The sequence below is a fragment of the Streptomyces sp. NBC_01433 genome, from assembly GCF_026340105.1.
Taxonomy (GTDB): Bacteria; Actinomycetota; Actinomycetes; order Streptomycetales; family Streptomycetaceae; genus Streptomyces.
This window is the reverse complement of sequence record NZ_JAPEPM010000001.1, coordinates 517,615-748,300: the sequence shown is the minus strand read 5'-3', so window position 1 is coordinate 748,300 and position 230,686 is coordinate 517,615. Positions and strand designations below refer to the sequence as shown.

Genomic DNA, 230,686 nt, shown 5'->3' with positions numbered 1-230,686 from the left:
CTCCGTCGACCGCTACCCCGGTGACCCCGAACGCTCCAACGCCCACTACCGGGCCCATCCCCTCACCTGGGAAGAACTCGCCCTGACCGCCACCTGCCGAGGCGAAGCCATGCGATGGGAGGCCAAGCACGACCGCGACGCCTTCAAGGAGATCTGGCTCGTCTTCGACAACCGTCAGGGCCGCTTCCCGCTCTACCCCGGCGAGTCCGTCTGGATCGAGTACGCCTACAGCGTCGGCGACGACAAGTGGGGCAACTGGTTCCAGCGCGCGGTCCGCCTCCCCACGGAACAGCTCGAAGTCCAGCTCGCCTTCCCCGCCGGCCTCGATCCCGTCGTCTGGGGCACCGAAACCTCCATGACCGCCGAGGCGTCACCGCTCCGCACCCCTCCGGTACGTACGGAAGGGGATGGGGTGCGCCACTTCACCTGGATCACGTCCACCCCCGCGCTGCACGCTCGGTACCGTCTGGAATGGCGGTTCCGGGCACGACCCGAACCCGAACGCGAAACAGAACACGAGGAGTTCCGGTGATGGACGTGCGGCCCAGCCAACGAATGCGTGACCTCGGCGTCGTCCAACGAGGCGCCGGAATCCTCACCTCCACCGCCCGCCCCTTCGACCTCCCCACCGAACGTGAGGAAGCCGAGCGGGTCGTCGACGAGCTCTTCGCGGCCATAGAGCGCATCGGTCAAGTCCACCCTTTCGCCAAGGGTATGGGCATCGCTGCCCCGCAGATCGGGATTGGCCGGGCTGCGGCGGTCGTCCAGCCCGCCGAGCCCGGCGCTCCCGCGCTCATCCTGCTCAACCCCCGCGTCACCGAGTGCTCGCGGGAAACGGACGAGCAGTACGAAGGCTGCCTGTCCTTCTTCGACGTACGGGGCCTGGTTCCCCGCCCGCTGCGGATCACCGTCGCCACCACCGCCCTGGACGGCAGCTCGGTGACCACCGTCTACGAGCAGGGCCTGGCCCGCCTCGTCCACCACGAGGTGGACCATCTGGAGGGGCTGCTGTACGCGGACCGGATGGAGCCGGGGGTCGAACCGATTCCGGTCGAGGAGTACCGGCAGACCGGACGATCGTGGTCTTACAACCACTCCTGATCGATCCTCACCGTCCGCGTCGGCGAGTGGGATGAGCCTTGGCGTCGGCAGAGAGCGGGGCTGTTGCAGAAGTCGCGCTCCGCCTGGCTGCCACCGTGCTGGCTGCTGTTGCTGCGGCCTTTCGGCGGTCAGGTGTGTTGCCGATCCGCCAGATCAGGACTTGGGCGGGAAGCTCGGCGGTGTCGAGTTCGCGTCCCTCGGCGGCTTCGGTCAGTAGCTCGGCCGGACGTCGACCGTCGGTCTCCGCTCGGCGCAAGACCGTGGCCAGGGCCGGCCAGGCCGGGTCGGTCAGGATGCGGTCGGCGTGGGTGGGGAGGACGGTGCGCAGGGCGGCTTCGTAGCGGGCGACCGTTTCGGTGGGTGGGGTGCGGTGGGCCAGTTCGGTCAGGATGGGGGCGGCCTGTTGCTGGTAGGCGGTGCGTAGGTGGGTGAGGGCCTGGTGGGCGGCGGCTGCCTGTTGTTGGTGGCCGCGCTGCTCGTGCCAGCGGGCGGCGGCGACGGCGAGGTGGATGGCAGCGGCCAGGACCGCGATGACGAATTCGCCCGCGCTGTGGGTGCCGTAGAGGAGTTCCTGTCCGGCCTTGCGCAGGGCGTGGCCGGCCTGGTGGTCGGCGCGGATCGCGGAGCGGTTGGCGCGGTTGAATGCGACTGCTGCGGCGCGCAGTTCGGTGCGGGTAGGGCGGGGCGCATACAGGGTTGCGGTGTGGAGGAAGTCGGCGAAGGCGGCGATCTCGCCCTGCGCTTGGTGCGGGTCGGCGTCCGGGTCGGTGAGGATGGCGTGTGCGAAGCGGAGGGTGCGTTCGGCCTGCTGCCACGGGTGGGTCGGTGGGTCCGTGAGCGGGGTGGCCGACTGGGCGTTGAAGCGTTCGCGCAGGCGGTGGATGGACAGGTCGGGGGAGAGTTTCGAGCCGCCGAACTTCACCGGCTGACCGGCTGCGGTGTCGCCGGGGGCCGAGAGGCTGTAGCCGATCACCTCGCCCGACTCGGGGCCGATGCGGGTGTGGACCGTGATGCCCAGGTCGGTCAGGATCGCGAAGTAGTCCTCCTCGTTGCGGGAGGCCGCTGCAGCGGTGTGGGCCTGTTCGCGCAGCCAGGCGCGGGCGGTCACCGCATGGCCTTGGCGTTCCGCCTTGGCGCGCTCGGCGCCGGTCGGGGTTTTGGGTGCGGTGCCGTCTCCTTGCTTGAGCTGGCGTAGGCCGAACTCCTTCTCGATCTTGCGGCATTCGGCCTGGGCGCGTTGTCCGTCGCGGTTGCTGCGGGGGCGCCGGCCGTCGGCGCGGACGCTGGTGGCGATGATGTGGATGTGGTCCTTGGCGTGCCGTACGGCGACCCACCGGCATGCCTGCTCGTCGCCCTCCGGGGCGATCCCGGCGGCGGCCACGACGCGGCGGGCGACCTCGGCCCATTCGGTGTCGCTGAGGAGGCGGTCGGTGGGTGCCGTCCGCACCGGACAGTGCCAGACGTGGTTTGGGGGCCTGGTGCCGCGCTCGCGGGTGGCCAGGGTGACGTACTGGTCGAGGCGCTTGGCGAGCTGGGTGATGGTGGCGGTCGGGTCGCGGCCGGGGTCGGGGGCACCGGCCATGTCCCAGGCCGCGACCAGGTGGGGGTCGAGGTGTTCGTCGCGGCGGCCGGGGCCGAAGGCGTAGGCGAGCAGCCCGCGGGTGTCGTTGCCGGTGGAGATGTCGGGGACCACGCGCTTCACGCGCCCAGGACGTGGTCGGCCACGCTGTAGTCGTACCGGACGGCCTGCTCGACGGTGGCCAAGACCTGTTCGGTGCGTGCTGGGATCGCGCCCCCCTTGATGGCTGCGGTGATCTGGTTGAGGTTCCGGCCGATACGGTTCAGCGCCTGGGTGTGGGCCTCGACGGCGTGCAGGAGTCCCCGGTGGGGATCGTCCTCCGGGCCCGACTGCTCGGCTGTGTGGCCGAGTGCGGCGCTCAGGGCGGCGTCTCCGACGAAACCCGCGAAGCGCTTCCCGCAGGCCGCCGCAGCCGCCGTGATCGCCTCGAAGGCTGAGGGAGTGAAACGGACCTTCTTCTCCACGGTCCGCTTCTCATTGGTGCGGCGTCGGTTCATCGCGAGTGGGAGCGGCGGAGCGTCGAGCTCACGCCAGACGGGCTGCTCGGTCGGCGACGGCTGGCCGGCGGAAGGGGCGGGCATCGGCGGAGCTTCCTCGGCGCTGCTGCCCTCGGGCGGACGCGCCTCCTCCTGCTCCGGCGCCCCCTGGCGCTGGAGTTCCCCCGCCACCCCTGGGGCGGGGGCAAGCGCGGACGAAGCCCCGGAAGGGGCTCGTTCGCTCCAGCTTGCTGCTGATCGGTGGGCCAGGGCGAAGAGTCCCCTGCGGCGACGTGAGGGGGCGTTGTCGGTGTGCTCGTCGTGCACGGTGGTGGTGCTCCTGTGGCTTGGGGGCAGGGTTTGCGGGACATCCGTCCCATCCGTCGCACGGCAGGTCAGGACAGGTACGGATGGAGGGCCAGGTACGGGGGAGTCCGTCCCGGCGAGGACATCCGTCCCCGCGCTGACCTGCGCGGGGACGGATGGGACGGTTCACCTCGATGGAGGTGTGGGAGTCAGCGAGCGCGCTTGGGGCCGGAGATTCCGCCCGGCGGACCTACGGGGAGCCTTCCCGCCGGGGCGATGGGCGCGGCTCGGACCGGATGTGCGGGTGCGGGCGGCGGCGCCTCGGAAGGCTCCGGGCAGTAGCGATCCCACGCATCCACGAACCTGTTACGGAGATAGCCCTTGGCCTGCTTGCCGTTCTCAGGGCGGAAGTTGGCCGGGGTGATGCCGAAGTCCCGCAGCAGGCCGGACAGGAGGTGGGCGTTGAGCCCGCTCTTGCCGTACTCGGGCCACGGGGATTCGGCGTCCGTGATGAGGGCCGCAAGCAGATCGTGCGTACGCAGGGCCTCGGGATCACCGTGCTCGGCGAAGATGCGTCGGATGTCGCGCAGCAGTCGCGTCTTGAGCGTGGTCTCCTCGTCCTGGCCGGCCTGGTGCTTGGTCATGGCCAGGCAGGCGGCGCGGGCCTGCGCGGGCCAGTCCCCACCGGCTAGGTCGGCGACGATGATCAGGGGTTCCCAGGTGTCTGCGGGGCGGTCCTCGACGGGCATGGGCGGTATGAGCCGTGAGGCGGCGTCGAGGAGCGGGATCAGCCAGCCGCTCAACTTGTTTCGTAGCGCGTTCAGTTCGGGTACGGAGTGACGCGAGCGGAACTGCGCTATCTTCTCGCCGTCCTTGCGCTTCTTCATGCGGACCACGATGGATCGGTCCATGATCGTGTCCGGCAGGTCGCCGATTCCCGCCAGAGCGGCCATGGCGAAGGTGGGGAACGCGGTCGGCTTGTGCTCGGGGCCTGAAACCCGCCAGGCGGGCCGGTTCCGCTGGTGTCCGGCGTTCAGCAGACCGCGCAGATCCTCCTTCTCGCCGGCCTTCGGACCGAAGATGGTGTCGGCCTCGTCCACCAGCAGGGTCGGCGGATTCTCGCCGATGATGCGGAAGATCACCGCCGGTGAGGTGTTCACCGTCATCATCGGCTGGTGCACGGTCTCGTGGAGCACGTCCAGGAGGCGGGACTTGCCGCACCCCTTGGTCGGGCCCACGACCGCCAGTCGGGGTGCGTGCTGCAGCGCGGGCTGGAGGTGGGTCGCCGCCACCCACAACGTGATTGCGGTCAGTACCTCCGGGCTCGGCAGCACTACGTACCGGCCGATCGTCGTGCGCAGTTCGGTCAGGAGGTCCGCGCCCTGGTCGTCGGTCGGGTGGTCCGCGTGGTCGGTCCGGCCTCCGTCGTTGGTCCGGTCCGCATGGTCCGTCCGGTCCGCCTGGTCCGTCGGCCTTCGTGGTTGGTCCGGCGCTCGTGGTCCGGCCCATTCCCGGCGACGGTCCGGTCCGCATGGTCCGTCCGGCCTCCACGGTCCGTACGGTCCCCGATGTCGGTCCGGCGGTCCGCGAGGTCCGTCCGGTCCCCGCGATCGGTGCGGTCCCCGTAGCCGGACGGTCCCCGTGCGGGTTGGGGACCAGTCGCACGGTCCCGTCCCGAAGGAGCGGTCCCGTCAGACGGGTCCCGCAGCACAGTGTCTGGGGGACCGACATTCGCGGTCCCCTGGGGTTCCGTGGGGACCGCATCGCGGGGACCGGTCCCTGCGCCGTTGACCTGCGTGTTTCCCGGTCCGGTGGGTGATGGGTCCGGGACTCCAGCTATCCGGGGGACAGGTTCGGGGTGGGGACGGTCCCCGGTCCCCGCTCGCGATCCCCGGTCCCCGACGGATTCGTTCAGGGGACCGGTCTCGTCCTGGGGACGGTCCCCGTGTTCGGTGTGGGTCTGATCCTTGTCCCTACTAGGGACAGCCCCTTGCCCGGGGACCGCCACGGGAGGCCAGAGGGCCTTGGGTCGGTCCCCGTCGGCCGCCGCACCAGAAGTGCGGGGAGTCGTAGAGTCGTTCATGCATGTCCTCACTGGTGGAGCAGGCTGGTTCAGAGCCTGCTCCACCGGATTGATCGTTCAGATACGGGCGATGTGTTGATGCACCTTCGGTCCTCGGCGTTGACTCGCCGGGGGCCGTCGCTGTGTTGGGGGTTGCGGCCGACGGCTCATGCGGCCATGCCCCACTCGCCCTGGCCCTGGGCGAGCGCCTGCTCGTACCGCAGCAACTCGGTCTCGCGGTAGAGCACGCGCTTGCCGACCTTGATGCCGCGCGGTCCCTTCCTGATCTGCCGCCAGTAGCGGACCGTGCTCTCGGCTGTGCGGTAGCGCTCCGCGACCTCGGCGGTGGTCAGGTAGTCGGTCACGCGTTTTCCCATTCGGCTAGGCATCTATCCAGTAAGGAAAGTTGTAGCCGATGATCGCCGGTTAACCAAATCGGGAAGCCTGTGTTTCAATTGGGATAGCAACGGTGATGATGGGAGACGTGATGGCGGACAGCAGCGTGGGTGGTGCGGAGGTGCCGCTGCTCTACAGCGAGGGGAATGTCGCCGCACGTGTGGCGCTGGAGCGCGAAGTGCGGGGATGGAGCACGACCGAGCTGGCGGAGAGAGTGACCAAGGCCGGCGTGAAGATGAACCAGACGGCGGTCTGGCGCATCGAGCACGGCGAGCCCCGCCGCCGTATCAACCTCGATGAGGCCCTCGCCTTCGCCAGGGTCTTCGAGCTCCCCCTCGAAGAGCTCATGTCCCCGCCGCTCGAAGGGATCGACATGGACGGGCGGCGTCTCGTCCAGGAGGCCGTCGAGGCGTTCTACGAGTCCCGCGACGCCCAGGACCGCCTCCACCACGCCGTCGCCGCCACGGCCGAGCACATCCGGGCCCACCCGGAGAGCTCGCGGGCCATCCACGAGCAGTGCCTCCGCCTCATGGGCGAAGAGCGCGACGCCCGCGCTCTCACCGAGTACATCAACGGCGGCGGCTACTACTTCTGAACCAACTTGAAGGAGAACCGACTTGGCCAACATCCAGAAGCGCGACAACGGCAAGTGGCGTGCCCGCTACCGCGACCTCGACGGTAAGGAGCATGCCCGCCACTTCGACCGCAAGGTCGATGCCCAGCGTTGGATCGACGAGGTCACTGCCTCGCTCGTCACCGGCCAGTACGTCGATCCTCGCGCCGGGCGGGTCTCGTTCGAGACGTACGCCAAGCGCTGGGAGGATTCACTCATCGCAGGTGAGGCCCGCGAACGCATCACCGACAACGCGCTCCGGCTCCACCTCATACCGGCCCTCGGTGCGCGGACCATGGCGGCGATACGCCGCAACGACGTACAGGTCCTGTTCAAGGCGCTGTCCGGGCAACTCTCGCCGGGCAGTGTGCGCAACGTCTACGACGTACTCGTGCGGCTGATGACGGCAGCCGTCGACGACAAGGTGATCTCCGAAACGCCCTGTCGCAAGATCACCCTTCCTCCGCTGGCGGACGAGGAGATCACTCCGCCCACCGTCGCGCAGGTGGCGGCGATGGTCGAGGCGATGCCGCCGTACATCTGCGCAGCCATCGTCGTCCTCGCCGGATCGGGCTTGCGCATAGGGGAGTTGCTGGGGCTGAAGGTCTCGGACGTGGACTTCAAGCTCGGCACGATCCGCATCGAGCGGCAGCGGCTCCAGTCCGGCCTGATCGGGCCGCCGAAGACCAGCAAGTCGCGGCGTACGGTCCCGGTCGGCGAGGTCGTCACCGACGCGCTGCTCGCGCACCTCGCCGCACGCCCCTCGAAGGAGTGGCTGTTCACGATGGAGGAGGGAGAGCCGCTCAACTACCGACGGTGGAAGACGGAGTGGAACTGCGCCCGCAGGGCACTCCAGGCGGCGGAGAAGGAGGCGGCCGAGCGCGAGGGCCGCAAGCCCGTCGAGCTGCCGCACATGGTGACCCACGACCTGCGGCACTTCTTCGCCTCCGCGCTCATCGCGGGCGGGGCGAGCGTCAAGCAGGTGCAGATCGTCCTCGGCCATGCGTCCGCCGTCATCACGCTGCGGATCTACGCACACCTCTGGCCGGGCGAAGAAGACCGCACCCGCTCCGTCATGGACGCCGTTCTCGGCGGCCTGCGGACCGGGTGCGGACAGCTAGGCGACGCGACCCACGAAAGTGCAGGTCAGGCGGCCTAGAGGGAGATCAAGCCTTCTTCGTCTCCCAGAAGATCGTGTCGATCTGGGCGATCAGGTCCAGAGCCTTCTGGCCGGTCGCCGGGTCGTTCGAGCCCTTGGCCGCGGAGAGCGCCTTCAGGGTGTCGTTGACCAGCTGGTGCAGCTCCGGGTACTTCTCGAAGTGCGGGGGCTTGAAGTAGTCGCTCCAGAGCACCGAGACGTGGTGCTTCGCGAGCTCCGCGCGCTGTTCCTTGATCAGGACGGCGCGCGTGCGGAAGTCCGCGTCCTCGTTGGCCTGGTACTTCTCCTGGACGGCCTTGACGGACTCCGCCTCGATGCGGGCCTGGGCCGGGTCGTACACACCGCAGGGCAGGTCGCAGTGAGCGCTGACCTTCACCTTGGGGGCAAACAGGCGGGAAAGCATGGAGCGGTCCTTCCTCGTGATCGTCTTCTCAGGTGGGACATTACTCCGTGAGCGACCGGATTCAGCGGCTGCCCCATGGGCTTAGGCCAAAAGTCCAGGGTGAGGATCAGACCGGTGGCCGAATGTACGGAGCGGTTCGCGGGAGGGTGTACTGAGGGATGGACCGGGGAGGTGCCGGAGATGCAGGAGCTGACGCAGGGGCCCGGGAGCGGGCGCGCGGCGCGGGTGCCGTTTCAGGTGGTGGAGGTGACGGGGCCGTCGATGGTGCCCACGCTCTACCACGGTGACCTGCTGCTGGTGCGGTACGGGGCGCAGGTGCGTCCGGGTGACGTGGTGATCCTGCGTCATCCGTTCCAGCAGGATCTGCTGGTGGTGAAGCGGGCCGTCGAGCGTCGGGCGGGCGGCTGGTGGGTGCGGGGCGACAACACGTTCGCGGGTGGGGACAGCACGGATTACGGGACCGTCCCCGAGGAACTCGTCCTGGCCAGGGTGCGGGCCCGCTACCGGCCGCTGAAGAAGGATCAGCGGTCGGTGCTGGGCGTGCTCGGCTGGGCCGTCTCCGCGGTGCGGCCGGTCTCGGCGGCCCGCTCGGTCTCCAGGCGCTTGCGGGCCCGGTAGGCGGCGACGTTCGCCCGGGTCGCGCAGCGGTCCGAGCAGTAGCGCCTGGACCGGTTGGTCGAGGTGTCGAGGTACGCGTTGCGGCACGGCGCGGCCTCGCACAGGCCGAGCCGGTCCACGCCGTGCGAGGTGAGGTGGAAGGCCAGGCCCATGGCCGCGATGGCGGCGTACCCGGCCGTCGCGTTCGACGGGTGGTCGGCCAGATGCATGTGCCAGTCCGGCTTGCCGTCGTCGTCCCTGGTGTCGTGGCCGGAGATCTGCGGGCTCACCGGGAACTCCAGCAGCAGCGAGTTGAGCAGGTCGACCGCGAGGGTCTCGTCGCCGACGTCGGCCGCCTCGAAGACCGCGCGCAGCCGCGCCCGTACGGACCGGAAGCGGGTCACGTCCGCGTCGGTCGCCCGGCGGGCCGCCTGTCCGTTGGCGCCGAACAGGTCCCGGACGGCTTCGACCCTGGTGAGGACGTCCTTGTTGCGGGCCGGCTCCTCGGTGTTGACCAGGCGCACGGCGTAGTCCGAGTAATAGGCCAGTTCCACTTGTAGTCCTTACAGTGTCGGTCTAAGGTCGGTGTGTCGACCAGTGTAATGGGCGGTATTGGGAATTGGGTATTACGTGGAGGTGGGTATGACGGAGATGGTGACGGGCACCGACTGGCAGTCCTGGCAGGAGAGCTGGGACCGGCAGCAGGAGTGGTACATGCCGGACCGCGAGGAACGGTTCCGGGTGATGCTGGACATGGTCGAGGCCGTGGTGGGGCCGGAGCCGAGGGTGCTCGACCTCGCGTGCGGTACGGGAAGTATTACGGACCGGCTCTTCCGCCGGTTCCCGAAGGCCACCAGCACCGGCGTCGACCTCGACCCCGCGCTGCTCGCCATCGCCCGCGGCACCTTCGACGGCGACGACCGGGTCACCTTCGTCACCGCCGACCTCAAGGACCCCGACTGGACCGAGCGGCTGCCCCACGACTCGTACGACGCCGTGCTCACCGCCACCGCCCTGCACTGGCTGCACAGTGAGCCGCTCGCCGCACTGTACGGGCAGATCGGTCAACTCGTGCGCAGTGGTGGGGTGTTCATGAACGCCGATCACATGATCGACGCCGACACCCCCCGTATCAACGCCGCCGAACGGGCCCACCGGCACGCCGCCATGGACCGCGCCAAGGCCGCGGGCGCCCTCGACTGGGCCGACTGGTGGGCCCTCGCCGCCCAGGACCCCGTCCTCGCCGGTCCCACCGCCGAGCGGTACAAGATCTACGGCGAGCACGCGGACGGCGACATGCCCTCCGTCCAGTGGCACGCCCGCACCCTGCGCGAGGCCGGGTTCGCGGAGGCGCGCCCCGTCTGGGCCTCGCCCTCGGACAGCCTGGTGCTCGCGGTGAAGTGACCACGACTCCGGCAGAACGCAGGGGCGGTACGGATCTGGAATCCGTACCGCCCCTCTCGTGCGGTCGTGCCGCGCAGTCAACGCACCGCCCGTTACAGCACCTTCGACAGGAACGACTTCGTCCGGTCGTGCTGGGGGTTCGTCAGCACGTCGCGCGGGTGGCCGGACTCGACCACCACACCGTCGTCCATGAAGACCAGCGCGTCGCCGACCTCACGGGCGAAGCCCATCTCGTGGGTGACGACGATCATCGTCATGCCGTCCTCGGCCAGACCGCGCATGACGTCCAGGACGTCCCCGACCAGCTCCGGGTCGAGCGCCGAGGTCGGCTCGTCGAAGAGCATCAGCTTCGGCTCCATGGCCAGCGCACGGGCGATGGCCACCCGCTGCTGCTGTCCGCCGGAGAGCTGGGACGGGTAGTTCGTCGCCTTGTCGGACAGGCCGACCCGGTCCAGCAGGCGTTCGGCACGCGCGCGGGCGACGGCCCGTGTCTCGCCCCTGACCTGCACCGGAGCCTCCATGACGTTCTCGATGGCCGTCATGTGCGGGAACAGGTTGAAGCGCTGGAAGACCATGCCGATGTCCCGGCGCTTCAGTGCGACCTCGCTGTCCTTGAGCTCGTAGAGCTTGCCGCCCTTCTGGCGGTAGCCGACGAGTTCGCCGTCGACCGAGAGCCGGCCGGCGCTGATCTTCTCCAGGTGGTTGATGCACCGCAGGAAGGTCGACTTGCCGGAACCGGACGGGCCGATCAGACAGAAGACCTCGCGCGGGGCGACCTCCAGGTCGATGCCCTTGAGGATGTGCGCGGAGCCGAAGGACTTGTGGACGCCCTCGGCCTTCACCATGGCGGTCATGCCATGCCTCCCTTCGGGCGGCCCAGGGACAGCGTGTTGGCCCGGATCCTCTGGAGCGGGGTACGGGTCTGGGTGCGGCTGGAGCCGCGGGCGTAGTAGCGCTCCAGGTAGTACTGGCCGACGCTCAGCACCGAGGTCATGATCAGGTACCAGGCCGCCGCGAGGAAGTACATCTCCACGGGAGCGCCCGAGGTCTGCCCGATGTCCTGCGCGTACCGGAACAGCTCAGTGAACTGCACGGCCGCCACCAGCGAGGTCGTCTTGAGCATGTTGATGACTTCGTTGCCCGTGGGCGGCACGATCACCCGCATCGCCTGCGGGATCACGACGCGGCGCAGCGTCTTGCCGTGGCTCATGCCCAGTGCGTGCGACGCCTCCGTCTGCCCCTCGTCGACCGAGAGCAGCCCGGCGCGGCAGATCTCCGCCATGTAGGCGGCCTCGTTGAGGCCCAGGCCGAGCAGCGCGGTCAGCAGCGGCGTCATGAAGGACGACCACTCGTCCTTGTAGATCGGCCCGAGGTTGATGTACTCGAAGACCAGGCCCAGGTTGAACCAGACGAACAGCTGGACCAGGACCGGGGTGCCGCGGAAGAACCAGATGTACGACCACGCGATGGACGCGGTCACCGGGTTCTTCGACAGCCGCATCACCGCGAGCAGGACGCCGCCGACGATGCCGATGATCATCGAGAGGACGGTCAGCAGCAGGGTCTGGCCGACACCCCGGAGGATGCGGTCGTCGAAGAAGTAGTCCGGGATGGCGTCCCAGTTGATCTTGCCCTGCGAGAAGGCGTAGACGAGGGCCGCGAGCAGTCCGATGGCCACGACCGCGGACACGTAGCGTCCGTAGTGCCGGACCGGGACGGCCACGATCGCCTTGGGCGGGGCCGCGGGAGCGGGCGGTGTGCCGACCGGTCCCGTCTTCTTGATGTCAGTCACAGGCGTTGCCTCTCAGCGTCGCTCGCCGTCACGAACCGCCGTTGACCTTGGCCTCGGTGACAGCTCCGGCCTCCACGCCCCACTTGGCGATGATCTTCTTGTACTCGCCGTTCTTGATGATCGCGTCGAGCGCTGCCTGGACGGCCTTGGTGAGCTGGTCGTTGCCCTTGGCGACGGCGATGCCGTACGGGGCGGCCTCCACCTGCTCGCCGACCAGCTGGAAGTCCTTGCCCCCGCCCGAGGTCTTCACCGCGTACGCGGCGACCGGGAAGTCGGAGGAACCGGCGTCGGCGCCACCGCCGCGCAGGCGGGTCTGGGCCTCCAGGTCGTTGTCGAACGACTCGATGGAGATCTTGCCCTTGCTGCCGCACTTGGTGCTCTCGGCCTTGGCGAGATCGTGCGAGACGGTGCCGCGCTGGACCACGATCTTCTTGCCGCAGAGGTCCGACCAGGCCGCGATGCCCCGGTCGTCGCCCTTCTTGGTGTAGATCGAGACACCCGCGGTGAAGTAGTCGACGAAGTCGACGCCCTCGCCGACCTTCTTCCCGGTCTCGGAGTCGACGCCTTCCTGACGGTCCTTGGTGTCGGTCATCGACGACATCGCCAGGTCGTAGCGCTTCGATCGCAGGCCCGTGATCAGCGTGTCGAACGTGCCGTTCTCGAAGGTGAACTTCACTCCGAGCTGCTTGCCGAGCGCGGCGGCGATATCGGGATCGATGCCGACGACCTTGCCGGACTTGTCCTTGAATTCGACCGGCGGGTACGCAATGTCCGAACCGACCTTGATTTCGCCCTTGTCCTTGATCGCCTTCGGCAGGAGGCCGGCGAGCGGGGCGTTCTCGGTGACGTTCGTGGCGCTGCTCTTCTTGGCGCTGTCGGTCTGGTCGCCGCAGGCGGTCAGCAGCATCGTGCCGGCGACCGCGATGGCGCCGACCGCTGCAATCCGGTACTTCGCGGTCGTGCGACAGGTGGTGCTTGCGGTCATGTCGGAGTCCTCCGGCGGGTGAGGGTGGGGAACTGGCAGGTGAATGCGCACGCACCTTTGGGTGTCGCCACCTTGTGTGATTACGGCATCTTGCCATTCGGACTAGCCCATTCAGGGCGATAGTCATGTCAAAATCGGGTAACGGGTGACCCCCGAGTCTCAACAACCTGGTACATCAAGGCCGGACCATCTGTGCGAATTCCGTGCTTCGACCGGAGGATCTTCGGCGCGTCTCGACCGGTGGACGACTTTTACGCCACTGAGCGGACTTGTCCAGATATTCGACTATGAGTCACGTCACCGCGTCGATACGGACTCGTCCGAGGCACTGTTCGTCAGGTAAAAAAGACGTTTACACCCCTCATCCGGGGCTCAGGGCGCGTGTGCGGCGCGCCCGCGCGTATGTACTTCCCCCTGCCGGAGCGGGCCAACCGTTCGGCGCAGGGCACGTACGCGGTGCCCGCCCACCCCTCCTCAACCAGGAGTGGCCACCCTCAAACGATGAAGACTTAAGGGGTCAACACCATGGCAGCGGAGATCGTCAATCCTCGCAGCGACAGCACTACTGACAGTGGCATCCAGCACATGGACAGTACGGCCGACGAGCCGTTCGATCCGGCGTTCGCCCTTCACCGCGGCGGGAAGATGGCCGTGCGGTCCACCGTCCCCATCCGGGACAAGGACGACCTGTCCCTCGCGTACACACCGGGCGTCGCCAAAGTGTGCAGCGCCATCGCCGAGAATCCCGAACTCGTGCATGACTACACCTGGAAGTCGCAGGTCGTGGCCGTCGTGACGGACGGGACCGCCGTCCTCGGCCTCGGTGACATCGGCCCCGAGGCGTCCCTCCCGGTGATGGAGGGCAAGGCGATCCTGTTCAAGCAGTTCGGCGGGGTCGACGCGGTGCCCATCGCGCTCGCCACCACCGACGCGGACGAGATCGTCGAAACCGTCGTCCGGCTCGCACCGTCCTTCGGCGGCGTGAACCTGGAGGACATCTCGGCGCCCAGGTGCTTCGAGATCGAGCGCAAGCTCCAGGAGCGCCTGGACATCCCCGTCTTCCACGACGACCAGCACGGCACCGCCGTCGTGACGCTCGCGGCTCTGCGCAACGCCGCGAAGCTGTCCGGGCGGACGCTGGGCGATCTGCGCGGCGTCATCTCCGGAGCGGGCGCGGCGGGCGTGGCCATCGCCAAGTTCCTGCTGGAGGCCGGGATCGGCGATGTCGCGGTGGCCGACCGCAAGGGCATCGTCAGCCGGGACCGCGACGATCTGACCGACGTCAAGCGCGAACTCGCCGAGATCACCAACCGGGCGGGCATCTCCGGGCCGCTGGAGTCGGCGCTGGCCGGTGCCGACGTGTTCATCGGTGTCTCCGGCGGTACGGTCCCGGAGCCGGCCATCGCCTCGATGGCCCCGGGCGCGTACGTCTTCGCCATGGCCAACCCGAACCCGGAGGTCCACCCCGACATCGCGCACAAGTACGCGGCGGTGGTGGCGACCGGTCGTTCGGACTTCCCGAACCAGATCAACAACGTGCTGGCCTTCCCGGGCATCTTCGCGGGCGCGCTCCAGGTCCGGGCCTCCCGGATCACCGAGGGCATGAAGATCGCGGCGGCGAACGCGCTGGCCGACGTGGTCGGCGACGAACTGGCGGCGGATTACGTGATTCCGTCGCCGTTCGACGAGCGGGTCGCCCCGGCGGTGACGGCGGCCGTGGCCGCGGCCGCCCGTGCGGAGGGTGTGGCGCGGCGCTGACGCGCCGGCGCGCGTGAGGGGTGGGGTGGGGCGGTTCCGCCGGCCGGGGCCGTTCCCGCCCCACCCCTTTTCCTCTTCCCGACCGGGGACGGGGAAGGCCGGGATGTGGCGGACCGAGAGGCTCGACCGGCCGGTTCGGGGGCTGTTGGCGTGTGTTGGCGTGTGTCACACCTCCGGCCGGTTACGCCGTCGGGCTCCCCGGCCTATCGTCGAGCCATGTTCGCCGCCTACGCAGCCCGCATCGACCCCGACCAGCCCCTCAACGGCCTTGAGCTGGGCGAGCGCCCGGCCCCCGGGGCGCGGCCCGGCTGGACCACCGTCAACGTCAGGGCCGCCTCCCTGAACCACCACGACCTCTGGTCCCTGCGCGGGGTGGGCCTCGCCGAGGACAAGCTGCCGATGATCCTCGGCTGTGACGCCGCAGGCGTCGATCAGGACGGCAACGAGGTCGTCCTGCACTCGGTGATCGGCCAGACCGGGCACGGGGTCGGCCCCGGCGAGACCCGGTCCATCCTCACCGAGCGTTACCAGGGCACGTTCGCCGAGCGGGTCACCGTACCCACGTGGAACGTGCTGCCCAAGCCGAAGGAACTGACCTTCGAACAGGCCGCCTGTCTGCCGACCGCCTGGCTCACCGCGTACCGGATGCTCTTCACCAACGCCGGGGTACGGCCCGGCGACTCCGTGCTCGTGCAGGGCGCGGGCGGCGGTGTCGCCACCGCCGCGATCGTGCTCGGCAAGGCGGCCGGGCTGCGGATGTTCGCCACCAGCCGGGACGAGGCCCGGCGCGAGCGGGCCGTCGAACTCGGTGCCGTCGATGCGTACGAGTCCGGCGCGCGGCTGCCGCACCGGGTCGACGCGGTCATCGAGACGGTCGGCGCCGCCACCTGGTCCCACTCGGTGAAGGCACTGCGCCCCGGCGGCACGCTCGTCATCTCCGGTGCGACCAGCGGCGACCGCCCCTCGCACGCCGAACTCACCCGGATCTTCTTCCTGGAACTGAAGGTCGTCGGCTCCACGATGGGGTCCAAGGACGAGCTGGAGGACCTGCTCTCGTTCTGCGCGGCGACCGGGGTGCGGCCCGTCATCGACGAGGTGCTGCCGCTGGACCGGGCCCGCGAGGGGTTCGAACGGCTGCAATCGGGCGAGCAGTTCGGGAAGATCGTCCTCGCCTCCGCCTAGACCTTCCCCGTACCTCCGGCTTCTCCCGCCGCCTTACGCGCCCTTGATGGGGCGTCAGGTCTGCTGGTGGGATCTGTGCCATGCGAATCGGCAGAGCGCTCGCGGCAGTTGTCATCTCGTCCGCGCTGGCGGCAGGGGCCCTCGCCCCTGCCGCCGGCGCGCATCCCGGGCGGGACCGGCCCGCCGGTATCCCGCCGCTGACCGATGACCGCGGCAGGGTGATCACCCTTCGCGGCTGGAACGTCGAGGACAAGGCGAACCGCGGCGACGCGGCCCTGACGGCCGTGACCGAGAAACACTTCCGCGATCTGCGGGCCAAGGGCTTCAACTTCGCCCGGCTGCTGATCTTCTGGGATGACCTGGAGCCGGTACGGGGCCGGTACAGCCAACGGTATCTGCGCCGGATCGACCGGATCCTGGACTGGGCGCGGACGTACGGCATCCAGGTCCTGCTCGACTCCCACCAGGACGTCTTCGGACCGGCCTTCGGCCACCGGGGCATCCCCGCCTGGGCCACCCGTACCGACGGTCTGCCGTTCACCCCGCACCCCGACGACTGGTTCGCCGAGTACTTCGAACCGGCCGTCCAGCGGGCCTTCACCCACCTCTACGAGGACCCGGACCTGCGCCGCGCCCAGGCCGACATGTGGCGGGTCCTCGCCGACCGCTTCGAGCACCACCCGGCGGTCATCGGCTACGACCTGATCAACGAACCGATGGGGGAGCTGCGGGCGGGCGAGGACCTGCCGACGGCCGCCCGCCGGATCGAGGCCGAACAGCTCACCCCGATGTACAACCGGCTGGCCCGCGCGGTCCGTTCCGTCGACCCCGGCACCTGGATCTTCGTCGAGCCCACCCCGATCGTGGGTGAGGGCGCCCCCACCGGGCTGGGGCGGATCAAGGACCACAAGACCGTGTACGCGCCGCACTTCTACAACACGGCGATGGAGGCGGGCGCCGACTACGATCCCGCCGCGCGCTGGATCGAGACGTACGAGGCCGCTGTCACCGCGTACCCGAAGGAGCAGCGCATCCCGGTCGTCGTCGGCGAGTGGGGTCCGCTGAACAACGGGCTGCCGCTGATGAACCGTTTCTACCGCGAGGCGGTGGCCTCCCTGAACCGCTACAGCTCCGGCTGGGCGGGCTATGTGTGGTGCTACGGAGGCGGCTACTGCGCCCTCGACGAGCGGGGAAGCTTCCGTACGAACAAGGAACTGACCGCCACCCCGTACGCCCCGGCGGTCGCGGGCGCGGTCCGCTCCGACACGTACGACGCGACCGCCCGCGTCTACCGCCTCGCCTACACGGCGGCCCGGCGCGGCACGACGGAGATCTCGCTGCCGCCGTCGGCGCGGGGCTGGCGGGTCTCGGTGGAGGGGCGCGCCGTGGTCCGGGGGAACGCGCCGCACGGGGGCGTACTGCGGGTCGACGCGAGGGGCGGGGCGCGAGTGGTGGTGACGGTGCGGGAGGGGGGCTCCCACGGCTGAACCGAGTGCACCTGAAGGGTTGTCGGCTTGGCGGGTCGCCTCCGTGAAGGCCCGTCCCGCCATCGATCCTGTCAATGGTGGTTGACATGGAGTGCATGTCAACGTAAGTTGACAGCATGACCGAAGCAACGGATCTGGCCGCACGCGCCGGTGACCGTGACCCGCGTGTCGGGCTGCGGGCCGTCGCCGCGCTGCGGCGGCTGCTGGAACAACTGGAAGCCGTACAAGTGAGAAGCGCCCGCGTCCAGGGCTGGTCGTGGCAGGAGATCGCGGCCGAACTGGGCGTCAGCCGACAGGCCGTGCACAAGAAGTACGGGAGGCATTGATGTTCGAGCGATTCGCCAAGGGTGCCCGCGCCACCGTGACCGGTGCCGTCGGCCATGCCGAGCGGGCCGGCGCCGACTCGGTCACCGAGGAGCATCTGCTGCTCTGCCTGCTGGAGCAGAAGGGCAGCAGGGCCTCCTTCGCCGTCGCGGCACTCGGCCTCACCGACCGCCGCGCCTCGGTGGCGGCTTCCCTGGCCGACGCCCGCCGACGCGGCGGACTGACCAGGGCCGATACGGACGCACTCGCCGGTATCGGGATCGACGTAGCCGAGATCGTGTCCCGGATCGAGGGCGCGCACGGCGAGGGGGCGCTCGCCGGGGATCGCGGGAGCCGCCGGTGGTGGTCCGGGCATCGCGCGTTCACGCCCGGCGCGAAGGCCGTCCTGGAGAAGTCGCTCCGGATCGCGCTCGGGCGCGGCGACCGCGTCATCGGTGAGGAGCACCTGCTGCTGGCGCTCACCGCCACGCCCGGCGTGGTCGCGGACGTCCTCGCCGAGCACGGGGCGACGTACGCGACCGTGGAGCGCGCCCTGTTCGGGGACGGGGCGCAAGGCGGGGGACGGCAGGCCAAGGCCGGCTGACCCGCCCCTCGGCGCGGAGGGGCGAGCTGACCGTCCGCGCGCCTCAGCCCTTCTCGCCGCCGCTGCCGTCGGTGCCCCCGTCGGTGTCGGTGGCGTCCTTCTTCCGCAGCAGCGACTCGACGCGCGCCGCCGCCGTTCCCAGGTGGCGGCGGGCCTCGGTCAGCTGTTCCTGGGTGACGCCGTGGTCCCTGGCCGCGTCGCGGATGTCGTCGCGGAAGCGGTCCAGGAGGCGGTCCAGGTCGCGGGCCGGGTCGCCCGTGCTCGCCGTGTCCCGGCCCCACTCGGGGTCGGTTGCGGCGGCCTCGGGCTTGGCGGACGGGGGCCAGCCGGCCGTCCTGGCGAACCCGCTGAGCTGGCCGGTGATCTCGGCCAGACCCTCCCGTACACCGGAGGGCCAGTCGCCCCGGGCGAAGTGCTCCTGGACCTGGCGTGCGGCGCTCTGCATCTGCTCGCGCGCCTTCTCGTGGGCCTCCTTGGCCTGGCGGCGGGCCTGCTGGGCGTCGTCACGCGCGCGCCTGGACTCGTCCTTCGCCCGGCGGGCCTGCTCCATCCACTCCTGCTTGGCCTTGCGCAGCTCTTCCTTGGCCGTGCGCCACGCCTCGCTGTCGCCGAGGTCGCCGAGGTCGGAGAAGTCGGAGAAGTCGCCGAAGGGGGACCGGCGGGACTCCTTGCCGCCCGGAGTGTGCCGGGACTCGGAGGCAGCCGCCCGCATCTCGTTGCGCAGCTTGCCCGCCGCGCCGCGGACGTCGTCGCGGATCTCGGCGGCCAGTTCGGAGACGGAGTCGCGGATCTCCAGCTCCAGATCGGCCAGTTCGCCGCCGCGGCCCGCCAGCTCGGCGCGTCCCGCGTCGGTGATGGAGTAGACCTTGCGGCCACCCTCGGTGGCGTGGGTGACCAGGCCCTCGGCCTCCAGCTTGGCCAGGCGGGGGTAGACGGTGCCCGCCGAGGGGGCGTACAGGCCGTGGAAGCGCTCTTCCAGGAGCCGGATCACCTCGTAGCCGTGGCGCGGGGCCTCGTCCAGCAGCTTCAGCAGGTAGAGGCGCAGACGGCCGTGGGCGAATACGGGGGGCATGTCAGAGAACCTTTCCGGTCGGCTCGGCTTCGTGGGGTTCGTCCTCGACGGGCGGGCGGCGCAGCAGGGCGATCGAGCCGGACGCGGTCATCGCCTTCAGCGTTCCCGTGCCCGCGCCGAGGGTGCCGGTGATCTTCTTCGCCCCCCACTGGCCGCTGACCCGCAGGTCCTCGAAGGCGTTGGAGAGGCTGCCGCTCGCGGTGTTCGCCTCGACCTTCGCGTCCGCCGGGTGCGGCAGCCGGATGGCGATCTCGCCGGAGATCGTGGTCAGCCGGATGTCCGTGGGTTTTCCGGACGGGTCCAGGTCCAGGATCATGCCGCCGCTGACGGATTCGGCGTGTACGGAGGTCCCGGTGCCGTCGACCACGGTCAGATCGCCGGAGACGGACTGGAAGCGCAGGTCGCCGGTGACGTCCTGGGCCTCCAGGTTGCCGGACACGGTCTCGCCCCGGACGCTGCCGGTGAGCCCGACCACGCTGGTGTCGCCGCTGACGCCGCGAATCTCGGTACGTCCCCGGATGCCGGAGACGACGGCCTCGGCACCGACCACACCGACCTCCACCGAGCAGTCGGCCGGTACGACGACGGAGACGACGGCGTTGCGGTGCCAGCCCTTGCGGTCCAGCCACTTGAGGAGGCCCTTCCAGTGCAGGTCCTCATAGGTGACGGTGAGCGTGCCGTCCTGCTGGGTCACCACCAGCGGCGGGCCCTCGACCCCGGAGATCTCCAGCCGTGCGGACTGCTCCTCGGTGCCGACCACGTTGACGGTGCCGTTGACGATACGTACCTGGAGCGCCGTCACCGGGTCGTCGAAGGTGAGCTTCTGGGACTCGGCGATGGCCCACGTCGACACAGGCATGGATATGACCTCCCGGAGAGCGTGGCATGACGCAACATATCGCGTCTCTTGTTCAACACGATATATCGCGGATGGGTGAAGTCAAGCGCGATCGGGAGCCGATCCAGCCCCTCAAATAGCGTCAGACCTGGGCAAATTGCCCTAGCGTGTGAGGCATGAACGCGACACCCGTGGGAGCGCTCCTGCTGTGCCGGGCCGCCCCCGAGACCGTAGCGCCGCCGGCCCACCTCCTGCGTGAGCCGATGCTGCTCACCCCGGCGGGCGAGGAGTGGAGCGCGCTCGTCCCGGAAGGAAAGCCCTGGCTGGGCGCGGGGGCCGAGGTTACGGGGGTGCGCACCGCGGCGGCCGAGGGCACCGAACCCGTCGACCGGGTGCTCGGCGGCTGGGCCACCGCACTGGCGGTCGGCTCCGCCTGGCCGGTGCTCGCCCTGTGGTGGGACGGGAATCGGGCCGGATACACGCTGGCGTCCGGTTTCCGCCGCCCCGTCGGCTACGTCTGGCTCGCCGATGGCACCCCGGCCGGCGAGGACGAGGCGATGCGCACGTTCGCCGCCCGGCTCGGACTCGACCCCGTCCTGGACCTCCAGGCACTGGAGAAGCTGACCCGCCCGGACCCCGACGCGGACGCCCGGGCCCGGCTGCGCGGGCTGCTCGCCGTGCTCACCCGCACCGGTCTGACCCTGCCGACCGGCCTGGGGCCCGGTGAGCCCGCCGACCGGCTGCGCTCGGTGGCCGCCGTGCTGCCCGGGACGGAACGCGTCGAGTGGGCGGGCTGGCGCGACGCCGTACGGGTGGAGCTGGACGCGGTCGAGAGCGGCAGTCTCGGCCCGTGGGTGCGCGGCCCCAGGGCCCGCGCGGTGGCCGTGGCCCAGATCGCGACCGGGCTCCCGCTCCTGCTGTGGGGCGCCCGCCGCCGCAGCGGAGGCTGGGCCACGGCCGGGGCGGTGCTGCTGGTGCAGGGCGCACTGGGGCTCGCGTACCTCCGCATCCGGGAGGCGGACGCCGAAAGCACCTGACCCGGACGGGCGGCTCCGGCGCGCCGCCGCGCCCCGATGTGAGGCCGCCCCGCCGGGACGGGCCGGGACGGACCGGCCGGCTACTCGTCCTCGTCGTCCTCGTCGTCCAGCCGGGCCAGCCAGGTCGCGAGGCGCTCGACGGGCACCTCGAAGTCGGGGTTGAGATCGACGAACGTACGCAGCTGCTCGGCCAGCCACTCGAAGGTGACCTCCTCCTCGCCGCGCCGCTTCTCCAGTTCCTCGATGCCACGGTCCGTGAAGTACAAGGCGTGCTCCTGTTGCGTACGGGTGTTCTTCCCTCAGGGTATGGCGTCGGCGCGGGCGGCCGGATCTCGACTGTGCGGGTCGGCTTCCCCTCGCCTGCCGGGGCACCGGCCAGTAATCTTGGTGACCGGATCAAGTCAGCGCCGGGGCAAGCGCCTTGACGTGCGGATCGGGGGAGCCGTGAGTGGTCGTGTCCGTCGTATCGATCTCGGCGACGGCAAGGTTGTCTACGCCCGGGTGAGTGCGGCCGAGGGGTACGGGTCGTCCGACCGGGACGTCGGCGTGGCCGAGACCGCCGCGGCCAAGCTGGAACAGCTCAACGAGCTGATCGCGCGGGTCGGCGGCACCGTCCTCGACGCCGCCGCCGCGGTGAGACCGCACGAGGCGACGGTCACCTTCGGAGTGGAGCTGAGCGCCAAGCCCGGAAAGGCGCTCGCCATCCTCGCGGACGGCGAGGCCAAGGCGTCCGTCCAGGTCTCCCTCACCTGGCGGCTGGGCGAGCAGGACCCGGAGGGGCCGGCCGGCACGGATGTCTGACGGCCTCCCCGACCTCGACGCCCTCGTCCGCGCGGCCACCGTGCGCTTCCTGCCGGAGGACCCCCGCTCGACGCAGATGTGGGGCAGCGGCTTCTTCATCGCGCCCGGCTGGATCCTGACGGCCGCGCACGTGCTGGTGCCGCATGTGCGGGAGAACCCGGACATGCGCTTCAGGGTCGCCGGTGACGAGCGGCAGCACGGCATCGCGCCGACGGCGGTCCGGCTGCGGAAATGGCTGGTCACCGACCCGTGGAGCGACCGCATTCCGGCCCAGCGCGATCTGGCCCTGGTGCGGCTGCTCGATGACACCGTCGAGCACGAGTGCGTCTGGATGGGCGACCGGGCGGTGTCCGGCGCGGGGGAGCGGCTGGCCTTCGGATTCCGGCCGACACCGGACGAGGCCGAGGAGGACAGCGGGCCGTACGGACTCTGGCGCGGCGCGGTCCGGGCGAACGTCGACGACGGCACCGTCGCCGTCCGGTTCGAGTCCCTGGCCGAATTTCCCCCGGGGGTCTCGGGCGGCCCCGTGCTCGATCCCGCCACCGGGGCCGTGCTGGAGATCGTCAAGTCCGGCCGCGCGGACCGGGACGGCGGGCGCGCCGTGTCCGCCACCGCCCTGCGCCGGTTCGACGGGCTGTACCGGGAGGTCATGGACGCCCACGACCGCTGGCACCACGGCCGACGGGGGGACACCGGCAGCTGGACCGCCCACCAGGCCCGGATCGGCGGCCGGAACTCCGGCGTCGACCCCGAACAGTGGTCCCCCGAGGACCGGGTGAACGCCCTGAACCACCTCGCGGGCCTGGCCCCCGCCCCCGAGGGCGTCGTGGCCGAACTGGCGCGCGACGTACGCGGCGAACGGCTGTCGCACACCGGCCCGGCGCCCATGACCTGGCGGGACGGCCACGGGCTGCTCTACGGCGGGGACGGCAGCCCCCTCCCGGCGTACGTGTTCATGCACTACCTGCGACTCGTCGGTGAGTTCACCCGCGACTACGGGGGCGACACCAGCGGACTCGACGCGTGGCTGGGCGACCGGCTGCGCCGCCTCCCGCCGCAGCTGCGCCGGTTGGTGGAGCAGGCCCGGCTGCCGGACAAGGAGAGCGCGGACCGCGTCGTCATCCCCTACCCGGGGCCCGCCGACCCGGCCCATGTCGTCGTGGTCGAACTCGATGAACTGCCGTACGGGACCCTGCACTGGCAGATCAGGATCGACGACGGCAGCGGCGACCACGAGATCTTCGCCTCGGAGACCGACCCCAACGGAGTGGCGCCGGGCCGCCTCCGCCTCAATTTGCGCGAACACCTCGCCGAAGCCTTCCACTTCGCCGACACGGCGGGCGGGGTCCCCGCCCCCTGCGAAGTCGTCGTGCCCGCCGGGTACTTCGACACACCGGTGCACCGGTGGCAGCTCGCCGACGAGGCACCCCTGGGCGATCCCGCCCATCTGCCGGTGGGGGTGCGACGGCGGATCGTCCTGCGCAACGTGGACCGGCGCGGGGAACCGGACCCCCGCTGGACGGACCGCTGGAGCGCGGCGGCCGGCCCCGGACCGCTCGTGGCGGTCCGGATGCCGCCCACCGGACAACTGCCCCGGAGCAGGCACTTCGCCGACATCCAGCCGTCCGGCATCCCGGTGCTGTGCCAGCCCGTGAGCCGGGGCATCGGACGCAAGGCCATCGAGTTCGCCTTCGACGCGGGCCACGGCATCGCCCTGTGGCGCATCGACGGCCATGACCGGGGCCCCTGCGGCAGCGACTGCGAGGACCTCCACAAGGGCGTGGCCGAGTTGCTCGCGCACACCGGCTCCCTCCCCGAACTCCCCGACCGGCTGCGCCGCATCAGGGAGGAGATCCACGAGACCCGGATGACGGGGCACTGGGCCGAAGCCGTCGCCGTCATGTACGACGACCCCCACCGACCGGTGCCCGAGAGGCCCGTGGGACCGGTGGACTCACCATGACGACTTGGCCGGAAATCAGCTTTGGCGGGGACTCACGGGGGTACATTCCCGTGGGCCCATCAGCGGGCGCTGCCTGCCCCGTCGGCCAGAGCGCGGGAAGCCACCGACCGCCGACGAGGAGCGAGAAATGAGCGACTGGCTGATTTACCGGGGTGAGGGAGACCCCGACCCGGACCGGATCGGCGACCTTCCGCCACCGCCGCCCTGGCGGGAGTTCACCGGTGAGCCGATCGGGCTCCCGGTCCCCGGCCCGGACTCCTCGACGAAGCGGCGCCTCGGTGGACGCCCGCTGCTCCCCGTCCAGGACGAGGACGCGATCCAGCTCATCAACGCCGCCCTGTATCTGCGGCGACCGCTCCTGGTCACGGGCGAGCCCGGATCGGGCAAGAGCACGCTCGCGCACGCCGTCGCCCAGGAACTGGGCCTGGGACGGGTCCTGCAATGGTCCGTCGTCAGCCGTACGGAACTGAAGCAGGGGCTGTACGAGTACGACGCGATCGGCCGCCTCCAGGACGCCCAGCTCTCCCGTGAGCGCGGCGCCGGTGAGGGCGACATCGGCGAGTACATCAAGCTCGGACCGCTGGGCACGGCACTCCTGCCCTCGGAACGCCCCCGGGTGCTGCTCATCGACGAGCTGGACAAGAGCGACATCGACCTGCCGAACGACCTTCTGAACGTGCTGGAGGAGGGCGAGTTCCGCATCCCCGAACTGGAGCGCACCGCCAAGCGCGAGGGACACGCACCCGTCACCGTCCTGGACGACGACGGCCGCGGCGTGCCCGTCGTCGACGGCAAGGTGCGCTGCCGGGCCTTCCCCTTCGTCGTGATGACGAGCAACGGCGAGCGCGACTTCCCCCGGCCGCTGTTGCGCCGCTGCATCCGGCTGAACCTGGAACCCCCGCGCGACGAACGGCTCGCCGCCCTGGTGCACGCCCACTTCGGGGAGGGCGCGCACGAGGCCAACCGCGACCTGCTGGAGAGCTTCAGCCGGGGCGACGACGAAGGGCTGCGGCCGACGGACGAACTGCTCAACGCGATCTTCCTCACCCAGCACACCGCCCGGGAGGCGGGCAGTCGGCGGGACGGTATCGCGCGGCTGCTCATGCGTCCCCTGGAGCAGCACCCGCAGCAGCGGTGACGTGGCGATGACCCCCGCGGCCCGCAGGGCATCCGGCGCCGAGCACGGCGTGCTCACGGCGCTGGTCGCCCGGCTCCGGGAGGCCGACTTCAGCGCCACGGCCGAAGAGGTGGCGGACGCGCTGTGGCTCGCGCGCTGGGTCGGGCCCGCGACCTGGCCCGACGGGCATCCCGCCGCCGGGGCGGTCGCCGGGCCCGCGCCCGGCGACCCGGCGGACCCGCTCACCGATGGGCCGGAGCCGGTGGCGCCGCGCGTCCCCGGCCCCGCCGCACCCGCCGAGGGACGGGCGGCCCTGCGTGCCCCGGCCGCCCAGGGCGAAGGAACCGACGGCGCGGGGCGCGGCGGCTCGCCCGTACGGGTCCCCACGGCGCCCACCCTGCCCGACCCGCTCGCCCTGCAACGCGCGCTGCGCCCCCTTCAGCGGTTCCGCGCGCCCTCCGTCCCGCCGCGCGGCCTCCTCGACGAGAAGGCCACCGCGCACCGGGCGGCCGAGACCGGGCTGACACTGCCGGTGCTGCGCCCCGCCCGCCGCCGGGAGGCGCGCGCCCAACTGCTCATGGACGTCTCCTCCTCGACCATGGTGTGGGAGCAGACGCTGGACGAGCTGCGGGAGGTCTTCGAACGCGCGGGTGCCTTCCGCGAAGTACGCGTCCACTATCTGCACGAGGACACGGACGGCACCCCGGGCGCCGCCACCACACCCACGGCGCCGGCGCCGGGCACGGGGCGGCTGCGGCCACCGGCCCAGTTCACGGACCCCACCGGACGGCAGATCACGCTGCTGCTCAGCGACTGCGCCGGACCGATGTGGCGCAACGGCACCATGCAGCGGCTGCTCCACCGCTGGGCGGCCGCCATGCCGGTCGCCGTCGTCCAGCCGCTGCCGCAGCGGATGTGGCGCAACACCCATCTGCCCGCCCGGCCCGGACTGCTGCGCAGGCCCGAAGGGCCCGCGGGGCGGCTGGAGTTCCGCTCCAGGGGCGAGGCACCCCGCCGCGCGGTGGCCGTTCCGGTGCTGGCGCCCCACCACCTGTCCATGGAGACCTGGGCGCGGCTGCTGTCGGGGACCGGCGAGCTGACGCTGCGGGCGGCGGCCGCCTGGGTCGGGGCCGACCCCCGGCCCGCCCCCGCGCCGGCACCCCGCGCCACCGACGTACCCGCCCGCGAACGGGTCCGGATCTTCCGACGCCATGCCTCGCCCGCCGCGGTCCGGCTCGCCCAGTGGCTGACCACCACCCCGCTGGAACTGCCGGTGATGCAGCACCTCCAGCGCGCGATGCTGCCGGACAGCGGCCCCGACGTGCTCGCCGAAGTGCTGCTCGGGGGCCTGCTCACCCGTCTCGACCGGGGACCCGACAGCCCGGCCTACGCGTTCCGCGACGGCGTCTGGGCCGAGCTGCACCGACGGCTGGCGCCCGGCGACCCCGATCTGGCCCTGAAACACCTGTCCCGTTACGTCGAAGGGCGCTGGGGACGCACGGCCCGTAACTTCCCCGCGATGGCGGCGGCCTACCTGGCGGGCAGCGTGGAGCCCGCGGGACCGCCGGGCGGCTCCGAGGAAGACCCGCTGCTGCGGGAGTTCGCCGTCGTCTCCACCCGGGTGCTGCGTGGCTCGCTGCCCCAGCCCGTCACCACCGGGGCGGAAGCCGCCGGCTCGCCCGGTGAACTCGCGGCCGAGGCACAGGTGCGGCTCGAACGGTTCCGCCGCCAGGGCACGGCGCGGGACCTGGACTCCGGCATCGCCCTGCTGACCTCGGCGGCCGGGGCCGAGCAGCGCCGCCCGGAGCGGGCCGGGCTGTACGCGGACCTGGCCGTGGCGCTCGTGGAGCGCTGGCAGGCGCGCCGGCTCGGTGAGGACCTGAGGGGCGCCCTGAGCGCCGCGGAATGGGCCGTGCCCGCCATCTCCCGGGCCTACCGGACCATGGGCGACGTACTGGTGAGGATGGCCGAGGAGGTGGCCGCGGCCGGGCCGGACACGGACGCGGTGCCGGACCGGTTCAGAGAGGCCGCCGCCGAGCCCGGGGAGGCCGCGGACGCGGACTCCGTACGGTTCCTGCTGCTGGACGACGCGCAGCGGGCGCTGGCGGACGCGGTCGCCGGGGGCGGAAGCATCGGCAGGACGGCCGCGGTCGTCCGCGCCCGGGTGCTCCAGGAGCTGGCCGCCGACTTCGCCGAACAGGCCCTGAGACTGCACCGGCCGCCGCCCGAGGGGCCCCAGGAGTGGTATTCGGTCACCATGCTCCAGTCGATCGACGTACTGGACACGCTGGTCGAGGCGGATCCCGTACCGCCGTCGTCGCTCTACCTCCGGGGCCGCTCCTACGCCCTGCTCGCCCGCCGGTTCGAGGGGCGGCTGGACGACGGCCCGTCCGCCGACCCGGAGCGGGTACGGGAAGCGGCCCGGCGGGCCCGCGCGGACCTGACCGAGTCGCTGGCCCGGATGACACGCCTGGTCACCGGCGACGGGGAGGACGGACCGCCGCGTGACGGGGACGACGGACCGCCGCGTACGGTGACGGCCGAGTGGAAGCCCGACCCCGCCGATCTGGTCTACGGCTGGATCGCTCTGGCAGAGGCCCATGAACTGGCCTGGACCGGACTCGACATGGAGACCGGCTGGGTGCACGCGCTGCGGGCACTGGACGAGGGCCGCGCCGCCGCCGAGGGCCTGCCACCCGGTCCCGGACGCGACCGGCTGACGCTGCGCTGTCTGGAGGCGAAGGCGTCCATCGAGAGCCGGCGCTTCCACGAAGGCGCGGAATCCCGGCGCGAGGCGCTCGACCGGGCCGTCGGCGCCTGGGCGGAGGTCTGGGCGCTGACGCCCCCCGACAGCCCGTGGCAACCCGGGAATCTCCAGATCTACGGCCTCACCCTGATGCGCCGGGGGCAGCTGAACGCGTCCGAGGAGGATCTGCGCGAGACGGTGCGTCTGCTGCGGCAGTCCGTCGCCGGAACCTCCGGGAAGAGCCCCGCGCTCGCCGCCCGCAGAATGAATCTCGGGCTGGCGCTGATGGTCCGCTTCCGGCTCGTGGGAGCCCTGGTCGACCTGTACGAGGCCGACTGGATACTGGGAGCGGCGGCCCGCGAGGCGGTGTCGGGAGACGTCGCGGCCTCCGCCCTCGCCATCCGCGGCCAGGTCACCGAGGCGCTCGGCCGGACGACCGGGGCCGAGGTGCGGTTCACCGAGGCCGCGACGTACTTCAAGCAGGCCGCGGACCGCGCGCTCGCCGCCGGATCCGCCGTGATGGCCGCCGCCTACCTGGCGGACCGGGCCAGGATGCTGCGGCGGACCGCCGGACCGGACCGCGCGCTCACCGAGTACCGGCGGGCGCTCGGCATCCTCACCGAACACGGCGAGCAGCGCGACGAGGTCGCGGACCGCATCCGGGAGAGCGTGCGGCAGCTCGAATCGGGTGACGCATGACGTCACCGTCCGACGACAGCAGCACGCCCCTGCCCGTTTTCGGGTCCCTGGCCGCCCTCGTCGACCACGGCGGCGCGACCGGGCACCCGGTGCTGGACGCCGTCCTGGCGGGCCTGCGTGACCGGTCCGCCGAGGCGGGCCCGTCCGTGGCGTACTACGAGGACGCCCCGTGACGGCGGACACCACGGCCGGTCCCGCTTCCACCGCCGATGCCGCTTCCACGGCCCGTCCCGCGCCGGAGACCGATCCGTACTGGCCGCACCGGGCGCTGGACACCGCGGCGCTGCACCCGGTACCGCTGCGGCAGTTCGTGCTCAAGGTGCACAGCCGATGCAACCTCGCCTGCGACTACTGCTACATCTACCGCAGCCCCGACACGAGCTGGCGCGAGCGCCCGGCGCGGGTCCCGGAGGGGACGATGGCCCGCACCGCGGCGCGCATCGGCGAGCACGCGGCAGCCCACGGCCTGGAGCGCATCCGGATCGAACTGCACGGTGGGGAGCCGTTGTTGGCGGGGCCCGAGCCGCTGCTCGCCTACACCCGCGCGGTACGCCGGGCGGTGCCCCGGGGCTGCGTGGTCATACCCAGCGTGCAGACCAACGGCACGCTGCTGACCGGCGGCGTCCTCGACCGGCTCGGCGCCGAGGGCATCCGGGTGGGCCTGAGCCTGGACGGCGGGAGCGCCCGCCTGAACCGGCGGCGCGTGGGTCACGACGGCCGGCCCTCCTGGCCCGCCGCGTCCCGCGCCGCCGCGCTGCTGGCCCGGCGCGGTACGCAGTACGCGGGCATCCTCAGCACGATCGATCTCGACAGCGACCCGCGCGAGGTCTACACCTCGCTGCTGGCCCTGGACCCGCCCGGCCTGGACTTCCTGCTGCCCCACGCCAACTGGGGCGCACCCCCGGCCGGGAAGGCGGCCATGCCGCCGGGACGGCACCGGCCCGGCCCGGCGCCGTACGGACAGTGGCTGACGGAGGTCTTCGACCTGTGGTGGCGGTCGGACGGGCTGCGGACGGGAATCCGGCTGTTCACGGAGGTACTGGCCCTGCTGCTGGGCAGCCGGAGCGCCGCCGAGGCGGTCGGGCTCTCCCCGATGGCGGCGATCGTGGTCGACACGGACGGTGCCATCGAGCAGGTCGACTCCCTCAAGACCGCCTACGCGGGCGCCCCGGCGACCGGCCTGGACGTCTTCGCCCACTCCTTCGACGACGCCCTGCGCCACCCCGGCGTCGCCGCGCGCCAGCTGGGGGAGCGGGGGCTCGCGCCCGAGTGCCGTACCTGCCCGGTGCTGCGGGTGTGCGGCGGCGGCAACTACGCGCACCGGTACGCCCCGCACAGCGGCTTTCTGCACCCCAGCGTCTACTGCGCCGACCTCGAACACCTCATACGCCACATCGCGCGACGGCTGCGTGACGCGGGAGACAGTGGTCACACCTCGCCAACCGGCCCTCACTGAGCGGAATCTGACGCACAATCGAATGGCTTGCGCACGAAGTCGAACAACTTGCGTCGAGGGAGTACCGGGATGACGGAGGATTCCGACCACGTCACGGTCGTTTTCGCGGGACAGAGCGAGTCCTGGGCGAAATGGGTGGAGGAGGAGTGCGAGACCGCGGGCATCCGCACGCACCTCGTCCGCTGGGACCCCCTGCGCAAACCGCCGGAGGGCCGAGCGCTCACCGACCTGCTCGCGGCGCCCGGCCGGGTCCTGCTCGTCCTGGACGACTGGTACCTGCGCTTCGACGCGGGACGCTACCGGGCCTGGGCCGATGTGCTCCGCCAGGTGCTTCCCGCCCACCGTTCGCAGATCGCGGCCATCTCCGTCACCCCGCACAGCCTGCCCGAAGCGGCCCGCGAACTGAACCCCGCCGGCCTGTACGGGGTCGGGCGGGAGGAGGCCAAGCAGCGGCTGCTGTCCGCGTGCGGGCTCGTGCTGGAGAAGCACACCGGAGTCGACCTCGACCGGGGACTGCGCTTCCCGGACGAGCCGCCGCCCGTCTCCAACGTGGAACGCCGCAACCGCCGCTTCACCGGCAGGCGGAGGGCCCTGGAGCAGGTGCACCGGCTGCTGACCGACCGCACCCCGGCATCGCCCGCCACCTCCGCGCTGGTGGCCGTGCACGGCGCGGGAGGGATGGGCAAGACCGAACTGGCGCGAGAGTACGCGCACCGCTACGCGGGCGAGTACGACGTCATCTGGTGGGTGAGGGCCCACACCCCGCTCATGGCGCGCGAGGACTTCGCCGCGCTCGCGAAGGAACTGCGCACGGGTGACGGCGACGAACTGCGCGGGCTCATCACCGCCGCCCAGGAGCGCCTCGCCTCGTCACGGAAGCGCTGGCTCCTCGTGTTCGACGGGGCGGAGAGCCCGGACGGCCTGGCCGATCTGCTGCCCCGGGGCCCCGGCCACGTACTGATCACCACCCGCGACACCTCCTGGTCGGCCCACGGGGCGGAGCTCGTCTCCCTGCCCCGCTTCGACCGGGAGGAGAGCGTCGCCTTCGCCTGCCGCCGGGCACCCCGGATCACGGAGGAGGACGCCGACCGGCTGGCCGACGTGGTCGAGGACCTGCCGATCCTCATCGACCAGATGGCCGCCTGGCTGGAGGCGTACCCGCTCACCGAGGTCGCCCGCTATGTCGAGGACATCCGCGACGGCGACCCCAACGCCCTGGACGTCATGCCGTCGGGCGGTGAGGCGCAGCGGTTCCAGGCCGTGTGGTCCACCACACTGAACGCCCTCGGCGAGGACGCGCCGCACGCCCATGAACTCCTCAAGCTGCTGGCCCACTTCTCCGCGGACACCGTGCCCGTCAGGCTGCTCCGCTCGGCCAGGGCCTCGGACCTGCCCACCCATCTGGCCCGCCTGGTCAGCGAGCCCAGCAACTGGAATTCCGCCCTCCGTACGCTCTCCGAGACCACGTCCATGCGGCTGGAGTACGAGACGGGCCCGCAGGACGACATCCTCACCGTGGGCACCCTGCGCATGCACCGGCTCTTCCACCGCTTCGTCCGCAGCACCCTCTCGGTCCACGACCGGCGCAAGGCGTCCGAGACCGCCTGCCGGGTCCTGGTCGCGGCCGACCCCAGGGACCCCACGGCCCCCCGCCACTGGCAGCGCTACGCGGACCTGATTCCCCATCTGGAACCCTCGGGAGCACTGGAGTCGGCCGACGAGGACGTACGCAGCCTCGTCCTCAACTGCGTCGAGTACCTCCGGATGCGCGGCGAGTACGCCGACGGCTGGATGATCACCAGGAAGGCGCTCGAACACTGGCGCGACGACTCAAGCCCCACCGACCGCACCATCCTGGTCGCCACCCACCAGTACGCCAACATGCTGCGCAGGCTGGGCCGTTACGCCGATGCCGAGCTGGTCGGACGGGACATCCTCGACCGGCTCTCCGCGGACCCGGAGGCGCGGGCCATCGAACTGCTGCGGGCCATGAACGGCCTCGGCGGAACGCTGGTGGCCCTCGGGAGGTACGACGAGGCGCGCACGCTCTACGAGAACGCCGCCACCGGGGCGGTGAAGGAGCTCGGCGACAGCAACGTGCCGCGCACCCTCGCCATCCGCAGCAACCTGGCCCAGGCCGTCGCCCTCCAGGGCCGGTACGCCGAGTCCCTGACCCAGCACCGCTCGATTCTGGAAGCACGCGTCGGCCTGCTCGGCCCGCGCAACGCCCTCACCCTGATGTCCGCCCTGCACACCGCCTGGACGCTGCGGCTGCTGGGCCGCTACCGGGAAGCGCTGGTGATCCAGGAACGGAACACCTGGCTGCACAGCCAGGTGCTCGACCGGGACCACTCGCAGACCCTGCAGGCGCAGCACAACCTCGCCCTGTGCAGGCGCAGGCAGGGCGACCTGGAATACGCGCACGTCATGATGCGCCGGGTCCGCGAGAAGATGACCGGCCGCCGGGGCGGCCACCACCCCGAGACGCTGCTGATCTCCACCGACTACGCCATGCTGCTGCGGGAGATGGGCCGCTACGACGAGGCGCTGGGCATCGCCGAGTCCACCGCCCGGGTGTACGCCGCCCGGCTCGGCGACGACCATCCGTACGCGATCGGCAGCCGGGCCAACTGCGGGGTCGTCCTGCGCGGCCTGGGCCACCGCGCGGACGCGCTGGCGATCGGCGAGGAGACGACGGCGGGCATGGCCCGCGCACTCGGCGACGCGCACCCCTGGAGCATCGGCTGCGCCCTGAACGCGACCGCGGCACGGGCGGCGGTGGACGACCCGCAGGGGGCGGTGGACCTCGGGCGCGCCGCCCTGGAACGGGCCCGCGCGGGCCTCGGGGACGGGCATGCCATGACGGTCGCCCTCAGGGCGGGGCTCGCCCTCGACCTGCGGGCGGCGGGCCAGGAGGACGAGGCCGGACCGCCCGAGGACGAGCACCGGCGGATGCGGTCGACGGCGGCCGGAGGACGCCCGTACTGGGACTTCGAGCCCCAGCCGATCTGATCCACGGATCTGGTCCGCCGATCTGACGGGCCCGTACATCGCCTGCGCAGTGTCCGCGCACCGCACCCACCACCTGACACGGGCCCCGGCCCCCACCGATATGCGCATCGGTGGGGGCCGGGGCCCGTGACGGGGTGGTGCCGCTGATCAGGCCTCGAAGACCTCGGCGACCAGCTGCGCCTGCTCGGCCTGGTGGCGCTTGGCCGAGCCGACCGCCGGGGACGAGCCGTGCGACCGCGAGATGCGGCGCAGGCGCTCACCGTGCGGGACGTCGGCGCCGACGGCCAGGTCCAGGTGGTCGATCAGGTTGAGCGCGATGAACGGCCAGGCACCCTGGTTCGCCGGCTCCTCCTGGGCCCAGAGGTACTTCTCGGCGTTCGGGTACTTGGCGATCTCGGCCTGCAGCTCCGCACCCGGCAGCGGGTACAGGCGCTCCAGCCGGATGATCGCCGTCTCCGTGTCGCCGCGCTTCTGCCGCTCGGCGTCCAGGTCGTAGTACAGCTTGCCCGCGCAGAAGACGACCTTGCGGACGTCCTCGGCCTTGACCGACGAGTCGCCGATCACCGGGCGGAAGCCGCCGGTGGTGAACTCCTCCGCCTTCGACGCGGCCGCCTTGAGGCGGAGCATCGACTTCGGGGTGAAGACGATCAGCGGCTTGTGGTGCGGGTTGTGCACCTGCCACCGCAGGAGGTGGAAGTAGTTCGACGGCAGGGTCGGCATCGCGACCGTCATGTTGTCCTGCGCGCACATCTGGAGGAAGCGCTCCGGGCGGGCGGACGAGTGGTCCGGGCCCTGGCCCTCGTAGCCGTGCGGCAGCAGCAGCGTGACGCCGGAGGTCTGGCCCCACTTCTGCTCGGCCGAGGAGATGAACTCGTCCACGACGGTCTGCGCGCCGTTGACGAAGTCACCGAACTGGGCCTCCCAGATGACCAGCGACTCCGGGCGGGCCAGCGAGTAGCCGTACTCGAAGCCCATCGCCGCGTACTCGCTGAGCAGCGAGTCGTAGACGTTGTACCGGGCCTGCTCGTCGGACAGGTAGAGCAGCGGGGTGTAGTCCTCGCCGGTCTCCTGGTCGACCAGGACCGCGTGCCGCTGGCCGAACGTGCCGCGGCGGGTGTCCTGGCCGGCGAGCCGGACCGGGGTGCCCTCCATCAGCAGCGAACCGATGGCCAGGGTCTCGCCCATGCCCCAGTCGATCGTGCCGTCCTCCACCGAGGCCGCGCGACGCAGCATCTGCGGCATCAGACGGGGGTGGACAGTGATGTTGTCGGGGATGTTGACCTGCGACTCGGCGATCCGCTTCACGATCTCCTGGGAGACCGCGGTGGTGACGGCCACCGGGAACTCGGCCTGGACGTCCGGGATGTGGGTCTGGGCCGGGTTCGAGGTGGCCTCGCGGACCTCGGCGAAGACCTTCTCCAGCTGTCCCTGGAAGTCCTGGAGCGCCTGCTCCGCCTCTTCCAGCGTGATGTCGCCGCGACCGATGAGGGACTCGGTGTAGAGCTTGCGCACCGAGCGCTTCTTGTCGACCAGGGCGTACATCTGCGGGTTGGTGAACTGCGGGTTGTCGGTCTCGTTGTGCCCGCGGCGGCGGTAGCAGATGAGGTCGATCACGACGTCCTTGTTGAACGCCTGGCGGTACTCGAAGGCGAGCCGCGCGACCCGGACGACGGCCTCGGGGTCGTCACCGTTGACGTGGATGATCGGCGCCTCGATCATGCGCGCCACGTCGGTGGCGTACATCGAGGAGCGCGAGGACTCCGGGGCGGCGGTGAAGCCGACCTGGTTGTTGATCACCACGTGCACGGTGCCGCCGGTGCGGTAGCCGCGCAGCTGCGACATGTTGAGCGTCTCGGCGACGACGCCCTGGCCCGCGAAGGCCGCGTCGCCGTGGAGCGCGACGGGCAGGACCGTGAAGTCCGTGCCGCCCTTGTTGATGATGTCCTGCTTGGCGCGGGCGATGCCCTCCAGGACCGGGTCGACCGCCTCCAGGTGCGAGGGGTTGGCGGCCAGCGAGACCTTGATCTGCTCGCCGTCCAGACCGGTGAAGGTGCCCTCGGCGCCCAGGTGGTACTTCACGTCGCCGGAGCCGTGCATCGACTTCGGGTCGAGGTTGCCCTCGAACTCCCGGAAGATCTGCGCGTACGACTTGCCGACGATGTTGGCCAGCACGTTCAGGCGGCCGCGGTGGGCCATCCCGATGACGACCTCGTCGAGGCGGGCCTCGGCGGCGGAGTCGATGACCGCGTCGAGCAGCGGGATGACGGACTCGCCGCCCTCCAGCGAGAACCGCTTCTGGCCGACGTACTTGGTCTGCAGGAACGTCTCGAACGCCTCGGCGGCGTTGAGGCGGCGCAGGATCCGCAGCTGCTCCTCGCGCTCGGGCTTGGGACGCGGACGCTCCACCCGGTCCTGGAGCCACTTGCGCTCCCGCGGCTCCTGGATGTGCATGAACTCGATGCCCGTGGTGCGGCAGTACGACTCACGCAGCACACCGAGGATGTCGCGGAGCTTCATCATCGTCTTGCCGGCGAATCCGCCGACCGCGAAGTCCCGCTCCAGGTCCCACAGGGTGAGGCCGTGCTCGGTGATGTCCAGGTCGGGGTGCTTGCGCTGGTGGTACTCCAGCGGGTCGGTGTCGGCCATGACATGGCCGCGGACCCGGTAGGAGTGGATCAGCTCGAAGACCCGCGCGGCCTTGGTGACGTCGTCGTCGTGCGAGGCGTCGATGTCCTTGAGCCAGCGGACCGGCTCGTAGGGGATGCGCAGCGCCTTGAAGATCTCGTCGTAGAACTCGTTCTCGCCGAGCAGGAGCTGGGCGAGGACCCGCAGGAACTCGCCGGAGGCGGCGCCCTGGATGACCCGGTGGTCGTACGTCGAGGTCAGCGTCATGACCTTCGAGATGCCCAGCTTGTTCAGGGTGTCCTGGGACGTCCCCTGGAACTCCGCCGGGTAGTCCATCGCGCCGACACCCATGATGAGGCCCTGACCGGGCATCAGGCGGGGCACCGAGTGAACGGTGCCGATGCCGCCGGGGTTCGTCAGCGAGGCGGTGACCCCGGTGAAGTCGTCCATGCCGAGCTTGCCGATACGGGCCCGGCGGACGATGTCCTCGTACGCCTGCCAGAACTCGAAGAAGTTGAGCGTCTCGGCCTTCTTGATGGCCGCGACGACGAGCTGGCGGTCACCGTTCGGCTTCACCAGGTCGATGGCCAGGCCGAGGTTGATGTGCTCCGGCTTGACCAGGGTCGGCTTGCCGTCCTTCACCGTGAAGGAGTGGTTCATCGACGGCATGGCCTTGAGGGCCTGCACCATCGCGTACCCGATGAGGTGCGTGAAGGAGATCTTCCCGCCGCGGGCGCGCTTGAGGTGGTTGTTGATGACGATGCGGTTGTCGAAGAGCAGCTTCACCGGGACGGCGCGGACGGACGTGGCCGTCGGCAGCTCCAGCGAGGCGTTCATGTTCTTCGCGACGGCGGCCGACGGGCCGCGCAGCGTCACATACTCCGGGCCCTCAGGGGCCTCGGCCGACCCGGCGGCCTTGGCGGGCGCCGGAGTGGCCTTCGCGGGCGCCGGTGCGGCCTTCGCGGGGGCCGCCTTCGCCGGAGCTGCCGGAGCAGCGGCGGCGGGAGCGGCCGTCGCGGGTGCCGGAGCGGCAGCCGCGGGCTGGGCCGGGGGCGCCGGCGCGGCGGCCGGAGCCGGTGCCGCGGGCTGCGCCGGAGGGGTGGCGACCGGGGCCGGGATCACCGCAGCCCCCGCGGCCGGGGTACCGGGAACGGGCTTGTCCGCCGTGCCGGAGGTACCCGGCTTGTAGTCGGCGAAGAAGTCCCACCAGGCACGGTCGACCGAATTGGGATCCTGGAGGTACTGCTGATAGATCTCGTCGACGAGCCACTCATTGGGTCCGAAGGCCGCGGCCGGGTTCCCACCCGGGCTGGCTTGGTCGGTCGAGATGCTTGAGTTACTGGGGGACTGAGACGACACGGCGGCAACCGCCCTCTTCCGCTTCACAAGGTGATGGACAGCGGAAATCAAGGCTACGCCTCCTTTACCGTTCCTTGCAGACCGGGCCGGTCTTCGTCGTGCAAGTCACATCGGAAGGCGGGTTTCGGCGCAGGAAATGGCGGGAAACAAGCGGGGTTCCGCTGCACTTCGGGTACGCAGGGCCGTGGGTACGGCCACCCGACCGTATCCCCTTTATGGAGGACACGGAGAACACGCCCTTCCGGTTCGAACCCTATGTCAACCGCGAGGCTGGGACATTCCCGGAAGAGTGACCTGGATGCGGCAGCCGCGTGCTGATTCGGCCACCCCGATCCGGCCCCCGTGCAGATCCACCGCCCAGCGGGCGATGGCCAGCCCGAGACCCGTACCGCCGTCGCTGCCCGGCCCGTGCGGGGACGGCGCCTGCCCCCGGTTGAACCGCTCGAACACCCGGTGCCGCTCGGCCTCCGGGATGCCAGGACCCTCGTCGATGACCTCCAGCTCCAGCGACTCGGGGTACGCCCCACGCCGCGCCAGCACCGTGACCCGGCCGTGCGGCGGGCTGTGCTTGACCGCGTTGTCGATGAGGTTGGCGACCACCTGGTGCAGCCGCTCCGCGTCCGCGTGCGCCGTCAGCTCGGGCGGTGACACATCGAGATGCAGATGGACGTCGTTGCGCGAGTGATTGCCGGAGCCCGAGGAGAGCCTGCGCTGCGAGGCGGCCAGATTGGCCTCCTTCAGCACCCCCGACAGATACGGCCACACCTCGAAGCGCCGGGCCTTGAGCGTCACCACCCCGTTGTCCAGGCGGGAGAGATCGAGCAGGGTCTCCACCAGCCTGCCGAGACGTTCCGTCTGTTTCAGAGCCGTGCGCATCGTCTCGGGGTCGGCGGGAGACACCCCGTCCACGACGTTCTCCAGCACGGCTCTCAGCGCCGCGATGGGAGTGCGCAGCTCATGCGAGACATTGGCGACCAGCTCCTTGCGGTGCCGGTACTCCGCCTCCAGATCGTCCGCCATGCGGTTGATCGTCTGCGCCAGGTCGCCCAGCTCGTCCCGCCGCCCGGCGCCGCTCACCCGGCCCGTGTAGTCGCCGTGCGAGATCGACCGGGCCACGGCTCTCATCTCGTCCAGCGGCGCGGTCAGACCGTGCGCCACGAACTGGGTGATCAGCAGCGTGGCGATCACCGAGAACACCGTGATGAACCGGAACTCGGTCCTGGTCCGCAGGGCGACGATCAGGAGCCCCGTGGTGATGAACACCGAGACGACGACGAGCGTGCCGAGCTTGGCCTTGATCGAGAAGGGCCGCAGTCCCGCCCCTGGCCGGGTCATGGTGCCGGGGTCTCCAGGGCGTAGCCGACACCGTGCACGGTACGGATCCGCTCGGCGCCGATCTTCCGGCGCAGCGCCTTGATGTGGCTGTCGACGGTACGGGTGCCCGAGGCGTCCGCCCAGTCCCAGACCTCGGCCAGCAGCTGCTCCCGGGAGAGCACCGCGCGCGGGGTGTTGGCCAGGCAGACCAGCAGATCGAACTCGGTCGGCGTGAGGTGGACGTCCTCGGTGCGTACCCGGACCCGGCGCTGGGCGTGGTCGATCTCCAGCTCGCCCAGGCGCAGGATGCCGCTGCGCGGCGTCACCGCGGCCAGGGCCGCCCGCTCCACCCGGCGCAGCAGGACGTGCACCCGGGCCGCCAGCTCACGCATGGAGAACGGCTTGGTCATGTAGTCGTCGGCGCCGACCCCGAGCCCGACCAGCATGTCGGTCTCGTCGTCGCGTGCCGTCAGCATGAGCACCGGCACGGGACGCTGGGCCTGCACGCGGCGGCAGACCTCCAGCCCGTCGAAGCCGGGAAGCATGATGTCGAGCACCATCAGATCGGGCTGCCACGCCTCGGCCGCGTCCACGGCCGCGGGCCCGTCCAGCGCGGTCTGCACCAGAAAGCCCTCCGCCCGCAGCCGGGCGGAAATGGCGTCGACGATCGTGGCATCGTCCTCGACCACCAGCACCCGGCGCTGAGCCCCTGGGGTGGCCGCGACGCCGCTGTGGGTGGTGTGTGTCTGTTCCATCGCCCCGCCCCTGCCCGTTCTCGCGGGAGCCATTCCCCCGCAAGGCACGGTCTTCGCTCGTGGATTTCGTGGGTGATCCCTTGTACCGCTCAGCAGCGTAAAGGCAGCGGACGGCTTCCGGCTACGCAGGGTGTTGTCACGTGTGGACGAGTTCGGCCCGTCGGAGAGGCGGATCGTCGGCCTTGTGCCGGTTGCCCCGCGCCATAACGGGACACGCATACCGGGCGGGGGGTTCAGACCGTCCGAAGTGCGAGATGGACCACGTCGGGCACACCTCGGGCAACGGCTACCTCTTCAGTGCTTACCCCACTGAACCCGGCATTCCGCAAAGCGTGTTCGAAGGCGGGGGACGGCTGCGCGGACCAGACGGCGAGCACTCCGCCCGGCGTCAGACGTGCCAGGCAGTCCGCCAGACCGGCGGGGGAGTAGAGGTTTCCGTTGTCGTCCGTGACGGTCCAGTCGGGTCCGTTGTCGATGTCCAGGCAGAGTGCGTCGTAACGCTCCGTGGTCGTCCGCAGGTGCGCGACGAGGTCCATGTGCAGGACCTCGGTCCGCGCGTCGGCCAGCGCCGCACCGGAGATCCGGTCCAGCGGACCCTCCCGGTGCCAGTCGACGATCGCCTGCTCCCGCTCGACGACGACGATCCGCCCCCAGCGCTCCTCGGCGGCGGCCCGCGCCAGCGAGAATCCGACCCCGAGTCCGCCGATGAGGACGCTGGGACGGGGCCGCCCGTCCGGCAGGGCCGCGAGCGCCGCGTCGATCAGCAGACGCTCGGACCGCCCGTCCGAGGTGTCCATCAGGAAACAACCGTTGGCGATGATCTCGAAATCCGGCCCGCGCTCGCGCAGGACGACCTCGCCGAACGGTCCTTCGCGTCGGTCGAGCGTGACGGGGCTGGTGCTGGCGGACATGTGGTTGCTCTCCGGTATCCGGTGGTGGCGGTCGGTGTCCGGCCATCCTGGCGCGCGGGACGCGGTGAGGGCCAACTCTTTGACGTACCGGAGCGGATGGGCGGCCGGTCCGTTACGTCAGGGCCGCTCCGGGCGCGGACCGCGCAGGGTGAAGAGGGCGACCCCGGCCACGTACGCGGACAGCGCCATCGCCCACGCGGCGGTCTGCCCTCCCGGCTGCATCGGCCAGGCCCAGAAGGCCGCGGCCCCGCCCGGGGCGCGGGGCGCCGCCAGATAGGCCGCGCTGCCGTAGAGCGTCATCGGCAGCCAGCTCGTACCGGCCCCGAACAGGGCTGCCGCTGCCACCGTCACCCCGGTCGCGCCCAGCACGTTGCGCACCGTCGCGTCGGCGCCGAACCGCTCCGGAACGGCCAGGGCGAGCGCCCCGGCGGCCGGCACGGTCAGGGCCAGCAGATGCCCGAGCCGGCGCGGCCACCACCGGCGTGCGGCCGTACGGTCCAGCTCGTCGCTGTGCGAGAACAGGCTGGTACCGATGGCGGCGGAGGCGAACAACGGGGCGAACAGCGTCACCGGGGCGCGGGCAGTGGGGTCGAAGCCGGGCCCGTGCCCCAGCCCGTGGGCGGCCCACGCCGCGAGGAGGGCGAGCCCGGCCACCGCCACGGCGGTGGCCGGGAACGCGCGGGAGCGGAGGTAGAGGGTGGGCAGGCGCGGGAGGTGCGCGGGCAGGCCGGCCGGGGCGGTCGCGGGCGGGGTGGCGCGAGGCGCGCGAGAAGGCGCCCGGCGGCGTGCGGAACGGGGCTCAGGGGCGGTCACAGCGCCGGAACCTCCTGCGGATCGCAGCTGCCGCGCGAGGCCAGGAAGCGCCCGAGCCAGACCTTGCGTTCGGCGTCGGGCATGGCGGTGAGCCGCGCCGGATGCGGGGGATCGGGGAAAGCTTCGTCCCGGTCCGCCAGGTAGCTCACCACGGCGTCATCGGTCTCCCACACCCGCCGGGCGCCCGCCGGGTCGTTCTTCTCCAGGGATGCCGGGCAGTCGCGGGCGGTCAGCTTCCACGCGGTCTGGGCGGCGTAGTCCGCGGGGTCGGGAAACTCGTCGCGTACGACGCTCCAGCCCCGGGTCAGGGACGGCAGGGCCGATTCGTCCGCGCCGGGGCGCAGGGCGGCGTCCACGTAACGCACCGGCGCTCCCGGAACGCCGTCCAGCCGGGACAGCATTCCGGACAGCGCCTCGGACGCCCGGGGCAGCAGCGGGCCGTCCAGCCCGCCCACGCAGATCTGCGGGACGGTGTCGCCGCACACCGGCCGGGCCGCCACCGGATCGTCCCGGAACAGCCCCTCGCCGGTGCCCACGATCAGCGGCGCCACCGAGGCCGCCACGGCGAGCGGCACCAGAGCGAGGTACCGGCGCCGGGCCGCGTATCCGAGCACCGGCGCGAGCGCGAGGCCGCCCACCCAGATCACCATGACGGGCGCGAACCACCAGACGGGCACGGTCCCGTGCAGCTCGAACTGCTGGGCGGGATTCAGGAACCGGGCATCGGACGACAGATACGACGGGGCGCCCAGGGCGACGTACCCGACCGCCGCGAGCACCGGCGCGGTCAGCCGCCACCGGCACACCCGCCCCACCACGAAGCCCACGAAGGTCAGGGACACCAGCGCGCAGAGGTCGGTGACGGCGACCGCGGCCGACGGGCCGCCCGCCCCGGTGTACGGCCAGGTCGCCACGAACACCCCGGCCAGCGCGACGAGATAGCCGACTGCCGCCCACAGCGCGACGGGCAGGGCCGCCATCACCAGCCGGGCCGGCCGGCCGCGGGGCACCGACAGCCACAGCCCGGCGGTCCGGCGCCGGTGCTCGCGGCCGCCCTGCCAGCAGCCCGCGGCCGCGCCGAGCGGCCCCGCGATCAGCGTGGCGGCCGAGTGCAGCAGACCCTGGGTCTCACCCCAGCTCCCCTGCCACTCGTCCGCCTTGGCCGCCATCGGGGCCAGGACGGCCAGGGCGACGGCGGGCCCCGTCCACGGGACGGAGCCGCGCCGCAGCTCGGCGCGCAGCACGGTCCGGGCGACGGGCGGATACGGCCGCGGCGAAGGGGCCGCACCGGTGGGCTCCGGCGGGCTCACGGTGTCCGTCATCGGGCCGCCACCTCCGTACGGTGTGCGCGCAGGGCAGTGGTGTAGCCACGCTCGATGGGGTTGCCGCCGAGCCCGTCCGGCTCGCCGCCCAGCTCGATGAGCTGGGCCGTCGTCCCCCGGTAGGCGATCCGGCCGGTGTCGATCAGCGTCACATCGGTGCAGGCGGCGGCGACGTCCTCGACCAGATGCGTGGACACGATCACGGTGGACGTCTCTCCCAGCTCCCGCAGAAGCGCCCGGAACTCGACCCGCTGTTCCGGGTCCAGCCCGGCGGTCGGCTCGTCGAGCAGCAGCAGCGCCGGTTCGTTGACGATGGCCTGGGCGATACCGACGCGCCGGATCATGCCGCCGGACAGCGTCTTCGCCTTCGTGTCGATCCGGTCCGCCAGACCCACGCGCTCCACGGCGCGTTCCACGGCCGACGCCACCCGCGCCCCGTCCATCTCCTTGAGCCAGGCCACGTAGGCGATGAACTCGCGGACCGTGAAGCCGGGGTAGTGGCCGAACTCCTGCGGCAGATATCCGAGCCTGCGCCGCACCGCCGACCGGCCGCGGTGGTCCGACGCGGCGCCGACCTCGTTGCCGAGCAGCTCCACCCGGCCGTCGGCGGGGGCCGCCACGGTCGCCAGGACCCGGATCAGCGAGGTCTTGCCCGCGCCGTTCGGCCCGAGCAGGCCGTGCACGCCCGGCGCGAAGTCCAGGTCGACGGCGTCCAGCACGGCCTTCCCGCGGTGCCGGACGGTCAGTCCGGTGACCCTTACGCTCACAACGTCTCCAGATGGTCGAAGGATCTACGGCGTACGGCGATCAGCGCCGCGCATACGAGGGCACCGGCCGCCCAGCAGCCCTGGATGCCCGGCCCCGCGAAGTACGGGGCGGCCCAGGCCACCAGCGCGGCGCCCCCCGGCGCCGCGCCGACGGTGGGCAGGACGACCGCGGCGGTCCAGCCCGCCGCGACGACCGAGGCGCCCGCGCGGCAGCCGATGTACGAGCCGAGGGCGAGCGCCGCGAGGGTCATCGCCAGCCCCGGCAGCAGCCACGCCGCGGCACCGGGCCCGCCCGCCGAGGCGGGCAGCAGCGCACCGGCGCAGGTCAGCGCCGGAATGCTCACCCCGAGCACGGCGGCGGACCTGGTCAGCAGCAGCCCCACCCCGCCGGACGGGGTCGAGGCGGCGATCTCGTGCAGGGGGTCGGCATGCCGTCCGTACGAGACGACGACCCCGGCGAGCGGGAGCACCGGCGCGGTCAGGAACAGCAGCGGACGCGCGGCGGCTCCGAGCCCCGCCCCGTACGCCAGGACCACCGCCCCCACGGCCACCAGCACGAGCGCCAGCAACCACGGGCCGCGCAGGGCGGGCCCCGCGGCCCAGAGGATCCGGGCGATCTTGGGGATCGGCGCGGTCGGCGCGGTCGGCGCGGTCGGAGGGACCGGGGTGGTCGGAGGGACCGGGGGGACGGCCGCACGGTCGTGCATCCGGGCGGCCCCGACCACCCCACCAGCCCCACGCGTCTCGCGGGCCCCACCAGCCTCGGCGAGTGCCGCGGTCAGCACCGCCGCCCGGACGTCGGCCAGTACCGTCGTCGCCGCTCCCCGGGCCCGGACCGCCGACGACACGCGGGCCGCGCAGGCCCCGCAGATCTCGATGTGTTTCTCCAGCGACCGGGCGGCCGTCCCGGACGCCGTGCCGTCCGCGTACCGTGCCGCCGACTCCTGCCCCACGTGCCGGCCCGTGCCCGTGGCGGCTCCGGATGTCCTGCCGTGCCTCATGCCGTGCCTCCCAGTGGGGCGTCGTTCGGCGCCGGCCGGGCCAGGGCGGCGCGCAGTTCGCGTCTGGCCCGCATCGCGCGGGTCTTCACCGTGCCCTCCGGGATGCCGAGCAGCCGCGCGGTCTCCCGGGTCGTCAGGCCGTCGACCACCGTCGCGCGCAGCACCTCCCCCAGCTCGGGCGGGATCCGGTCGAGCGCGTCGCCCACGTCCCCGTACTCCAGCCCGGCCAGCACCCGTTCCTCGGTGGAGGGCACGGTGGTGCTCCACCCCGTGTCGGCGGGCCGGTCCAGCCGGGCCGCGGCCCGCTGGGCGTCGACCAGCCGACGGGCGGCGATCACCCACAGCCAGCCGCCCGCCGGCCCGCCCCGGTGCGTCCCGGCGGACCGCCAGACGGCCACGAAGGTGTCCTGAAGCACCTCCCGTACGGTCTCGGCGTCCGGGCACCGGCGGCTCAGCCGGGCGTGGAGCCAGCCCGCGTGCCGGTCGTACAGCGTGCCCAGGGCCACCGCGTCCCCCCGCGCGACCGCCCGCAGCAGCGCCGCGTCCTCGCCCCTCCCGTCCGCACGGTCCCCGTCGTCCTCGTAGATCGCGTCGTCCCGGTGGTCCGGGACCTCCCCCGCAGGGCGCAACAGCCTCACACCCTCCCTATCGACGGCCGGACCGTATCCGGTTCATGGAAGGCGGGAGGCCCCGCAGGTGTTGCACCCGGTACGGAGGCACGGAAGGCACTGAGGCACGGGAGGCACTTGCGGCAGGGCGGCGCGGGGCAGCGGCACCGGCCGATCGCTCAGAGCGAACACGGAGCGGGGAACAATCGGCCGCTCAGGTGCATTGAGTCCACATAGCTCAACTTGCCTGCCGAAGGGGAGATCATGACTACGGAGTCCAAGGCGTTCACAACGATCGACCTGCCCGTGCTGCCGCTCGACGACGAAGTCGTACTGCCCGGAATGGTGGTGCCGCTGGATCTGTCGGACGCGGAGGTGCGGGCCGCCGTCGAGGCCGCGCAGGCCGCCGCGCGTCCGGGCGACGGCAAGCCCGAGGTGCTGCTGGTGCCAAGGATCGACGGGACGTACACGGGGACCGGTGTCCTCGGCACCGTCGAGCAGGTCGGGCGCCTGTCGGACGGTGACCCGGGTGCGCTCATCCGGGCCCGTGACCGGGTGCGGATCGGGGCCGGGACGAGTGGTCCCGGCGGAGCGCTGTGGGTGGAGGGGACCCGGATCGACGTGGTCGTTCCCGAACCCCTGCCCGGCTCCGCGGCGGAGCTCGTCAAGGAGTACAAGGCGCTCGCCACCAGCTGGCTGAAGAAGCGCGGTGCCTGGCAGGTCGTGGACCGGGTCCAGCAGATCGAGGACATCTCCGCGCTGGCGGACAATTCCGGTTACTCACCCTTCCTGACCACCGCGCAGAAGGTCCAGCTGCTGGAGACCACGGACGCGGTCGCCCGGCTGAAGCTCGCCGTCCAGTGGCTCGGTGAGCACCTCGCCGAGCAGGATGTCGCCGAGTCCATCGCCAAGGACGTCCAGGAGGGCGTCGACAAGCAGCAGCGCGAATTCCTGCTGCGGCGTCAGCTCGACGCCGTACGCAAGGAGCTCTCCGAGCTCAACGGCGACCCGGAGGACGAGTCCGACGACTACCGGACCCGCGTCGAGGCCGCCGACCTTCCCGGGCACGTCCGCGAGGCCGCGCTCAAGGAGGTCGACAAGCTGGAGCGCTCCTCCGACCAGAGCCCCGAGGGCTCCTGGATCCGGACCTGGCTGGACACCGTTCTCGAACTTCCCTGGACCGAGCGCACCGAGGACGCCTACGACATCCGCGGCGCGCGGCAGATCCTGGACGCCGAGCACGCGGGCCTGGCGGACGTGAAGGAACGGATCACCGAGTACCTCGCGGTGCGCAAGCGCCGTGCCGACCGGGGCCTCGGAGTGGTCGGCGGGCGGCGCGGCGGTGCCGTGCTCGCGCTCGTGGGCCCTCCCGGCGTCGGCAAGACCTCGCTCGGTGAGTCCGTCGCGCATGCCATGGGCCGCAAGTTCGTCCGCGTCGCGCTCGGCGGTGTCCGGGACGAGGCGGAGATCCGGGGCCACCGGCGTACGTACGTGGGCGCGCTCCCCGGACGCATCGTGCGGGCCATCAAGGAGGCCGGTTCGATGAACCCGGTCGTCCTGCTGGACGAGATCGACAAGGTCGGCTCGGACTTCCGGGGCGACCCGGCCGCCGCCCTCCTCGAAGTCCTGGACCCGGCCCAGAACCACACCTTCCGCGACCACTACCTGGAGGTCGAACTCGACCTCAGCGACGTGGTGTTCCTGGCCACGGCCAATGTCCTGGAAGCCATCCCGGAGGCGCTGCTCGACCGTATGGAGCTGGTCCGGCTGGACGGCTACACCGAGGACGAGAAGGTCGTCATCGCCCGTGACCACCTGCTCCCGCGCCAGCTGGAGCGGGCCGGTCTGGAGAAGGACGAGGTCGGCCTCGACGAGTCCGCGCTGCGCAGGCTGGCGGGCGAGTACACCCGCGAAGCCGGCGTACGGAATCTGGAACGCGCCGTCGCCCGGCTGCTCCGCAAGGTCGCGGCCCAGCACGAACTGGGCGACCGTGAGCTTCCGTTCACGGTGACCGAGACGGATCTGCGCGGTCTGATCGGGCGACCGCACCACGTTCCCGAGTCCGCCCAGGACCCGGCCGAGCGCCGTACCGCGGTGCCGGGCGTGGCCACCGGTCTCGCGGTGACCGGAGCCGGTGGTGACGTGCTGTTCGTGGAGGCGTCGCTGGCCGACCCGGAGACCGGGGCGTCCGGGCTGACCCTCACCGGCCAGCTGGGCGACGTCATGAAGGAGTCGGCGCAGATCGCGCTGAGCTTCCTGCGGTCCCACGGCGCGGAACTGGAACTGCCGGTCGCGGACCTCAAGGACCGCGGCGCGCACATCCACTTCCCGGCGGGCGCGGTCCCCAAGGACGGGCCCAGTGCCGGTATCACCATGACGACGGCGCTGGCCTCGCTGCTCTCCGGGCGGCTGGTCCGTACGGATGTGGCGATGACCGGTGAGGTATCGCTGACCGGACGGGTGCTGCCGATCGGCGGTCTGAAGCAGAAGCTCCTGGCGGCCCACCGCGCGGGCATCACCACCGTGGTGATTCCCAAGCGGAACGAGGCCGACCTGGACGACGTCCCCGCCGAGGTCCTCGACACGCTGGAGGTCCACCCGGTGACCGATGTCCGCCAGGTGCTGGAGATCGCCCTCGCCCCGGCCTCGGCCAGGGTCGAGGAGAGGATCCCGGCAGCCGCCTAGGTGCCACGGCGTGACGGGCGTGGCACCAGGCGCGCGGCCGGTACGGACGGCCCGCCCACCCGAGTCAACGGGGGGCGGGCCGTTCCGCGTGCGGTCATCGGTGCCGGGCGTCGGCGCCCGTGCCGACGCCCTCGGCGGTCAGCGGCGGTCAGGGCCCGCTAGGGGCGGTAGATGGTGCCCGGCTCCGGGGTGGCCGGGGCCATCAGCTCGGGGACCGTCACGAAGGTGTAGCCCTTCTTCTGGAGCGCGTCGATGATGCCCGGCACGGCGGGCACGGTGCCCTTGTAGATGTCGTGGAGCAGGATGATGCCGTCCTTGCCCGCCTGGTCGAGTATCCGCTTCTTGATCAGCGCGGAGTCGTTCGTCGAGTAGTCCTTGGCGGTGGCGCTCCAGAGGATCTGCGAGAGCCCCAGGTCCTTGCTGATGCCGGAGACCGTGTCGTCGGTGCGGCCCTGCGGCGGACGCATCAGCCGGGGCTTCTTCCCGGTGATCTTCGCGATGGCGTCCTGGGTCTTCTTCAGCTCGGCGCGTATCTCGTCGGGCTTCTTGTCCGTGAGGATCTCGTGCGACCAGGTGTGGTTGGCCACCTCGTGGCCCTCGTCCTCGATGCGCTGCACGGTGTCGGGGTGCTTGAGGACGTGGTCCCTGCCGAGCAGGAAGAAGGTGGCGTGCACCTTCTTCTCCTTGAGGATGTCCAGGAGGTGCGGGGTGTCCTTCGCCGGACCGGCGTCGAAGGTGAGGGCTATGCACTTGGCCTTGCGGCAGTCCACCGGCCCGAACGAGCCCTTGGCGTCGGACGCGGCGTCCTGACGTGCCGAGCCCGGAGCGGTCGTCTCCATCGAGCAGCCGCTCAGCGTGAGCGTGAGCGCAGTCACAAGGACGGCAGCCAACCCGGTACCGAACGACTTCGTCTTCCTGGGCAAGGCAGGTCACTCCTCCATGAACGTAGATCCGCACACTCGTGCGGTACGGCCAGGACTATACACAGCACGTATACATGGTGTTCATAGCGGGGTGCGCGCAGCGCGGAGCCCCGGTGACACCTGCTGGTCACCGGGGCTCGGTCGTACGGTTTCCTCGGGGTCGATCAGCCGTTGGCCAGCGCCTGTACGCGGTCGAGGGCGCCGTTGAAGCGGTTGTGGTCGCCGACCGTCGGGCCGGACGAGGTGTACTGCCACATCGTGTAGAAGCCCCAGCCGGCCGGGAGTTCACCGACGGTCGAGTTGTAGCGGGCCACCCAGAGCGGGTTGGTGGCTCCGAAGCTGGCGTTGTTGCCCGTGCACGTCTGCCACCAGCTGGTCGCGGTGTAGATCACCGGGTCCCGTCCGGTGCGTGCCTTGTAGGTGTTCACGAAGTCGCGTATCCAGGCGACCATGCCCGCCTGGGACAGCCCGTAGCACTGGGCTCCGTACGGATTCCACTCGATGTCCAGCGCGCCCGGCAGCGTCTTGCCGTCCCTGGACCAGCCACCCCCGTTGTCCACGAAGTAGTTGGCCTGGGCCGCTCCGCCGGTCGTGTTCGGGGTGGCGAAGTGGTACGAGCCCCGGATCATCCCGACGTTGTAGGAGCCGTTGTACTGCTGGGCGAAGTCCTCGTTCTTGTAGTACGTGCCTTCGGTGGCCTTCACGTAGGCCCAGCGCACGCCGCTGTTCCAGAGCGTCGCCCAGTCGACGGCGTTCTGGTGTCCGCTGACGTCCACACCTTCGGTCTGCACGGCGCGCGGGTCGCGCGGCAGTCCGCCCTGGCCGTCGTGCTCGATGACGCCCTGGCCCATCCGGGCGGTACCGCGGGCGGGGGTGTCGCCGGCCGCGGCCGTGCCGGGTATGGAGAGGAGGAGGGGAAAGGCTGCGAGCAGGGTTCCCGCGGCGGCGAAGCGCGAGCGGCGGGGCGAACCGGATCTGAGCACGGGCATGGTGCGTGCCTCCGAGGACTCGGTGGGGGGAGCGTGGGGGAGCTGCTGACCCGGGAGCGGTTGGGGGGCCGCCCCCGCGAGGGCATCATGGTGTGTTCATGCCACCCATGACACTCATGACGCTACGCACGTAGACCCGTACGGCGGAAGGGGGCCTGCGCGCCGCCGTTGGTCTACGCCTGCGAAATACTGACCGAGCTGCGGTGATGACCGGTGGCGAAAGAAACTTTCATCGGCGGGAAAGCGTATGAGGGGTGCTGACGTGCACGGGAGCCAAAGAGGGCCGGAACCCGATGCCGAAGCGGGGAGTGGTGTGGACCACGAATTCCTCGCGCTGGAGCGTGAGTTGGCGGTCTTTCTGCGCCGGGCGCGCGCCAACTCGGGCGAGATGGCCCGCGAGGTGCATCCCGACCTGGAGTCGGCCGCCTACGGCCTTTTCGTACGCCTGGAGTCGGCGGGGCGTCAGCGAGCCACCGAACTCGCGGGCTACTTCGGCGTCGGCAAGGCGACGATGAGCCGTCAACTGCGCGCCCTGGAAGACCTCGGACTGGTGGCACGCGAACCCGATCCGGCGGACGGCCGCGCCTGGCTGGTCCATCTCACCGATGAGGGTCTGGCCCGCTTCCGCAGCGTCCGCGACGCCCGTCGTAGCCGCTATGTGAGCAAGCTCGCGGACTGGGACCGGGCCGAGGTGGCGGAACTGGCCCGGCTGCTGGCCCACTTCAACGCCCGCGCGGAGGACTGACACGCACGCCGGGGCGGAGGGCCGGGCACCGGGCGGCCGTCACCCCGGCGGCCCGGACAGCCCTGGGGAGGAAACCGCGGGACGGCCCTCAGAACTCCACGAACACCGCCGTGGCGTCGTCATGCGTCTTGCCGCGGCGCAGGTACGTGCGGTCCGTGTCGGCGTTCTCCAGCTCCCGCACCCGGTCGATCAGCCCCTGGGGCCCCACCTTGCGCAGAAGCCCCAGAGCGGCCGTCCAGTCGCCCTCGCGGAACGTCTCCGTCCAGCGGCCCGCCCCGTCCGTCAGCGCGGCCAGCGACCGGACCTCCGTCAGCGGGACCTCGCCGGTTACGGAACGTGACGCCACCGAGGGGTCGGCGGCGGCCGTGAAGAAGCCGCCCTCCTTGTTGCGCGCCTGCGCGTCGGCGATCGCGTCGGAGGCCAGGGAGCCGGGCGGCAGCCGGTCGAGACGGTCGTCGAGAACCGGCCGAACCGTCCCGTCCGTCGCCTCCAGGAGGAGGGCCGAGTCGGAGAGCACCAGGTACTCGACCGTGTGTTCGTCCCAGCGCGCCAGGACGACGGTTGCCTGAGGCGTACGTACGTGAGAAAGGTCACACGTCGGGCGATGGGCGTCGGCGGTGCGCCGGATGGACTCCGAAAGGATCTCGGTAAGCGTCAGATCTCGTCGCGAACCCGACAGTTCGGCCAGTGCGCCACCCAGTCGCGAGGTGAACCAGGGAACCGGGTGCACACATCCGACGTTGCCCTGAGGTGGTGTGACGCCGTCCAGCAGGACCAGCGCTCCACCCTGCCCGGACGCGGGAAGAATGGTCGAGGTCCAGTCCTCGTTGGGGCGTTCGGGACTGCCGGGAGCGGAGGCGAGTTCGATGCGCATGCGGCCAGTCTGCACGCACTCTTCACGGAGCCTGCACGAGACGGTCGTTGGCTCGTACCGGCAGGTCAGTACGGTCCCCCCAGGCGGAAGGAATGGCTCCGCCGGGCATGCGGGCGGGCATCCTGCCAAAGCCGGGGCGGAAGTTCCACCCCGGCGGCCATGTGTGGCAGATAGGGCGCGCGGGCAGACTTGTTCGTCAACTCGGGAGTGATGTTCACTCGTTCGAGTGGCGGAGCGGTTGATGCGCGCCCCCCTCTCAAAAGCGCTGGAATGGTCGGAAGCCGTACCAGGAGCGGGGGCGCCTTTTTACGTGACCGAGCGTCACCTCCGCTTCAAGGGTGGACGAGTCAAGATTGCGAGCACCGGTGCAGAAGAAGCGGCCGCGGAGCAAGGGCAGCACGCGCGACGGTTCCGGGGCGATGCCTCCGGCGGCGGGCGCCGACAAGCGGACCGTGCGGGTACGCAGTCGGCTGGTCGCGGGCGTGGCCGTCGTCGGGATCACCGTCATCGCGGCAGGTGCGCCCGCCGCCCTTGACGCCTCCTCAGAACTGAACGAGTCCCAGAGCCTGGTCACCCTCGCCGAGCTGAACCAGCAGGCGATCACCCTCGCGCACTCCCTCGCCGACGAGCGCGACACGGTCACCGCGTACATCGCCGCCGGCCGTGACGAGGGCGAGGGCGGAAAGGGCGACGGCAAGGGCGGCAAGAACGCCGACGCCAAGAGCCGCAGCACCCGGGTCGACCAGCAGATCGACGAGATCCGAGCCGCCGCACCCGCCACGCTGCGCCGCGACCTCTCCACCGTCCCCTCCCTGCGCCGTGACGCCCTCACCGGCAAGGGATCGGCACTGGAGGCCCACCAGGCGTACTCCGAGGTCATTTCCAAGCTCCACGACCTCGCCGACGAGCTCGCCGAGAAGACCCCGCCGCGCGCCGCCGAGGCCACCCGCGCCCCGCTCGCGCTGGGCGGCGCCGTCGAGCAGGCGTCCGCCACCCGCGGGCTTCTCCTCGCCGCCCTCGCCGTCCCCGGCAAGAAGGCCGCGGAGGCGCAGACCGACCCGATCACCGGGCTGCCGCTGGAGACCCAGGACGAGGGCGGCTCCGAGGGTGACCGCGACCGGGACGAGCTGAGCGCCGCCGCCCAGCAGGCCCGGGTCCGCGAACTGGCCTCGCTCGCCGACTTCGACCAGGCGGCGAGCCCCGTCGCCCGCGACAAACTGGCCACCGTCGTCACCGGGTCCGAGGTCAACAGCGCGGAGAAGTACCTCTCCAGGCTCACCGACCGGCCCGAGCTCTCCGCGTCGGACCGCGAGGCGAACGCGAAGAAGGTCGGGACGGCGCTCTCCGCCCGGATCGACCGGATGCGCAGCGTCGAGTCCGCCCTCGGCACCGCCCAGGTCCAGCGGCTGGAGGGGCTGCGCGACGACGACGTCACCGCGCTCGAACTGAGCATCGCGCTGCTCGGCGGCTGCTTCCTGATCGCCGTCGGCGTCTCCACCGCCGTCGCCCGCACGCTGACCCAGCCGCTCGCCGTCCTCAGGATCGGCGCCGCCCGCCTCGCGAGCGAACCGGAGAGCGCCGAACCGGTCCGCTACACCGGCCGCAACGACGAGTACGCCCAGGTCGTCCGGTCGATGAACACGCTGCACGGCAAGCTGCGCGGGCTGCACCACGAGTTCACCGGCCGCTTCGAGAACCTCCAGGGCGAGCGCGCCGAACTGATCGCGGGCCGCGAGGCCCTCACCCTCCAGCGGGCCGAACTCCAGGTCCACGCGGCGGATCTCGCCGCCCAGCTGGAGCGGCTGAAGAACACGGTCCACCACACCTTCGTCAACCTCTCGCTGCGCACCCTCGGCCTGGTCGAGCGTCAGCTCGGCGTCATCGAGGGCCTGGAGGAGCGCGAGCAGGACCCGGACCGCCTGGGCACGCTCTTCAAGCTGGACCACATGGCGACCGTCATGCGCCGCCACAGCGAGAACATGCTGGTCCTCGCGGGCGCCGAGCACGGCCACAGCCACCCGAGCCCGATCCCGCTGGTCGACGTCCTGCGCGCGGCCGTCAGTGAGATCGAGCGGTACGAACGGGTCACCATCCAGTCCCTGCCGCCGCACGCCCAGATCGCGGGCTTCGCCGCGGACGACCTCAGCCACCTGGTCGCCGAACTCCTGGAGAACGCGACCGCCTTCTCGCCGCCGGATTCCCATGTCGAGCTCTCCGGCTGGCTGCTGGAGACCGGTGAGGTGATGCTCTCCGTGCAGGACGAGGGCATCGGCATGTCGTCGGTCCGGATGGGCGAACTCAATGCCAGGCTGGCCGACCCGACCTCGTTCGAGGCGGGGGAGCAGAATGCCGACGGCGCCGGGCTCGGGCTTCAGGTGACCTCGCTGCTGGCCGCGCGTCACGGCGTACGGGTCCAGCTGCGCGAGCAGAAGGGGAGTGGAGTGACGGCTGTCGTCGTCCTGCCGCAGTCCCTGCTGCCGAAGGCGCCTCCGGCCGCCTCGCCGCCGCCGGTGCCGAAGTCCGGGGACGCGCCGTCGCTGAACCTGCCGGGCTCGGTCGCCGAGGCCAACTCCAACGCACTGCCCGGCCGTTCGCTCGCGGTCCCCGCCGAGCACGCCGAGCACATCGAGCCGGCCGAGCACACCGAGCCGGCCGACCACGTCGAGCCGGCCGACCACGTCGAGCCGGCCGACCACGTCGAGCCGGCCGAACCCGCCGAACCCGCCGAACCCGCCGACCACGTCGAACCCGCCGAGTACGTCGACCCGCTGATCGCCGCCGCCGAGCAGACGATCCGGGACGCCGGGTTGCAGCCGCCCGCAGAAGCCCGGGTTCCGGCCCCCGCACCCGAGTCCGCGCCCGAGCAGGCGCCGACCGAGCCGGAGCACACGCCGAGCGAACCCGCGCACACGCCGTCCGAGTCCGAGATCACCCTCCAGGTGCGGCTCCCGGTGGTGCCGGAGGAGACCTCGGACCCGTACGCGATCGGCCCCGACCGGCACGAACGCCCCGCCGACCCCGGCCACACGCAGCCCGTCCCGGCCGCCCGGGAGCCGTACGCCGCCCCGGTGGCACCGGAGCCGCCCGCCGCGCCCGCGCCCGCCACGGCGGCGGACACCTTCCCCGGGCCCCGGCAGCCGTCGGCCGAGCGGATCACCGACAAGGGGCTGCCCAAGCGCACCCCCAAGGTCGTCCAGCCCGCCGCGGCACCCACCACCGAGCGCAAGGGCAGCCTCGACAAGGAAGCCCTGCGCCGTCGGCTCGGCGGCTTCCACCAGGGCGCGAAGGACGGCCGGCGCGATGTCGAGGTGGAGATCGCCGAGAGCACCGGCCAGGTGGCCGTCGCCGACTACGACGCTGAGCGCACCGTACAGACCGAGCGCACCGCACAGACCGCGCGCAGTTCACAGACCGAGCACACTGAGCTGGCCGGCCGCACGGATGACCGGACCGATGAGACGGGGGACACAGTCGAGGAGGCACGCAGTTGACTGCGCCCAGCACATTCGGGCTGAGTACCGAAGCCCGGAACCTTCACTGGTTGCTGAGCAATCTGGTGGAGGAGGTGCCAGGGGTCCACTCGGTCACCGTCGTCTCGTCCGACGGACTCATGCTGCTCTCCTCCGATCCCGGCCATCTGACCGCCCGCACGGAAGGCCGCCAGGACGGGCCCAGGGGATCCAGCGCCGATCTCGCCACCATCGTCTCCGGTATCGGCTCCCTCACCGTGGGAGCCGCGAAGCTGATGGACGGCGGAGGCGTCAAGCAGACGATGGTCGCCATGGACGAGGGCAGCGTCTTCGTCATGTCGATCAGCGACGGCTCCCTGCTCGGCGTGCACGCCACCCCCGACTGCGACATGAGCGTCATCGCGTACCACATGGCGCTCTTCGTCGGCCGTGCCGGACACGTCCTCACCCCCGAACTCCGCAGTGAGCTGCGCAAATCGATGGAGAGCACCCAGTGACGTCCGCTGCTGAACCCGCCCGCAGGCTCCCCGTCCGGGGGTCCGACAAGAAGCCCGCGCGGGTCCGCCCGTACTCCCTCACCGGGGGCCGCACCCGCTTCGGGCACGTCCTGCTCGTCGAGACGTTCGTCGCCGCGCTGGAGGCACCCGAGGAGCGCCGCGAGCTCACCAACGGCAACCTCGCCTCGCGCGTGATGCCGGAGCTCCAGGCGATCGTGGAACTCTGCCGCCGGATGCGTACGGTCGCGGAGATCTCGGCCCTGCTGAAGATGCCCCTCGGCGTGGTCCGGGTGCTGCTCAGCGACTTGGCCGACCAAGGAAAGATCCGCGTGTACGGAACCGGCCACGGCGCCGGACAGCCCGACCGCGCACTCCTCGAAAGGGTGCTCAATGGACTCCGTCGTCTCTGAGTCGCCGCTCTTCGCCCCGCGTCAGCCGGGGCCCAGGGACCAGGCCGACGAATCGATCCAGAGCTGGCAGCTCGACCACACCCGGGCCCCCATCGCCACCAAGATCGTGGTCGCGGGCGGATTCGGGGTGGGCAAGACGACGTTCGTCGGCTCGGTCTCCGAGATCACCCCGCTGAAGACCGAAGCGCTGATGACCCAGGCCAGCGAGGAGACCGACGATCTCTCCGCGACGCCCGAGAAGACCACCACGACCGTCGCGATGGACTTCGGCCGGCTCACGCTCGACGACGACCTCGTCCTGTACGTCTTCGGCACACCCGGCCAGCAGCGCTTCTGGTTCATGTGGGACGACCTGGTGCGCGGCGCGATCGGCGCGGTCGTGCTCGCCGACACCCGGCGGCTCGCCGACTGCTTCCCCGCCCTCGACTACTTCGAGAGCTGTGGACTGCCGTACATCGTGGCGGTCAACCACTTCGAGGGCACTCCCGGTTACGAGCCGGAGGACGTCAGGGAGGCCCTGACCGTACCCCCGCACGTGCCTGTTGTGATCATGGACGCGCGCAACAGGATCACGGTCGTCGAGTCGCTGCTGGCCCTGGTCGGCCACGCCCTCGACGCCACCCCGGCGTAGAGCCACGGCGTCAGCCGGAAACACGTAACGGAGAAACCGCGATGCGGAAGATACTCATAGTCGGAGCCGGTCAGTCCGGTCTCCAGCTCGCCCTCGGCCTTCAGTCGAGAGGGTACGAAGTCACCCTGATGTCCAACCGCACGGCCGACGAGATCCGGTCCGGCCGGGTCATGTCGACCCAGTGCATGTTCCACACCGCCCTCCAGCACGAGCGCGACTACCAGCTCAACTTCTGGGAGTCGCAGGCGCCAAAGATCGAGGGCCTGGGTGTCTCGGTCGCCGCCCCTGACTCCTCGCGGGCCGTCGACTGGGTCGGCAAGCTGGACGGGTTCGCCCAGTCCGTCGACCAGCGCGTGAAGATGGCCGGCTGGATGGAGACCTTCGCCCAGCGTGGCGGTCAGCTCGTCATCCACGGTGCGGCCGTCTCCGACCTGGACTACTTCTCCCGCACCTACGACCTGGTGATGGTCTCGGCCGGCAAGGGCGAGCTGGTCTCCATGTTCGGCCGGGACGCGTCCCGTTCGCCGTTCGACGCCCCGCAGCGCGCGCTGGCGGTCGCGTATGTGCACGGCATGGGCGTGCGCCCCGAGCACCCCGACTTCGACGCGGTCCGCTGCAACCTGGTCCCTGGCGTCGGCGAGCTGTTCGTCATGCCGACCCTGACCACCTCCGGCCGCGCGGACATCCTGTTCTGGGAGGGCGTCCCGGGCGGCCCGCTGGACGTCTTCCAGGGCATCAAGGACCCGTCCGAGCACCTCGCCACGACGCTGGAGCTCATGGAGAAGTTCACCCCGTGGGAGTACGCGCGCGCCACCAAGGTCGAGCTGACCGACGCCAACGGCACTCTGGCGGGCCGTTACGCCCCGACCGTCCGCAAGCCGATCGGCCGGCTGCCCGGCGGCGGTCTGGTCCTCGGCGTGGGCGACGTGGTCGTCGCCAACGACCCGATCACCGGGCAGGGCTCCAACTCGGCTTCCAAGTGCGCGAACGCGTATCTGGACTCGATCATCGAGCACGGCGACCGCGAGTTCGACGCGGCGTGGATGCAGTCCACGTTCGACCGTTACTGGGACACCGCGCGGCACGTCACGAAGTGGACCAACGCGATGCTCGGCGTACCGCCGGAGCACGTCCTGAACCTGATCGGCGCCGCCGGTCAGCTCCAGCCGGTCGCCGACCGCTTCGCCAACGGGTTCAACAACCCGGCGGACTTCGACAACTTCTTCTTCGAGCCCGAGAAGACGAACGCGTACCTCGCCGAGGTCTCCGGGGCCTGATCCCGGCCGTCCGGCGGCCGGGCCGGAGTCGATGTGCCGACCCGCCGGCCCGGCCGCCGCATGCGCCGGTCTACGCGTCCGGGTCCGTGTCCGAGCTGTACCCCGCGTCCGAGCCCTCCGCCGCGCCCTCGGGCAGCTCCGGTGGCGTGTACGTGCTCAGCGGCGTGCCCTGCGGATCGGGGCGCACCGCGCCCAGCAGCGGGTTCGACGCGACCGGCGACACCTTCACCGAGGCCCCGGGGCGCGGCGCCTGCACCACCATGCCGTCGCCGATGTACAGCGCCACATGGGTCGCCTTCGGGAAGTAGACCACCAGGTCACCGGGGCGCAGCGACTCCATGGGCACCTTCGGCAACTCCCGCCACTGCTCCTGCGACGTCCGCGGAATGGCGTGCCCCGCCTTCGACCAGGCTTGCGAGGTGAGCCCGGAGCAGTCGAAGGAGTCCGGGCCCTCCGCGCCCCACAGATACGGCTTGCCGATCTGCTCGACCGCGAACGCGACGGCGTCACCGCCCTGTTCGCTGGGCGGCCGGGTCGAGCTGAGCGCTCCCGAGGTGACCAGCTCGCGCTGGGCCTTCGCCGTGTTCCGCCCCTCCAGCGTCGCCAGTCCGGCGAGCTGCTCGGCGGAGAGCGTGGCCAGCAGTGCCTCGACCCTGTTCAGCTTCGACCGCACGGTGTCGCGCTGCTTCTTCTGCTTCGCCGTCAGCGCCCGCTGCTCGGCGAGCGCCTTGCGGGACGCGGTCGCCAGCGCGGCGGCGCGCTTCTCGGCACCGGTGAGCCGGTTCACCGTCGCCGCCCGTCCGGCGGCGGCCCGCTCGATGACATGGCTCTGGTCCAGGGCGTGTACGGGGTCGCGGGCCAGCAGCAGATGCAGGTACGCGGAGTACTCGGACCGCCCCTGGTACTGCTCACGGGCCAGCCGCCCCGCGTCATCCCGGCTGCCGTCGAGGGCGCGCCTGGCCTTCGCGAGATCGGACGTCAGTCTCCCGGTCGCCGCGGTGCGCTTCTTCAGCTGCTCGGCGGTGCCGTTGTAGGTCTCGGTGGCCTCTTCGGCCTGCTGATAGAGCGTCCGCAGCTCCGTCAGCAGCTCGCCGACGCTCTTGGAGGTTCCGGGGCCGGCGCCCGCCTCGGGGACGTCCGCGCCGGGGCCCGGGTCGGAGTCCGCGTCCGTGTCCAGGCCCGCGCCGGAATCCAGGTCCAGGTCCAGATCCGCGCCCGCGTCCGAGTCCGAGTCCGAGTCCGCGACCCCGGCTTCATCCCCCGACGGCGTGGATTCCCCCGAGGGGGCGGGGCTCGGGTCGACGGAGTAGGCGGGCGCGGCGGTGGCGGGGGAGGTCACGACGAGTGCGGCCAGCGCCGCCGTGCAGACCGCGCGCAGGATTCTGCCTGACATGACATCACCTCCGTGACGGGGGCGGAGCGCCGTGAAGGAGCCCCGTATAAGTAGGCGAATATGATTAATCCGCTCACTCGATGTCGGGTGAGGCAAGCACCGCGCGGCGTGGCGGCCGACGGATCCCCCGAAAGGCGGTGCCGGGGGTCCCGTCGGCGGGGCGTCACTCCACGGGGAAGGAGTGGAACGTCCGGTCCCGCTGGACCACGACGGTCTTCTTGGCGGTCAGGGTCCGGTACGGGGCCGTGACCGTGGCTCCCTTGGGGTCCTGCGCCCCGATGTCCTGGAACTTCCACAGCCGCCGCCCGTCGGCCGCCGAGAACACGGTGACCTGGGAGGCGTCGGCGGCGATCAGGGTCTTCTCGCTGGCGCTGAGGGTGATGGCGGGGGCGTTGCCACCGAGCGGGACCTCCGTCGAACGCCGCCACACGAGCCGGCCGGTCTCCCGCTGGACCGCGCCGACCTCCTGGCTGCGGTTGGTGGTGTGCAGCAGGGGTCCGGCCACCACGGGCGTGCCGTACACGGAACCCGTACCACCGTTCAGGACCCACACCGGCTTGGCGGTGTCCGCCTCGAAAGCCTGAAGGTTCGTGCCCACCGCGCCGTACAGCCGGCCGTCCTCGTCGCCCAGCACACCCGCTCCCGGGGCGACGGCGCCGTACTGCTTCGCCCACAGCAGCTTGCCGGTCTTCTGGTCGAACGAGCGGATGGTGCCCCTGCCCTTGGCGGACCTGACGTCGGCGGGCGTGAGGGTCGCCGCGTCCTGGCGTACGAGAAGGTCGGCGGAGCGCTCCGCGACCAACTGGTAGGAGGGCGTTCCCGGGGCCCGCCCGGCGGGTACGGCCGTGCGCCACAGCTCCTTGCGCCGCACGATGTCGTACGCGAAGAAGTACGCCTGGACGACCTGCTTGTCCTTGCCCGGCTTCTTGCCCTTCTTCGGCTTCGGGGCCTTCACCGTGACCGTGTTCGAGCCGGTGAACCAGATGACGGGCCCGGACTGCCCGGTGATCCGGCCCACCGTCAGATCCGGTACGCCGGTGAACTGGTCCACGTACCGCACCCGGTGCTTGACCGCGCCGTCCTCGGGCGACAGCCACAGGAACTCGGTCGGGCTCGCCACGAAGCAGAGGTCCTCGCCCGCCGCCAGGGCCGTCTGCCCCTTCGCGGCGTCGGCGCGCTGCCAGACGCGCTTCCCGGTGCGCAGGTCGACGCCGGTCGCCTGGCTCTCGCTGGTCAGCACCAGCAGCTTGTCCTGCCACAGGGCGGTGGTGAGCGGCGTCGACTCGGAGTCCGGGTGCGCGTAGGTCCACCGAGGCTCCGGGGCCTGCCCCGGAAGGGTTCGGGGGCGGTCCGGGGCGGGCTTGTCGTCGTCGGCGGACGGGCTGTCGTCCGACCCCAGTAGGGCGACGGCACCACCGCCGACGATCAGCCCGGCGGCCGCGGCGCCCGCCGTGATCAGCAGGGCCCGGCGGCTCGCGGTGGGAGCGGGGGCCGGAGCCGGGGGCGGCAGGGGGAGCGACACCATCGGGGTGGCCGCCGGTGCGGCGGCCCCCGGCAGCGCGGCGGCGGCGTACGGGGCGGGGCCGCCCCGGTGGTGCTGGTACGGCGCCGCGGGGGAGGGGGCCGGAAGGGCCGGAGGGGCCTGTGCGGCGGCCGGGGCGGCGGCGGTCAGCTCGCGGGGGACGGCGAGCTGGGTCGTCGGATGGTCGGTCCTCGGGGCGCCGGACACGGTTCCGAGGAAGCGGGTGGTTCCCCGGTCCTCCTCCCCGACTCCGACTCCGACTCCGGATCCGGAGTCGGATCCGGATCCAGCTGCGGCTGCGGCCACGGATCCGGCCGCGGCTCCGGACGGGGCCGCAGGCGCGGCCACGTCGGCACCACGTGCGACGACGACGGCGTCCTCGGGCCCGTCCGCCTCGGCCGCCGCCTCGACCGGCGCCTCCAGTCCCCGTACCCGCGCCTCCTGGTCCGCCACCGCGGCCGACAGCCGCTCGGGGAGCCAGCCGCCCCTGGCGAGGCCCGCCGCGCCCTCCAGCGCCAGTTCCGCGGCGACCGAACCGGCGCTCGGCCGCTGATCCGGGTCCTTCGCGAGGCACCCGGCGATCAGTTCCCGCAACCCTTCGGGCACGGCGCCCAGTTCGGGATCCGCGTGCGCGATCCGGTCGGCCGCCTCCTCGGGCGGGCCGTCCGCGAACGGCGCCGTACCGGTGGCCGCGTACGCCAGCAGCAGCCCGAGCACGAAGAGGTCGGAGGGCGCGCCCGCTTCCCCGCCCTCGGCCTGCTCGGGCGTCAGGTACCCCAGCCGTACCGAGAGCTGCCCGCCCCTCGCCTCGGCGGAGGCCGCCGCGCCCAGCGGGCCGAAGGCGGTGAGCCGGGGGCCGTCCTCGGCCAGCAGCACCGTCCCGGGAGCGAGCCCCTGGAGTACGGCACCGCCCGCGTGCACCCGGGAGAGGATCTCGGCGATGCCCGCGCCCAGTATCCGCACCGCGCGTTCGGGCAGCGGTCCGGCGAGGCCGATCGCCTCGGACAGGGTCAGCGCGGGGACGTAACCGGTGGCCGTCCAGAGGGCGTCGGGCTCCTCCGCCGTGCTGTCGGTGCCGTCGTCACGGGTGACCCGGATGTCGAGCGGCGGCGTCACCCAGCCACCCGCCAGGCGTTCGGCGGTGCGGGCCTCCGACCGGAAGCGGCGGCGGAAGGCCGGTACCTCGGCGAGGGCGGGCCGCGCCGCGGTGATCACGGCGCGTTCGTCCGCGCCGGTCTCCCGCGCCAGATACTGCACGGCGGCGGCGCCCTCACGGAAGCGTGCCAGCACGGTGTACCGGCCGAAATGACGTGGATCGTCCTGACGCAGCGCCTCCATGGCGCACCCCCCTCGTGACCGTCCCTCGGCACCTGACCGTCGATCTTAGGGCCTGCCCCGCGCCGGTCCGCCCCACCGGCTCAGCCGCCGCTCCCGGGCTTTGTCCAGGGCCACTTGAGGGTGCGCGGCTCGCGTCCCTCGGGGGCGTACTCGTACACCCAGCCGCGCTGGATCCCGAGCCGTTTCGAGTACCCGGCCGGAACCCGCCGGTACGCGTACACGGTGGCCGGCCCGCCGTCGGCGTCCGGCACCGGGACCTCGTACCACTTGGGCGGGTGGCCGGTCGGGCCGAGGAGGACGGGCAGCACCCTGCCGTCCAGGGGGCCGCCGGTGAAGGGGGTGTTCTCGCTTTTCACCGGGTCAGTCTGACGCAGCGGGAGCGGGCAGCAGGTGCGCCGCCTCGCCGACGACCGGGAGAACCAGCGCCGCCAGCCGTCCGGCCGGTCCTCCGGCGGTCTCCAGGGCCAGCAGGTCCGCCACCGCGGACCGGGTCTCCGGGTCCGTCGCCGCGGTCGCCGCGAGCAGCGCGATCAGATGGTCGACCAGCCAGCCGCGCAGCTCGGGCGCCGGGGGCTGCTTCTCCTCGTCGAGCCAGATCAGGGACGCCGCCTCGACGGCGGCGATCCAGGTGCGCACCATCATGTGCAGCCGCCGCCCCGCGGGACGCCGGCCGGGACCCGTGCCCCGGCCGAGGTGCAGCAGTATCTGTTCGGCCGCCGCCCGGCGTACGCCGTCGACGATCGCCGTCGTACGGGAGGTCTCGGCGACGCTGCCGCCCTGGAGCAGGGCGCTGAAACCGGCGTCGTGCTCGTCGACGAAGCCGAGGTAGCGGTCCAGGACCCGGCTCACCCGCTCGGTGGGCGGGCCCACCGCGGGCTCGGTGAAGCAGAGCTTCAGCTCGTCCGCGGCGGAGCGGAGCGCCGCCTCGTACAACTGCTGCCGCCCGCCGGGGAAGTAGCGGTAGACGAGGGGCCGGGAGACACCGGCGACCACCGCCACCTCGTCGAGCGAGACCTCGTCGGGAGCCCGGTGCGCGAAGAGGCTGAGCGCCGCGCCGAGGAGCTGGGTGCGACGCTCCTCGACGCTGAGCCTGCGGTACGCACGGGGCGGCGGCGGGGCTGCGGCGGTGGAGGTCATGGCCCGAAGCCTAACGGGCCGCCCCGCGCCGGGGAGCGGGCTCAAGCCAGCAGGCCGGAGCGCTTCCACAACCGGCGGCCGACCCCGTTCAGTACGCCGATGTCGTCGTAGAAGTCCGTCAGCCGCTTCGCGCCCGACTGCATGACCTCCTTCCGGTGGCCGCTCGCCCGCACCTGGGCGACGGCCTCACGGGGGTCCAGGCCGACGTTCCCGTACACCTGCGGATTGACGAAGCAGACGGAGAAGACGCGCGCGGCCTCCCCGCAGCTGATCCGGGTGAGCTCCCGCTCCCAGCGCGGCGCGGTCACCATCTGGCGGCGCAGCTCCTCGCGGGCGTACCGGACGTGCCGGGCCTCCTCGACGACATGGATGCGGGTCACGCCGCGCACCAGGGTCTGGACCCGCTCGTCCGGGAAGGTCAGCCGCTGCATCCAGTCGAGGATCTCCTCGCCGAGCAGGGTCGCGGCGAACGAACCGGGCGTGGTGGACACGGTCTTCAGGACCCGCGCCAGGTTGTGGTAGACCCGCGGGACCGGGTAGGTGGGGGCCCCGCCCCAGTCGATCATGCGGCCGAACATGATGGAGTGCCGGCACTCGTCGGCGATCTCGGTGAGCGCGTACCGGACGTGGTTGCTGGTCACCGGCTTGTCGTAGACGTGCCGGACCAGCAGCTGGATGAGGATGATCTCGAACCAGATCCCGAGCGAGGCGAGCGCGGCCGACTCGTGCCTGGCCAGGTCCATCCGCTGCTCCTCGGACATCCTGTCCCACAGCGGGGTGTCGTACAGGGAGACGAGCTCCGGCGGCCAGAACCACTTGCCCTCCTCGACGGCGGAGTCCCAGTCGAGTTCGGTCTCGGGGTCGAAGGAGTGCTTGGCCGAGGATTCGAGCAGACGCGCGGCCACCTGCTCGCGGTCGCGGAGCGGGCCGAGTGCGTCGCGGAGCGCCTGCACATCGCGATCGGTCACTGTCGTCATGGCTGGGGGCACCTCACACGTGGGTTACCGGCGGTCACTCCTTATGAGACTGCTTGTCAGCAAGACCGTCAATCCCTTGCGCACGACTTGTTGACCCAGCGTCTACCAGCGTGTGAACCTGCCAGGGAAGCAGTCGGTGGAAGTACTCAGAAAACGATCAATGCGCGTGGGTGCCAAGGAACTTACCGAGTCATGCGAGGCGAAGGAGCCGTCCGTGTCGACACACGACCTCTACACCACCGCCCCCGAAGAACCACTGTGGCAGGTGCCCGCCTCCGGGGCCGCCCGGTTCAGCTGGGACTACGACGACGGCCGCCAACGCCTCCTCGCCCTCTACCAGAAGGGCAAGGACAAGCAGTGGGACGGCAACAAGCGCATCGACTGGTCCATCGAGGTCGACCCCACCGACCCGCTGGGCACCCCGGACGAGGCCCTCACGCTGTACGGCACCCCGCACTGGGCGAAGATGACCGACAAGGACCGCGGCGAGCTGCGCAAGCACTACACGTCCTGGCAGTTCAGCCAGTTCCTGCACGGCGAGCAGGGCGCCATGATCTGCGCGGCACGGATCGTCGAGTCCGTCCCCGACCTGGACGCCAAGTTCTACTCGGCGACCCAGACCATGGACGAGGCGCGGCACGCGGAGATATACGGCCGCTTCCTGCACGAGAAGATCGGGATGCTCTACCCGGTCAACGACAACCTCCAGGGGCTGCTCGGCGACACGCTGCGCGACTCCCGCTGGGACATGCCCTACCTCGGCATGCAGGTCCTCATAGAGGGCCTGGCCCTCGCCGCGTTCGGGATGATCCGCGACACCACGACCAAGGCGCTGCCCAAGCAGATCCTCGCGTACGTCATGCAGGACGAGGCCCGGCACGTGGCCTTCGGGCGGATGGCGCTGCGCGACTACTACAAGCAGTTGAGCGACGCCGAACTGCGCGAGCGCGAGGAGTTCGTCATCGAGGGCTGCTACCTCATGCGCGACCGGCTCAGCGGCGTCGAGGTCCTGGAGAACTTCGGTATCGCCACGCAGGAGGCCAAGGACCTCTCCGAGCACTCGGAGTACCTCCAGCTCTTCCGCAAGCTGCTGTTCAGCCGGATAGTCCCGTGCGTCAAGGACATCGGACTGTGGGGCCCCAGGCTCCAGAAGGCGTACGTCGACATGGGCGTCCTCGAACTCGGCGACTCCAGCCTGGACCTCCTGATGGCCCAGGACGAGGAGATAGCCGAGCAGTTGGACCGGGATCGCTTCGCCGTGGAGGAGCGGGCCAGGGTCGCCGAGGTCGCGGACGCGATAGCGGAGGGCGGCGTTCTGCCGGGAGCCTCGGCAACCGTCGGAGCCTCGGCAACCACCGGAGCCTCAACAACGTCCGGAGTGTCGGCACCCTCAGGAGCCTCCGTCACCTCCGGCGACTGACGCGGCGAACTCCGGCACCGGACCGGCCACCTGCTCCGGCTGCTCCAGCAGCATCGCGTGGGTGGCCGCGACGCCCTCGGCGGTGACCTCCCGCCGCTCGGCCGTCAGCTCCACCAGATCCCGGGCCAGGCCCTGCGCGCAGGCATCCATCATCTCGTCCAGCCACTTCAGGCCGGGCGTCGGCGGCACCCGGTGCAGGGCCCGCACCAGCGGAAGCGGACAGGCGACGCGCCGGAACACGCTGAACAGGTCCAGCCCGTCCAGCGCGTCCAGCATCTCCAGAGCGCCCGCCCGCTCCGGCGGCAACTGCCACTGCCCATCCGCCTGTTGTCGCGCGCTCGCCCGGAAGGCGGCCTCGGCCCGCTCCGTACGGAATGCCGAGACCCGCGCTGTACGCCGCCTGTTGTGACACGTGCTCCGCGGGCATCAGGGCACCCGCCGACGCCCGCGACATCGTCCCCCCCAGCCCCCCAGCCCCCGAGCGGCGAGCGTCTCGTCGAGGTCGGCGAGCGGCGTGTCGAAGGACCAGACGGCGGCCGGTTCGCTGAGGCCGTGCCCGGGGAGGTCCACCGCGAGCACCCGGTGGCTGCCCGTCAGGAGCGGGGCGACCGCGTTCCAGTCGGCCAGGGAGCGCGTCGCACCGTGCAGCAGGAGAAGGAGCGGCCCGTCGCCGCCGTGGTCGTGGGCGTGGAGAACAGTCATGCGGGCAACGGGAGGGCGCGGCATCCGGCTCGGGATCGTCCGCCGGATGGATGGAATCAGGTGTCGTCGGCGGCGACAATTGAGGTACGCGCACGGCGGGGCCGACCTGGAGGAGGGTGAGGACGCCGAGCCGACGGTCCCGGTCCGTCCTCGGGATTCTCCCGCCATTCCCTCCCCATTCCCTCCCCATTCCCTCGCCATTCTCTCGACCTGATACCGATATGGCACTGGTCGAAATTCCGTTCGCAAACGTGACGTAGCTTGAACGCATGACCACGCCGCCTCCGCCGCCGCAGGGCCCGTACGGGCCGCCCCAGCCTCAGCAGAATCCGTACGGCCGGCCGGCCGCCCCGGGGCCCTACTCGCAACAGCCGCATCAGACGCAACAGCCGCAGCAACAGCCCTACGGCTACCCGCAGATGCCCCCGCCCCAGCAGGGCGGATGGGGTCAGCCGGGCATACCCGGCGGCGGGCAGCCCGGGATGCCCGGCTGGCCGCCGCAGGGACCGCAGCCGCCGCGGAAGAAGCGCACCGGGCTGATCATCGGGATCGTGGCCGGTGCGGTGGTCGTCGCCGGCGGGATCGCCTTCGGCGTCTCCAAGCTGGTCGACAAGGGCGCCGACGCGGTGTTCCCCGAGGCCGAGTACAAGCTCGTCGTGCCCAAGAAGGTGCTGGACGAGGAATTCACCCTGGCCCAGGACATGTCGGAGACCGAGGGCAAGGAGATCGAGGACACGCCCGACCCCAGCGTCCGGGACGGGAAGGCGGTCATGGCGCAGTACACCTCGGACAAGCAGGGCGCCCTCGTGCTCTCCGGGATGTACGGGCGGCTCGCCAGCCCGGACTTCATGCGCGGCAAGATCATGGAGGGGGCCGCGGAGGCCGAGGGCGCGACCCTCGTCGTACCCGCCAAGAAGTTCACCCCCGACGGGTACGACATCACGATCGAGTGCCAGATCGTGCAGTCGAAGGACAGCGGCGGCATCGCCAACATCCCGATGTGCGCCTGGGGTGACGGCAACACCGCGGCGATGGTCGCGGTCATCAGGCCCGAGAACGTGGTGAAGGACGCCAAGTCCATCGACCTGAAGCAGTCCGCGGCGGAGGCCGCCAAGGTCCGCGAGGAGACGCGCAAGCCGCTCGGCTGATCCGGTGGCGCGACTGTGGGGCGGCGCTGCGGCGCGACAGCGGGGACCGCCGCCCGCCGCCCGCCCGCCGGTCGTCGGGCCGGTCGCCTCCTGACGCGTCATGGCCGCACAGGAGGCAGGACGGTTTCCGCCGCGCGGGCCATTCCGAGCAGCGGGACATCCTTCCCGCGCCCGGCCACCAGCTGGAGCCCCACCGGGCAGCCGTCCCGGGTGAACCCGGCGGGCAGGGTGGCCGCCGGATGGCCACTCAGATTGAACGCCCAGGTCAGCGCCGTGGAATAGGTGTCGCCCGGACCCTCGTGCCCATGCGGCCGGTTCGGTGTGGTCGGGGTCAGCAGCAACGGCGTACGGGCAAAGAGGGCATCGAGCCTGCGGTCGTTCTCGCCCCGCACGGACCGGGCGCCGTCCTGGTCCGGCCCGCCGCCGCGTATCGCGATCCACGCCGCCGCCGGGTCGAGCAGGGCGCAGTCCCCGTCCAGCAGCGTGACGGCCCCGGCCGCGACCAGCCGGTCCACCGCGCCCCGCACCACAGCCTCGACCTCCGGGTCCACGTCCGCGTACCCGAGGTCCGGGCTGTACACGGCGGGCAGCGGCAGAGGCGGCGGCGCGGGGGCCGTGGGTGGCGCGCAGTCGTCGAGTACATGGCGCAGGTACCGCTCCGCTCCGGCCACCGACCGGGCGATCACCCCGGCCGCCGCGAGCCCCGAACGGTCCGGTGAGGGGAGCAGCCCGTTCGTCGTCTTCAGCCCGAACACGCCGCACCAGGCCGCCGGGATGCGTACCGACCCCGCCCCGTCGCTTCCGGTCGCCAGCTCCACCAGGTCCGCCGCGACCGCGACCGCCGAACCTGCGGAGGAGCCGCCCGGGGTGCGGTCGGCCCGCCAGGGATTGACCGTACGGCCGTGCCTGCCCTGCCCCCAGGTCTGCCAGACGGTGCCGGGGCCCGGCACGGACGTCGCGCCGACCGGGACACCGCCCGCCGCGATCAGCCGACGGGCCGCGTAGGAGCGGATACCGGCCGGCCCCTTCACCGCGAACGGCAGCCCGGCCAGGGGGAGCAGCCGCGCCTCCGGTTCATGGGCGAGCGCCGCCTCGTGCCAGACCTCGGTGAACGCGCACAGCCGCGGGTCCAGCCGGTCGATCCGCTCCAACGCCCGCGCCACCGCCGATACCCGCGTCATGACGCCAGTCTCCCGGGCCGCGCACCGAGCGGTCGAGCGGCTTTCCCGTCGGCCCACTCACTCGACCGCTCAACCGATCGCCCGTCGCCCGCTCACTGGTCGAGCGCCGCCTCCATCACGGCCCGCGCGATCGGTGCCGCGCTGCCGCCGCCGCTGATGTCCGCCCGGTCGGCGGAGGCGTCCTCGACGACCACCGCGACCGCGACGGCGGGCCGTCCGGAGTCCGGGTTCTGCGCCCAGGAGATGAACCAGGCGTACGGCGTACCGGAGTTGTCGATGCCGTGCTGGGCGGTACCGGTCTTGCCGCCGACCTTCACCCCGTCGATCGCGGCGTTCGACCCGGTGCCGTTCTCCACCACGTCGACCATCATCCGCTGCAGCCGCGTCGCCGTCGACGGGCTCATGGCCTGGTGGTAGGAGCGGGAACCCTGCTGCTGGACGGTGTCGCCGTCATGGGCGGTCGTACGGTCCACGAGGTGCGGGTATCTGAGGTCGCCGCCGTTCGCCACCGCGGCGGCCACCATCGCCATCTGGAGGGGCGTCGCGGTCGTGTCGAACTGCCCGATCGAGGACAGCGCCAGCTGGTCGTCGCTCATGTCCGTGTCGAAGTTGCTCTTCGCCACCCCGGACGGAATCCGCAGGCCGCCGTCGTTGAAGCCGAACTTGCCCACCGCGTCCACCATGCCGTCGAGCCCCACCTCGACGCCGAGGTGCGCCATGACGGTGTTGCAGGAGACCCGGATCGCCTCGGCCAGCGACGCCTTGGCGCAGCCGCTCGCCTCGTTGGGCAGCGTGGTCGTGGTGCCGGGCAGGACATAGGGCGACGGGGTGTCCGTGTCGGCGTCCGGATCGGTCACCACCCGGGCGTCCAGCGCCGCGGCGGCCGTCACGATCTTGAAGGTGGAACCCGGCGGGTAGGTCTGCCGGATGGCCCGGTTGAGCATCGGCCGGCTCTTGGCCGCGTTGAGCCGCGCCCAGGCGTCGGTGACCGAGGAACCGGTGCCGGACAGCCGCTCGGGGTCGTACGAGGGGGTCGAGACCAGTGCCAGGATCCGGCCGGTCGAGGGTTCGACGGCGGCGACCGCGCCCCGGCGTCCGCTCAGCCCCTCGTACGCGGCACGCTGCATCGAGTCCTTGACGGTGGTGACGACATCGCCGCCCGGCTGCCGGCTGCGGGTGATGTCGTTCCACAGGGGGAAGGGGGCGAGCAGCGAGTCGGTGCCGGACAGGATGCCGTCCTCGGCGTTCTCGATGAACGTCGTGCCGTACGTCTGCGAGGCGTAGCCGGTGACCGGTGCGTACAGGGGGCCGTGCAGATAGGTGCGTTCGTACGCGAGCTGTTCACCGGTGTCCTTGGAGCCGGTGACGGTCTTGCCGCCGACCAGGATGTTGCCGCGCGGCTCGTCGTAACGGTCGATGGTGTTACGGCGGTTGGCGGCGTTGTCGTCCAGCTTGTCCGCCTCGAAGAGCTGGATGCGGGCGGCGTTCAGCAGCAGCGCCACGAGCAGCAGCAGACAGAAGGCGGCGGCCCGCCGGATGTAGCGGATCACCGTTCGTCCTCCAGGACCGGGGCGATGACGCCGGTCTCCACCTGGTCGGGATGGGGTCTGCGGGCCACATCGCTGACCCGGATCAGCAGCGCGACGATGATCCAGTTGGTGACGACGGACGAACCGCCCTGCGCGAGGAACGGCATGGCCATGCCGGTCAGCGGGATCAGCCCCATCACCCCGCCCGCGATCACGAAGACCTGAAGGGCCAGGATCGAGGCGAGACCGATGGACAGCAGCCGCCCGAACGGGTCGCGCAGCGCGAGTCCGGCCCGGTATCCCCGGGCGACGAGCAGCGCGTACAGCAGGAACACCGCGGTCAGCCCGGACAGGCCCAGTTCCTCGCCCGCGGTCGCCAGGATGAAGTCGGACTTGGCGGCGAAGCCGATGAGGACGGAGTGGCCGAGGCCCAGTCCGGTACCGAGCATGCCGCCCGCCGCGAACGCGAACAGCGACTGTGCGAGCTGGCTCGGCCCCTGCCCGGCGTTGATCGAGGCGAAGGGGTCGAGCCAGTCCTGCACCCGGCTGTGCACATGCGGTTCGAACGAGCCGACGACGAAGGCGCCGACCGCGGCGAGCAGCAGTCCGACGGCGATCCAGCCGGTACGGCCGGTCGCCACGTACAGCATGATGACGAAGAGTCCGAAGAAGAGGAGCGAGGTGCCGAGGTCGCGTTCCAGGACCAGGACGCCGACGCTGAGCAGCCAGATCGCCACGATGGGGCCGAGCACCCGGCCGGTGGGCAACTGGAGTTTCCAGATCCGGCGGCCGGTGTACGCCAGCGCGTTGCGGTTCGCGGCGAGGTACGCGGCGAAGAACACCGCGAGCAGGATCTTGGCGAACTCGCCCGGCTGGAAGGAGAGTCCGCCGACCCTGATCCAGATCTTGGCCCCGTTCACGGCGGGGAAGAAGATCGGCACGATCATCAGCACCAGCGCGGTGGCGACCGAGAGATACGCGTAGCGCTGGAGCACGCGGTGGTCGCGCAGGAGGACCACGACGGCGATGAACAGCGCGACCCCGAGCGTGGACCAGATCAGCTGGGTGGGCGCGGCCTGGTCCTTCGGGGTCTCCAGGTCGAGCCGGTAGATCAGCACCAGGCCCAGGCCGTTGAGCAGGACGGCGATCGGCAGCAGCAGCGGATCGGCGTACGGGGCGCGGAGGCGGACCGCGAGATGGGCCAGGAGCGCGAGGAGGCCGAGCCCCCCGCCGTAACCGGCGACATCGGGCGGTACGGCGCCGTTCCTGGCGAGGCCGACGTTCGCGTAGCCGTAGACGGAGATGAGGACGGCCCCGATGAGGAGACAGAGCTCCACCCCGCGCCGCTTGGGCAGGCGTAGCTCGGGCGGGGGAGCGTCCGCCGTCGATGGGGTCATGCCACGCAACGTAGCAAGAGGCGTGCGGTATTTCCCTTATGTCGCAGCGCGTCCGCAGTGCGGCAGGTCGGCGGGCGTGCCGCGCCCCGGCCCGGATGTCGCCATGCGCGTCAGCGGACCGGTCGGCATCACTGATGTTCCCACGGGCGTCAGGGGGCCGGTGGGGTATCGGGGAATTCCGGGTCCGGGTCCGGCTCGTCGTCGGGCGGCACGTACTGCGGCAGCGTCAGCCGCGCCACCGCCCCGCCGTCCGCCGCGTTAGTGAAGACCAGCTCCGCCCCGATCACCCGTGCCTGGCCCACGGCGATGGTCAGGCCGAGCCCGTGGCCCTTCCCGCTGCCGTCCGTACGGAACCGCTGGGGCCCGCCCTCCAGCAGGTACGCCGGGAAGCCCGCCCCGTGATCGCGCACGGTCACCACGGGCCCTTCGACGCTCAGCACCACCGGCGGGCGGCCGTGCCGGTGGGCGTTGGTGACCAGGTTGCCGATCACCCGCTCCAGCCGCCGCCGGTCCGTCTCGACCCGGGCCGCGCCGGTGATCCGTACCTCGGTGTCCGTACCGGAGGCCCGGACCACCCGCTCGGCGACCGGCCCCAGTTCGTGCACGGCGGGATCGATCTGTTCGGTACGGGCGTCGAGGCGGGAGATCTCCAGCAGGTCCTCGGTCAGCGACCGCATCGCCCGGACCCGGTCCTGAACGAGTTCGGCGGGGCGGCCGGGCGGCAGCAGTTCGGCGGCGGCCGACAGCCCGGTCAGCGGGGTGCGCAGCTCGTGCGCCACATCGGCGGTGAACCGCTGCTCGGTCTGCAGCTTGCGCTGGAGCGTCGAGGCCATGGTGTCCAGGGCGCCCGCGACGATCGCCACCTCGTCCTGGGCCCGTGCCGGGCGTGCGGTACGGGGGTCGTGGACCCGGGCGTCGAGGTCGCCCGCGCTGATCCGGCGGGCCACCCGGGCGCTCTGGTGCAGCCGCCGGGTCACCCGGCTCACGGCGAACAGGCCGACCAGGAGCGTGGCGGCGATGGCCAGCAGTGAGGAGCCGCCGATCGCCCGGTCGAGGCCGCTGATCGTGCGGGCGCTCTGGCTGTAGTCGATCCAGGTGGCGAGCGCGCGGCCGTCGGCCGGACCCGCCGCCCACATCGCCGGGTGGCCCGCGTCGTCGGTGACCATCGTGCCCTGCTCGCCGCGCACGGCCAGGGCGCGCAGCGACGCGGGCAGGCCCGCCGGATCGACCCCGGAGCCCCGGGGGAGCGGTTCCCCGGCCTCGTACGCCCTGGTGACCTCCTCCAGCCGGTCCAGGGCCTTCTCACGGGCGTGGCCGACCGTCTGCCGGGTCACCGCGGTGTGCACGAGGACGCCGAGCAGGGCGGCGAGCGTGCAGCACATCACGGTGAGGAAGACCGCGGACTTCCAGGTGAGGGACGCGGTCCAGGAGGGCGTGCGAAGCCCGCGCCTCTTCATCGCTGCCCCGGGGAGACGGCGTCGGAGGCGGACGGTGCGGGGTCGGAGCCGGCGTCGGACGCGGGCGGGGAGACGGAGGGGGACGGTGAGGCGGACGGGGTGGCGGCCGGGTTCCGCTGCCGGGGCATGCGCAGGATCTCGTCCCGGGTGGGCAGCATCGCGTGCTGCCGGTCGTCCCAGGTCCAGGCCGTGCGGTACTCGTAGCCGGTGATCGCCGAAGGTGACCGCATGATCAGGTCGCGGCCCGCCAGCTGCACGCTGATCACCGCGTCCGCGGTGGACATGATCCGGATCAGCCCGTCCCGGTCGGCCATGTAGACCCGTACGGCGAGCTGGTGGCCGGGCAGCGTGATGCCCAGGACGAGTTCGTCCTTCCCGTCACCGGTCAGATCGCGGAAATACGGTGCGAGGACCGGGCAGGTGCCGGCTTGTCCGCCGCAGGTGTTCAGCCGCCGGACGGTCTCCTCCGGGAGCTCGTCGGTGCCGCTGTCCCGGTCGGGGTGGGCCTTCAGCCCCGCCCGCACCACGGCCACCGGGTCCAGCGCGCGCACATTGCCGTCCGGGACCCGGATGCCGGGGATGCGGGCGGTCTCGCCCTCCCCGTAGTCGTACGGGGCGGCCGAGGCGGCGGGCAGATCCGGCCAGAGCCGGGAGGGCTCGACGGCGGACGGCGTGCGCCCGGCGCTCTCCAGCCCTCCGGCGGCGCCGCAGCCGGAGAGCAGCGCCAGCGCGGCGCCGACGGCCGCGGCGGCGCGGGCCGGCGTCGGAATGTGGTGCGGACGCACGGCTCGGCCTCCTCTTCGACGACAGGGCCTACACCCTAGACGGAGAGGGACGCTGAATGCCTATTTCATAATGTTATGCGGAGATATGGCGATACCGGGGTGCGGCGGTCCGGGCGACCGCGGGCCGCGGTCCTGCGGCCCGGCAAGCCCGCCGGCCCCGTCAGCGCTGGTACGGGTTCTGTCCGGGCGGTGCGTACCCGGGCTGCTGCTGCGCCTGGCCGTACGGGGCGCCGTCCTGCCCGGCGTGGTGCTGGGCGAGCAGCGCGTCGGCCTGTTCCTTCGGGATCTGCTGCTCCCCGCCGCAGAAGGTGCACTGCGTCGCGAACTTCGTCGAGAACGGGAACAGCGGCACGAAGAACAGCGTGAACTTCGTGACCCGCTTGCGCAGCGTGTGCGCGGCCGGATTGCCGCACCAGCCGCACACCATCGTCAGGATGGCCAACTGGTACAGATAGCCCCGCGTACCAAAAATGATCATGCTCTGGTCCCTCTCCCCGTCTTCCCGTGAAGCGCCTGCCGGCACAGTGCCAGGAGCCTCTCGTCCTCGTACGTGTCGTGACTGCCGTATCCGCCGTCCATGGCGTTGTGGCGGCGTACGGAGACGAGCTCGGCGCGCAGCACGTGCGCTGCTCCCGAGCCTGCACCAGCGGGACCCATCCGCGCCAGGCATTCCGCCACCCGGACTCGGACATGCCGGTTCTTCTCCCAGGCGGCGAGGAGCACGGGAACGGTCTCCTCGGTCCGCCCCGACACCTCCCAGAGCGCGATCGCGGCGTCCACCCGCAGCCACAGCTCGTCGTGCTCCAGGAGCGCCCGCAGCCGGGGCGCGACCACCAGCGCGTGCGGCCCGAGCCTGCCCAGCGCCGCCGCCGCCGTCCGCCGGTCGTGCACATGCTCCGTCCGGAGGCCCTCGATCAGCACGGGCAGCACGGCGTCGGCGTCCCCGGCGACCGCCCACAGCGCGTCGGCCGCCTCCGTGGCCGCCACGGTCCCCGGCCGCCGGATCAGGGCCCGCAGCTCCGGCACGGCACAGTCCGCCGCGGGCCCGAACGAGCCGAGCGCCCGCAACGCCGCCGTACGCAGCCACTCGCCCCGGTACTCGGGCGCCCCGCGCAGCACCCGCAGCACCTCGGGCGCCGCCTCGCCCGCCCGCAGCCCGGTCAGCCCGGACAGCAGCGGGCTGGCCCGGTCGTACGCCCCCTCGTCGAGGCCGACCTCGCCGAGCCTGCGCCGCAGCGCCTCCGCGAGCGGCGCGGCGGCGGCACCGAGGTGGCCGATGGCGTACCCCACGTCGTGCGGCACCTCGGGCTGCTCCAGCGCCGCCGCCAGCGCGGGCACCGCACGGGCATCGCCGAGGCGGGCCAGTGCCTTCACCGTGGAGCCGAGTCCGGGAGGACCGCTGGCCCACTCCTTGACCCACGCACCGGGGTCGGCGGCCAGCCGTGCCGCCAGGGCGTCCGCGGCGGGGGCCGCCAGGCCGAAGAGCTCTTCGAGGACGTGCGAGGCGGCGTCGGACAGCCGGGGTTCGGGGTCCGCGAGCTGCTCGCCGACGAGCCGGACGAGGCCGTCGTACGAGCCGCGCCAGGCCCGGATCAGCCCGCCGCTCATCCGCACGGCGTCGATGCGCTGCCAGCGGTCGGGGCTGCGCAGCTGGTCGGTGAGCAGGGCGGTCCGGTCGTTCACCCGGTCGTCGAGCCCGACGTGCAGGGTGCGCAGCAGGTCGGCGGTCCACGGGGCGCTGCGGCCGACGTACTCCTCGGCGGACAGGGCGCGGAACTGCCCGACGAGGGTCGGCGGCGCCTGCTCCACCACGGGGGTCTTCCCGCCGGTACAGGATTCCGCGTCCGGTTCGGAGTCCGGCGTGGTCTCGGACTCCGCGTCCGGCGACGGGCCCGCGTCCGGCGAGGGACCGGCTCCCGGCGACGGGCCGGCTCCCGGTGGCGGGCCCGCTTCCACGCCCGTGACCGCGCCGGCGCCCGTATCCGTACCGGCTTCCGCTCCCGTACGCGCCTCCGCCTCCGCCCTCGCGTCCGGGGGCATGCCGGTCGTGGAGCGCAGCTCGCCCAGGAGCCCCGAGACCACCGGGACGACATCGCCGGGCAGGACGTCCGGGGCGCAGCGCGCCAGCTGGGCCAGGGCGGCCAGGCGCAGCCCCGGCGCGTACGCCTGAGCCGCCAGCAGGCTCAGCCATTCCGCCACCCGCCCGGCCAGCGGGCGGTGCCGGAGGGCGACCCGCCCGGCCGCCTCGACGAGCGCCAGCCGTACCTCCTCGTCCGCCTCCACCGGCAGCCGCTCCCGCAGCAGCGCGAGCACCCGCACCGGGTGCCGGTGCAGGGTGGCGAGGGCCAGCGGGGCCGCGAGCCGCACCCCGGGGTCCTCGTCGGCGATCAGCTCGAAGAACACCCCCGCCCCCGCGGTGACCGCAGCCGCCGCCATCGCGTAGTTCGCGGCGCCCTCGATCTCGTCCTCATCGATCTCGTCCTCGTCGTCCTCGTCCAGATCGAAGCCGCCGATGCTGGTGAGCAGCTCGACCACGCTGCCCCGGTCCTGTACGTCCGGATCCACGGCCAGTTCGAACAGGAACGGGATACACGCGAGTGTGCAGGCGTATACATCGCCCTGGTGGTGAACCGCCCCGTACATTCCGTCGAGCGCGCTCTCGCGCACCGCCGGATCCGCGGAGGCGAGCCCCCGCAGGAGACCGGGCACATCGTCGGCCGGTCCGTAGGCATGCTCCATCGAAGCCCAGTCGACCTCGTCGATCCCCGCGAACACGCCATGCCCTCCCCACGATTACGGCAGCGCCCGGAAGCGGCGCACAATCTTCCGGCACACCCTTCCGGCACGCCCCGAAGAAGCGTCTGGGCAGAGTGTGCACCACGGCCCGGACAATCCACCCACCACTTGCGGCCTTTCCTCATGCCGTGACCAGGTCATGACCACTTCATGGCCGGAACACCGGACGGTACGGGGCGGAACCGCCACCGAACAGCGTCCCGCCTGCCCGTTCCCGCCACAGCCGCCCCTGTCCGGGCCGTGTCCGCGAAGTTCCGCGCGGGCCAGGCGGAACTCCGCGGACACGGCCTACTGATCCACGGGCAGCGGACGCGCCCGGTTCGGATCGGTCAACGGGGCGAGCAGATCCCCGTACCGTTCCAGCCGCGCCGCCATGTCACCGGCCAGGAACACCAGCTCGCCGGGTGCCGAGCAGCCCTCGATCTCCTCCCAGGTGACGGGCGCGGAGACGGCGGGCTCGGTTCTGGCCCGCAGGGTGTAGGGGGTGGCGGTCGTCTTCGCGGCGGCGTTCTGGCTGAAGTCGACAAAGACCTTCCCCGGCCGCAGGGCCCGGGTCATCCGGTGCACGACCAGCTCGGGCAGGGCGTCCGCCGCCTCCACGGCCAGCCCCTTCGCGTACGCGGACACCTGGCCGGAAGGGGTGGGCTCCAGCGGCACGAGCAGATGCAGCCCCTTGGACCCGGACGTCTTCCCGTACGTGAGGAGCCCGTCGGCGGCCAGCCGCTCCCGCAGCCAGAGCGCCACCGCGCAGCACTCCACGACGCTCGCGGGAGTGCCGGGGTCCAGGTCGAACACCAGCCGGTCGGCCATCCCGGGTGCGTCCGCCCGCCACTGCGGAGTGTGGAATTCCACCACCAGGTTCGCCGCCCACACGAGTGAGGACAGATCCTGGACGAGCACCTGCCGGGCGCGCTCCCCCTCATGGCGGGGTACGGCGGCCGTACGCACCCAGCCGGGCGTACCGGGCGGCGGATTCTTGGTGAAGAAACGCTGGCCGTCGGGCCCGTCCGGATAGCGCAGGAAGGACACGGGGCGATCGTACAAATGTGCGAGCAACGCCCCCGCGACTGTGGCCGCGTAGTAGTGCAGCACCTCGCCCTTGGTGGTCCCGGTGGCCGGGTACAGCACCTTGTCGAGATTGCTGAGCACCAGGCGCCGCCCCTCCACCTCCGTGATGGGCGTCATACGATAAGAATCACACGAAAAGCGACCTAAGAGGTCACTACCGGCAAAAGGGGTGAACGGTGAGGTCCATATGGAACGGCGCGATCTCCTTCGGGCTGGTCAGTATCCCGATCAAGCTGGTGAACGCCACCGAGAACCACTCGATCTCCTTCCGGCAGATCCACCTCGCCGACGGTGGCCGGATCCGGTACCGCAAGGTGTGCGAACTGGACGAGCAGGAGGTGACCACCGCCGAGATCGGCAAGGCGTACGAGGACGCCGACGGCACGATGATCCCGATCACCGATGACGACCTCGCCTCCCTCCCGCTGCCCACGGCCAGGACGATCGAGATCGTCGCCTTCGTGCCCGCCGACGAGATCGACCCGCTCCAGATGGACGCGGCGTACTACCTCTCCGCCAACGGCGTCCCGGCCGCCAAGCCGTACACCCTGCTGCGCGAGGCGCTGAAGCGCAGTCAGAAGGTCGCCGTCGCCAAGTACGCGCTGCGCGGGCGCGAGCGGCTCGGCATGCTGCGCGTGGTCGACGACGTCATCGCGATGCACGGACTGCTGTGGCCGGACGAGATCCGCGCCCCCGAGGGCGTGGCCCCGGAGACCGACGTGACGGTCCGCGATGCCGAACTCGACCTGGCGGACGCCCTGATGGACACCCTCGGCGAGGTCGACATGGACACCCTCCACGACGACTACCGCGAGGCCGTCGAGGAGCTGATCGCCGCCAAGGCATCCGGCGAGGCGACGGAGCCGGCCGCGGCGGCGGACTCCGGCGGCGGCAAGGTCATCGACCTGATCGCGGCCCTGGAGAACAGCGTCCGCGCGGCGAAGAAGTCCCGCGGCGAGGAGGGGGACGGGGAGGAGACCGGGGGAGAGGTGGCCGAGGTCCATCCCATCCGGAAACCGGCACGGAAGACGGCGCAGAAGACGACGCACCGGACTCCGACCGGCAAGACGGTGACCCGCTCGGGCGGTGGCACGGCCTCCACCGCCAAGAAGTCCGCCCCCAAGACGACCGGCGCGAAGAAGTCCACGGCAACGGCCAAGAAGGCATCCGCGCAGTCGCCGACGAAGAAGACAGCGGCGAAGAAGACAGCGGCGAAGAGCACCGCGGCGAAGAAGACGGCGTCCAGCAGTCGAAGCACCACGAAGAAGGCGGAGGGGACCTCGTCCCGAAAGCGCGCTTCGGCCTGAACAACCCTTAGGAAGCACCTCAATCGGGGAACACCTCAATCGGGGAACACCTCAATTGGGGAACACCTCAAATGAGGACAGCGGACGTCCGGGGCAGCCGACCCGGCCCCGGACGGCCGCTGTCCTACCGCCCCCGTACGCTACGGCGCATGAGCGCAGAGGCCCCCTCGGGACGGGTGATCGACGGCCGCTTCACGCTGGTGGAGCGGCTCGGCAGCGGCGGCATGGGAATGGTCTGGCGGGCCCACGATCTGGCGCTGCACCGCGATGTCGCCCTCAAGGAGGTCCGGCCCCCGGACCCCGCCCTGGAGGAGTACGACCCGGAGGCGGCCCGCACGCTGCGCGCCCGGGTGCTGCGCGAGGCCCGCGCGCTCGCCCGCCTGGACCACCCCAACGTGGTCACCGTCCACCACATCGTCGACCCCGGCGAGGACGGCTACCCATGGATCGTCATGGAACTGGTGCCCGGAGCCTCCCTCCACGAGCGGCTGGCCCAGGGCCCCATCGAACCGGCCGAGGCCGCCGAGCTCGGCCGGGGCGTCCTCTCCGCGCTGCGCGCCGCCCACGCGGCGGGCATCCACCACCGCGACGTCAAGCCCGCCAACGTGCTGCTCCGCGCCGACGGCCGCCCGGTCCTCACCGACTTCGGCATCGCCGCGATCCGCGAGTCGACCAGCCTGACGATGACCGGCGCCCTCATCGGCTCTCCCGACTACATCGCGCCCGAACGCATCCGGGGCACCGAGGGCGACCCGTCATCGGACCTCTGGTCGCTCGGCATGATGCTGTACGTCGCCGTGGAGGGCCGTCATCCGCTGCGCAAGGCCACCACCCTCGCCACGCTGGCGGCCGTGCTGGACGAGGAGGTGCCGCCGCCGGTACGGGCCGGTGCCCTCGCCCCCGTCCTGACCGCCCTGCTGACCAGGGACATACCCGCCCGCCCCGGCGTCGAGGAACTGGACAGGATGCTGGCGGACGCGGCCGCCGGAACGTTCCGCGAACCCGCTTCCCCCACGGCCGCGCCCGCCGGCCCGCCCGTAACAGCGCGCACGCTGCCGCTGACCCCGGCGAACCGCACCCCCACGGGTCCGACCCCCGCCGATCGCGTACCGTCGGCGCCGCACGCCGAGCCCGCCGAGCCCGCCGAGCCCGCCGCGCCCGCCGCGCCGGGCAGTCCCTACGACCGGCAGACCCTGACGCCGGAGGACCAGGAGCGGCAGCGCCGCCTCCGGCGCCGCCTCCGCACGATCACCGTCACCGGCTCCCTAGTGACCACCGCGGTGTCGGCGGCCGTCCTGATCTGGGTGCTGGTCCCTCCCTCCAGGGGCACCGGTGATGACGACGACCGTCCCTCCGTCGCGGCGAGCACTCCCTCGGGCGACCGGAGCGGCAAACCGACGCCGAAGATGTCCACGGGCGAGGGGACTCCCGCCGCGGGCACGCCGGACACTCCGGGCACGCCGGACACTCCGGCCGAGCCGGCGAATCTACTGACCCCGAAAGGCGTGCTCGACGCCATCAAGGCCCTGAAGCCGCTGATGGGCGGAACGAAGGTCACCGACTTCACCGTCCACGAGGAGCACGCCTCGGCCAAGGCGCCCCTCAAGTCCAACTCCACGCTGTACGACCAGTTCACCTACCGGGACGGCGAGGCCACCAACGACGACATGGGCGGCACGCTCCCCTCGGGGGAGACCTCCGTCGACCTGCTCTCCGTGGACTGGGACGCGCTTCCCGCCCTGCTGCGCACGGCGGACAAGACCCTCAACGTCCCCGATCCGGAATACAAATACGTGATCGTGGACCCGTCGTCCCCCTTCCACGACGACCAGCCGGTCCTGCGGGTCTACGTCTCGGACAAGTACGGCGGCGCCTTCCTCACCGCGCACCTCGACGGGCGGGTCATCGAGAAGAACCCGCGCGCGAAGGGCTGATGCCCCGGTCCGTTCACTGCCGCGGAGCCGAAGCGGGAGTGAACGGGTCCGGCAGCGTGGGCAGGCCGAGGCCCAGGGGGTTCCGCTCGATGACATAGGTGCAGCTGGTGTACGTATAGCCGGGCTGGATCTTCGACCCCGATGTGTAGCTGTCCACCGCCGCGGTCGCTCCCGAACCGTGCTTGTACAGGAAGTGGTACGTGCCCGCCGGGAGCCGGAGCGTCGCCTTCGGGTAGCTTCTGCCACCGGCCTTGCACGCCCGCACCGGTCCAGTGGACGCGCTGTACCGCTCGCAGCCGCCGCAGGCCCTCAGCTTGACGGTGCCGGTGACCGGGCCGGTGTAGAGCACGTCGACGGCGTTCGGCGCGTCGTTGCTGATGACGAGCTCCATCCGGGCGCCGCCCGGCTTGCGGGTCGGTGGCAGCCGCTTGCCGGCCGAGGGCCGGTCGTCGGCGATCTCCGCGGCGATGGCGATGTTCCGCGCCCGCCGCACCCGCTTGTCGTTCTTGTACGTACGGGCGAAACCGGTCAAGGTCTCCCGCGCCTCGGTGAACTTCTTGTCCTCGAACTCGTCCACCCCGCAGGCGTACACCCCGTCCTGGACACCCTTGTCGGCGTCGGCACGCAGCGCGGGCATGTCCGTCCCGGGCAGCCCGGAGACCGTGGTGCCGAGGCCGCGCAGCACCGCGGTGGCCTCACAGGGCCCGTTCCCCTTCAGCGCCGCCACCTGCGCCCCGATCTTCCCGGATATCGCCGGTCCCACCTGCTTCGCCGACGCGGAGTCGGGGAACGTACGCAGCAGCTCGCCCAGTTCGGTCCCGCCGCCGCCCACACCGCCGAGTCGGGACACCCCGCACACGTACAGCGACTCGGCGAGCGGTGTGTCGGGCCAGCCGGCCAGATCGCCCAGCAATTCGGCGTCGACGGAGTCGGGAACCGTCCGCAGATAGGTCAACGGCTCGACGGCCGCGCAGTGCTGCTTTTCCCGGTACGGCGCGGAGACGGCCTCGTAATACGCCTTCAGCCGCGCCGGGACGAGCTTCCCCGCCCGTGAACCGGCATGCTTCTCGCCCAGCTCGCGGTAGACGGCGAGCGCGGACCGGTACTCCGCCCGTGCCGTGCCGAACGGCTGCCCCGACGCGGCCCGGACGGTCTTGTCGCCGCTCTCCAGCCGGTCCAGCAGCATCTGCTCGACGGCCTCGTCGCGCTCGGAGCCGTAGGCGGCGAACCCGCCCACCGGGACGGCCAGCAGCACCACACCCAGCGCGGCGGCCAGGACCGGTCGCCAGGACCCGGCCACGGGCGAACGCCGGGCGGTCCGGGCCCCGTCGGCGACAGCGGCGGCCAGTACGACGAGGAAGCCGACGAGCACACCGCCCGGCACGCCGTCGGGATCGGCGGGCAGCGCGGCCAACAGCAGCCCACCGGCCGCGGCCCAGCACAGCGCGGCCCGGAACCATCTGCGCATCAGGACGTAACCGAGGCCGAGCCCGGTCAGATTGAGCAGCCCGACCGCCACGGAACGCAGGGCGGAGCCGGGAGGCGGCGGCCCGATCGAGGGCGCACGAAGAGGCGGAGGCGGAACGGACGACAGCACCTCGGGCCCCTGCGCCGGCCCGCCACCGAACCCGCTTCCCGCTCCACCACCGGGCCCGCCGCCCGCGCCACTGCCGGATCCCGGGTACTGATCGCCGGACTCCATAACGGTCCCCCCACCGCCGAGCCTCACAAGGTCCCCGGGAACCTGCCCCGTTCCGTCACGATTCACGCACGCCTCGCACGCGATTCGGTACGGGTCCCGGACACGGGACAGCCTTTAGACTGCGACGTGCCGCGACTGGCGCGTGCCCCGGCAGGGGCGCTCCGTGGAAACGACCACGAGGGAGCGGCACACCCCGGGTGCGCCCGGGGCGTCATCTCCGGAGGGCCGTCCGCCTGGGCATCCGGGTCCACGCCGCACGACGCGGCCGACCCGGAAGGACCACTTCCATGACCATCCCCGCACCCGGCACCCCCACCGGCCCCACCGCACCCCGCCATCCGGCACTGACCTCGGCGGACCCGGACATCGCCGCCCTGGTGGTGGCCGAGGAGCAGCTCCAGGCGGACACCCTGCGCCTGATCCCCAGCGAGAACTACGTCTCCGCGGCGGTCCTCGAAGCGTCCGGCACGGTGCTCCAGAACAAGTACTCCGAGGGCTACCCCGGCAAGCGCTACTACGAGGGCCAGCAGATCATCGACCAGGTGGAGACCCTGGCCGCGGAGCGCGCCCGCGCGCTGTTCCGCATGGACCACGCCAACGTCCAGCCGTACTCGGGCTCCCCGGCCAACCTCGCCGTGTACATGGCCTTCCTCAAGCCCGGTGACACCGTGCTGGGCATGGCACTGCCGATGGGCGGCCACCTCACCCACGGCTGGGGCGTCTCCGCGACCGGCAGCTGGTTCCGGGGCGTGCGGTACGGGGTCCGCCGTGACACGGGCCGCGTCGACCTGGACGAGGTACGCGAACTGGCCCTCGCCGAGCGCCCGAAGCTCATCTTCTGCGGCGGTACGGCGGTTCCGCGCACTATCGACTTCGCGGGCTTCGCCGAGATCGCCCGCGAGACCGGCGCGGTCCTGGTGGCCGACGTCGCCCACATCGCCGGTCTGATCGCGGGCGGCGCCCACCCCTCACCCGCCCCGTACGCGGACGTGGTCTCCACCACCACCCACAAGACCCTGCGCGGCCCGCGCGGCGCGATGCTCCTGAGCACGGCGGAACACGCCCGTGCGATCGACCGCGCGGTCTTCCCCGGCCTCCAGGGCGGCCCGCACAACCAGACCACGGCCGCCATCGCGGTCGCCCTCAGGGAAGCCGCCACCCCCGACTTCAGCGCCTACGCCCACCAGGTGGTGACCAACGCCCGCGCCCTGGGCGACGAACTCTCCGCCCGCGGCTTCGACCTGGTCTCCGGCGGCACGGACAACCACCTCCTCCTGATCGACCTCACGGGCAAGGACGTCCCCGGCAAGATCGCGGCCAAGGCCCTGGACCGCGCCGGCCTCGTGGTCAACTACAACGCCGTCCCCTACGACCCCCGCAAGCCCTTCGACCCCTCCGGCATCCGCATCGGCACCCCGGCACTGACCTCCCGCGGCATCCCCGCCGCCGCGATGGCCGCGGTCGCGCGCTGGATCGACCAGGTGGTCGAGGCATCCCGCACGGGCGACGAATCCACCATCACCAGGATCCGGTCCGAGGTGAAGGACCTGATGGACAGCTACCCGGCCCCGGGCCTGCCGGTGGGCTGAGGCGGGGCGACGCGATCAGGAACGGTGTCCGGCGCTCTACGGACCGGCGCTCGCCGGAGGCGGAGTCACGGACGGTTCGATGGTCGACCGGACATAGATCCGCGTGGTGCCGGGCTTGAACTCATGCGCGAACAAGTCGACGCAACGCTGAAGGTACTTGCCTTCAGGGGTTTCGAGTTCATCGGGGCAAAGGCTGGTTCTCCGCAGACCTCGGACGAACGTTTCCGGCTCGGTCAGTCCGAGGTGCGCGAAGGCGGCAGCGGGCCGGTAATCCTTCTTCTCAGGAAGGGAGTTCCCCGTCATCTCGGTTCCCTCCCGCACAAGTCGGTCCGTGTACACCCCGGCTTCCTTGCTGGGCAGAACGAAAGACAGCAGGCCTGTGTCGTAGCGCTGTCCGACCTTGTAGCCCGCGCGTCGGTCCGATGCCGCCTCCGGAATGCGGATGCCCAGCTGCCCGCTCATCCAGACCGGGGTGGCTCCATCCTCCCAGCAGCAAGTCATCTCCTGCTCCGACAGGTCCGACGAGACCTTGTCGGAGACGTGGGCGACCACGCCGATCGCGGCGGCGACGCATGCGAGGACCACCAGAGCGACGACGGCTACGACTGGTACCCGACGTCGACGCGCGGGCTGCTCGCCGACTCCGTGCTTGCTGGAGTTGTTCATCGGTGGACCTCTATCGCCCTTCCTGCTGCTCACGGCCGGGGTCCGTACGGTCGCCCTCACGCCCTGGCTCATTCGGCTGAGGGAGAGGGCCGTAATTCGAGGTGGATCCGCCCAGATCGTAGTGGTTGGCGGAAATGGCGCCCGCCTTCGCTGCGTCGACCCTGTCCGAGCCGGTCACCAACACCCTGCGGGCACGCGTGCCCATCGATCGGCAGAGGCCGGCGTGCGGATCGCGTACGCGTCGGCGGACGGCGCGCTCCGCCGCTGGCGACACGTGCTGTACGTAAAGGCGCGAAGAGGTCGAGGCATCAAAAAAAGACCCTCTGCTCAGCGTTTCCGCTGGTCAGAGGGTCTGTCCGGAAGTGCCCCCGGCAGGATTCGAACCTGCGCACCCGGCTCCGGAGGCCGATGCTCTATCCCCTGAGCTACGGGGGCGTATCGCGGTGTTGCTCTGCGACGGGTGAAACACTACCAGCTCCCGCGGGGTGTCCGTGAACAGGTATTTCCGCGGCGCGGGAAACCCTTCCGGCCATGCCCGAAGGGGCGGTCGGTGCGGTTTCTCGCCACTCTTCCGGGGACGGAAGTGGGCAAAACCCGGACGCAGCCCCTCCGGCCGACCTACTCTCGAAGCGTGTCAGGGGCGTACGGCCGCGTGCTTGTTGTCGACGACAACAAGGTCATCCGGCAGTTGATCAGGGTCAACCTTGAGCTTGAGGGCTTCGAGGTCGTGACCGCGGCCGATGGTGTCGAGTGTCTGGAACTGGTGCATCAGGTCTGCCCCGATGCGATCACGCTCGATGTCGTGATGCCCCGGCTCGACGGTCTCCAGACCGCCGCACGGCTGCGCGCCGATCCGCGGACGAGTCATCTGCCCGTCGCGATCATCAGCGCCTGCACGCAGTACGAGGTGGACGCGGGGGTCTCGGCCGGGGTCGATGTCTTTCTGGAGAAGCCGTTCGAGCCGAGTGAGCTGGTGCGGATCGTCCACCGGCTGGTGCGCGGGGAGGACCCGCCGGAGCTGGACGGGCGGCACGGTGCGGGGCGGGCGGGGAGCGCGGGAAGCGCGGGCGGCTGACCGGATGGCGAAACAGGGTCGCGGAGTGCCCCCCTGTCTCCCATACGCTTGTCCCGTGACCCCCGTCGACCTCTCCCGGACCGTGCTGCACGCTGTGCGCCGCGCGGTCGACGAGGATGCCTTGCGCGCGCCCGTGCCCGCGCGCGTGCGGATCGAGAGGACACGGCCGGGCGGCAGCGGCGACTACGCCTGCGCCGTCGCGCTCCAGCTCGCCGGGCCCGCCGCGCTGCCCGCGCTGGAGGTCGCCCGGATCCTGCGGGACCGGGTCGCCGCCGAGCCCGGGATCGGGCGGGTGGACGTCACCGGGCCCGGGTTCCTGAGCTTCACCCTCGACGCCGGTGCCGATACCGCCGCCCGCCGCGCCGTGGTGCGCGAGGTGCGGGAGCGGGGGCTCCGGTACGGACACGGCGACGCGCTCCGGGCGGAGGTGCTCCAGTTCCGGCATGCGCGAGAGGTACGGGCCGCCGTCGGCGCCCACGCGGTGCGCGCGCTGGTCGTCTCGCAGGGCGCCCGGGTGCGGATCAGCTGCGACGAGGCGCCCGACCCCGACTGGGAGCGGCTCGGAGTCGGCGTCGACGCCCACGGGATTCCGCCCGCCCCGCTCACCGCGATACGGCCTGTTCCCGCAGGTGCGGAAGCCGGGGAGCTGCTGGAGCGGCTCGGGCCCGACGCCACCCGATGGGGGCTGCTGCGGCCCGCCGGGCACGACCGGGCGCCGCTCGGCGACGACCTTCTCGTCCAGGGCGAGGCCAACGCGCTCTTCCTGGTGCGGTACGCCCACTCCCGGGCCCGTTCCCTCACCCGCGGCGCGGCGCTCCTCGGCTTCGACGGCGCGTACGACACGGGCGCGGACCCGTACGACCCGTACGCGTACGGCACGGACACGGGCGCGTACGGCACGGACACGGGCGCGTACGGCACGGACACGGGCGCGTACGACGCCGACGCCCGCCATCCCGATGCCCACGCCCTGCTCGACCTCCTCGCCGACCACCCCGGCGTCCTCCTCGCCGCCGCCCGGCACCGGGCGCCGGACCGGCTCGCCCGGCACCTCGAAGCGGTGGCGCGCGCCTTCTTCGCCTTCCACGACTCCTGTCCTCCGCTCCCCATGGGCGACGAGAAACCCTCGGCCGCCCACCGTTCCCGGCTGGCCCTTGCCGAAGCCGCCGGGACGGTGCTGGCCGGCGGCCTGTCCCTGCTCGGTATCAGCGCGCCCGAACACCTCTGAGAGACCCGAGAGAGCAACACGATGAGCCGATCCGCACACCCCGCCGGGCCCCGTCACGCCGACGTCCTCCCGGAGGGGCACTACACCGCCCCGGCCACCGATCTGAACGTCCTGGACGAGAAGGTCTGGTCCCGTACCGTCACCCGCGACGCGAACGGTGCGCTCACCGTCGGCGGGATCGAAGTCGCCCGCCTCGCGGAGGAGTTCGGCACCCCGGCGTACTTCCTCGACGAGAGCGACTTCCGCGCCCGCTGCCGCGCCTGGGCCGACGCCTTCGGGCCCGGTGCCGATGTCTTCTACGCCGGGAAGGCATTCCTGTCGCGCGCCGTCGTGCGCTGGCTCCAGGAAGAAGGGCTCAACCTCGACGTCTGCTCCGGTGGTGAGCTGACCACCGCGCTGGACGCCGGGATGCCCGCCGAGCGGATCGCCTTCCACGGCAACAACAAGACCGTCGCCGAGATCGAGCGGGCCGTCGAGGCGGGCGTCGGGCGCATCGTGCTCGACTCCTTCCAGGAGATCGTCCGGGTCGCCCACATCGCGCAGAGCCGGGGCCTGCGCCAGCGGGTCCAGATCCGGGTCACCGTCGGCGTCGAGGCGCACACCCACGAGTTCATCGCCACCGCCCACGAGGACCAGAAGTTCGGTATCGCGCTGGCCGGCGGACAGGCCGCCGAAGCGGTGCGGCGGGCGCTGACCCTCGACGGGCTCGAACTGATCGGCATCCACTCGCACATCGGGTCGCAGATCTTCGACATGGCCGGGTTCGAGGTCTCCGCACGGCGTGTGGTGCAGCTGCTCGCCGAGGTGCGCGACGAGCACGGCGTCGAGCTGCCCGAGATCGACCTCGGCGGCGGGCTGGGCATCGCGTACACCTCCGAGGACGACCCGCGCGAGCCGCACGAGATCGCCAAGGCGCTCACCGACATCGTGACCCGCGAGTGCGAGTCCGCGAATCTGAGCACCCCGCGCATCTCGGTCGAGCCGGGCCGCGCCATCGTCGGACCCACCGCGTTCACGCTCTACGAGGTCGGCACCATCAAGCCGCTCGAAGGGCTGCGTACGTACGTCAGCGTCGACGGCGGCATGTCGGACAACATCCGCACCGCGCTGTACGACGCCGAATACAGCGTCGCGCTCGTCTCGCGCAGCTCGGACGCCGAACCGATGCTGGTCCGCGTGGTCGGCAAGCACTGCGAGAGCGGGGACATCGTGGTCAAGGACGCGTTCCTGCCCGCCGACCTCGCGCCCGGCGACCTGATCGCCGTGCCCGCCACCGGCGCGTACTGCCGCTCCATGGCGAGCAACTACAACCACGCCCTGCGCCCGCCGGTCGTCGCCGTGCGGGACGGAGAGGCGCGCGTGATCGTCCGACGTGAGACGGAAGAAGATCTCCTGCGCCTCGATGTCGGCTGATGAAATAGTTATCTCAGGATCCGGACGGGTGGCAGAAACGCCCGTCCGGTGAGTGAGACTGGTCCACACATGAGTATGTATGAGAAACGAGGTCGGATGATGCGTACGCGTCCGCTGAAGGTGGCGCTGCTGGGCTGTGGAGTGGTCGGCTCAGAGGTGGCGCGCATCATGACGACGCACGCCGACGACCTCGCCGCGCGCATCGGCGCGCCGGTGGAGCTCGCCGGGGTGGCCGTCCGCCGGCCCTCGAAGGTGCGGGAGGGAATCGATCCCGCACTGATCACCACCGATGCGACCGCCCTGGTCGAACGGGGCGACATCGACGTCGTCGTCGAGGTCATCGGGGGCATCGAGCCGGCCCGCACACTCATCACGACCGCCTTCGAGCACGGCGCGAGCGTCGTCTCCGCCAACAAGGCGCTGCTCGCCGAGGACGGCGCCGCACTCCACGCGGCAGCCGAGAAGCACGGCCGCGACCTCTACTACGAGGCGGCCGTGGCCGGTGCCATCCCGCTCGTACGCCCGCTGCGCGAGTCCCTCGCGGGGGACAAGGTCAACCGGGTGCTCGGCATCGTCAACGGCACCACCAACTTCATCCTCGACCGGATGGACACGAGCGGAGCCGGTTACTCCGAGGCGCTCGACGAGGCCACCGCCCTCGGGTACGCCGAGGCCGACCCGACCGCCGACGTCGAGGGCTTCGACGCCGCCGCGAAGGCCGCGATCCTCGCCGGTATCGCCTTCCACACCCGCGTACGCATCGGCGATGTGCACCGCGAGGGCATCACCGAGGTCACCGCCGCCGACATCGCGTCCGCACGCCGCATGGGCTGCACGGTCAAGCTGCTCGCCATCTGCGAGCGCGCCGCCGACGGGCAGTCGGTCACGGCCCGCGTGCACCCCGCGATGATCCCGCTCAGCCACCCGCTGGCCTCCGTCCGTGAGGCGTACAACGCGGTCTTCGTCGAGGCGGAGGCCGCCGGGCAGCTGATGTTCTACGGCCCCGGCGCCGGTGGCGCGCCCACCGCCTCCGCGGTCCTGGGCGACCTGGTCGCGGTCTGCCGCAACAAGCTCAACGAGGCCCCCGGCCCCGGTGAGTCCGCCTACACACGTCTGCCGGTCAGCCCGATGGGCGACGTCGTCACGCGGTACCACATCAGCCTCGACGTGGCCGACAAGCCGGGCGTACTCGCCCAGGTCGCGACGGTCTTCGCCGAGCAGGGCGTATCGATCGACACGGTGCGCCAGCAAGGCCGTCAGGACGGAGGCGGCGAGGCATCTCTCGTCGTCGTCACCCACCGCGCGCCCGACGCCGCCCTCTCCGGGACCGTCGAAGCGCTGCGCAAGCTCGACACCGTGCGCGGTGTCGCCAGCATCATGCGTGTTGAAGGGGAGTAAGGACCCATGACCAGCAAGGGCACCCACCAGTGGCGCGGCATCATCGAGGAGTACCGGGACCGTCTTCCGGTCACGAGCACGACGCCCGTTGTCACGCTTCGTGAGGGCGGTACGCCGCTCGTTCCGGCGCAGGTCCTCTCCGAGCGCACGGGCTGCGAGGTGCACCTCAAGGTCGAGGGCGCCAACCCCACCGGTTCGTTCAAGGACCGCGGGATGACCATGGCGATCACCCGGGCCAAGGAGGAAGGTGCGCAGGCCGTCATCTGTGCCTCGACCGGCAACACCTCCGCCTCCGCCGCCGCGTACGCGGTACGGGCCGGAATGGTCTGCGCCGTCCTCGTACCGCAGGGCAAGATCGCGCTCGGCAAGATGGGCCAGGCGCTCGTCCACGGCGCCAAGATCCTTCAGGTCGACGGCAACTTCGACGACTGTCTGACCCTGGCCCGCTCGCTCTCGGACAACTACCCGGTGGCGCTGGTCAATTCGGTCAACCCGGTCCGTATCGAGGGCCAGAAGACCGCCGCGTTCGAGATCGTCGACGCGCTCGGTGACGCCCCGGACATCCACGTCCTGCCGGTCGGCAACGCGGGCAACATCACCGCGTACTGGAAGGGCTACACGGAATACGCCGGCGACCGGGTCTCCACCCACGCGCCGCGCATGTGGGGCTTCCAGGCCTCCGGCTCCGCGCCGATCGTGCGTGGCGAGATCGTCAAGGACCCCTCCACGATCGCCACCGCGATCCGGATCGGCAACCCGGCCTCCTGGCAGTACGCCCTGGCCGCGCGGGACGAATCGGGCGGTTTCATCGATGAGGTGACGGACCGGCAGATCCTGTCCGCGTACCGGCTGTTGGCCTCCCAGGAGGGCGTCTTCGTGGAGCCGGCCTCGGCCGCCTCCGTCGCCGGTCTGCTCAAGGCAGCCGAGGAGGGCAAGGTCGACCCCGGCCAGAAGATCGTCTGCACGGTCACCGGCAACGGCCTCAAGGACCCGGACTGGGCCGTCGCGGGCGCCCCGCAGCCGGTCACGGTCCCGGTCGACGCGGCCGCCGCGGCCGAGAAGCTCGGCCTCGCGTAACTCTCGCGCCCGATCGCGGGAAACATGCTCAACCGCCCCTTTTCGGGGCGGAGAGCGCATAGGAGGCGTGCGACACGCATCGTGCGCCTCCTGTGCGCCCTATGTCGCGACAGAACCTTCCTTCGATAAGCTGTATGCAACCGCCCCGCCGCATGTGCCGCGGTGCGGTGCCGCCGTGGCCGTCGGGTCGGCGTCCGGATGTCGCACCGTCCGGCGCCCCTGCTCCGCAGCCGCGACCCCGCAGTCATCGCCCCACACCACCCCCACCGCCGCACAGCCACACCGCACCGCATCCCCGCTGTCTTACAAGGAGTCGTCCAACCGATGGCCGGTCCCGCGTTCCGAGCTGCCGCCGTCAGGGTGCGCGTCCCCGCGACCAGCGCCAATCTGGGCCCGGGTTTCGACGCCCTCGGCCTGTCGCTGGGGCTGTACGACGACGTCGTCGTCCGGGTCGCCGACTCCGGGCTGCACATCGACATCGCGGGTGAGGGTGCGCAGTCGCTGCCCCGCGACGAGAGCCACCTGCTCGTACGCTCCCTGCGCACCGCCTTCGATCTGCTCGGCGGACAGCCCCGCGGCCTCGAAATCGTCTGCGCCAACCGCATTCCGCACGGGCGGGGCCTCGGCTCCTCCTCCGCCGCCATCTGCGCCGGCATCGTCGCCGCCCGCGCCGTGACGATAGGCGGCGACGCCCGCCTCGACGACGCGGCGCTGCTGGAGCTGGCCACGGAGATCGAGGGGCACCCCGACAATGTCGCGGCCTGTCTGCTCGGCGGCTTCACGCTCGCCTGGATGGACGGCGGGGCGGCCAGGGCAATCAGGATGGATGCCTCGGATTCCGTCGTTCCGGTGGTTTTCGTGCCGGGCAGGCCAGTGCTCACCGAGACCGCCCGCGGTCTGTTGCCGCGCACCGTCCCGCACGTCGACGCCGCGGCCAACGCCGGTCGTGCGGCCCTGCTCGTAGCGGCTCTCACCGAGCGCCCCGAGCTGCTGCTGGCCGCCACCGAGGACCGGATCCACCAGGAATACCGAGGGCCCGCGATGCCGGAAAGCCTGGAGCTGGTGAACCGGCTGCGCGCCGACGGCGTCCCCGCGGTCATCTCCGGCGCGGGCCCCACGGTGCTCGCGCTGACGGAGGAGGGTTCGGCCGACAAGGTCGCTCGACTGGCGGGCGAGGGATGGGCGGCGAACAGGCTCGCTCTCGACGCCAAGGGCGCGAGTGTCCTGCCGCTCGCCCCGTAGCCGCATGTGATTGCCGGTGAGTGAGAGGGGGAATGTTTGTTGGAGCCGGTAGTGTTAACCTCAAGTCTGCAACCGACGTCTTTGTGGCGCGTTGCTTCGTGTCCCCCTCCGGGACCACCATTCTTCCGGGAGCCTCCCCAACTGCCTGAGCAGCCTGCCTGAGCAGTTTCGAGCACGCTCCGGAACCGGCACGACACCCCTCGCTCTTCCAGGAGTGGGCCGAGCAGGGGGATCTCGCGCCGGACCCCGCACATTCATCTCTCCGCCGTACCCGGCGGACCACCGCCCCGGCAAGGTCCGCGATCCAAGATCACAGACCGTAGTCGGACAGCACAACCGGTCGCCGAGCCAGAAGGCCGACGTCCGCTCCAGGGAAGGACCCTTCGTGAGCGACACCACCGATCTGATGGGCGTGACTGCCGACAAGAGCGTCGACAGCGCCGCGCCCGCCGAAGGTGCTGCCACTGGCACCACCGCACGGCGCCGCCGCTCCGGCACCGGCCTCGAGGGCATGGTCCTGGCCGAGCTGCAGCAGGTCGCGTCCGGCCTCGGCATCAGGGGAACTGCGCGTATGCGCAAGAGCCAGCTGATCGAGGTCATCAAGGAGGCACAGGCGGGCGGTTCCGCCGCGCCCAAGACCTCCTCCAAGGCCGCTGCGGCCCCCGCCGGTACGGACGCCGAGAGCAAGCCGAAGCGGCGCGCCACCTCCAAGGCGCGCACCGGGGACGAGGCCGCCGCACCGGCCGACAAGGCCGACGCCCAGCAGCAGATCGACATCCCCGGCCAGCCGGCCAGTGACGATCAGCCCGCGGGCGAGCGTCGTCGGCGCCGGGCGACCGCGCAGGCCGGCAGCCCCGACACCAAGGCCGAGGCCAAGTCGGAGCCGCAGGCCGAGCAGAAGAGCGAGGACCGCGGCGAGGCGAAGGGCGACGCCAAGGCCGAGTCCGCCGCCGACAGTGCCGAGGGCCGCCGCGGCGACCGCCGGGACCGCGGCGAGCGTGGGGAACGCGGTGAGCGCGGTGACCGTCGCGAGCGCCAGCGCGACCGCCGCGGCAAGGGCGACGACCAGGGCCAGCAGGGTGGCGGGCAGCGCCCGCAGCGCCAGGGCCAGGGACAGACCCAGAGCCAGAGCCAGGGCCAGGGGCAGACCCAGAGCCAGGGTCAGAGTCAGGGCCAGCAGAACCGGGACAACGGGCCGGACGACGGCTACGACGACGAGGCGGGCGGCCGTCGCGGTCGCCGCGGCCGCTACCGCGACCGTCGTGGCCGCCGTGGCCGTGAGGACTTCGCCAGCGACGTACAGGTCGCCGACGACGACGTCCTGATCCCCGTCGCGGGCATCCTGGACATCCTCGACAACTACGCGTTCATCCGGACCTCCGGCTACCTGCCGGGCCCGAACGACGTGTACGTCTCGCTCGCCCAGGTCCGCAAGAACGGTCTGCGCAAGGGTGACCACGTCACCGGTGCGGTGCGTCAGCCCAAGGACGGCGAGCGCCGCGAGAAGTTCAACGCGCTGGTGCGCCTCGACTCGGTCAACGGCATGGCGCCCGAGAGCGGCCGCGGCCGTCCGGAGTTCCAGAAGCTGACCCCGCTCTACCCGCAGGACCGGCTCCGCCTGGAGACCGACTCCAATGTGCTGACGACGCGGATCATCGACCTGGTCGCCCCGATCGGCAAGGGCCAGCGTGGTCTGATCGTGGCTCCGCCGAAGACCGGCAAGACGATGATCCTTCAGGCCATCGCCAACGCCATCACGGTCAACAGCCCCGAGTGCCACCTGATGGTCGTCCTGGTGGACGAGCGTCCGGAAGAGGTCACCGACATGCAGCGGTCGGTGAAGGGCGAGGTCATCTCCTCGACCTTCGACCGCCCGGCCGAGGACCACACCACGGTCGCCGAACTGGCCATCGAGCGCGCCAAGCGTCTCGTCGAGCTGGGTCACGACGTGGTCGTCCTGCTGGACTCCATCACCCGTCTGGGCCGTGCGTACAACCTCGCGGCACCCGCCTCCGGCCGCATCCTGTCCGGTGGTGTCGACTCGACCGCGCTGTACCCGCCGAAGCGCTTCTTCGGTGCGGCGCGCAACATCGAGGACGGCGGCTCGCTGACCATCCTGGCCACCGCGCTGGTCGAGACCGGCTCGCGCATGGACGAGGTGATCTTCGAGGAGTTCAAGGGCACCGGCAACATGGAGCTCAAGCTCGACCGGAAGCTCTCGGACAAGCGCATCTTCCCGGCGGTGGACGTCGACGCGTCCAGCACCCGTAAGGAAGAGATCCTGCTCGGCACCGACGAGCTGGCGGTCGTCTGGAAGCTGCGCCGGGTGCTGCACGCGCTCGACCAGCAGCAGGCGATCGAACTCCTGCTGGACCGCATGAAGAAGACGCAGTCCAACGCGGAGTTCCTGCTGCAGATCCAGAAGACGACGCCGGGCAACGGCAACGACTGACGTCGCCTCAGCAGCCGTACCCAGCCGCCCTCGTCACTCCGGTGACGAGGGCGGTTCCGCGTCGCGTCGCGGCATCGGCGGGCCGTAGGCGGGGGAACGTGGATGGGGGAACGTATTTTCGTACGTCCACCGAGTCGAGTCACCAGTGGGGCAGTTCCTCTCCCTTCACGTGCAACTGACCGGTGCTTCAACCGCGTTGCGCAGCGTCGGTCACCTCGTTCACCCGGTCCGTCCCGTGCGGCGGCGGCCGGGGCGGCGCCCGCCTGGTGCGTCAGGTCGACCGGAACCGCGACAGTGAGGGCCGCCCGTGGCTCCGTCCGGGTCCGCGGCGGCCGACCCGGACCGGGGCCCCGGGACCGCCGAACCGGGCGGTCTGAGACTTCAGCCACATCCCCGGCCGCCGGACACCCGCCCGGACAATGGCTGTACTACGAAAGAAACCCCAGGTGAGCGCCGCATCACGGGCGGTTCACCCGGCACGGCCCGTGGCCCCCGTTCCGGACGGGGGCCACAGGCCGTTGTGCAACCCTTCTTGATGCTTCGACGTCTGAGAAAGAGACGACAAACCGTGCCGAACCATCAGGGGCGGGGGAGCGGGGAGCAGCGAGGCACCAGGAACGAGGGAGACCCATGAGCGAGCAGAGCAGGGGGACGGGCCGAATACGCGGCTCCGGCAGCCGCCGCAGGAGGCCCTCGGGCCGCCGTCGCGCGAAGGTCATCGCCGCCTGGACGGTGGCCGGTGTCGTGGTCGCGGGCGGATCGGGGCTCGGATACGCGTACTTCACGCTCAACGGCAACCTCAAGGGTGTCGACATCAACGCCGCGCTCGGCGCGGACCGCCCCGACGACGTGGACAACGGCTCCCAGGACATCCTGGTGCTGGGCTCCGACTCCCGCTCCGGCGACAACTCCGAGTACGGCGTGGACGAAGGGGGCGCCCGCTCGGACACGGCGATGATCGTGCACGTCAACGAGGGCCACAAGGCGGCCAGTGTCGTCTCGATCCCGCGCGACACCCTCGTCGACCGCCCCGTCTGTACGAGCGACGCGACCGGTGACCCGGTCTCCGCCGAGACGCACGCGATGTTCAACACGGCGTACGAGGTCGGCGGACCGGCCTGCGCGGTGAAGACCGTCGAGGCGATGTCCGGGATCCGCATGGACCACTACGTCGAGGTCGACTTCACCGGCTTCAAGAAGCTCATAGACGAGCTCGGCGGTGTCGAGATCACCACCAACGAGGCGATCAACGACTCCAAGAGCCATCTGAACCTGAAGCCCGGCACCCACACCCTGAACGGGGAGCAGTCCCTCGGCCTGGTGCGCACCCGCAAGAGCGTCGGCGACGGCAGCGACCTCGGACGCATCCAGCTCCAGCAGGCGTTCATCAAGGCGCTGATGGAACAGACGAAGAGCGTCGGGGTGTTCTCCAGCCCGAAGAAGCTGTACGACCTCGCCAACACCGCCACCAAGGCCATCACCACCGACTCCGATCTGGCCTCGGTCACGGAACTCACGAGCTTCGCGAACGGGCTCAAGGGCCTGAGCGCGAAGAACGTCCACATGGTCACGCTGCCCGTGGAGTACGACCCCGCCGACCCCAACCGCGTCATACCGCTGGAGGAGTCGGCCCAGCAGGTGTGGGCGGCGCTCAAGCACGACAAGCCGATCCCCGCGTCCGCCACCGAGAAGTCGGCGGGCGACAAGGGCGAGGCCGGCCAGGTCGTCCAGTAGGGCTGTCACCTGCGAGGACGCCGTTGTGTGCGCGAACGGTCGCCGAAAGTGTGCCCGGGGTCGGGAATAGGTGCGGCCCGACCCCGGTTTTGGGAGATACGGCCGGTCCTGGCAGACTGGTACGTCGGCCCCGGTTCACGGACGCGCAATCAGCGCGGACGACCCGGCGCCCTCCCGAAACTAGGAGACACCTTGAAGCGCGACATCCACCCCGAGTACGTCGAGACGCAGGTCAGCTGCACCTGCGGTGCGTCGTTCACCACCCGGAGCACCATCGACGGCGGCGCCATCCGTGCCGACGTCTGCTCCGAGTGCCACCCGTTCTACACGGGCAAGCAGAAGATCCTCGACACCGGCGGCCGTGTGGCCCGCTTCGAGGCCCGCTTCGGCAAGGCTGCCGGCTCCGCCAGCAAGTAGCGAGCCACTGCGCCGGTTCTCGGCGCCCTCTCACCGGGGGCGTCGGAACCGGCGTTTTTTCCGGCCGGGCGTCCGGGGGTGCCCCCCGGACGCCTCACCCGGCAGTACGCCCTCCAGCAGGCCCGTAGACGTAACCAACCAGGAGCCCCCGAATGTTCGAGGCGGTCGAGGAACTGATCGGTGAACACACCGGTCTTGAGAAGAAGCTCGCCGACCCGTCGGTCCACTCCGACCAGGCCAACGCGCGCAAGCTGAACAAGCGCTACGCGGAGCTGACCCCGATCGTCTCCACGTACCGGTCCTGGAAGCGGACCGGTGAGGACATCGAGACCGCCCGCGAGTTCGCCGCGGACGACCCCGACTTCGCCGCCGAGGTCAAGGACCTGGAGAAGCAGCGCGAAGAGCTCACCGAGAAGCTCCGCCTCCTCCTCGTCCCGCGCGACCCCAGCGACGACAAGGACGTGCTCCTGGAGATCAAGGCGGGCGCGGGCGGCGACGAGTCGGCCCTGTTCGCCGGTGACCTGCTGCGCATGTACCTGCGGTACGCGGAACGCGTCGGCTGGAAGACCGAGATCATCGACTCCACCGAGTCCGAGCTCGGCGGCTACAAGGACGTCCAGGTCGCCGTGAAGACCAAGGGCGGCAACGGGGCCACCGAACCCGGCCAGGGCGTCTGGGCCCGGATGAAGTACGAGGGCGGCGTGCACCGTGTGCAGCGCGTGCCCTCCACCGAGTCCCAGGGCCGTATCCACACCTCCGCCGCCGGTGTGCTCGTCACGCCCGAGGCGGAGGAGGTCGAGGTGGAGATCCTCGCCAACGACCTCCGGATCGACGTCTACCGCTCCTCGGGCCCCGGCGGCCAGTCCGTCAACACCACCGACTCCGCGGTCCGTATCACGCACCTGCCGACCGGTGTCGTCGCCTCCTGCCAGAACGAGAAGAGCCAGCTCCAGAACAAGGAGCAGGCCATGCGCATCCTGCGTTCCCGGCTGCTGGCCGCCGCCCAGGAAGCGGCCGAGCAGGAAGCCTCCGACGTACGCCGCAGCCAGGTCCGTACCGTCGACCGGTCCGAGAAGATCCGCACGTACAACTTCCCGGAAAACCGGATCTCGGACCACCGCGTCGGCTTCAAGGCGTACAACTTGGACCAGGTGCTCGACGGAGACCTCGACGCCGTGATCCAGGCGTGTGTCGACGCCGACTCCGCCGCCAAGCTCGCCAACGCGTAAACCAAGCCCGCCCCGCCGCCCGTAACCCCGTACGGAGAACCGCGATGAACCTGCTGCTCGCCGAGGTGGCCCAGGCCACCCAGCGGCTGGCCGACGCCGGTGTCCCTTCACCGCGATTCGACGCCGAGGAACTCGCCGCGTTCGTGCACGGCGTCAAGCGGGGCGAGCTGCACCACGTGCCCGACACGGACTTCGACGCCCGCTACTGGGAGACCATCGCCCGCCGCGAGGCCCGCGAGCCCCTCCAGCACATCACCGGCCGCGCCTTCTTCCGCTACCTGGAGCTCCAGGTGGGACCCGGCGTCTTCGTGCCCCGCCCGGAGACCGAGTCGGTCGTCGGCTGGGCCATAGACGCGGTCCGCGCGATGGATGTCGTCGAGCCGCTCATCGTCGACCTCTGTACGGGATCCGGCGCCATCGCCCTCGCCATGGCGCAGGAGGTGCCGCGCTCGCGCGTACACGCCGTGGAGCTGTCCGAGGACGCCCTCAGATGGACCAGGAAGAACGCCGAGGGGTCACGGGTCACCGTCCACCGCGGAGACGCCCTGAGCGCCCTTCCCGAGCTCGACGGCCAGGTCGACCTGGTCATCTCCAACCCGCCGTACATCCCGCTCACCGAATGGGAGTACGTGGCACCCGAGGCACGTGACCACGACCCGGAGATGGCCCTCTTCTCCGGCGAGGACGGGCTCGACACCATCCGCGGCATCGAACGCACCGCCCACCGGCTGCTGCGCCCCGGCGGCCTCGTCGTCATCGAGCACGCCGACACCCAGGGCGGCCAGGTGCCGTGGATCTTCACCGAGGAACGGGGCTGGGCGGATGCCGCCGACCACCCGGACCTGAACAAGAGGCCCCGGTTCGCCACCGCCCGCAAGGCCATGCCGTGACCGGCGGCCCGCACCAGCTCCTGCCGGACCCGCAGCTGCCGGGCCCGCATCCGTCAGACCCGTACACGCCATACCCGTACATGCTTGAGGAGGCCGGCTGATGGCACGGCGATACGACTGCAACGACGCGACCGACCGTACGACCGGCCTGCGTGAAGCCGCGTCCGCCGTCCGCCGCGGCGAACTGGTCGTGCTGCCCACCGACACCGTGTACGGGATCGGTGCGGACGCCTTCAGCTCCGAGGGCGTCGCCGACCTGCTGGACGCCAAGGGGCGCGGCCGCAACATGCCGACCCCCGTCCTGATCGGCTCCCCGAACACCCTGCACGGCCTGGTCACCGACTTCTCCGAGCAGGCGTGGGAGCTCGTCGACGCCTTCTGGCCCGGCGCCCTCACGCTCGTCGCCAAGCACCAGCCCTCACTGCAGTGGGACCTCGGTGACACCCGCGGCACCGTCGCCATCCGGATGCCGCTGCACCCGGTCGCCATCGAACTGCTCACCGAGGTCGGCCCGATGGCCGTCTCCAGCGCCAACCTCACCGGACACCCCTCGCCCGAGGACTGCGACGCCGCCCAGGAAATGCTCGGCGACTCCGTCTCCGTCTACCTCGACGGCGGCCCGACGCCCGGCATCGTGCCGTCCTCGATCGTCGACGTCACCGGTAGGACGCCGGTACTCCTGCGGGCCGGTGCGCTCTCCGTCGAGGAGCTGCGCAAGGTGGTACCCGACCTTGAGGTGGCCAATTGACCACCCCGCAGGGGCGTGGCATAGCGGGGCAGACCGACACTTTCCGCATCCTCCACGTCAGCACCGGCAACGTGTGCCGCTCGCCCATCACCGAGCGGCTGACCCGCCATGCCCTGGTGGACCGCCTCGGTGACCCGCTCAGCGGCGGACTCATCGTGGAGAGCGCGGGCACCTGGGGACACGAAGGCGCCCCGATGGAGGCCAACGCGGAGGTCGTCCTCGCCGACTTCGGCGCCGACGCCACCGGCTTCGTCGGCCGTGAACTGCTCGACGAACACGTGATCCGCGCCGACCTGGTCCTCACCGCCACCCGCGACCACCGCGCCCAGGTCATCTCCATGGGCCACTCGGCCGGACTGCGGACGTTCACCCTCAAGGAGTTCACCCGGCTGGTACGGGCCATAGATCCGGCCACCCTGCCCGACGCGCGCGACGAGGGCGTCGTCGAACGCGCCCGCGCACTGGTGCGCGCCGCCGCCGCCCTGCGCGGCTGGCTGCTGGCGCCCACCGCCGAGGCGGACGAGGTCTATGACCCCTACGGCGCCCCGATCACCTTCTTCCGCTCCATCGGCGACGAGATCAACCAGGCACTCGATCCCGTCGTCACCGCACTGACGGGCGTCCGGGCCCCCCACTGACGGGTCCGTGCGCCGACCGGCGTACGAGGCGCCCCGGCAGCGGGCACAGCGCCACAGCGCGGCCTACATTGGATCTGACGCCAGCGCACCCCCCACCAGGCCCGGAGCCGTCAGATGCCGGTCACCACTCCAGCCGCACCCGCAGCCGTGTCCGCCCCGCACGCCGTCCTGCCGCAGGACTTCGACGCCCTGCGCCGCGAGGACCCGGAGATCGCCGACGTACTCCTCGGTGAGGTCCGCCGGCAGTCGAGCACCCTCCAGCTGATCGCCGCCGAGAACTTCACCTCGCCCGCGGTGCTGGCCGCCCTCGGCTCCCCGCTCGCCAACAAGTACGCCGAGGGATACCCGGGCGCCCGCCACCACGGCGGCTGCGAGCACGCCGACGCCGCCGAACGCCTCGCGATCCAGCGGGCCCGCGCCCTCTTCGGCGCCGAACACGCCAACGTCCAGCCGCACTCCGGCTCCTCCGCCGTCCTGGCCGCCTACGCGGCGCTGCTGCGCCCGGGTGACACGGTGCTCGCGATGGGACTCCCGTACGGGGGACACCTCACCCACGGGGCGCCCGGCAATTTCTCCGGCCGCTGGTTCGAGTTCGTCGGCTACGGGGTGGACCCCGACAGCGGCCTCATCGACTACGGGCGGGTCCGCTCCCTGGCCAGGGCCCGCCGCCCCAAGGCGATCGTCTGCGGCTCGATCTCGTATCCGCGCCACCCCGACTACGAGGCGTTCCGGGAGATCGCCGACGAGGTCGGCGCCTATCTGATCGCCGACGCCGCCCACCCGATGGGCCTGATCGCCGGGGGAGCGGCGCCCAGCCCGGTTCCGTACGCGGACGTGGTCTGCGCGACCACGCACAAGGTGCTGCGCGGCCCGCGCGGCGGCATGATCCTGTGCGGCGCGGAGCTGGCCGAGCGGATCGACCGGGCGGTGTTCCCCTTCACCCAGGGCGGCGCCCAGATGCACACGATCGCGGCGAAGGCGGTCGCGTTCGGGGAGGCGGCGACACCCGCGTACACGATGTACGCCCACCGGGTGGTCTCCCACGCGCGGGTGCTCGCCGCGGGTCTGGAGGCCGAGGGCTTCGAGATCACCACGGGCGGCACGGACACCCATATCGTCGTCGCGGACCCGGCCCCGCTCGGTGTCGACGGCCGCACCGCACGCGAACGTCTGGCGGCGGCGGGCATGGTGCTCGACACCTGCGCCCTGCCCTACCCGGACGCCCGGGGCATCCGGCTCGGAACCGCCGCGGTCACCACCCAGGGCATGGACGAGGCGGACATGGCGCGGCTCGCCGCACTGTTCGGGGCGGCGGTACGGGAGACGGGCGATGCCGCCCATCTGCGGTCGGAAGTGCGCGAACTGGCCGAGAGGAATCCGCCGTATCCGGGGTAGGCGATGACGAGGCGGCCCTTGAGTGCGGCATGTGGAACCATCACCCGTACCGTGGGGTCCTTGTTCATGAGGCTAGGGTGTGGGGCTGAGATGGTCGGCGAATTCTGTGGGGCAGCCCGTGCGTGATTATCTGCTGACGCTCTGTGTCACGGCCGCAGTGACTTACCTGCTGACCGGGCCGGTGCGAAAGTTCGCCATCGCGATCGGGGCCATGCCCGCGATCCGTGCGCGTGATGTACACCGAGAACCGACACCGCGGCTCGGCGGCATCGCCATGTTCGGCGGACTGTGCGCGGGACTGATCGTCGCGGACCACCTGTTCAATCTGAACGGCGTCTTCGAACTCTCCAACGAACCACGGGCGCTGCTCTCCGGCGCCGCCCTGATCTGGCTGATCGGCGTCCTGGACGACAAGTTCGAGATCGACGCCCTGATCAAGCTCGGCGGGCAGATGATCGCCGCCGCTGTCATGGTCATCCAGGGTCTGACGATCCTGTGGCTGCCGATCCCGGGTGTGGGCACGGTCGCCCTCACCCAGTGGCAGGGCACGCTGCTCACGGTCGCGCTGGTCGTCATCACGATCAACGCGGTCAACTTCGTCGACGGTCTGGACGGCCTGGCGGCCGGCATGGTGTGCATCGCCTCCGCGGCGTTCTTCCTGTACGCCTACCGGCTCTGGTACGGGTACGGAATCGAGGCGGCCGCCCCGGCGACGCTCTTCGCGGCGATCCTGATGGGCATGTGCCTCGGGTTCCTGCCGCACAACATGCATCCCGCGCGGATCTTCATGGGCGACTCCGGATCGATGCTGATCGGACTGGTCCTGGCCGCGGGCGCGATCTCCGTGACCGGACAGGTCGACCCGGACACGATGAAGCTGTTCGAGGGCAGTGAGCGGCAGGCGACCCACGCGATGCTGCCGGTCTTCATTCCGCTGATCCTGCCGCTGACGATCATCGCCATCCCGGCCGCCGACCTGGTGCTGGCGATCGTGCGGCGTACGTGGAACGGGCAGTCGCCGTTCGCGGCCGACCGCGGTCACCTGCATCACCGCCTGCTGGAGATCGGTCACTCGCACAGCCGGGCCGTGATGATCATGTACTTCTGGTCCGCGCTGATCGCCTTCGGCGCGGTCGGCTACTCGGTCCACTCGGCGTCGATGTGGATCGTGCTCGCGATCGTGGGGCTCAGCGCCGTGGGCCTGGTGCTGCTGCTGATGCCGCGCTTCACCCCGCGTGCCCCGTACTGGGCGGAACGCTTTATTCCGCCGCGCTACCGGCGCGACCGCGGACGCGACGGCGAACCCGTCCCCTCACTCGCGTACGAGGAGAAGCGGGAGCCGGGGCAGGGTCCGGGGCAACAGGCGCCCGGGGACCCGGAGATGGCGCGCGAGGGCGCGGAACGCACCCCGGTGGCCGTGGGAGTCTCCGGCGTCAACGGGGCGACCGCCGTCGGTCACCGTTCGCGCTTCTCCGATCGCCGGAAGGCAGACTCGGCGCGTTGACGTTTCGGGTGTCTCCGTGCATTACCAGACAATGCGCCGCCCTGTCCTGCACACACGCGCGGAGTAACTCTCACGTGTGACAGTTGGCACACTTTCCAGGTAAAGACCTCATCAAATAGTTTGTGATACCGTTCACGAGACCCGGTGACAGGGCCGAAGGACCCTAGTGACACGGTCCGTTGGCCCGAGGTGACCACTCTCGGACCGGGCCTACGCTCGTCCCTGACGACACCATTGCCCACCCCCTGCAAGCGGAGCTGCCGCCATGCCGTCCAACGACGCCCGGACTCTCCTTCATGCCGCCGTACCCACCGCTGCCGCCGGTGCTCTCGCCGTCGCTGTCAGCGCTGTGGTCGCGGGCGGCAAGGGAGCGATCGGGGCGGCTGTCGGGACGCTGGTCGTGATTCTCTTCATGGGTATCGGCCTCTATGTTCTGCAGCGAACCGCGAGGTCCATGCCGCACCTGTTTCAGTCCATGGGACTGATGCTCTATACGGCACAGTTGCTGCTGCTCTTCATCTTTATCGCCGTGTTCAAGAACACGACGCTGTTCAATCCGAGGGCTTTTGCCATCTCGCTGGTCGTCGCGACCGTTGTGTGGGTCGCGGCCCAGGTTCGTGTACACATGAAGACCAAGATCCTTTACGTCGAGCCGGACTCGTCCAAGGGCAAGAAGCCCGAGAACACGGGGTCATCGACGTGAGGGGTAGGGCCGGGATAAGAGCGCGTGCGGGATCCTGCTATCGTCCGGTGCCAACTGCGGCACTGCGGGCGCGGGCATCCAAGCTGACGCCTGCTTCATCGCGAGGCTCCGTGCCTGAGCCGCCCCCCCATCCGTAACACCAAGTCCAGTGCCGACCAGCGGCTTCTTGCCGCGCCGACACAACGAGGTTGCCGTACCTATGCGCCACGCTGAAGGAGCCCGCGGTGAGTGCTGACCCGACGACGGTGCTCGCCTTCGAGACCGACTGCCACATCTTCGATGGGTGTGGCTTCCCGGCTCCCGGCCTGCACTCCTTTGTATTCGAGCCGATGTTCACCGTCGGCGGCATCGACATCAGCAAGCCGATGCTGCTGGCGGTCCTGAGCACCGTTGTCGTCGTCGGCTTCTTCTGGGCGGCCTTCAACAAGCCGAAGCTCGTGCCCGGAAAGCTGCAGATGGTGGCCGAGGCGGGTTACGACTTCATCCGCACCGGTGTGGTGTACGAGACGCTCGGCAAGCGCGAGGGCGCCAAGTACGTCCCGCTCATGGTCTCGATGTTCTTCTTCATCTGGATCATGAACATCTGGGCGATCATTCCGCTCGCTCAGTTCCCGGTGCCCTCGGTCATCGGCTTCCCGGTGGCCCTGGCCGCGATCGTGTACATCCTGTGGGTCAGCCTGACCTTCAAGCGTCACGGCTTCGTCGGTGGCTGGAAGAACATCGCGGGCTACGACAAGTCGCTCGGCCCGGCGCTTCCGTTCGTCATGGCCATCGAGCTCTTCTCGAACCTGCTGATCCGGCCGTTCACGCACGCCGTGCGACTCTTCGCGAACATGTTCGCCGGTCACGTGCTGCTGCTGATCTTCACCATCGCCAGCTGGTACCTGCTGAACGGCATCGGCATCGCCTACGCCGGTGTGTCGTTCGTGATGGTCCTGCTGATGACCGTCTTCGAGCTGTTCATCCAGGCGCTGCAGGCCTACGTCTTTGTCCTCCTGGCCTGCAACTACGTTCAGGGCGCTCTCGCCGAGCACCACTGACCAGCCGGCCACACCCCGATAGTCGTCCGGTGGCCAACCCCCACCGGTCCTGAAAGAGAAGGAAGAAACGGCATGTCCGCTCTTGAGACCCTCGCCGCCGTAAACATCACGGGCAACCTCGGTTCCATCGGCTACGGCCTGGCCGCCATCGGCCCCGGCGTCGGCGTCGGCATCATCTTCGGAAACGGCACCCAGGCGCTGGCCCGCCAGCCCGAGGCCGCCGGTCTGATCCGCGCCAACCAGATTCTCGGCTTCGTGCTCTGTGAGGCGCTGGCCCTGATCGGCCTCGTCATGCCCTTCGTCTACCCGGTCAACTAATCGCGGCATTCCTTACCGCCCGATTCGACGAAAGGCATTGATGTGATCGCCCAACAGCTGGCGCAAGAGGAGATTCAGAACCCTCTGCTCCCGGCGATCCCCGAGATCGTCATTGGTCTGATCGCCTTCGCCATCGTCTTCGGCTTCCTCGCCAAGAAGCTCCTCCCGAACATCAACAAGGTTCTGGAAGAGCGTCGCGAGGCCATCGAAGGCGGCATCGAGAAGGCCGACGCGGCCCAGACCGAGGCCCAGAGCGTTCTTGAGCAGTACAAGGCTCAGCTCGCCGAGGCCCGCCACGAGGCCGCCCGCATGCGCCAGGAGGCGCAGGAGCAGGGTGCCGTCATCATCCAGGAGATGAAGGCGGAAGGTCAGCGGCAGCGCGAAGAGATCATCGCCGCCGGCCACGCCCAGATCGAGGCCGACCGCAAGGCCGCGGCGTCCGCGCTGCGCCAGGACGTGGGCAAGCTCGCCACCGACCTGGCCGGCAAGCTCGTCGGCGAGTCCCTCGAGGACCACGCCCGGCAGAGCGGCACCGTGGACCGGTTCCTCGACGAGCTCGAGGCGAAGGCCGAGGCTGTCCGATGAACGGCGCGAGCCGCGAGGCACTGGCAGCCGCACGTGAGCGTCTCGACGCACTGACCGACAGCACGTCGGTCGACGCGGCGAAGCTCGCCGAGGACCTGGCAGCCGTCACCGCGCTGCTCGACCGCGAGGTTTCCCTGCGGCGGGTCCTCACCGACCCGGCGCAGAGCGGCGAGAGCAAGGCCGAGCTGGCCGGGCGACTGCTGAACGGTCAGGTGGGCGGCGAAGCCGTGGACCTGATCTCCGGCATGGTCCGTTCCCGCTGGTCGCAGTCCCGCGAACTGGTGGACTCGGTCGAGGAGCTGGCGAACACCGCAGACCTCACCGCGGCCCAGCGCGGCGGCACACTCGACGACGTCGAGGACGAGCTGTTCCGGTTCGGCCGGATCGTCGGCTCCGACACGGACCTGCGTTCCGCCCTCACCAGCCGTACGGCCACCACCGCCGCCAAGAGCGAGCTGCTGCGCAGTCTGCTCGGCGGCAAGGCCCAGCCGGTGACCGAGCGCATCGTCACCCGCCTCGTGACCCAGCCCCGGGGACGTAGCCTGGAAGCAGGACTCGACTCCCTGTCCAGGCTCGCCGCGGAGCGACGGGACCGCATGGTCGCCGTGGTCACCTCGGCGGTACCGCTGAGCGACCGGCAGAAGCAGCGCCTCGGCGCCGCACTCGCCACGATCTACGGTCGGCAGATGCACCTGAACCTGGACGTGGACCCCGCGGTCCTCGGCGGGATCTCGGTGCGCGTCGGTGACGAGGTCATCAACGGCACCATCGCGGAGCGCCTCGACGAGGCGACCCGTCGCATGGCCGGCTGACACAGCGCAGCGCAACAGACTGTGCGTTTCAACTGAACGAGCAAGACCAGCGGCCCGGTTGGGCCGTGCAGAAATTGCAGAAGATTCCTGGGGGTCGGCCCCCAGACCCCCTTAAGAAACTTCGGGCCCAACAAGGAGAGCAGGGAACCCAGATGGCGGAGCTCACGATCCGGCCGGAGGAGATCCGGGACGCACTGGAGAACTTTGTCCAGTCGTACAAGCCGGACGCGGCCTCGCGCGAGGAGGTCGGTACGGTCAGCGTTGCCGGTGACGGCATCGCAAAGGTGGAGGGCCTGCCCTCCGCCATGGCGAACGAGCTGCTGAAGTTCGAGGACGGCACCCTCGGTCTCGCCCTCAACCTTGAGGAGCGCGAGATCGGTGCCATCGTCCTCGGCGAGTTCAGTGGCATCGAGGAGGGCCAGCCGGTGCAGCGCACCGGTGAGGTGCTCTCCGTCGGCGTCGGCGAGGGATACCTCGGCCGCGTCGTCGACCCGCTCGGCAACCCGATCGACGGTCTCGGCGAGATCGCGACCGACAGCCGCCGCGCCCTCGAGCTGCAGGCCCCTGGCGTCATGGTCCGCAAGTCGGTGCACGAGCCGATGCAGACCGGCTACAAGGCCGTCGACGCCATGGTGCCGATCGGCCGCGGCCAGCGTCAGCTGATCATTGGTGACCGTCAGACCGGCAAGACCGCTCTGGCCGTCGACACGATCATCAACCAGCGCGACAACTGGCGCTCGGGCGACGTGAACAAGCAGGTGCGCTGCATCTACGTCGCCATCGGTCAGAAGGGCTCCACCATCGCCTCCGTGCGTGGTGCGCTCGAAGAGGCCGGCGCGCTGGAGTACACGACCATCGTCGCCGCCCCGGCGTCCGACCCGGCCGGCTTCAAGTACCTGGCGCCGTACACCGGTTCGGCCATCGGCCAGCACTGGATGTACCAGGGCAAGCACGTCCTGATCATCTTCGACGACCTTTCGAAGCAGGCCGACGCCTACCGCGCCGTGTCGCTTCTGCTGCGCCGTCCGCCGGGCCGTGAGGCCTACCCGGGCGACGTCTTCTACCTGCACTCGCGTCTGCTGGAGCGCTGCGCGAAGCTCTCCGACGAGATGGGCGCCGGTTCGATGACCGGTCTGCCGATCGTCGAGACCAAGGCGAACGACGTGTCGGCGTTCATTCCGACCAACGTCATCTCCATCACCGACGGCCAGTGCTTCCTGGAGTCCGACCTGTTCAACGCGGGTCAGCGTCCGGCGCTCAACGTCGGTATCTCGGTCTCCCGAGTCGGTGGCTCCGCCCAGCACAAGGCCATGAAGCAGGTCTCCGGCCGGCTTCGCGTGGACCTCGCCCAGTACCGCGAGCTGGAGGCGTTCGCCGCCTTCGGTTCCGACCTGGACGCGGCGTCCAAGGCGTCGCTGGAGCGCGGTAAGCGCATGGTCGAGCTGCTGAAGCAGCCGCAGTACGCCCCGTTCCCGATGGAGGAGCAGGTCGTCTCGGTCTGGGCCGGCACCACGGGCAAGATGGACGACGTCCCGGTCGAGGACATCCGTCGCTTCGAGGGCGAGCTGCTGGAGTACCTGCGCCGCGAGCGCAAGGACCTCCTGACCAGCATCGCCGAGGGCGGCAAGATGTCCGACGACACGCTGCAGTCGATCGCCGACGCGATCGCCGCCTTCAAGCAGCAGTTCGAGACCTCGGACGGCAAGCTTCTGGGCGAGGGCTGATCGATGGGCGCTCAGCTTCGCGTTTACAAGCGCCGCATCCAAGCCGTCACCGCGACCAAGAAGATCACCAAGGCGATGGAGATGATCGCCGCCTCGCGCATCGTCAAGGCGCAGCGCAAGGTGGCGGCGTCGATGCCGTACGCGACCGAGCTCACCCGTGCGGTGACCGCGGTCGCGACCGGCTCCACCACCAAGCACCCGCTCACCACCGAGGCCGAGGCTCCGGCCCGGGCCGCGGTCCTGCTCATCACGAGCGACCGCGGTCTGGCCGGCGGCTACTCCTCCAACGCCATCAAGGCGGCGGAGCGGCTGCGGGAGCGGCTCGCGGCTGAGGGCAAGGAGGTCGACACCTACATCGTCGGCCGCAAGGGCGTCGCCTACTACGGCTTCCGCGAGCGCAAGGTCGAGGAGTCGTGGACCGGCTTCACCGACAGCCCGGCGTACTCGGATGCCAAGAACATCGCCGCGCCGCTGATCGAGGCCATCACGGCGCCGACGGCCGAGGGCGGCGTCGACGAACTGCACATCGTCTTCACGGAATTCGTGTCGATGATGACGCAGAACCCGGTGGACAACCGGATGCTGCCGCTGTCGCTCGACACGGTCGTGGAGGAGAGCAGCACGAAGGGCGAGATCCTTCCGCTGTTCGACTTCGAGCCGTCGGCGGAGGACGTCCTCGACGCCCTCCTGCCGCGCTACGTCGAGAGCCGCATCTACAACGCGCTGCTGCAGGCCGCCGCTTCCGAGCACGCTGCCCGTCGCCGCGCGATGAAGTCGGCCACCGACAACGCCGGGGATCTCATCAAGAGCCTCTCCCGGCTTGCCAACGCGGCCCGCCAGGCCGAAATCACCCAGGAAATCAGCGAGATCGTCGGCGGTGCCAGTGCTCTGGCCGACGCGACCGCGGGGAGTGACAAGTAATGACGACCACAGTTGAGACGGCCGCTGCCACGGGCCGCGTCGCCCGGGTCATCGGCCCGGTCGTCGACGTGGAGTTCCCCGTCGACGCGATGCCGGAGATCTACAACGCGCTGCACGTCCAGGTCGACGACCCGGCCGAGGAGGGCGCTCGCAAGACGCTGACCCTCGAAGTCGCCCAGCACCTGGGTGACGGCGTGGTCCGTGCGATCTCGATGCAGCCCACCGACGGTCTGGTCCGCCAGGCCCCGGTGACCAACACGGGCGCGGGCATCACCGTCCCGGTCGGTGACATCACCAAGGGCAAGGTGTTCAACACCCTCGGCCGGATCCTGAACGAGCCGGAGGCCGAGGCGCAGATCACCGACCGCTGGCCGATCCACCGCAAGGCCCCGGCCTTCGACCAGCTCGAGTCGAAGACCGAGATGTTCGAGACCGGCCTGAAGGTCGTCGACCTGCTGACCCCGTACGTCAAGGGTGGCAAGATCGGTCTGTTCGGTGGTGCGGGCGTCGGCAAGACGGTCCTCATCCAGGAAATGATCATGCGTGTGGCGAAGCTGCACGACGGTGTGTCGGTGTTCGCCGGTGTCGGTGAGCGCACCCGTGAGGGCAACGACCTCATCGACGAGATGACCGAGTCGGGCGTCCTGGAGAAGACCGCGCTGGTCTTCGGCCAGATGGACGAGCCGCCGGGCACCCGTCTGCGGGTCGCGCTGTCCGCCCTGACCATGGCGGAGTACTTCCGCGATGTGCAGAAGCAGGACGTGCTGCTCTTCATCGACAACATCTTCCGCTTCACGCAGGCCGGTTCCGAGGTCTCCACGCTGCTCGGCCGTATGCCGTCCGCGGTGGGTTACCAGCCGACCCTGGCCGACGAGATGGGTGTGCTCCAGGAGCGCATCACCTCGACGCGTGGTCACTCGATCACCTCGATGCAGGCGATCTACGTCCCCGCGGACGACCTGACCGACCCGGCCCCGGCCACCACGTTCGCCCACCTCGACGCGACGACGGTTCTTTCCCGTCCGATCTCCGAGAAGGGCATCTACCCGGCCGTGGACCCGCTGGACTCCACGTCCCGCATCCTGGACCCGCGTTACATCGCGCAGGACCACTACGACACGGCCAGCCGTGTCAAGGGAATCCTGCAGAAGTACAAGGACCTCCAGGACATCATCGCGATCCTCGGTATCGACGAGCTGGGCGAGGAGGACAAGCTCGTTGTCCACCGTGCCCGTCGCGTCGAGCGCTTCCTGTCGCAGAACACCCACGCCGCCAAGCAGTTCACCGGCCTGGACGGTTCGGACGTGCCGCTCGACGAGTCGATCGCCGCGTTCAACTCGATCTGCGACGGTGAGTACGACCACTTCCCGGAGCAGGCGTTCTTCATGTGCGGTGGCATTGAGGACCTCAAGGCCAACGCCAAGGAGCTCGGCGTCTCCTGAGCCTCCGGCTCACCGAGGGGGGTGGGTGTGTCCCGCCCCCCTCACCACGCCCCGTAGAATTGACCCAACACCCGGCTCGACCGCCGGGTGGTGACCCGAGGAGCCACCCTTGGCTGCTGAGCTGCATGTCGAGCTGGTCGCCGCGGACCGCAGCGTCTGGTCCGGCGAGGCCACCCTGGTCGTCGCGCGTACCACGTCCGGCGACATCGGCGTCATGCCCGGTCACCAGCCGCTTCTCGGTGTGCTGGAATCGGGCCCGGTGACGATCCGTACGAGCGCCGGCGAGACCGTCGTCGTCGCTGTCCACGGCGGGTTCATCTCGTTCGCGGACAACAAGCTGTCGCTGCTGGCGGAAATCGCCGAGCTGGCGGACGAGATCGATGTCCAGCGCGCCGAGCGTGCGCTGGAGCGCGCGAAGTCGGACACGGACGCCGCTGCCGAGCGGCGCGCCGATGTGCGACTGCGTGCGGTGGCGGTGCACTAGCGCCCCCGCAAGAAGTTTTTTCCTCAGCCGCGGCCCGAGCTGGAATTATCCAGACCGTGTCGCGGCTGAGGCGATGCAGGTGCAATTCGATTCGGTTCGGTTCGGTATCCGTTACTCGACGATGCGAGGAGGTCGGTGGAGATGGTCCTCGCTTTGTGGGTGGGCGGTCTGGTCGTCGTGCTGGTCGTGGTGGGTCTGTTCGTCTTCGGTCTGCGCCGGCGGCTGATCCAGCGTTCCGGTGGAACCTTCGACTGCAGTCTGCGCTGGAACGTGTCCGAGGAGCCGGACCCCTCCGGCAAGGGCTGGGTGTACGGCGTCGCGCGCTACAGCGGCGACCGGGTCGACTGGTTCCGGGTCTTCTCCTATGCTCCCCGCCCCCGTCGCGCCCTGGAGCGCTCGTCGATCGAGGTGGTCTCCCGTCGGCTGCCCGACGGCGAGGAGGAACTCGCGCTGCTGTCCGACTCCGTCGTGCTCGGCTGTCTCCACCGTGAGACGCGCCTGGAGCTGGCGATGAGCGAGGACGCCCTGACCGGCTTCCTCGCCTGGCTGGAGGCGGCACCGCCCGGCCAGCGGGTGAATGTGGCCTGAGGGCAACCGACGTACACGGCCCGCGGCCCCGGTGAACGGGGCTTGCGGGCCTTGACGCGTGGCCTGGGCCCTGACGTACACGGCCTGCGGGCCCCGGCGTACACGGCCTGCGGGCCCCGGCGTACACGGACTGAGGTCTGCGCGTTCCGTCGTGTGAGGCCCAAAAGGTCCTGCCCCCGTACGGGTACACGCGAAAAGACCGGGGAGACAGGGGGCGGACCTGTCTCCCCGGTGCTTTCGGGGTGGCACCGGTGGTGCGGGTGGTGCCGGTATCGCGGTTCCTACGGCGTGGGGATTACTGGAGGCCGCTGCCCATCGCGTTCACGAGCTCGCCGTTGGCGGTGTCACCGCTGAACTCCCAGAAGAACGCGCCTCCCAGGCCCTGGTTCTTCGCCCAGGTCATCTTCGCGCCGATGGTGGCCGGGGTGTCGTAGCTCCACCAGTTGCTGCCGCAGTACGCGTACGCCGTGCCCGCGACGGTCCCGTTGGCGGGGCAGGAGTTCTTCAGGACCTTGTAGTCCTCGATGCCCGTTTCGTACGTGCCGGGAGCCGGGCCGGTCGCCGTGCCGCCGGGGGCGGCCTGGGTGACGCCGGTCCAGCCGCGGCCGTAGAAGCCGATGCCGAGGAGCAGTTTCTTGGCCGGGACGCCCTTGGCCTTCAGCTTGGCGATCGCGTCGGCGGAGTTGAAGCCCGCCTGCGGGATGCCGGTGTAGGAGGTGAGCGGGGAGTGCGGGGCCGTCGGGCCCTTGGCCGCCCAGGCGCCGAAGAAGTCGTACGTCATCACGTTGTACCAGTCCATGGACTGGGCGGCGCCCGCGTAGTCGGCGGCGTCGATCTTGCCGCCGTCCGAGGCGTCGGCGGTGATCGCGGCGGTGACCAGGTTGGCCGTGCCGAACTTGGTGCGCAGCGCCGAGGAGAGGTTCTTCAGCGCGGCCGGGCCGCTGGTGTCACAGGTGAGACCGCAGGCGTTGGGGTACTCCCAGTCGATGTCGATGCCGTCGAAGACATCGGCCCACCGCGGGTCCTCGACCAGGTCGTAGCAGGACTGGGCGAACGCGGCCGGGTTCTGGGCCGCGGCACCGAAGCCGCCGGACCAGGTCCAGCCACCGAAGGACCAGAGGACCTTGATGTGCGGGTACTTGGCCTTGAGCTTGCGCAGCTGGTTGAAGTTGCCGCGCAGCGGCTGGTCCCAGGTGTCGGCGACACCGTCGACGGACTGGTCGGCGGTGTACGCCTTGTCGTAGTCGGCGTAGGCGTCACCGATGGTGCACTTGCCGCCCTGCACGTTGCCGAAGGCGTAGTTGATGTGCGTGATCTTCTGGGCGGAGCCCGAGGTCACCAGGTTCTTGACGTGGTAGTTGCGTCCGTAGACGCCCCAGTTGGTGAAGTAGCCGAGGTTGACCTTGTCACCGCCGGGGCCGGGGCCTGTGCCGCCACCGGTGGTGCGGACCTTGACGGAGCCGGAGACCGGGCCGGTCTGGTCGGCGGTGTCGCGGGCCTGCACGGTGTACGAGTAGTCGGTGCCCGCGGTGAGAACGGTGTCGGTGTACGTCGTACCGGTGACCGTGGCGACCTTGGCGCCGTCGCGCAGGACGTCGTAGTTCTTGATGCCCTTGTCGTCGGTGGCGGCACTCCAGCTGAGCTTCGCCGAGGTGTCGGTGATGGCGCTCGCGGTGGGGATGCCGGGCGCGGACGGGGCGTTGTCACCGGGCACGCCGCCGCCGTCACAGGAGGCGCCGTTCAGCTTGCAGCCGGTGGGGGAGCCGGAGCCGGTGCCGTTGAAGCCGAAGCTGAGGCTGGCGCCCGGGGCGATCGATCCGTTCCAGCTGAGGTTCTTGGCGGTCCAGTGGTTTCCGGAGCTGGTGACGGTGGCGTCCCAGGCGGAGCCGGCCGCGGTGCCCGTGGGGAAGTCCCACTCGATCGTCCAGGAGGAGAGGGCGGTGGTGCCGGTGTTCTTCACCGTCCACTGGCCCTCGAAGCCGCTGCCCCAGTCGGACTTCTTGAGGTAGGTGGCGGTGGCCGAGGTGGCTGCCGACGCCGGGGACGCGAGGCCGACCATCGCGGCGAGGGGGAGCAGTAGGGCGGTGAAGCCCGCTACCGCCTTCGCCCTGCCGTTCCGGGTGAGGCTCCATCTGAATCTGGTCCGGCGTTGGGGGGTCTCAGTGCTCAACGGTGCTCCTCGGGTGAGGTCCGACAAACGGGGGTGATCCGTGGACTGCAAACCCTGCGCCGCCCTGAGCACGCTTTGTCATGGCGTACTCACCGCAGTGTGTCCGGTGAGATTAGGAAGGTCTGGACCAATCGTCAAGAGGTCTGGACCAAAGATCAGTTATCGAGTTCCGGACGGGCCTCGGATCCCCAACTCCTGGGCGAGCACGGCCGCCTGTGCCCGGCTGCGCAGCTCCAGCTTCCCCAACAGCCTGCTGACGTGCGTCTTCACCGTCGCCTCCGCCATCGTGAGCCGCCCCGCGATCTCCGCGTTCGACATCCCTTCACCCAGGCAGCCCAGCACCTCGCGCTCCCGCCGGGTGAGCGCGTCCAGCGCCGCCGGATCGGCCGTGCGCGCGGGAGTGTTCCCGGCGAACTCGGCGATCAGCCGACGGGTCACGGCCGGGGCGATCAGGCCCTCGCCGCGCGCCACCGTGCGTACCGCTTCGAGCAGATCGCGCGCGTCGGTGGTCTTCAGCAGAAAGCCCGAAGCCCCCGCGCGCAGCGCCCCGAAGACGTACTCGTCCAGGTCGAACGTCGTCAGCACGAGCACATCGGCCAGCTGCTCGGCCACCACCTGCCTCGTCGCCGACACCCCGTCCAGGCGTGGCATCTGCACATCCATCAGGACCAGGTCGGGGCGCAGTTCCCGGGCGAGCCGCACGGCCGCCTCGCCGTCCGCCGCCTCCCCGATGACCTCGATGTCCGCCGCGCTGCCCAGGATCAGCACCAGTCCCGCGCGCACCGCGGACTGGTCCTCCGCGACCAGTACCCGGATCGTCATTCCCTCACCACTCCGTCCTCGACGGGCAGTTCGGCCCGCACCCGCCAGATCTTCGTACCGTCGGCGCCGGGCTCGGCCTCCGCCGTGATGCTCCCGCCGAGCAGTGTCACCCGCTCCCGCATGCCCACGAGACCGGCCCCCGACCCCGGCGCCCGCGGCCCCGGCCGGTCCCCGAACACACTGGTGACGTCGACGACGAGCACCCTTCCCGTCAGTTCGAGCCGCACCACGACCGGGCCCGGCGCGGCGTGCTTGAGCGCGTTGGTCAGGGACTCCTGGACGATGCGGTACGCGGCCAGCTCGACCGGCGCGGGCAGTGCGCCCGACTCCTCGCGGATGTCCTCAAGTGTGCAGGTCAGCCCGCTGGAAGCGGCGTTCGTCCGGGCCTGCTCGACGAGCGCGTCCAGCCCTTTGAGCGTCGGTGCCGCGCTCGGCTCCGCGTCCGCGCCGCCCTGGCGCAGCAGCCCGATCAGCCGGCGCATCTCGGCCAGCCCGGCGACGCTGTTCTCCCGGATCACCCCGAGCGCGCCGCGCGAGGTCTCCGGGTCGTCGATGGAGAGGGCCGCGGTGGAGTGGATGGCGATCGCGGACAGATGGTTGGCGACCATGTCGTGCAGCTCGCGCGCCATCCGGGAACGCTCGGCGACCACGGCCTGCGCACGGTCCATCTCGGCCAGCAGCGCCGTCTGATCGGCCCGCAGCCGGGCCGTCTCCGCCGCGTCGCGGTGGTTGCGCACGCTGACCCCGGTGATCGCGGGTGCGAACGAGACCAGGCCGGTGACGATGCCGATCAGCAGCGCCTCGGCATTGCGGAACCAGGCCAGGAAGCCGATGGTGACCCCGACCGTGATCAGGAACGACGTCACCGGGATGCGGCGGGCCGCGGCCGGGGTCCCGTACAGCACGGCCGCGTAGACGAGATCGGTGAACATCAGCACGCTCGCCAGGTTTCCCCGGGTGAACTGGTCCGAGACCAGCGCGAGCGTGCCGATGATCAGCGCGGTCTGCGGTGCGCTGCGCCGCAGCAGCTCCAGCCCCGCCAGCACCGAGAGCGGCACCAGCGTGACCCAGGGGGCGTCGAAGGGGCGGCCGGCCTGCGTATGCAGACCGAGCAGCCACAGGAACACACCGCCGAGGAGCCCGACGGCCGCGATGATGACGTCGTCGCGGTGCGGGCGGGTTACGGAGAACACCCCTCCATCCAACACGCAGGGTTCCCGCACGACGTCCCTACGACGGGTGAGGCGTGGCTACATCGAAGGATGCAGTCATGATTCGTCACTGCCGACGACGAATCGGCGCCCCGCGGACGGGAGTCTGGAAGCGACCGGAAGGAGAAGTGCTGTGATCGTCATGCTGATCGTGCTCTGCGAAGTCGCCTTCTGGGTGCTGCTCGCCGCGGGACTCGCGTTGCGGTACCTGGCGAAGAAGCCCAGGCTGGGCGCGGCCGTCCTGCTGTGCGAGCCGCTGCTGGAGGTGGTGCTGCTGGTGGTGACGGCGATCGACCTGAAGAACGGCGCCGCACCCGACTGGAAGCACGGACTGGCCGCCGTCTACATCGGCTTCACGGTGGGCCTAGGCCACTCCACCATCAAGTGGGTCGACGCGCGCGTGGCCCATCGGTTCGCCGGTGGTCCGCCGCCCGTGAAGCCGCCGAAGTACGGCATGGCGCGAGCCGTCCACGAATGGCGTACCGCCGCGCGCTGGACGATCGCCGCCGCGACCGCGCTGGCCCTGCTCCAGGCGGCGATCTGGTACGTGGGGGGCGCCGGCGACATCAGTACGCTGCGTGGCTGGCAGCAGACGATGCTGTGGGTGATCGGCATCAACCTGATCATCGCCGTGAGCTACACGGCGTTCCCGAAGCAGGAGCCGAAGGGCGTGGGGGACCGGGAGCGGATCGACCACTAGTGCCGCCCCGCGTTGATCCTGCGGGGGGTCGCTGGGCGGACTGCGTAAGGCGTGTATTTCAACCGCCGAGGGTCACTTGTTGTCCAGCCGCCCCAGCGCGTGGGCGTCTGCGAGGACGGACCGGGCCATCTGCCAGTCGGTGTGGTCGACGCCGGTGATGTGGCGTAGGTAGGCGAGGGTGACCTGCTGGACGAGGGCGACGCGGCTGGGGTCCTCGTCGGTGGTCTCTGCTGCCCGGTAGCCGGAGATGCCGCCGAGGAAGTGCTCGCCGCCGAAGACGGTGAGCAGGCTCTTGTCGCCGCGGCTGAGGGTGTAGGGGTCGCTTGTCCAGGCGGGTCCTCGGGTGGTGAGCGGGAGATCGTCCTTGTCGCCGGCGACCACCAGTCCGGGGGCGGTGATGTGGGAGAAATCCTGGTCGCGGAGCCAGGGAAGGTTCTCGTGAGCGAAGGGGGTCAGTTCGTCGCCGCCCTTGCCGGCCGTGGCCAGCTGGATGCCGGCCATGACCCGGGAGTCGGACAGGTCGTCGGCGGTGCCGGTCTGGGGGTCGGTGACGCGCAGACCTACCAGAATGCCCGCGGTCTGGCCTCCGAAGGAGTGGCCCGCTGCGACGATGCGGCTGTGGTCGACCCGGCCGGAGAGGCCGGGCACGGATGCCTCCAGCGGCTTGAGCTCATCCAGGATGCGCTTCATGTCCTGCACGCGGTAGCGCCACAGGTGGGGCCTGCGGGAGTCGTCCGCGGCGATGGCGACCCGCTTGGAGTCGAGATGCGTGGCTTGGATCACCACGAAGCCATGAGAGGCCCAGTGGTCGACCAGCGGGGCGTAGCCGTCCAGGTCGGAGCCGAATCCGTGTGCGAAGAGCACGATCGGCAGACGTGTGCCAGTGAGCGGTGCGGAAACGCGTACGTGCAGGTCCTGGCCGCGCTGGGGGGCGGGCAGCACGATCGGCTTGACCGTCACGGTCGGGGTGGGAGCGGGGCCGGTGAGGCCGGTCGTCCGGTGGGCGGTCATGTGCGTGCTTCTTTCCGATGTGGTGTGGGTGGCGGGTCAGGTGGTCTTGAGGTTGAGGATGCGTGCGGCGTTGATCCGTGACGTATCGAAAACCCCGGGGTCATGTCGGCTACGCTAAAACTTGACGTTGACGTCAAAGGCAAGTTGTTGTGGTGTAGATCACATGGAGCCCGGAATGCGCATTGGGGAACTCGCCCGCCGCACAGGCGTCAGCACCCGGGCCCTGCGGTACTACGAGGAGCGGAACCTGCTCACCGCCGAGCGAAGCGACACCGGCCAGCGCCACTACCCGGAAACCGCGGTCGCCCGGATCCTCCTGGTCCGGGAGCTGTTCACCGCCGGCCTGTCGAGCAAGACCATCGCCGAGCTCACCCCCTGCGTCATCGACGGCAAGGCCACACCCGAACTCCTCGGCCGCCTGGCTGTGGAGCGCGGTCACATCGACCAGCACATCGCCGATCTGACGCACACCCGGGACAGGCTCGACTCGGTCATCGCCAGCGCCTCCGCATCCATGGACACCGGTACCCCCTGCCGGCCCGGCCCGGCATCGACCGCTCCGGCGCAGGCCTAGCGACGCTCTCCTCCGTGGCGATCAAGAAGCTCGGGAAGGCGGGGGATGACGTGGTCCAGCCCGTTCGCGGTGCTCCGGAACAGTGACCAGCTCGCGTTGTCACGAGAGCTGGTGAGCTCGCGAACAGCGCCGCTGCGGCGGGTGCGGCGAGCGCATGTCGCCCTGGCCTGCGCACATGGCACCGCGAACGCCGTCATCGCCCGCACGCTCCGGCCGCACCCGGACACCGTGCGCCGCCGACGTAAGCGGTTCACCGCCGAAGGACTCGCAGCTCTGGAGGACCGTCCCCGGCCGGGGCACCCGCGCCGCTGCGGTCCCGGAGTGCATCTGGCCATTCTGGCCACGGTGACCTCGGTACGCCCCGAGGACCCCGGCTTCTACACGAAAGCCGCCGCGGTCTGCGCTCTCCACCTCCATCACCCACCGGGCTCGGTAGTCCTCAGCGTGGACGAGAGGACCGCGATGCGGGCCCGCTCACGCGGGCATCCAACCCGCCGCGCGCACCCCGGCCCGCCGACTCCTGCGCCGAGGCGAGTTCGACTCCCGCCAGCACCCCGCTCAAGGCAGCCTGACCCCCGCAGGATCAGCGCGGCGAAGCGCCGGACCGTGTCATCGAGGTCCCGGACACGGCCCGGGGCCTCCCGTTCCGGGCGCGCGGGGTGCCGGTGTGGGGTCAGCGTTCCCCGCCCGGCACCCACAGCACGTCCCCGATCTCCTTGTTCGCGGTCCTCGCGAGGATGAACAGGAGGTCGGAGAGGCGGTTGAGGTACGTCGCCGTCAGCGCGTTCATCACGTCCCCGTGCACCTCCAGCGCCGCCCAGGTGGACCGCTCGGCGCGGCGCACCACCGTGCACGCCTGGTGCAGCAGCGCCGCACCCGGCGTACCACCGGGAAGGATGAAGCTGCGCAGCTTCTCCAGCTCCTCCAGGAAGCTGTCGCAGTCCGCCTCCAGCTTGTCGATGTAGGACTGCTCGACGCGCAGCGGCGGGTACTTGGGGTCCTCGACGACCGGGGTCGAGAGGTCGGCGCCCACGTCGAAGAGGTCGTTCTGGACGCGTACGAGCACCTTCACGACATCCTCGGACAGCTGCCCGAGCGCGACGGCCGTACCGATGACGGCGTTGGCCTCGTTGGCGTCCGCGTAGGCCGAGATCCGCAGATCGGTCTTGGCGGTCCGGCTCATGTCGCCGAGGGCGGTGGTGCCCTGGTCGCCGGTACGGGTGTAGATACGCGTCAGATTGACCATGCGGCCAGCCTAAGGGCTGGTGTCACGCCCCGGTCCTGCGGAAGACACGTGTGCCCACCGTCACGGCCAGGGCGGCGAAGCCGACGGATACCAGGACCCCGTACAGCATGTGTGCCGTGGCGTACGAGCCCACATAGGCGTCCCGCACCGCGTCCACCGGATAGCGGAACGGCGTGAAGTGCGAGAGCACGTCCAGCCAGGCCGGGCCGAGCGTGATCGGGAGCATCAGCCCGGAGAGCAGCATGGCCGGCAGGGTGAGCGCGTTGATGACGGGCCCGAACTCCTGCGGGGTGCGGACCTTCAGGGCCAGTGCGTACGAGAGCGAGGCGAGCGCGACGGTCAGCAGGCCGACGAACGCGAAGCCGATCAGGATCCCCGCCGGCGGCGCCCGCAGCCCCATGACCAGGGCGGCCAGTACCAGCAGGACGGCCTGGAACATGAACAGCAGCGCGTCACGCAGGACCCGCCCGAGCAGCAGGGCGAGTCGGTTCACCGGCGTCACCCGCATCCGCTCCACCACCCCGGCCGACTTCTCGATGATCACCGAGAACCCGGCGAACGAGGCTCCGAACAGGCTGAGTTGGAGCAGCAGTCCGGGTACGAGGACCTGCCAGGAGTCCCCGGACGAGCCGAGCGGCAGGCCGCTGAGCAGGGGGCCGAAGAGGAGCAGATAGAGCAGCGGCATCAGGGTGCCGAACAGCATCTGGAACCGGGAGCGCAGGGTCTGCCGGGCGTACCGCCCGAAGATCAGCGCGGTGTCGTGTAAGAGCACGGAGAGGTCCTAAACGGTGAGGGGAGCGGCATCGGCGGGGGCGGCGGTGCGCCCGGTGATCGCGAGGAACGCCTCCTGGAGGGAGGCGGTGGCGGAGCCGGCGTGGGTGACCTTCAGCTGGTCCGGCGTGCCCTTGGCCACGACCGTCCCCCGGTCGATCACGACGAGCCGGTCCGCGAGGGCGTCGGCCTCGTCCAGGTAGTGGGTGGTCAGGACGACGGTGGTGCCGCGGTCGTCGCGCAGCCGCCGCACCAGGTCCCACAGGTCGGCGCGGCTGCCCGGGTCGAGGCCGGTGGTGGGCTCGTCGAGGAAGAGGACGGCGGGGCGGTGGGTGAGGCCCATCGCGATGTCGAGGCGCCGCCGCTGACCGCCGGAGAGGGTGACCGCCCTGCGGTCGAGCAGCTCGTCCAGGCCGAGTTCGCGGGCCAGTTCCCCGGCGCGGGCGATCGCCTCCGCCTTGCCCAGCCGGTACAGCCTTCCCTGGGTGACGAGTTCCTCCCGCACGGTCAGCTGGGGGTCGATGCCGCCGGACTGGGCGACGTATCCGCACTTCTCGCGTACGCCGCCGGGGTCGTCGAACAGGTCGTGGCCCGCGACGGTGGCGGACCCGCCGGTGGGGGTGAGCAGGGTGGTGAGCATGCGCAGGGTGGTGGTCTTGCCCGCGCCGTTGGGGCCGAGGAGGCCGACGATCTCACCCGGGAGGACGGTCAGGTCGATGGAGCGCACGGCCTCCACCGGGCCGCTCGGGGTCTGGAAGGTCTGGGCGAGTCCGGCCGTACTGATGATGGGCATGGCGACCACAAAAACAGATCCACTGAAAGATTGCAATGACTCCAAACTTTCATTGACTCCAGTTACGTGTCCGGATTCCGTGCCGTTCCCGTATCCGCCCTACGATGAGCCCATGGCTGAGGGACTCAGGGAACGCAAGAAGCGCCAGGTCAGGCAGCACATCTCGGACCTGGCGACCGGGCTGTTCCTCAAGCACGGCTTCGTCACGGTGACCGTCGCCGAGGTCGCGGAACTGGCGGATGTCTCCGTGAACACCGTCTACAACTACTTCCCGGCCAAGGAGGACCTCTTCCTCGACCGGATGAAGGGCGTCAGCCAGCGCGTCGCCCGTTTCATCCGCGCCCGCGACAAGGGGGAGTCCGCGGCCGAGGCCGTCCTGCGCGAACTGCGCGCCGCCGTCGTCGCCGTCTCCCCGGAGTACGGGCTGATGGACGGCTTCGCCGACTTCATGCGGGTCATCGAGGAGGCGCCCACCCTCAAGGCCCGCCTCTGGTACCTCCAGCAGGAGATCCTCCAGGCCGTCGTCGGCGCCCTGCGCGAGGAGACCGGCGCGGCGCCGGACGACCCGACGCCGCTGCTCGTCGGCGGCCAGATCACCTGGATCGAGGGCGCGCTCGTCGGCTACATCAGCCAGGAGATGGCGGCGGGCCGCAAGGCGGTCGAGGTCTCCCGCGACGCCCTGGCCGTCCTGGACGAGATCGAGGAGATGCTCGGCGAGAAGGTCCTCAACTACGCACGGCGTGCCACCGAATGACGTGTGCCGGTGTGATGTCCGTCATTTGAGACGTGACGCGCATCTCTTCGCCGCCCCACGGTCCCTCACGGGTACTAACCTCCGCCGAAGAGCATGTGAACAACTGCTGGGATCAGCCCATCGCGGCGAACAGAAACCAAGGGGTGCGAACGTGGCCAGGAAGCTCGCCGTCATCGGGGCCGGACTCATGGGATCCGGAATCGCGCAGGTCTCCGCCCAGGCGGGCTGGGACGTCGTGCTGCGCGATGTGACCGACGCGGCGCTGGCCCGCGGTCGCGACGGCATCACGGCCTCGTACGACAAGTTCGTCTCCAAGGGCAAGCTGGCGGCGGCCGACGCGGAAGCCGCGCTCGCCCGCATCACCACGACCACCGACCTCGACGCCGTCGCCGACGCGGATGTCGTCGTGGAGGCCGTCTTCGAGAAGCTGGAGGTCAAGCACGAGATCTTCCGGACCCTCGACAAGGTCGTCCGCGAGGACACCGTGCTGGCCTCCAACACCTCCGCCATCCCGATCACCAAGATCGCGGCCGTGACGGAGCGCCCGGAGCGCGTCGTCGGCGTGCACTTCTTCTCGCCGGTCCCGATGATGCGGCTCTGCGAACTGGTACGCGGCTACAAGACCAGCGACGAAACCCTCGCCACCGCACGGGAGTTCGCCGAGTCCGTCGGCAAGACCTGCATCGTCGTCAACCGGGACGTCGCGGGTTTCGTCACCACCCGGCTGATCTCCGCGCTGGTCGTGGAGGCCGCCAAGCTGTACGAGTCGGGCGTCGCCTCCGCCGAGGACATCGACACCGCCTGCAAGCTGGGCTTCGGGCACGCCATGGGCCCGCTCGCCACAGCCGACCTGACCGGCGTCGACATCCTGCTGCACGCCACCGGCAACATCTACACCGAGTCGCAGGACGAGAAGTTCGCCGCCCCGGAACTGATGCGCCGGATGGTCGATGCAGGTGACATCGGCCGCAAGAGCGGGCAGGGCTTCTACACGTACTGATCGTTTTCCGCCCCCGGCCGCCTGATCCGCCGTCAGCCGGGGCCGGGGGCACGGGGGGCACCCCCGGCCGCGGTCGGATCTCAGCGGACCGGTGTCACCCCAGCGGGTGAATTCGGTATCGGTTCGCTCACAGACGGCAACTTCTCTGTCGTTGCGGCAGTCAGTTGTGGCAGAGAACAGGACAGACAGACGGACCTTGCTACGGAGCAATCCCGGGGAGCGCATATGCATATCAGGGGCGACCACGCCGAGCTGGTCGTCGGGGGCCGCCTCGACGTCCGAAGCGCGGCGGACGCCCGTACGGTCCTGCATTCGGCCGTCGACGACGGAGTCGGCGATCTGGTGCTGGACCTGACCGAGCTGGATTCCTGGGACGCCACCGGACTCGGCGTCATCATGGGCGCGCACCGCCGGGCCGGCCGGGCCGGGCGACGCCTGGTGCTGCGCGGCGTACCGCCGCAGATGCAGCGGCTGTTGGTGGCCACCAGGCTGCACCGCATTCTGGCCATCGAGGGTGGAATCGCCGCAGACTCCCTGCCGCGTGTGTAGAGGTACCCCACGGCAGAAGTCGCACAATCGCCTACGGAAGGTGACGTCCTGGGCGACGCGGCACCCCGCCGGTTCGTGGATACTGTGCGAAGGTCTAGGGTTCGGCCGTCTGCCGATTGACGGAACCCATGGGCGGACACCGGACCAGCAGCGACAGCGGGGCGTGTGAGGCCGGGAGGGGCAACCGAGCGCGACGCGTCTGGGGGACTTGGCGATGGACCCGACACACCGGGGACCGGAAGAGTACGGGCATGACCGCGAGCGCTACGGGGAAGACGCCGGACAGCGACGGCAGTCACCCGAGCCGATGACCCCCGATTTTGGCCGGCACGTACCGCAGCACGCACCACAGCACACGGCGCGGACACCGCAGCAGGCCCGCATGGTCCAGCTCGTGTCGGGCGACCTGCTGCTCACGGTCAACCCGGTCGACGGCAGCGAGGTCGAACCCTGCCCGCCCGGCGAACACCCCGCCGCGCCCGTCCGGCGCACCGCCGCCCAGCGCACCGGCCGCGAGCGCGCCACCGCCCCGCCCGTCCCGCCGGGCCCGCCCGGTCCGCAGCTGCCCCTCCTGGAGCGCCAGGAGGAACGCGAGCGGCTGGTACGCCTGCTGGCCCGCGGCCGCTCCGTGCGGCTCACCGGCCCGGCCGGATCCGGCCGTACGGCCCTGCTGAGCGCCGTCGCCGCCGACTGCGCGGACCTGGCGCCCGACGGTGTCGTACGCCTCAGCGGCCACAAGCGCACCATCACGGACCTGCTGTACGGACTCTTCGACGCGGTTCACCTGGCCCCGCTGCACCGCCCGGACCGTGCGGAACTGCTCGGACTGCTCCGCGGCATCGGCGCCGTCGTCGTCGTGGACGACCTGGAATTCGGCGGTGCCGCGCTGGAGGAACTGCTCGACGCCACCCCCGAGTGCGCCTTCCTCGTCGGTACCACCCCCGATGTGACGGCGCCCACGGACGACGCGTACCTCGACGAGGTCTTCCTCGCCGGGCTCGGCCGCGGCGCCTCCCTGGAACTGCTGGAGCGGGTCGTCGAACGGCCGCTCACCGACGAGGAGGCGAACTGGGCGGGCGACCTCTGGTTCGAATCCGAGGGACTGCCGCTTCGCTTCGTCCAGGCGGGCGCCCTGCTGCGGCGGCGCGACCACGCCCGCACCGGCCCCGAGACGTACGGCTCCACCGAGCCACGACCGGGCGACGCGTCTCCGCTGCCCCTCGCGGCGGCTGCCCCCTCGCCGGATCTGCCCAGCCTCGGCGAAGGCGCGGCGCCCGCCGCCCTGCTGGCCTCCGGGCTGAGCCGGGCGGCCCGGGACACCCTGCGCATCGCCGTCGCGCTCGGCGGCGAGGTGCCGCACCAGGCGCATCTGCCGGCGCTCGTGGGGGACACCCACGCCGACGCCGCGCTCGGTGAACTCGCCGGGTGCGGTCTGCTCTCCCCGGCAGGACCCCGCTTCCGGCTGGCCGCCGGAGTCCTCGCCCAGCTGGAGGCGGGCGGCTACGGCGAGGACGCCGCCACCCACGCCCGCAGCGCCGCCCAGCACTACGCCTGGTGGGCGGGCCACCCCTCCGTCACCCCCGAGCGTGCCGTCGCCGAGGCCGACGCCGTCATAGCCGCGATGGCCCGGTTGGTACCGGGCGACGAGGCCGGACAGGCCAGCGCCGCCGTCCTGCTGGCCCGCAGCGCCGCTCCCGCCTTCGCGGCGGGGATGCACTGGGGTGCCTGGGAGAGAGTCCTCAGGATCGGCCAGGAGGCCGCCAGGATCGCCGGTGAGGTCGCCGAAGAGGCGTACTTCCACCACGAGTTGGGTGTCCTCGCGCTCTGCACCGGAAATCTGGACCGGGCCAGGGCCGAACTGGAGACGTCGATCAGCATGCGCGGTGCGCTCGCCGACAAGTCCGGTGCGGTGGCCGGACGCCGCGCGCTGGCACTGGTCGCGGACCGCTCCGGCGGCCTCGCGCCGGTGGCCAGGACCGCGGCGGGCGAGGAGAAGGCCGCCGCACGTCGGGAGGAGGCGGCCACACCGCCCGGCGGAATTCCCGTGCTGCCGCTGTTCCCGCAGCGGACCGAGGAGCCCGCGACCCTGATCTCCCGGCAGGCCGCGGTGCCCCCGCCCGGCACCGGATCCGCCCCGTCGCTGCGTCGCAGGGTCCTGGGCGGCGCACGGCGCAACCTGGTCGCGGTGGGTGCGGGGGTCCTGCTGGTAGCCGTGCTCGGCACCGTGGTGACGCTCGGCGCGACGTCCGGCGGCGATACACCGGAGGGCCAGAAGGTCACCACCGAGCAGTCGGCCGACGACGGGGGCCGCGAGGACGGGTCCCCCGCGGACGAGCCGACGGACAGCTCCGCGTCGGGCGGCGGTGCGCCCGCGGGCAGCGGCTCCATGTCCCCGGGCCCGTCGGATCAAGCCACCCCGAGCAGTAGCGGCACCCCGTCACCGGGGACCTCCGGACCGGGCGGGACCCCGTCCACCGGCGAGCCGACCAGCGGGCTGCCGACCGGCCCGTCCTCGTCCGGCCCGTCCTCGACGGGGAAGCCGACGGACCGGCCGACCAAGCCCCCGACGACGCCGCCCACGACGCCACCGACCACACCTCCCACCACACCCCCGACGACGCCTCCCACGGACGAGCCGACCGACCCGCCGACCGAACCGGACACCTCCATGTCGGCGAGCGGCCCGGCGGCCACGACCAGTGCCCCGGACTCGGTCCAGGGCACCCCGTCGTAGCCCGTACGGGTCCGGCAACGCTCCGGGAACGCCGACGCCGGACGGGCCGTGGGAACGGCCGGTCCGGCGTGGGAATGACGGTCGGGGTCAGAACAGGCGCAGCTTGTCGTCCTCGATGCCGCGCATCGCGTCGTAGTCCAGGACCACGCAGCCGATCCCGCGGTCCGTCGCCAGGACGCGGGCCTGCGGCTTGATCTCCTGGGCGGCGAAGACGCCCCGCACCGGTGCGAGATGGGGATCGCGGTTCAGCAGCTCCAGGTACCTGGTCAGCTGTTCCACGCCGTCGATGTCACCGCGGCGCTTGAGCTCCACGGCCACCGTCGCCCCGTCCGCGTCCCGGCACAGGATGTCCACGGGGCCGATGGCGGTGGGGTACTCACGGCGGATCAGGGTGTGCCCCTCGCCGAGGATCTCGATCCGGTCGGCGAGCAGTTCCTGGAGGTGTGCCTCCACGCCGTCCTTGATGAGACCCGGGTCGACGCCCAGCTCGTGGGACGAGTCATGGAGGATCTCCTCCATCGTGATGATCAGTTTCTCGCCCGCTTTGTTCACCACGGTCCAGACGCCCTCGCTGTCGTCGGCGCCCTCCTTCAGGGTGCACGGCGGGGACATCCAGTTGAGGGGTTTGTACGCCCGGTCGTCGGCGTGGATCGACACGCTGCCGTCCGCCTTCACCAGGATCAGACGAGGGGCGGAGGGGAGGTGGGCTGTGAGCCGGCCCGCATAGTCGACGGAGCAACGGGCGATGACGAGACGCATGGTCGGCACGCTACTCGACTACCGGGGCTCTACGCGATTCACCGCCTCCGCACCCGACGGCACTCTTGACAGCGGCCCGCAAACTTGCCCCTCTTTGCGCCCTTCGTCAGGTGGCCGGTTGTGTTCCCAATCTCCTGGTGCGGCCCGGACTGCGCCCTTAACGTGGAAGCAGGAGGTCGCCGTCCGTGTACGCTGCGTCGCCGTCCTCCTTCCATGCCCGTAAGGCCCCGGCCGCCCGCCGGGGTCGCGAGAGGAGAACCCATGTCGCTCGACGTCTCACCGGCGCTGTTGGAACAGGCCGAGCGAGGCGAGGTCGATGAAGCCGACTTCGTCGACTGCGTCCGGACCTCCCTGCCCTACGCATGGGAGATGATCAGCTCCCTGGTGGCCCAGCTGAAGGTCGACGGCGGACAGTTCGCCGACAACCAGACGCCGCCGCCGGACGAGCAGGCACGTGGTCAGCTGCTGCGTGCGCTCGCGAGTGATGCGATCCGCGGCGCGCTCCAGCGGCACTTCGGGGTGCGTCTGGCATTCCAGAACTGCCACCGTGTCGCGGTGTTCCCGCTGGATGCCTCGGTCGACGAGCGACTGGCCAAATTCACCTCGGTGAGGGGTCAGTTGCTCAACCAGTCGCCCGAACTACGGGACTGCTGAACGCTTCTGCTGCCGTCCCGGGCCGCGGGAGGTGCAACTGGCTCCGGGGCGGCAGCTCCCGTACCACCGGCACCAACAGCACCAGCAGGACGACAAGGCACCACCAGGACTACAGGCACCACCAGCACCGAAGGTGCCGTCGGTACCACCTGGACCACCGGCACCGTCAACACCATCGGCGCGCGCAGGTCACTTCAGGAGCGGCAGCACCTCGGTACCCAGCCGACGCACGTTCTCCTCGGTCGCCGCGAGGTCGCCCGACCCCTCCACGAGAAGCGCGAAGCGCGAGATGCCGGTCCGTTCGGCCGTCGCCGCGAGGCGGTCCGCCGCCAGCCGGGCCGGGCCCACCGGATGCAGCCCGCACAGCAGTTCCGTGTACGCGACGGGGTCCCGCATCACCCGGTGCCTGTTGTCGACCGTCACATGGGCGTCGAGCCCCTGGCGCAGCCAGCCGGGCATGGCCTTCACCAGCGTCTCCGTGGCATCGGCGGGATCGTCCGCGATCTGGGCCACCCCCGCGGACACATGTCCGGCCCCCGCCACGACCTCCGGCGGATGACCCGCCTTCCGGGCCGCCGTGCGCCACAGCGCGACCATCCCGGCCTTCTCCTCGTCGCCGCAGTGCATGCCCAGCAGCATCGGCAACGCCTTGCTCGCGGCCAGCTTCACACTGTTCGGCGAGGTGCAGGCGACGACCACCTCGGGCCCCTGCGGGCCCCCGGGGCCGTCGGTCAGCAGCTCGTCGGCGCGCGGCACCACCGCCACCTCACGGAAGTCGAACCGCTCGCCGCGCCCCGCCACCCGTGGTGCGCGCAGCCAGTCGAGAAGCAGCTCCAGCGATTCCGGGAAGCCGTTCTCGTACGCGTCGAGACCGCCCCCGAACACCTCCAGGTCCACCCACGGACCGCCCCGGCCCACCCCGAGGATGAACCGTCCACCGCTGGTCAGGTGCAGCAGCGCCGCCTGCTCGCCGAGCGCCACCGGATGGTGGTTGGGCAGCACGCTCACCGCCGTACCGACGCGGATCCTGCGGGTGCGGCCGAGCAGCAGCGCGGCCAGGGTGACGGCCGACGGGCAGACCCCGTACGGCACGAAATGGTGTTCTGCCAGCCAGACGGAATCGAGTCCGGACTCCTCCGCCACCTCGGCGGACCGGACCGCCCGGTGCAGCGCTTCCCCCTGCCCCTGCCCCGGAAACTGTGCTGCCAGTACGAACGTTCCCACGCGCATCGCCTGTTGCCTCCTTGCGGCCGACGCGGTTCTCCCCTGTCGGCAACAACGTCTGACACGTGCCAAAGGCACGGTCCACACCGAAGTTGTTGCGATTTTCCGCTAACTCACCCCGTCGCCGGACGTCGCCGCGTGCCGTACGGGACGTCTGCCCCCGCCCGATGGCTCTAGGCTGGACGGACCCTGCCCGTTCAGCCCGTGAGGTGTCACGTGTCCCCGCGCCGCAACCGCCCCCGAGGCGGCGAGAGCTCCACCGACAGTGCGAGTACGCCGGGGGAGCGGTACGGCGGGGGCGGGTCCAGCGAGAACTGGCAGGGCGAGGACTGGTCGGTGCGCCCGGTGAGCGGCGCGAGCGCGCAGGGCAAGCGCTACCGCTGCCCCGGCTGCGACCAGGAGATCCCCTCCGGCGTCCCGCACCTCGTCGCCTGGCCCGAATTCGGCGGCATCGACGACCGCCGGCACTGGCACAAGGCCTGCTGGAACGCGAGGGACCGCCGCACCACACGGGTGCAGCGGTCCAGGAACGCGCCGCGCTACTGAGCGTCAGACGTCGCGCCGGTCCAGCGAGACGAAGGCACCGGCCATGGCCACGGCCGCCATCCCGAGCATGATCCACAGCGGCTCCCAGCCGGACGGCCCGGAGTCGCTGATCGCGGCCCCGTAGAGGGCACCGAGCTGGTTGGGGATCGAGTACTCGAAGAGGGCCCGCTGGAGGTCGGCCAGGCTCTCGTAGAACATGAACATCGCCAGCACGAGCGGCAGCAGCACCACCGCGATCATGATGGTGATGGCGCCCGCGGAGTGCCGGACGATCGCGCCGAGCCCCAGCGAGAGCAGGCCGAGCAGCGCGACGTAGAGCCCCACGCCCGCGGTGGCGCGCAGCCAGTCGGTGCCCGTGGCGTCCGCACCGTCCAGGATCGCCGTCTGGAGCACCGCGACGATCGCGGCCGTCACCGTGGTGATGACGAAGGACAGCAGGAAGAAGACGACCGCCTTGGCGGTCAGCACCCGGGCCCGGCTCGGGCAGGCCGTCAGCGTCGTACGGATCATGCCGGTGCCGTACTCGGAGGAGATCGTCAGCACACCGAGGGTGATCACACAGATCGACCCGAGGAGCACCCCGAAGAAGCCGAGGCTGAGCACCGGCTCGTCGCTCAGGTTCGCGTCGGTCGCGGCGATGGCGAACGCGGACAGCAGCCCGACGGTGAACATCAGCACGACCATCACGCCGAGCGTCCACATGGTGGAGCGTACGGAGCGGATCTTCGTCCACTCGGAGGCGATGGCGTCCCCGAGCGTGGGGAGCCGGACCGGGATCGGTGAGGTGTACAGGCCGTCCGGGGCGGGCCAGGCCCCCTGGGGCTGCTGCTGCGGGGCCTGCGGGGCCTGCGGGGTGGCCGGCGTCGTCATCGGGGGTCCTCGCTGGTCGGGCGCTCGGTCGGGGCTTCGGCGGGGGCTGCGGGAGTCGCGGAGGCCGGCGGGGCCGCCGCAGGAGCCACCGGGGGAGCCGCAGGGACCGCCGGGGCGGCGGGCGGCTGGAGGGCGGCCGGGGCGGCCGCGTACGGGTTCTGTCCGGGCGGCGGCGGGGCGTACCAGCCCTGCTGCGGCGCCTCGGGGGCCTGCGGCTGCCCGTGGCCGGGCCGGTCCCCGTAACCGGGTCCCACGGGCCCGTGGACGCCCGGCGGCGGCTCCAGGAGTCCGGCCTTCGCGTCCGCCGTCGAGCGGTAGTCCACGGCGCCCTGCGTCATCCGCATGTACGCCTCCTCCAGCGAAGCCTGGTGCGGCGAGAGCTCCCACAGCCGGACGTCCGAGGCGTGCGCCAGATCACTGATCCGGGGCAGCGGGAGCCCGGTGACGCGCAGGGCGCCGTCCGGCTCCGGCATGACCCGGCCGCCCGCCTCGGTGAGCGAGGCGGTCAGCTTCTCCCGCTGCTCGGGCACGTCCTGAGGGACACGCACCCGGGCGAAGTCGGCGGAGTTCGCGGAGATGAAGTCGGTGACACCCATGTCGGCGAGCAGCTGACCCCGCCCGATCACGATCAGATGGTCGGCGGTGAGGGCCATCTCGCTCATCAGATGGCTGGAGACGAAGACGGTGCGCCCCTCGGAGGCCAGCATCTTCATCAGATTGCGGACCCAGAGGATGCCCTCGGGGTCGAGTCCGTTGACCGGCTCGTCGAAGAGCAGCACCTGCGGGTCGCCCAGGAGCGCCGCCGCGATGCCCAGCCGCTGCCCCATACCGAGTGAGAAGCCGCTGGAGCGCCGCCTGGCCACGTCCTGGAGCCCCACGACACCGAGCACCTCGTCGACCCGCGCGGAGGGGATACCGCCCAGCTGCGCCAGCGACAGCAGGTGGTTACGGGCGCTGCGGCCGCCGTGCACCGCCTTGGCGTCCAGCAGCGCGCCCACCTGGCGCGGAGCGTTCGGCAGACTGCGGAAGGCATGGCCGCCGATCGTCACGTGGCCCGACGTCGGCCGGTCGAGGCCGAGCATCATCCGCATCGTGGTGGACTTGCCCGACCCGTTGGGACCGAGGAACCCGGTGACGGCCCCCGGCCGCACCTGGAACGAAAGGTTGTACACGGCCGTCTTCGCGCCGTAGCGCTTGGTCAGGCCGACTGCCTCGATCATTCTCCAGCCCCATCGACTTATCTGTCGTCGGGGCCCGGGCTGCCTGGCCGCACGCCCCCGTAAGAGTTAGGAGGATAACCAGCGCTTGACGGTTCCGGCCAAGTTCTGGTGCCGAGCGGCAGGTGCCGGGGGTGCGATTTCCTACGCGTCCCGCTTCCTCAGGACCACATATCCGCCGATCACCGCCGCCGCCACCCAGGCGAGAAGAATCCCGAGACCGCCCCAGGGCCCGTACGGCGCCGGATCGCTGTTCATCGCGTCCGGGACCACCTGCATGATCTTGGATCCCGCCCGGTCGGGGAAGTACCGGGCCACGCTCTTGGCGCCCGGGACCGCGGACAGGATCTGCGAGACGAGGAAGAAGAACGGCATCAGGATGCCGAGCGACAGCATGGAGCTGCGCAGCATCGCCGCCACGCCCATCGAGAAGATCGCGATCAGGCCCATGTAGATGCCGCCGCCGAAGACCGCGCGCAGCACGTTGTCCGCGCCGATGTCCGTACGGTGGTCCCCCAGCAGGGCCTGGCCCAGGAAGAACGAGATGAAGCTGGTGGCGAGGCCGACGACCAGCGCCAGCACCCCGGCCACCGCGATCTTGCTGAAGAGGAACGTGGCTCGCTGCGGCACGGCGGCCAGCGAGGTGCGGATCATGCCGGAGCTGTACTCCGTACCGACCACCAGCACGCCGAAGACGACCATCGCGAGCTGGCCGAGGATCATTCCGGAGAAGCTGACGAAGGTCGGGTCGAACGTGGCGCGCTCCGCGTTGGAGAGATCGTTGAACTGGGAGTTCATCAGGGCGCAGAGCGCCGCGCCCATCGCGACGGTGACGGCGAACGCGGAGATGAGCGTCCATGTCGTCGAGGAGACCGTGCGGATCTTGGTCCATTCGGAGGTCAGGACCGCGGGTACCGATGCCATCGTCGTCACGCCTCCTTGCCGTCGCCGGAAGCGCCGCTGCCGCCCCGTTGGTTCCACTGGTCGCCCCAGCCCGCTCCCACCGGCGGTGGTGGCGCCCCGTCCCGTTCCGAGTGCGCGTGGTACTCCACGGAGCCCGCGGTCATCTGCATGAACGCTTCTTCCAGTGAGGCCCGCTGGGCGCTCAGCTCGTGCAGCACCAGCTGGTGCCGGGCGGCCAGCTCACCCAGTGCCTCGGTGGTGGCGCCGTCGATCTCCAGGGTGCCGTTCCCCGACTCGATCACCACGATGCCCTCCGCGTGCAGTACATCGCGCAGCCGTTCCTGCTGCGGGGAGCGCAGCCGTACGTAACTGCGCGAGTTCTCGTGGATGAAGTCGGCCATCGAGGTGTCGGCGAGCAGCCTGCCCTGGCCGATCACGATCAAATGGTCGGCCGTCAGTGCCATTTCGCTCATCAGATGCGAAGAGACGAAGATCGTCCGGCCCTCGTGGGCGAGCGTCTTCATCAGATTGCGGATCCAGTGAATGCCCTCGGGGTCCAGACCATTGACGGGTTCGTCGAACATCAGGATCTCGGGATCGCCGAGCAGCGCGGACGCGATTCCGAGCCGCTGGCCCATACCGAGGGAGAAACCCTTGGACTTCTTCTTCGCCACCGCGCTCAGGCCGACCGTGTCGAGAACCTCCGCGACCCGGCTCTCGGGGATGCGATTGCTCTGCGCGAGGCACAGCAGATTGTTGTACGCGCTGCGACCGCCGTGCATCGACTTGGCGTCGAGCAGCGCCCCGATGTACTTCAGCGGCTCTTCCAGCTCGTGGTAGTGCTTGCCGTCGATGCGCACGGAGCCGCTGGTGGGGTTGTCGAGATCGAGCATCATCCGCATCGTCGTGGACTTGCCCGCCCCGTTCGGGCCCAGAAAACCCGTCACCATCCCGGGCCGGATCACGCAGGACAACTGGTCGACGGCGACCTTGTCGCCGAATCGCTTGGTGAGTCCGTCAAGCTCGATCATGCGTTCACGCTAGAACGGCCGCGCGCCCGGCGCCACCACAGGGGCGGAACCGGGCGCACGAGCGGTACGGCTGAGGTACCCGAGGGTCAGCGGCCCTGCTGAGCCGGGACACCACGGGTGACCGGCTCGTCGTCCGCCGGCGAACCGGCCGCGGCCACCGCGGCACCGGTCAGCGTCGCCAGCATCTCGCGGACGTTGGTCAGCTGAGCGTTGATCGAGTCGCGGCGGTTGGTGAGCGCCGCCAGCTCGCGCTCGGACTCGCTGCGGATCCGGTCGGCCTTGGCGTTCGCGTCGGCCACGATGTCCTCGGCCTGGCGCTGCGCGGTCTCCACCGTCTGGCGGGCCCGGCGCTCGGCGTCCGTACGGAGCTTCTCGGCCTCCAGGCGGAGCTGCTCGGCGCGGTGCTCGATCTCGGCGAGACGCTTCTCGGCCTTGGCCTGACGGGACGCGAGGTCGCGCTCCGACTGCTCGCGGCGCTTGGCCAGGTTCGTCTCGAAGTCCGCGGCGGCCTGAGCGGCCTTGGCGCGGGTCTCCTCGAAGAGGGCGTCCGCCTCCTCGCGCTTGGACTGGGCGTCCTTCTGCGCCTCGGTGCGCAGCGTGGTCGCCTCGCCCTTGGCCTTCTCGACGATGCGAACGCCCTCGTCCTCGGCCTTCGACTTGCGCTCGGCGGCGAACGACTCCGCGTCGTTGCGCACCTGCTGGGCGGCCGACTCGGCCAGCTCACGGTGCTGCTCGGCGGCGCGACGGGCCTCCTCACGCAGGTCCTTGGCCTCCTCCTCGGCGAGGCGGAGAATCTTCTCGACACGGGCACCGAGACCGGCGTACGACGGCTCCGCGTCGTTGACCTGGGCCTGGGCGTTCTGCGTTTCGAGGTGGAGCTCCTCGATGCGCTTTTCCAGAGAGGTGATTCGGGCCAGAGCACTGTCACGGTCGGCGACGAGCTTGGTAATGCGGTCGTCCACCTGACCGCGGTCGTAACCACGTCGCACGAGCTCGAAGCCGAAGGGGGAGGAAGGGTCGCTCATGGGTTTCCTGTCGAATGAGACCGGTGAGGTGATAGGGGGAATCCTAGGGGCCTAAGCGGCGTGTCAGCGTGCGGATGCGGGTTTGATCTGGAGAATGACACCCCTTTTGAGTGGCTGACCCCCTGAATACTTGCTACCCGGAGGGTCGAATGTCCATGACGAGGCATGGGACATCGCGGTCCGGCCACCCCTGACGAGGCATGGGACATCGCCGGTCCGGCTACCCCTCGGATGACTTGCCACCGGACCGGGTACCCGCCGCCGCCGTGGCCTTGGCGCCCCCCGGGGAGCCGCCGTTGGCCGGCTTCCCGCCTCCGGCCGGTGCCTCGAACGACTCCAACGCCTCCAGTACGTCCTGGACACGGGAAATCTCCGTATTGATGTCCGCGCGCCTGCGCACCAGTACGTCCAGCTCCCGCCGTCCCTCCTCGACCATCTGCTTCGACTCGGTCTCGGCGTCGGCGCGCAGTTTCTCGGCCTCGCGTACCAGCTCGGCCTTCTTGGACTCGGCCTCCTTCAGGAGCGATTCGGCCCGCTTCACCGCCGCGATGCGGACCTTGCTCGCCTCCGAATTGGCGTCGGCCAGCAGCTCCTTGGCCTTCGCCGCGGCCTCGTCACGCTGCTCGGTCGCCGCCTTCATCAGATTGTCGACGCGCTCACCGGCGGTCTTCATCTGCTCGGAGGTCTCCCGGCGGGCACGCTCGTGCAGCTCCTCGATCTCGCTCTCCAGCCGGGTCCGCAGCTCCTCGGACCGCTCCCGGTTCGCGGTGGCGTCGCGCCGCGCGCCGACCAGCAGCTCGTCCGCGTCCGTACGGGCCCGCTCCACCAGGGTGTTGCCCTCGACCGTCGCCTCGGACGTGATGCGCACGGCCTCCTTGCGGGCCGCGCCGACCATCGTGTCGGCCTGCGCCTCGGCCTCGGTGGCGGAGCGAAGCGCCTCCTCCTGGGCCTTGTTGACCAACTGGTCGGCCTGCTCGGCGGCGTCGGCACGCCGCTTCGCCGCGGCCTCGCGCGCCTCGTCGAGCATCCGGTCCGCCTCCTGGCGGGCGTCGGCGCGCATCTGCTCGGCCGCCGACTCCGCCTCGGCGCGCACCCGTTCGGACTCCTCGCGGGTCCGGGCCGCGTGCTCCTGCGCCGAGCCGACGGTCTCCGCCGCCTCCGCGCGCAGCCGTTCCGCCTCGTCGGTGGCCTCGGCGACGAGCCGGTCCGCCTTCTCGGCCGCGTCCGTGCGGCGCCGTTCGGCCTCGGTGGTGGCCTCCCCGACGAGCTGGTTGGCCGCTTCGCCGGCTTCGGTGCGGATCCGCTCGCTCTCGGCCGTCGACTCACCGATGAGCAGGTCGGACTGCGCCGCCGCCTCGGAACGGATCCGGTTCGCGTCCTGACGGGCCTCCGCACGGGCGCGCGAGGCGTCCTGCTCCGCGGAGGTGAGCGCGTCGGACGCTTCGGTACGGACCCGCTGGCTGTACTCGGAGGTGTCGGCGCGCATCCGCTCCGACTCGGCGATCGCGTCGGAGACCGTACGCTCGGCCAGCGCCTTCGCGGCCTCGGACTCCTCGCCCGCCACCTGGCGGACGCGGTTGGCGTCCTCGGCGGCCCGCTCCCGCTCGGCGTAGGCATCCGCGCGGACCCGGTCCGCCTCCTCCTGCGCCTCGGTCCTGGTCCGGTCCGCGGAGTGCTCGGCGGCGGAGCGCAGCCCGGCGATCTCCTCCTCTGCCTGCTCCTGGAGACCGGCGACGGAGTCACGTACCTGCTGGGCGGTCTGCTCGGCCGCGGCGACCAGCTCGGTCGCCCGGGAGTCCGCCTCCTCGACGAGCCGCTGGGCCTCGGTCTGGGCCTCCTCGACGCGCTTGCGGGCGGAGGCCAGCAGCTCCTCGCTCTGCTCGCGGGCCCTGACCCGCTCCTGCTCCGCCTCGGTGCGCGCGGAGCCCAGGGTCTCCTCGGCCTCCCGGCGGCGCCGGTTGGCCTCCTCCTGGGCGGCGGACAGCGCCTCGGCGGCCTCGGCGGCGACCCGCTCGGCGGCGGCGGCGGCCTCGGCCCGTACCCGGTCGGCGCTGTCCTGCGCCTCGGACTTGAGCCGCTCCGCCTCGGCGGCGGCCTCGCCGCGCAGCCGTACGGCGACGTTCTCGCCCTCCGCGCGGGACTGCGAGGCATCGGCCGCGGCCTCGTCGCGCAGTCGCTCGGCCTCCGCCTCGGCCTGCTCCTGGAGCGTGCGCAGCCGCTCGGCGGCCTCCGTGCGCAGCCGCTCGGACTCCTCGTTCGTCTCGCGGCGGACGCGTTCCGCTTCGGTACGGGCCTCGCCCAGCGTCTCCTCGGCGCCCGCGAGGCGGGTCTCGGCCTCGGTGTGCAGCCGGGTCAGCTCGTCGGCGGCCTCGGCCTGCCGGGCGGCGACCGCGCGCTCGGTCTCCGCGCGGAGCTCCGCCGCCGCCTGCTCGGCCGCGGCGGTGAGGGACTCCGCCTGCTCCTCGGCCTCGGCCCGGAGCTTCTCGGCCTCGGTCCGGGAGCGCTCCAGGGTCTCCTCGGCCTGCTTGCGCAGGGTGGCGGCGCGCTCGGACGCCTCGGTGCGGACCCGCTCGCTCTCGGTGCTCGCGGAGGTCCGCAGCTCGTCGGCGTCCGACCTGGCCCTGGTCAGCAGCTCCTCGGCGGTGCGGGCACCCTCCTCCAGCTGCTGGACGGCCTCCCGGCGGGCCTCGCCGCGGATCCGCTCGCCCTCGGCGACGGCCTCGGAGCGCAGCTGCTCGGCCTCGCCGCGCAGCCTGCGGGCCTCTTCCTGGAGCTCGACCGTCTTGGCCCGGTACTCCTTGGTGTCGTCCTTGGCCGCGCCCTTGAGCTGGTCGGCCTGCTCGGCGGCCTCGCCGCGCAGCCGGTCCGCCTCGGCCTCCGCCTCGCGGCGGATCCGGTCGGCCTCCTCGCTCGCCGCGGAGGTGGTGGACCTGGCGTCCTCGGACGCCTTCGTCAGTACTTCCTCGGCGCTACGGGCCGCCTTGGCGAGCTGGGCCGCGGTGTCCTCGGCGGCCGTGGTGCGGGCCTTCTCGGACGCCTCGGCGACCAGCCGCTCGGCTTCGGCGCGGGCGTCGTCGAGGGCCTGTTCGGCCTCTTCCTTGAGCGCCTCGGTGTTCTTCGTGGCCTCGCCGACCAGCCGGGCGATCTCGGACTTGGCCGTACGGGTGCGCTGTTCGTTCTGCGACTCGGCGCCGGCCAGCCGCTTGACGGCGGTCTCCTTCGCCTCGGAGACGACCTTCTCCGCCTCCAGGCGCGCCTCGCGCAGCCGGGTCTCGGCCTCCTGGAGGCGCTGATCGGCCGACCGGTTCAGCTCGGCGGTCTGCTGCCTGGCCTGGTCGGTCTCGGCGGTCGTCGAGGTCCGCAGCTGCTCGGCGTGGCTGCTGGCCTCCTGCGCCTGAGCGGACGCCGCGTTCAGCAGGCGCTCGGCGTCCTTGCGGGCACGCAGCAGGACCGCTTCGGCTTCGGAGCGGGCCGACTCGGTCTCGGAACCGAGCCGCCGCCGGGTCTCCTCGGCGAGCCGGTTGGCCTCGTTGCGCGCGGCGGCCAGGGACTGCTCGGCCTCGGCGCGGGACTCGTCCAGGAGGCGGCGGGCCTGGGACTCGGTGCGGGCCCGCAACTGCTCGGCCCAGGCGACGTTCTCGTTGACGTGGGACTCGACGGTCTGGCGGCGTTCGGCCAGCTCCTGGTCGAGCCGCTGCCTGCGCTGGACGGCCTCGCTGTGCAACTCGGCCTGGAGCCTGGCCTGGTGCTCGGCGTGCTCCTGGAGAATCCGCTGTGTCTGCGCGCGGGCGTCGCGGAGCTCGCGCTCGGCGTCGATGCGCAGCTGGTCGGCCTGGATCTGGGCGTTACGGAGCAGCTGGTCGGCCTGGTAGCCCAGGTCCCCGCTGTCGTAGGCGGGACGGGTCGCGAGATTGCGCCGGGCCTCGTGCAGCTTGGCGCGCAAGACCTCGACCTGGTAACCGAGGTCCTCGGCGTGCTGGACGGCCTTCTCACGGTCGGTCTTCAGCCGGTCCATCTCGGCTTCGAACCGCGAGAGATGATCGTCTTCAGCTCGGTGGCTCTCCTGGCGTTCGTAGCCCCGCACTGCGCGGTCCCATCCGTCCCCTGGTCGCAACTCTCCACACGAGCACCGTTCGCCGGCGAACGGCCCCCCGGGGAATGGTGACAGACAAACGACGGGGACGCGGTGCGGCCCCGACCCGGCCCCGGCCCGGAACAGCCCACTCTACCGGCCCGGGTATGCGGAGGTCAGTGCTCCGTCCGGGACGTGACCAGTTCCGTGAGCACACCGTGGCAGTCCTTCGGGTGCAGGAACGTGATCCGCGACCCCATCGACCCGGTCCTGGGCTCGTCGTACAGCACCCTGACGCCCTTCTCCCGGATGTCCGAGGCGTCCTGGTCGACGTCGGCGGTGCCGAAGGCGATGTGGTGGACGCCCTCCCCGTTCTTCGCCAGCCACTTGCCCACGGCCGAGTCCTCACGGGTCGGCTCCAGCAGCTGGAGGTAGGAGGCCCCGCCGTCCGAGGTCTCGTTGATCTTGAGCATGGCCTCCCGGACGCCCTGCTCCTCGTTGATCTCGGAGTGGAACACCTCGAAGCCGTACGTCGCGCGGTAGAACTCCACCGTCTTGTCGAGGTCGAAACAGGCAATCCCGATGTGGTCGATTCGCGTCAGCATGGATCCAGTGCAGCGCCCCGGACATGGTTACGCAACGTGCGCGCCATCACACCCTTTGCCGGATGACGGGCGAGGTACCGCTCAGTACATTCAGGTAAACCCTCGTTCACATACAACCCCAAGGGGCCGTGCCCATGTCAGGAACGACCGGTACCACCACCTCAGTGATCGTCGCGGGCGCCCGTACGCCCATGGGCCGCCTCCTCGGCTCGCTGAAGAGCTTCTCCGGGGCCGACCTCGGCGGCATCGCCATCAAGGCCGCGCTGGACCGGGCCGGGATCGGCGGCGACCAGGTCGAGTACGTGATCATGGGCCAGGTCCTCCAGGCCGGGGCGGGGCAGATTCCGGCCCGTCAGGCCGCGGTCAAGGCCGGCATCCCGATGAACGTCCCCGCGCTCACCGTCAACAAGGTGTGTCTGTCCGGGCTCGACGCCATCGCGCTGGCCGACCAGCTCATCCGCGCCGGGGAGTTCGACGTCGTCGTCGCCGGTGGCCAGGAATCCATGACCAACGCCCCGCACCTGCTGCCGAAGTCCCGCGAGGGCTACAAGTACGGCGCGATCGAGATGCTCGACTCCATGGCGTACGACGGTCTGACCGACGCCTACGAGAACATTCCGATGGGCGAGTCCACCGAGAAGCACAACACCCGCCTCGGCCTGGACCGCGCCGCCCAGGACGAGATCGGCGCCCAGTCCCACCAGCGCGCCGCCGCCGCCCAGAAGAACGGCACCTTCGAGGCCGAGATCACCCCGGTCGAGATCCCGCAGCGCAAGGGCGACCCGGTCCTGTTCGCCAAGGACGAGGGCATCCGCGCCGAGACGACCGTCGAGTCGCTGGGCAGGCTGCGCCCCGCCTTCGCCAAGGACGGCACCATCACCGCGGGCACCTCCTCGCAGATCTCCGACGGCGCCGCCGCCGTCGTCGTCATGAGCAAGGCCAAGGCCCAGGAGCTGGGCCTGGACTGGATCGCCGAGATCGGCGCCCACGGCAATGTGGCGGGCCCGGACAACTCGCTCCAGTCACAGCCCTCCAACGCCATCAGGCACGCCCTGAAGAAGGACGGCCTCACCGTCGAGGACCTCGACCTGATCGAGATCAACGAGGCGTTCGCGGCCGTCGCCGTCCAGTCGATGAAGGACCTCGGGGTCACCTCGGACAAGGTCAACGTGAACGGCGGGGCCATCGCGCTCGGCCACCCGATCGGGATGTCCGGCGCCCGCGTGGTGCTGCACCTGGCCCTGGAGCTGAAGCGGCGCGGCGGCGGCACCGGGGCGGCGGCGCTGTGCGGCGGCGGCGGGCAGGGCGACGCGCTGATCATCCGCGTGCCCCGCTGAGGGCCGTCCGCGGCCAGACGGCCCGGCAGGTCACACTCGTAACCCGGAGAGCTGAGTGAACGGAGCGGTGATGGTGGACGTCCCCACCCTGGTCGAGCAGGCGCGGCAGGGCAGGCCGCGGGCGGTGGCCCGGCTGATCTCACTGGTGGAGGGGGCGTCACCGCAACTGCGCGAGGTGATGGCGGCGCTGGCCCCGCTGGCGGGCCACGCGTACGTCGTCGGGCTCACCGGCTCGCCCGGTGTGGGCAAGTCCACCTCGACCTCGGCGCTGGTCTCCGCCTACCGCCGGGCCGGCAAGCGGGTCGGCGTCCTCGCCGTCGACCCGTCCTCGCCGTTCTCCGGGGGCGCGCTCCTCGGCGACCGGGTGCGGATGTCGGACCACGCCTCCGACCCCGGCGTCTACATCCGCTCCATGGCCACCCGCGGACATCTGGGCGGCCTCGCCTGGTCGGCGCCGCAGGCGATCCGGGTGCTGGACGCGGCGGGCTGCGACGTGATCCTCGTCGAGACGGTCGGCGTCGGCCAGTCGGAGGTGGAGATCGCCTCCCAGGCCGACACCTCCGTCGTGCTGCTCGCCCCCGGCATGGGCGACGGCATCCAGGCGGCGAAGGCCGGAATCCTGGAGATCGGCGATGTGTACGTGGTCAACAAGGCCGACCGGGACGGCGCGGACGCCACCGCCCGCGAGCTGAACCACATGCTGGGCCTCGGGGAGTCGCGGGGCCCCGGCGACTGGCGGCCACCGATCGTCAAGACGGTCGCCGCCCGCGGCGAGGGCATCGACGAGGTCGTCGAGGCGCTGGAGAAGCACCGGGCGTGGATGGAGGAGCACGGCGTGCTGGCCGGGCGGCGCACCGCGCGGGCGGCCCACGAGGTCGAGACGATCGCCGTCACGGCCCTCCGCGAGCGGATCGCCGACCTGCACGGCGACCGCCGCCTGGACGCCCTGGCGGCCCGCATCGTGGCCGGCCGCCTCGACCCGTACGCGGCGGCCGACGAACTGGTGGCGGGACTCACGGGCGAGTCCTGACGGCTCCTACGGGCGGCGTGCGGGCCGCCTGCGGGAACCGGCGCACGGCGCACCTCGTCCCTTGTCGCTGAGAAGTCGTCAGTTACGGGACAGAGGTGCGCCGTTCGTTGTCCGGGACGGCACTGCCGGGCGCGCGTGGCACGATGCCACGGGACACGCACCGCGCCTGTCCCGTGGGTCGTGCGCACCGACCGTGCGCGCCGGCCGAGCGCACCAGGGGGGGAAGCGACGCATGCCGGGGCCGCTGCGGGAGGACTCGCCGAGACGGATCGGGCCGTACGCGATACGGGCCAGGCTCGGCGCGGGAGGCATGGGGGAGGTCTACCTCGGGGTACGGGACGGGGGGACCGGCGGGGCGGACACATCGAGCGACGCCGCCGGAGCTCCGGGCGCCGCCGGTGCTCCGGATGTCCCGGGAGCTCCGGATGTCCCCGGCGCTCCCGGCGCCTCCGGTGTCCCGGGCGCCGTCGAACCCGTCGCCGTCAAGACCGTGCGCCGTGAGGTGGCCGGTGACCCCGGCTTCCGTACCCGCTTCCGGCGCGAGATCGCCCTCGCCCGCTCCGTCACGGGCCCCTGGCTCGCCCCGCCGCTCGACGGCGACGCCGACGCGGAGGTGCCCTGGCTCGCCACCGGCTATGTGGCGGGCCCGACCCTCTCGGCCGCGGTGCGCCGTTCGGGGGCGCTCGGCGAGCCGGAGGCGCGGATGCTCGGCGCCCGGCTCGCCCGCGCGCTGGAGGCCGTCCACGCGGCGGGCGTGGTGCACCGGGACGTGAAACCGGGCAATGTGATGCTCGCGGCGGACGGCCCCCGGCTCATCGACTTCGGGATCGCCCGGAACCCGAGCGCCACCCCGCTCACCACCACCGGCCGGATGGTCGGCAGCCCCGCCTTCATGTCCCCGGAGCATGTCGCGGGCAGCGGCCGCGTCGTGTCCGCGTCGGACGTCTTCGCCCTCGCCTCCGTGCTCTGCTTCGCCGCCACCGGGCGCGACCCCTTCGGCGACGGGCCCGTCGCCGCCGTGCTCTACCGGATCAAGTACGTCGAGGCAGACCTGAGCGAGGTGCCCGCCGCCCTGCGCACGGTCCTCGCGGACTGCCTGGTCGCCGACCCGGCCGCCCGTCCCACCGCCGCCGGACTCGCCGCGCGCCTCGCCCCGGACGCGGCTGTCGGCTGGTCGGCCCCGGTGGCGGAGCACATCGCCGAGTACGAGCGGGAGTTGGCCGTCCTCCGGGCACTGGACGGGCCCCTGCTGCCGGGGTACACCCCGACGGAGGCCGCCACCGGAAGCAGGGTGCCGGCCGATCAACTGCCCACCCGTGGACCGGGCCTGCCCCCGGACCCCACGCCGTCCGCCGCCCCTTCCCCGCTGCCGTCCTGGGGCCGCTACGCGCGCGCCGCGGCCGTCGCGCTCCTCCTGGTCGGTGCCGCCACCGGCGGCCTGCTGGCCCTGCGCGACGGTGATCCGGACGGAACCGGCGGACCGGGTGGTGGTACCGGAGGACCGGGCGGCACCGATGGCAAGCCCGCCCAGGTGCTCGCCGGGATCGACGCCCGGGGCGGACCCGAGGGCTCCGGCACCGTCCCCTACGGGCGCGACATCCGCCCCACCGGCTGGAAACCGTGGCAGGGCAAGCTCTCCGCCGCGCCGCTGGGCTGCACGGCGGGCCGGTACGCCGTGGTCTGCCGCAGGACCGACGGATCGTACGAGGCGCTGTCCGCCGCCGACGGGAAGAAGCTCTGGGACTACTCGGCAGCCGAGGAGAACGGCAGTCCGGGCGCGCGGGTCAGCCCGACCGGGCAGTTCTTCATGCCCGGCGGCTCCACCCGCCCGGCGATCCACGGCGACACCGTCCTCCTGGCCACCGGCAACCGGCTGCTCGCGCTGGACTCCCGTACCGGGAAGACGCGTTGGGAGAGCCGGTCCGGCGGCGCGCACTGGCTGGAGAGCGCCCCGGTGGTGGCCGACGGGCTGGTGTTCGCCGACATCGGCGACACCCCGCACGGCGCGCGGATCGCCGCCTTCGACCTCCGTACCGGCGAGGAGAAGTGGCGCAAGCCGCTCGTCGGCGACGACATCTCCCAGGCGCAGTGGTACGACTACTGGCCGCTGGCCACCGACGACGGGGTCCTCTACATCCTCGGTCAGCACGGGGTGCGCGCGCTGCGCACGACGGACGGCGAGGAACTGGGCCGGGCCGACGACGAGACCACGGCCGACTGTCAGGACGCCCTTGTGCGCCTGCCACTCGTCTACTGCTCCGTCTACACCGACACCATGGACGAGGAGGGCATCGCCGTCCACCGGCTCCGGGCGCCTTCGCTCAAGCCGACCGGACAGGTCGCGGTCTCGCCCGAACTCACCACCGACACCACGCTGGTGGCCGTCGACGACGACGTCATGGTCCTCACGCGCGGCAGCGCGCCCTGGGTGGACGACGAGGTCGCGCCGGAGATCGTCCTGACCGCGCGGGAAGGCGGCCGGGTGCTGGGCCGCTACCCCCTGCGCAAGGACGCGGGGGGCAGCCGAAGGAATCCGGCCTCCGCGCCGGTGATCGTCGCCGACACCCTCGTATGGGCGGACACCACCACGCTCTACAGCGTCCCGCTCAACGGCGGGTCCCCGCCCGGCAAGCTCCGCGGCACCCCGCTCAAGGGTGCGCCCGGCCCCACGGTCCCGCCGTCGTACAACCAGCTCGACTGGGGCGTGCGGTTCGAACAGGAGCTGCTGCCGCCGGAGATCCTGCCGGTCGGCGGAGCCGTGTACGTCCTCTACGACCAGGGCACCGTCCTGTCCGTCCCGCTGCCGGGCCCGGCCGCCTCATGATCGAGCCGCTCGCCGCCGGCGTACGCACCCGGATCGGCCCGTACCACCTGCTCGGCCTGCTCGGCGCGGGCGGCATGGGCGAGGTCTACCTCGCCCGGCCCCGCACGGCGGCGGCCGCGTCCGGCGATCCGCTCGCCGGGCTCGTCGCGCTGAAGACGATGCACACCGGTCTCGACCTCGACGAAGGGTTCCGGATCCGCTTCCGCCGGGAGATCGCGGCGGCCGGTGCGGTACGCAGCCCGCACTCGGCCGCGCTCGTCGGCGGGGACGCCGACGGGGCGCGGCCCTGGCTCGCCACCGAGTACGTCCCCGGCCCCACGCTCGCCGAGGCCGTCTCCCGCACCGGGCCGCTGCCCGAGCCGGTGGTGCGCGCGGTGGGCTCGGGCCTCGCCCGTGCGCTGGCCGACATGCACGCGGTACGGGTGCTGCACCGCGACCTCAAGCCCGGCAACGTGCTGCTCGCCGCCGACGGGCCCAAGGTCATCGACTTCGGGATCGCCCAGGCATTCGAGGCCACCCAGCTGACCCGGACCGGAGTGGTGCTCGGCACCCCCGGCTACATCTCGCCCGAGCACGTCAACGGTTCGCGGGCGCTGGTGCCCGCCTCCGACGTGTTCTGCCTGGGCGCCGTGCTCGCGCACGCCGCGTCCGGGCGGGGCCCGTTCGACGACTCCGACATGGCCGCGGTCATCTTCCGCATCGCTCACGGGGAGCCCGAACTCGGCGGCGTACCGGCCGGATTGCGTCCGGTGATCGAGCGCTGCCTCAGTGCCCGCGCCGAGGACCGGCCGACCCCGCCGGAGCTGGCCGGGCTGCTGTGGCCGGGGGAGTTCCCGGAGCCGTTCCCGTGGCACGACGCGGTGCGCGGGGAGTTCTCCCGGTACGCGCGGGAGGCGCGGGAGTGCGCGCGCTCGGTACCTGCCGCGGGCGGGGCGCCGGGAGTGGTACCGCCCGTCGCCCCGCTGCCCGCGCCGCCGCCCGTCGCCCCGTCGCCCGTCGTGCCGGATCCGGCGCCGTCCCGGCGGCGCGGCCCGCGGATCGCGGTGGCGGCCGTCGCCGTGGCGGTGTGCGTGGCGCTCGGCGTCCTGCTGCTGCCGAGGCTGCTGGACGGGACCGGGAACGGGAACGCCGGCGGGGCGGGCGGGGGCGGCGCGAGCGGGCGGCCCGGTGTCTCCGCGTCCCCCTCGCCGTCCGTGCGGCCCACCCTCGCCACGCTCGTCCCGGGCGCGGACGCGGGGCGCACCGGTGACTTCGGGGAGCGGGGCGCCGACAGCGCGGCACGCCCCGCGGGCTGGAAGCCGTGGACCGGCGAGAAGGGCACCGGCGACCACGGCTGCGCGCTGTCCGGGGACACGCTGGTCTGTTCCGGCAGGCGCGGGGTCACCGCGCTGGACGCGGCGACCGGTGCCGAACGGTGGAACGTGCCGGAGAGGACCGGCGGCGAGACGGTGGGCACGGACGGCCGGTCGATCGCGGCGGTCGTCGACGGCACGGTGTACGCGTTCGTGCCGGAGGCCCTGCTCGGGCTGCGCCTCACCGACGGCAAGGAGGTGTGGCGCAAGCCGATGCGGAAGGGGTACCTCGGCACCGGGGCCGTGTACGCGGACGGGGTGGTCCACTACGTCTCGCGGATCCGGGGCGGCTCCACGGGCCGGCTGGTCGCCCAGCAGGTGACGGGCGCGAAGCGGCCGGAGAAGTGGAGCGCGGAGTACCACGAGTTCCAGTTCACGCTGCTGGCCGCCGACGGGCGGCTGGTGGCGGTCGGCGGCGACATCAGGATCTTCGACGCGGCCTCCGGAGACCGGCTGCCCGGAATCGTCCAGGGCGATGTCCCGTGCCGTGAACCGGTCCTGCGGAAGGCCGAGTTGCTCTGCCTGGGCGAGGAGAGCATCACCGTGATCGATGTGACCCGCACCGATCGGCGCAGGACTCTGGCCACGGCGGCGACCGCTTCGTACAGACCAGCCGTCTCCGCGGACGGCACGGTCGTCCTCTCCTCGCCCGGCGAACTGCGCGCGTTCCGCCTCTCGGACGGCGAGGAGCTGTGGAACCACGTCTCCGATCTGGCGCTCGCCGGAGGTACGTCGGTCTCGGGCGAGCTCGCCCTCGTCGCCGACGGCGAGGTGGTGGACGCCTTCGCGCTGGGCGGCCGGGGGAGCGTCGAGACGGGGGAGCGCAAGATCCTGAACGGACCGTTGGAGGACAGCTCCCGCCTGATCGCGGTCGGGGACGTGCTGTTCCTGTCCTTCGACAACGACGGATCGGTCGTGTCCGGCTTCGCGCCCTGAGCCCCCGGGCCTTGAGCCCCGGGCCCCCGGGCCGGGAAGGGCTTCGCGCCCTGAGCCCCGGTCGGGAAGGGCTCAGGGCGTGCCGGGCACCGGGTCAGCGGTCGTCGCCGTCGTCGTCACGGTCGTCCCCGCGGTCGTCGTCGTGGTCGTCGTCACGGTCCACGGTGACCTTGCCGGTCTTCGCGTCGACGCGCAGTTCGTGGTGCTTGCCGTCCTTGCCCGCGATGTCGATGTCCCAGCGCAGGACGTTGCCCCTGCGGCCGTCGTCGTCATCGTCGTCGTTGTCCAGGTCGACGGAGGTCACGCTGCCGGGCGCGGTCCGCAGCGCCGACTTGACCGCCGCGTCCAGCGAGAGCGACGCGGACTTGGGCGCGTAGCGGTCGCGGTCGTCGTTGTCGTCGTCGCGGTCGGTGAGCACCGTGCCGTTGCGGGCGTCGACGGTCACGTCGTGCCAGACCTTGTCGGAGCCGTACACATTCAGCTCCCAGACGTCGCGGTCCTCGTCGTCGTCGTCGTTGTCCAGTTCCGCCTCGGTGACCGTGCCGGGGACGCTCTTCAGCGCGGCGGCGACGGCCTCGTCGAGGGAGATCGCGCCGGTGCCCGTCACGGTCCGCGCGGTGTCGTCGTCCTTGTCGGTGGTGATGGTCATGGGGGCCGTGCCGCTGCTCGTGCTCCGGCCGGTGCGGTCGCTGTCGTCGTCCGCGAAGGCGGCGGTGGTGGCGGCTGCGCCACCGATGAGTACGGCTGCGGTGACGGCTGCGATGGCGATGTTGCGCTTCATGAGGTTCCTCCCCGAGGGATGTGCCTGTTCGACGGGTTCCACACTGCCGGGGTGATGCTGAACGCAGCCTGAAGCCACCTGAAGCCTTCTTCAGGTGGGGTTTGCGACCCTGTGCACATGCGCCTGTTGATCGTGGAGGACGAGAAGCGACTCGCGGTGTCCCTGGCCAGGGGACTCACCGCCGAGGGCTTCGCCGTGGATGTGGTGCACGACGGCCTCGAAGGGCTGCACCTGGCGAGCGGGGGGGCGTACGACCTCGTCGTCCTGGACATCATGCTGCCCGGCATGAACGGCTACCGGGTCTGCGCCGCCCTGCGCGCCGCGGGGCACGAGGTGCCCATCCTCATGCTCACGGCGAAGGACGGGGAGTACGACGAGGCGGAGGGCCTGGACACCGGCGCCGACGACTACCTGACCAAGCCGTTCAGCTACGTCGTCCTGGTCGCCCGGATCCGCGCGCTGCTGCGTCGCCGCGGCACCGGCTCCGCCTCGCCCGTGCTCACCGTGGGCACCCTGCGGATGGACACCGCCGCCCGGCGGGTGCACCGGGGCGAGGACGAGATCGCGCTGACCACGAAGGAATTCGCCGTACTGGAGCAGTTGGCCCTGCGGGCGGGCCAGGTGGTGAGCAAGGCGGACATCCTGGAGCACGTCTGGGACTTCGCCTACGACGGTGACCCGAACATCGTCGAGGTCTACATCAGCACCCTGCGGCGCAAGCTCGGTGCCACGGCCATCCGCACCGTGCGCGGCGCCGGTTACCGGCTGGAGGCGCTGTGAGATCCGTACGGGCCAGGGCCGCGCTCGGCGCCACGCTGGTCGTCGCCGTCGCGCTGATCGGTGCCGGGCTCGCCGTGCTCATGGTGCTGCGCGCCAATCTGACCGATCAGGCGGGCCTCCAGGCGGAGGTGTCGGCCCGCGAGGTGGCCGGGCAGCTCGCCCTCGACACGGCGTACGGCGCGCTGGACCTGGACGACGAGGAGGACCACCCGGTCCAGGTGACCGACGAGAAGGGCCGGGTGGTGGCCGTCTCCAAGGACCTGGAGGCGATCTCGGGCACGGAAAGCGGCGTCGTACGCCCGGTCCCTTCCGCCCCGGCGGGCGCGTCGGGCGATGACGACGACGATGACGGGGACGACAGGGACGACGGCGGCAGCCGTCCGGCGCGCGGCGAGGTGTCCTCCGACGACCCCGACTTCACCAACGGCACCGCCACCGTCGACGGCCACACCGCCGACTACCGCTTCGCCTCCGTCGAGGCGACCACCTCCACCGGGGTGACCCTGACCGTCCACGCGGGCGCCCCGCTCGCCACCGAGCAGGAGGCCGTGGGCACCGTGCGCGGGGCCATGCTGACCGGGCTGCCCGTGCTGCTGGTCGTCGTCGCGGGCGTGACCTGGCTGGTGACCCGCCGGGCGCTGCGGCCGGTCGAGGGCATCCGCCGGGAGATGGCCGCGATCACCGCGTCCGAGGACCTCAGCCGCCGGGTGCCGGAGCCCGATTCGCGCGACGAGATCGCCCGGCTGGCCCGTACGACCAACGAGACCCTGACCGTGCTGGAGGCCTCCGTGGACCGTCAGCGGCGCTTCGTCGCGGACGCGTCGCACGAGCTGCGCAGCCCGATCGCCTCGCTGCGCACCCAGCTGGAGGTGGGCGCCGCCCACCCGGAGCTGCTGGACGTGCCGGGTGCGGTCGCCGACACCGTACGGCTTCAGACGCTGGCCGCCGACCTGCTGCTGCTGGCGCGGCTGGACGCGGGGGAGAAGCCCGGGCGTACGCCGCTCGACCTGGGCGCGCTGGTCCGCGAGGAGGTCTCGCAGCGCCTCGGCGACCGGATCCCGGTGACGGTGTCGGTGCCGGATACGGGCGACTGCGAGGTGAACGGTTCGCGCGGGCAGCTGGCGCGGGTGATCGGCAATCTGCTGGACAACGCCGAGCGTCACGCGGAGCGGCTGGTCGCGGTCTCGGTGAGCGCCGACGCGAACGGCGTGAGTGTCGAGGTGCGTGACGACGGGGCGGGTGTGCCGCCGGACGAGCGGGAGCGGATCTTCGAACGCTTCGTGCGCCTCGACGACGCCCGCAGCAGGGACGACGGCGGGGCCGGTCTGGGCCTCGCCATCGCCCGGGACGTCGCCACCCGGCACGGCGGCACGCTGACGGTGGACGGGGCGGCGGAGGGCGGCGCGCTGTTCCGGCTGCGGCTGCCCGGTGCGGATCGCGCGCACTGAGAGCACCGCCGTACCGGGGCCGTACGCGAGGAGGCCGCCCCCGATGAGGGGGCGGCCGTCAGCGACGCAGCCCGCGCCATGGTTTTACAGCCCTACAGCCCTACAGCCCTACAGCCCTACAGCCCTACGCCTTGCCGCGCCGCCCGCGCAGGTGCTCCGCGATCGGCGTCAGTGCCGTGTGGAGGTCCGCCAGGGCCTCGGGGGAGAGCAGATCCATGAAGTGCTTGCGCACCGAGGCGACATGGTGCGGCGCGACCTTGCGCATGGTCTCGGCGCCGAGCGCGGTCAGTACGGCGTACAGTCCGCGGCGGTCCGACTCGCAGTTGGTGCGGCGGACCAGCCCCGCGGTCTCCATGCGGGTGATCTGGTGCGAGAGCCGGCTCTTGGACTGCAGGGTGGCGGCGGCGAGGTCGCTCATCCGTAGGCGCTGGTCGTCCGACTCGGAGAGATTGACCAGGATCTCGTAGTCGTTGTTGGTCAGGCCGAACGGCTGGAGGTCCTTCTCCAGCTGGTGCATCAGCAGCCTGCTGACGTCCAGGTGGGTGCGCCAGGCGCACTGCTCCGCGTCGTTCAGCCAGCGCGTGGCCGTCTCGGTCTCCATATATGGATTCTACCTAAGAAGTTGAAAGCCGGACGAAAATAAGGGGTGTGACGCCCGGCACCGCCGGGGTTCGGGCCCGGACCCGGAGGCCGGGGACAGCTCTGTGCACACGTTCGACGTCACACTCCGCAGACTACCGTTCACCAACCGAAGCGACGCTGGAGGTCCCCCAGCTGGCCGGGCAGACGGGGCGCGGACCCAGGTTGACCCGCACCACCGGCACCACCCGCACCACCGGGCACTCCCGCCTGCTGCGGAGTCGCTCCCACCGCCTGCTCGGGCATCAGTACCTCGGTCGACTGGAGCAGCACCGTGCCCGCCCCGACGAACTCGAACTGGTGCTCCTCGCCCGACGCGCCACCGATCCCCGTCAGCGACCGCAGCCCGCCCATGATCCCCGACATATAGCCGTGGTCGTAGTGATGGCAGGGCGAGGGGCAGTCGGCCCAGCCCACCAGCGCCTGCGGATCGACCCGCAACGGCGGCTCCATGAAGACCACCGGACCGTTGGACGCCGCCACGAACTTCCCCGTACCGATCAGGGTCAGGAAGCCCGGCACGATCGACTGCTTCAGGGCCAGCGTCGGCTGGTAGGCCAGCAGGTTGCCGGACCTGATCGTCAGGTTCCCGTTCTCCAGGTCGTACGAGTTCACGTCGAAGGCCCGGTCCGCGAGCAGCATCTTCCCGCTGCCCTCGGCCACCACCCAGTCGCTCGCGTGCAGCGGTGAGTGGAAGCTCGTACGGATCAGCCGCTCGAAGCGGCCGTGTCCGATCCCGTTGAACTCGATCCGCCCGTAATAGGCGATCATCTTCCCCTTCTGAAGGAACCACTGGCTCCCCTTCAGCTCCACGCAGAAGGTGTACGCGTTGACGTTGTCGTCCGACGGCAGTGTCAACGGATCGAAGATCACGGGCGTGCTCACAGCTTCTCCTCCGACGCCTGGACGTACACCGCGCCACTGCCGCTCAGCTCCAGCTGGAACGCCTCGCCGGCCCCGCGCCCCACCATGTCGCGCCAGCCGAGCGCGGTGGACAGCTTGTTCGTCACGTCCCCGTGGTGGGCGACGTACGCCTGCGGGTCCACATGCACCGGACGGCCCGGCGCGATCGGCAGCTCGATCACCCCGCCGTGCGCCATCACCGCGACCGCCCCGTGGCCCTTGAGCGTCGTGGTGAACAGGCCCTGCCCGGTGACCTGACCGCGCACCATGCCCATGACCCCGCCCTGCGAACCCATGAACATCGTGCCCTGCTGAAGGGTGCCGTCGAAGGCGAGCAGCCGGTCGGCCTCCACGAACAGGGTGTCGCCCGCCAGGTTGATCACCTGGATGTGGTGGCCACCGTGGCCGAACATCACCGTGCCGCTGCCCTCGACCGTCATCAGCGGGGTCGCCTCGCCCGCCACCCGCCGGCCGATCATGGAGGCGATGCCGCCCCCGCCGCCCTGCACGTTCGGGGTGAACGACACCTCGCCGCGATAGGCGAGCATCGCGCCCCGCTGGCTGTACATCTTCTGGCCGGGGGCCACCGCGGCCTCCACCATCTTCGAGTTGATCTCACGGAACGGCATCAGACATCCCCCCCGACGGTGTTCCGCTCACTGGGCTGTACGTAGACGAGTCCGTCGCCCTCGAAGCGGATCTGGAACGACTCGCCGGAGCCCTCGCCCATCAGCGTGCGGAAGTTCACCCCGGACTGGAAGTGCTGCTGAAGACTGCCCTGATGGGCGATGTAGGCGCCCGGGTCGACCGTGAGCGGGTACTGGGGCGTCACCCGCAGCAGCACCGCCGCACCGTCCGACATGATCGCCGCCTGGCCGGTGCCCTCGACGGTGGTGGTGAACAGACCGTTGCCGCTGGCCCCGCCGCGCAGCCCGGTGAAGGACGTCCCGGTGCGCAGCCCGCCGTCGGTGGCGAGCAGATTGCTCGCCTCGACGTACAGCTTGTCGCCGTGCAGCGAGACCAGATTGATCTCGCTCGCCCGGTCGGCGAAGTAGCAGGTGCCCTGCCCCTTCACCTCCATCACGGTCATCTGCTCGCCGGTCAGCCGGCGGGTCACCATGCCACGGACGCCCTCACCGCCGCCGGACATCTTCTTGAACGCCATCTGCCCGTCGTACGCGACCATCGAGCCGTTCTTCGCCTTGACGGCATCGCCGGTCAGGTCGACGGCGAGCGTCTTGCTGCCTTGGAGTCGGAACATCGCCACGCTCCGACGGTAACCGCCGGAGCCGTACGCCGACCAGGGGCCCCGGACTCTTCCGGCACCCGGGGCCGGGGACGCCGGGCGACGATGCCACAATGGGGGACGCTTGTGCCTGCGTTCACAAGCCGTCACGACCCTCCCACCGAAGGTGCCCCCGTGGACATCAAGACCGCTACCGCCCTGCACCGGCTGCGCCTCATCTCGATTCCCGAGGCGCTGTCCTTCCCCGCCCTCATCCTCTTCGGCTCGGTCCTCAGCCGCGTCTCGGACATCGACTTCCTGATGATGCCGCTGGGCATGCTGCACGGGGTGCTCTTCGTGATCTACGCCGTGCTGCTGGTCGACGTATGGGCCAAGACGAAGTGGCCGCTGAAGCGCGTCGCCCTGTTCTTCCTGCTGGCGCTGCTCCCGTTCGGCGGGCTGTACGGCGACAAGCTCCTCAAGCGCTACGAGGCCGACGGCGCCATCGCCGCCCGCGCCCGCCGCGAAGGGACGGTCAGCGCGTGATCGTCGCCTTCTCGGTCTCTCCGCTGGGTGTCGGCGAGGACGTCGGCGAGTACGTCGCCGACGCCGTGCGGGTGGTCCGCGAGTCCGGACTGCCCAACCGTACGGACGCCATGTTCACCTCCATCGAGGGGGAATGGGACGAGGTCATGGACGTCGTCAAGCGGGCCGTCGCCGCCGTCGAGGCCCGTGCCGGACGCGTCTCCCTGGTCCTGAAGGCCGACATCCGGCCGGGTGTCACCGATGGCCTGACCTCCAAGGTCGAGACGGTGGAACGGTACTTGGCACCCTGACGCCCCGTCCGCGGAGCGGTGCTTCCGCGTTCACCCGACAAAGCCCCCCGGTACCACACGGCGAATTCCAGGGGGCTTTGTCCGTCCCGCGTCCACGGGCACGTGTCGTTACCGGCACGTGTCGCCACCGGCGCACGGTCACCGGCACGCGCCGTCACCGGCACGCGGTCAGGGCGACACCGCCAGCGCGATCCCGAGCGGAGTCCGTTCGTACAGCACCTGGTGCCCGTACCGCCGCGAGGTCAGCAGTCCCGCCTCCCGCAGTACCGACAGATGCGCCGATACGGAGGACGGGGCGAGGGAGAGCCGGTGCGCCAGCGCGCTCGTCCCGGCGGGTTCGTCCAGCGCGCACAGCACATCGGCCCGCGCGCGGCCGAGCAGCCGGGCGAGCGCGTCGGGGGTCCGGTCGGCGGCCTCGCTCCACAGCCCGCCGATCCCGCGCGCCGGATAGATCACCGCGGGCAGCCAGGGCTCCTCGTACCCGCCGACCACCTCCGGCCAGACGAAGGCGCTCGGCATCAGGACGAGTCCCTGCCCGCCGAGGATCCGGGAGTGGTTCCCCTTGGTCCCCACGATGGTGAGCGTGGATTCCGTCCAGCGCAGCCGGGGGCTGACCTCGCCCAGGAGCCGCTCGAAGCCGACCTCCGCGAGCCGTCGTGAGTGGTAGGCGATATCGGCCTCCAGCAGCGCGCGCAGCCGTGGCCAGTGCGGCTCGACCAGCACCTGCCAGGCCCGTTCCAGCAGATCGGCCAGTTCCCGGACGGTCCGTGCGGGATCGGCGAGCATCCGTCGTCCGGCGGCGGACGCCAGGCCGCCGGGCCGCTCCGCCAGGGTCAGCGCCATGTCCGCACGGGCGTCCTCCGGGTCGACCGACCGGAGGCCCGCGATCTCCTGCTCGAACGTGGCGAGGGGGCCGAGCGGCGGCGGGCAGATGAAGTCCGGGTTGTGGCCGCCGTCCGGCATGAGCAGCCACAGCGGCTCCAGGTCCAGCGCCGCGGCCTCCTCCCGGATCTGCCGGAGCCAGGGCAGGTGGTAGCCGTGGCGGTAGGCGCGGGTCAGCGTGCGTACGGCTTCCTGGGTCTCCCAGAGCGGCGAGAGCGCGAAGCGGCAGCGCAGCAGGTCGCTCTCGTGGAAGTGCAGATGGAACGGCATACCGGGGCCTCGCGAAGATTCGGCGTCAGCCGAAAGTCTAACGACGGCGGCTCGGGCCGGGACAGGCTCGCCCCATGCCGAGCGATACCGACACCCCGGCGGGCACACCCCGCGACCGGCCCGCCCCCGAGGTACCGCCTCCGGCTACGCCCCCGGAGCGCGCCGCCCACCCCGACCCGGGCCCCGCGGCGCCGCTCCGGGAGCCCACCGACACCGCACCCATCGACCTCGTACCCGCCACCCCCGCACCCTCCACCCCCGCACCCTCCACCCCCGCACCCTCCACCCCCGCATCCCCCACCCCCGCATCCCCCGCCCCCGCATCCCCCGCCCCCGCATCCGGGCGTGGCTACCGGGCCGTGTTCGGTGTCCGGGAGTTCCGGGCCGTCTTCGCCGCGCACCTCCTCTCGCTCCTCGGGGTCGTCATCAGCGAGCTGGCCCTCACCGTCCTCGTGTACGACCTCACCGGCTCGCCCCTGCTCAGCGCCCTCACCTTCGCGCTCGGCTTCCTCCCGTACCTCGTCGGCGGCACGCTCTTCGCCGGGGTCGCCGACCGCTACCCGGCCCGCCGGGTCCTCGTCACCTGCGATCTGATCTGCGCGGGCTGCGTCGCCGTGATGGTGCTGCCCGGCACCCCCGTGGCCGGGCTCCTGGTCCTGCGCTGTCTGGTCGCCGCGGTGTCGCCCGTGTTCACCGGGACCCGGATGGCCGCCCTCACCGACATCCTCGGCGACGGGGATCTCTTCGTGCTGGGCCGCTCGCTGCTGCGGATCGTCTCGCAGAGCGCGGTACTCATCGGCTTCGGCGTCGGCGGACTGCTGCTCGCCGTGGTGTCCCCGCGGGGGGCGATCACGATCACGGTCGGTACGTTCCTCTGCTCGGCCGCCCTGCTCCGCCTGGGCACCCGCGACCGGCCCGCCCGGACCGGGGGAGACGGGGGCGGCGCGCTGCTGAAGCAGTCGCTGGCAGGAGCCCGCACCGTGCTCGCCGACCGCAGGATCCGCGCCCTGATGCTGCTCTTCTGGGTGCCCGCCGTGTTCGTCGTCGCCCCGGAGGCGCTCGCGACCCCGTACGCGGACGCCATCGGCGCGGGACCCGCCGCGCTCGGGCTGATGATGTGCGCGATGGCGGTCGGCCACATCGGGGCCGAGCTGTACGCGGGCTCCGCCCTCAGCCCCCGTACCCGGTCCCGGATCGTGCTGCCGGTCGCCGCGGCCGGACTGCTGCCCCTCGTCGTGTACGTGGTCCGCCCCGGCCTGGTCCTGACCGTGGTGGCCCTCGTGCTGGCCGGGGCGGGGGCGGCGTACATCATCGGGCTCGACCAGTGGTTCGTCGACGCCGTCCCGCCGGAGCTGCGCGGCCGGGCGATGACCCTGCTCACCGCCGGGCTGATGACGGGCCAGGGCGTCGGCATGGCACTGGCCGGGCTGGCGGCCGAGTTCTTCCCCGTGCACCAGGTGGTGGCCGCGTCCGGGGCCATCGGGACCGCGTGCACGGTTCTGCTGATCGTCGAGGTCCGCAGGACCGCTCCCGTACCCGTACCCGAGCCCGTATCCGTGCCCGTACCCGAGCCGGGTACCGAAGGGCGAGACGGGGCGGACCGGCATATGACCAGTCGGTAAGGTCGGTGCCGTGCCGAAGCCGCTCAGCCTTCCCTTCGATCCCATCGCCCGTGCCGAAGAACTCTGGCATCAGCGCTGGGGACCCATGCCCTCGATGGGGGCGATCACCTCGATCATGCGGGCCCAGCAGATCCTGCTCGCCGAGGTCGACGCGGTCGTCAAGCCGTACGGACTGACCTTCGCCCGGTACGAGGCGCTGGTGCTGCTCACCTTCTCCAAGGCGGGCGAGCTGCCGATGTCCAAGATCGGCGAGCGGCTCATGGTGCACCCCACCTCCGTGACGAACACCGTGGACCGGCTGGTGAAGTCCGGTCTGGTCGACAAGCGCCCCAACCCGAACGACGGGCGGGGCACCCTCGCCTCCATCACCGCCAGGGGCCGCGAGGTCGTCGAGGCGGCCACCCGGGACCTGGTGGCGATGGACTTCGGGCTGGGGGCCTACGACTCCGAGGAGTGCGCCGAGATCTTCGCGATGCTGCGCCCGTTGCGGGTCGCCGCACACGATTTCGAGGACCAGTAGTCCACACGCGGTGAGGGGCAGGGCGCTGCAAGATCGCCCCGGCGGCCCGGTTAGGCTCGATGCCATGAAACGCAGCGTGCTGACCCGTTATCGGGTGATGGCATACGTCACCGCCGTCATGTTGTTGATCCTCTGCCTGTGCATGGTCTTCAAGTACGGATTCGACACCGGTGAGGGCGTCACCCTCGTGGTCTCGCAGGTCCATGGCGTGCTCTACATCATCTATCTGATCTTCGCCTTCGATCTCGGTTCCAAGGCGAAGTGGCCCGTCGGCAAGCTGCTGTGGGTACTGATCTCGGGCACCATCCCGACGGCCGCGTTCTTCGTGGAGCGCAAGGTCGTCGCCGAGGTGGAGCCGTTGATCGCGGACGCTTCCCCGGTGACCGTGAAGGCCTGACCGGCACCGCGCCGCACCACCGCGCACCATCCGAAACCGCCCCGTGCCAAGCACCGGGCGGTTTCCCATCGACATTTACTAGGACGTCCTAGTAAATTCGAGCGTATGGACGCTGACGCGATCGAGGAAGGCCGCCTCCGCTGGCAGGCCCGTTACGACAAGGCCCGCAAGCGCGACGCGGACTTCACCACGCTCTCCGGGGACCCGGTGGAGCCCGCGTACGGGCCACGCCCCGGCGATACGTACGAGGGGTTCGAGCGCATCGGCTGGCCCGGTGAGTACCCCTTCACCCGAGGGCTCTACCCCACCGGCTACCGGGGCCGCACCTGGACCATCCGCCAGTTCGCCGGCTTCGGCAACGCCGAGCAGACCAACGAGCGCTACAAGACGATCCTGGCCAACGGCGGCGGCGGACTCAGCGTCGCCTTCGACATGCCGACCCTGATGGGCCGCGACTCCGACGACCCGCGCGCGCTCGGCGAGGTCGGGCACTGCGGTGTCGCCATCGACTCCGCCGCCGACATGGAGGTCCTGTTCAAGGACATTCCGCTCGGCGACGTCACCACCTCGATGACGATCAGCGGCCCCGCCGTCCCCGTCTTCTGCATGTACCTGGTCGCCGCCGAGCGCCAGGGCGTCGATCCGGGCGTGCTCAACGGCACGCTCCAGACCGACATCTTCAAGGAGTACATCGCGCAGAAGGAGTGGCTCTTCCAGCCCGAGCCCCACCTGCGCCTCATCGGCGACCTGATGGAGCACTGCGCCCGCGACATCCCCGCGTACAAGCCGCTCTCCGTCTCCGGCTACCACATCCGCGAGGCCGGGGCGACGGCCGCGCAGGAGCTGGCGTACACCCTGGCCGACGGCTTCGGTTACGTGGAGCTCGGCCTCTCCCGCGGGCTCGACGTCGACACCTTCGCCCCCGGACTCTCCTTCTTCTTCGACGCGCACCTCGACTTCTTCGAGGAGATCGCCAAGTTCCGCGCCGCCCGCCGGATCTGGGCCCGCTGGATGAAGGAGACGTACGGCGCGAAGACCGACAAGGCGCAGTGGCTGCGCTTCCACACCCAGACGGCCGGGGTCTCCCTCACCGCCCAGCAGCCGTACAACAACGTCGTACGCACCGCTGTCGAGGCGCTCTCCGCCGTCCTCGGTGGCACCAACTCGCTGCACACCAACGCCCTCGACGAGACCCTCGCCCTGCCCTCCGAGCAGGCCGCCGAGATCGCCCTGCGCACCCAGCAGGTGCTGATGGAGGAGACCGGCGTCGCCAATGTCGCCGACCCGCTGGGCGGCTCCTGGTACGTCGAGCAGCTCACCGACCGGATCGAGGCCGAGGCCGAGAAGATCTTCGACCAGATCAAGGAGCGCGGCACCCGCGCCCGGCCGGACGGACAGCACCCGATCGGCCCGATCACCTCCGGAATCCTGCGCGGCATAGAGGACGGCTGGTTCACCGGGGAGATCGCCGAGTCCGCCTTCCAGTACCAGCGGTCGCTGGAGAAGGGCGACAAGCGGGTCGTCGGCGTCAACGTCCACCACGGCTCCGTCACCGGCGATCTGGAGATCCTGCGGGTCAGCCACGAGGTCGAGCGCGACCAGGTGCGCGAGCTCGGCGCCCGCAAGGACGGCCGTGACGACGCCAGGGTGAGCGCCGCGCTGGACGCGATGCTGGCCGCCGCCCGGGACGGCTCGAACATGATCGTGCCGATGCTGGACGCGGTACGGGCCGAGGCCACGCTCGGCGAGATCTGCGGCGTCCTGCGCGAGGAGTGGGGCACCTACACGGAGCCGCCTGGCTTCTGAGACCGCGGCGCCCCGGGAAACGTCAGCCGGAAGAGCGCCCCGCCCCCCGGTGCGGCCTCCGCCACGAGGTCCGCGCCATGGGCGCGGGCGATCTGCCGGGCCATGGCCAGACCCAGGCCCGAACCGGGCAGGGCGCGGGCGGACTCGGCGCGGTAGAAGCGGTCGAAGACGTGCGGGAGGTCCGCCGCGGCGATCCCGGGGCCGTGATCGCGCACCGTGAGTTCCAGGGCGCCCCCGTTCCCGTCCCGTTCCCCGCCCCCGAAGGCGGTCAGGGCGACCTCCACGGGTGCGCCCGGCGGGCTGAACTTCGCGGCGTTGTCCAGCAGGTTGGTGAGCAGCCGGACGAGCCGGGCCGGTACGCCGGGCCGCATCGCCCCCGCCGCCCGCTCCTCGACGTCCAGCAGGAACGGGGTGTCCGGCCAGTGCGCCGTGGCCGTGGCCACCGCGTGCCCGGTCAGCTCCGCGAGGCGCACCTCCTCCAGCAGCGGCAGCGGCTCCTCGTCCCTGGCCAGCTCGATCAGGTCGTTCACCATGCCGGTGACCTCGCGGATCTGCCGGCCCAGCGCGCCCGACGCCCGGTCGCGCTGGGCGTCGGTGAGCCGGTCGGCGCGGGCCAGCAGCTCCGCGTTCGTCCGCAGCGCCGTGAGCGGTGTGCGCAGTTCGTGCGAGGCGTCCGCGACCAGCCGGCGCTGGGCGGTGACCGACTGCTCCAGCTCGCCGAGCATGGTGTTGAAGCTCGCGGCGAGCCGGGTGACCTCGTCCTGCCGCCCCGGCGGCCCCGGCGGCAGCTCGATGCGGTGGCGCGGGTCCCGGGTGGCGGCGATGCGCTCCGCGGTCGCGGTCAGCCGGGCGACCGGTGCCAGACCCGTGCGCGAGACCCCGTAGCCCAGGCCCGCCGCCAGCAGGACGCCCGCCCCGCCGACCACCGCCAGCAGCCGCGCCGCCTGCCGGACGCCGCGGTCCACCGGGTCCGAACGGAGCGCCAGCTGCACCGCTGTGCCCTCGCCGAACCGGGTCGTCAGCATCCGCATCGGCCGGCCGAAGAGCGTGACGGAGCTGAAGTACGCGGCCCGTTCACCCGCGGCCACCGCTCTGACCGGGGCGGAGACCGGCAGCAGATACGGCTCGGCGGGGTCCGCGGCCGGGTCGGCCGGAACGATCTGCGCACACGCCGGCGACGCCAGATAGCGGCACTCGCCCGCCAGCACCTCCGGCCCGCCGCCACGGTGCTCCTGGATCAGCCGGGTCGCCGACTGGGTCAGGCTCAGGTCCAGCTGGTGCACCATCTCGTACCGGATCACGAAGAACGCCGCCGCGCACATCCCGACCGCGACCAGCGCGACCGCCGCCGACGCCGCCACGGCCAGCCGCGTGCGCAACGGCCGTCGCCGTCGCCAGCGCGCCCCCAGCCCGCGCCTGCCGCCGCCGCTCACGCCACGTCCAGCCGGTAGCCGACACCGTGCACCGTGTGGACGAGCCTCGGCTCGCCGCCCGCCTCCAGCTTGCGGCGCAGATACCCCACGTACACCGCGAGCGAGTTGGAGTCCGGGCCGAAGTCCTGACCCCATACCCGTTCCAGGATCACCTCGCGCGGGAGCACCTGCCCCGGATGGCGCACCAGCAGCTCCAGCAGGGCGGACTCCGTGCGGCTGAACTCCAGCGGACGGCCCGCCCGCCGGCCCGTGCGGGTCACCGGGTCCAGCGTCAGGTCCGCGAAGGACAGATCGTGGTCCAGCGGGGCCGGGGCGGCCCGCCGCAGCAGTGCCCGTACCCGGGCCACCAGTTCGTCCAGCGCGAACGGCTTCACCAGATAGTCGTCGGCGCCCGCGTCCAGACCGTCGACGCGCTCACTGACGGAGGCCAGCGCGGTGAGGACCAGTACGGGGGTGCGGTCGTCCAGCGCGCGCAGTCTGCGGCAGACCCCGAGACCGTCCAGTACCGGCATCATCACATCCAGGACGAGCGCGTCGGGCTGCCACGAAGCGACCGCGGAGAGCGCGGCGAGGCCGTCGCCGACGCCCCGCACCTCGTACCCCTCGATGGTCAGTCCGTCCTCGACGGCGGCCCGTACTTCCGGCTCGTCGTCGGCCACCAGGATCTTGGTCATACCCCGAAGCCTGCCAAAGGGGACTCTTAGAACCTTCTTAAGCCACTTCGTGAGTGTGGCGGCCATGAGCACACCACTCTCCGTCGTGATCGGTGCGGGCGGCACCGGCGGCCACATCTATCCGGGGCTCGCCCTCGCCGAGGCCCTGCGCCGGGCCGATCCGGACGCGGTCGTCTCCTTCGTCGGCACCGAACGCGGGCTGGAGACCAGGCTGATCCCGGCCGCCGGATACCGGCTGCACACCGTCGACATGATCCCCTTCGACCCGGCTCTGGGGGCCAAGCGCTTCCTGCTCCCCGCCGCGCTCGTCAGGTCCGGCGCCCAGTGCCGGTCCATCCTGCGCACGCAGGGCGCCCGGGTCGCGGTGGGCATGGGCGGCTACCCGAGCGCACCGGTCATCCTCGGGGCCCGGATGGCCGGGCTGCCGAGCGTGATCCATGAGTCCAACGCGGTACCGGGCCGGGCCAATCAGTTCGCCGCCCGGCTCACCCCGCACGTCACGGTCGCCTTCGACGGCAGCCGCCCGCACCTGACGGGCGGCCAGGACGCCGAGACCGTCGGCATGCCGGTCGCCGCGACGCTGGCCGCCCTCGACCGCGGTGCCCTGCGCGCCGAGGCGCGCGCCGCCTTCGCGATACCCGACGGCGCCCGGGTCGTGCTCTTCAACGGGGGCAGCCTGGGCGCGGCCCGCCTCACCGCCGCCGCGACCGGCCTGGCCACCGCCTGGCGGGACCGTACCGATGTCCACCTGCTGATCAAGACGGGTCCGGCGGCGCTGGCCGAGACCCGGCAGCGGCTCGCGGACGCGGGCGCGGACCGGGTCGCGCGGGCCGTGCCGTACCTCGACCGGATGGACCTGGCCTACGCGGTGGCCGATCTGGTGGTCTGCCGGGCCGGTTCGGCGACCGTCGCGGAGCTCGCCACCACCGGGGTACCGGCCGTCCTCGTGCCGTATCCGCACGCCCCCGGCGACCACCAGACCCACAACGCCCGCGTGCTGTCCGACGCGGGCGCCGCCCATCTGCTGCCCGACGGCGAGACCACCGCCGAGCGGCTGGCCACGCTCGTCGGCCCGCTGCTCGCGGACCCGGCCCGGCTCGCCGTGATGGGCCGCGCCGCCGACCCCGCCAACCACGGCCGGGCGGCGGACCTGCTCGCCGCCAAGGTCATCAGCCTCGCCACCACCGCGTAAGGGCTGTCCCGTCATCGAAAGGAAGTTCACCTCATGAGCATCGACTGGAACGGCCGTACCGTCCTCGTCACCGGCGCCGAGGGATTCATCGGCTCGACCCTCGTGGACCTGCTCGTCGAGCGCGGCGCGCGGGTGCGCGCGATGGTCCACTACAAGCCGTACGCCGAGAAGGGCCACCTCGCCCGTTACCTCGACGACCCGCACAGCCCCGTCGAGATGATCGCCGGGGACGTCGGCGACGCGGGCCGGGTGATGGACGCGGTCGCGGGCTGCGACACCGTCTTCCACCTCGCCGCGCTCATCGGCATCCCCTACAGCTACGACGCCCCGGGCGCGTACGTCCGCACGAACGTCGTCGGTACGGAGAACGTCGCGGAGGCCTGCCGCCGCCACTCCGTCCGCAGGCTGCTGCACACCTCCACCAGCGAGGTGTACGGGAGCGCGCTCACCGCCCCGATCAGCGAGAGCCACCCGCTCCAGCCGCAGTCCCCGTACTCCGCGTCGAAGATCGGCGCCGACATGATGGCGCTGTCGCACTGGCACGCCTTCGAACTGCCGGTGACGGTGGTACGGCCGTTCAACACTTATGGCCCGCGGCAGTCGGCGCGCGCAGTGATCCCCACGATCCTGGCCCAACTGCACGCGGGGGCACGGGAGATCCGGCTCGGCTCGCTCGCCCCCACCCGGGACTTCACCTACGTCACGGACACCGCGGCCGGCTTCCTGGCGCTGGCGGACTGCGACCGGGCGCTCGGCGAGAGCGTCAACCTCGGTACCGGGCAGGAGATCTCCATCGGGGACCTGGCGGCGGCACTGATCGCCGCGTCCGGCCGGGACGCGGAGGTGGTCGTGGACCCGGCGCGGCTGCGGCCCTCCGGCAGCGAGGTGCTCCGGCTGCTGTCCGACAACACGCGGGCCCGTGAATGGGCGGGCTGGCGGCCGGAAGTGTCCCTGACGGACGGGCTGGAGCGGACCTCCGCCTGGGTCGCGGAGAACCTCCGGCTGTTCGCCCCGGGCCGCTACCAGGTCTGAGCGCCGGCCAGCCCCAGCAGCAGGAGCGAGGTGAAGCTGCCCGCCCACTCGGCGTCCACCGGTTCGGCGCTGACCAGGGTCCGGTGCACGACGGCACCGGCGATCACATCGAAGATCAGGTCCGCGTTGCGGGCGGCCGACGCGGCGTCGTTCTCGTACGACAACTCGCCACGGGCCTGGGCCCGTTCCCGCCCGAGGACCACGAGCCGCTTCTGCCGGTCCACGATCGCCGATCTGATGCGCGCGCGCAGCAGGTCGTCCCGGGTGGACTCGGCGACCACCGCCATCAGCGCGGTCCTGGTCTCCGGCCGGTCCAGCAGTGCCGCGAACTGGAGCACCACGCCCTGCACATCGGCCGAGAGGCTGCCCCGGTCGGGGAGTTCCAGCTCGTCGAAGAGGACCGCCACCGCGTCCACGACCAGTTCGTTCTTGCCCGCCCAGCGCCGGTAGAGGGTCGTCTTCGCGACCCCCGCACGGGTCGCCACATCACCCATCGTCAGCTTCGACCAGCCGAGGTCGACCAGGGAGGCGCGGGTCGCTTCGAGGATCGCGGCATCGGCCGCGGTACTGCGCGGACGTCCGGTTCGGGAGGGTTTGGGGTCGCTGTGGCTCAGCATGCGGTGACCATACCGGTGAGTAGGGAAACCGGCCGGACCCGGTCCCCGTGAGACAGATCACCGGGGACTCCTGTTCGAGAGGGCCACCTGACAGTTACGCTACGGGTCGTAGCGTAAGGAAGGCAGCCCTGCCTTCCCCTCGCCACGAACGAGCGACAGCCACAGGCGCCGGGTGGGGACCCGGCCGCCGAACCGGGTCTTTCAGGGGCCCACCGGGGTCTTTCAGGGGCTCCAGCACCGTGTTCGCCCGTCCGCCCCGCACTCCGGCGGGGGCGGCGGACCGGACCGGTTCTCGTATCGCTTTCCGGAACGGTGTGCTCAGGGGGGAGGATGTACGTATGCAGCCTAGGAACATGTCCATGAGCGGCGTCGTCGACCTCGCCGCCGTCAAGGCGGCCGGCGAGGCCAAGGTGAAGGCGGAGCAGGCCCGCGCGGAGGCCGCCCGCAACGGGGGCACCGGTGCCGTGGCGCCCGCCGCCCTGGTGATCGACGTCGACGAAGCCGGCTTCGAGCGCGATGTCCTCCAGCGCTCCGCCGAGGTCCCCGTCGTCATCGACTTCTGGGCCGAGTGGTGCGAACCGTGCAAGCAGTTGGGGCCGCTCCTGGAGCGTCTGGCCGTCGAGTACAACGGCCGCTTCCTGCTGGCCAAGGTCGATGTCGACGCCAACCAGATGCTGATGCAGCAGTTCGGCATCCAGGGCATCCCCGCGGTCTTCGCCGTGGTCGCCGGTCAGGCCCTCCCGCTCTTCCAGGGCGCGGCCCCCGAGGCCCAGATCCGCGAGACCCTGGACCAGTTGATCCAGGTCGGCGAGGAGCGGTTCGGCCTCACCGGCATCGTCGTCGACCCGGACGCCGCCACCGAGGGTGACGCCGCCCCGGCCGAGGTGCCCGCCGGGCCGTACGACGCACTGCTGGAGGCGGCCGCGCAGGCGCTGGACGCCAATGACTTCGGCGGCGCGGTCCAGGCGTACAGGAATGTGCTCGTCGACGACCCGGGCAATCCGGAGGCCAAGCTCGGCCTCGCGCAGGCCGAACTGCTGGCGCGCGTCCAGGACATGGACCCGCAGCAGGTGCGCAAGGACGCCGCCGAGGACCCGGCCGATGTGGCGGCCCAGATCGCCGCGGCGGACCTGGACCTGGTCGGCGGCCATGTCGAGGACGCCTTCGGGCGGCTCGTCGAGGCGGTCCGCCGGAATTTCGGTGACGACCGGGACGCGGCGCGGGTGCGACTGCTGGAGCTCTTCGAGGTGATCGGCCCCGAGGACCCACGGGTCAGCACCGCCCGGACCGCGCTGGCGCGAGTCTTGTTCTGATGTGACAACACGGCCGCGATACCTCCCGGGTGTCGCGGCCGTTTTCGCGTCCGGACGATAAGAGACACCTGTGCTTTACCAAATCTTGATAAAAGCGCGAGCTGTTACTCGCAGTAAATCGCGCCCAGCGTTCTGTCCGGGTCGGTCCCTGATTCCTCCCATTCCGGTGCCCCTTTCGTGCCACCCTGTGTGGCCGGGTGATGGCCCCGCGTCGAGGCCCGGTTATCGGGTCGTTACTAGCGAGTAACGAACCCCCTTGTATCCCGGCCGCGAATGCACCACGATCGGCCACGCTCGGTCCAATACCGCCGGTCCGGCCTCCAGCCGGTGCCGGAGGGCCTGTTGGGTCCCCACCGAGTCGGCCGGCGGCAGTGGAGCCGGCCGCGGACAGGGGGGTTCCTGCTGACCGGCAGGGCCTGTCCGACCGGTCGCGCAGAACGCGCGGCCAGTGGTTGTCGCTCGGGGGTGAACGCCGGTGAATCGGATGCGGTACGCCTCCGGTACGGGCGCTCTCCTTCCCGAGGACGTAGCACTTCTCCCATCCCGGGGCGGGCACGATGTCCGTCCGGAGATGTACGTCCGAGAAGGAGGAAATTTATGAGTTCCCAGGTTCGCGGTGGAACGAGATGGAAGCGCTTCGCTCTGGTCATGGTGCCGAGCGTCGTCGCGACCGCAGCTGTGGGTGTCGGCCTCGCGCAGGGCGCGCTCGCCGCGTCGTTCAGCGTGTCCGGCCAGAGCTTCAAGGTCAGCACGGACACGCTCGTCGGTGAGAACTTCGTCCAGTACGGCAGCGTCGCGGTCGGCAAGGACCTCAACGGCAAGGCGGCGGCGCACCCCGTCGCGGTGTCGGGCTTCAGCAAGGCCACGATCACCAACATGTGCCAGTCGGTGGTCACGCCGAACCTGCCCTTCGGTCTCGGCAGCGTCAGCCTGGAGCTGAACGCGGGCACGGACCCGAAGAAGCCGGTCGAGGCGACCAACCTGTACCTCGACATCTCGCAGCTCGACGCCGACGCGTACTTCGAGAAGCTCGACATCGGTGTGGCGGCGGGCTCCCTCAAGGACCCGAACAACCCGGAGAGCATAGGCATTCAGCCTGGCACTCAGGCCAACCCGAACGGCTTCTCGCAGCGGGCCGACAGGGCCACGCTGACCGGTGTGGAGCAGACGGCCTGGGCGACCACGGCCGGCACCTTCAAGCTCAGCAACCTGAGCCTGAAGCTGCACAAGGGCGTCAAGGAGTGCTTCTAGCACTCGCCCGGGGTGGCCGGAACGCTCCCTGCGGGCCTCCGGCCGCCCACCCCTTCTCTTCTCACAGCAGTACCGGTTCCAGGGAGCTGTTTTCCATGAGCCCCGAGTCCACAGGGCAGAACGAGCACTACCTCACCGTCTTCCGGCGGGGATTCCGCACCTGGCGGGGTAACCGGCCGTTCTGGGCGGGCCTGTTCACGATCGTGGGCGGTGTACCCATCGCCTACTTCCCGTACGCCAATATGCACCTCGGCAATATGACGCTGGCGATGTCCACCACCGCCGGGGCCGGGTCCCTGATCATCGGGATCCTGCTGATGACACTGGGCCTGACGATGTGGTTCCACCACATCGTCCGGGTGTTCGCCGGTGTCGCCGCGATCCTGCTCGCGCTGATCTCCCTCCCCGTCGCCAACATCGGCGGTTTCCTGATCGGTTTCCTCTTCGCCCTGCTGGGCGGCGCGCTGTCCATCTCCTGGGCCCCGGGTGAACCGGCAAAGGGTGAGGCCGCGTTCGGCGACGGCACCCCCGCGGGTGAGGGGTTCCCGGAGCGCCGGCCGCACGGCGCGCGTTCCGAGGACGCGTTGTACGGAGCGGCCCTTCCCCAGCAACCGGGCGGGTACGACAAGGCAGTTGAGGCCGACGGCGGGAGGCATCATGCGGGGTGACGACGCACAGCGAATGAACGCCATCGCCGGCGAGGGCCTCCGCGAACGAAGAGGACCGCGCCACGCGGCCCCCAAGAAGTCGCTGCTGACCAAGCTGCACATGCCCAACGGCAAGAAGGCGTTCGCGCTCGCGGCGATGCCCACGGCGGTCTTCGTCGGCATGGGACTGACTCCCAAGCTCGCGCTGGCCGACGACAACGCGGACATCCCGTTCGCTCCCGGCCCGTGCGTGACCCGGTCCGACGAGCCGAGCGAGTCCGAGTCGCCGAAGGCGACGCCGTCCCCGTCGGCCACGTCCGAGGACGAGCCGGGCAAGGACGAGCCGGGCAAGGGCGAGGAGTCCGGCAAGGACGACGCCGCGACCCCGAAGCCGTCGGCCAGTTCCTCGGCGGGCGAGGACCCGGCGGGCGACGCCGCGAAGGGGAAGTCCGCCCCGACACCCGCCCCGACACCGACGCCCACCAAGTCGAAGAACCCGCTCGACCCGCTCGGTGTCGGCGACGCCCTCAAGGACCTCTTCGACGGACCGGACAAGGAGACGGCGAGCCCGTCCCCGAGCGCCACCACCGAGTCCCCGAAGCCGTCGGAGTCCGCCACCACCGCCCCGGCCGACAAGGACAAGGCCGAGGGCAAGGCCAAGGACAAGGCCGAGGACGGCGCGAAGGGCGCGGCCGGCAAGACCGCCGACGCCATCCGCGACGCGGCGGACCGGGCGGGCAAGGACGTCGAGGAGCTCGACGAGGACGTCAAGGGCCTCGACCCCAAGAAGGACGAGGACATCCCGGACGGCGCCAAGCCGCGCTTCCCGTGCCCGACCGCCGACCCCGACGCGCTCGCCGCGGCCGACCTGGAGCAGGGCCTGCCGCTGCTCCCGACCGACCCGTGGATCCTGGAATCGTCGATGCTCACGCTCAACGGCCTCGACTACAAGGGCATCGTCGAGGTGCGGAAGGCGGACGGCAGCATCAAGAAGGTGCTGAAGTTCACCGCGAGCTCCATCGACATCAAGGACCTCCACCAGCTGACGACCGGTCCGGTGGCCGGCACGACGGGCCATGTGAAGTCGCGGCCGGGCTCCACGTCGACCATCCGCGACGGCACGGTGACGATGTACACGGAGGAGCTGAAGGGCAACCTCTTCGGCCTCATCCCGATCACCTTCAACACGCAGACCCCGCCGCCGTTGAACGTCCCGTTCGCCTTCTTCACCAAGGTGAAGGTGACGCAGGCGGGCCAGTTCGGCGGCTCGCTCACGGTGCCCGGCCTGGAGAACTTCTTCACCGGCGGCAACGGCTAGGCCCTTGCCGCCCGACGGCCCGTTACGGGAGCCGCACAGAATGACGGTGGCCCGCGCCCCCTGGAGTCAGGGGGCGCGGGCCACCGTCATGTCTCACCGCGCGGCAGGCTCGTCGCACTCGTGGAAGACGTACTGGTCGATGTCCAGACAGGCGCGAGCCGTGGCGAGCCAGGCTATGAGCGGGGCACCGAGGACGATGCCCTTCGCCATCTCGTCGTCGAGATCGTGGATGCTCTGGACCATGACCAGCGAGACATCCGCGTCGCCGCTGTCGGAGAGTTCCCCCAGCGCGCGGGCGAACGCGTCGCCCCAGCCGAGAACGATCTGTTCGAGGTCCTCCGGCCGGGTCCCCGGTCCGGGCGCCGGGACGTGCCGCTGCCAGCCGGTGTGTCCGTACGGCCGCGACTGCGGACGCTTGCGGCTCCTGCGGGCGTACGAGAGGTCGGCGCGGATTCCCAGCCGGTCATCGATCTCCTGGGGCCGGAGCGATTCACTGATGACCCGGACGTACATCCGGAAGGGCCCGGGCGGAGACTGCGCGGCGGTCCGGGACACGCGTTTTCCCCTGTTCACGGATACGGGCCGGCCCCCGGCAGCGTGTGCGGCCGGGGGCCGGGATCGTACAGCCGGGCGGGCTAGTCGCGCTCGCCGCCGCCCAGGTGGTGGACCCGGACCATGTTGGTGGTGCCGGGGATGCCGGGGGGCGAGCCGGCCGTGATGACCATCGTGTCGCCGTGGTTGTAGCGGTTCAGCTTCAGCAGCTCCGCGTCGACCAGCTCGACCATGGCGTCGGTGTTGTCCACGTGCGGCACGACGTGCGCCTCGACGCCCCAGCTCAGCGAGAGCTGGTTGCGGGTGGACTCGTCCGTGGTGAAGGCGAGGATCGGCTGCGCGACGCGGTAGCGGGAGAGGCGGCGGGCCGTGTCACCGGACTTGGTGAAGGCGACCAGAGCCTTGCCGTCCAGGAAGTCCGCGATCTCGCAGGCCGCGCGGGCCACCGAACCGCCCTGGGTGCGGGGCTTCTTGCCCGGCACCAGCGGCTGGAGGCCCTTGGAGAGCAGTTCCTCCTCGGCGGCGACGACGATCTTCGACATCGTCTTGACCGTCTCGATGGGATAGGCGCCCACGGACGACTCGGCGGAGAGCATGACCGCGTCCGCGCCGTCCAGGATCGCGTTGGCGACATCGGACGCCTCGGCGCGGGTCGGCCGCGAGTTGGTGATCATCGACTCCATCATCTGGGTCGCCACGATCACCGGCTTGGCGTTGCGGCGGCACAGCTCGACGAGGCGCTTCTGCACCATCGGGACCTTTTCGAGCGGGTACTCGACGGCCAGGTCACCACGGGCCACCATCACACCGTCGAACGCCATGACGACGCCCTCCATGTGCTCGACGGCCTGCGGCTTCTCCACCTTGGCGATGACGGGGACCCGGCGGCCCTCCTCGTCCATCACCTTGTGGACGTCCTTGACGTCCTCGGCGTCCCGCACGAAGGACAGCGCCACCAGGTCGCAGCCCATCCGCAGCGCGAAGCGCAGGTCCTCGATGTCCTTCTCGGACAGGGCCGGGACGTTCACCGCCGCGCCGGGCAGGTTGATGCCCTTGTGGTCGGAGATGACACCGCCCTCGATGACGATGGTCCGGACCCGGGGGCCCTCGACCGAGATGACCTTGAGTTCGACGTTGCCGTCGTTGATCAGGATCGGGTCGCCCTTGGTGACGTCGCCGGGCAGACCCTTGTAGGTCGTGCCGCAGATCGACTTGTCTCCGGGGACGTCCTCGGAGGTGATGGTGAACTCGTCCCCGCGGACCAGCTCGACGGGGCCCTCGGCGAACTTCGCCAGGCGGATCTTCGGGCCCTGGAGGTCGGCGAGCACGCCCACCGCGCGGCCGGTCTCGGCGGCGGCCTTGCGCACCCGGTCGTAACGACCCTGGTGCTCCTCGTGGGTGCCGTGACTGAAGTTGAAGCGGGCCACGCTCATGCCGGCCTCGATCAGAGCGACGAGCTGCTCATGCGAGTCGACGGCGGGACCGAGGGTACAGACGATTTTGGAACGGCGCATGAGGCGGATCCTATCGGTTTGTTTCACTACGGAATATTCCGTCTGGTGGAAGATACAAAGGGGCGCGGGGGTGCTCAGTTGTCGACCTGTCCGACGGTGGTGCCGGCCTGTCCGACGGTGGCCTGCCCGATGAGCGCGAAGGTCTGGTCCGCGATCTCCAGCTCCTCGTCCGTCGGCACCACGGCGACCGCCACCCGCGCGTAATCCGGCGAGATCAGCCGCGGTTCGCCGGACCGCACGGCGTTCAGACCGGCGTCCACCGCCAGGCCCAGCTCCGCGAGACCGGCGACGGCAGCCTCCCGTACCGGCGCCGAGTTCTCGCCGACCCCCGCCGTGAACACCACCGCGTCCACCCGCCCGAGGACCGCCGAATAGGCGCCGATGTACTTCTTCAGACGGTGGATGTAGATGTCGAAGGCCAGGGCGGCCCGCTCGTCGCCCTCGTCGACCCGGCGGCGGATCTCCCGCATGTCGTTGTCGCCGCACAGCCCGACCAGACCGCTCTTCTTGTTGAGCAGCACATCGATCTCGTCCGCCGACATGCCCGCCACCCGCTTGAGGTGGAACGTGACGGCCGGATCGATGTCTCCGGAGCGCGTACCCATCACCAGCCCCTCCAAGGGTGTCAGCCCCATGGAAGTGTCCACGCACCGCCCGCCCGCCACCGCGGAGGCCGAGGCGCCGTTGCCCAGGTGCAGCACGATGAGGTTGAGCTCCTCCGGCGGACGCCCCAGCAGCTCCGCCGTACGCCGGGAGACATACGCGTGCGACGTGCCGTGGAACCCGTAGCGGCGGATGCGGTGCGCGTCGGCGGTCTCGACGTCGATCGCGTACCGCGCCGCGTACTCCGGCATCGTCGTGTGGAACGCCGTGTCGAAGACCGCGACCTGCGGCAGGTCGGGGCGCAGCGCCCGCGCCGTACGGATACCGGTGATGTTCGCCGGGTTGTGCAGCGGCGCCACCGGCACCAGACGCTCGATCTCGGTCAGCACCTCGTCGGTGATCACCGTCGGCTCGGTGAACCGCAGCCCGCCGTGCACCACCCGGTGGCCGATCGCCGCGAGTTCGGGGGAGTCCAGACCGAGACCGTCCGCCGTCAGCTCCTCGGCCGCCGCCTTCAGCGCCGCCTCGTGGTCGGCGATCGGGCCGACGCGCTCACGGGGCTCCGCGCCGCCGCTCAGCGGGGTGTGCACGAGGCGGGAGTTGGCCTCGCCGATCCGCTCGACCAGGCCGACCGCGAGCCGGGAGTGGTCGCGCATGTCGAGGAGCTGGTACTTCACCGACGAGGAGCCGGAGTTGAGGACGAGTACGCGATGGGGTTCCACAGGGGCCGGACCTTCGTCGATGGGGGTGGTCGTACGGGACATGCCGTTCACTCCTCGCCCTGCGCCTGGATCGCCGTGATGGCCACGGTATTGACGATGTCCTGCACGAGCGCGCCGCGCGACAGGTCGTTGACCGGCTTGCGCAGCCCCTGGAGCACCGGGCCGACGGCGACCGCGCCCGCCGAGCGCTGCACGGCCTTGTAGGTGTTGTTGCCGGTGTTCAGGTCCGGGAAGATCAGCACGGTCGCCTGCCCCGCCACCTCGGAGCCGGGCAGCTTCGTCGCCGCGACGGACGGCTCGACGGCAGCGTCGTACTGGATCGGGCCCTCGATGCTCAGATCCGGCCGGGACGCGCGCACCCGCTCCGTCGCCTCGCGCACCTTGTCGACGTCCGCGCCCGAGCCGGAGGTGCCCGTCGAGTACGACAGCATCGCGATCCGCGGCTCCACCCCGAACCGGGCGGCCGTCACCGCGGACTGCACGGCGATGTCCGCGAGCTGCTCCGCGTCCGGGTCCGGATTGACCGCGCAGTCGCCGTACACGAGCACCTTGTCGGCCAGGCACATGAAGAAGACCGAGGAGACGATCGAGGCGTCCGGCTTCGTCTTGATGATCTCGAAGGCCGGGCGGATCGTCGCCGCGGTCGAGTGCACCGAACCGGAGACCATCCCGTCCGCCAGGCCCTCCTGGACCATCAGGGTGCCGAAGTAGTTCACGTCGGAGACCACGTCGTACGCGAGTTCCACCGTCACTCCGCGGTGCGCGCGCAGCTCGGCGTACCGCTCCGCGAAGCTCTGGCGCAGTTCGGAGGTCTGCGGGTCGATCAGCTGCGTCCCGGCGAGATCGATGCCGAGGTCCGCGGCCTTCTTGCGGATCACGTCGACGTCGCCGAGGAGGGTCAGATCGCAGACGTCGCGGCGCAGCAGCACATCGGCGGCGCGCAGCACGCGCTCCTCGGTGCCCTCGGGCAGCACCACCCGGCGCCGGTTCGAACGGGCCTGCTCCAGCAGTTCGTGCTCGAACATCATCGGCGTGACCCGGCCGCTGCGAGCCACCGAGATCCGCTCCAGCAGGGTGCCGGTGTCCACATGGCGCTCGAAGAGGCCGAGCGCGGTCTCCGCCTTGCGGGGCGTCGCCGCGTTCAACTTGCCCTCCAGCGTGAAGAGTTCCGTGGCCGTGGGGAAGGAGCCGCCGGCCACCGAGACGACCGGGGTGCCCGGTGCGAGCCGGGAGGCCAGGGTGAGTATCTCCTCGCCGGGGCGCTCGTTCAGGGTCAGCAGCACGCCCGCTATCGGCGGGGTGCCCGCACTGTGCGCGGCCAGCGATCCCACGACCAGATCGGCCCGGTCGCCGGGGGTGACGACGAGGCAGCCCGGGGTCAGCGCGTTCAGCAGGTTCGGCAGCATCGCGCCGCCGAACACGAAGTGCAGCGCGTCCCTGGCCAGGCCCGCGTCGTCGCCGAGCAGCACCGTGCCGTCCAGCGCCGCGGTGACCTGGGCGACGGTGGGCGCCGAGAGCGCCGGGTCGTCGGGCAGCACCGAGACGGGGACGGGCAGCCGGGCCGCGAGCCGCTCGGCGATGATCTCGCGGTCCTCGGACGCCACCCGGTTCACCACCATCGACAGGACGTCGCAGCCGAGCCCGGCGTACGCGCGGTAGGCGTTACGCGTCTCGGCCCGCACGGACTCCGCGGTCTGGCCCTTGCCGCCGACGACCGCGATCACCGAGGCGCCGAACTCGTTGGCCAGCCGGGCGTTGAGCGCCAGCTCGTCGGGCAGCTGGGTGTCGGCGAAGTCGCTGCCGAGCACCAGGACCACCTCGTACTCCCGGGCCACCTGATGGAAGCGCTCGACGAGCCGGGAGACCAGTTCGTCGGTACCCTGCTCCGCCTGTATCGCCGAGGCCTCGTGGTAGTCCAGGCCGTAGACACTGGCAGGGCTCTGGGAGAGCCGGTAGCGGGCCCGCAGCAGCTCGAAGAGCCGGTCCGGGCCGTCATGGACCAGCGGCCGGAAGACACCGACCCGGTCCACCTGGCGCGTCAGAAGCTCCATGACTCCCAGGTCGACGACCTGACGGCCGTCCCCCCGGTCGATCCCCGTCACGTACACGCTGCGCGCCACGCGTGCTCTCCCGTCCTGATTGGGTGGATTTGGCTGGCATTGCTTTTCGACGATACCCGCGCGGACAGCTGAGCCGCCCGCCGGAGTGACCCATCTCCGGGCCGGGCCGTGCCCGCGACGTTCCGCCCGGCCCGGGGTCCGGCGAAGGGGCAGGTCCGAGGTCCTTCGCCCGCTGCCCGGGACCGGGACCCAAGCCTCCCGGCGGCAGGACCTCCGGCCCGCCGCGTCGCGGACCTTCGCCCCCGGTTCTCCCGCCGGACCGGCCAAAAGCGCGAGGTCCGGACCAGGCGTGGGACAATCGACACGGCTCACGGTACGGGGGATTCTTCGGCTGGCCCCCGAACAGCGCGGCACTAGCGAGCAGGAGACACAGCACGATGCGCATCGGAATTCTCACCGCAGGCGGCGACTGCCCTGGCCTGAACGCAGTGATCCGGTCGGTCGTGCACCGCGCCGTCGTGGGTCACGGCGATGAAGTCATCGGATTCGAGGACGGGTTCAAGGGACTGCTCGACGGTCACTTCCGCCCACTGGACCTCAACGCGGTCAGCGGCATCCTGGCCCGCGGCGGCACGATCCTCGGCTCGGCCCGGCTGGAGCGCGACCGGCTGCGCGAAGCCGCCGAGAACTGCGACGAGCTGAGCCGCCGGTACGGCATAGACGCTCTCATCCCGATCGGCGGCGAGGGCACGCTCACCGCCGCCCGGATGCTCTCCGACGCGGGCATGCCGGTCGTCGGCGTACCGAAGACCATCGACAACGACATCTCCGCCACCGACCGCACTTTCGGTTTCGACACCGCGGTGGGCGTCGCCACCGAGGCCATAGACCGCCTCAAGACCACCGCCGAATCGCATCAGCGGGTCATGGTCGTCGAGGTGATGGGCCGGCACGCGGGCTGGATCGCGCTGGAGTCCGGGATGGCGGGCGGTGCGCACGGCATCTGTCTGCCCGAGCGGCCGTTCCAGGTCGACGACCTGGTCAAAATGGTCGAGGAGCGCTTCGCACGCGGCAAGAAGTTCGCCGTCATCTGCGTCGCCGAGGGCGCGCACCCGGCCGAGGGCTCGATGCCGTACGCCAAGGGTGCGATCGACCAGTTCGGCCACGAGCGCTTCCAGGGCATCGGCAACCGTCTCGCCGTCGAGCTGGAGACCCGGCTCGGCAAGGAGGCCCGACCGGTCATTCTCGGCCATGTCCAGCGTGGCGGCACGCCGACCGCGTACGACCGGGTGCTCGCGACCCGGTTCGGCTGGAACGCGGTGGAGGCCGCCCACCGCGGCGATTTCGGCCGCATGACCGCCCTGCGCGGAAACGCGATCGTCATGGTGCCGCTCGCCGACGCGGTCACCCGGCTGAAGACCGTGCCCGATGACCGGATGTACGAGGCCGAGTCGGTGTTCTGACCCGCTCACGGCCCGCTTACCGGGCCCGCTCACGGCCCGCTTCTCCACCGAGCGAGCCCGGCCCCGGGCGCATCTGCGGCCCTGACTGTCCCGCCCCGTGGACGGTCGGGGCCGCTTACCGTTCCCCCTCCGGTATGTGCCGCGGCCTGATCCCCTTCGCCGCCCTCATCCGAGCCGACCCGGCGGGGCCGCTCCGTGACGGTGACTGCGGCCCGCGCCCGCGCCCGCACCGGCCACCTACACGCCCACCGTCCGCCAGAACTGGTCGATGATCCGCGACAGGAACGCCCGCCCCGCGTCCCCGGTGGACCCGGACCGCTCCTCACCGGTGCTGCTCCAGCTCAGCGTCGACACCATCAGCGCCTGGTAGTCGGCGTGCAGCTGCTCCAGCACGTCCTGGACCAGGCGCCGCTCCAGCGGGACGATCTTGGACACCGGGCGCACGTACGCCTGCCAGCGCGTCGTCACGGCACTGGTCAGCAGCTCCGCCAGTTCCTCGTTGCGGCCGGTCGCCGTGAGGAACTGCGCGGGCGACAGATTCAGCGCCTCGCGCAGCGCGGCGGACTGCCGTTCGTTGCCCCGCCAGCGCCCCGACTCCTCCATCCGCAGATACGAGGACCCGGTCATCCCGAGCTGCCGGGCCAGATCGTCCACCGTGAGGTTCCGGGTCATCCGGTGCTCCCGCAACGTGGAAGCCGTCGCCAGCAGTTCGCCCGGCGCGCACCACAGCACCCCGGCGAGTGCCGTGAGCTCCCGTTCGTCCGGGGCGGCGGTCCCGCGTTCCCAGGCCATCACCGTCTCGGGGCTGACGCGGAGACCGTACTGGGCGGCGAGACCGTAGGCGACATGACCGGGTGCCATCCCCAGAGCCTCGCGAAGTCGGCGCGCGGCGGGGGCGTGAAACGGCGGGGTGGGGTGCACGGCCCCACCGTAGAAGTCGGAAACGGGCCTGGCTACGGTACGTTCCGCCCAGAACATGCTTCGTAGGAAACTCCTAGGGCGAAACGGGGCCAATCCGAGGCGGCCGACGCCCGTGCCGCCCGCCGTCCTCCGTGGCCTCCATCACCCCTTGACCGCACCTCCCAGCGCGAATCCGCCGCCCAGCCGGCGCGAGATCAGGACGTACAGCAGCAGTACGGGAGTGGAGTACAGGATCGAGAACGCCGCCAGCTGTCCGTAGATCACCGAGCCGTAGTTGCCGAAGAACGTGAAGATCGAGACGGACGCGGGCAACTGCTCGGGGGAGAGCAGCAGCATGAAGGGGACGAAGAAGTTCCCCCACAGCATGATGAAGGTGTAGATCGTCACCACTCCCACGCCCGGTCCCATGATCGGCAGCACCACCCGCAGCAGGGTCTGCGTCATGGACGCCCCGTCCGTCCAGGCCGCCTCCTCCAGGACCTTCGGCACGCCGTCCATGAAGTTCTTCATCAGCCAGATGGCGAAAGGCAGTTGGGACGTGGCGAGGAACAGTGCCGTGCCGTGCATCGTGTCGATCAGGTCCACCCGCACGAAGAGCCCGTACACCGGCACCATGATCGCGGTGATCGGCAGACACGTCGTGAACAGGATCGTCAGCAGGAACGGGCGGTTGAAGCGCGAGCGGTAGCGGGAGAGCGGATACGCGGCGAGTGCCGCGCACACCACCGTCAGCAGGGTCGCGCCGCCGCACAGCAGCAGACTGTTGAGCATCGGGGTGAAGGTGATCTCGTCGGTGAGCACCGCGTCGAAGTTGTCCAGGGTCGGGGACGTCGGCGGACGCACCCGCAGATTCGCCTCGCTGTCCACCGAGGCGAACAGCAGCCACAGCAGCGGCAGCGCGAACGACGCGCCCACCAGCAGCAGTGCCGCGTCGGCCGCCAGCCGGGCCCGGGTGCGGCGGGTCACCATCACACCTCCATCCTCATCAGGCGCAGGTAGACCACCGAGAACAGCGCCCCGACCAGGAGAAGCAGCAGGGCCACCGCCGTCCCGTAGCCGATCAGGCTGTTGACGAACGCCTGGTCGTACATGAACACCGGGAGGGTCTGGCTGCGGTTGCCGGGACCGCCCCGGGTCATGGCCCAGATCAGCCCGAAGACGGAGAGCGTGGAGAGGGTGTTCAGCATCAGATTGGTGCCGATGGAACGGCGGATCATCGGCAGCGTGACATGCCACAGCCTGCGCGGCCCGCTCGCCCCGTCGACCTCGGCGGCCTCCTTGATGTCCTGCGGGATCTCCGACAGCGCCGCCGAGTAGATCAGCATCGAGAACGCCGTACCGCGCCACACGTTCGCGAACGACACCGCGAGGATCGGCAGGGTGAACAGCCAGTTCTGGGAAGGCAGATGGAGCCAGTCCAGGATCACGTTCAAGGTGCCCTCGCGGCGGAAGAACGCGTACAGCAGGAAAGCCGCCACGATCTCCGGCAGCACCCAGGACGTGATGACGACCGCGCCCGCCACCGTACGGACCGGGCGCGACGCGGCCCGCATCAGCCCGGCCAGCGCCAGGCCCAGGGTGTTCTGGCCGACGATCGAGGACAGGAAGGTGAAGACGAGGGTCAGTACGACGGCGTTGCGGAAGTCGCCGTCGGCGAAGGCCCGGCGGAAGTTGTCGAGGCCGACGAAGGACGAGCCGGACGCCCCGGTGAGCTGGGTGTCGGTGAACGCGATCCAGACGCAGTAGCCGATGGGCCCGGCGAGGAAGAGCAGCAGCAGGGCGACGGCGGGGGTGACCGGCAGCCAACGAGCCACCCGCGCACGCCCCTTCCCGGCCGCGACCCCGCCCCCGATGCCCTTCGAAGTCCCGACGCCTCTCGAAGTCCCGGCACCCTTCGAAGTCCCGGCTCCAGCCCTCGCCCCGGCCCCCGCCCCGCTCACCCGCCGACGACCGCGTCGCCGACGATCGTCCTCAGCTGCTCGTCGTACTCCTTCGCCGCCGACTCGGGCGACCCGTCACCCGTCGTCACCTTCTCCATCGCCTCGCCGATGGCCGTCGACACCTGCGGATAGACGGGCAGCGCCGGACGGTAGTGCGTGTGGTCCACGAGTGCCGTGAAGAACGCGATGCCCGGCATGGACCTCAGATACGCCGGGTCCCGCGCCACGTCCTCCCGCACGGCGATCTGCGCACCCACCACATCCCAGGTGGCCGCGTTGCGGGCGGTCTGTAGCGTCTTGATGAACTCCCAGGCCAGATCGGGGTTCTTCGCCTTCCGCGGGATGGACCAGGCCCAGCCGCCGGACATCGACACCTTCCCGGGCGCCTGGCCGTTCTGCGTCGGCATCGGGGTCTGGCCGAGCGTCGTCTCCCACTCCGGCCAGGCCCTCGGCCCGCCGTTGATCCAGTTCTGGCCCATCCAGGAACCGTCCAGCGAGATCGCGAGCTTCCCCTCGGGCAACAGCTCGGTGGCCACCTTGGTGCCGATGTTCGGGTCCAGCGCGTCCGAGGGGTCCGGGCCGAGCTTCTCCCCGTACACGGTCTCCACGAAGCCGAGCGCGTCCTTGAATCCCTGGCCGCCCGCCACCCACTTCTTCGCCGTGGCGTCGTAGAGCGGGTCCGCGCCCGTCCCGTACAGCAGCATCTCGAAGCCCTGCATCACCGCCGCCTCACCGGGACCCTTGCCGGTGTACACGTTCAGCGGGATGACGCCGGGGACCTTCTTCTTCACGGTGCGCGCCGCGTCCAGGAGCTCGTCCCAGTCCATCGGCCGCCAGTCGGCCGGCAGACCCGCCTTCGCGAAGATCTCCTTGTTGAACCAGAGGCCGCGGGTGTCGGTGCCGTCGGGGACGCCGTACGTTCTGCCGTCCTCCGCCTTCGCCGCCGTCTTCGCGGTGTCCACGAACCGGTCCCAGGTGTCCCACTTCGCCAGATACGGATCCAGCGGGCGCAGATACCCGGCCTTGATGTCGGAGTTGATCCGGAACGTGTCCTCGTAGACCAGGTCCGGGGCCGTCTTCGGCGAGCGCATCATCTGCTGCGCCTTGGTGGCGTAGTCGTTGTCCGGCGCCTGGATCGGCACCAGCTTGACCTTCTTGCCGGGGTGCTCCTTCTCGAACTGCTCCTTGACGGACTGGAAATGCTTGTCCTTGAAGCGGATCTTGTTGTCCGTGGAGCGGTTGTACGCGACCTTCACGGTGTCCGGGTCACTGTCGGAACCGGAGGAGCAGGCGGTGAGCGAACCGGCGGCGAGCACGGTGGCTGCGGCGGCGAGGATCAGTGGGGCGGTGGGGCGCACGGGCACGACCTCCTCATGGCCACGAGGGCTGACCGTGACCGTAGGTCCGGCCCGACGAGGAGGTCAATGCCCGTGCGGCAAGCGCTTGTTGTGCACCGGGGCCCGTGGTGTCAGCGGCCGTGCGCCAGCCACCGGTAGTGCAGCTCCGGGCGCCCCACCTGACCGTAGTGCGGACGCCGTGCGGCGCTGCCCACCGTCACCAGATGCTCCAGGTAACGGCGCGCGGTGATCCGCGAGATCCCCAGCTCCTCCCCGGCTGCCGCCGCGGTCACCCCGTCCGGGGCCGTCCGCAGCACCCGGGTCACCGCCTCCAGCGTCGGACCGCTCAGCCCCTTGGGCAGCGAGGCGGGATGCGCGACGCGCAGTGCCCCCAGGGCCCGGTCCACCTCCTCCTGCCCGCTCGCCTCACCGGCCGCCGCCCGGAACTCCGCGTACCGCACCAGCCGGTCCCGCAGCGTGGGATACGTGAACGGCTTCAGCACGTACTGCACCACCCCGAGCGACACCCCTTCCCGGACCACCGCGAGATCGCGCGCCGACGTCACGGCGATCACATCGGCCCCGTGACCGGCCGCCCGCAGCGCCCGCAGCAGTTGCAGCCCGTGCCCGTCGGGCAGATACAGATCCAGCAGCAGCAGATCCACCGGCGTACGGTCCAGCGCCCGCACCGCCTCCGCCCGCGTGTGCGCCACGGCGGCCACCTCGAAACCCGGCACCCGGCCCACGTACAGCTGATGGGCGTCGGCGGCCACCGGATCGTCCTCCACCACCAGTACCCGGATCATGCGGTGCCCTCCTTCGCCGTACGGTCCCCGAGGGGCAGCCGGACCGTGAACCGGGCGCCGCCGTCCGGCCCCCGGTCCAGCTCGACCGTGCCGCCGTTGCGGTGCGCGGCCTGCCGCACCAGCGCGAGCCCGAGCCCGCGTCCGGTGCCGTGCGTCGACCAGCCGCGCCGGAACACATCGGCCGCGTCGTCCGGGCCGATGCCCGCCCCGGTGTCGGCGACCCGCAGCAGGAGCAGGCCGTCCACGGCGAGGGCGGTCACGGTGACCCGGGCGCGGGACGAGCCGCGCTGAGCGGGCACGGGTACGGGGACGGGGACGGGCGTGGAGCCGGTGTCCGTGCCGGTGCCGGGTACGGAGCGGGCGCCGTGACCCGAGCCCGCGCCGCGGTCCGGTGCGCCGCTCGCCGCCTCCGACGCCGCCTCGACCGCGTTGTCGATCAGATTGCCCAGGATCGTCACGAGATCGCGCTGAGCCGGTCCGTCCGGCAGCGCCCCGTCGTCGATCAGGCTGTCGTCCGCCAGCACCAGCTCCACACCCCGCTCGTTCGCCTGCGCCGCCTTGCCCAGGAGCAGCGCCGCCAGCACGGGTTCCGCGACCGCGCCCACGACCCGGTCGGTCAGCTCCTGCGCCAGCTCCAGTTCGGCCGTCGCGAAACCCACCGCCTCCTCCACCCGCCCCAGCTCGATCAGTGACACCACCGTGTGCAGCCGGTTCGCCGCCTCGTGCGCCTGGGAACGCAGCGCCTGCGTGAAGCCGCGCTCCGAGTCCAGCTCGCCCGACAGCGCCTGCAACTCGGTGTGGTCCCGCAGCGTCACCACGGTGCCGCGCCGCTCCCCGCCCACCACCGGGCGGGTGTTGACCACGATCACCCGGTCCGCCGTCAGATGGAGCTCGTCGACCCGTGCGTCGGAGTCCAGCAGCGCCCCGGTCAGCGGGGCGGGCAGCGCCAGCTCGTCGACCGTCCGCCCGACCGCCCCCGGCGCCAGGCCCAGCAGCTCCCGGCCCGCGTCGTTGATCAGCGCGATCCGGCGCCGCCCGTCCAGCATCAGCAGCCCCTCGCGCACCGCGTGCAGTGTGGCCTGGTGGTAGTCGTGGAGCCGGCTCAGCTCGGCGGCGTTCATGCCGTGCGTGTGCCGTCGCAGCCGTGCGTTGACCACGTACGTACCGAGCCCGCCGAGCGCCAGCGCACCGCCCGCCGCGAGGCCGAGCGCGCCCAGCTGATCGCGTACCTGGGTGGAGACCCGCTCCACGGTGATGCCCGCGCTGACCAGGCCGGTGATCCTCCCCCCGTCCCGGACCGGTGTCACCACCCGTATCGAGGGGCCGAGCGTGCCGGTGTACGTCTCCGTGAACGTCTCGCCGCGCAGCGCCTGCGCGGTGTGCCCCAGGAAGGTGTCGCCGATCAGCCCGGAGTCCGGATGCGTCCAGCGCACCCCGTCCGGGTCCATGATCGTGACGAAGGCGATCCCGGTGTCCCGGCGCACCTGTTCCGCGTACGGCTGGAGTACGGCGGACGGGTCCGGGGTACGGATGGCCTCCCGTACGGAGGGGGAACCGGCCACCGCGAGAGCGGCCGCCCGCGCCTGCCGCGTCGCGGTCTCCTCGGCCTGCGCGCTCCCGGAGACGTACGCGAAGAACGCGCACCCGGCGACCACGGCGGCCACCAGCACGACCTGCATGGCGAAGAGCTGGCCGGCCAGGCTGCGGGGGCGGGTACGGGGGAGGCGCATGGCCCCAGTCTGCCTGCCCCGGCCGACCGGTCCACCGATGGCCGGAAAGCGCCTGTGAACGATATGAACGCAAGGGTGACCGGGGTCACAGGGAGGTGGATAGTCACCGGAGCCCCCAGGGACGGGGAGCGACCACGACCGAGCCGAGGAGGCCCCCGTGGCAGTGTCAGCCGCTCAGCGGGACCGAACCCATTATCTGTACATCGCCGTGATCGGTGCCGTGGTTCTCGGCGTTCTCGTGGGCTTCGTGGCCCCCGGGGTCGCCGTGGAGCTGAAGCCCATCGGAACCGGCTTCGTGAACCTGATCAAGATGATGATCTCGCCGATCATCTTCTGCACGATCGTGCTCGGCGTCGGTTCCGTCCGCAAGGCCGCCAAGGTCGGTGCCGTCGGCGGGCTCGCACTCGGTTACTTCCTGGTCATGTCGACCGTCGCCCTCGCGATCGGCCTGGTCGTCGGCAACATCCTGGAGCCCGGCTCGGGCCTCCACCTCACCGAGGCGGCCCGCGCCGCCGGTGAGAAGCAGGCGGCGGGCGCCAGCGAGTCGACCGTGGACTTCCTGCTCGGCATCATCCCGACCACCATGGTCTCCGCCTTCACCGCGGGCGAAGTGCTCCAGACCCTGCTCGTCGCGCTCCTCGCGGGCTTCGCGCTCCAGGCCATGGGCGCGGCCGGTGAACCGGTCCTGCGCGGCATCGGCCACATCCAGCGCCTCGTCTTCCGCATCCTCGCCATGATCATGTGGGCGGCCCCCGTCGGAGCGTTCGGAGCGATGGCGGCGGTGGTCGGCGAGACCGGCCTGGACGCGCTGAAGTCCCTCGCGATCATCATGATCGGCTTCTACGTCACCTGCGCGCTGTTCGTCTTCGTGGTGCTCGGCACGATCCTGCGGCTGGTCGCCGGGGTCAACCTGATCTCGCTGCTGAAGTACCTGGGACGCGAGTTCCTGCTGATCCTGTCCACCTCCTCCTCCGAGTCGGCGCTGCCGCGGCTGATCGCGAAGATGGAGCACCTGGGGGTCAGCAAGCCGGTCGTCGGCATCACCGTGCCGACCGGCTACTCCTTCAACCTCGACGGCACCGCGATCTACCTCACGATGTCCTCCCTGTTCATCGCCAACGCGATGGGGGACCCGCTGAGCGCGAGCGAGCAGATCTCGCTCCTGGTCTTCATGGTGATCGCCTCGAAGGGCGCGGCGGGCGTCACGGGCGCCGGTCTCGCCACCCTCGCGGGCGGCCTCCAGTCGCACCGCCCCGATCTGGTCGACGGCGTCGGCCTGATCGTCGGCATCGACCGCTTCATGAGCGAGGCCCGCGCCCTGACGAACTTCGCGGGCAACGCGGTCGCCACGGTCCTGGTCGGCACCTGGACCAAGGAGATCGACAAGGACCGCGTCGACCGGGTCCTCTCCGGCAAGGTCCCCTTCGACGAGAGGACGCTCGTCGACGACCACGCCCCGGCCGGCACCGCCGACAGCGCCGACAGCGGGCAGGCGGCGGACGTCCCGGAGCCGCGCGAGGACGACAAGCTGCAGGCGAAGGTCTGACGCTCCGGAACAAGGACGTTCCCGGACCATCGACGCACCCGGACCGGGGCGGCCGAGCCATCAACGGCTCGGCCGCCCCGGTCCGTTGCTGAACCGCGGTACAACCCCGAGGGGACGGCGGGTGTCTTCCGTACAGGCAACGAGTTCCGTCGCGCGTCACACAGAGGACCCCATATGAACCAGACCCAGACCGGCCGTCGCATCCTCCGCGGGGGAGTCGGTTCGCTCGCGGCCGTCGCGCTGATCGGGCTGGGCGCCACACCGGCGCTCGCCGACGAGGGGGAGCCCGACCTCGGGATCGGGAATCTCGCCCGGATCACCGGAGCCGAGCCCGGCAACGGCTTCGGCATGCCGTTCTCGGTGCTGAACAAGGGGACCGAGGAGGTGGCGAAGGTCTGGGTGTCCTACGCCGTGTCGCCGGGGCTCCGCGCCGCCGACTCGTACTCCAACTGCCTCTACGGGACCGCTTCCTCCCACGATGAGAACCCGGACTCGCACTACGCGATCTGCGCCATCGACCAGCCGCTGAAGCCCGGCGTCGTCTACGTTCCCGAGCGGCCGGTCGGGCTCAAGGCGCTGGACTCCGCGCTGTACGACGACGTCTACATGACGGTGAGGGGCACCGAGCCGTCCCGCTCCGGCGACGACGGGGGGGCCGACCCCGTACCGGGCACGGGCGCCCCGCTGAAACTGGTGGAGAAGGGCCCGGCCGACGAGGCCGAACGCAAGAAGCACTCCGAGGGCTACGCGGTGGTCGACGTCACCTCGGACAACACCGCCGACTACGCGCTGTCCGGGGCGAAGGTCACCGGCAAGGTGGGCGACAAGGTCACCGCCGAGGTGAAGTTCACCAACAAGGGACCGGGCTGGGTCTACCTCGAACAGGGCCAGGGAGCCGCGACCGTCGACATCCGGATACCGGCCGGGACGTCGGTGGTGAAGCCGCACGGCTTCTGCCACAAGGTCACCGCGTCGCACTACCGGTGCGGGACTTCGCAGTCCTGGGTCGACGAGAACGGCGGCGAGTCGTACACCTTCGTGCTCCGGATCGACAAGGCCGTGAAGAAGGCGGTGGGCAAGGTGTCGTTCACCGGGAAGGCCCGGCCCTTCGACAAGAACGCGGCCAATGACACCGCCGAGATCGTGATCACCGCCGCTTCGGGCGGTACCACTGGCGGTACGAGCGGCGGCTCGGGCGGTTCGGCCGGTTCGGGTTCCGGCGGCTCGGGTGGCTCGGGCGGTTCGTCCTCCACCGGTGGCTCGGGCGCCGGCGGCGGTACGGGATCCTCGACCGGGTCGTCCGGCGGCTCCGCCTCCACCGGCGGCACGGGCTCGCAGACGACGTCGGGCGGCGGCCTGGCGTCGACCGGGTCGGACTCCACGGTGCCGATGATCGGCGCGGCGGCGGCGGCCGTGGCCGCGGGCGGCGGGATCTTCTACGCGATGCGCAGGCGGACCGGGGTGCGGAAGTAGCCCCCGTACCCCCACCCCCACCCCCTACCCCGTGCCCCACGCTTCCGGAGCCGCGGCGCCGCCGCCGGGCGGCAGGGTGTCGGCCCTGCCGCCCGGCGGCGGGTCCCGTTTCAGGCGGGGAGGGCGTCGACGGTGGGGATGACGGTGCCGAACAGGTCGGTGATCGCGGTGAGGGCAGCCGTCTGAAGGGCGGCGGCGGGCAGGACGGTGCCGTCGGGCGCGGCGAGGGCGCGGGTGGCGGTCGTCTCGGCGACGACGGTGGGGCGGTAGCCGAGGTTGAAGGCGCCCTGGGCGGTGTGGTTGACGCACATGTGCGTCATGAAGCCGCCGATGACCAGGTCCTTCCCGCTGCCCGGAGCGGCACCCAGGCCGGTGAGGGTCTCCGCCAGCTCGGTGAGGTGGAAGGCGTTGGGGAACTGCTTGACCACGACCGCCTCGCCGTCCTTCGGCGCGACCTCGTCGCTGAGGGCACCGATGTGGGCGCGGATGTCGTAGGGGCTGTTCCCGCCGCCGTCGTTGATGACGTGGATGACCGGGGTGCCCGCGGCACGGGCGCGCTCCAGCAGGCGGGCACCGGCCGCGAGGGCCTCCTCGGCGCCTTCCAGGAGCATGACGCCGGTGCGGTAGGTGTTCTGGTAGTCGATCAGGACCAGGACGGAGTCGCTCAGCCCGGGAGGCCGGTTGTCGAGGCCGATCACGTCGCGCAGGGTCGTGGAGGGCTGCTGGTTCGTGCTCATGGTGTGCCTTTCTTGGCGGAATGGGGCATGGCGGAATGAGGCATGGCGAAGCTGCCCGCGTCGCATGCGTACGGGCGGTACGGGGTGGGGCGGGCCGGGGGGGTGGAGAAGGTCAGGCGGTCCGGGTACGGAAGCGGCGGCGGTAGGCCGCCGGGGTGGTGGCGAGCTGCCGCTTGAACGCCCGGTGCAGGGTTTCGACCGAGCCGAGCCCGGCGGTGGCCGCGACCTGTTCGAGCGGGCAGTCGGTGGTCTCCAGCAGGCGCCGGGCCGCCTCGACCCGGGCGGCCTCGACATAGGCGGCCGGGCCCGCGCCGGTCTCCTGCTTGAACACGCGGGCGAAGTGCCGCTCGCTCAGGCGCATATGGGCCGCCAGGGCCTCCGCGGACAGGTCCTCGTCGAGGTGCTCGGCGATCCACAGGCACAGCTCGTCGATGTCTCGGCGGGAGGTGGCGGGCCGGCTGAGCGGGACGGAGAACTGGCTCTGGCCGCCCTGCCGTCTGAGGTACATCACCAGCTGCCGCGCCACCGCCAGGGCGACGTCCTCCCCCTGGTCCTCGGCCACCAGGGCCAGCGCGAGGTCCAGGCAGGCGCTGATCCCGGCGCCGGTCCAGATCCGCCCCCGGTCGGTCCGCACGAAGATCGGGTCCGGGTCGACGGTGACGGCCGGGTGGTCGGCGGCGAGCTGGGCGGCGGTCGACCAGTGGGTGGTCGCCGTCCTCCCGTCGAGGAGCCCGGCCGCGGCGAGCAGGTGCGCGCCCACACACACGGAGGCCACCCGCCGGGCGTGCGGTGCGGTGTCCTTCACCCAGGCCACGACGTCCTTGTCGATGCGGGCGGTGGGGCCGTCCTCGGTCATGTCGACCGCGCCGGGCACCAGCAGGGTGTCCACCTGGCCGCCGACCTCGGAGAACGACAGGTCGGCCAGCAGCCGCACACCCGCCGAGGTCCGTACCTCGCCCGCGGCGGGCCCCGCCAGGCGGACCTCGTACCCGGCCCGGCCCGCGGTCTCCCGGTTGGCCAGGGCGAAGACCTCGGCCGGGCCGGTGGCGTCGAGGAGATCGACATCGGGGAAGACCGCGATGACGACACGGTGGGGAAGGGGCATGCGTCCATCCTCGCGCCCGCCCACGATGACCGCAATGACGATTTCCTGTCACATCCGGACATGACGGGCCCGGCGCGGACGTCATCGCTGGTCCGGGACCCGTCAGTCGAAGGGACCCGTCAGCCGAAGGGGATGCGGACGAAGGACTGATTGCCGACCCCGACGGTGCTGGAGCCGTTTCCGATGGCGTTCCAGATCTCGACCTTCACCGTGCCGTTCACCAGATCGCCGTGGCTTCCGGTGGCGTACTTCAGGCCCCGGCTCTGGGTGTAGTGCTCGTAGCCGGGTACGGGATCGGTCGGGAAGTAGGCGTACGTCTCCGTACGGTCCCAGGTCCCGTCGCCCGTGCGGTCGTAACTCACCTTCACCTGCTGCCCGTTGGCGATCGCGGTAGCCGCGTCGACGAACAGGTCGAACTGGGTGGACCCACCGTCGTACGTCCTGGTGACGCCGGAGGCGGTGAAGGTCTGCGGGCTGTGCGGGGTGCCGTCATGGTTGGCGCCGCCCGCCGGGGCGAGCGTGACGGCCGACGCGGCGGACTGCGCCGTGCCGAGACCGCCGCCGCTGCGGAGTGCCAGCGTGGACGAGCCGGTGGGCGGGTCGGTCGGGTCCGGGGGATCGGTGGGGCCGCTGCCCCCACGGGTCCAGACGCCGACGTAGTCGATGAGCATCGGGCGGCCGGGGACGGTGTCGGCGGTCGGGGTCTTCCCGGCCAGCGCGTCGGGGAACGCGCCGCCGATCGCCAGGTTGAGCAGGATGAAGTACCCGGCGTGGTCCGTCATGTTCGCCCAGGTGCCGGCGTCCAGCTGGTTCTGGGTGACGGTGTGGAAGAGCTGGTCGTCCACGTACCAGCGCAGGGCGTTCGGGGTGGCCGAGCGGTCCCACTCGAACCGGTACGTGGAACGCCGATTGGCAACTCGCGCTCGGACAGGCCCTGTTGTTGGCGATGCCGCTGGTCTCGTTGCACGGGCCGCCCGGGTTCACCCCGCAGTGAAGCACGCCCCAGACGGAGTTGATCCCGTTGACGTTCTCCATGATGTCGAACTCACCGATGCCCGGCCAGTTCCAGTAGTTGCCCCGGTAGGGCGAGCCGAGTGCCCAGAAGGCGGGCCAGTAGCCGAGCGCCGCGTTTCCGGTGACGTTCGGCATCTGGATGCGGCTCTCGATGCGCAGGGTGCCGCCCGCCGGAGCCTTGAAGTCGGCCCGCTCGGTCTCGACCCGGCCCGAGGTCCAGTTGCCCGCGCCGTCCCGGAGCGGGGTGATCCGGAGGTTGCCGTTGCCGTCGAGGCTGAGGTTGTCGGGGCTGGAGGTGTAGTTCTGGATCTCGCCCGTGCCCCAGTTGCCGGGTCCGCCGGGGTAGGCGTGGCCGGTGTCGATCTGCCAGTTCGCGGCCGAGGGGAGCGAGCGGTCGGCGCCGTTGAAATCGTCGCTCCACTGAAGGTTCCAGCCCGGGGCGGGCGGTACGTCACCCCGCGCGGGCCCGGACCCGAGGACGGTGACCAGCCCCGCGAGTACGAGGCTGGACGCGGTCAGTGCGGCGAGGACGGTGGTGCGTCTGTGGGGGATGCGGCTCGTGCTCAAGGAACACCTCCGGTGAGGTGGTGCTGGTGAGTTCTATGAGAGCGCTCTCAGCTTTTGTAGATGCACGCGGAGGAACCGTCAATGACGTCACGCTTTTAACTTCTTGAATGCACAGAGCAACGGAAACCCCGCAGACGGTGAGGGGTCACCCGTCCTTGCCTTGACGCCCGCGTCAAGGATTACCGTCGGCACATGCGAATCGGTGAGCTGGCCGAGCGGGCCGGGACGACGACGCGGACTCTGCGCTACTACGAGTCACGCGGACTTCTTCAGGCACGGCGCGCGGTGAACGGCTACCGCACGTACGACGAGAGCGATCTGCGGATGCTCCAGCAGATCCGGACCCTTCAGGACTTCGGGTTCGATCTGGAGGAGACCCGGCCGTTCGTCGACTGCCTGCGCGCCGGTCACCCGGCGGGCGACGCCTGCCCCGCCTCGCTCGCCGTCTACCGGCGCAAGCTCGGCGAACTCGACGCGCTCATCGAGCAGCTGCGCACGGTCCGTACGGAGGTCGGCGCACAGCTCGCACGGGCGGAGATCGAAGCGTCCGCCGAGCTGCCCGGCGGTCCGGAACCACGTTGTGAACTGGGAGGATGACAGATGATCCATGCAGAAGGTGTCGCCGAGGTCACCGATGAGACCTTCGACCAGGAGGTACTGGCGGCCGGCCTGCCGGTCCTGGTGGAGTTCACCGCCGACTGGTGCGGCCCCTGCCGCCAGCTCGCCCCGGTGCTGAGCGCGATCGCGCGGGAGGACGCCGACCGGCTCAAGATCGTCCAACTCGACGTCGACCACAACCCGGGCATCACCACGCGGTACGGAGTGCTGTCGATGCCGACCCTGATGGTGTTCCGCGCGGGCGAACCGGTGAAATCGATGGTGGGCGCCCGCCCGAAGCGGAAGCTGCTCCAGGAACTGGAGGACGTGTTCGCGGCTCAGTAGGAGCTGCCGCAGCCGCTGCCCGATCCGCAGCTGTGGTGGGCAGGTCCGTCGGGCAGGCCGCCGTGATCACCGGCTCTGTCGTCGGCGCCCGGACCGGGGTGTCTGTCGTCCTCGCGGTCCAGGGCCTTGCCGAGCTTGATCAGTGTCCGGCCGACCGACGGCAGGCCGGGGTGGGCCCCGTGGTGCGACCGTCCTGCGGGGGGCTCCCCGGGCAGTCCGGTCCGCTCGCCGAAGACCACGGCTCCGAGGTCCGACGCGGCCCATGGGGCGGTCCGCCGTGTCCGGGCGAGGTGGCGGCGTCCCGCCGGGGTCAGCGTTCCCTGTGTGGGACACGCCCAGCGGACGGCCCACCCGCAGGCGGCGAGGGCGAGGAGCGGGCCGGGGTGCGGAAGGCCCTGTACGAGAGCGCACGCCGCCAGAACCACGGTCGCGCACGCCACGCCGACGAGCACCCGTCCCACGAGCCGACGCGCTCGCGCACGCCCGGGGCGCAGCACGAGGCCGTCGCCGACGAGCCGGTCCCCGGTCTCCCGGACGGGGCCGCTGCGCACCGCACGCGCCCGCAGCCGTGCGGGTGCTGTGCCGCCAGGGGCTCCCCACTCCGCGATCACCGCACGCTCCACGGGGGCGTCGCGTCCCTCCGGGGGCGGGGGGAGCCGGAGCCGTCCGTTCTGACGGGTTACCCCATCGCCCTCGCCCCAGACCTCATGGAGCGCCGCTTCCACGACGCGCCGGGGCCCGCCCGCGAGGTACGCCACCTTGTACGGATCGGGATCCCTGACCGGGGCGCGGCCCGAGCGGCTCAGGCGCCGCCCGGAGAACGTCAGCATGAGGGCGCAGAGAGCCACCACGCCCACGCCGTCGGCCGACACGATCGCGGTCCACGCGGCGATACCCACTCGGTGCCCCCCTGAGCTGGATGCTTACCCGAATGTCAGCATCTGACAATCAAGTGCGTTCTATGCAAGGCGTGTTCACCTGGTGACCATGGTTCTCATGACGCATGTGAACAGCTCCCCCGTCACTGTCCTCGGTCTCGGGTCCATGGGCCAGGCCCTGGCCGGTGCCTTCCTGGACGCCGGCCACCCCACCACCGTGTGGAACCGGTCCGCCGACAAGGGTGAGCAGCTCGTGGCACGGGGCGCCGTTCGGGCCGCCTCCGCCGAGGAGGCCGTCCGGGCCGGTGATCTCGTCGTGGTCTGCCTCGTCGACTACGACGCCTCGGACAAGGTCCTCACGCCGCTGGCCGACGCGCTGGCCGGGCGCGTCCTGATCAACCTCAGCTCCGACATCCCGCTGCGCGCGCGGGAGGCCGCCGCCTGGGCGAAGGGGCACTCCCTCGACTACCTGGACGGGGCGGTCATGGTCCCCGTCGGCGTGGTCGGTACGGCGCGGGCGCTGGTCTTCTACGCCGGTGAGCGGGCCGTGTACGACAAGTGCGAGAGCGCGCTCAAGGCGCTCGGGGAGCCCGCCACCTTCCTCGGGGAGGACCACGGTCTCGCCGCCGCCTACGACATGGCGATGCTGGACTTCTTCTACGGCGCCATGGGCGGTCTCGTCCACGCCTTCGCGCTGGCCAGGGCCGAGGGGATCGACGGCGCGGCGCTCGCCCCGTACCTGAACACCATCGCGGGATTCCTCCCGGCCATCGTGGAGCGCACGGGCACCGACGTGCACTCCCGGGTGTACGAGGGCAGCGGGGCCAACCTCGCCATGATGACCGCGAGCGTCGATCACATCCTGCACACCGCGAAGGGGCGGGGTCTGGACACCGGGCAGCTCGTCGCGATCAAGGCCGCCGCCGACCGGGCCATCGCCGCGGGACACGGCCCCGACTCCTGGTCGAGCATCGTCGAGGTGCTCGACGAGCGCTGAACCGCGCTCACGTCAGGGGGCCGCGCCCGCCGCCGCGGCGGTGCGGCCCCCGCGCGGTCCGGTGGATCAGGCGGGCCGGAACCACACCGTCGCCAGCGGCGGCAGCGTCACCGTGATACTCGCCCGCCTGCCGTGCGCGGCCACCGCCGCCGGCTTCAGCGGCTCCTCGTTGCGTACGTCGCCACCGCCGTAGCGGGCCGCGTCCGTGTTCAGCACCTCCACCCAGGCTTCCGCCGCCTCGGGGACGCCGAGGCGGTAGTCGTGCCGCACGGCGGGGGAGAAGTGGGAGACCGCCAGCAGCGGTGAGCCGTCGGCGTCGTACCGCAGGAACGCGAACACGTTGTCCTCGGACGCGCCGCCGTCCACCCAGCTGAACCCCTCCGGCACGGTGTCGCGCTGCCAGAGGGCCGGCAGCGCCCCGTAGACCGCGTTCAGATCGCCGACCAGCGTGCGTACGCCCGTGTGGTCCGGCGACGCCTCGTACGACGGGTCGAGCAGCCACCAGTCGGGGCCGTGCCCCTCGGACCACTCGGCACCCTGGGCGAACTCCTGCCCCATGAAGAGGAGTTGCTTACCGGGGTGCGCCCACATGAAGCCGAGGTACGCCCGGTGGTTGGCCCGCTGCTGCCACCAGTCGCCCGGCATCTTGCTCACCAGTGAGCGCTTCCCGTGCACCACCTCGTCGTGCGAGATCGGCAGGACGTAGTTCTCGCTGTACGCGTACACCATGGAGAAGGTCATCTCGCCGTGGTGGTACTTGCGGTGCACCGGCTCCTTCTCCACGTAACCGAGCGAGTCGTGCATCCAGCCCATGTTCCACTTCAGCCCGAAGCCGAGACCGCCGAAGCCGCCGGGGCCGACATGGTGCGTGGCGCGGGTGACGCCGTCCCAGGCCGTGGACTCCTCGGCGATGGTGACGACTCCGGGATTGCGCCGGTAGACGGTCGCGTTCATCTCCTGGAGGAAGGCGACCGCGTCCAGATTCTCCCGTCCGCCGTGCTCGTTCGGCGACCACTCGCCGTCCTCGCGTGAGTAGTCCAGATAGAGCATCGAGGCGACGGCGTCGACCCGCAGCCCGTCGATGTGGAACTCCTCGCACCAGTAAGTGGCGTTGGAGACAAGGAAGTTACGGACCTCCTTGCGGCCGAAGTCGAACTCCAGCGTCCCCCAGTCCGGATGCGCGGCCCGCGACGGGTCCGAGTGCTCGTACAGCGCGCGCCCGTCGAACTCCGCCAGCGCCCAGTCGTCGCGCGGGAAGTGTGCGGGCACCCAGTCGGCGATCACGCCGATGCCCGCCCCGTGCAGCGCGTCCACCAGGAACCGGAAGTCGTCCGGGGTGCCCATGCGCGAGGTCGGCGCGAAGAAGCCCGTGACCTGGTAGCCCCAGGAGCCGCCGAAGGGGTGCTCGGAGACCGGCATCAGCTCCACATGCGTGAAGCCCAGGTCCTTGACGTACGAAGGAAGCTGCTTCGCCAGCTGACGATAGGTCAGCCCGGGTCGCCAGGACGGCAGATGTACCTCGTAGACCGAGAACGGGGCCTCGTGCACCGGGCGGTCGCCCCGGTGCGCCATCCACTCCGCGTCCTGCCACTCGTGGTGCGACGCGGTGACCACCGAGGCGTTGGCGGGCGGCACCTCCGCGTGGCGGGCCATCGGATCGGCCCGCAGCGTGTGCGAACCGTCGGGCCGGCAGATGTCGAACTTGTACAGGGCGCCCTCGCCGACCGCGGGCACGAACAGCTCCCACACCCCGGTGGAGCCCAGCGAACGCATCGGGAAGCCCGTGCCGTCCCAGTAGTTGAAGTCACCGCTCACCCGCACCCCGCGAGCGTTCGGCGCCCATACGGTGAACCGGGTCCCGGCGGCACCCTGGTGCTCCATGGTCCGCGCACCGAGCGCCGTCCACAGCTCCTCGTGGCGGCCCTCGCCGATCAGGTGCAGATCGAGATCACCGAGCGAGGGCAGGAAGCGGTACGGGTCCTGCACCTCGATCTCGACGTCCTCGTAGGCCACCTGGAGCCGGTACTCGGGTACGGCGGGTACCGGCAGCACCCCGGAGAAGAAGCCGTCGCCGTCCTCGTGCAGTTCGGCCCGCAGCCCCTTGCCGAGCACCGTCACCGAGTGGGCGAACGGGCGCAGTACCCGCACCACCACCCCGCTCCGGGTCAGATGTGCCCCCAGCAGATCATGCGGAGCGTGGTGCTCCCCGGCCAGCAGCCGTCCCCGGTCCCCGCCGTTCAGGGGCGGCGCCGGCTGGACTTTCTGCCCGCCGCTCCTACGGGGGCGGGGCGGGGCGGCCGCGGCGTCGGTGGCGATCACGGGGGGTGCGGTCACGGAGGCAACGGCCGGTGCGGTGATCTCGGTGGGCACCGGCTGCTGGACGGGTGGGACCTCGACGCCATCGGACGTCTTGCGGGAACGGGACGGATTGCGGGACGGCTTGCGGGCGGTCACAGGGACTGCCTCCTCGAAGGGTGTCAGGGAAAGCGCGGGGTGGGGGAGGGGGAAGGGACAGAGGGGGGAGGGGGGAGGGGAAGGGCGGAGAAGGCGCTCAGACCGTGGTCGCCGTGGCCAGGCGGTGGATGGCGGCCATCGGCACCGGCAGCCAGTCGGGGCGGTGCCGTGCCTCGTACAGCACCTCGTACACCGCCTTGTCGGTCTCGTGGGCGCGCAGCAGCTCCGGTTCGCCGCGCGGGTCGGCGCCCGCGGCCTCCGCGTAGCCCTCGCAGTACGCGGCACGGCAGCGGGCCGCCCACTCCGCGTTCCATGGGTGGTGGGAGCGGGCCGCGTAGTCGAAGGAGCGGAGCATGCCCGCGACATCGCGTACCGGTGGCTGCGGGCGGCGGCGCTCCGGAAGGGGGCGGGACGGCTCGCCCTCGAAGTCGATCAGTGACCAGAAACCGTCGTCGGAGCAGAGCGTCTGGCCGAGGTGGAGATCGCCGTGAATCCGCTGCGCGGCCCAGTCGTGGCCCCTGTGCCCGAGGGCCGCGACGGCGTCGAACGCGGTGCGCAGCCCGGGGACGTACGGCACGAGTGCCGGGACGGCCTGGGCGGCGGCCTCCAGTCGCTGGGTCATCCCGGCGACGAGGTGCCGGGTCTGCGAGCCGCCCAGCGCGGGCGTCGGCAGGGCGGCGGCGAGCGCGGTGTGCACCTCGGCGGTGGCCCGGCCCAGTGCCCGTGCCTGGGGGAGGAAGTCACGGCCCTCGGCCAGCGCGCCCAGGGCGAGCTGCCAGCCGTCCCGGGCGCCGTGCAGGAAGGGCTGGAGCACACCGAGGGTGAGCGCCTCGGGGACGGTGGCCTCGAACCAGGCGACCGGGGCCGGGACCCGTCCGCACCCCTCGCGGGTGAGCGCGAGCGGCAGCTCCAGATCCGGGTTCGTGCCGGGGAAGACCCGGCGGAAGATCTTGAGGATGTACGCGTCGCCGTAGACGAGCGAGGAGTTGGACTGCTCGGTGTCCAGCACCCGGGGGGTGAGCCCCGGCGGGATCGGCGAGGTCCGGTCGAAGCGGAGGGGGCCCAGCACCCCCGGGCAGCGGAATCGTTCCAGCAGCAGGCCGGCCAGCCGCGGGTCGTGCAGTCCGTCGTACACGGTGCGCCCGGCCAGCGGCCCGTGTGCCACCCGGCCGATCAGGGCGGATGCGAGCCGGGGCGGCAGGGATGTCCGTACTCCGAGGAGGAGTTGGTAGCAGTCGTCGGCCGCGCGGGCGGACAGGGCCGGCTGCTGGACCCGGACGAGCAGATGGAGCAGACCCGGCCCGCTGCCGCCGCCGTCCACCGGCAGCATCTCGGTCGCCGAGACGAGGGAGAAGCCGGTGACCGGCTGCCCCTTGCCGGCGAACCACCTTTGCCGGGGCAGCCATTCACGGAGCAGGGGAACGAGTGACGGAAGCAGCGCCCCGCTCGCGGCCCCGCTCGTCGCGAGGCTCTCCGCCGGACCGTTCGTCGTGGAGCCGCTGTCCGGCGCGTTCGTCGTGGAGCTTTCCGCCGGACCGCTCTTCGTGGAGTCGTTTCCCGGCGCGCCGTTCTCCGGCCCGCCGTCCTTCGTTCCGCTGTCCCTCGTCGCGCTGTTCTTCGTGGCCCTGTTCTTCGTGCTCTTCGCCAGGGCGGCGTGAGGGGATGCAGTCTCCGACATGGCATCGCGTCCTTTCCCCGGGCACACCACAGGATGCGAAGAGTGTCCCGGATTGCGGCAATGGCTGTCCGGCTGTGCGGGACGTGTCGGGTGAGGATGATCCGTACGGACTCGACCTGATGAGCCCCGAAGGGCCCGGAGGAGCCCGGAAGAGCTCGATGTGGGGGAGAGTGCCCCGTGCGGGGCGGCGGAAACCGTCGCGCACGGGGTGGCGCGGGCTCAGAGGGCCGGGGCGTCCTTGCGCAGCCGGAACCAGTAGAAGCCGTGTCCGGCGAGCGTCAGCAGGTAGGGCCACTGCCCGATGGCGGGGAAGCGCACCCCGCCGATCAGCTCCACCGGATGACGCCCGTTGAACGACCTCAGGTCCAGTTCCGTGGGCTGTGCGAAGCGCGAGAAGTTGTGGACGCACAGCACGAGGTCGTCCTTGTACTCACGCGTGAACGCCAGCACCGCCGGGTTCGAGGAGGGAAGTTCGGTGTACGAGCCGAGGCCGAACGCCGGATTCTGCTTACGGATCTCGATCATCCGCCGCGTCCAGTGCAGCAGCGAGGACGGTGAGGCCATGGACGCCTCGACGTTGGTGACCTGGTAGCCGTAGACCGGGTCCATGATCGTGGGGAGGTAGAGCCGCCCGGGGTCACTGGAGGAGAACCCGGCGTTCCGGTCGGGCGTCCACTGCATCGGGGTCCGTACGGCGTCCCGGTCGCCCAGCCAGATGTTGTCGCCCATCCCGATCTCGTCCCCGTAGTAGAGGATCGGGGAGCCGGGCAGCGACAGCAGCAGAGCGGTGAACAGCTCGATCTGGTTGCGGTCGTTGTCCAGGAGGGGGGCCAGGCGCCGTCGGATGCCGATGTTGGCCCGCATCCGGGGGTCCTTGGCGTACTCCGCGTACATGTAGTCGCGCTCTTCGTCCGTGACCATTTCGAGCGTCAGCTCGTCGTGGTTGCGCAGGAAGATGCCCCACTGGCAGTTCTGCGGGATCGCCGGGGTCTTCGCCAGGATTTCCGAGACCGGGTAGCGGCTCTCGCGCCGTACGGCCATGAAGATCCGCGGCATCACGGGGAAGTGGAACGCCATGTGGCACTCGTCGCCGCCCGCCTGGTAGTCGCCGAAGTAGTCGACGACGTCCTCCGGCCACTGGTTGGCCTCGGCGAGCAGCACGGTGTCCGGGTAGTTGGCGTCGATCTCCTTGCGGACCCGCTTGAGGAAGTCGTGGGTCTCGGGGAGGTTCTCGCAGTTGGTGCCCTCGCGCTGGTAGAGGTAGGGCACGGCGTCGACGCGGAATCCGTCGATGCCGAGGTCCAGCCAGAAGCGCAGCGCGGAGATGATCTCCTCCTGCACCGCCGGGTTCTCGTAGTTGAGGTCGGGCTGGTGGGAGAAGAACCGGTGCCAGTAGTACTGCTTGCGCACCGGGTCGAAGGTCCAGTTGGACGTCTCGGTGTCGACGAAGATGATCCGCGCGTCCTGGAACTGCTTGTCGTCGTCGGCCCAGACGTAGTAGTCCCCGTACGGCCCGTCCGGGTCGCTGCGGGACTGCTGGAACCAGTCGTGCTGATCGCTCGTGTGGTTCATGACGAAGTCGATGATCACGCGCATGCCGCGTTGGTGCGAGGCGTCCACGAACTCCACGAAGTCGGCGAGATCACCGAACTCCGGGAGCACGGCGGTGTAGTCGGAGACGTCGTAGCCGCCGTCGCGCAGCGGCGATTTGAAGAACGGCGGCAGCCAGAGGCAGTCGACGCCCAGCCATTGCAGATAGTCCAGCTTGGCGGTGATGCCCTTGAGGTCGCCGATGCCGTCGCCGTTGGAGTCCTGGAAGGACCGGACGAGTACCTCGTAGAAGACGGCGCGCTTGAACCAGTCGGGATCGCGGTCCTTGGCGGGAGTGTCCTCGAACGTGTCGTGGACAGGCTCATTGACGATCATGGTGTGGGTGACCCTCCGGTCGGCGGGGACGGTCGCAGGACAACGATGTGCGCGGGCGTGATGCCCGGCTCTAGGCGCACATAGAAGGTCCTGCCCCAGTGGTAGGTGTCGCCGGTGAGCTCGTCGCGCACCGGTACGGTCTCGTGCCAGTCGAGGCAGAGCTTCGGCATGTCCAACGAGACCGTGGCCTCCTGGGTGTGGTGCGGGTCGAGGTTCACGACGACGAGGACGACATCCGTCCCGGAGCGCTTGCTGTACGCGATCAGCGCCTCGTTGTCGACGGTGTGGAAGTGCACGTCGCGCAGCTGCTGGAGCGCGGGGTGGCGGCGCCGGATCCGGTTGAGCGAGGTGATCAGCGGCGCCAGTGAGCGGCCCTCGCGCTCGGCCGACTCCCAGTCGCGCGGCCGGAGTTGGTACTTCTCCGAATGCAGGTACTCCTCGCTCCCGGGCCGCACCGCGGTGTTCTCGCACAGTTCGAACCCCGCGTACACCCCCCAGGACGGGGACAGCGTGGCGGCCAGCACGGCGCGGGCCTCGAAGGCCGGACGGCCGCCGTCCTGGAGGTAGCCGGGCAGGATGTCCGGGGTGTTCACGAAGAAGTTGGGCCGCATGGACCAAGCGCTCTCGCCGGACAGCTCGGTGACGTACTCGGTCAGCTCCTGCTTGGTGTTGCGCCAGGTGAAGTACGTATACGACTGCTGGAACCCGACCGTGCCGAGGGTCCGCATCATCGCGGGGCGGGTGAAGGCCTCGGCCAGGAAGATCACATCGGGATCGGTGCCGTTGATGTCGGCGATCACCTTCTCCCAGAAGACCACCGGTTTGGTGTGCGGATTGTCGACGCGGAAGATCCGCACCCCGTGGTCCATCCAGAAGCGCAGGACGCGCGCCGTCTCGGCGACCAGGCCGCGCAGATCCCGGTCGAAGGCGATCGGATAGATGTCCTGGTACTTCTTCGGTGGATTCTCGGCGTACGCGATGCTGCCGTCGGGCCGGTGGTGGAACCACTCCGGGTGTTCCTTCACCCAGGGGTGGTCGGGCGAGCACTGGAGCGCGAAGTCCAGGGCGATCTCCATCCGCAGGGTGCGGGCCGTCTCGACGAAGTGGTCGAAGTCCGCCAGCGTGCCCAGCTCCGGATGGACGGCGTCGTGACCGCCGTCGGCCGAACCGATCGCCCAGGGCACTCCGGGGTCGTCGGCGCCGGGGGAGAGGGAGTTGTCGGGACCCTTGCGGTGGGTGGTGCCGATGGGGTGGATCGGCGGGAGATAGACCACGTCGAACCCCATGGCGGCGACGGCGGGCAGCCGCTCGGCGGCGGTACGGAAGGTGCCGCTGACGACGCGTGAGGTGGGCGTCGCCGCATCCGTCGCGGCTCCCGAGACGCCGCGCGCGGCCCGCGCCGCCGGTGCCGTCCGTGTCGTGGGCGCGCCCTTGCCCCGGCCCCGCTTCACCGGTGGCTCCGCCCGCTCCACCCTGGCCCCCTCGGAGCGCGGGAACAGCTCGTACCAGGAGCCGTACAGGGCCCGGCGGCGTTCCACCTTCAGTGGCAGCGGGCGTGAGCGGGTGACCAGTTCGCGCAGGGGGTGGCGGGCGAGCGCCTCGTCGGCCGCCGGGGCCAGGGCCGCCGCCAGCCGGGACGCGGCCGGGCGGGACGTGTCGCGCAGCGCGTCGGCCGCGGCCAGCACCGCCTCGCGCCCGTCCCGCTTCGGCACGCCGGCGGCGGCCCGCTCGTACAGGTCCGCGCCCTCCGCCAGCACCAGGGCGGTGTCGATGCCTGCCGGGATCTTGATCCGGGCGCTCCGGCGCCAGGTGGTGACCGGATCGCTCCACGCCTCGACCGTGTACGTCCAGCGGCCCTCGGTGTCCGGGGTGATGTCGGCGCCCCAGCGGTCCGTGCCGGGGGCGAGTTCACGCATCGGCGTCCACGGGCCGGTGCGTCCGTTCGGGTCGCGCAGCACCGCGTTGGCGGCCACCGCGTCATGGCCTTCACGGAAGACGGTGGCGGTGACCTGCAAGGTCTCACCGGCAACGGCCTTCGCCGGCCTTTTGCCGCAGTCGACGAGAGGACGGACGTCCAGGACGGGAATTCGACCGATCATGGAATCACCTGGGGGCTGGAGCTCGGCGTGCACGGGGTGCGGCACAGGCGCGGCGGTATGACCGCGTATGTCGCGATGATGGGGATCTGTCCTTTGTAGCTGCTCCGCTGTCGGCTGACGGGCTGTGGGCATGGCCGCTCCTGTCCGCGTTCACTCCAATGGCACTCGAATCGGAGGGAGCGCGGGGGTTCGGGCACGAAGAACGTGCACGGAGAACGTGTGCGGGCCTGGTCGGGCTGCGTACCGGGAAAGCCTTCCCCGTGTCCTCGGGTGGGCAATCCGGCGCCCTTGTTAACTACTCGGTCGTAGCCGGGCTCCCGGCGCGCGCCCCGGTGGGCGTACGGGGCCGGGGCGCCCCCGCGGATTCCGGGTACCCGCTCTGTGGCGCCACCCGGCAGCCTTCCCTGTGGTGCGAAGGTCCACAAGGCCGCGTGCGGGGGTGAAATCGGCCAAACCCGCAGGTGAACGGTGAGGCGGAAGAACGCGCGCGGGGACGGTGGGGCGCCTGGGGGAGGTCGCGGGGGGCGGGCGCGGCGGGAGCCGCCGGACCCGGTGAGCCGTCCGCGCGCCGTGGCTGCCGGGGGCGGGCCGCCGTTAACGTCGAGGGTGACGGAGCGGCGCACACCGTGGTGCGTCCCCTCGGATTCGTACGTCCCCTGTAAAGGTGGAATACGTGAAGGCCATTCGTCGATTCACCGTGCGTCCCGTCCTCCCCGAATCCCTGCGACCCCTCCATGACCTCGCCCGCAATCTGCGGTGGTCCTGGCACAACGAGACCCGTGAGCTCTTCCGCGCCGCCGATCCCGAGGGCTGGCGGCCCGCGGACTTCGACCCCGTACGCCTGCTCGGCGCCATGTCCGCGGGGCGGCTCGCCGAGCTGGCCCGTGACGAGGAGTTCCTGGCCCGGCTCGCCGACGCGTCCGAGAACCTCCGGGAGTATCTGGACGGCCCCCGGTGGTACCAGAACCGGCTGGCCCAGGGCGCGGAACTGCCCGCCGCCATCGCCTACTTCTCACCCGAGTTCGGGGTGACCGCCGCCCTGCCGCAGTACTCCGGCGGACTCGGCATCCTGGCGGGCGACCACCTCAAGGCCGCCAGCGACCTCGGCGTACCGCTCATCGGGGTCGGCCTGCTCTACCGGCACGGCTACTTCCGGCAGACCCTCTCGCGCGACGGCTGGCAGCAGGAGCACTATCCCGTCCTCGACCCCGACGAACTCCCGCTCACCCTGCTCAGGGAGACCGACGGCACCCCCGCCCGGGTGGTGCTCGCCCTGCCCGGCGGACGCAGTCTGCACGCCGGTGTCTGGCAGGCCCGGGTCGGCCGCGTGCCGCTGCTGCTGCTCGACTCCGACGTCGAGGAGAACGCGCCGGGCGAACGCGATGTCACCGACCGGCTGTACGGCGGCGGCAGCGACCACCGGCTGCTCCAGGAGATGCTGCTCGGCATCGGCGGGGTGCGCGCCGTGCGCACCTACTGCCGGCTCACCGCGACTCCGGACCCGGAGGTGTTCCACACCAACGAGGGCCACGCCGGACTCCTCGGCCTGGAACGCATCCGGGAACTCGCCGGGGCGGGCCTCGACTTCGACTCCGCGCTGGAAGTGGTGCGGGCCGGCACCGTCTTCACCACGCACACCCCGGTCCCCGCCGGGATAGACCGTTTCGACCGGCAGCTGGTCGCCCGCCACTTCGGCGAGGGCGGCGAACTGCCGGGCGTCGGCGTCGAGCGGATTCTCCGGCTCGGCCGCGAGACCTACCCCGGCGGCGAGCCCGACCTCTTCAACATGGCGGTCATGGGGCTGCGGCTCGCCCAGCGCGCCAACGGCGTCTCCACCCTGCACGGGGCGGTCAGCAGGGAGATGTTCTCCGGCCTGTGGCCCGGCTTCGACCCGGCGGAGGTGCCGATCACCTCGGTGACCAACGGGGTGCACGCGCCGACCTGGGTCGCCCCGGAGGTCCTGCGGCTCGGCGTCCGGCACTTCGGCACCGACCGGGCGACGGCCGCGCTGGCCGGCGGGGAGGTGGCCGGGGAGCGCCGCGCCGGTACGCCCAGGCGCTGGGACGCCGTCACCGCCGTACCCGACCGGGAGATCTGGGACCTGCGCCGGGTCCTGCGCGAACAGCTGGTGACCGAGGTGCGCAAGCGGCTCTACGCCTCCTGGCGCAGGCGCGGCGCCGGCACGGCCGAACTCGGCTGGATCGACGACGTACTCGACCCGGACGTCCTGACCATCGGCTTCGCCCGCCGCGTCCCCTCGTACAAGCGGCTCACGCTGATGCTGCGCGACCGCGACCGGCTGCGGGAACTGCTCCTGCATCCGACCCGGCCGATCCAGATCGTCGTCGCGGGCAAGGCACACCCGGCCGACGACGGCGGGAAACGGCTGGTCCAGGAGCTGGTGCGGTTCGCCGACGACCCACGGGTGCGCCACCGCATCGTCTTCCTGCCGGACTACGGCATGGCGATGGCGCAGAAGCTCTACCCCGGCTGCGACGTCTGGCTCAACAACCCGCTGCGCCCGCTGGAGGCGTGCGGCACCAGCGGGATGAAGGCGGCACTGAACGGCTGCCTCAACCTCTCGGTGCGCGACGGCTGGTGGGACGAGTGGTTCGAGCCGGACTTCGGCTGGGCGATCCCGACCGCCGACGGCTCGGCCGTCGACGAGGACCGGCGCGACGAGCTGGAGTCCAACGCCCTCTACGCGCTGATCGAGGACCGGGTCGCGCCGCGCTTCTACGACCGGGACGGCGAGGGGCTGCCCGAGCGGTGGATCGAGATGGTCCGCCGCACCCTGGTCACCCTGGGCCCCAAGGTGCTCGCGGGGCGCATGGTGCGTGAGTATGTCGAGCGGCTCTACGCCCCCGCCGCACAGGCCCGACGCGCCCTGGTTCCCGAGGCGGCCCGGGAACTGGCGGACTGGAAGGCCCGCGTCCGGGCGGCCTGGCCGAAGGTCTCCGTCGACCATGTGGAGGCCGTCACCGACACCGCCGCGGGCGGCTCGGCGGAGCTGGGTTCCACGCTGGCGCTCCGGGTCCGGATCGCGCTGGGCGGGCTCGACCCGGACGACGTGGAGGTGCAGGTGGTCGCCGGGCGGGTCGACTCCGGCGACGCCATCGCGGACGCCCAGGTCTTCCCGCTGAAACCGGCGGGCGGCCACGACCTGGAGGGCCGCTGGCCGTACGAGGGGCCGCTGGCGCTGGACCGCACGGGGCCGTACGGCTACACCGTGCGGGTCCTGCCGGCCCACGCGCTGCTGGCCTCCGGCGCCGAACTGGGCCTGGTCGCGCTGCCGACGGAGGCGACGGGGGAGGGCGCGGGGGTACTGATGCGCTGAGGGGCTCGGTGCGCGGATGAGCTGAGGGGCTCGGTGCCCGGATGGCTGAGCCCGGCGCGCGGACGACGTGGTTCGGCGCGCGGACGACGGGCCCGGTGCCGGAGGGCGGTGCCGGGCCCGTCGCGTACCGGATCGCTTCGCCGCTCGCCCGCCGGACCGGGTTCGTGTTCTGAACGCGGAGTCTTGACGTGTCCATGGGATGCCTTTACGTTCCTCACTCATCGAAGAGTTCACAACACGGCCCAATGTTCATGTATGTGAAATCCCGTGAGGGGCCGCGCTGTTGAACCCCACCGCACCGGAAGGCACCCCCATGCGTACCGGCACCATCGCCCGCGTCCTGGGCACCGCCACCGCACTGGCCGCGCTGATCACCACGGCTTCCACGGCCCCGGCCGCGGCGGACAGACCCGCCGCGGCCGACGCCGCACCCGTGAAGGCCGCGGCCCCCGCCGCCTTCACCCACCCCGGCGTCCTCGTCAGCCGTCCCCAGCTCGACTTCGTACGCGAAAAGGTCCGGGCCGGCGCGCAGCCGTGGAAGGGGGCGTACGACCAGATGCTGGCCAGTAAGTACGCCTCGCTCTCCCGTACCGCCAAGCCCCGCGCCGTCGTCGAGTGCGGCTCCTACTCCGATCCCAACTACGGCTGCACCGATGAGCGCGAGGACGCCATCGCCGCGTACACGCTCTCACTGGCCTGGTACATCGGCCAGGACGACCGGTACGCGCGCAAGGCCATCGAGATCATGGACGCCTGGTCCGGCGTGATCAAGGACCACACCAACAGCAACGCGCCCCTCCAGACCGGCTGGGCCGGCTCCTCCTGGCCGCGCGCCGCCGAGATCATCGAGTACACCTACACGAGCTGGCCGAACTCCGGCCGCTTCGGCACGATGCTGCGCGATGTGTATCTGCCGGAGGTCGCGGGAGGCTCCCGGTCCAACGGGAACTGGGAACTGTCCATGACCGAGGCGGCGATCGGCATCGCGGTCTTCCTGGAGGACCGCGCCGCCTACGACAAGGCCGTGGCGCTGTTCCGCGGGCGGGTTCCCGCGTACATCTATGTGACCGCGGACGGCTCGCTGCCCAAGACGGCGCCCGGCAGCGGTCTGGACACCCGCGAGAAGGTCATCAAGTACTGGCAGGGCCAGTCGACCTTCATGGACGGGCTGGCCCAGGAGACCTGCCGCGACCTCACCCACACCGGCTACGGCCTCTCCGCCATCTCGCACATCGCGGAGACCGGCCGTATCCAGGGGCAGGACCTCTACCCCGAGGTCGCCGACCGGCTGCGGCACGCGCTGGGCCTGCACGCGAAGTACCAGCTCGGTGCGGCGGTGCCGTCCTCGCTGTGCGGCGGCACGCTCAAGGACAAGCTCGGCCCGGTCACCGAGGTCGGCTTCAACGCGCTGCACAACCGCATGGGTTACGCCATGGCGAACACCCAGCAGCTCACCGAGCAGCAGCGGCCCGCCGCCTCCAACAACCTGTTCGTGGCCTGGGAGACCCTGACCCACGCGAACAACCCGGCCTGAGTCGGCCTGAGTCGGCCTGAGTCGGCGGGAACGACGGGGAGGAACGACGGGAACGACGGAACGGCCCGGAAGGAGTGTGAACTCCTCCCGGGCCGTTCCGGTGTCTGACTAGAAGGTCAGCTTGAAGCTGTTGATGCGTCCGGTGTCCTGCGAGGCGATGTCCTGGACCTTCAGCTTCCAGGTGCCGTTCGCCACCTCGGACGAGGCGTCGACCGTGTAGGTCTCCACCACGTTGTCCGCGGAGTCGCTGGAGGAGGAGTTCTTCAGCCGGTAGGCGGTGCCGTCCGGGGCGACCAGGTCGACGACCACGTCACCGCGCCACGTGTGGGTGATGTCCACGCCGACCTTGAGGGCGGCGGGGGCGTTGCCCGTGCGGCCGGTGACGTTGACCGAGCTGGTGACGGCCGCGCCGTTGTCCGGGATGGCCACCGCGGTGGTGTTCTCGAAGACCGTGCCGCCGGTCTCACCACCGGGGCGGGTGCCCACGTTGATGCCGGCCCAGGCGTTCGCCACGGCCTTGTACTCGGGGCTGGTGGCGCCGTACAGCTCACTGGCCACGGCGAGGGTGCCGGTGCGGGCAGCGGCGTAGTTCGTCGTGGAGGTGAACTTGGTGGTGAGCGCCTTGAACCAGATCTGCAGGGCCTTGTCCCGGCCGATGCCGGTCACCGGGAGACCGTCGGAGGTCGGGGAGTCGTAGTTGACCCCGTTGACCGTCTTGGCGCCGCTGCCCTCGGAGAGCAGGTAGAAGAAGTGGTTCGCCGGGCCCGAGGAGTAGTGGACGTCGATGTTGCCGAGACCGGAGTACCAGGCGTCCTTGGACGCGCCGTCCTTGCTCGGCTTGTCCATGTAGCGCAGCGGGGTGCCGTCGCCGTTGATGTCGATCTTCTCGCCGACGAGGTAGTCGCCCTTGTCCTCGGCGGTGTTGGAGTAGAACTCCACACCCGCGGCGAAGATGTCGGAGGTGGCCTCGTTGAGACCGCCGGACTCACCGCTGTAGACCAGCTTGGCCGTGGCGGCGGTGACGCCGTGCGTCATCTCGTGGGCGGCCACGTCGAGCGAGGTCAGCGGTGCGGCGTTGCCGCTGCCGTCCCCGTACGTCATGCAGAAGCAGCTGTCCTGCCAGAACGCGTTGACGTAGTTGTTGCCGTAGTGGACGCGGGAGTACGCGCCGACACCGTCACCGCGGATGCCGGTGCGGCCGTGCACGTTCTTGTAGTAGTCCCAGGTCTCGGCCGCACCGTAGTGGGCGTCGGCCCCGGCGGTCTCGACGTTCTGCGGGGTGCTGTCGCCCCAGATGTCGTCGGAGCCGGAGAACAGTGTTCCGGTGCCGGACGAACCGTGGTTCAGGTTGTACGTCTTGTGGTTGCCGCGGGTGGTGTCCGTCAGGGTGTACGACGGCGCGGTGCCCAGCGTGACCTGGCCGCTGTACTGGGTGTTGCCGGTCCCGTTCTCGACGGCCTGCCACTCGTAGAGCTTGGCGCCGGAGGAGGCGTCGGTGACGACGTGCAGCTCGTTCGGGGTCCCGTCGTGCTGGAGCCCGCCGACGACGGTCTCGTACGCGAGCTGCGGGGTGCCGCCGCCGGCCAGCCAGACCACCTTGCGCGGGGCCTTGCTCGCCTCGGTCTGCTTCGAGCCGTCGGCCTTCGCCGCACCGAGTGCCTGCTTCTCGGCGGCGGCCGGGGCCACGTCGGCCGAGGTGCCGACGGCCTTCAGCTGCGCGGTGGTCGCCTTCGACGCCTTGCTGACGCTCTCGGTCTTCCCGGCCTTGGTCTCCTGCACGACCAGGTCGCCGCCGAGTACGGGCAGCCCGGCGAGGGTGCGCTCGTAACGGGTGTGCGTGGTGCCGTCCTGGTCCTGGACGACATCGCGGACGACGAGCTTCTCCTCGGAACCGAGGCCGAGCGCCTTGGCGGTGTCCGCCTTGGTGGAGTTGGCCTCGCTGAGCAGCTCGGCGCGCTGGGCGGGCGAGAGCTTGGCGGGGAGCGAACCGGGGTCGGCCTTGCTGGCCGCCGCCGGGACGGCGCCGGGGGCGCTGCCGGGGGTGGCGGTCGCGGTGCCGGACTGGACTCCGACGGCGAGGAGGGCTGCTGCGGCTATCAGAGCGCCGGTCGCGGTGGCGCGACGGCTGGGCGTGGATCTCACGCGGACTCCTTCTGCGAGGGGGGTACCGGCGGCGCTGGTGAGCCGTCCGGACAATGCAGGCGGTGCGCAGAACGGGGGAAGAGTGTCAGCAGTTGCGTACTCGTGTCAGGACCGCGTCAACAAGTTGGCCGGAATTCGTCCGTTGCCGAAAAGGTCATGTTCGTTAAGCGGACGTTTCGCCGATCATCATCGAAATGTCGCCCGGCGCCCCTCGGGCCCGTATTCACAGGGAGCGCACAACGTCGGCTCCCCGGCGGCCTGTTCGAACAACGAACGCGGAAGCGGTTTCTGACCACCTGGTGAGACCGGGTCACGCTCTGGCGCGTTCCGGACATCGGGCCGGGGACCGGGCGGGCCACCGGAGTCATCCCCGCGTGGCCGAGGGCGTGGAGGAGGGTGCGGGAGGGCGTGGAGGAGGGTGCGGCGGAGGTCGCGGTGGAGGGTGCGGTGGAAGGGTCAGCTCCGCTCGCCGGGATTCATCCCGGGCGGTACGGCCGTGAGGTAGCGCGTGAGCATGGCGACGAGTTCGTTCTCAAGGCGGCGGATGTCGATGGGGTCGGGCGCGGCGATGAGCTGGTGGGTGACGAGTTCGACCGTGGCGACGATGAGCCGGGCCGCGGTGTGCGTGTCGCCGACGTGGACCTCGGGGTGGCGGTCGAGCAGTTCTCGCAGGTAGGTGATGCTCGCCTGCACGCTGTGGGAGACCTTCTCCAGCAGTTCGGGGGACCGGGGCCCCTGTTCGAGCATCACGCGGAGCAGCTGCGGGTCATCGAGATGGTTCTCGGTCACGGTCCGTACGTAGGAGCGGATGAACTCCTCCATGGAGTCGGGCAGCTCTTCGAACCGGCGGCGCTCCAGGGCTGCCATCCCGGCGTCGAGATGCCGGGTCAGCAGCTCGACGAGGATGGCGTCCTTGTTCGGGTAGTACTGGTACAGCGAGCCGATCGAGATCCGTGCCCGCTCGGCGATCCGGTTGGTGGTCCCGGCGGCGTAGCCGTAGTCGGCGAAAACGTGAGCAGCGGCGTTGAGGATGCGCTGCCGGGTGAGTTCGGCCCGTGCCTGCCGCGGCTGTTTACGTGGCTGAAGTCCGCGGTGGCCCGACGTCATGACCTCTCCTTGGCGGCGGCTCGGAAGCGAGTAGGCAAGACCTGAGTAATTGCTCACAATGGTGCCATGACCTGCGGCGCAGCGGTGCACTCCGGATGCCACCCGCGGGGTGGTGCCACCTGCGGGGTGGTGCAGGCAGGGCGTCGCGAGCGGGCGGGCGATCGGCCCCGTCCGCCCGTCGCCCGCGCCTGTCGCCCGACCCCGATCCCGATCCCGACCCCGATCCTGGAAGGAGTCTTCGTGACACATATCGGTACACGCCCCCGGCGGCTGTCGCCGGCCGACGTCCGCGCTCGGCTCGGTGAACCCGAACCCATGATCAAGGCCAAGATCCTCGACCACATCGACGAGCACTCCCGCCGCTTCATCGCGCACTCACCGTTCCTGGCACTGGCCACGGCGGACGCGGCGGGGCAGGCGGACTGCTCACCCCGCGGCGATCATCCGGGGTTCGCGAAGGTCCTCGACGAGCGCACGCTGGCGATTCCCGACCGGCCCGGCAACAAGATCGCCGACTCCTTCCGCAACCTCGCCGAGAACGACGGGATCGGGCTGCTCTTCCTGATCCCCGGAGTACGCGAGACGCTCCGGGTCAACGGGCGCGCCTATCCCACCGATGAGCCCGATGTCCTCGCCCGGATGCGGATCGAGACCAAGGAACCGGAGCTGGCGCTCGTCGTCGACGTGGCGCAGGTCTACTTCCACTGCGGTCGCGCGCTCGTCCGGTCCCGGCTGTGGGACCCCGCCAGTCACGCCCTGGCCGACGAGCTCCCGTCGGCCGGCGAGATGGTCATCTCACAGTTCGGGCTCGACATCGACCCCGCGGTGGTCGACCGCGACCTCGAAGACGCCTACCGGAAACTCTACTGACCAGGCCGGAAGGCGAATCACCCATGCAGCAGACCATCATCGAGCGGATCGACCGCATCGCCGAAGACGTCGTCTCCCTCGTCCTGCGGGGTTCCGGCTGGCCGCTGGCGCCCTGGGAACCGGGAGCGCACATCGACCTGGCCCTGCCGAACTGGCTGACCCGGCAGTACTCGCTGTGCGGAGACCCGGCGGACCGGGACTTCTACCGGATCGCGGCCCGGTACGAGCCGCTCAGCCGGGGCGGGTCGGAATACATCCACCGGTTCCTGCGCCGAGGCCGCGCCCTCGACGTGTCGCTGCCGCGCAATCACTTCCCGCTCGTACCCGCGCCGGAGTATCTCTTCCTCGCGGGCGGGATCGGCATCACGCCGATCCTGCCGATGCTGCGGGCAGCGGTCGGGGCGAGGATCCCGGCATCACTCGTCTACCTGGGACAGACGCTCGCGACCATGCCCTTCGCGGACGAACTGCGCTCCGCCCACGGCGATCGGGTACGGATCGTCCCCACCCGGCAGCAGGGCAGACCGGACCTCGCCGACCTGGCGGCCACGCTGGACCCCGCCGCCGCGGTCTACTGCTGCGGTCCCGCGTCCATGCTCGCCGCGGCGGAAGCCGTCTTCCCCGCCGACCGGCTGCACACGGAGCGATTCCACCCCGCGGTCCGGTCGTTCGCCCCCAACACACCGTTCGAGGCGGTGTGCGCCCGCTCGGAGCGGACGATCCAGGTGCCTGCCGACGAATCGCTGCTGGAGGCCCTGATCCACGCCGGGCATCCCGTGGCATCCGGGTGCCGCGAAGGCGTCTGCGGCAGCTGCGAACTCACCGTCGTCGCGGGCGAGCCCGAACACCGGGACGACATCGGCGCCCCCGCGGGCCGCATGTACGCCTGCGTGTCCCGGGCCCTGTCCTCCCGGCTCGTCCTGGACCTCTGACACATCCGCCAACGTCGGGCCGGTACCTGCCGCGCAGCAACGGCTGCATCGCCGGGCCTAGGTCCAAGGCCCCGGACATCGGACATCGGGCCAACCCGTAATCAGGCTTGTGTCCGATGCGGGGCCCCGTGGGCGAAGGCCACGATGCGGGTGACCCTCAACGACAAGGAGCGCACGATGTCGTACCAGGAGCACCTGCGGTACCCCGAGCCCCGCTACCACGGAGACAGGGGGGAGGTGAACGCGTCCGTCCGTCCCGCCGACACCCCGCCGGACCTCACCTCGCCCGGCGGCGCCACCCACTACCTCGCCACGCACGAGTCGACCGGCGGCGAGTTCGGCCTGTACAAGGTGGACCTGGCAGCGCGGTCCGCCGGTACCAGGACCCACTTCCACAAGGCGATGTCGGAGTCCTTCTACGTCCTCTCCGGGGAGCTGGAGCTCTTCAACGGCGAGAAGTGGGTGACGGGCCGCGCCGGTGACTTCCTGTACGTGCCGGTCGGCGGCCTGCACGCCTTCAAGAACGTGACGGACGAGCCCATGTCGATGCTCATGCTCTTCTCCCCGGGCGCCCCGCGCGAGGAGTACTTCGAAAGGATCTCGGAGATGTCGCGGCGCGGCAGCGAGGAACTCAAGGAGTTCCGTGTGCGGCACGACAGCTACTTCGAGGAGGACTTCGGGCCGGGGGAGGAGTAGCGGAATGCCGTTGAGGATCTCGGCGGGAGAAGCGAAGTGCCGCCGCGTCGAAGCAGCCGCGTCAGGGATCGGGGTCGACTTCGAGAGGACGGCAACCCCCTGAACGTCACCATCGACCACCACGGAATCCACTGCCGCACTCAGGAGGAGGAAGGCCGCTCGCCGTGCCACGACCGCCAGAGCGCGGCGCAGGCGCCGTCGGCTGCTACGAGACCGTCGTGGGTGCCGAGTTCGGTGAGCCGGCCGTCTTCCAGCACGGCCACTCTGTCGGCGTCGTGAGCCGTCTGCGGGCGGTGTGCGATGGCGATGACGGTCCGGCCTTCGAGGACGGCGGCCAGCGCCCGTTCCGTGTGCCGGGCGGTCCTCGGGTCCAGGAGCGCGGTGGCCTCGTCGAGTATCAGCGTGTGCGGGCCGGCCAGCACCACGCGCGCCAGGGCGAGTTGCTGTGACTGGGCGCCGTCCGGCCGGTGCCCCGCGTGGCCCAGATCGGTGTCCAGCCCGTCCGGCAGTTCGTCGGCCCATTCGGCGCCGACGGCGGCGAGTGCCCCGCGCAGTTCGGCGTCGGTGGCGCGGGCCGAGGCGATCCGCAGGTTGTCCCGGACCGTTCCCTGGAACACGTGGTGTTCCTGGGTGACGAGGACGACGTGTCGGCGCAGTCGGCCGGGGTCCAGGTCGGCGACCGGTACCCGCCCCACCGTCACTGAGCCGGTGTGAGGTCTGTCGATGCCTGCCAGCAGCCTGCCCAGGGTGGTCTTGCCCGCGCCGGAGGGGCCGACGATCACCAGTCGCTCGCCGGGCCGGACCGTCAGATCGACGCCGTGCAGGACGTCGATCCCGTCGGCGTAGGCGTAGCGCACATCGGCCACTTCGATCCGGTCGTCGGCCGGTGTGGGGGGAGCAGCGGCCGGTGGTACGCGGGTGGCCTGGCCGAGGCCCTCGACGCGGGCGAAGGAGGCGCTGCTGCTCTGCAGTTTTTCCATCTGCTGAAGGATGGTGTCCAGGGGCTGGGAGAGCTGCCGCAGATACAGGGCCGAGGCGACCACCGCGCCGAGGCTCATCGTGCCCTGGCCGTGCAGTACGCCGCCGATCAGCAGAACACCTACCACGGGAATGACGTAGGAGATGTCCACGGCCGGGAAGAGCACACTGCGGAGGAACAGCGTTCGGGTCCGGGTGGTCCGGCACCTCTCGATTTCCTCCTGGCATGCCGTTGTGCGGTGTTGCTCCAGTCCGAGGGCCTCGATCGTGCGGGCGCCGGCGGCGGTGGCCGCGAGCTGCTCCGCGAGAGCCGAGTTGGCGGCCCCCTCGGCGAGGTACGCGGCGAGCGCCCGGCGCAGATACCAGCGGGCGGCGAACCAGATGCCGAACAGGCCCAGCACCCCGCACGCGCCGAGCAGCGGGTCGAGCGCGAAGACCGCTCCGAGGATGAACAACGCCTGGACCCCGGCGATGAGGACCTCGGGCCCGGCATTGCGGAGGGTGGCGCCGACCGCGGCGACATCGGTGGTCCCGCGGGTCATCAGGTCGCCCGTTCCCGCCCGCTCGACCACCGAGGCGGGCAGTGCGAGCACCCGGTCGGAGAACTGCTCGCGCATACGCGCCAGGCTCCGCTCGCCGAAGCGGTGTCCGACGTAGCCGGCGTAACGGGCCAGGACGAGCTGCGCCAGTGCGAAGACGAGGATGATGAGCGCGAGGCGGTCCACCGCGGCCACCCCGGCCCCGCCCCTGACTCCGTCGATGATGCGGCCGAGCAGCCAGGGGCCGACGAGTCCGGCACCGGCGGCCAGCGCGTTGAGGCCGATCACGGCGGCGAAAGCGCGCGCGTCCAATCGGATCAGCCGGAGTGCCGCCCGGCGTATCCGGAACGGCTCGGCGATGGGCAGGGCTCGGGCCGTTGGCCGGGAGGCGGCCGTCATCGCGGGGCCTTCCGGAACGGCGGGACGGTTCCTTCGCCGGTGAGGTCGTCATCTTCCTCGTCGGCGCCGCGGGACACCAGGCGGCGGTAGCCGGGCTGCCGGTCCAGGAGTTCACGATGGCTGCCGACGGCGGCGACCGAGCCGTCGACCAGGTAGTACACGATGTCCGCCTGGTCCAGCAGGAGCGGTGACGTGCTGGTGACGAGTGTGGTGCGGTCGGCCCGTGCGGTGCGCAGCCGGGTCGAGATCGCCGCCTCGGTATGCGCGTCGACCGCCGAGGTGGGCTCGACCGCCAGGAGTACCTCGGGATCGGCCAGCAGGGCCCGGACCAGGCGGATGCGCTGCCGCTGGCCTCCGGAGAGGTTGCGGCCCTGCGCGTCGACGGGTGAGTCGAGTCCGTCCGGCAGGCCGCGGACGATGTCCTGTGCCATGGCGGCGTGGACAGCGCGGCCGATGGTTTCCTCGTCCCGGTCCCATCCGCAGATCACCTCGCGCAGCGGGCCGGCGAACAGATCGGCCTCGTTGTCCGCGACCAGGATTCGCCGACGCACCTGCGTCAGGTCGATCTCGTCGAGGCGTATCGCGCCCCAGGTCGCGGCCGACCCGGCAAACCGGCCGAGACGGTCGACCACCGCCACGGACTCCGACGGCCGGGCGCTGACCAATGCGGTCAGCCTTCCGGGCGCCACCTCGACGCCGGACACCGGATCACGAAGTGTGGACGGCGCCCCGGGCCCGTCGCGCGTCGCTTCCCCGCCTGCGGAATCGGGCTCCAGGGCCAGGAAACGTATGACTCTGCGGGCCGCGACCAGTCCGCGGCTGGGGTCGTAGCCGCCCTCGATGAAGAACGCGACCGGCACGGCGAGAACGGCGGTGTATCCGTAGACCGCGACCAACTCGCCGACGGATATCTCTCCTTGCGCGGCCATCCGGGCCGCCAGCCATGTCACGACCCCGAGGAACAGAGTGGGAAGGCCGACACCCAGGGCTTGAACCCAACTGGTCACGGAACCGACGCGGTAGCCCTCCGCCCGAAGTGCGCGCGAGCCGCGCCGGTAGCGCTCGGCGTACACCTCCTTGCCGCCGATGCCGTTGAGGACCCGCAGGCCCCTGACGATGTCCTCGAAGCGGGAGGCGAGCCCGCCCTGCTGCTCCCGGTACGTCGCCTCGACGCCCTGGAGGCGCCCCAGCAGCGGCCCGACCGACACCGCGAGCAGCGGCACACCGAGCAGCACCACCACGGCGAGCAGTGGCGAAACGGCCAACAGCAGCGCGGCCACGACGACATGGGCGAGGACCGCGCCGACGCCGGGGCCGGTGATGGTCAGCGTGTTGGCGATCACGGTGGCATCGCCGAACCCGATCGTGAGGACCTCACCGGCCGTGACACGGCGCGGCAGCGCCCCGCCCAGCCTGGTCGCCTGCCCGGCCACCACCCGCACGGTGCGGAAGGCGGCGTCCAGCCGCACCGTGGTCATCGTGCGGTGTCGCATGATGGCCAGCCACGCGTGCAACACCCCCACCCCCAACAGCGCCGCCCAGCCGACGAGCACGTGCCACCGACCCGGTTCCAGACCGTCGTCGATGGCGCGCGACAGCAAGTACGGCGGCAGCGTCAGGCAGACCATCCAGGCGCTGCCGAGCAGCGCACCGGCAGCGATCCGACGGGCTGACCGGTGATCAGCCACCACAGCACCGCACGGCGCCGCGACAGTCCGGGGATCCCGGATCCACGGGCGAATCCTTCTTCCACCACACGTCAGTGAACTCCGGTCGGTCGGTATGTGTCCGTCGTCCATCGAAACCCCGGGCCGATCACCCTGTAGGGAACGCGATTTCGTGAGCACCGCTTCCTGCGGAAACACCGGAATCCGCGTCTGATGAGCAGTGCGAGGGGTTGGTGATCATGAACAGAATCGCCGGGCAGGCTCTGGGGGTTGCTTGCTGTGGGTAGTTGGACCTGGCGCCGAGGCCGCGCAAAGGACGTGTTCGTCATGTTCTCCGCAGAAGGCCAGAGATGGGGGGGAGCTTCAATGGTCGCCACGATTGCCGGTTACCCAAACCGGGGATCGTCGGCTGTGTTGCGGTCGCTTGGCAGGGACGGGTCCTACGTTCAGGTTTGGTGTCGCCCTTCCTGCCTCAAGCCTGGCTCGGATCCGCACTTGCTGGTGGCGGACATTCACGAGCTCGACATCGAAGGTTTGGGGACACTCGATGAGCTAACCGGGAGTTCGGTCAGGCCGTGCCGGCGGGCGGAGGTACGCCAACGCAGGGCGTCCTCCGCTACCGCCAGGGTCAGGCCCGGAATGCGGGTCAGCAGCGAGGTGAAGGCCGCTTGCAGCTCCAGGCGTGCCAGCGCGGCACCCAGGCAGTGGTGCGCGCCGTGGCCGAAGGCGAGGTGTGGGTTCGCCTGCCGCACGGCAGGGGCCCCGTCGCGGTCGGGGAAGTCGGCGGTGTCATGGCGGGCTTCTCCCAGGGCCAGTTGGACCGCTTCTCCCGCCCGGATCCGCGTACCCGCGATCCTGAGGTCCTCGCGTGCGAAGCGGCGGACCGACAGGGTGGGGAGGGTGTGGCGCAGAATCTCTTCGACCAGGCCCGGCATGGTCTGCGGGCGGCTGCGTAGCAGGTGGGCGAGGTGGGGGCGGCGTAGCAGGAGCAGGGTGCCGTGGCTGATGGCGTGGGTGACGTTCTCCACGCCGGCCCACCACATCTGGAAGGCCAGGGCGACGAGCTCGTCCCCGCTGAGGCATTCCCCTTGGTCGCATGCGGTGACCCAGGTGGAGAGCAGGTTGTGGGTGGGGCGGGTGCGGCGGGTTTCGATGAGGTCGAGTATCAGGTGGTGGACGTGTTCTATCGCGTCGGGCAGGTGGCTGGGCTGGGTGGGGTTGAGCATGGCGGCCGTCCACGCGGTGAGTTGCGGCCTCTGGTCGGCGGGTACGCCGAGAAGGTCGGCGACCACCGTCAAGGGCAGCGGGAGCGCGTATTCGGCGACGAGATCGACCGGGGTGTGCGCGGTGAGGCGGTCCGCGAGCCGGTCGGCAAAGAGGTCGGCGGTTGCCTGGACCTGGCCCCGCAGGACCTGTGTCCGGCGTGCGGAGAACGAGCCGGCCGCCAGGCGGCGCAGCCGGGCGTGCTCGGCACCGTCACGGTTTTGCAGGTGGGCGGACAGAGCGTCGGGCAGAGTGAACGCCCGATGGCCGTCGCCGGCGTGACTCTGGTCCACCGTGAGCCGGGGATCGGCCAGCGCCGAGCGCACGTCAGCCTCCCGCGTGAGCAGCCAGAGCCCGGAGCTGTCTCGGGTGACGGCGCCAGGACACCCGCCGTGACGGTCCGTACCCGTGCCGGGAGTACCGGTCCGGGCTCGCGTTGCTCTGCTGGTCAACACCCGCTCCTGGACCTCGGACGCTATCGCCCTCACGCTAGAGCCGCCGGGCCACACTCGGCACCGGTCACTGATCAACTCGGCTGGTTCCGGCCCCTTGCCTGGCCGGCAGACAGGGCACCGAGACCTCGGCCCCACCTTCGCGGCCGAGGCCGGGATCAGCAGCCGTAAGCACGTCCCTCTTCTGGGGCAGTTGGTTTGCGCCACCGTCGGATACCGGCCGATTCCCCGGGAGTGGCCGCCCGGTGCTGATCTCTACTGCAACGCTCTGACCAGGAAGGCAGTGTGCCGACCCGACAGATCGGAGCGCCCCATGTCTGACACGCCTGAAGTGACCGACCTTGGAGCGATCCCAGGAAGCGGGGACGGGCCTGCGGCTCCTGCCCCGGGCTCGATCCAGGTCACCGAGATCCGTCCCGAGGGCGGCAGCGACAGCGGCCTGACCGTGCTCGCTGCGGCCGACGTTCAGGCGCAGGACGTGGGCACCTTCAGCGTCCGGTACCGGGGCTCCGTCCCCCAGCTCGTCGTCTCCGGCGGGACGACCGTCCCCTCCGTCATCACCGTCGTGGACGGATCCGGCAACATTCTCGCCGAATACCAGGCACGCCCAGCCACCCAGCGCATCACCGGCCGGCTGCTCCCCGAAGACCAGACCCTTCTCGGCTGCGCCACCCCCGACTGCCTGCCCATCAGCCTCACCAAATAGCACCTGCCCGGCGGGGTGAGGTGCTCGGTGTCGGCGTACGGGGTTATCTGGCCAGCCCGGTACGCGCGAACGGCCGCGGCTGTGGGGCCGCCGCATGGCCGGGGCCGGCCAATAGCCAGCCGGCCTCGGGACAGGGCGATCGGTCCAGGGTGGGGCGAAGCCCCATCGCGTAGCGACGCCCGACAGGCGCCCTTGACGGATCGTCGTGTCCCGCACCACTAGGAAGTCGGGTGGCCCCGGCTTCACGACCTGCGCACGACCATCTCCAGGGTGGGGACGTACCGCTGTACCTCACTGGCCTCGTAACTGTGTACGCCGACAGGGCCAGGCGTGCCTGGTACTCGGCCAGGACGCTCCCGGAGCCGTCCACGACGGTGATGAGCGAGGGGACGATCGCGCCGCCGGTCACGACGAGCTGAGGCAGATGCCTGCCGACAGCCCAGAGACTGTCCCCGTCAGGCCCGCAGCAGCCTGGCAAGAACAGCTTCTGCGTCAGAGCAGGGGAGCCCGGGAAGCCCTGGTGGGCAAGCAGCCGTCAGTCCTTGCCGGCTGCCGGGTTGCCCGCGTTCTCGGGCCAGTCACAGACCATCAGGTCCGGGTTGAAGTGCAGGGTGCTCGGACAGTCTTTCTGGTACGCGACCCCCCATGAGCAGTGGTAGAAGCGGCCCGGGTCATCCGGGTCCGCGAAGAGGTCCCCGTGGAGGTGGTCGCCGCAGGACGACCCGTCGTAGAGATCAGCGGAGGGGGCGGCGGGGGTCTGCGCCGACGCGGCATACGCGGGAAGACACAGCACACCGACGGCAAGGGCAGCGGAAGCCGCCATCCGGGAAACCTTGATCATCATCAATTCCTTGATTGGAGCGAGTGACACAGAACGCGCACGTCACCCTTCGCCGCGCGGCGAAGAATCACGGAACACTCGCCTCAACAACGACTCCGAGCCCATCCCGGTGACGCCCCACCGGCCGCTGCCGCACCTCGTCCTCCGGGCTGACCCGCGCGCAGTACACCGAGCCGGAGGGTGCCCTATCGGGGAGCGCCGTCGTCCAGGCCCGCCCTCCGACGTGGCCGGGCCTGGGACGACGGCGCCCGGTCCTGGTTGCTCCCGCCATGGGGCGATCTTGATGCGGTGGGCGCCGCTGTGCCCCGTCACCCGTGCAGGGCTCATCGTCGGCGTCCTGTTTGCGGGGGTCGGGGCTGTCTGTCTGGCGGTCAGGGCGTGTCGTTCTGGGTGGCGTTGGCGGCTTGTTCGGCGGTGAGCTGGGCTTCTACTTCGGCGGCGTCGGTGCCTGCGGCGCGGTTGCCCCAGCCGCGGTGGACGACCAGCAGCTGGTCGCGGGTGCCGTTCTTCGGGTCGCGGTAGACGACGACGGCGGGCCCGGCCCCGCTGAGGTGGCCGGAGGCAGAGAACTTCGTGTCGGGGGTCCAGCTGCCGGCCTTGTTGCACTTGGTCCACCACAGGTTCTGGTCACTGCTGCCGGAGCCACGGTGGATGACATACAGGTCGTTCTGGAAGACGGCCAGCGCCGGGCCCTCCAGGCTCTGGGTGCTGTTCAACTGGTGGTCCGGGCCCCAGCCCTTGCCGGCCTCCCAGACGGAGTGCCACAGCGAGGTGTCGTTGCCGCCGCGGTGGACCAGGCGAAGCTTGCCGTCCCAGGACACCAACGCCGGATTCGACGCCGTCTGGTGGCTGGGCATCTGCTGGTCGGAGCTCCAGCCCGCGGCGCTGTCCCAGGTGGAATGCCACAGGTGGTTGTTGTTGTGGGAGCGGTGGACGAGATGCAGATCTCCGCCGTGAGAAGCCAGCCCCGGGCCGTGCGAAGACAACCGGCTCGGAACCATCTGGCCGTCGGTCCACCGGCTGCCGTTGAACGAGGTGGTCCACAGCTGGGCGTCATTGTGCGCCTTGTACACGCAGTGGAGCACACCGTTGTGGACCGCGAGCGCGACTCCGTGGCTGCTGCGCTGGCCGCCCATCCTGGTGTCTCGGGTCCAGCCCTTGGCCGGGTCGTACTCGGTGTACCAGAGGAAGTTGTCGTTGCCGCCGCGGTGCACGCAGACCAGGCGCCCGTTGAAATTGGCCAGGGCCGGGTTCGACCCCGACTGGTGGTCGGTGAACCGCTCGTCAACGCTCCAGCCCTGCCCGGTCTCGAACACGGTCCACCACAGGCTCAGGTCCTCCTTCGGGCCCAGCCCGACCGGGATGAGCATCAGGGGCGAGATCCACGGGGACACCAGCTTGCAGCCATACCCCCGCGAGACCGCCTCGACCCAGACCTTCTGGGCCATGGCAGCCACGGCCACCAGGGAGGACAGGGGCTCCTTGACGACTTCGCCGAGGATGTCCGCGATCAGATCCTTGATCTCCAGGTAGGCATCGACCGCCTGCTGGTTGAGGATCAGCTGGAAACCCCACCACTTCGCCTCGGCCCGGACCTCGGCGCCCATCGCCTCCAGTTCCTTGCGGGCCGCCTCCGCCCGCTGGGCCTTCTCCGGAGGGGCACTGAAGATCCAGCTCTCGTCCGTGCTGCTGTCCTGCGACACCGTGGGCTCATCAACCGCCATGGGGCTCCCTCTCTGCGCGCAGGCATACGCCAGCCACCCGGTCCCCCGGTGAGGCCCCCAGCCCCCCCACGGGCCCCGGTGCGCTGAACGCAGCTTTCCAACAGGTCACGCCCGCTGTCCGCCCGATCATGACGACACTCGCCCTGCTGGTTCCGATATGACGGGAACCCTTCGTACTCAGGCTTGTTTGTGCCGACACGCGCCACTTGAGAGCGGTCAGGCACGGGCAAAGGCCAGGCGGCAAGTGACAACTACTGAACGTTGGCGCTGCTGCCCTGGCCCAGGAGTACATCGAAGACGGTGTGCACCGCTTTCTACGACAGTGAATCTAGGCCGCGTCAGGTTCTGGTACGTGGAATCTGGCACGGCTTCTCTCTCAGGGCGGAGAGCGCCCGGGGGCCCGATGCGGCCGACCGGGTCGGTGTCGGTGTGGGCGTGAGATCCAGCCATTCCCTCACGTTGAGTGCTGAACCCAGCACAGTCCGTTCTAGGTTGGGCGCGGCGTGGATGATCTCTCCGCGCCGTGGAGCCGGTGTGCGTTCGTGCCGGGTGCCGTTCTTGTGCGGTGCCTTCGGCTGCGGAAAGGGCACCGAAGGACGGGCAGGGGCGGGCGCGATGTCGGACTTCGAGACCGGTAGTAGTTCTGAGCTTCCTCAGGGGATGGAAGCACCATCGATCCAGGCGCAGGAGCGGGGTGCGAGGGCCCGTAAGGAGCTGGAGGCCCGGGGCTTCGACGTCCGGATGGAGACGAAGTGGTGGGGCTTTCACGTCCACCTGATGAACCGGGAGACGGCGGACAACGTCGCCGAGATCACGGAGTTCATCGCCGACATCGTCGAGGCGGTGATCCCGAAGATCGGCAAGCTGGTGGCCGGTGTGATGCAGATCCACGCGGCGTGGGTCAAGGCCGTCAACGGCCCCCATGGCGTCAAGTGCACCTCCCCCTGGATCGCGACGTCCATGCTCATCCCCACCCGCAGGGAACAGGAACAGGACACGAGCCTGTGGTGGTCGGTGTTCGAACCGGCGAAGGGCTGGGGCACGGACGAGAAGTTCGCCGCCCACTACAGCGGCTCCAACCCCGCACTGGCCGAGTTCAACGGCCGCCTCTACCTAGCTCACCGCGGCCACAACGACTACGGCGACGACCCGCTCCTGTGGTATTCGGTCTACACCCCGGCCACCGGCTGGAGCGAGGACATCAAGTTCCCCGGACACGCCAGCTCCCACGGCCCCGCCCTGGCCACCTTCGGCGGCAAGCTGTACTGCGTCCACCGGGGCAGCGGCAGCGACCACCGGCTGTGGTGGACCCGGTTCGACGGCAGCACCTGGAACCAGGACACCGTGTTCCCCGGACACGCCAGCTCCCACGGCCCCGCCCTGGCCGAATTCGGAGGCAAGCTCCACTGCGTCCACAAGGCCGGCGTCGGCGCCGAATCGATGTGGCACACCACGTTCAACGGCAGTACCTGGAGCGCCGACAGGCAGATCCGGAACTTCGCCACCGCTTCCAATCCGGCCTTGGCCGTCTACAAGGGGCGGCTGCACTGCGTCCACCGCGCCAGCGGTTCCTCGACCCAGCTGTTCCACTTCTCCAGCGCCGACGGAGTCAACTGGAGCGAGGCCACTCCGATCCCTGGGGCTTTCAGCCTGGAGGGGCCGTCCCTGGCGGTCTACGACGACAAGCTCTACTGCGTCCACCGCGGCCACGGCAGCGGTGACCAGAACCTGTGGTGGACCGTTTACAACGGCAGCACCTGGAGCAAGGACACCATGTTCCCCGGCCACGCCTCCGCCGCCGGACCCGCCGCGATCGCCTACCGGGACGCGAACGCCGACCGCGGCCAGCTCCTGGTCGTCCACCGTGGCTACGGCAAACGCGTCGCCGGTACCGACGCCGCCGAAGTCGAGGCACAGATCGCCGCCGAACAAGCCGCCGGCGAACACCCCGGCACCGCCTGAACCCCGCCCACCAAGGCACCCGGGGCGGCACCAGTACAACCGACCGGTGCCGCCCCGTCCTCTCCCTGCCGGTCCCCGACCCATGGCATCGGTGCCATTGCAGGCCGAGCGTGGCCGCCGAACTCCAGCCCCTAGCCAATCAAGTCAGTCGTCACAGGTCAGCGTGTAGCTGACGACTGACTTCGCTGTCCAAGGACATCCAGCAGGGCGATCAGTCGCTGCGCCTCCTCAATGAGGGGCTGTCCGCGGGGCGTCACCCGGACTGGCCGTTTTCGGTGATCGAACACGGCAAACCCGGCGCCGTCCTCCACCAGGCGAAGGTGCGCGTTGAAGGTCGTGCGGGGGATGGCGAGGGTCAGGGCTGCCGAGCGGCGCGTCGGGGCCCCCGGCACCAGCACGGCACTGCGCAAGGCAGCCAGGCTGTTGTTGCGGATGCTGATCCGGCTCATGGCCGGCGAGAGCGTGACGGGCAGGTCGGCGAACGGATTCGGGTAGATGCGTGGGGCGGCATGCCCGGGAGGGTGGCGGGGCTGCAGGGAGATCCGCAGCTTCGCGCAGACGCTCTTGATGTGGTTCGACAGGTAGACCTTGCCGTGGTCGAAGATGATCGTTTCGGTGGCGACCGTCGGCAGCAGCGGCTGTCCGTCCCGGTCCACGAGCTTCTCCGCGTCGACAACCACGGTGGACGGCATTCCGGCATACGGCAGCGGTTCGCCGCTGCCGGGGCGGGCTTCGCGCGGACGGACCGTCTCGTACAACACCCCGGCCACATCTACGGACTTCGTCGAGACCGGGCAGCCGCAGTCCCACGATGCACCTGCTGTAAAGGTCCATGGCGACGGTGAGTTCGCACCGGACCCACCGGCAGGTCAGCGGCTCCATCGCGAAAACGTCCAGGCTGTTGGTGTCCAGGACCACGTACTCGCCGGGTCGGGTGGCGCGCAGGCGGCCGTACGTGCCCTGCGGGGCATCCGCGATCGACCGCTTGCCCTTGGTGCTGCCCTCGAACGCGTTGGTGCCCTTGGACAGTTGCCTCAGCAGCTCGTAGCCCATCGTGCTCGCCGGCAGCGGCACCGCACCCTTCCCATGCTCCTTGACCAGCCGCTCCTCGATCTCGGTGAGGACCAGCCCACGCACCGGACGGCTCGCCTTGACGTGCGACTTCAAGACTTCCTCGGCCATCTCCACCCAGCGGGGGTCCGCCCTCTCCACCACGCTGCGTACGGGGCGGTCGATCACAAGCCCGGCCGGGCCGGCCTTCTTGAACGCTGCGGTCCACCGGCGGATCGTGGTGACCCCGACACCCAGCTCAGCGGCCTTGACGGCATAGCGATGCAGCAGCGGCATCCCCGGCGCGAAGTCAGCACGCGGCTCCCCGTCCAGCGCCAAGGCCGCGTCGCCGAGTCGGTATCCGGTCAGGACCTCCTGGAGGTGCTGGACCTTCACGGTCAGCTCGTCGTCCTCCTCACGGGCCAGGCCGCTCAGCAGGGCAGCGGAAGCCGTCGTTTCAGCCGGGGCCGGCGCAAGGATCTCGGTGGTGGGATGGGCGAGCAGCACGGAGATGTCGACCTGCCGCAGTTTCGGAGGCCCGGCCACCGCAGACTGGCGCAGGAGAATACGCCGTCCTTCGATCTCCGCAACGGTGAACCGCTCACCGTCAAAGGCGATCGGCAGGCCCGGCCGCAGCGTCGTCGTCCACTGGCTCATCCACGCCTCCGCAGCACGCATTCGCCTGACAGCGGCTGGGCCGTGAGGTCGGTGGTCAGCCGCCCCGACCACAGCAGGGCCATCAGCGCCGGACGGGCTTCTTCGGGCTCACGGTCTCCGGCCAGGCGTCGCTCGGCGAGCGCCAACTCATCGCCGTCGACGACCTCTTGCCAAGCGCGCTCGACTTCGTCGACAGGTACGACACCGGGGTGGCGGTAGGCGGCCAGGAACCGGACGTTCTCCAGCAGGGTCGGCACGGCGCCCGACCAGATCTCGTACTCCCAACCATGGCGCTCGATGAGATGCCCCGGCCAGGCCAGCGCCTGCGCGACCTTCGGGTCCTTGTGGCGCGAGGCCGGTTTGACGTTGACGACGCGCACTGTCCCGGACCTCATCACCAGAAGGAAATCCGGAACGTGGCTGCGGACCTTGCCGTCGATCCGCGCCACCATGCGCAAGGGCTGGGCGTAGATGCCGCATACCGACGGGTCGAAGTCAGCGAGCAGCAAACGGGCCAACTCAAGCCGGCTCCCGTAGACGACCTGGCCCGCCCGTCGTCGCCGAGGCGTAGTCGCCCGAGCGGTGCGCCATGCCGTGTACCGAACGGACCCGGCGCCACGGGTCCGACTCGTCGAAGTCCCTCAACCGCAGCAGGTTGAAAGGGACTTCGCGAGTCGACCAGTCGGTGTGCCGAATCGATGTCGCAGGAGTGTTGTGCTTGCTACGACTCTTCCTCGGATGCTGTGCGGCCATACTGAAACGGTGCGAAAAGAACACGCCGCCCAAACCGGAAGATTGATAGCAGTCAACAACTGACCGCTACCGAGCGTTACCGTTGCCCATGATCACGCGGAAGTGTCCAAACGGTGCCCATGATCACGCGGAAATGTTCACGGAATCGCGGAACCTAGACACCCCCGCCCTCAGGCCAGGCTGTCGCGCCACGCGCGGTGCAGCCCGGCGAACCGGCCCGTGCCGCCGATCAGTTCGGCAGGGGCGCCGTCCTCCACGATCCGCCCGTGCTCCATCACCAGCACCCGGTCCGCGATCTCCACGGTCGACAGGCGGTGCGCGATCACCACCGCCGTACGGCCGTGCAGAACCGTGTCCATGGCCTGCTGCACCGCCCGCTCACCGGGGATGTCCAGGGAACTGGTCGCCTCGTCGAGGATCAGCACCGCAGGGTCGGCCAGCAGGGCCCGCGCGAACGCGACCAACTGGCGCTGACCGGCGGAGATCCGGCCGCCCCGCTTGCGTACGTCCGTGTCGTACCCCTCGGGCAGACCGGCGATGAAGTCGTGCGCCCCGATGGCCTTGGCCGCGCGCTCGATGTCCCGCGGTGTCGCGTCCGGGCGGCCGATCGCGATGTTCTCGGCGACCGTCCCGGAGAACAGGAACGCCTCCTGGGTCACCATCACCACGCCCTTGCGCAACCCGGCCGTGTCGAGGTCCCGCAGGTCGACGCCGTCCAGCAGGACCCGGCCGTCCGTCGGATCGTAGAACCGGGCCAGCAGCTTGGCGAGCGTCGACTTCCCGGCACCCGTCGAGCCGACCACGGCCACGGTCTGCCCGGCGGGGATGTCCAGGTCGAAGCGGGGCAGCACCTCGCCGCCCGTACGGTAGGCGAAGCTCACCGCGTCGAAGGTGACCTCCCGGCCCGGGTGGTCGCCGGACCGCGCGGGAAGCTCCTCGGGCGCGGTCGTCTCGGGGACGGTGGGCCGCTGGGCCAGCAGACCGGCGATCTTGTCCAGCGACGCGGCGGCCGACTGGTAGGAGTTGAGGAACATCCCCAGCCGGTCGATCGGGTCGTACAGCCGACGCAGATACAGCACCGCCGCGGCCAGCACCCCCAGGGCCAGCGTGCCGGACGCCACCCGGTAGGCGCCCCACAGCACCATCCCGGCCACCGCGGTGTTGGCGACCAGCCGGGAGCCGATGACATAGCGGGCCATCTCCAGCATCGCGTCACCGTTCGTCCGCTCGTGGCGGTGGTTGAGCGAGTCGAACGCCGCGTCGTTGGTCCGTTCCCGGCGGAAGGCGCGGACCGGGCGGATCCCGTTCATCGTCTCCGCGAACTTCACGATGACCGCGGCGATCGCCGTGGACCGCCTGGCGAAGACCCGGCCCGCCCGACGCTGGTAGAGCCGCACCAGCAGATACAGCGGGACGAAGGAGAACACCGCGATCGCCCCGATGCCGAGGTCCAGCCAGAGGAGCATCAGCGAGATGGAGGCGAACGAGAGGACCACACCGATCAGTTCCTGAAGGCCCTCGCTCAGCAGCTCGCGCAGCGACTCCACGTCCGTGGTGGACCGCGAGATCAGCCGGCCCGAGGTGTAGCGCTCGTGGAAGTCGACGCTCAGGGCCTGGGCGTGCCGGAAGATCCGGCCGCGCAGATCGAGCAGCACGTCCTGGTTGATCCGCGCGGCCGCCCTGATGAACGCGTACTGCAGGACTCCGGCACCGATGGAGCAGAGCGCGTAGCCGACCGCCACCGCGATCAGCGGCCCGTAGTCGTGGTCCCGGAAGGCCGGAACGCCCCGGTCGATGGCGTACGCCACCAGCAGCGGGCCCGCCTGGACGGCGGCCTGCTGGAGCAGGAGGAAGAGCGCGGCCACGACGACCCGGCCGCGCATCGGGGCGAGCAGCGAGGTCAGCAGCGTCCGGGTCGCACCGGGCGGGGCGGGCAGATCGTCCCGGTCGAACGAGTCCCCGGAGCCCTCGGAGTCTCCGGAGCCCTTGGAGCCCCCGGATTCCTCCGACGGCGGCGCGGCCTCGCGCGCCAGGCCGTCGTCCGTGAGCGCGTCGTCGGCGGTGGTCGTCATCGGGTACTGCCCTCCTCGGCAGGGGTGTGCTCGGCGCCCGACATCAGCCAGGCGTACTCGGCGTTGCCGCGCAGCAGTTCCTGATGGGTGCCGACCGCGCTGATCCGGCCGTCGGAGAGCAGCGCCACCCGGTCGGCGAGCATCACGGTGGACGGCCGGTGGGCGACCACCAGCGCGGTCGTCCGCTCCAGCACCCGCCGCAGCGCCGCTTCCACCAGCGTCTCCGTGTGTACGTCCAGTGCGGAGAGCGGGTCGTCCAGCACCAGGAAGCGCGGCTCTCCGACCACGGCGCGGGCCAGCGCGAGACGCTGCCGCTGGCCGCCGGAGAGGCTGAGCCCCTGCTCGCCGACCTGGGTGTCCAGCCCCTGCGGCAGGTCGTACACGAAGTCGGCCTGAGCGACGGCGAGGGCCCGCCGCAGTTCGTCCTCGCCCGCGCCCTCGGCGCCCATCAGCACGTTCTCGCCGACCGTCGCGGAGAACAGCGTCGGCTCCTCGAACGCCACCGACACCAGCTCCCGCAGCCTCGGCCGCTCCAGCGCGGCGATGTCCTCGCCGTCCAGGGTGATCCGCCCGGCGGTCAGCTCGTGCAGCCGCGGCACCAGGGCGGTGAGCGTCGTCTTCCCGGAACCGGTGGCGCCCACCAGGGCCATCGTCTCGCCGGGCCGGATGCGCAGATCGATCCGTGTCAGTACGGGTACGGAACCGGGTCGCGCGTCGGGGTAGCGGAACTCGACACCCTCGAAGGCCATTCCGCCGCGGTCGGGGGTGGCGCCGACATCGGCTTTGGCGCCGACATCGGCTTTGGCGTCGGCTTTGGCGTCGGCGTCAGGGGTGGTCGCCGCCACCTCCGTATCCCGCTCCTCCGCCACGTCCATCACCTCGAAATACCGCTCGGTCGCGGTCGCCGACTCCTGGCTGATGGCCAGCAGGAAACCGATCGACTCGACCGGCCAGCGCAGCGCCAGAGCTGTCGAGAGGAAGGCGACGAGGGTGCCCGCCGACAGATCACCGTCGGCCACCTCGACCGTGCCGAGCACCAGCGCCGCACCGATCGCCAGCTCGGGGATGGCGGTGATGAGGGCCCAGATCCCCGCGAGCAGACGCGCCTTGCCCAACTCCGTGGCGCGCAGCCGCTGCGAGAGCGCCCGGAAGGCCAGCGCCTGGCTGCGGTGCCGGCCGAAACCCTTGATGATGCGGATGCCGAGGACGCTCTCCTCGACCACCGTCGTCAGGTCCCCGACCTGGTCCTGGGCCTGCCGTGCGACCACCGCGTACTTCGTCTCGAAGAGCGAGCACAGGATCATCAGCGGTACCGCGGGCGCCAGCAGCACCAGCCCGAGCGACCAGTCCTGGGCGAACAGAATGAGGAACCCGACCACGATCGTGGTGCCGTTGACCAGCAGGAACGTCAACGGGAAGGCCAGGAACATGCGCAGCAGCATCAGATCCGTGGTCCCGCGCGAGAGCAACTGCCCCGACGGCCAACGGTCGTGGAAGGCCACCGGCAGCCGTTGCAGATGCCGGTAGAGGGCGGCGCGCATCGACGCCTCCACCCCGGCCAGCGGCCTGGCCACCAGCCACCGCCGCAGCCCGAACAGCAGCGCCTCGACGATGCCCAGCAGCAGGAGATACAGCGCGCCGAGCCAGACGCCGCCGGGGTCACGGTCCGCGACCGGGCCGTCCACCATCCACTTCAGTACGAGGGGGATCACCAGGCCCAGACAGGAGGCCACGATGGCGACGAGAGCCGCGCTGAGCAAGCGGATCCGAACAGGGCGGACAAAGGGCCACAGGCGCAGGAGGGAGCGCACGGCGGACCGTTCCGTGTGCTCGGCAGGTATTTCGGGCATCAGGGCCGACCCTACGTTTCACCACTGACATCGGTCCTGTGTATTTCTGCCCGCGCGCACCCGGCACGCACGCGTACGCACCCCGCACGCACCCGGCACCACCCGCCCACGCGCCCCGAACGCGCCCCGGACCGGGGGCGGTCGTACCCCGGCATCACGAGTGGCGCCTTCTGCCCGTCCGCCGCCGACCGCCGTCGTCCTGGACGAGCTGACCCCCGGCCTCACCGCGCTGCCGGGCCTCGCGGCCGTCGCACCCCACGCCCCACACCCCTCCACGCCCCGCTCCCGCCCCGGCTACGTCGTCACCCGCAGCAGCAGCACCGAGCGCGCCGGTACGGTCAGGGCCGTGCCGCCCGCGTGGGCCGTGCCCGGCGCGGCCGACTGGTCCTCCCGCGAGGTGTCCAGGACCAGTTCGTAGTGCGCCCCCCAGGGTGGTCCCGGCAGCTGGAAGCCGCTCGGCTCCGCCCCGGCGTGCAGGATCGTCAGGAAGCTGTCGTCGGTGACCTGCTCGCCCCGCGCGTCCCGGCCGGGAATGTCGCGGCCGGAGAGGAAGAGCCCGAGCATCGCGGCCGGTGCGTACCAGTCGGCCTCCGTCATCTCCGTACCGTCGCGGGTGAACCACGCCAGGTCCCGCAGTCCGTCCGGGGCCTGCGGGCGCCCGGAGAAGAACGCCCGGCGGCGCAGCACCGGATGGGTGTGGCGCAGCTTCAGCACCCGGGCCGTCAGTTCGGTCAGCTCCCGCCACTGGGGCTCTTCCAGCAGCGACCAGTCCAGCCAGCTGACCTCGTTGTCCTGGCAGTACGCGTTGTTGTTGCCGCCCTGCGTACGCCCCATCTCGTCGCCCGCCACCAGCATCGGTACGCCCGTGGAGAGCAGCAGCGTGGTGAGGAGGTTGCGCAGCCGGCGCAGGCGCAGGGCGTTGATCTGCGGGTCGTCGCTCTCGCCCTCGGCCCCGCTGTTCCAGGCACGGTTGTCGTCGGTGCCGTCGCGGTTGCCCTCGCCGTTGGCCTCGTTGTGCTTGTGCTCGTAGCTCACCAGGTCGCGCAGGGTGAAGCCGTCGTGCGCGGTGACGAAGTTGACGGAGGCGTACGGCCGTCGGCCGCCCCAGGCGTACAGGTCGCTCGATCCGGTCAGCCGATAGCCGAGGTCCCGTACGTCGGGCAGGGCGCCGCGCCAGAAGTCCCGTACCGCGTCGCGGTAGCGGTCGTTCCACTCCGTCCACAGGGGCGGGAAGGCACCGACCTGGTAGCCGCCGTTGCCGACGTCCCACGGTTCGGCGATCAGTTTGACCCGGCGCAGTACCGGGTCCTGGGCGATCACCGCGAGGAACGGGGAGAGCATGTCGACGTCGTGCATCGAACGGGCCAGTGCCGCCGCCAGGTCGAAGCGGAAGCCGTCGACGCCCATCTCCGTGACCCAGTAGCGCAGGGAGTCCGTGATCAGCCGCAGGACGTGCGGCTGCACCACGTGCAGGGTGTTGCCGCACCCCGTGTAGTCCGCGTAGCGGCGGGCGTCGGCCTGGAGGCGGTAGTAGCCGCGGTTGTCGATGCCGCGCAGGGACAGCATCGGGCCCAGCTCGCCCGCCTCCGCCGTGTGGTTGTAGACCACGTCGAGGATGACCTCGATCCCGGCGTCGTGCAGCGCGCGCACCATCCGTTTGAACTCGCCGACCTGGCGGCCCGCCGTGCCGCTCGCCGAGTACCCGGCGTGCGGGGCGAAGTAGCCGATGGAGTTGTAGCCCCAGTAGTTGTGCAGGCCGCGCCGCAGCAGATGGTCCTCGTGCGCGAACTGGTGCACCGGCAGCAGTTCGACGGCCGTCACCCCCAGCCGTCGCAGATGCCCGATCGCCGCCGGGTGGGCGAGGCCGGCGTACGTGCCCCGCAGCTCCGGCGGGATGCCGGGGTGCAGTTTCGTGAAGCCGCGCACGTGCAGCTCGTAGATGACGGTGTCGGCCCACGGGGTCTTGGGGCGCCGGTCCTCCGCCCAGTCGTCGTCGTCATGGACGACGACGCCCTTGGGCACGAAGGGCGCGGAGTCCCGGTCGTCGCGCACGGTGTCGGCGACGTGCTGCTGCGGCCAGTCCCGCACATGGCCGTACACCTCGGACGGCAGGGTGAAGGAGCCGTCCACCGCGCGCGCGTACGGATCGAGGAGCAGCTTCGCCGCGTTCCAGCGGGCGCCGGTCCAGGGGTCCCAGCGGCCGTGCACCCGGTAGCCGTACCGCTGTCCCGGCCGCACACCGGGCAGGAAGCCGTGCCAGATCTCATGGGTCAGTTCGGTCAGGGAACAGCGCCGCTCGCCGCCCCGCTCGTCGAAGAGGCAGAGCTCGACGGCCTCGGCGCCGCCCGCCCAGAGCGCGAAATTGGTGCCCGCCACCCCGTCCGGACCGACCCGGAAACGGGCGCCGAGCGGCATCGGCGCACCGGGCCACACGGCGGGGGCCGCCACCCCGTCCCCGCACCCGGCCGTGCGGGGCTCCGGCTCCTGTACTGCTTCCTGCTCGGCTGCGCTCGACACCTCTCGGCCTCCCGCGGCTCGTACGGACCGGGACCGGCGGGAGGGCGCGCGGCGTCCCGGCCGCGGCCTCCCCCGAGCGGTCCTCCGTGAAGTCCTGTGTGAGGTCCTCCGTGCAGTCCTCCCCCCTGTTCTGCCCAGGGCTGGGCCCGCACTCACGTTTCCCCCGACCGGCCCTGATCGTTGGGGGGACGTGAATCACGTAGCGAAGAGAGCACGGGCGGGTTCGGCCGCCGTGCTGACATGGGCAGGACTACTCACCGTGCTGGCCGTACTGGCCGGCTGCACCGACGGAATGCCGTCGGTCCTCAACGGAAAGCCGCGCACGCCGACGGACGTGATCCGGATCGTGCCCGAGGACGGTGCCGAGGACGTCGCGGCGAAGACCCGGATCGAGGTGAAGATTCCCGACGGGCACCTGGAGAGCGTGAAGGTGCGGCGGATCGAGGACGCCCAGCGGGAGGAGGTCGCGGGCCGTATCTCCGAGGACGGGCTCTCCTGGATTCCGGAGGCGGACGCGGGCCGGATCGGGCTGGCCGCGAAGTACAGCGTCGACGCGGTGGCCGTGGACGACGCGGGGCGCCGCTCGGCCCGCCACACCACCTTCACCACGGTGGTGCCCGATCACCGCTTCATCGGCTACTTCAAGCCGGAGAACCGGTCCACCGTCGGCACCGGGATGATCGTCTCCTTCACCTTCAGCCACCCGGTCACCAACCGGGCGGCGGTGGAGAAGGCCATCAGGATCACCGCCGAACCGGCGGTGGAGGTGGTGGGCCACTGGTTCGGCAAGGACCGTCTGGACTTCCGCCCGGCCGCCTACTGGAAGCCCGGCACCGAGGTCACGGTGGACATGGGGCTGCGCGATGTGCGGGGCGCCCCCGGCGTGTACGGCAGCCAGGACAAGACGGTCGTCTTCACCGTGGGCCGCTCCCAGGTGTCCCTGGTGGACGCGAAGGAGCACACCATGGAGGTACGCCGCGACGGGGAGGTGATCAGCACCGTCCCGATCTCCGCGGGTGGCCCGAAGGCGGCGACGTACAACGGGAAGATGGTGGTGACCGCGATGCACGACGTCACCCGGATGGACGGCCGGACGGTCGGGTTCGGCGGGGAGTACGACATCAAGGACGTCCCGCACGCCATCCGGCTCACCGAGACCGGCACCTTCCTGCACGGCAACTACTGGGAGCCGTACGACACGTTCGGCTCCGAGAACACCAGCCACGGCTGTGTCGGCCTGCGCGATGTGAAGGGCGGCAGCGGGGACACCCCGGCGGGCTGGTTCTTCGACCGGACCCTCATCGGGGACGTGATCGAGGTGGTCAACTCCCCCGAGAGGAAGGTCGCTCCGGACAACGGGCTCGGCGGCTGGAACCTCGACTGGAAGAAGTGGAAGGCGGGCTCGGCCCTGCGCTGACACCCGTACGGTACGGGACCGGCGCCCGCGTCGGTCCCGGCCCCCCGCCCCGGCCACCGGTTCCGGCGGGCGCCATCCCTCGCGCCGTTCTCCCGGTGCCCGGTGCCCGGCGCCGCCGGGGCCCCGCACCCCGCGCCACCTGCGCATGTCCCCGGACATGTTGGGACTGAACGGTGACATTCGAGAGGGAGTCCTCCCCGCCTCCGGTGTGATTATCTTGCGCCGAGCACGCATATGCAGCGTGCGGGGGTGCGGGCCGGGCGGTGCCAGGCCGTGCGAGGGGAGACGACCACATTGAACGGGCAGCCGATATCGGGGGCATCGGCCGGGGCGAGCAGGGGAAGGCGCGGGCGCGGGGGCCCGGGACTCCTGGCTCTGGTACTGGGTGCGCTGCTGTTGCTGGTGACGGCATGCGGCGGGGGCACCGACGCGGGGGGCAAGACGGGCGGCGGCTCGAAGGCGGAGGACACCAGCGCCTCCGAAGCGGTGGTGACCGTCGCGCCGAAGGACGGCGCCGACTCCGTGGCGACCAGCGGAGCGCTGAAGGTCTCGGCCGGACAGGGCAAGCTGACCACGGTGAAGGTGGCCGACCCCAAGGGCAACGCGGTCGAGGGCAAGATCGCGGCCGACGGTGCGAGCTGGGCGCCGGAGCGGCATCTGGCGGCGGCAACCAAGTACACGGTGCACGCGGTCGCCAAGGACGCGGAGGGCCGTGAGTCGGCGAAGGACACCACGTTCACCACGCTGGTTCCGAAGAACACCTTCATCGGCCAGTACACGCCGGAGGACGGTTCGACCGTCGGCGTCGGCATGCCGGTCTCG

At 71.1% G+C, this 230,686-nt stretch carries 192 protein-coding genes, 1 tRNA gene and 3 pseudogenes (2 of these 196 running past the window's edge); 99 read left to right on the top strand and 97 right to left on the bottom strand.

Annotated elements, in window-relative coordinates:
• On the top strand, nt 1–532 hold the 3' portion of the coding sequence (locus tag OG413_RS03175) for a helix-turn-helix transcriptional regulator (protein ID WP_266802882.1). The gene continues 479 nt to the left of window position 1, outside the view; 532 of the gene's 1,011 nt are visible here — the last part of the coding sequence; its start codon lies off the left edge, out of view; its stop codon occupies nt 530–532.
• Complete coding sequence (locus OG413_RS03170) at nt 532–1,101, top strand: peptide deformylase (RefSeq protein WP_266802881.1); 570 nt, start codon at nt 532–534, stop codon at nt 1,099–1,101. The genes OG413_RS03175 and OG413_RS03170 overlap by 1 nt, the downstream gene beginning before the upstream one ends.
• A gap of 7 nt (nt 1,102–1,108) precedes the next feature.
• Here OG413_RS03170 and OG413_RS03165 read toward each other — a convergent pair whose 3' ends face one another.
• From OG413_RS03165 to OG413_RS03150, 4 genes and pseudogenes are all read right to left on the bottom strand, one after another.
• On the bottom strand, nt 1,109–2,794 hold the full coding sequence (locus OG413_RS03165) for a mobilization protein (RefSeq protein WP_266809854.1): 1,686 nt from the start codon (nt 2,792–2,794) through the stop codon (nt 1,109–1,111).
• A gap of 5 nt (nt 2,795–2,799) precedes the next feature.
• Nucleotides 2,800–3,483 (bottom strand): hypothetical protein, encoded by a 684-nt coding sequence (locus OG413_RS03160; protein ID WP_266802880.1) that lies wholly within the window; start codon nt 3,481–3,483, stop codon nt 2,800–2,802.
• Nucleotides 3,484–3,671: 188 nt separating this feature from the next.
• Nucleotides 3,672–4,971 (bottom strand): annotated as a pseudogene (locus OG413_RS03155) (DUF3631 domain-containing protein).
• A 720-nt stretch (nt 4,972–5,691) separates the two neighbouring features.
• Nucleotides 5,692–5,889 (bottom strand): AlpA family transcriptional regulator, encoded by a 198-nt coding sequence (locus tag OG413_RS03150; RefSeq protein WP_266802879.1) that lies wholly within the window; start codon nt 5,887–5,889, stop codon nt 5,692–5,694.
• Between the two features lie 122 nt (nt 5,890–6,011).
• Here OG413_RS03150 and OG413_RS03145 point away from each other — a divergent pair, with 122 nt between their 5' ends.
• Both OG413_RS03145 and OG413_RS03140 read left to right on the top strand, forming a co-directional pair.
• A complete protein-coding gene (locus OG413_RS03145) occupies nt 6,012–6,515 on the top strand; it encodes a helix-turn-helix domain-containing protein (protein ID WP_266802878.1) in 504 nt (167 codons plus the stop codon).
• 22 nt (nt 6,516–6,537) lie between these two features.
• A complete protein-coding gene (locus OG413_RS03140) occupies nt 6,538–7,692 on the top strand; it encodes a site-specific integrase (protein ID WP_266802877.1) in 1,155 nt (384 codons plus the stop codon).
• A gap of 7 nt (nt 7,693–7,699) precedes the next feature.
• Here the strand turns inward: OG413_RS03140 and sodN are convergent, their stop codons facing one another.
• Nucleotides 7,700–8,095 (bottom strand): superoxide dismutase, Ni, encoded by a 396-nt coding sequence (gene sodN / locus OG413_RS03135; RefSeq protein ID WP_014154121.1) that lies wholly within the window; start codon nt 8,093–8,095, stop codon nt 7,700–7,702.
• 180 nt (nt 8,096–8,275) lie between these two features.
• Between sodN and sodX the strand changes: the two genes are divergently transcribed.
• A complete protein-coding gene (sodX, locus tag OG413_RS03130) occupies nt 8,276–8,713 on the top strand; it encodes a nickel-type superoxide dismutase maturation protease (protein ID WP_266802876.1) in 438 nt (145 codons plus the stop codon).
• On the opposite strand, the gene OG413_RS03125 is transcribed toward sodX, so the two are convergent.
• The gene (locus tag OG413_RS03125) at nt 8,617–9,246 is read right to left on the bottom strand and encodes a CGNR zinc finger domain-containing protein (protein ID WP_266802875.1); all 630 of its coding nucleotides are present in this window, start codon (nt 9,244–9,246) and stop codon (nt 8,617–8,619) included. The two genes, sodX and OG413_RS03125, sit on opposite strands and share 97 nt — an antisense overlap.
• 88 nt (nt 9,247–9,334) lie before the next feature.
• Here OG413_RS03125 and OG413_RS03120 point away from each other — a divergent pair, with 88 nt between their 5' ends.
• On the top strand, nt 9,335–10,096 hold the full coding sequence (locus OG413_RS03120) for a trans-aconitate 2-methyltransferase (RefSeq protein ID WP_266802874.1): 762 nt from the start codon (nt 9,335–9,337) through the stop codon (nt 10,094–10,096).
• 92 nt (nt 10,097–10,188) lie between these two features.
• On the opposite strand, the gene OG413_RS03115 is transcribed toward OG413_RS03120, so the two are convergent.
• The 3 genes from OG413_RS03115 to OG413_RS03105 are packed head-to-tail and all read right to left on the bottom strand — an operon-like array spanning nt 10,189 to nt 12,873.
• Complete coding sequence (locus OG413_RS03115; protein WP_323137799.1) at nt 10,189–10,950, bottom strand: amino acid ABC transporter ATP-binding protein; 762 nt, start codon at nt 10,948–10,950, stop codon at nt 10,189–10,191.
• Complete coding sequence (locus tag OG413_RS03110; protein WP_266802873.1) at nt 10,947–11,888, bottom strand: amino acid ABC transporter permease; 942 nt, start codon at nt 11,886–11,888, stop codon at nt 10,947–10,949. Before OG413_RS03110 ends, OG413_RS03115 begins: the two co-directional genes overlap by 4 nt.
• Nucleotides 11,889–11,916: 28 nt before the next feature.
• The gene (locus OG413_RS03105) at nt 11,917–12,873 is read right to left on the bottom strand and encodes an ABC transporter substrate-binding protein (protein ID WP_266802872.1); all 957 of its coding nucleotides are present in this window, start codon (nt 12,871–12,873) and stop codon (nt 11,917–11,919) included.
• 525 nt (nt 12,874–13,398) lie between these two features.
• On the opposite strand from OG413_RS03105, the gene OG413_RS03100 reads away from it, so the two are divergent.
• The 5 genes from OG413_RS03100 to OG413_RS03080 all read left to right on the top strand — a co-directional run bounded on the left by OG413_RS03100 (nt 13,399) and on the right by OG413_RS03080 (nt 18,207).
• Complete coding sequence (locus tag OG413_RS03100; RefSeq protein ID WP_266802871.1) at nt 13,399–14,631, top strand: NADP-dependent malic enzyme; 1,233 nt, start codon at nt 13,399–13,401, stop codon at nt 14,629–14,631.
• A 216-nt stretch (nt 14,632–14,847) separates the two neighbouring features.
• Complete coding sequence (locus OG413_RS03095; RefSeq protein WP_266802870.1) at nt 14,848–15,813, top strand: zinc-binding dehydrogenase; 966 nt, start codon at nt 14,848–14,850, stop codon at nt 15,811–15,813.
• An 80-nt stretch (nt 15,814–15,893) separates the two neighbouring features.
• Nucleotides 15,894–17,300, top strand: a complete 1,407-nt coding sequence (locus OG413_RS03090) for a cellulase family glycosylhydrolase (RefSeq protein WP_266802869.1) — start codon at nt 15,894–15,896, stop codon at nt 17,298–17,300.
• A 116-nt stretch (nt 17,301–17,416) separates the two neighbouring features.
• Entirely contained in the window at nt 17,417–17,626 is a 210-nt protein-coding gene (locus OG413_RS03085; protein WP_014154112.1) for a sigma factor-like helix-turn-helix DNA-binding protein, read from the top strand.
• A complete protein-coding gene (locus OG413_RS03080) occupies nt 17,626–18,207 on the top strand; it encodes a Clp protease N-terminal domain-containing protein (RefSeq protein WP_266802868.1) in 582 nt (193 codons plus the stop codon). Before OG413_RS03085 ends, OG413_RS03080 begins: the two co-directional genes overlap by 1 nt.
• Before the next feature lie 43 nt (nt 18,208–18,250).
• On the opposite strand, the gene OG413_RS03075 is transcribed toward OG413_RS03080, so the two are convergent.
• Nucleotides 18,251–19,279 carry a PadR family transcriptional regulator gene (locus OG413_RS03075; protein WP_266802867.1) on the bottom strand — a complete coding sequence of 343 codons (1,029 nt, stop codon included), beginning with the start codon at nt 19,277–19,279 and terminating at the stop codon, nt 18,251–18,253.
• Nucleotide 19,280: 1 nt separating this feature from the next.
• On the bottom strand, nt 19,281–20,138 hold the full coding sequence (locus OG413_RS03070; RefSeq protein ID WP_266802866.1) for a DUF4097 family beta strand repeat-containing protein: 858 nt from the start codon (nt 20,136–20,138) through the stop codon (nt 19,281–19,283).
• A gap of 155 nt (nt 20,139–20,293) precedes the next feature.
• Between OG413_RS03070 and OG413_RS03065 the strand changes: the two genes are divergently transcribed.
• Nucleotides 20,294–21,154: a hypothetical protein gene (locus OG413_RS03065; protein ID WP_266802865.1), complete on the top strand. Its 861-nt coding sequence runs from the start codon at nt 20,294–20,296 to the stop codon at nt 21,152–21,154.
• Nucleotides 21,155–21,234: 80 nt separating this feature from the next.
• On the opposite strand, the gene OG413_RS03060 is transcribed toward OG413_RS03065, so the two are convergent.
• Nucleotides 21,235–21,420 (bottom strand): DUF6104 family protein, encoded by a 186-nt coding sequence (locus OG413_RS03060; protein ID WP_010061466.1) that lies wholly within the window; start codon nt 21,418–21,420, stop codon nt 21,235–21,237.
• Nucleotides 21,421–21,598: 178 nt separating this feature from the next.
• Between OG413_RS03060 and OG413_RS03055 the strand changes: the two genes are divergently transcribed.
• The 7 genes from OG413_RS03055 (at nt 21,599) to fxsT (ending at nt 32,948) form a co-directional block, all read left to right on the top strand.
• The gene (locus OG413_RS03055) at nt 21,599–21,955 is read left to right on the top strand and encodes a CU044_2847 family protein (RefSeq protein WP_266802864.1); all 357 of its coding nucleotides are present in this window, start codon (nt 21,599–21,601) and stop codon (nt 21,953–21,955) included.
• Entirely contained in the window at nt 21,948–23,918 is a 1,971-nt protein-coding gene (locus OG413_RS03050) for a trypsin-like peptidase domain-containing protein (protein ID WP_266802863.1), read from the top strand. The genes OG413_RS03055 and OG413_RS03050 overlap by 8 nt, the downstream gene beginning before the upstream one ends.
• A gap of 127 nt (nt 23,919–24,045) precedes the next feature.
• Complete coding sequence (locus tag OG413_RS03045) at nt 24,046–25,056, top strand: MoxR family ATPase (RefSeq protein WP_266802862.1); 1,011 nt, start codon at nt 24,046–24,048, stop codon at nt 25,054–25,056.
• A 7-nt stretch (nt 25,057–25,063) separates the two neighbouring features.
• On the top strand, nt 25,064–28,480 hold the full coding sequence (locus OG413_RS03040) for an SAV_2336 N-terminal domain-related protein (protein WP_266809852.1): 3,417 nt from the start codon (nt 25,064–25,066) through the stop codon (nt 28,478–28,480).
• Nucleotides 28,477–28,653 (top strand): YxD-tail cyclophane-containing RiPP peptide, encoded by a 177-nt coding sequence (locus OG413_RS03035; protein ID WP_266802861.1) that lies wholly within the window; start codon nt 28,477–28,479, stop codon nt 28,651–28,653. The genes OG413_RS03040 and OG413_RS03035 overlap by 4 nt, the downstream gene beginning before the upstream one ends.
• A gap of 110 nt (nt 28,654–28,763) precedes the next feature.
• Nucleotides 28,764–29,936, top strand: a complete 1,173-nt coding sequence (locus OG413_RS03030) for an FxsB family cyclophane-forming radical SAM/SPASM peptide maturase (RefSeq protein ID WP_266809851.1) — start codon at nt 28,764–28,766, stop codon at nt 29,934–29,936.
• A gap of 69 nt (nt 29,937–30,005) precedes the next feature.
• The gene (gene fxsT / locus OG413_RS03025; protein WP_266802860.1) at nt 30,006–32,948 is read left to right on the top strand and encodes an FxSxx-COOH system tetratricopeptide repeat protein; all 2,943 of its coding nucleotides are present in this window, start codon (nt 30,006–30,008) and stop codon (nt 32,946–32,948) included.
• Nucleotides 32,949–33,095: 147 nt separating this feature from the next.
• Here the strand turns inward: fxsT and OG413_RS03020 are convergent, their stop codons facing one another.
• From OG413_RS03020 to OG413_RS02980, 9 genes are all read right to left on the bottom strand, one after another.
• Nucleotides 33,096–36,932 (bottom strand): multifunctional oxoglutarate decarboxylase/oxoglutarate dehydrogenase thiamine pyrophosphate-binding subunit/dihydrolipoyllysine-residue succinyltransferase subunit, encoded by a 3,837-nt coding sequence (locus OG413_RS03020; RefSeq protein ID WP_266802859.1) that lies wholly within the window; start codon nt 36,930–36,932, stop codon nt 33,096–33,098.
• 258 nt (nt 36,933–37,190) lie between these two features.
• A complete protein-coding gene (locus OG413_RS03015; RefSeq protein ID WP_266802858.1) occupies nt 37,191–38,267 on the bottom strand; it encodes a HAMP domain-containing sensor histidine kinase in 1,077 nt (358 codons plus the stop codon).
• Nucleotides 38,264–39,001 carry a response regulator transcription factor gene (locus OG413_RS03010; protein WP_266802857.1) on the bottom strand — a complete coding sequence of 246 codons (738 nt, stop codon included), beginning with the start codon at nt 38,999–39,001 and terminating at the stop codon, nt 38,264–38,266. The genes OG413_RS03015 and OG413_RS03010 overlap by 4 nt, the downstream gene beginning before the upstream one ends.
• Before the next feature lie 233 nt (nt 39,002–39,234).
• On the bottom strand, nt 39,235–39,912 hold the full coding sequence (locus OG413_RS03005; protein ID WP_266802856.1) for a spermidine synthase: 678 nt from the start codon (nt 39,910–39,912) through the stop codon (nt 39,235–39,237).
• 117 nt (nt 39,913–40,029) lie between these two features.
• The gene (locus OG413_RS03000) at nt 40,030–40,617 is read right to left on the bottom strand and encodes a hypothetical protein (protein ID WP_266809850.1); all 588 of its coding nucleotides are present in this window, start codon (nt 40,615–40,617) and stop codon (nt 40,030–40,032) included.
• A gap of 104 nt (nt 40,618–40,721) precedes the next feature.
• Nucleotides 40,722–42,047, bottom strand: coding sequence for a hypothetical protein (locus OG413_RS02995; protein WP_266802855.1), 1,326 nt, complete (start codon nt 42,045–42,047; stop codon nt 40,722–40,724).
• Nucleotides 42,044–42,814, bottom strand: coding sequence for an ABC transporter ATP-binding protein (locus OG413_RS02990; protein WP_266802854.1), 771 nt, complete (start codon nt 42,812–42,814; stop codon nt 42,044–42,046). The genes OG413_RS02995 and OG413_RS02990 overlap by 4 nt, the downstream gene beginning before the upstream one ends.
• Entirely contained in the window at nt 42,811–43,815 is a 1,005-nt protein-coding gene (locus OG413_RS02985; RefSeq protein ID WP_266802853.1) for a zf-HC2 domain-containing protein, read from the bottom strand. Before OG413_RS02985 ends, OG413_RS02990 begins: the two co-directional genes overlap by 4 nt.
• Complete coding sequence (locus OG413_RS02980) at nt 43,812–44,402, bottom strand: RNA polymerase sigma factor (RefSeq protein ID WP_266809848.1); 591 nt, start codon at nt 44,400–44,402, stop codon at nt 43,812–43,814. Before OG413_RS02980 ends, OG413_RS02985 begins: the two co-directional genes overlap by 4 nt.
• Before the next feature lie 285 nt (nt 44,403–44,687).
• Here OG413_RS02980 and lon point away from each other — a divergent pair, with 285 nt between their 5' ends.
• Nucleotides 44,688–47,108 (top strand): endopeptidase La, encoded by a 2,421-nt coding sequence (gene lon, locus OG413_RS02975; protein WP_266802852.1) that lies wholly within the window; start codon nt 44,688–44,690, stop codon nt 47,106–47,108.
• A gap of 158 nt (nt 47,109–47,266) precedes the next feature.
• Here lon and OG413_RS02970 read toward each other — a convergent pair whose 3' ends face one another.
• Together OG413_RS02970 and OG413_RS02965 are read right to left on the bottom strand one after the other, a co-directional pair.
• Nucleotides 47,267–48,031, bottom strand: a complete 765-nt coding sequence (locus OG413_RS02970) for a polysaccharide deacetylase family protein (RefSeq protein WP_266802851.1) — start codon at nt 48,029–48,031, stop codon at nt 47,267–47,269.
• A 164-nt stretch (nt 48,032–48,195) separates the two neighbouring features.
• The gene (locus OG413_RS02965) at nt 48,196–49,020 is read right to left on the bottom strand and encodes a lysozyme (protein ID WP_266802850.1); all 825 of its coding nucleotides are present in this window, start codon (nt 49,018–49,020) and stop codon (nt 48,196–48,198) included.
• 247 nt (nt 49,021–49,267) lie between these two features.
• Between OG413_RS02965 and OG413_RS02960 the strand changes: the two genes are divergently transcribed.
• Complete coding sequence (locus OG413_RS02960; protein WP_266802849.1) at nt 49,268–49,765, top strand: MarR family winged helix-turn-helix transcriptional regulator; 498 nt, start codon at nt 49,268–49,270, stop codon at nt 49,763–49,765.
• An 88-nt stretch (nt 49,766–49,853) separates the two neighbouring features.
• Here the strand turns inward: OG413_RS02960 and OG413_RS02955 are convergent, their stop codons facing one another.
• Nucleotides 49,854–50,639, bottom strand: coding sequence for a protein phosphatase 2C domain-containing protein (locus OG413_RS02955; protein ID WP_266802848.1), 786 nt, complete (start codon nt 50,637–50,639; stop codon nt 49,854–49,856).
• 365 nt (nt 50,640–51,004) lie between these two features.
• Here OG413_RS02955 and OG413_RS02950 point away from each other — a divergent pair, with 365 nt between their 5' ends.
• From OG413_RS02950 to OG413_RS02930, 5 genes are read left to right on the top strand one after another with little or no spacing between them, the layout of a single operon-like run.
• Nucleotides 51,005–54,130, top strand: coding sequence for a nitrate- and nitrite sensing domain-containing protein (locus OG413_RS02950; RefSeq protein WP_266809846.1), 3,126 nt, complete (start codon nt 51,005–51,007; stop codon nt 54,128–54,130).
• Entirely contained in the window at nt 54,127–54,606 is a 480-nt protein-coding gene (locus tag OG413_RS02945) for a roadblock/LC7 domain-containing protein (RefSeq protein ID WP_073717844.1), read from the top strand. The genes OG413_RS02950 and OG413_RS02945 overlap by 4 nt, the downstream gene beginning before the upstream one ends.
• Nucleotides 54,603–55,016: a DUF742 domain-containing protein gene (locus tag OG413_RS02940; protein WP_073717843.1), complete on the top strand. Its 414-nt coding sequence runs from the start codon at nt 54,603–54,605 to the stop codon at nt 55,014–55,016. Before OG413_RS02945 ends, OG413_RS02940 begins: the two co-directional genes overlap by 4 nt.
• Nucleotides 54,997–55,647: an ATP/GTP-binding protein gene (locus OG413_RS02935; protein WP_266802847.1), complete on the top strand. Its 651-nt coding sequence runs from the start codon at nt 54,997–54,999 to the stop codon at nt 55,645–55,647. Before OG413_RS02940 ends, OG413_RS02935 begins: the two co-directional genes overlap by 20 nt.
• A gap of 41 nt (nt 55,648–55,688) precedes the next feature.
• The gene (locus tag OG413_RS02930; protein WP_266802846.1) at nt 55,689–56,924 is read left to right on the top strand and encodes a styrene monooxygenase/indole monooxygenase family protein; all 1,236 of its coding nucleotides are present in this window, start codon (nt 55,689–55,691) and stop codon (nt 56,922–56,924) included.
• Nucleotides 56,925–56,994: 70 nt separating this feature from the next.
• Here OG413_RS02930 and OG413_RS02925 read toward each other — a convergent pair whose 3' ends face one another.
• The 5 genes from OG413_RS02925 to OG413_RS02905 form a co-directional block, all read right to left on the bottom strand.
• On the bottom strand, nt 56,995–58,317 hold the full coding sequence (locus OG413_RS02925; protein WP_266802845.1) for an NlpC/P60 family protein: 1,323 nt from the start codon (nt 58,315–58,317) through the stop codon (nt 56,995–56,997).
• A gap of 163 nt (nt 58,318–58,480) precedes the next feature.
• Nucleotides 58,481–61,177, bottom strand: coding sequence for a PQQ-binding-like beta-propeller repeat protein (locus OG413_RS02920; RefSeq protein ID WP_266802844.1), 2,697 nt, complete (start codon nt 61,175–61,177; stop codon nt 58,481–58,483).
• Nucleotides 61,178–61,257: 80 nt separating this feature from the next.
• The gene (locus OG413_RS02915) at nt 61,258–61,533 is read right to left on the bottom strand and encodes a hypothetical protein (RefSeq protein ID WP_266802843.1); all 276 of its coding nucleotides are present in this window, start codon (nt 61,531–61,533) and stop codon (nt 61,258–61,260) included.
• Nucleotides 61,534–61,537: 4 nt separating this feature from the next.
• Nucleotides 61,538–62,314 (bottom strand): TetR/AcrR family transcriptional regulator, encoded by a 777-nt coding sequence (locus tag OG413_RS02910; protein ID WP_266802842.1) that lies wholly within the window; start codon nt 62,312–62,314, stop codon nt 61,538–61,540.
• 41 nt (nt 62,315–62,355) lie between these two features.
• Nucleotides 62,356–63,291, bottom strand: coding sequence for a diiron oxygenase (locus OG413_RS02905; RefSeq protein WP_266802841.1), 936 nt, complete (start codon nt 63,289–63,291; stop codon nt 62,356–62,358).
• Nucleotides 63,292–63,505: 214 nt separating this feature from the next.
• On the opposite strand from OG413_RS02905, the gene OG413_RS02900 reads away from it, so the two are divergent.
• Nucleotides 63,506–64,711 (top strand): ferritin-like domain-containing protein, encoded by a 1,206-nt coding sequence (locus OG413_RS02900; protein ID WP_266802840.1) that lies wholly within the window; start codon nt 63,506–63,508, stop codon nt 64,709–64,711.
• On the opposite strand, the gene OG413_RS02895 is transcribed toward OG413_RS02900, so the two are convergent.
• Nucleotides 64,682–65,017 carry a hypothetical protein gene (locus OG413_RS02895; RefSeq protein ID WP_266802839.1) on the bottom strand — a complete coding sequence of 112 codons (336 nt, stop codon included), beginning with the start codon at nt 65,015–65,017 and terminating at the stop codon, nt 64,682–64,684. The two genes, OG413_RS02900 and OG413_RS02895, sit on opposite strands and share 30 nt — an antisense overlap.
• Before the next feature lie 120 nt (nt 65,018–65,137).
• A complete protein-coding gene (locus OG413_RS02890) occupies nt 65,138–65,413 on the bottom strand; it encodes an alpha/beta fold hydrolase (RefSeq protein WP_266802838.1) in 276 nt (91 codons plus the stop codon).
• 269 nt (nt 65,414–65,682) lie between these two features.
• On the opposite strand from OG413_RS02890, the gene OG413_RS02885 reads away from it, so the two are divergent.
• Complete coding sequence (locus tag OG413_RS02885; protein WP_266802837.1) at nt 65,683–66,561, top strand: hypothetical protein; 879 nt, start codon at nt 65,683–65,685, stop codon at nt 66,559–66,561.
• 98 nt (nt 66,562–66,659) lie between these two features.
• Here OG413_RS02885 and OG413_RS02880 read toward each other — a convergent pair whose 3' ends face one another.
• The 8 genes from OG413_RS02880 to ligD form a co-directional block, all read right to left on the bottom strand.
• The gene (locus OG413_RS02880) at nt 66,660–67,742 is read right to left on the bottom strand and encodes an amidase family protein (protein ID WP_266802836.1); all 1,083 of its coding nucleotides are present in this window, start codon (nt 67,740–67,742) and stop codon (nt 66,660–66,662) included.
• 92 nt (nt 67,743–67,834) lie between these two features.
• Nucleotides 67,835–69,292, bottom strand: coding sequence for a penicillin-binding transpeptidase domain-containing protein (locus OG413_RS02875; protein WP_266802835.1), 1,458 nt, complete (start codon nt 69,290–69,292; stop codon nt 67,835–67,837).
• Nucleotides 69,289–70,668 (bottom strand): FtsW/RodA/SpoVE family cell cycle protein, encoded by a 1,380-nt coding sequence (locus tag OG413_RS02870; RefSeq protein ID WP_266802834.1) that lies wholly within the window; start codon nt 70,666–70,668, stop codon nt 69,289–69,291. Before OG413_RS02870 ends, OG413_RS02875 begins: the two co-directional genes overlap by 4 nt.
• Before the next feature lie 149 nt (nt 70,669–70,817).
• Nucleotides 70,818–72,125, bottom strand: a complete 1,308-nt coding sequence (locus OG413_RS02865) for a HAMP domain-containing sensor histidine kinase (RefSeq protein WP_266802833.1) — start codon at nt 72,123–72,125, stop codon at nt 70,818–70,820.
• Complete coding sequence (locus OG413_RS02860) at nt 72,122–72,910, bottom strand: hypothetical protein (RefSeq protein ID WP_266802832.1); 789 nt, start codon at nt 72,908–72,910, stop codon at nt 72,122–72,124. Before OG413_RS02860 ends, OG413_RS02865 begins: the two co-directional genes overlap by 4 nt.
• A gap of 160 nt (nt 72,911–73,070) precedes the next feature.
• Nucleotides 73,071–73,388 (bottom strand): zinc-ribbon domain-containing protein, encoded by a 318-nt coding sequence (locus tag OG413_RS02855; protein WP_266802831.1) that lies wholly within the window; start codon nt 73,386–73,388, stop codon nt 73,071–73,073.
• Nucleotides 73,385–75,685, bottom strand: coding sequence for a HEAT repeat domain-containing protein (locus tag OG413_RS02850; protein ID WP_266802830.1), 2,301 nt, complete (start codon nt 75,683–75,685; stop codon nt 73,385–73,387). Before OG413_RS02850 ends, OG413_RS02855 begins: the two co-directional genes overlap by 4 nt.
• A 309-nt stretch (nt 75,686–75,994) precedes the next feature.
• Nucleotides 75,995–76,891, bottom strand: a complete 897-nt coding sequence (ligD, locus tag OG413_RS02845) for a non-homologous end-joining DNA ligase (RefSeq protein WP_266802829.1) — start codon at nt 76,889–76,891, stop codon at nt 75,995–75,997.
• 59 nt (nt 76,892–76,950) lie between these two features.
• Between ligD and OG413_RS02840 the strand changes: the two genes are divergently transcribed.
• Nucleotides 76,951–78,081 carry a Ku protein gene (locus tag OG413_RS02840; RefSeq protein ID WP_266802828.1) on the top strand — a complete coding sequence of 377 codons (1,131 nt, stop codon included), beginning with the start codon at nt 76,951–76,953 and terminating at the stop codon, nt 78,079–78,081.
• A gap of 149 nt (nt 78,082–78,230) precedes the next feature.
• On the top strand, nt 78,231–80,015 hold the full coding sequence (locus OG413_RS02835) for a serine/threonine-protein kinase (RefSeq protein ID WP_266802827.1): 1,785 nt from the start codon (nt 78,231–78,233) through the stop codon (nt 80,013–80,015).
• 13 nt (nt 80,016–80,028) lie between these two features.
• Here OG413_RS02835 and OG413_RS02830 read toward each other — a convergent pair whose 3' ends face one another.
• Nucleotides 80,029–81,543, bottom strand: a complete 1,515-nt coding sequence (locus tag OG413_RS02830) for a hypothetical protein (protein WP_266809844.1) — start codon at nt 81,541–81,543, stop codon at nt 80,029–80,031.
• A gap of 461 nt (nt 81,544–82,004) precedes the next feature.
• On the opposite strand from OG413_RS02830, the gene glyA (OG413_RS02825) reads away from it, so the two are divergent.
• Nucleotides 82,005–83,306 (top strand): serine hydroxymethyltransferase, encoded by a 1,302-nt coding sequence (gene glyA, locus OG413_RS02825; protein WP_266802826.1) that lies wholly within the window; start codon nt 82,005–82,007, stop codon nt 83,304–83,306.
• A 36-nt stretch (nt 83,307–83,342) separates the two neighbouring features.
• Here glyA (OG413_RS02825) and OG413_RS02820 read toward each other — a convergent pair whose 3' ends face one another.
• Entirely contained in the window at nt 83,343–83,972 is a 630-nt protein-coding gene (locus OG413_RS02820) for a hypothetical protein (RefSeq protein ID WP_266802825.1), read from the bottom strand.
• A gap of 363 nt (nt 83,973–84,335) precedes the next feature.
• Nucleotides 84,336–84,407: transfer RNA gene (locus OG413_RS02815), tRNA-Arg, on the bottom strand.
• A 148-nt stretch (nt 84,408–84,555) separates the two neighbouring features.
• Here OG413_RS02815 and OG413_RS02810 point away from each other — a divergent pair.
• The 25 genes from OG413_RS02810 (at nt 84,556) to OG413_RS02690 (ending at nt 111,029) form a co-directional block, all read left to right on the top strand.
• A complete protein-coding gene (locus tag OG413_RS02810; RefSeq protein WP_266809842.1) occupies nt 84,556–85,047 on the top strand; it encodes a response regulator in 492 nt (163 codons plus the stop codon).
• A gap of 55 nt (nt 85,048–85,102) precedes the next feature.
• On the top strand, nt 85,103–86,275 hold the full coding sequence (gene nrtL / locus OG413_RS02805) for an ArgS-related anticodon-binding protein NrtL (RefSeq protein WP_266802824.1): 1,173 nt from the start codon (nt 85,103–85,105) through the stop codon (nt 86,273–86,275).
• 21 nt (nt 86,276–86,296) lie between these two features.
• Nucleotides 86,297–87,688, top strand: a complete 1,392-nt coding sequence (gene lysA, locus OG413_RS02800) for a diaminopimelate decarboxylase (RefSeq protein WP_266802823.1) — start codon at nt 86,297–86,299, stop codon at nt 87,686–87,688.
• 96 nt (nt 87,689–87,784) lie between these two features.
• Nucleotides 87,785–89,086 carry a homoserine dehydrogenase gene (locus OG413_RS02795; protein WP_266802822.1) on the top strand — a complete coding sequence of 434 codons (1,302 nt, stop codon included), beginning with the start codon at nt 87,785–87,787 and terminating at the stop codon, nt 89,084–89,086.
• Between the two features lie 6 nt (nt 89,087–89,092).
• Nucleotides 89,093–90,163, top strand: a complete 1,071-nt coding sequence (gene thrC, locus OG413_RS02790) for a threonine synthase (protein WP_266802821.1) — start codon at nt 89,093–89,095, stop codon at nt 90,161–90,163.
• A 324-nt stretch (nt 90,164–90,487) separates the two neighbouring features.
• A complete protein-coding gene (gene thrB, locus OG413_RS02785; RefSeq protein WP_266802820.1) occupies nt 90,488–91,405 on the top strand; it encodes a homoserine kinase in 918 nt (305 codons plus the stop codon).
• Between the two features lie 385 nt (nt 91,406–91,790).
• On the top strand, nt 91,791–93,857 hold the full coding sequence (gene rho, locus OG413_RS02780; RefSeq protein WP_266802819.1) for a transcription termination factor Rho: 2,067 nt from the start codon (nt 91,791–91,793) through the stop codon (nt 93,855–93,857).
• A gap of 630 nt (nt 93,858–94,487) precedes the next feature.
• Complete coding sequence (locus OG413_RS02775; protein ID WP_266802818.1) at nt 94,488–95,591, top strand: LCP family protein; 1,104 nt, start codon at nt 94,488–94,490, stop codon at nt 95,589–95,591.
• Between the two features lie 192 nt (nt 95,592–95,783).
• Complete coding sequence (gene rpmE / locus OG413_RS02770) at nt 95,784–96,008, top strand: 50S ribosomal protein L31 (RefSeq protein ID WP_030915942.1); 225 nt, start codon at nt 95,784–95,786, stop codon at nt 96,006–96,008.
• Between the two features lie 152 nt (nt 96,009–96,160).
• Complete coding sequence (gene prfA, locus OG413_RS02765) at nt 96,161–97,237, top strand: peptide chain release factor 1 (RefSeq protein WP_266802817.1); 1,077 nt, start codon at nt 96,161–96,163, stop codon at nt 97,235–97,237.
• Between the two features lie 44 nt (nt 97,238–97,281).
• A complete protein-coding gene (gene prmC / locus OG413_RS02760) occupies nt 97,282–98,127 on the top strand; it encodes a peptide chain release factor N(5)-glutamine methyltransferase (protein ID WP_073727306.1) in 846 nt (281 codons plus the stop codon).
• A 100-nt stretch (nt 98,128–98,227) separates the two neighbouring features.
• The gene (locus OG413_RS02755; RefSeq protein ID WP_266802816.1) at nt 98,228–98,875 is read left to right on the top strand and encodes an L-threonylcarbamoyladenylate synthase; all 648 of its coding nucleotides are present in this window, start codon (nt 98,228–98,230) and stop codon (nt 98,873–98,875) included.
• Nucleotides 98,872–99,513, top strand: a complete 642-nt coding sequence (locus tag OG413_RS02750) for a protein-tyrosine-phosphatase (RefSeq protein WP_266802815.1) — start codon at nt 98,872–98,874, stop codon at nt 99,511–99,513. The genes OG413_RS02755 and OG413_RS02750 overlap by 4 nt, the downstream gene beginning before the upstream one ends.
• Nucleotides 99,514–99,627: 114 nt before the next feature.
• On the top strand, nt 99,628–100,908 hold the full coding sequence (gene glyA, locus OG413_RS02745; RefSeq protein ID WP_266802814.1) for a serine hydroxymethyltransferase: 1,281 nt from the start codon (nt 99,628–99,630) through the stop codon (nt 100,906–100,908).
• A gap of 106 nt (nt 100,909–101,014) precedes the next feature.
• Complete coding sequence (locus tag OG413_RS02740) at nt 101,015–102,412, top strand: MraY family glycosyltransferase (protein WP_266802813.1); 1,398 nt, start codon at nt 101,015–101,017, stop codon at nt 102,410–102,412.
• Nucleotides 102,413–102,677: 265 nt separating this feature from the next.
• Nucleotides 102,678–103,115: a hypothetical protein gene (locus tag OG413_RS02735; protein ID WP_266802812.1), complete on the top strand. Its 438-nt coding sequence runs from the start codon at nt 102,678–102,680 to the stop codon at nt 103,113–103,115.
• 224 nt (nt 103,116–103,339) lie between these two features.
• Nucleotides 103,340–104,155, top strand: coding sequence for a F0F1 ATP synthase subunit A (gene atpB / locus OG413_RS02730; protein WP_266802811.1), 816 nt, complete (start codon nt 103,340–103,342; stop codon nt 104,153–104,155).
• A gap of 72 nt (nt 104,156–104,227) precedes the next feature.
• Nucleotides 104,228–104,473, top strand: coding sequence for a F0F1 ATP synthase subunit C (locus OG413_RS02725; protein WP_266802810.1), 246 nt, complete (start codon nt 104,228–104,230; stop codon nt 104,471–104,473).
• A gap of 36 nt (nt 104,474–104,509) precedes the next feature.
• A complete protein-coding gene (locus OG413_RS02720) occupies nt 104,510–105,058 on the top strand; it encodes a F0F1 ATP synthase subunit B (RefSeq protein ID WP_266809840.1) in 549 nt (182 codons plus the stop codon).
• Nucleotides 105,055–105,870, top strand: coding sequence for a F0F1 ATP synthase subunit delta (locus OG413_RS02715; RefSeq protein WP_266802809.1), 816 nt, complete (start codon nt 105,055–105,057; stop codon nt 105,868–105,870). Before OG413_RS02720 ends, OG413_RS02715 begins: the two co-directional genes overlap by 4 nt.
• A 152-nt stretch (nt 105,871–106,022) precedes the next feature.
• On the top strand, nt 106,023–107,594 hold the full coding sequence (atpA, locus tag OG413_RS02710; protein WP_266802808.1) for a F0F1 ATP synthase subunit alpha: 1,572 nt from the start codon (nt 106,023–106,025) through the stop codon (nt 107,592–107,594).
• Between the two features lie 3 nt (nt 107,595–107,597).
• Entirely contained in the window at nt 107,598–108,515 is a 918-nt protein-coding gene (locus tag OG413_RS02705) for a F0F1 ATP synthase subunit gamma (protein ID WP_266802807.1), read from the top strand.
• On the top strand, nt 108,515–109,957 hold the full coding sequence (atpD, locus tag OG413_RS02700; protein ID WP_266802806.1) for a F0F1 ATP synthase subunit beta: 1,443 nt from the start codon (nt 108,515–108,517) through the stop codon (nt 109,955–109,957). The genes OG413_RS02705 and atpD overlap by 1 nt, the downstream gene beginning before the upstream one ends.
• A 109-nt stretch (nt 109,958–110,066) precedes the next feature.
• Nucleotides 110,067–110,441, top strand: coding sequence for a F0F1 ATP synthase subunit epsilon (locus OG413_RS02695; protein ID WP_266802805.1), 375 nt, complete (start codon nt 110,067–110,069; stop codon nt 110,439–110,441).
• A 141-nt stretch (nt 110,442–110,582) separates the two neighbouring features.
• Complete coding sequence (locus OG413_RS02690; protein WP_266802804.1) at nt 110,583–111,029, top strand: DUF2550 domain-containing protein; 447 nt, start codon at nt 110,583–110,585, stop codon at nt 111,027–111,029.
• Between the two features lie 295 nt (nt 111,030–111,324).
• On the opposite strand, the gene OG413_RS02685 is transcribed toward OG413_RS02690, so the two are convergent.
• From OG413_RS02685 to OG413_RS02675, 3 genes are all read right to left on the bottom strand, one after another.
• Nucleotides 111,325–113,199, bottom strand: a complete 1,875-nt coding sequence (locus tag OG413_RS02685; RefSeq protein WP_266802803.1) for a glycoside hydrolase family 18 chitinase — start codon at nt 113,197–113,199, stop codon at nt 111,325–111,327.
• 159 nt (nt 113,200–113,358) lie between these two features.
• Complete coding sequence (locus tag OG413_RS02680; protein WP_266802802.1) at nt 113,359–114,021, bottom strand: response regulator transcription factor; 663 nt, start codon at nt 114,019–114,021, stop codon at nt 113,359–113,361.
• Entirely contained in the window at nt 114,018–115,214 is a 1,197-nt protein-coding gene (locus OG413_RS02675) for a sensor histidine kinase (protein WP_266802801.1), read from the bottom strand. The genes OG413_RS02680 and OG413_RS02675 overlap by 4 nt, the downstream gene beginning before the upstream one ends.
• A 151-nt stretch (nt 115,215–115,365) precedes the next feature.
• On the opposite strand from OG413_RS02675, the gene OG413_RS02670 reads away from it, so the two are divergent.
• Entirely contained in the window at nt 115,366–115,932 is a 567-nt protein-coding gene (locus OG413_RS02670; RefSeq protein ID WP_266802800.1) for a hypothetical protein, read from the top strand.
• A gap of 72 nt (nt 115,933–116,004) precedes the next feature.
• Here OG413_RS02670 and OG413_RS02665 read toward each other — a convergent pair whose 3' ends face one another.
• Nucleotides 116,005–116,943 carry a chlorophyllase gene (locus OG413_RS02665; RefSeq protein WP_266802799.1) on the bottom strand — a complete coding sequence of 313 codons (939 nt, stop codon included), beginning with the start codon at nt 116,941–116,943 and terminating at the stop codon, nt 116,005–116,007.
• A gap of 175 nt (nt 116,944–117,118) precedes the next feature.
• Between OG413_RS02665 and OG413_RS02660 the strand changes: the two genes are divergently transcribed.
• Together OG413_RS02660 and OG413_RS47080 are read left to right on the top strand one after the other, a co-directional pair.
• Nucleotides 117,119–117,517: a MerR family transcriptional regulator gene (locus tag OG413_RS02660; RefSeq protein ID WP_266802798.1), complete on the top strand. Its 399-nt coding sequence runs from the start codon at nt 117,119–117,121 to the stop codon at nt 117,515–117,517.
• Nucleotides 117,518–117,562: 45 nt separating this feature from the next.
• On the top strand, nt 117,563–118,258 hold the full coding sequence (locus tag OG413_RS47080) for a helix-turn-helix domain-containing protein (protein WP_353962286.1): 696 nt from the start codon (nt 117,563–117,565) through the stop codon (nt 118,256–118,258).
• On the opposite strand, the gene OG413_RS02655 is transcribed toward OG413_RS47080, so the two are convergent.
• From OG413_RS02655 to OG413_RS02645, 3 genes are read right to left on the bottom strand one after another with little or no spacing between them, the layout of a single operon-like run.
• Entirely contained in the window at nt 118,191–118,763 is a 573-nt protein-coding gene (locus OG413_RS02655) for a cob(I)yrinic acid a,c-diamide adenosyltransferase (protein WP_266802797.1), read from the bottom strand. The two genes, OG413_RS47080 and OG413_RS02655, sit on opposite strands and share 68 nt — an antisense overlap.
• A 22-nt stretch (nt 118,764–118,785) precedes the next feature.
• The gene (locus tag OG413_RS02650) at nt 118,786–119,535 is read right to left on the bottom strand and encodes an ABC transporter permease (protein WP_266802796.1); all 750 of its coding nucleotides are present in this window, start codon (nt 119,533–119,535) and stop codon (nt 118,786–118,788) included.
• Between the two features lie 9 nt (nt 119,536–119,544).
• Nucleotides 119,545–120,327: an ABC transporter ATP-binding protein gene (locus OG413_RS02645; protein ID WP_266802795.1), complete on the bottom strand. Its 783-nt coding sequence runs from the start codon at nt 120,325–120,327 to the stop codon at nt 119,545–119,547.
• A gap of 112 nt (nt 120,328–120,439) precedes the next feature.
• On the opposite strand from OG413_RS02645, the gene OG413_RS02640 reads away from it, so the two are divergent.
• The 4 genes from OG413_RS02640 (at nt 120,440) to OG413_RS02625 (ending at nt 125,364) form a co-directional block, all read left to right on the top strand.
• Complete coding sequence (locus OG413_RS02640; RefSeq protein ID WP_266802794.1) at nt 120,440–121,081, top strand: TetR/AcrR family transcriptional regulator; 642 nt, start codon at nt 120,440–120,442, stop codon at nt 121,079–121,081.
• Between the two features lie 151 nt (nt 121,082–121,232).
• Nucleotides 121,233–122,081, top strand: a complete 849-nt coding sequence (locus OG413_RS02635; RefSeq protein WP_266802793.1) for a 3-hydroxyacyl-CoA dehydrogenase family protein — start codon at nt 121,233–121,235, stop codon at nt 122,079–122,081.
• 225 nt (nt 122,082–122,306) lie between these two features.
• Complete coding sequence (locus tag OG413_RS02630; RefSeq protein ID WP_030117666.1) at nt 122,307–122,630, top strand: STAS domain-containing protein; 324 nt, start codon at nt 122,307–122,309, stop codon at nt 122,628–122,630.
• Between the two features lie 214 nt (nt 122,631–122,844).
• Complete coding sequence (locus OG413_RS02625; RefSeq protein WP_266802792.1) at nt 122,845–125,364, top strand: ATP-binding protein; 2,520 nt, start codon at nt 122,845–122,847, stop codon at nt 125,362–125,364.
• An 87-nt stretch (nt 125,365–125,451) separates the two neighbouring features.
• Here OG413_RS02625 and nucS read toward each other — a convergent pair whose 3' ends face one another.
• Nucleotides 125,452–126,123: an endonuclease NucS gene (gene nucS, locus OG413_RS02620; protein WP_073727256.1), complete on the bottom strand. Its 672-nt coding sequence runs from the start codon at nt 126,121–126,123 to the stop codon at nt 125,452–125,454.
• 261 nt (nt 126,124–126,384) lie between these two features.
• Between nucS and OG413_RS02615 the strand changes: the two genes are divergently transcribed.
• Nucleotides 126,385–126,777, top strand: a complete 393-nt coding sequence (locus tag OG413_RS02615; RefSeq protein WP_014048365.1) for an SCO5389 family protein — start codon at nt 126,385–126,387, stop codon at nt 126,775–126,777.
• A gap of 189 nt (nt 126,778–126,966) precedes the next feature.
• Here OG413_RS02615 and OG413_RS02610 read toward each other — a convergent pair whose 3' ends face one another.
• A complete protein-coding gene (locus tag OG413_RS02610; RefSeq protein WP_266802791.1) occupies nt 126,967–128,007 on the bottom strand; it encodes an LLM class flavin-dependent oxidoreductase in 1,041 nt (346 codons plus the stop codon).
• A 210-nt stretch (nt 128,008–128,217) separates the two neighbouring features.
• Between OG413_RS02610 and OG413_RS02605 the strand changes: the two genes are divergently transcribed.
• A complete protein-coding gene (locus tag OG413_RS02605) occupies nt 128,218–128,547 on the top strand; it encodes an ATP/GTP-binding protein (RefSeq protein WP_266802790.1) in 330 nt (109 codons plus the stop codon).
• A gap of 3 nt (nt 128,548–128,550) precedes the next feature.
• Here OG413_RS02605 and OG413_RS02600 read toward each other — a convergent pair whose 3' ends face one another.
• From OG413_RS02600 to mce, 7 genes are all read right to left on the bottom strand, one after another.
• Nucleotides 128,551–129,417: an ABC transporter permease gene (locus OG413_RS02600; protein WP_266802789.1), complete on the bottom strand. Its 867-nt coding sequence runs from the start codon at nt 129,415–129,417 to the stop codon at nt 128,551–128,553.
• Entirely contained in the window at nt 129,414–130,637 is a 1,224-nt protein-coding gene (locus OG413_RS02595; protein WP_266802788.1) for an ABC transporter ATP-binding protein, read from the bottom strand. The genes OG413_RS02600 and OG413_RS02595 overlap by 4 nt, the downstream gene beginning before the upstream one ends.
• Nucleotides 130,638–130,778: 141 nt before the next feature.
• Complete coding sequence (locus tag OG413_RS02590; RefSeq protein ID WP_266802787.1) at nt 130,779–131,558, bottom strand: ABC transporter permease subunit; 780 nt, start codon at nt 131,556–131,558, stop codon at nt 130,779–130,781.
• Between the two features lie 5 nt (nt 131,559–131,563).
• Nucleotides 131,564–132,568 carry an ATP-binding cassette domain-containing protein gene (locus OG413_RS02585; protein ID WP_266802786.1) on the bottom strand — a complete coding sequence of 335 codons (1,005 nt, stop codon included), beginning with the start codon at nt 132,566–132,568 and terminating at the stop codon, nt 131,564–131,566.
• A gap of 86 nt (nt 132,569–132,654) precedes the next feature.
• Nucleotides 132,655–133,593, bottom strand: coding sequence for a cellulose-binding protein (locus OG413_RS02580; RefSeq protein ID WP_266802785.1), 939 nt, complete (start codon nt 133,591–133,593; stop codon nt 132,655–132,657).
• Between the two features lie 220 nt (nt 133,594–133,813).
• On the bottom strand, nt 133,814–137,677 hold the full coding sequence (scy, locus tag OG413_RS02575; protein WP_266802784.1) for a polarized growth protein Scy: 3,864 nt from the start codon (nt 137,675–137,677) through the stop codon (nt 133,814–133,816).
• Between the two features lie 164 nt (nt 137,678–137,841).
• Nucleotides 137,842–138,270 (bottom strand): methylmalonyl-CoA epimerase, encoded by a 429-nt coding sequence (mce, locus tag OG413_RS02570; RefSeq protein WP_266802783.1) that lies wholly within the window; start codon nt 138,268–138,270, stop codon nt 137,842–137,844.
• A gap of 134 nt (nt 138,271–138,404) precedes the next feature.
• Here mce and OG413_RS02565 point away from each other — a divergent pair, with 134 nt between their 5' ends.
• The 4 genes from OG413_RS02565 to OG413_RS02550 all read left to right on the top strand — a co-directional run bounded on the left by OG413_RS02565 (nt 138,405) and on the right by OG413_RS02550 (nt 145,749).
• Nucleotides 138,405–139,607 (top strand): acetyl-CoA C-acetyltransferase, encoded by a 1,203-nt coding sequence (locus OG413_RS02565; protein ID WP_266802782.1) that lies wholly within the window; start codon nt 138,405–138,407, stop codon nt 139,605–139,607.
• Between the two features lie 70 nt (nt 139,608–139,677).
• Entirely contained in the window at nt 139,678–140,637 is a 960-nt protein-coding gene (meaB, locus tag OG413_RS02560; protein WP_266802781.1) for a methylmalonyl Co-A mutase-associated GTPase MeaB, read from the top strand.
• Between the two features lie 232 nt (nt 140,638–140,869).
• Nucleotides 140,870–143,461: a PQQ-binding-like beta-propeller repeat protein gene (locus OG413_RS02555; protein ID WP_266802780.1), complete on the top strand. Its 2,592-nt coding sequence runs from the start codon at nt 140,870–140,872 to the stop codon at nt 143,459–143,461.
• Complete coding sequence (locus OG413_RS02550) at nt 143,458–145,749, top strand: protein kinase (RefSeq protein ID WP_266802779.1); 2,292 nt, start codon at nt 143,458–143,460, stop codon at nt 145,747–145,749. The genes OG413_RS02555 and OG413_RS02550 overlap by 4 nt, the downstream gene beginning before the upstream one ends.
• A gap of 94 nt (nt 145,750–145,843) precedes the next feature.
• Here the strand turns inward: OG413_RS02550 and OG413_RS02545 are convergent, their stop codons facing one another.
• A complete protein-coding gene (locus OG413_RS02545) occupies nt 145,844–146,530 on the bottom strand; it encodes a PepSY domain-containing protein (protein WP_266802778.1) in 687 nt (228 codons plus the stop codon).
• 117 nt (nt 146,531–146,647) lie between these two features.
• Here OG413_RS02545 and OG413_RS02540 point away from each other — a divergent pair, with 117 nt between their 5' ends.
• Nucleotides 146,648–147,310: a response regulator transcription factor gene (locus OG413_RS02540; RefSeq protein ID WP_266802777.1), complete on the top strand. Its 663-nt coding sequence runs from the start codon at nt 146,648–146,650 to the stop codon at nt 147,308–147,310.
• Nucleotides 147,307–148,758, top strand: a complete 1,452-nt coding sequence (locus OG413_RS02535) for a HAMP domain-containing sensor histidine kinase (RefSeq protein ID WP_266802776.1) — start codon at nt 147,307–147,309, stop codon at nt 148,756–148,758. Before OG413_RS02540 ends, OG413_RS02535 begins: the two co-directional genes overlap by 4 nt.
• A gap of 124 nt (nt 148,759–148,882) precedes the next feature.
• Here the strand turns inward: OG413_RS02535 and OG413_RS02530 are convergent, their stop codons facing one another.
• The 4 genes from OG413_RS02530 to OG413_RS02515 form a co-directional block, all read right to left on the bottom strand.
• Nucleotides 148,883–149,359 (bottom strand): MarR family winged helix-turn-helix transcriptional regulator, encoded by a 477-nt coding sequence (locus OG413_RS02530; protein WP_266802775.1) that lies wholly within the window; start codon nt 149,357–149,359, stop codon nt 148,883–148,885.
• Nucleotides 149,360–149,499: 140 nt separating this feature from the next.
• Nucleotides 149,500–150,282, bottom strand: coding sequence for an AIM24 family protein (locus OG413_RS02525; protein ID WP_266802774.1), 783 nt, complete (start codon nt 150,280–150,282; stop codon nt 149,500–149,502).
• A complete protein-coding gene (locus OG413_RS02520; RefSeq protein ID WP_266802772.1) occupies nt 150,279–150,929 on the bottom strand; it encodes an AIM24 family protein in 651 nt (216 codons plus the stop codon). Before OG413_RS02520 ends, OG413_RS02525 begins: the two co-directional genes overlap by 4 nt.
• A complete protein-coding gene (locus tag OG413_RS02515) occupies nt 150,929–151,561 on the bottom strand; it encodes an AIM24 family protein (RefSeq protein ID WP_266809838.1) in 633 nt (210 codons plus the stop codon). Before OG413_RS02515 ends, OG413_RS02520 begins: the two co-directional genes overlap by 1 nt.
• Nucleotides 151,562–151,720: 159 nt before the next feature.
• On the opposite strand from OG413_RS02515, the gene OG413_RS02510 reads away from it, so the two are divergent.
• Both OG413_RS02510 and OG413_RS02505 read left to right on the top strand, forming a co-directional pair.
• Entirely contained in the window at nt 151,721–152,071 is a 351-nt protein-coding gene (locus OG413_RS02510; RefSeq protein ID WP_266802770.1) for a DUF3817 domain-containing protein, read from the top strand.
• Nucleotides 152,068–152,361: an MTH1187 family thiamine-binding protein gene (locus tag OG413_RS02505; protein WP_015611413.1), complete on the top strand. Its 294-nt coding sequence runs from the start codon at nt 152,068–152,070 to the stop codon at nt 152,359–152,361. The genes OG413_RS02510 and OG413_RS02505 overlap by 4 nt, the downstream gene beginning before the upstream one ends.
• 168 nt (nt 152,362–152,529) lie before the next feature.
• Here OG413_RS02505 and OG413_RS02500 read toward each other — a convergent pair whose 3' ends face one another.
• Entirely contained in the window at nt 152,530–153,513 is a 984-nt protein-coding gene (locus OG413_RS02500; RefSeq protein ID WP_266802767.1) for a DUF5937 family protein, read from the bottom strand.
• A 74-nt stretch (nt 153,514–153,587) separates the two neighbouring features.
• On the opposite strand from OG413_RS02500, the gene OG413_RS02495 reads away from it, so the two are divergent.
• The 4 genes from OG413_RS02495 (at nt 153,588) to OG413_RS02480 (ending at nt 157,858) form a co-directional block, all read left to right on the top strand.
• Nucleotides 153,588–155,135, top strand: coding sequence for an MFS transporter (locus OG413_RS02495; protein WP_266802765.1), 1,548 nt, complete (start codon nt 153,588–153,590; stop codon nt 155,133–155,135).
• A 10-nt stretch (nt 155,136–155,145) separates the two neighbouring features.
• The gene (locus tag OG413_RS02490; protein ID WP_266802763.1) at nt 155,146–155,655 is read left to right on the top strand and encodes a MarR family winged helix-turn-helix transcriptional regulator; all 510 of its coding nucleotides are present in this window, start codon (nt 155,146–155,148) and stop codon (nt 155,653–155,655) included.
• A 64-nt stretch (nt 155,656–155,719) separates the two neighbouring features.
• Nucleotides 155,720–156,052 carry a DUF3817 domain-containing protein gene (locus OG413_RS02485; protein ID WP_266802761.1) on the top strand — a complete coding sequence of 111 codons (333 nt, stop codon included), beginning with the start codon at nt 155,720–155,722 and terminating at the stop codon, nt 156,050–156,052.
• A gap of 105 nt (nt 156,053–156,157) precedes the next feature.
• A complete protein-coding gene (locus OG413_RS02480) occupies nt 156,158–157,858 on the top strand; it encodes a methylmalonyl-CoA mutase (RefSeq protein WP_266802759.1) in 1,701 nt (566 codons plus the stop codon).
• On the opposite strand, the gene OG413_RS02475 is transcribed toward OG413_RS02480, so the two are convergent.
• Nucleotides 157,834–159,180 (bottom strand): cell wall metabolism sensor histidine kinase WalK, encoded by a 1,347-nt coding sequence (locus OG413_RS02475; RefSeq protein ID WP_266809836.1) that lies wholly within the window; start codon nt 159,178–159,180, stop codon nt 157,834–157,836. The genes OG413_RS02480 and OG413_RS02475 overlap by 25 nt on opposite strands.
• Before the next feature lie 107 nt (nt 159,181–159,287).
• Complete coding sequence (locus OG413_RS02470) at nt 159,288–159,965, bottom strand: response regulator transcription factor (protein ID WP_266802757.1); 678 nt, start codon at nt 159,963–159,965, stop codon at nt 159,288–159,290.
• Nucleotides 159,966–160,029: 64 nt separating this feature from the next.
• Between OG413_RS02470 and OG413_RS02465 the strand changes: the two genes are divergently transcribed.
• Together OG413_RS02465 and OG413_RS02460 are read left to right on the top strand one after the other, a co-directional pair.
• Entirely contained in the window at nt 160,030–161,157 is a 1,128-nt protein-coding gene (locus OG413_RS02465; RefSeq protein WP_266802755.1) for a glycosyltransferase, read from the top strand.
• Nucleotides 161,158–161,190: 33 nt separating this feature from the next.
• Nucleotides 161,191–162,189 carry a GDP-mannose 4,6-dehydratase gene (locus tag OG413_RS02460; RefSeq protein WP_266802753.1) on the top strand — a complete coding sequence of 333 codons (999 nt, stop codon included), beginning with the start codon at nt 161,191–161,193 and terminating at the stop codon, nt 162,187–162,189.
• Here OG413_RS02460 and OG413_RS02455 read toward each other — a convergent pair.
• Nucleotides 162,177–162,803: a TetR/AcrR family transcriptional regulator gene (locus tag OG413_RS02455; protein ID WP_266809834.1), complete on the bottom strand. Its 627-nt coding sequence runs from the start codon at nt 162,801–162,803 to the stop codon at nt 162,177–162,179. The two genes, OG413_RS02460 and OG413_RS02455, sit on opposite strands and share 13 nt — an antisense overlap.
• 362 nt (nt 162,804–163,165) lie before the next feature.
• Here OG413_RS02455 and OG413_RS02450 point away from each other — a divergent pair, with 362 nt between their 5' ends.
• The 4 genes from OG413_RS02450 (at nt 163,166) to OG413_RS02435 (ending at nt 167,335) form a co-directional block, all read left to right on the top strand.
• Nucleotides 163,166–164,119, top strand: coding sequence for a tetratricopeptide repeat protein (locus OG413_RS02450; RefSeq protein ID WP_266802752.1), 954 nt, complete (start codon nt 163,166–163,168; stop codon nt 164,117–164,119).
• A 597-nt stretch (nt 164,120–164,716) separates the two neighbouring features.
• Nucleotides 164,717–165,370: a DUF6230 family protein gene (locus OG413_RS02445; protein ID WP_266802750.1), complete on the top strand. Its 654-nt coding sequence runs from the start codon at nt 164,717–164,719 to the stop codon at nt 165,368–165,370.
• 95 nt (nt 165,371–165,465) lie between these two features.
• Nucleotides 165,466–166,038 (top strand): DUF6114 domain-containing protein, encoded by a 573-nt coding sequence (locus OG413_RS02440; RefSeq protein WP_266802748.1) that lies wholly within the window; start codon nt 165,466–165,468, stop codon nt 166,036–166,038.
• Nucleotides 166,028–167,335 carry a hypothetical protein gene (locus tag OG413_RS02435; RefSeq protein ID WP_266802746.1) on the top strand — a complete coding sequence of 436 codons (1,308 nt, stop codon included), beginning with the start codon at nt 166,028–166,030 and terminating at the stop codon, nt 167,333–167,335. The genes OG413_RS02440 and OG413_RS02435 overlap by 11 nt, the downstream gene beginning before the upstream one ends.
• Nucleotides 167,336–167,428: 93 nt before the next feature.
• On the opposite strand, the gene OG413_RS02430 is transcribed toward OG413_RS02435, so the two are convergent.
• The 4 genes from OG413_RS02430 to pta form a co-directional block, all read right to left on the bottom strand.
• Nucleotides 167,429–167,890 carry a DUF4279 domain-containing protein gene (locus tag OG413_RS02430; protein WP_266802744.1) on the bottom strand — a complete coding sequence of 154 codons (462 nt, stop codon included), beginning with the start codon at nt 167,888–167,890 and terminating at the stop codon, nt 167,429–167,431.
• A gap of 80 nt (nt 167,891–167,970) precedes the next feature.
• Nucleotides 167,971–169,401 (bottom strand): pyruvate kinase, encoded by a 1,431-nt coding sequence (gene pyk, locus OG413_RS02425; protein WP_266802742.1) that lies wholly within the window; start codon nt 169,399–169,401, stop codon nt 167,971–167,973.
• Nucleotides 169,402–169,475: 74 nt separating this feature from the next.
• Nucleotides 169,476–170,768 (bottom strand): acetate kinase, encoded by a 1,293-nt coding sequence (locus OG413_RS02420; RefSeq protein ID WP_266802740.1) that lies wholly within the window; start codon nt 170,766–170,768, stop codon nt 169,476–169,478.
• Between the two features lie 5 nt (nt 170,769–170,773).
• Nucleotides 170,774–172,846 carry a phosphate acetyltransferase gene (pta, locus tag OG413_RS02415; protein ID WP_266802738.1) on the bottom strand — a complete coding sequence of 691 codons (2,073 nt, stop codon included), beginning with the start codon at nt 172,844–172,846 and terminating at the stop codon, nt 170,774–170,776.
• Nucleotides 172,847–173,223: 377 nt separating this feature from the next.
• On the opposite strand from pta, the gene OG413_RS02410 reads away from it, so the two are divergent.
• Nucleotides 173,224–174,249, top strand: coding sequence for an ATP-dependent 6-phosphofructokinase (locus OG413_RS02410; RefSeq protein ID WP_266802736.1), 1,026 nt, complete (start codon nt 173,224–173,226; stop codon nt 174,247–174,249).
• 237 nt (nt 174,250–174,486) lie between these two features.
• Here the strand turns inward: OG413_RS02410 and OG413_RS02405 are convergent, their stop codons facing one another.
• From OG413_RS02405 to OG413_RS02380, 6 genes are all read right to left on the bottom strand, one after another.
• On the bottom strand, nt 174,487–175,110 hold the full coding sequence (locus tag OG413_RS02405) for a helix-turn-helix transcriptional regulator (RefSeq protein ID WP_266802734.1): 624 nt from the start codon (nt 175,108–175,110) through the stop codon (nt 174,487–174,489).
• Nucleotides 175,111–175,311: 201 nt separating this feature from the next.
• Nucleotides 175,312–176,139 (bottom strand): carbohydrate ABC transporter permease, encoded by an 828-nt coding sequence (locus tag OG413_RS02400; RefSeq protein ID WP_266802732.1) that lies wholly within the window; start codon nt 176,137–176,139, stop codon nt 175,312–175,314.
• Nucleotides 176,139–177,023 carry a carbohydrate ABC transporter permease gene (locus OG413_RS02395; protein WP_266809833.1) on the bottom strand — a complete coding sequence of 295 codons (885 nt, stop codon included), beginning with the start codon at nt 177,021–177,023 and terminating at the stop codon, nt 176,139–176,141. The genes OG413_RS02400 and OG413_RS02395 overlap by 1 nt, the downstream gene beginning before the upstream one ends.
• Before the next feature lie 83 nt (nt 177,024–177,106).
• On the bottom strand, nt 177,107–178,468 hold the full coding sequence (locus OG413_RS02390) for an extracellular solute-binding protein (protein WP_266802730.1): 1,362 nt from the start codon (nt 178,466–178,468) through the stop codon (nt 177,107–177,109).
• 110 nt (nt 178,469–178,578) lie between these two features.
• Entirely contained in the window at nt 178,579–179,253 is a 675-nt protein-coding gene (locus tag OG413_RS02385; protein ID WP_266802728.1) for a response regulator, read from the bottom strand.
• Complete coding sequence (locus OG413_RS02380; protein WP_266802726.1) at nt 179,250–180,983, bottom strand: ATP-binding protein; 1,734 nt, start codon at nt 180,981–180,983, stop codon at nt 179,250–179,252. Before OG413_RS02380 ends, OG413_RS02385 begins: the two co-directional genes overlap by 4 nt.
• Before the next feature lie 157 nt (nt 180,984–181,140).
• On the opposite strand from OG413_RS02380, the gene OG413_RS02375 reads away from it, so the two are divergent.
• Together OG413_RS02375 and OG413_RS02370 are read left to right on the top strand one after the other, a co-directional pair.
• The gene (locus OG413_RS02375; protein ID WP_266802724.1) at nt 181,141–182,529 is read left to right on the top strand and encodes a cation:dicarboxylase symporter family transporter; all 1,389 of its coding nucleotides are present in this window, start codon (nt 181,141–181,143) and stop codon (nt 182,527–182,529) included.
• A 174-nt stretch (nt 182,530–182,703) separates the two neighbouring features.
• Nucleotides 182,704–184,002 carry a peptidase gene (locus OG413_RS02370; RefSeq protein ID WP_266802722.1) on the top strand — a complete coding sequence of 433 codons (1,299 nt, stop codon included), beginning with the start codon at nt 182,704–182,706 and terminating at the stop codon, nt 184,000–184,002.
• A 110-nt stretch (nt 184,003–184,112) separates the two neighbouring features.
• Here OG413_RS02370 and OG413_RS02365 read toward each other — a convergent pair whose 3' ends face one another.
• The 3 genes and pseudogenes from OG413_RS02365 to OG413_RS02355 all read right to left on the bottom strand — a co-directional run bounded on the left by OG413_RS02365 (nt 184,113) and on the right by OG413_RS02355 (nt 187,425).
• Nucleotides 184,113–184,739 carry an isochorismatase family protein gene (locus OG413_RS02365; RefSeq protein WP_266802721.1) on the bottom strand — a complete coding sequence of 209 codons (627 nt, stop codon included), beginning with the start codon at nt 184,737–184,739 and terminating at the stop codon, nt 184,113–184,115.
• A gap of 112 nt (nt 184,740–184,851) precedes the next feature.
• A complete protein-coding gene (locus OG413_RS02360; protein WP_266802719.1) occupies nt 184,852–185,844 on the bottom strand; it encodes a GlxA family transcriptional regulator in 993 nt (330 codons plus the stop codon).
• A gap of 119 nt (nt 185,845–185,963) precedes the next feature.
• Nucleotides 185,964–187,425, bottom strand: a pseudogene (locus tag OG413_RS02355) (family 16 glycosylhydrolase).
• 192 nt (nt 187,426–187,617) lie between these two features.
• Here OG413_RS02355 and OG413_RS02350 point away from each other — a divergent pair.
• Nucleotides 187,618–188,022, top strand: coding sequence for a MerR family transcriptional regulator (locus OG413_RS02350; RefSeq protein ID WP_266802717.1), 405 nt, complete (start codon nt 187,618–187,620; stop codon nt 188,020–188,022).
• A 3-nt stretch (nt 188,023–188,025) separates the two neighbouring features.
• Entirely contained in the window at nt 188,026–188,367 is a 342-nt protein-coding gene (trxA, locus tag OG413_RS02345) for a thioredoxin (RefSeq protein WP_266802715.1), read from the top strand.
• On the opposite strand, the gene OG413_RS02340 is transcribed toward trxA, so the two are convergent.
• Nucleotides 188,361–189,266, bottom strand: coding sequence for a TIGR04222 domain-containing membrane protein (locus OG413_RS02340; RefSeq protein WP_266802713.1), 906 nt, complete (start codon nt 189,264–189,266; stop codon nt 188,361–188,363). The two genes, trxA and OG413_RS02340, sit on opposite strands and share 7 nt — an antisense overlap.
• Nucleotides 189,267–189,363: 97 nt before the next feature.
• Between OG413_RS02340 and OG413_RS02335 the strand changes: the two genes are divergently transcribed.
• On the top strand, nt 189,364–190,242 hold the full coding sequence (locus OG413_RS02335; RefSeq protein ID WP_323137795.1) for an NAD(P)-binding domain-containing protein: 879 nt from the start codon (nt 189,364–189,366) through the stop codon (nt 190,240–190,242).
• A 66-nt stretch (nt 190,243–190,308) separates the two neighbouring features.
• Here OG413_RS02335 and glgB read toward each other — a convergent pair whose 3' ends face one another.
• From glgB to OG413_RS02315, 4 genes are all read right to left on the bottom strand, one after another.
• Nucleotides 190,309–192,696, bottom strand: coding sequence for a 1,4-alpha-glucan branching enzyme (gene glgB / locus OG413_RS02330; protein WP_266802711.1), 2,388 nt, complete (start codon nt 192,694–192,696; stop codon nt 190,309–190,311).
• A 97-nt stretch (nt 192,697–192,793) separates the two neighbouring features.
• Nucleotides 192,794–194,374 (bottom strand): phosphotransferase, encoded by a 1,581-nt coding sequence (locus tag OG413_RS02325; protein ID WP_266802709.1) that lies wholly within the window; start codon nt 194,372–194,374, stop codon nt 192,794–192,796.
• Between the two features lie 219 nt (nt 194,375–194,593).
• Complete coding sequence (gene treS / locus OG413_RS02320; protein WP_266802707.1) at nt 194,594–196,300, bottom strand: maltose alpha-D-glucosyltransferase; 1,707 nt, start codon at nt 196,298–196,300, stop codon at nt 194,594–194,596.
• Nucleotides 196,297–198,399, bottom strand: a complete 2,103-nt coding sequence (locus tag OG413_RS02315) for an alpha-1,4-glucan--maltose-1-phosphate maltosyltransferase (RefSeq protein ID WP_266802705.1) — start codon at nt 198,397–198,399, stop codon at nt 196,297–196,299. The genes treS and OG413_RS02315 overlap by 4 nt, the downstream gene beginning before the upstream one ends.
• A gap of 673 nt (nt 198,400–199,072) precedes the next feature.
• On the opposite strand from OG413_RS02315, the gene glgP reads away from it, so the two are divergent.
• The 3 genes from glgP (at nt 199,073) to OG413_RS02300 (ending at nt 203,270) form a co-directional block, all read left to right on the top strand.
• On the top strand, nt 199,073–201,736 hold the full coding sequence (gene glgP / locus OG413_RS02310) for an alpha-glucan family phosphorylase (protein WP_266802703.1): 2,664 nt from the start codon (nt 199,073–199,075) through the stop codon (nt 201,734–201,736).
• Between the two features lie 41 nt (nt 201,737–201,777).
• The gene (locus OG413_RS02305; protein ID WP_266802701.1) at nt 201,778–201,909 is read left to right on the top strand and encodes a hypothetical protein; all 132 of its coding nucleotides are present in this window, start codon (nt 201,778–201,780) and stop codon (nt 201,907–201,909) included.
• Between the two features lie 140 nt (nt 201,910–202,049).
• Complete coding sequence (locus tag OG413_RS02300; RefSeq protein WP_266802699.1) at nt 202,050–203,270, top strand: alginate lyase family protein; 1,221 nt, start codon at nt 202,050–202,052, stop codon at nt 203,268–203,270.
• 108 nt (nt 203,271–203,378) lie between these two features.
• Here OG413_RS02300 and OG413_RS02295 read toward each other — a convergent pair whose 3' ends face one another.
• Together OG413_RS02295 and OG413_RS02290 are read right to left on the bottom strand one after the other, a co-directional pair.
• Nucleotides 203,379–205,412 (bottom strand): M4 family metallopeptidase, encoded by a 2,034-nt coding sequence (locus OG413_RS02295; RefSeq protein WP_266802697.1) that lies wholly within the window; start codon nt 205,410–205,412, stop codon nt 203,379–203,381.
• 456 nt (nt 205,413–205,868) lie between these two features.
• A complete protein-coding gene (locus tag OG413_RS02290; protein ID WP_266802695.1) occupies nt 205,869–206,519 on the bottom strand; it encodes a TetR/AcrR family transcriptional regulator in 651 nt (216 codons plus the stop codon).
• A gap of 240 nt (nt 206,520–206,759) precedes the next feature.
• On the opposite strand from OG413_RS02290, the gene OG413_RS02285 reads away from it, so the two are divergent.
• From OG413_RS02285 to OG413_RS02275, 3 genes are all read left to right on the top strand, one after another.
• Nucleotides 206,760–207,389, top strand: a complete 630-nt coding sequence (locus OG413_RS02285; RefSeq protein WP_266802692.1) for an MSMEG_1061 family FMN-dependent PPOX-type flavoprotein — start codon at nt 206,760–206,762, stop codon at nt 207,387–207,389.
• Between the two features lie 23 nt (nt 207,390–207,412).
• Nucleotides 207,413–208,321 carry a PDR/VanB family oxidoreductase gene (locus OG413_RS02280; protein ID WP_266802690.1) on the top strand — a complete coding sequence of 303 codons (909 nt, stop codon included), beginning with the start codon at nt 207,413–207,415 and terminating at the stop codon, nt 208,319–208,321.
• Nucleotides 208,322–208,498: 177 nt separating this feature from the next.
• Complete coding sequence (locus OG413_RS02275) at nt 208,499–209,017, top strand: cupin domain-containing protein (protein WP_266802688.1); 519 nt, start codon at nt 208,499–208,501, stop codon at nt 209,015–209,017.
• Nucleotides 209,018–209,157: 140 nt separating this feature from the next.
• On the opposite strand, the gene OG413_RS02270 is transcribed toward OG413_RS02275, so the two are convergent.
• The 3 genes and pseudogenes from OG413_RS02270 to OG413_RS02260 all read right to left on the bottom strand — a co-directional run bounded on the left by OG413_RS02270 (nt 209,158) and on the right by OG413_RS02260 (nt 214,315).
• On the bottom strand, nt 209,158–210,933 hold the full coding sequence (locus OG413_RS02270) for an ABC transporter ATP-binding protein (protein ID WP_266802686.1): 1,776 nt from the start codon (nt 210,931–210,933) through the stop codon (nt 209,158–209,160).
• Nucleotides 210,930–212,634: pseudogene (locus OG413_RS02265) on the bottom strand (ABC transporter transmembrane domain-containing protein). The gene OG413_RS02270 and the pseudogene OG413_RS02265 overlap by 4 nt, the downstream one beginning before the upstream one ends.
• Nucleotides 212,635–213,112: 478 nt before the next feature.
• Nucleotides 213,113–214,315, bottom strand: a complete 1,203-nt coding sequence (locus OG413_RS02260; RefSeq protein ID WP_266802684.1) for a cytochrome P450 — start codon at nt 214,313–214,315, stop codon at nt 213,113–213,115.
• Nucleotides 214,316–214,628: 313 nt separating this feature from the next.
• On the opposite strand from OG413_RS02260, the gene OG413_RS02255 reads away from it, so the two are divergent.
• Nucleotides 214,629–215,021, top strand: coding sequence for a hypothetical protein (locus OG413_RS02255; protein WP_266802682.1), 393 nt, complete (start codon nt 214,629–214,631; stop codon nt 215,019–215,021).
• A 535-nt stretch (nt 215,022–215,556) separates the two neighbouring features.
• Here the strand turns inward: OG413_RS02255 and OG413_RS02250 are convergent.
• Entirely contained in the window at nt 215,557–215,844 is a 288-nt protein-coding gene (locus OG413_RS02250; protein ID WP_266802680.1) for a carbohydrate-binding module family 14 protein, read from the bottom strand.
• 389 nt (nt 215,845–216,233) lie between these two features.
• Nucleotides 216,234–217,586, bottom strand: coding sequence for a hypothetical protein (locus tag OG413_RS02245; protein ID WP_266802678.1), 1,353 nt, complete (start codon nt 217,584–217,586; stop codon nt 216,234–216,236).
• Nucleotides 217,587–218,246: 660 nt separating this feature from the next.
• On the opposite strand from OG413_RS02245, the gene OG413_RS02240 reads away from it, so the two are divergent.
• Nucleotides 218,247–219,548: a hypothetical protein gene (locus OG413_RS02240; protein WP_266802676.1), complete on the top strand. Its 1,302-nt coding sequence runs from the start codon at nt 218,247–218,249 to the stop codon at nt 219,546–219,548.
• Between the two features lie 158 nt (nt 219,549–219,706).
• Here OG413_RS02240 and OG413_RS02235 read toward each other — a convergent pair whose 3' ends face one another.
• The 5 genes from OG413_RS02235 to glgX all read right to left on the bottom strand — a co-directional run bounded on the left by OG413_RS02235 (nt 219,707) and on the right by glgX (nt 228,378).
• Nucleotides 219,707–220,306 (bottom strand): hypothetical protein, encoded by a 600-nt coding sequence (locus OG413_RS02235; RefSeq protein WP_266802674.1) that lies wholly within the window; start codon nt 220,304–220,306, stop codon nt 219,707–219,709.
• A 945-nt stretch (nt 220,307–221,251) separates the two neighbouring features.
• Nucleotides 221,252–221,764 (bottom strand): TnsA-like heteromeric transposase endonuclease subunit, encoded by a 513-nt coding sequence (locus tag OG413_RS02230; RefSeq protein WP_266802672.1) that lies wholly within the window; start codon nt 221,762–221,764, stop codon nt 221,252–221,254.
• Nucleotides 221,765–222,178: 414 nt separating this feature from the next.
• Nucleotides 222,179–224,080 (bottom strand): ABC transporter ATP-binding protein, encoded by a 1,902-nt coding sequence (locus OG413_RS02225; RefSeq protein ID WP_266802670.1) that lies wholly within the window; start codon nt 224,078–224,080, stop codon nt 222,179–222,181.
• Nucleotides 224,077–225,930, bottom strand: coding sequence for an ABC transporter ATP-binding protein (locus OG413_RS02220; protein WP_266802668.1), 1,854 nt, complete (start codon nt 225,928–225,930; stop codon nt 224,077–224,079). Before OG413_RS02220 ends, OG413_RS02225 begins: the two co-directional genes overlap by 4 nt.
• Nucleotides 225,931–226,224: 294 nt before the next feature.
• Nucleotides 226,225–228,378, bottom strand: a complete 2,154-nt coding sequence (glgX, locus tag OG413_RS02215; protein ID WP_266809829.1) for a glycogen debranching protein GlgX — start codon at nt 228,376–228,378, stop codon at nt 226,225–226,227.
• Between the two features lie 259 nt (nt 228,379–228,637).
• On the opposite strand from glgX, the gene OG413_RS02210 reads away from it, so the two are divergent.
• Nucleotides 228,638–229,864, top strand: a complete 1,227-nt coding sequence (locus OG413_RS02210; RefSeq protein ID WP_266802666.1) for an Ig-like domain-containing protein — start codon at nt 228,638–228,640, stop codon at nt 229,862–229,864.
• 294 nt (nt 229,865–230,158) lie between these two features.
• Nucleotides 230,159–230,686 carry the start of an Ig-like domain-containing protein gene (locus OG413_RS02205; protein ID WP_266802664.1) on the top strand. Its footprint extends 717 nt past the window's final position, so only the first 528 of its 1,245 coding nucleotides appear in the window; its start codon is at nt 230,159–230,161; the stop codon falls past the right edge of the window.

Coding starts and splice junctions, on each gene's coding strand:
- OG413_RS03170 (WP_266802881.1), top strand. CDS start 532: ATGGACGTGCGGCCCAGCCAACGAATGCGTGACCTCGGCGTCGTCCAA.
- OG413_RS03145 (WP_266802878.1), top strand. CDS start 6,012: ATGGCGGACAGCAGCGTGGGTGGTGCGGAGGTGCCGCTGCTCTACAGC.
- sodN (WP_014154121.1), bottom strand. CDS start 8,095: ATGCTTTCCCGCCTGTTTGCCCCCAAGGTGAAGGTCAGCGCTCACTGC.
- sodX (WP_266802876.1), top strand. CDS start 8,276: ATGCAGGAGCTGACGCAGGGGCCCGGGAGCGGGCGCGCGGCGCGGGTG.
- OG413_RS03120 (WP_266802874.1), top strand. CDS start 9,335: ATGACGGAGATGGTGACGGGCACCGACTGGCAGTCCTGGCAGGAGAGC.
- OG413_RS03115 (WP_323137799.1), bottom strand. CDS start 10,950: ATGACCGCCATGGTGAAGGCCGAGGGCGTCCACAAGTCCTTCGGCTCC.
- OG413_RS03105 (WP_266802872.1), bottom strand. CDS start 12,873: ATGACCGCAAGCACCACCTGTCGCACGACCGCGAAGTACCGGATTGCA.
- OG413_RS03100 (WP_266802871.1), top strand. CDS start 13,399: ATGGCAGCGGAGATCGTCAATCCTCGCAGCGACAGCACTACTGACAGT.
- OG413_RS03095 (WP_266802870.1), top strand. CDS start 14,848: ATGTTCGCCGCCTACGCAGCCCGCATCGACCCCGACCAGCCCCTCAAC.
- OG413_RS03090 (WP_266802869.1), top strand. CDS start 15,894: ATGCGAATCGGCAGAGCGCTCGCGGCAGTTGTCATCTCGTCCGCGCTG.
- OG413_RS03085 (WP_014154112.1), top strand. CDS start 17,417: ATGACCGAAGCAACGGATCTGGCCGCACGCGCCGGTGACCGTGACCCG.
- OG413_RS03080 (WP_266802868.1), top strand. CDS start 17,626: ATGTTCGAGCGATTCGCCAAGGGTGCCCGCGCCACCGTGACCGGTGCC.
- OG413_RS03075 (WP_266802867.1), bottom strand. CDS start 19,279: ATGCCCCCCGTATTCGCCCACGGCCGTCTGCGCCTCTACCTGCTGAAG.
- OG413_RS03070 (WP_266802866.1), bottom strand. CDS start 20,138: ATGCCTGTGTCGACGTGGGCCATCGCCGAGTCCCAGAAGCTCACCTTC.
- OG413_RS03065 (WP_266802865.1), top strand. CDS start 20,294: ATGAACGCGACACCCGTGGGAGCGCTCCTGCTGTGCCGGGCCGCCCCC.
- OG413_RS03050 (WP_266802863.1), top strand. CDS start 21,948: ATGTCTGACGGCCTCCCCGACCTCGACGCCCTCGTCCGCGCGGCCACC.
- OG413_RS03045 (WP_266802862.1), top strand. CDS start 24,046: ATGAGCGACTGGCTGATTTACCGGGGTGAGGGAGACCCCGACCCGGAC.
- OG413_RS03040 (WP_266809852.1), top strand. CDS start 25,064: ATGACCCCCGCGGCCCGCAGGGCATCCGGCGCCGAGCACGGCGTGCTC.
- OG413_RS03035 (WP_266802861.1), top strand. CDS start 28,477: ATGACGTCACCGTCCGACGACAGCAGCACGCCCCTGCCCGTTTTCGGG.
- fxsT (WP_266802860.1), top strand. CDS start 30,006: ATGACGGAGGATTCCGACCACGTCACGGTCGTTTTCGCGGGACAGAGC.
- OG413_RS03015 (WP_266802858.1), bottom strand. CDS start 38,267: ATGACCCGGCCAGGGGCGGGACTGCGGCCCTTCTCGATCAAGGCCAAG.
- OG413_RS03010 (WP_266802857.1), bottom strand. CDS start 39,001: ATGGAACAGACACACACCACCCACAGCGGCGTCGCGGCCACCCCAGGG.
- OG413_RS03005 (WP_266802856.1), bottom strand. CDS start 39,912: ATGTCCGCCAGCACCAGCCCCGTCACGCTCGACCGACGCGAAGGACCG.
- OG413_RS02995 (WP_266802855.1), bottom strand. CDS start 42,047: ATGACGGACACCGTGAGCCCGCCGGAGCCCACCGGTGCGGCCCCTTCG.
- OG413_RS02985 (WP_266802853.1), bottom strand. CDS start 43,815: ATGAGGCACGGCAGGACATCCGGAGCCGCCACGGGCACGGGCCGGCAC.
- lon (WP_266802852.1), top strand. CDS start 44,688: ATGACTACGGAGTCCAAGGCGTTCACAACGATCGACCTGCCCGTGCTG.
- OG413_RS02965 (WP_266802850.1), bottom strand. CDS start 49,020: ATGCCCGTGCTCAGATCCGGTTCGCCCCGCCGCTCGCGCTTCGCCGCC.
- OG413_RS02960 (WP_266802849.1), top strand. CDS start 49,268: ATGAGGGGTGCTGACGTGCACGGGAGCCAAAGAGGGCCGGAACCCGAT.
- OG413_RS02955 (WP_266802848.1), bottom strand. CDS start 50,639: ATGCGCATCGAACTCGCCTCCGCTCCCGGCAGTCCCGAACGCCCCAAC.
- OG413_RS02935 (WP_266802847.1), top strand. CDS start 54,997: ATGGACTCCGTCGTCTCTGAGTCGCCGCTCTTCGCCCCGCGTCAGCCG.
- OG413_RS02930 (WP_266802846.1), top strand. CDS start 55,689: ATGCGGAAGATACTCATAGTCGGAGCCGGTCAGTCCGGTCTCCAGCTC.
- OG413_RS02925 (WP_266802845.1), bottom strand. CDS start 58,317: ATGTCAGGCAGAATCCTGCGCGCGGTCTGCACGGCGGCGCTGGCCGCA.
- OG413_RS02920 (WP_266802844.1), bottom strand. CDS start 61,177: ATGGAGGCGCTGCGTCAGGACGATCCACGTCATTTCGGCCGGTACACC.
- OG413_RS02910 (WP_266802842.1), bottom strand. CDS start 62,314: ATGACCTCCACCGCCGCAGCCCCGCCGCCGCCCCGTGCGTACCGCAGG.
- OG413_RS02905 (WP_266802841.1), bottom strand. CDS start 63,291: ATGACGACAGTGACCGATCGCGATGTGCAGGCGCTCCGCGACGCACTC.
- OG413_RS02890 (WP_266802838.1), bottom strand. CDS start 65,413: ATGACTGTTCTCCACGCCCACGACCACGGCGGCGACGGGCCGCTCCTT.
- OG413_RS02885 (WP_266802837.1), top strand. CDS start 65,683: ATGACCACGCCGCCTCCGCCGCCGCAGGGCCCGTACGGGCCGCCCCAG.
- OG413_RS02880 (WP_266802836.1), bottom strand. CDS start 67,742: ATGACGCGGGTATCGGCGGTGGCGCGGGCGTTGGAGCGGATCGACCGG.
- OG413_RS02870 (WP_266802834.1), bottom strand. CDS start 70,668: ATGACCCCATCGACGGCGGACGCTCCCCCGCCCGAGCTACGCCTGCCC.
- OG413_RS02865 (WP_266802833.1), bottom strand. CDS start 72,125: ATGAAGAGGCGCGGGCTTCGCACGCCCTCCTGGACCGCGTCCCTCACC.
- OG413_RS02855 (WP_266802831.1), bottom strand. CDS start 73,388: ATGATCATTTTTGGTACGCGGGGCTATCTGTACCAGTTGGCCATCCTG.
- ligD (WP_266802829.1), bottom strand. CDS start 76,891: ATGACGCCCATCACGGAGGTGGAGGGGCGGCGCCTGGTGCTCAGCAAT.
- OG413_RS02835 (WP_266802827.1), top strand. CDS start 78,231: ATGAGCGCAGAGGCCCCCTCGGGACGGGTGATCGACGGCCGCTTCACG.
- glyA (WP_266802826.1), top strand. CDS start 82,005: ATGACCATCCCCGCACCCGGCACCCCCACCGGCCCCACCGCACCCCGC.
- OG413_RS02820 (WP_266802825.1), bottom strand. CDS start 83,972: ATGAACAACTCCAGCAAGCACGGAGTCGGCGAGCAGCCCGCGCGTCGA.
- lysA (WP_266802823.1), top strand. CDS start 86,297: ATGAGCCGATCCGCACACCCCGCCGGGCCCCGTCACGCCGACGTCCTC.
- OG413_RS02795 (WP_266802822.1), top strand. CDS start 87,785: ATGATGCGTACGCGTCCGCTGAAGGTGGCGCTGCTGGGCTGTGGAGTG.
- thrC (WP_266802821.1), top strand. CDS start 89,093: ATGACCAGCAAGGGCACCCACCAGTGGCGCGGCATCATCGAGGAGTAC.
- thrB (WP_266802820.1), top strand. CDS start 90,488: ATGGCCGGTCCCGCGTTCCGAGCTGCCGCCGTCAGGGTGCGCGTCCCC.
- OG413_RS02775 (WP_266802818.1), top strand. CDS start 94,488: ATGAGCGAGCAGAGCAGGGGGACGGGCCGAATACGCGGCTCCGGCAGC.
- prfA (WP_266802817.1), top strand. CDS start 96,161: ATGTTCGAGGCGGTCGAGGAACTGATCGGTGAACACACCGGTCTTGAG.
- prmC (WP_073727306.1), top strand. CDS start 97,282: ATGAACCTGCTGCTCGCCGAGGTGGCCCAGGCCACCCAGCGGCTGGCC.
- OG413_RS02755 (WP_266802816.1), top strand. CDS start 98,228: ATGGCACGGCGATACGACTGCAACGACGCGACCGACCGTACGACCGGC.
- glyA (WP_266802814.1), top strand. CDS start 99,628: ATGCCGGTCACCACTCCAGCCGCACCCGCAGCCGTGTCCGCCCCGCAC.
- OG413_RS02735 (WP_266802812.1), top strand. CDS start 102,678: ATGCCGTCCAACGACGCCCGGACTCTCCTTCATGCCGCCGTACCCACC.
- OG413_RS02725 (WP_266802810.1), top strand. CDS start 104,228: ATGTCCGCTCTTGAGACCCTCGCCGCCGTAAACATCACGGGCAACCTC.
- OG413_RS02715 (WP_266802809.1), top strand. CDS start 105,055: ATGAACGGCGCGAGCCGCGAGGCACTGGCAGCCGCACGTGAGCGTCTC.
- atpA (WP_266802808.1), top strand. CDS start 106,023: ATGGCGGAGCTCACGATCCGGCCGGAGGAGATCCGGGACGCACTGGAG.
- OG413_RS02705 (WP_266802807.1), top strand. CDS start 107,598: ATGGGCGCTCAGCTTCGCGTTTACAAGCGCCGCATCCAAGCCGTCACC.
- atpD (WP_266802806.1), top strand. CDS start 108,515: ATGACGACCACAGTTGAGACGGCCGCTGCCACGGGCCGCGTCGCCCGG.
- OG413_RS02690 (WP_266802804.1), top strand. CDS start 110,583: ATGGTCCTCGCTTTGTGGGTGGGCGGTCTGGTCGTCGTGCTGGTCGTG.
- OG413_RS02680 (WP_266802802.1), bottom strand. CDS start 114,021: ATGACGATCCGGGTACTGGTCGCGGAGGACCAGTCCGCGGTGCGCGCG.
- OG413_RS02665 (WP_266802799.1), bottom strand. CDS start 116,943: ATGACCGCCCACCGGACGACCGGCCTCACCGGCCCCGCTCCCACCCCG.
- OG413_RS02660 (WP_266802798.1), top strand. CDS start 117,119: ATGCGCATTGGGGAACTCGCCCGCCGCACAGGCGTCAGCACCCGGGCC.
- OG413_RS47080 (WP_353962286.1), top strand. CDS start 117,563: ATGACGTGGTCCAGCCCGTTCGCGGTGCTCCGGAACAGTGACCAGCTC.
- OG413_RS02655 (WP_266802797.1), bottom strand. CDS start 118,763: ATGGTCAATCTGACGCGTATCTACACCCGTACCGGCGACCAGGGCACC.
- OG413_RS02645 (WP_266802795.1), bottom strand. CDS start 120,327: ATGCCCATCATCAGTACGGCCGGACTCGCCCAGACCTTCCAGACCCCG.
- OG413_RS02640 (WP_266802794.1), top strand. CDS start 120,440: ATGGCTGAGGGACTCAGGGAACGCAAGAAGCGCCAGGTCAGGCAGCAC.
- OG413_RS02630 (WP_030117666.1), top strand. CDS start 122,307: ATGCATATCAGGGGCGACCACGCCGAGCTGGTCGTCGGGGGCCGCCTC.
- OG413_RS02625 (WP_266802792.1), top strand. CDS start 122,845: ATGGACCCGACACACCGGGGACCGGAAGAGTACGGGCATGACCGCGAG.
- nucS (WP_073727256.1), bottom strand. CDS start 126,123: ATGCGTCTCGTCATCGCCCGTTGCTCCGTCGACTATGCGGGCCGGCTC.
- OG413_RS02615 (WP_014048365.1), top strand. CDS start 126,385: ATGTCGCTCGACGTCTCACCGGCGCTGTTGGAACAGGCCGAGCGAGGC.
- OG413_RS02610 (WP_266802791.1), bottom strand. CDS start 128,007: ATGCGCGTGGGAACGTTCGTACTGGCAGCACAGTTTCCGGGGCAGGGG.
- OG413_RS02600 (WP_266802789.1), bottom strand. CDS start 129,417: ATGACGACGCCGGCCACCCCGCAGGCCCCGCAGGCCCCGCAGCAGCAG.
- OG413_RS02595 (WP_266802788.1), bottom strand. CDS start 130,637: ATGATCGAGGCAGTCGGCCTGACCAAGCGCTACGGCGCGAAGACGGCC.
- OG413_RS02590 (WP_266802787.1), bottom strand. CDS start 131,558: ATGGCATCGGTACCCGCGGTCCTGACCTCCGAATGGACCAAGATCCGC.
- OG413_RS02585 (WP_266802786.1), bottom strand. CDS start 132,568: ATGATCGAGCTTGACGGACTCACCAAGCGATTCGGCGACAAGGTCGCC.
- OG413_RS02580 (WP_266802785.1), bottom strand. CDS start 133,593: ATGAGCGACCCTTCCTCCCCCTTCGGCTTCGAGCTCGTGCGACGTGGT.
- mce (WP_266802783.1), bottom strand. CDS start 138,270: ATGCTGACGCGAATCGACCACATCGGGATTGCCTGTTTCGACCTCGAC.
- OG413_RS02565 (WP_266802782.1), top strand. CDS start 138,405: ATGTCAGGAACGACCGGTACCACCACCTCAGTGATCGTCGCGGGCGCC.
- meaB (WP_266802781.1), top strand. CDS start 139,678: ATGGTGGACGTCCCCACCCTGGTCGAGCAGGCGCGGCAGGGCAGGCCG.
- OG413_RS02555 (WP_266802780.1), top strand. CDS start 140,870: ATGCCGGGGCCGCTGCGGGAGGACTCGCCGAGACGGATCGGGCCGTAC.
- OG413_RS02550 (WP_266802779.1), top strand. CDS start 143,458: ATGATCGAGCCGCTCGCCGCCGGCGTACGCACCCGGATCGGCCCGTAC.
- OG413_RS02545 (WP_266802778.1), bottom strand. CDS start 146,530: ATGAAGCGCAACATCGCCATCGCAGCCGTCACCGCAGCCGTACTCATC.
- OG413_RS02540 (WP_266802777.1), top strand. CDS start 146,648: ATGCGCCTGTTGATCGTGGAGGACGAGAAGCGACTCGCGGTGTCCCTG.
- OG413_RS02530 (WP_266802775.1), bottom strand. CDS start 149,359: ATGGAGACCGAGACGGCCACGCGCTGGCTGAACGACGCGGAGCAGTGC.
- OG413_RS02520 (WP_266802772.1), bottom strand. CDS start 150,929: ATGCCGTTCCGTGAGATCAACTCGAAGATGGTGGAGGCCGCGGTGGCC.
- OG413_RS02515 (WP_266809838.1), bottom strand. CDS start 151,561: ATGTTCCGACTCCAAGGCAGCAAGACGCTCGCCGTCGACCTGACCGGC.
- OG413_RS02500 (WP_266802767.1), bottom strand. CDS start 153,513: ATGCCGTTCCATCTGCACTTCCACGAGAGCGACCTGCTGCGCTGCCGC.
- OG413_RS02495 (WP_266802765.1), top strand. CDS start 153,588: ATGCCGAGCGATACCGACACCCCGGCGGGCACACCCCGCGACCGGCCC.
- OG413_RS02485 (WP_266802761.1), top strand. CDS start 155,720: ATGAAACGCAGCGTGCTGACCCGTTATCGGGTGATGGCATACGTCACC.
- OG413_RS02480 (WP_266802759.1), top strand. CDS start 156,158: ATGGACGCTGACGCGATCGAGGAAGGCCGCCTCCGCTGGCAGGCCCGT.
- OG413_RS02475 (WP_266809836.1), bottom strand. CDS start 159,180: ATGTGCGCGGCGGCGTTCTTCGTGATCCGGTACGAGATGGTGCACCAG.
- OG413_RS02470 (WP_266802757.1), bottom strand. CDS start 159,965: ATGACCAAGATCCTGGTGGCCGACGACGAGCCGGAAGTACGGGCCGCC.
- OG413_RS02465 (WP_266802755.1), top strand. CDS start 160,030: ATGAGCACACCACTCTCCGTCGTGATCGGTGCGGGCGGCACCGGCGGC.
- OG413_RS02460 (WP_266802753.1), top strand. CDS start 161,191: ATGAGCATCGACTGGAACGGCCGTACCGTCCTCGTCACCGGCGCCGAG.
- OG413_RS02450 (WP_266802752.1), top strand. CDS start 163,166: ATGAGCGGCGTCGTCGACCTCGCCGCCGTCAAGGCGGCCGGCGAGGCC.
- OG413_RS02445 (WP_266802750.1), top strand. CDS start 164,717: ATGAGTTCCCAGGTTCGCGGTGGAACGAGATGGAAGCGCTTCGCTCTG.
- OG413_RS02440 (WP_266802748.1), top strand. CDS start 165,466: ATGAGCCCCGAGTCCACAGGGCAGAACGAGCACTACCTCACCGTCTTC.
- OG413_RS02435 (WP_266802746.1), top strand. CDS start 166,028: ATGCGGGGTGACGACGCACAGCGAATGAACGCCATCGCCGGCGAGGGC.
- pyk (WP_266802742.1), bottom strand. CDS start 169,401: ATGCGCCGTTCCAAAATCGTCTGTACCCTCGGTCCCGCCGTCGACTCG.
- OG413_RS02420 (WP_266802740.1), bottom strand. CDS start 170,768: ATGTCCCGTACGACCACCCCCATCGACGAAGGTCCGGCCCCTGTGGAA.
- OG413_RS02410 (WP_266802736.1), top strand. CDS start 173,224: ATGCGCATCGGAATTCTCACCGCAGGCGGCGACTGCCCTGGCCTGAAC.
- OG413_RS02405 (WP_266802734.1), bottom strand. CDS start 175,110: ATGGCACCCGGTCATGTCGCCTACGGTCTCGCCGCCCAGTACGGTCTC.
- OG413_RS02400 (WP_266802732.1), bottom strand. CDS start 176,139: ATGGTGACCCGCCGCACCCGGGCCCGGCTGGCGGCCGACGCGGCACTG.
- OG413_RS02385 (WP_266802728.1), bottom strand. CDS start 179,253: ATGATCCGGGTACTGGTGGTGGAGGACGATCCGGTGGCCGCCGACGCC.
- OG413_RS02380 (WP_266802726.1), bottom strand. CDS start 180,983: ATGCGCCTCCCCCGTACCCGCCCCCGCAGCCTGGCCGGCCAGCTCTTC.
- OG413_RS02370 (WP_266802722.1), top strand. CDS start 182,704: ATGAACCAGACCCAGACCGGCCGTCGCATCCTCCGCGGGGGAGTCGGT.
- OG413_RS02365 (WP_266802721.1), bottom strand. CDS start 184,739: ATGAGCACGAACCAGCAGCCCTCCACGACCCTGCGCGACGTGATCGGC.
- OG413_RS02360 (WP_266802719.1), bottom strand. CDS start 185,844: ATGCCCCTTCCCCACCGTGTCGTCATCGCGGTCTTCCCCGATGTCGAT.
- OG413_RS02350 (WP_266802717.1), top strand. CDS start 187,618: ATGCGAATCGGTGAGCTGGCCGAGCGGGCCGGGACGACGACGCGGACT.
- trxA (WP_266802715.1), top strand. CDS start 188,026: ATGATCCATGCAGAAGGTGTCGCCGAGGTCACCGATGAGACCTTCGAC.
- OG413_RS02335 (WP_323137795.1), top strand. CDS start 189,364: ATGACGCATGTGAACAGCTCCCCCGTCACTGTCCTCGGTCTCGGGTCC.
- OG413_RS02325 (WP_266802709.1), bottom strand. CDS start 194,374: ATGTCGGAGACTGCATCCCCTCACGCCGCCCTGGCGAAGAGCACGAAG.
- treS (WP_266802707.1), bottom strand. CDS start 196,300: ATGATCGTCAATGAGCCTGTCCACGACACGTTCGAGGACACTCCCGCC.
- OG413_RS02315 (WP_266802705.1), bottom strand. CDS start 198,399: ATGATCGGTCGAATTCCCGTCCTGGACGTCCGTCCTCTCGTCGACTGC.
- OG413_RS02305 (WP_266802701.1), top strand. CDS start 201,778: ATGGCTGAGCCCGGCGCGCGGACGACGTGGTTCGGCGCGCGGACGACG.
- OG413_RS02300 (WP_266802699.1), top strand. CDS start 202,050: ATGCGTACCGGCACCATCGCCCGCGTCCTGGGCACCGCCACCGCACTG.
- OG413_RS02290 (WP_266802695.1), bottom strand. CDS start 206,519: ATGACGTCGGGCCACCGCGGACTTCAGCCACGTAAACAGCCGCGGCAG.
- OG413_RS02280 (WP_266802690.1), top strand. CDS start 207,413: ATGCAGCAGACCATCATCGAGCGGATCGACCGCATCGCCGAAGACGTC.
- OG413_RS02275 (WP_266802688.1), top strand. CDS start 208,499: ATGTCGTACCAGGAGCACCTGCGGTACCCCGAGCCCCGCTACCACGGA.
- OG413_RS02270 (WP_266802686.1), bottom strand. CDS start 210,933: ATGACGGCCGCCTCCCGGCCAACGGCCCGAGCCCTGCCCATCGCCGAG.
- OG413_RS02255 (WP_266802682.1), top strand. CDS start 214,629: ATGTCTGACACGCCTGAAGTGACCGACCTTGGAGCGATCCCAGGAAGC.
- OG413_RS02250 (WP_266802680.1), bottom strand. CDS start 215,844: ATGGCGGCTTCCGCTGCCCTTGCCGTCGGTGTGCTGTGTCTTCCCGCG.
- OG413_RS02245 (WP_266802678.1), bottom strand. CDS start 217,586: ATGGCGGTTGATGAGCCCACGGTGTCGCAGGACAGCAGCACGGACGAG.
- OG413_RS02240 (WP_266802676.1), top strand. CDS start 218,247: ATGGAAGCACCATCGATCCAGGCGCAGGAGCGGGGTGCGAGGGCCCGT.
- OG413_RS02225 (WP_266802670.1), bottom strand. CDS start 224,080: ATGACGACCACCGCCGACGACGCGCTCACGGACGACGGCCTGGCGCGC.
- OG413_RS02220 (WP_266802668.1), bottom strand. CDS start 225,930: ATGCCCGAAATACCTGCCGAGCACACGGAACGGTCCGCCGTGCGCTCC.